205 protein-coding genes, 5 tRNA genes, 3 rRNA genes, 1 pseudogene and 3 riboswitches (2 of these 217 running past the window's edge) are annotated in these 230686 nt (G+C 44.9%); of the genes and pseudogenes, 136 read left to right on the top strand and 78 right to left on the bottom strand.

Annotation, left to right across the window (positions count from 1 at the left end; translation table 11 throughout):
- A protein-coding gene (locus tag AC0VYG_RS23755; RefSeq protein WP_475430296.1) for an 8-oxoguanine deaminase crosses the window boundary here: on the bottom strand, positions 1-908 show its 5' portion. The gene continues 469 nt to the left of window position 1, outside the view; the window shows 908 of its 1377 coding nt (coding positions 1-908); its start codon is at positions 906-908; its stop codon lies beyond the left edge, outside the window.
- A 795-nt stretch (positions 909-1703) separates the two neighbouring features.
- On the opposite strand from AC0VYG_RS23755, the gene mnmG reads away from it, so the two are divergent.
- From mnmG to AC0VYG_RS23690, 13 genes are all read left to right on the top strand, one after another.
- On the top strand, positions 1704-3593 hold the full coding sequence (gene mnmG / locus AC0VYG_RS23750; protein WP_475430295.1) for a tRNA uridine-5-carboxymethylaminomethyl(34) synthesis enzyme MnmG: 1890 nt from the start codon (positions 1704-1706) through the stop codon (positions 3591-3593).
- Between the two features lie 38 nt (positions 3594-3631).
- A complete protein-coding gene (rsmG, locus tag AC0VYG_RS23745; RefSeq protein ID WP_475430294.1) occupies positions 3632-4258 on the top strand; it encodes a 16S rRNA (guanine(527)-N(7))-methyltransferase RsmG in 627 nt (208 codons plus the stop codon).
- Between the two features lie 4 nt (positions 4259-4262).
- Positions 4263-5045, top strand: coding sequence for a ParA family protein (locus AC0VYG_RS23740; RefSeq protein ID WP_475430293.1), 783 nt, complete (start codon positions 4263-4265; stop codon positions 5043-5045).
- A 46-nt stretch (positions 5046-5091) separates the two neighbouring features.
- Positions 5092-5976, top strand: coding sequence for a ParB/RepB/Spo0J family partition protein (locus AC0VYG_RS23735; protein ID WP_475430292.1), 885 nt, complete (start codon positions 5092-5094; stop codon positions 5974-5976).
- 300 nt (positions 5977-6276) lie between these two features.
- Positions 6277-6645: an ATP synthase subunit I gene (locus tag AC0VYG_RS23730; protein WP_475430291.1), complete on the top strand. Its 369-nt coding sequence runs from the start codon at positions 6277-6279 to the stop codon at positions 6643-6645.
- Between the two features lie 32 nt (positions 6646-6677).
- Positions 6678-7547: a F0F1 ATP synthase subunit A gene (gene atpB, locus AC0VYG_RS23725; protein WP_475430290.1), complete on the top strand. Its 870-nt coding sequence runs from the start codon at positions 6678-6680 to the stop codon at positions 7545-7547.
- A 46-nt stretch (positions 7548-7593) separates the two neighbouring features.
- Positions 7594-7827, top strand: coding sequence for a F0F1 ATP synthase subunit C (gene atpE / locus AC0VYG_RS23720; RefSeq protein ID WP_067011741.1), 234 nt, complete (start codon positions 7594-7596; stop codon positions 7825-7827).
- Between the two features lie 44 nt (positions 7828-7871).
- Entirely contained in the window at positions 7872-8342 is a 471-nt protein-coding gene (locus AC0VYG_RS23715) for a F0F1 ATP synthase subunit B (protein ID WP_475430289.1), read from the top strand.
- A gap of 11 nt (positions 8343-8353) precedes the next feature.
- A complete protein-coding gene (locus tag AC0VYG_RS23710) occupies positions 8354-8890 on the top strand; it encodes a F0F1 ATP synthase subunit delta (RefSeq protein WP_475430288.1) in 537 nt (178 codons plus the stop codon).
- Positions 8891-8927: 37 nt separating this feature from the next.
- Entirely contained in the window at positions 8928-10472 is a 1545-nt protein-coding gene (gene atpA / locus AC0VYG_RS23705) for a F0F1 ATP synthase subunit alpha (protein ID WP_475430287.1), read from the top strand.
- 88 nt (positions 10473-10560) lie between these two features.
- Positions 10561-11421, top strand: a complete 861-nt coding sequence (gene atpG / locus AC0VYG_RS23700) for a F0F1 ATP synthase subunit gamma (RefSeq protein WP_475430286.1) — start codon at positions 10561-10563, stop codon at positions 11419-11421.
- Between the two features lie 28 nt (positions 11422-11449).
- Positions 11450-12826, top strand: a complete 1377-nt coding sequence (gene atpD, locus AC0VYG_RS23695; protein ID WP_475430285.1) for a F0F1 ATP synthase subunit beta — start codon at positions 11450-11452, stop codon at positions 12824-12826.
- A 60-nt stretch (positions 12827-12886) separates the two neighbouring features.
- Positions 12887-13306, top strand: coding sequence for a F0F1 ATP synthase subunit epsilon (locus tag AC0VYG_RS23690; RefSeq protein ID WP_067011729.1), 420 nt, complete (start codon positions 12887-12889; stop codon positions 13304-13306).
- 99 nt (positions 13307-13405) lie between these two features.
- Here the strand turns inward: AC0VYG_RS23690 and AC0VYG_RS23685 are convergent, their stop codons facing one another.
- Entirely contained in the window at positions 13406-14146 is a 741-nt protein-coding gene (locus AC0VYG_RS23685) for a TrmB family transcriptional regulator (protein WP_475430284.1), read from the bottom strand.
- Positions 14147-14260: 114 nt separating this feature from the next.
- Here AC0VYG_RS23685 and tcdA point away from each other — a divergent pair, with 114 nt between their 5' ends.
- The 3 genes from tcdA to AC0VYG_RS23670 all read left to right on the top strand — a co-directional run bounded on the left by tcdA (position 14261) and on the right by AC0VYG_RS23670 (position 16648).
- The gene (gene tcdA, locus AC0VYG_RS23680) at positions 14261-15040 is read left to right on the top strand and encodes a tRNA cyclic N6-threonylcarbamoyladenosine(37) synthase TcdA (protein ID WP_475430283.1); all 780 of its coding nucleotides are present in this window, start codon (positions 14261-14263) and stop codon (positions 15038-15040) included.
- A gap of 137 nt (positions 15041-15177) precedes the next feature.
- A complete protein-coding gene (locus AC0VYG_RS23675) occupies positions 15178-15624 on the top strand; it encodes a hypothetical protein (protein ID WP_475430282.1) in 447 nt (148 codons plus the stop codon).
- Positions 15625-16357: 733 nt separating this feature from the next.
- Positions 16358-16648: a hypothetical protein gene (locus AC0VYG_RS23670; RefSeq protein ID WP_475430281.1), complete on the top strand. Its 291-nt coding sequence runs from the start codon at positions 16358-16360 to the stop codon at positions 16646-16648.
- 17 nt (positions 16649-16665) lie between these two features.
- Here the strand turns inward: AC0VYG_RS23670 and AC0VYG_RS23665 are convergent, their stop codons facing one another.
- Both AC0VYG_RS23665 and AC0VYG_RS23660 read right to left on the bottom strand, forming a co-directional pair.
- Positions 16666-17061, bottom strand: a complete 396-nt coding sequence (locus tag AC0VYG_RS23665; protein WP_475430280.1) for a SufE family protein — start codon at positions 17059-17061, stop codon at positions 16666-16668.
- 2 nt (positions 17062-17063) lie between these two features.
- Positions 17064-18281: an aminotransferase class V-fold PLP-dependent enzyme gene (locus AC0VYG_RS23660; protein WP_475430279.1), complete on the bottom strand. Its 1218-nt coding sequence runs from the start codon at positions 18279-18281 to the stop codon at positions 17064-17066.
- A 184-nt stretch (positions 18282-18465) separates the two neighbouring features.
- Here AC0VYG_RS23660 and AC0VYG_RS23655 point away from each other — a divergent pair, with 184 nt between their 5' ends.
- On the top strand, positions 18466-20253 hold the full coding sequence (locus AC0VYG_RS23655; RefSeq protein ID WP_475430278.1) for a GntR family transcriptional regulator: 1788 nt from the start codon (positions 18466-18468) through the stop codon (positions 20251-20253).
- A gap of 157 nt (positions 20254-20410) precedes the next feature.
- On the opposite strand, the gene AC0VYG_RS23650 is transcribed toward AC0VYG_RS23655, so the two are convergent.
- The gene (locus AC0VYG_RS23650; protein ID WP_475430277.1) at positions 20411-20884 is read right to left on the bottom strand and encodes an Lrp/AsnC family transcriptional regulator; all 474 of its coding nucleotides are present in this window, start codon (positions 20882-20884) and stop codon (positions 20411-20413) included.
- Positions 20885-21034: 150 nt separating this feature from the next.
- Here AC0VYG_RS23650 and AC0VYG_RS23645 point away from each other — a divergent pair, with 150 nt between their 5' ends.
- Positions 21035-22264: an aminotransferase class V-fold PLP-dependent enzyme gene (locus tag AC0VYG_RS23645; RefSeq protein ID WP_475430276.1), complete on the top strand. Its 1230-nt coding sequence runs from the start codon at positions 21035-21037 to the stop codon at positions 22262-22264.
- 88 nt (positions 22265-22352) lie between these two features.
- Here the strand turns inward: AC0VYG_RS23645 and eptA are convergent, their stop codons facing one another.
- Complete coding sequence (eptA, locus tag AC0VYG_RS23640) at positions 22353-23999, bottom strand: phosphoethanolamine--lipid A transferase EptA (RefSeq protein ID WP_475430275.1); 1647 nt, start codon at positions 23997-23999, stop codon at positions 22353-22355.
- A 176-nt stretch (positions 24000-24175) separates the two neighbouring features.
- On the bottom strand, positions 24176-24802 hold the full coding sequence (locus tag AC0VYG_RS23635; protein WP_475430274.1) for a DsbA family protein: 627 nt from the start codon (positions 24800-24802) through the stop codon (positions 24176-24178).
- Positions 24803-24919: 117 nt separating this feature from the next.
- Positions 24920-24991: riboswitch (Fluoride riboswitch) on the top strand.
- An 84-nt stretch (positions 24992-25075) separates the two neighbouring features.
- Between AC0VYG_RS23635 and crcB the strand changes: the two genes are divergently transcribed.
- Complete coding sequence (gene crcB / locus AC0VYG_RS23630; RefSeq protein ID WP_475430273.1) at positions 25076-25459, top strand: fluoride efflux transporter CrcB; 384 nt, start codon at positions 25076-25078, stop codon at positions 25457-25459.
- A gap of 54 nt (positions 25460-25513) precedes the next feature.
- Entirely contained in the window at positions 25514-25831 is a 318-nt protein-coding gene (locus tag AC0VYG_RS23625) for a DUF190 domain-containing protein (protein ID WP_475430272.1), read from the top strand.
- 55 nt (positions 25832-25886) lie between these two features.
- On the opposite strand, the gene AC0VYG_RS23620 is transcribed toward AC0VYG_RS23625, so the two are convergent.
- Entirely contained in the window at positions 25887-27083 is a 1197-nt protein-coding gene (locus AC0VYG_RS23620) for an amino acid aminotransferase (RefSeq protein WP_475430271.1), read from the bottom strand.
- 476 nt (positions 27084-27559) lie between these two features.
- The gene (locus AC0VYG_RS23615; protein WP_475430270.1) at positions 27560-27754 is read right to left on the bottom strand and encodes a PA3496 family putative envelope integrity protein; all 195 of its coding nucleotides are present in this window, start codon (positions 27752-27754) and stop codon (positions 27560-27562) included.
- 186 nt (positions 27755-27940) lie between these two features.
- Here AC0VYG_RS23615 and uvrD point away from each other — a divergent pair, with 186 nt between their 5' ends.
- From uvrD to AC0VYG_RS23590, 5 genes and pseudogenes are all read left to right on the top strand, one after another.
- Positions 27941-30154, top strand: a complete 2214-nt coding sequence (gene uvrD, locus AC0VYG_RS23610; protein ID WP_475430269.1) for a DNA helicase II — start codon at positions 27941-27943, stop codon at positions 30152-30154.
- Positions 30155-30309: 155 nt separating this feature from the next.
- Positions 30310-30465, top strand: a pseudogene (locus AC0VYG_RS23605) (helix-turn-helix domain-containing protein); the annotation flags it as partial.
- A gap of 27 nt (positions 30466-30492) precedes the next feature.
- Positions 30493-30798, top strand: a complete 306-nt coding sequence (locus AC0VYG_RS23600; protein ID WP_475432564.1) for a 2TM domain-containing protein — start codon at positions 30493-30495, stop codon at positions 30796-30798.
- Between the two features lie 168 nt (positions 30799-30966).
- On the top strand, positions 30967-32025 hold the full coding sequence (locus AC0VYG_RS23595; RefSeq protein WP_475430268.1) for a Gfo/Idh/MocA family oxidoreductase: 1059 nt from the start codon (positions 30967-30969) through the stop codon (positions 32023-32025).
- A gap of 563 nt (positions 32026-32588) precedes the next feature.
- Entirely contained in the window at positions 32589-38918 is a 6330-nt protein-coding gene (locus AC0VYG_RS23590; protein WP_475430267.1) for an AAA family ATPase, read from the top strand.
- Positions 38919-39003: 85 nt separating this feature from the next.
- On the opposite strand, the gene AC0VYG_RS23585 is transcribed toward AC0VYG_RS23590, so the two are convergent.
- The 4 genes from AC0VYG_RS23585 to AC0VYG_RS23570 form a co-directional block, all read right to left on the bottom strand.
- Entirely contained in the window at positions 39004-39687 is a 684-nt protein-coding gene (locus AC0VYG_RS23585; protein WP_067011685.1) for a 1-pyrroline-5-carboxylate dehydrogenase, read from the bottom strand.
- Between the two features lie 24 nt (positions 39688-39711).
- Complete coding sequence (gene putA / locus AC0VYG_RS23580; RefSeq protein ID WP_475430266.1) at positions 39712-42834, bottom strand: bifunctional proline dehydrogenase/L-glutamate gamma-semialdehyde dehydrogenase PutA; 3123 nt, start codon at positions 42832-42834, stop codon at positions 39712-39714.
- A 335-nt stretch (positions 42835-43169) separates the two neighbouring features.
- Complete coding sequence (locus AC0VYG_RS23575) at positions 43170-43940, bottom strand: AraC family transcriptional regulator (RefSeq protein ID WP_475430265.1); 771 nt, start codon at positions 43938-43940, stop codon at positions 43170-43172.
- A gap of 257 nt (positions 43941-44197) precedes the next feature.
- The gene (locus AC0VYG_RS23570; protein ID WP_475430264.1) at positions 44198-45172 is read right to left on the bottom strand and encodes an NADPH:quinone reductase; all 975 of its coding nucleotides are present in this window, start codon (positions 45170-45172) and stop codon (positions 44198-44200) included.
- Between the two features lie 471 nt (positions 45173-45643).
- Here AC0VYG_RS23570 and phoU point away from each other — a divergent pair, with 471 nt between their 5' ends.
- Both phoU and AC0VYG_RS23560 read left to right on the top strand, forming a co-directional pair.
- Positions 45644-46363 (top strand): phosphate signaling complex protein PhoU, encoded by a 720-nt coding sequence (phoU, locus tag AC0VYG_RS23565; protein ID WP_475430263.1) that lies wholly within the window; start codon positions 45644-45646, stop codon positions 46361-46363.
- A 130-nt stretch (positions 46364-46493) separates the two neighbouring features.
- The gene (locus AC0VYG_RS23560) at positions 46494-46994 is read left to right on the top strand and encodes a GAF domain-containing protein (RefSeq protein ID WP_475430262.1); all 501 of its coding nucleotides are present in this window, start codon (positions 46494-46496) and stop codon (positions 46992-46994) included.
- A gap of 17 nt (positions 46995-47011) precedes the next feature.
- Here the strand turns inward: AC0VYG_RS23560 and AC0VYG_RS23555 are convergent, their stop codons facing one another.
- The 3 genes from AC0VYG_RS23555 to AC0VYG_RS23545 are packed head-to-tail and all read right to left on the bottom strand — an operon-like array spanning position 47012 to position 49703.
- Positions 47012-47365, bottom strand: coding sequence for an Hpt domain-containing protein (locus tag AC0VYG_RS23555; RefSeq protein ID WP_475430261.1), 354 nt, complete (start codon positions 47363-47365; stop codon positions 47012-47014).
- A gap of 46 nt (positions 47366-47411) precedes the next feature.
- Positions 47412-49184: a sensor histidine kinase gene (locus AC0VYG_RS23550; RefSeq protein WP_475430260.1), complete on the bottom strand. Its 1773-nt coding sequence runs from the start codon at positions 49182-49184 to the stop codon at positions 47412-47414.
- 6 nt (positions 49185-49190) lie between these two features.
- Complete coding sequence (locus AC0VYG_RS23545; RefSeq protein ID WP_475430259.1) at positions 49191-49703, bottom strand: putative pterin-binding protein; 513 nt, start codon at positions 49701-49703, stop codon at positions 49191-49193.
- Positions 49704-49765: 62 nt separating this feature from the next.
- On the opposite strand from AC0VYG_RS23545, the gene AC0VYG_RS23540 reads away from it, so the two are divergent.
- On the top strand, positions 49766-50017 hold the full coding sequence (locus tag AC0VYG_RS23540; RefSeq protein WP_475430258.1) for a hypothetical protein: 252 nt from the start codon (positions 49766-49768) through the stop codon (positions 50015-50017).
- Positions 50018-50057: 40 nt separating this feature from the next.
- On the opposite strand, the gene oppF is transcribed toward AC0VYG_RS23540, so the two are convergent.
- From oppF to AC0VYG_RS23515, 5 genes are all read right to left on the bottom strand, one after another.
- Entirely contained in the window at positions 50058-51062 is a 1005-nt protein-coding gene (oppF, locus tag AC0VYG_RS23535) for a murein tripeptide/oligopeptide ABC transporter ATP binding protein OppF (protein ID WP_475430257.1), read from the bottom strand.
- On the bottom strand, positions 51059-52051 hold the full coding sequence (gene oppD, locus AC0VYG_RS23530) for an oligopeptide ABC transporter ATP-binding protein OppD (RefSeq protein WP_475430256.1): 993 nt from the start codon (positions 52049-52051) through the stop codon (positions 51059-51061). Before oppD ends, oppF begins: the two co-directional genes overlap by 4 nt.
- 9 nt (positions 52052-52060) lie before the next feature.
- Positions 52061-52987 (bottom strand): oligopeptide ABC transporter permease OppC, encoded by a 927-nt coding sequence (gene oppC / locus AC0VYG_RS23525; protein ID WP_475430255.1) that lies wholly within the window; start codon positions 52985-52987, stop codon positions 52061-52063.
- Positions 52988-52998: 11 nt separating this feature from the next.
- On the bottom strand, positions 52999-53919 hold the full coding sequence (oppB, locus tag AC0VYG_RS23520; protein WP_475430254.1) for an oligopeptide ABC transporter permease OppB: 921 nt from the start codon (positions 53917-53919) through the stop codon (positions 52999-53001).
- A gap of 105 nt (positions 53920-54024) precedes the next feature.
- On the bottom strand, positions 54025-55647 hold the full coding sequence (locus tag AC0VYG_RS23515; RefSeq protein WP_475430253.1) for an ABC transporter substrate-binding protein: 1623 nt from the start codon (positions 55645-55647) through the stop codon (positions 54025-54027).
- A 324-nt stretch (positions 55648-55971) separates the two neighbouring features.
- On the opposite strand from AC0VYG_RS23515, the gene cysZ reads away from it, so the two are divergent.
- Together cysZ and AC0VYG_RS23505 are read left to right on the top strand one after the other, a co-directional pair.
- Positions 55972-56727, top strand: a complete 756-nt coding sequence (gene cysZ, locus AC0VYG_RS23510; RefSeq protein WP_475430252.1) for a sulfate transporter CysZ — start codon at positions 55972-55974, stop codon at positions 56725-56727.
- Positions 56728-56751: 24 nt separating this feature from the next.
- Complete coding sequence (locus tag AC0VYG_RS23505) at positions 56752-57597, top strand: response regulator (protein ID WP_475430251.1); 846 nt, start codon at positions 56752-56754, stop codon at positions 57595-57597.
- 176 nt (positions 57598-57773) lie between these two features.
- Here the strand turns inward: AC0VYG_RS23505 and phoR are convergent, their stop codons facing one another.
- The 8 genes from phoR to AC0VYG_RS23465 all read right to left on the bottom strand — a co-directional run bounded on the left by phoR (position 57774) and on the right by AC0VYG_RS23465 (position 65781).
- Positions 57774-59135, bottom strand: a complete 1362-nt coding sequence (gene phoR / locus AC0VYG_RS23500) for a phosphate regulon sensor histidine kinase PhoR (RefSeq protein ID WP_475430250.1) — start codon at positions 59133-59135, stop codon at positions 57774-57776.
- Between the two features lie 9 nt (positions 59136-59144).
- Entirely contained in the window at positions 59145-59837 is a 693-nt protein-coding gene (gene phoB, locus AC0VYG_RS23495) for a phosphate regulon transcriptional regulator PhoB (RefSeq protein WP_475430249.1), read from the bottom strand.
- Between the two features lie 84 nt (positions 59838-59921).
- Positions 59922-60779: a 4-hydroxybenzoate octaprenyltransferase gene (gene ubiA / locus AC0VYG_RS23490; RefSeq protein ID WP_475430248.1), complete on the bottom strand. Its 858-nt coding sequence runs from the start codon at positions 60777-60779 to the stop codon at positions 59922-59924.
- A 48-nt stretch (positions 60780-60827) separates the two neighbouring features.
- Complete coding sequence (locus tag AC0VYG_RS23485; protein ID WP_475430247.1) at positions 60828-61358, bottom strand: chorismate--pyruvate lyase family protein; 531 nt, start codon at positions 61356-61358, stop codon at positions 60828-60830.
- Between the two features lie 212 nt (positions 61359-61570).
- Entirely contained in the window at positions 61571-62350 is a 780-nt protein-coding gene (locus tag AC0VYG_RS23480; protein WP_475430246.1) for an amino acid ABC transporter ATP-binding protein, read from the bottom strand.
- A gap of 22 nt (positions 62351-62372) precedes the next feature.
- On the bottom strand, positions 62373-63473 hold the full coding sequence (locus tag AC0VYG_RS23475) for an amino acid ABC transporter permease (RefSeq protein ID WP_475430245.1): 1101 nt from the start codon (positions 63471-63473) through the stop codon (positions 62373-62375).
- Between the two features lie 9 nt (positions 63474-63482).
- Positions 63483-64658: an amino acid ABC transporter permease gene (locus tag AC0VYG_RS23470; RefSeq protein ID WP_475430244.1), complete on the bottom strand. Its 1176-nt coding sequence runs from the start codon at positions 64656-64658 to the stop codon at positions 63483-63485.
- Positions 64659-64758: 100 nt separating this feature from the next.
- Positions 64759-65781: an amino acid ABC transporter substrate-binding protein gene (locus AC0VYG_RS23465; RefSeq protein ID WP_475430243.1), complete on the bottom strand. Its 1023-nt coding sequence runs from the start codon at positions 65779-65781 to the stop codon at positions 64759-64761.
- A 515-nt stretch (positions 65782-66296) separates the two neighbouring features.
- Between AC0VYG_RS23465 and lrp the strand changes: the two genes are divergently transcribed.
- Positions 66297-66773, top strand: a complete 477-nt coding sequence (lrp, locus tag AC0VYG_RS23460) for a leucine-responsive transcriptional regulator Lrp (protein ID WP_475430242.1) — start codon at positions 66297-66299, stop codon at positions 66771-66773.
- Between the two features lie 169 nt (positions 66774-66942).
- On the opposite strand, the gene recG is transcribed toward lrp, so the two are convergent.
- On the bottom strand, positions 66943-69024 hold the full coding sequence (recG, locus tag AC0VYG_RS23455; protein ID WP_475430241.1) for an ATP-dependent DNA helicase RecG: 2082 nt from the start codon (positions 69022-69024) through the stop codon (positions 66943-66945).
- A gap of 5 nt (positions 69025-69029) precedes the next feature.
- Entirely contained in the window at positions 69030-69935 is a 906-nt protein-coding gene (locus AC0VYG_RS23450) for a hydrogen peroxide-inducible genes activator (RefSeq protein WP_475430240.1), read from the bottom strand.
- A gap of 127 nt (positions 69936-70062) precedes the next feature.
- On the opposite strand from AC0VYG_RS23450, the gene AC0VYG_RS23445 reads away from it, so the two are divergent.
- The 8 genes from AC0VYG_RS23445 to AC0VYG_RS23410 all read left to right on the top strand — a co-directional run bounded on the left by AC0VYG_RS23445 (position 70063) and on the right by AC0VYG_RS23410 (position 78592).
- Complete coding sequence (locus AC0VYG_RS23445) at positions 70063-70917, top strand: NAD-dependent epimerase/dehydratase family protein (RefSeq protein ID WP_475430239.1); 855 nt, start codon at positions 70063-70065, stop codon at positions 70915-70917.
- A gap of 275 nt (positions 70918-71192) precedes the next feature.
- Complete coding sequence (gene arnB, locus AC0VYG_RS23440; protein ID WP_475430238.1) at positions 71193-72338, top strand: UDP-4-amino-4-deoxy-L-arabinose aminotransferase; 1146 nt, start codon at positions 71193-71195, stop codon at positions 72336-72338.
- Positions 72339-72343: 5 nt separating this feature from the next.
- On the top strand, positions 72344-73330 hold the full coding sequence (arnC, locus tag AC0VYG_RS23435; RefSeq protein ID WP_475430237.1) for an undecaprenyl-phosphate 4-deoxy-4-formamido-L-arabinose transferase: 987 nt from the start codon (positions 72344-72346) through the stop codon (positions 73328-73330).
- Between the two features lies 1 nt (position 73331).
- A complete protein-coding gene (gene arnA / locus AC0VYG_RS23430; RefSeq protein WP_475430236.1) occupies positions 73332-75311 on the top strand; it encodes a bifunctional UDP-4-amino-4-deoxy-L-arabinose formyltransferase/UDP-glucuronic acid oxidase ArnA in 1980 nt (659 codons plus the stop codon).
- Positions 75312-75317: 6 nt separating this feature from the next.
- Positions 75318-76235, top strand: coding sequence for a 4-deoxy-4-formamido-L-arabinose-phosphoundecaprenol deformylase (gene arnD, locus AC0VYG_RS23425; RefSeq protein WP_475430235.1), 918 nt, complete (start codon positions 75318-75320; stop codon positions 76233-76235).
- Entirely contained in the window at positions 76216-77874 is a 1659-nt protein-coding gene (locus AC0VYG_RS23420; protein ID WP_475430234.1) for a phospholipid carrier-dependent glycosyltransferase, read from the top strand. Before arnD ends, AC0VYG_RS23420 begins: the two co-directional genes overlap by 20 nt.
- A gap of 11 nt (positions 77875-77885) precedes the next feature.
- On the top strand, positions 77886-78194 hold the full coding sequence (gene arnE, locus AC0VYG_RS23415) for a 4-amino-4-deoxy-L-arabinose-phosphoundecaprenol flippase subunit ArnE (RefSeq protein ID WP_475430233.1): 309 nt from the start codon (positions 77886-77888) through the stop codon (positions 78192-78194).
- Positions 78191-78592, top strand: coding sequence for an EamA family transporter (locus AC0VYG_RS23410; protein WP_475430232.1), 402 nt, complete (start codon positions 78191-78193; stop codon positions 78590-78592). Before arnE ends, AC0VYG_RS23410 begins: the two co-directional genes overlap by 4 nt.
- Before the next feature lie 114 nt (positions 78593-78706).
- On the opposite strand, the gene AC0VYG_RS23405 is transcribed toward AC0VYG_RS23410, so the two are convergent.
- From AC0VYG_RS23405 to gmk, 4 genes are all read right to left on the bottom strand, one after another.
- Positions 78707-79093, bottom strand: a complete 387-nt coding sequence (locus AC0VYG_RS23405) for a RidA family protein (RefSeq protein ID WP_475430230.1) — start codon at positions 79091-79093, stop codon at positions 78707-78709.
- Between the two features lie 128 nt (positions 79094-79221).
- Entirely contained in the window at positions 79222-81336 is a 2115-nt protein-coding gene (locus AC0VYG_RS23400) for a RelA/SpoT family protein (RefSeq protein WP_475430229.1), read from the bottom strand.
- Positions 81337-81398: 62 nt separating this feature from the next.
- On the bottom strand, positions 81399-81623 hold the full coding sequence (gene rpoZ, locus AC0VYG_RS23395; protein ID WP_475430228.1) for a DNA-directed RNA polymerase subunit omega: 225 nt from the start codon (positions 81621-81623) through the stop codon (positions 81399-81401).
- Positions 81624-81681: 58 nt separating this feature from the next.
- Positions 81682-82305, bottom strand: a complete 624-nt coding sequence (gene gmk, locus AC0VYG_RS23390; protein WP_475430227.1) for a guanylate kinase — start codon at positions 82303-82305, stop codon at positions 81682-81684.
- 380 nt (positions 82306-82685) lie between these two features.
- On the opposite strand from gmk, the gene AC0VYG_RS23385 reads away from it, so the two are divergent.
- From AC0VYG_RS23385 to AC0VYG_RS23375, 3 genes are all read left to right on the top strand, one after another.
- A complete protein-coding gene (locus AC0VYG_RS23385; protein WP_475430226.1) occupies positions 82686-84899 on the top strand; it encodes an EAL domain-containing protein in 2214 nt (737 codons plus the stop codon).
- A gap of 12 nt (positions 84900-84911) precedes the next feature.
- Positions 84912-86765: a sensor histidine kinase gene (locus AC0VYG_RS23380; RefSeq protein WP_475430225.1), complete on the top strand. Its 1854-nt coding sequence runs from the start codon at positions 84912-84914 to the stop codon at positions 86763-86765.
- 127 nt (positions 86766-86892) lie between these two features.
- Complete coding sequence (locus tag AC0VYG_RS23375) at positions 86893-88524, top strand: methyl-accepting chemotaxis protein (protein WP_475430224.1); 1632 nt, start codon at positions 86893-86895, stop codon at positions 88522-88524.
- A gap of 127 nt (positions 88525-88651) precedes the next feature.
- On the opposite strand, the gene AC0VYG_RS23370 is transcribed toward AC0VYG_RS23375, so the two are convergent.
- Entirely contained in the window at positions 88652-90661 is a 2010-nt protein-coding gene (locus AC0VYG_RS23370) for an LTA synthase family protein (protein ID WP_475430223.1), read from the bottom strand.
- A 243-nt stretch (positions 90662-90904) separates the two neighbouring features.
- On the opposite strand from AC0VYG_RS23370, the gene AC0VYG_RS23365 reads away from it, so the two are divergent.
- Positions 90905-91765 carry an AraC family transcriptional regulator gene (locus AC0VYG_RS23365; RefSeq protein ID WP_475430222.1) on the top strand — a complete coding sequence of 287 codons (861 nt, stop codon included), beginning with the start codon at positions 90905-90907 and terminating at the stop codon, positions 91763-91765.
- Between the two features lie 20 nt (positions 91766-91785).
- Here the strand turns inward: AC0VYG_RS23365 and AC0VYG_RS23360 are convergent, their stop codons facing one another.
- Entirely contained in the window at positions 91786-92988 is a 1203-nt protein-coding gene (locus AC0VYG_RS23360; protein ID WP_475430221.1) for an MFS transporter, read from the bottom strand.
- Between the two features lie 37 nt (positions 92989-93025).
- Between AC0VYG_RS23360 and AC0VYG_RS23355 the strand changes: the two genes are divergently transcribed.
- The gene (locus tag AC0VYG_RS23355) at positions 93026-93889 is read left to right on the top strand and encodes an AraC family transcriptional regulator (RefSeq protein WP_475430220.1); all 864 of its coding nucleotides are present in this window, start codon (positions 93026-93028) and stop codon (positions 93887-93889) included.
- Positions 93890-93980: 91 nt separating this feature from the next.
- Here the strand turns inward: AC0VYG_RS23355 and AC0VYG_RS23350 are convergent, their stop codons facing one another.
- Together AC0VYG_RS23350 and AC0VYG_RS23345 are read right to left on the bottom strand one after the other, a co-directional pair.
- Positions 93981-95105, bottom strand: a complete 1125-nt coding sequence (locus tag AC0VYG_RS23350) for a methyl-accepting chemotaxis protein (RefSeq protein ID WP_475430219.1) — start codon at positions 95103-95105, stop codon at positions 93981-93983.
- A gap of 550 nt (positions 95106-95655) precedes the next feature.
- Positions 95656-96015 (bottom strand): kynureninase/PvdN C-terminal domain-containing protein, encoded by a 360-nt coding sequence (locus AC0VYG_RS23345; RefSeq protein WP_475430218.1) that lies wholly within the window; start codon positions 96013-96015, stop codon positions 95656-95658.
- Between AC0VYG_RS23345 and AC0VYG_RS23340 the strand changes: the two genes are divergently transcribed.
- From AC0VYG_RS23340 to AC0VYG_RS23325, 4 genes are all read left to right on the top strand, one after another.
- Positions 96002-96166: a hypothetical protein gene (locus AC0VYG_RS23340; RefSeq protein WP_475430217.1), complete on the top strand. Its 165-nt coding sequence runs from the start codon at positions 96002-96004 to the stop codon at positions 96164-96166. The two genes, AC0VYG_RS23345 and AC0VYG_RS23340, sit on opposite strands and share 14 nt — an antisense overlap.
- Positions 96167-96588: 422 nt before the next feature.
- Entirely contained in the window at positions 96589-98439 is a 1851-nt protein-coding gene (locus AC0VYG_RS23335; RefSeq protein ID WP_475430216.1) for a GMC family oxidoreductase, read from the top strand.
- Entirely contained in the window at positions 98432-100561 is a 2130-nt protein-coding gene (locus AC0VYG_RS23330) for a LodA/GoxA family CTQ-dependent oxidase (protein ID WP_475430215.1), read from the top strand. Before AC0VYG_RS23335 ends, AC0VYG_RS23330 begins: the two co-directional genes overlap by 8 nt.
- A gap of 2 nt (positions 100562-100563) precedes the next feature.
- The gene (locus AC0VYG_RS23325) at positions 100564-101673 is read left to right on the top strand and encodes an NAD(P)/FAD-dependent oxidoreductase (RefSeq protein ID WP_475430214.1); all 1110 of its coding nucleotides are present in this window, start codon (positions 100564-100566) and stop codon (positions 101671-101673) included.
- A 273-nt stretch (positions 101674-101946) separates the two neighbouring features.
- Here the strand turns inward: AC0VYG_RS23325 and mntA are convergent, their stop codons facing one another.
- The 4 genes from mntA to AC0VYG_RS23305 all read right to left on the bottom strand — a co-directional run bounded on the left by mntA (position 101947) and on the right by AC0VYG_RS23305 (position 104315).
- Positions 101947-102288: a type VII toxin-antitoxin system MntA family adenylyltransferase antitoxin gene (gene mntA, locus AC0VYG_RS23320; RefSeq protein WP_475430212.1), complete on the bottom strand. Its 342-nt coding sequence runs from the start codon at positions 102286-102288 to the stop codon at positions 101947-101949.
- A 35-nt stretch (positions 102289-102323) separates the two neighbouring features.
- Positions 102324-102458: a hypothetical protein gene (locus AC0VYG_RS23315; protein WP_475430211.1), complete on the bottom strand. Its 135-nt coding sequence runs from the start codon at positions 102456-102458 to the stop codon at positions 102324-102326.
- Between the two features lie 472 nt (positions 102459-102930).
- Positions 102931-104034 (bottom strand): protein adenylyltransferase Fic, encoded by a 1104-nt coding sequence (fic, locus tag AC0VYG_RS23310; protein ID WP_475430210.1) that lies wholly within the window; start codon positions 104032-104034, stop codon positions 102931-102933.
- Positions 104035-104180: 146 nt separating this feature from the next.
- The gene (locus AC0VYG_RS23305) at positions 104181-104315 is read right to left on the bottom strand and encodes a hypothetical protein (protein ID WP_475430209.1); all 135 of its coding nucleotides are present in this window, start codon (positions 104313-104315) and stop codon (positions 104181-104183) included.
- Between the two features lie 538 nt (positions 104316-104853).
- Between AC0VYG_RS23305 and AC0VYG_RS23300 the strand changes: the two genes are divergently transcribed.
- The 6 genes from AC0VYG_RS23300 to AC0VYG_RS23275 all read left to right on the top strand — a co-directional run bounded on the left by AC0VYG_RS23300 (position 104854) and on the right by AC0VYG_RS23275 (position 109368).
- The gene (locus AC0VYG_RS23300) at positions 104854-105759 is read left to right on the top strand and encodes a hypothetical protein (protein ID WP_475430208.1); all 906 of its coding nucleotides are present in this window, start codon (positions 104854-104856) and stop codon (positions 105757-105759) included.
- Positions 105756-105998, top strand: a complete 243-nt coding sequence (locus AC0VYG_RS23295) for a hypothetical protein (RefSeq protein ID WP_475430207.1) — start codon at positions 105756-105758, stop codon at positions 105996-105998. Before AC0VYG_RS23300 ends, AC0VYG_RS23295 begins: the two co-directional genes overlap by 4 nt.
- Positions 105991-106167 carry a hypothetical protein gene (locus tag AC0VYG_RS23290; protein WP_475430206.1) on the top strand — a complete coding sequence of 59 codons (177 nt, stop codon included), beginning with the start codon at positions 105991-105993 and terminating at the stop codon, positions 106165-106167. Before AC0VYG_RS23295 ends, AC0VYG_RS23290 begins: the two co-directional genes overlap by 8 nt.
- A 246-nt stretch (positions 106168-106413) precedes the next feature.
- On the top strand, positions 106414-107430 hold the full coding sequence (locus AC0VYG_RS23285; protein ID WP_475430205.1) for an SMEK domain-containing protein: 1017 nt from the start codon (positions 106414-106416) through the stop codon (positions 107428-107430).
- Entirely contained in the window at positions 107427-107663 is a 237-nt protein-coding gene (locus tag AC0VYG_RS23280; RefSeq protein WP_475430204.1) for an ABC-three component system middle component 6, read from the top strand. The genes AC0VYG_RS23285 and AC0VYG_RS23280 overlap by 4 nt, the downstream gene beginning before the upstream one ends.
- Positions 107635-109368 (top strand): DUF2326 domain-containing protein, encoded by a 1734-nt coding sequence (locus AC0VYG_RS23275; protein WP_475430203.1) that lies wholly within the window; start codon positions 107635-107637, stop codon positions 109366-109368. The genes AC0VYG_RS23280 and AC0VYG_RS23275 overlap by 29 nt, the downstream gene beginning before the upstream one ends.
- 142 nt (positions 109369-109510) lie before the next feature.
- Here the strand turns inward: AC0VYG_RS23275 and AC0VYG_RS23270 are convergent, their stop codons facing one another.
- On the bottom strand, positions 109511-110164 hold the full coding sequence (locus tag AC0VYG_RS23270; protein ID WP_475430202.1) for a helix-turn-helix domain-containing protein: 654 nt from the start codon (positions 110162-110164) through the stop codon (positions 109511-109513).
- A 159-nt stretch (positions 110165-110323) separates the two neighbouring features.
- Here AC0VYG_RS23270 and AC0VYG_RS23265 point away from each other — a divergent pair, with 159 nt between their 5' ends.
- A complete protein-coding gene (locus tag AC0VYG_RS23265; RefSeq protein ID WP_475430201.1) occupies positions 110324-110959 on the top strand; it encodes a phosphatase PAP2 family protein in 636 nt (211 codons plus the stop codon).
- Positions 110960-111032: 73 nt separating this feature from the next.
- On the opposite strand, the gene AC0VYG_RS23260 is transcribed toward AC0VYG_RS23265, so the two are convergent.
- From AC0VYG_RS23260 to AC0VYG_RS23235, 6 genes are all read right to left on the bottom strand, one after another.
- Positions 111033-111983 (bottom strand): Abi family protein, encoded by a 951-nt coding sequence (locus AC0VYG_RS23260; protein WP_475430200.1) that lies wholly within the window; start codon positions 111981-111983, stop codon positions 111033-111035.
- 267 nt (positions 111984-112250) lie between these two features.
- Positions 112251-114845 carry a MobF family relaxase gene (gene mobF, locus AC0VYG_RS23255; protein ID WP_475430199.1) on the bottom strand — a complete coding sequence of 865 codons (2595 nt, stop codon included), beginning with the start codon at positions 114843-114845 and terminating at the stop codon, positions 112251-112253.
- 3 nt (positions 114846-114848) lie between these two features.
- Positions 114849-116234, bottom strand: a complete 1386-nt coding sequence (locus AC0VYG_RS23250) for a type IV secretion system DNA-binding domain-containing protein (RefSeq protein WP_475430198.1) — start codon at positions 116232-116234, stop codon at positions 114849-114851.
- 347 nt (positions 116235-116581) lie between these two features.
- A complete protein-coding gene (locus AC0VYG_RS23245) occupies positions 116582-116881 on the bottom strand; it encodes a hypothetical protein (RefSeq protein ID WP_475430197.1) in 300 nt (99 codons plus the stop codon).
- A 151-nt stretch (positions 116882-117032) separates the two neighbouring features.
- Entirely contained in the window at positions 117033-117365 is a 333-nt protein-coding gene (locus tag AC0VYG_RS23240; protein WP_475430196.1) for a hypothetical protein, read from the bottom strand.
- Positions 117366-117375: 10 nt separating this feature from the next.
- Complete coding sequence (locus AC0VYG_RS23235) at positions 117376-117567, bottom strand: helix-turn-helix transcriptional regulator (protein ID WP_475430195.1); 192 nt, start codon at positions 117565-117567, stop codon at positions 117376-117378.
- Between the two features lie 587 nt (positions 117568-118154).
- Here AC0VYG_RS23235 and AC0VYG_RS23230 point away from each other — a divergent pair.
- A complete protein-coding gene (locus tag AC0VYG_RS23230) occupies positions 118155-118838 on the top strand; it encodes an RNA polymerase sigma factor (protein ID WP_475430194.1) in 684 nt (227 codons plus the stop codon).
- Between the two features lie 182 nt (positions 118839-119020).
- Here the strand turns inward: AC0VYG_RS23230 and AC0VYG_RS23225 are convergent, their stop codons facing one another.
- Both AC0VYG_RS23225 and AC0VYG_RS23220 read right to left on the bottom strand, forming a co-directional pair.
- Positions 119021-120268 (bottom strand): tyrosine-type recombinase/integrase, encoded by a 1248-nt coding sequence (locus AC0VYG_RS23225; protein ID WP_475430193.1) that lies wholly within the window; start codon positions 120266-120268, stop codon positions 119021-119023.
- 179 nt (positions 120269-120447) lie between these two features.
- A complete protein-coding gene (locus AC0VYG_RS23220; protein WP_475430192.1) occupies positions 120448-121314 on the bottom strand; it encodes a YicC/YloC family endoribonuclease in 867 nt (288 codons plus the stop codon).
- Positions 121315-121497: 183 nt separating this feature from the next.
- Between AC0VYG_RS23220 and rph the strand changes: the two genes are divergently transcribed.
- Positions 121498-122220, top strand: coding sequence for a ribonuclease PH (gene rph, locus AC0VYG_RS23215; protein ID WP_067011554.1), 723 nt, complete (start codon positions 121498-121500; stop codon positions 122218-122220).
- Between the two features lie 84 nt (positions 122221-122304).
- Here the strand turns inward: rph and ushA are convergent, their stop codons facing one another.
- From ushA to AC0VYG_RS23190, 5 genes are all read right to left on the bottom strand, one after another.
- Complete coding sequence (gene ushA, locus AC0VYG_RS23210) at positions 122305-123921, bottom strand: bifunctional UDP-sugar hydrolase/5'-nucleotidase UshA (RefSeq protein ID WP_475430191.1); 1617 nt, start codon at positions 123919-123921, stop codon at positions 122305-122307.
- Positions 123922-124108: 187 nt separating this feature from the next.
- A complete protein-coding gene (locus AC0VYG_RS23205; RefSeq protein ID WP_475430190.1) occupies positions 124109-125218 on the bottom strand; it encodes an ABC transporter ATP-binding protein in 1110 nt (369 codons plus the stop codon).
- A gap of 67 nt (positions 125219-125285) precedes the next feature.
- Positions 125286-126170: a carbohydrate ABC transporter permease gene (locus tag AC0VYG_RS23200; protein WP_067011548.1), complete on the bottom strand. Its 885-nt coding sequence runs from the start codon at positions 126168-126170 to the stop codon at positions 125286-125288.
- Entirely contained in the window at positions 126160-127083 is a 924-nt protein-coding gene (locus AC0VYG_RS23195; RefSeq protein ID WP_067011546.1) for a carbohydrate ABC transporter permease, read from the bottom strand. The genes AC0VYG_RS23200 and AC0VYG_RS23195 overlap by 11 nt, the downstream gene beginning before the upstream one ends.
- A 69-nt stretch (positions 127084-127152) precedes the next feature.
- Complete coding sequence (locus AC0VYG_RS23190) at positions 127153-128403, bottom strand: ABC transporter substrate-binding protein (RefSeq protein ID WP_475430189.1); 1251 nt, start codon at positions 128401-128403, stop codon at positions 127153-127155.
- 457 nt (positions 128404-128860) lie between these two features.
- Between AC0VYG_RS23190 and AC0VYG_RS23185 the strand changes: the two genes are divergently transcribed.
- From AC0VYG_RS23185 to AC0VYG_RS23175, 3 genes are read left to right on the top strand one after another with little or no spacing between them, the layout of a single operon-like run.
- Positions 128861-130396, top strand: a complete 1536-nt coding sequence (locus tag AC0VYG_RS23185) for a sensor histidine kinase (RefSeq protein ID WP_475430188.1) — start codon at positions 128861-128863, stop codon at positions 130394-130396.
- Positions 130389-130838 (top strand): response regulator, encoded by a 450-nt coding sequence (locus AC0VYG_RS23180; protein WP_475430187.1) that lies wholly within the window; start codon positions 130389-130391, stop codon positions 130836-130838. The genes AC0VYG_RS23185 and AC0VYG_RS23180 overlap by 8 nt, the downstream gene beginning before the upstream one ends.
- A gap of 4 nt (positions 130839-130842) precedes the next feature.
- Entirely contained in the window at positions 130843-132528 is a 1686-nt protein-coding gene (locus AC0VYG_RS23175; RefSeq protein ID WP_475430186.1) for a putative bifunctional diguanylate cyclase/phosphodiesterase, read from the top strand.
- Here AC0VYG_RS23175 and AC0VYG_RS23170 read toward each other — a convergent pair.
- A complete protein-coding gene (locus tag AC0VYG_RS23170; RefSeq protein WP_475430185.1) occupies positions 132525-133979 on the bottom strand; it encodes an ATP-binding protein in 1455 nt (484 codons plus the stop codon). The genes AC0VYG_RS23175 and AC0VYG_RS23170 overlap by 4 nt on opposite strands.
- Entirely contained in the window at positions 133966-134739 is a 774-nt protein-coding gene (locus tag AC0VYG_RS23165) for a response regulator (protein WP_475430184.1), read from the bottom strand. Before AC0VYG_RS23165 ends, AC0VYG_RS23170 begins: the two co-directional genes overlap by 14 nt.
- A gap of 291 nt (positions 134740-135030) precedes the next feature.
- Between AC0VYG_RS23165 and AC0VYG_RS23160 the strand changes: the two genes are divergently transcribed.
- From AC0VYG_RS23160 to AC0VYG_RS23130, 7 genes are all read left to right on the top strand, one after another.
- Positions 135031-136002, top strand: a complete 972-nt coding sequence (locus tag AC0VYG_RS23160; protein ID WP_475430183.1) for a carbohydrate kinase family protein — start codon at positions 135031-135033, stop codon at positions 136000-136002.
- Between the two features lie 413 nt (positions 136003-136415).
- Positions 136416-137777, top strand: coding sequence for an ABC transporter substrate-binding protein (locus AC0VYG_RS23155; RefSeq protein ID WP_475430182.1), 1362 nt, complete (start codon positions 136416-136418; stop codon positions 137775-137777).
- Positions 137778-137883: 106 nt separating this feature from the next.
- Positions 137884-138894 carry a carbohydrate ABC transporter permease gene (locus AC0VYG_RS23150; RefSeq protein ID WP_475430181.1) on the top strand — a complete coding sequence of 337 codons (1011 nt, stop codon included), beginning with the start codon at positions 137884-137886 and terminating at the stop codon, positions 138892-138894.
- 1 nt (position 138895) lies between these two features.
- A complete protein-coding gene (locus AC0VYG_RS23145) occupies positions 138896-140035 on the top strand; it encodes a carbohydrate ABC transporter permease (RefSeq protein ID WP_475430180.1) in 1140 nt (379 codons plus the stop codon).
- A gap of 91 nt (positions 140036-140126) precedes the next feature.
- Positions 140127-141227 (top strand): ABC transporter ATP-binding protein, encoded by a 1101-nt coding sequence (locus AC0VYG_RS23140; RefSeq protein ID WP_475430179.1) that lies wholly within the window; start codon positions 140127-140129, stop codon positions 141225-141227.
- Positions 141228-141321: 94 nt separating this feature from the next.
- Positions 141322-142944, top strand: coding sequence for an alpha-glucosidase family protein (locus tag AC0VYG_RS23135; protein WP_475430178.1), 1623 nt, complete (start codon positions 141322-141324; stop codon positions 142942-142944).
- A 168-nt stretch (positions 142945-143112) separates the two neighbouring features.
- Complete coding sequence (locus AC0VYG_RS23130) at positions 143113-144195, top strand: LacI family DNA-binding transcriptional regulator (protein ID WP_475430177.1); 1083 nt, start codon at positions 143113-143115, stop codon at positions 144193-144195.
- Positions 144196-144252: 57 nt separating this feature from the next.
- Here AC0VYG_RS23130 and AC0VYG_RS23125 read toward each other — a convergent pair whose 3' ends face one another.
- From AC0VYG_RS23125 to AC0VYG_RS23075, 11 genes are all read right to left on the bottom strand, one after another.
- Positions 144253-144990, bottom strand: a complete 738-nt coding sequence (locus AC0VYG_RS23125; protein ID WP_475430176.1) for a 3'-5' exonuclease — start codon at positions 144988-144990, stop codon at positions 144253-144255.
- On the bottom strand, positions 144991-146847 hold the full coding sequence (locus AC0VYG_RS23120; RefSeq protein ID WP_475430175.1) for a DUF294 nucleotidyltransferase-like domain-containing protein: 1857 nt from the start codon (positions 146845-146847) through the stop codon (positions 144991-144993).
- Between the two features lie 28 nt (positions 146848-146875).
- Positions 146876-147439, bottom strand: a complete 564-nt coding sequence (locus AC0VYG_RS23115) for a TMEM165/GDT1 family protein (RefSeq protein ID WP_475430174.1) — start codon at positions 147437-147439, stop codon at positions 146876-146878.
- Between the two features lie 11 nt (positions 147440-147450).
- Positions 147451-147628: riboswitch (yybP-ykoY riboswitch) on the bottom strand.
- Between the two features lie 98 nt (positions 147629-147726).
- A complete protein-coding gene (locus AC0VYG_RS23110) occupies positions 147727-149316 on the bottom strand; it encodes a BCCT family transporter (protein ID WP_475430173.1) in 1590 nt (529 codons plus the stop codon).
- A gap of 315 nt (positions 149317-149631) precedes the next feature.
- Positions 149632-150810: a radical SAM family heme chaperone HemW gene (hemW, locus tag AC0VYG_RS23105; RefSeq protein WP_475430172.1), complete on the bottom strand. Its 1179-nt coding sequence runs from the start codon at positions 150808-150810 to the stop codon at positions 149632-149634.
- Positions 150807-151415 (bottom strand): RdgB/HAM1 family non-canonical purine NTP pyrophosphatase, encoded by a 609-nt coding sequence (rdgB, locus tag AC0VYG_RS23100; RefSeq protein WP_475430171.1) that lies wholly within the window; start codon positions 151413-151415, stop codon positions 150807-150809. The genes hemW and rdgB overlap by 4 nt, the downstream gene beginning before the upstream one ends.
- 114 nt (positions 151416-151529) lie before the next feature.
- On the bottom strand, positions 151530-152120 hold the full coding sequence (gene metW / locus AC0VYG_RS23095; protein ID WP_475430170.1) for a methionine biosynthesis protein MetW: 591 nt from the start codon (positions 152118-152120) through the stop codon (positions 151530-151532).
- Position 152121: 1 nt separating this feature from the next.
- Complete coding sequence (gene metX, locus AC0VYG_RS23090; protein WP_475430169.1) at positions 152122-153279, bottom strand: homoserine O-succinyltransferase MetX; 1158 nt, start codon at positions 153277-153279, stop codon at positions 152122-152124.
- 208 nt (positions 153280-153487) lie between these two features.
- Entirely contained in the window at positions 153488-155374 is a 1887-nt protein-coding gene (locus tag AC0VYG_RS23085) for a methyl-accepting chemotaxis protein (RefSeq protein ID WP_475430168.1), read from the bottom strand.
- Positions 155375-155698: 324 nt separating this feature from the next.
- On the bottom strand, positions 155699-156304 hold the full coding sequence (gene rsmD, locus AC0VYG_RS23080; RefSeq protein ID WP_475430167.1) for a 16S rRNA (guanine(966)-N(2))-methyltransferase RsmD: 606 nt from the start codon (positions 156302-156304) through the stop codon (positions 155699-155701).
- Positions 156301-157617, bottom strand: coding sequence for a peptidase M16 family protein (locus AC0VYG_RS23075; RefSeq protein ID WP_475430166.1), 1317 nt, complete (start codon positions 157615-157617; stop codon positions 156301-156303). The genes rsmD and AC0VYG_RS23075 overlap by 4 nt, the downstream gene beginning before the upstream one ends.
- A 173-nt stretch (positions 157618-157790) precedes the next feature.
- Here AC0VYG_RS23075 and ftsY point away from each other — a divergent pair, with 173 nt between their 5' ends.
- From ftsY to rpoH, 4 genes are all read left to right on the top strand, one after another.
- Complete coding sequence (gene ftsY / locus AC0VYG_RS23070; RefSeq protein WP_475430165.1) at positions 157791-159086, top strand: signal recognition particle-docking protein FtsY; 1296 nt, start codon at positions 157791-157793, stop codon at positions 159084-159086.
- A 117-nt stretch (positions 159087-159203) separates the two neighbouring features.
- Complete coding sequence (gene ftsE, locus AC0VYG_RS23065) at positions 159204-159875, top strand: cell division ATP-binding protein FtsE (protein ID WP_475430164.1); 672 nt, start codon at positions 159204-159206, stop codon at positions 159873-159875.
- A complete protein-coding gene (gene ftsX / locus AC0VYG_RS23060; RefSeq protein ID WP_475430163.1) occupies positions 159876-160880 on the top strand; it encodes a permease-like cell division protein FtsX in 1005 nt (334 codons plus the stop codon).
- Positions 160881-161011: 131 nt separating this feature from the next.
- Positions 161012-161878, top strand: coding sequence for an RNA polymerase sigma factor RpoH (rpoH, locus tag AC0VYG_RS23055; protein ID WP_475430162.1), 867 nt, complete (start codon positions 161012-161014; stop codon positions 161876-161878).
- 125 nt (positions 161879-162003) lie between these two features.
- Here rpoH and AC0VYG_RS23050 read toward each other — a convergent pair whose 3' ends face one another.
- From AC0VYG_RS23050 to metK, 6 genes are all read right to left on the bottom strand, one after another.
- Positions 162004-162864, bottom strand: a complete 861-nt coding sequence (locus AC0VYG_RS23050; RefSeq protein ID WP_475430161.1) for an energy transducer TonB — start codon at positions 162862-162864, stop codon at positions 162004-162006.
- Positions 162865-162870: 6 nt separating this feature from the next.
- Positions 162871-163824 (bottom strand): glutathione synthase, encoded by a 954-nt coding sequence (gene gshB / locus AC0VYG_RS23045; RefSeq protein WP_475430160.1) that lies wholly within the window; start codon positions 163822-163824, stop codon positions 162871-162873.
- Positions 163825-164118: 294 nt separating this feature from the next.
- Positions 164119-164721, bottom strand: coding sequence for an OmpA family protein (locus AC0VYG_RS23040; protein WP_475432563.1), 603 nt, complete (start codon positions 164719-164721; stop codon positions 164119-164121).
- On the bottom strand, positions 164718-166238 hold the full coding sequence (locus AC0VYG_RS23035; RefSeq protein ID WP_475430159.1) for a TolC family outer membrane protein: 1521 nt from the start codon (positions 166236-166238) through the stop codon (positions 164718-164720). The genes AC0VYG_RS23040 and AC0VYG_RS23035 overlap by 4 nt, the downstream gene beginning before the upstream one ends.
- 126 nt (positions 166239-166364) lie before the next feature.
- Positions 166365-167096, bottom strand: a complete 732-nt coding sequence (locus AC0VYG_RS23030) for a 16S rRNA (uracil(1498)-N(3))-methyltransferase (RefSeq protein WP_475430158.1) — start codon at positions 167094-167096, stop codon at positions 166365-166367.
- Between the two features lie 100 nt (positions 167097-167196).
- Positions 167197-168360: a methionine adenosyltransferase gene (gene metK, locus AC0VYG_RS23025; RefSeq protein WP_475430157.1), complete on the bottom strand. Its 1164-nt coding sequence runs from the start codon at positions 168358-168360 to the stop codon at positions 167197-167199.
- 77 nt (positions 168361-168437) lie between these two features.
- Positions 168438-168513, bottom strand: a riboswitch (SAM riboswitch).
- 218 nt (positions 168514-168731) lie between these two features.
- Here metK and tkt point away from each other — a divergent pair.
- The 19 genes from tkt to AC0VYG_RS22930 all read left to right on the top strand — a co-directional run bounded on the left by tkt (position 168732) and on the right by AC0VYG_RS22930 (position 194641).
- Positions 168732-170723, top strand: a complete 1992-nt coding sequence (gene tkt / locus AC0VYG_RS23020; protein ID WP_475430156.1) for a transketolase — start codon at positions 168732-168734, stop codon at positions 170721-170723.
- A 115-nt stretch (positions 170724-170838) separates the two neighbouring features.
- Complete coding sequence (locus AC0VYG_RS23015; RefSeq protein ID WP_475430155.1) at positions 170839-171858, top strand: type I glyceraldehyde-3-phosphate dehydrogenase; 1020 nt, start codon at positions 170839-170841, stop codon at positions 171856-171858.
- Between the two features lie 47 nt (positions 171859-171905).
- Entirely contained in the window at positions 171906-173069 is a 1164-nt protein-coding gene (locus AC0VYG_RS23010; RefSeq protein ID WP_475430154.1) for a phosphoglycerate kinase, read from the top strand.
- Between the two features lie 306 nt (positions 173070-173375).
- Positions 173376-174443 carry a class II fructose-bisphosphate aldolase gene (gene fba, locus AC0VYG_RS23005; protein WP_475430153.1) on the top strand — a complete coding sequence of 356 codons (1068 nt, stop codon included), beginning with the start codon at positions 173376-173378 and terminating at the stop codon, positions 174441-174443.
- Between the two features lie 165 nt (positions 174444-174608).
- Positions 174609-174693: transfer RNA gene (locus AC0VYG_RS23000), tRNA-Leu, on the top strand.
- Between the two features lie 214 nt (positions 174694-174907).
- On the top strand, positions 174908-176059 hold the full coding sequence (locus AC0VYG_RS22995) for a substrate-binding domain-containing protein (RefSeq protein ID WP_475430152.1): 1152 nt from the start codon (positions 174908-174910) through the stop codon (positions 176057-176059).
- Between the two features lie 8 nt (positions 176060-176067).
- The gene (locus AC0VYG_RS22990; RefSeq protein WP_475430151.1) at positions 176068-178644 is read left to right on the top strand and encodes a hypothetical protein; all 2577 of its coding nucleotides are present in this window, start codon (positions 176068-176070) and stop codon (positions 178642-178644) included.
- The gene (gene mtnN, locus AC0VYG_RS22985) at positions 178637-179332 is read left to right on the top strand and encodes a 5'-methylthioadenosine/S-adenosylhomocysteine nucleosidase (protein ID WP_475430150.1); all 696 of its coding nucleotides are present in this window, start codon (positions 178637-178639) and stop codon (positions 179330-179332) included. The genes AC0VYG_RS22990 and mtnN overlap by 8 nt, the downstream gene beginning before the upstream one ends.
- A 125-nt stretch (positions 179333-179457) precedes the next feature.
- Positions 179458-180555 (top strand): tRNA (uridine(54)-C5)-methyltransferase TrmA, encoded by a 1098-nt coding sequence (gene trmA / locus AC0VYG_RS22980; protein ID WP_475430149.1) that lies wholly within the window; start codon positions 179458-179460, stop codon positions 180553-180555.
- A 229-nt stretch (positions 180556-180784) separates the two neighbouring features.
- Positions 180785-182014 (top strand): phosphoglycerate dehydrogenase, encoded by a 1230-nt coding sequence (gene serA, locus AC0VYG_RS22975; protein ID WP_475430148.1) that lies wholly within the window; start codon positions 180785-180787, stop codon positions 182012-182014.
- Positions 182015-182278: 264 nt separating this feature from the next.
- Entirely contained in the window at positions 182279-183388 is a 1110-nt protein-coding gene (locus tag AC0VYG_RS22970; protein WP_475430147.1) for a substrate-binding domain-containing protein, read from the top strand.
- Positions 183389-183471: 83 nt separating this feature from the next.
- The gene (locus AC0VYG_RS22965; protein WP_475430146.1) at positions 183472-184551 is read left to right on the top strand and encodes an ABC transporter ATP-binding protein; all 1080 of its coding nucleotides are present in this window, start codon (positions 183472-183474) and stop codon (positions 184549-184551) included.
- Positions 184544-185431, top strand: a complete 888-nt coding sequence (locus AC0VYG_RS22960; RefSeq protein WP_199477745.1) for an ABC transporter permease — start codon at positions 184544-184546, stop codon at positions 185429-185431. Before AC0VYG_RS22965 ends, AC0VYG_RS22960 begins: the two co-directional genes overlap by 8 nt.
- Complete coding sequence (locus AC0VYG_RS22955) at positions 185428-186225, top strand: ABC transporter permease (protein ID WP_475430145.1); 798 nt, start codon at positions 185428-185430, stop codon at positions 186223-186225. The genes AC0VYG_RS22960 and AC0VYG_RS22955 overlap by 4 nt, the downstream gene beginning before the upstream one ends.
- Before the next feature lie 460 nt (positions 186226-186685).
- Positions 186686-188222: ribosomal RNA gene (locus tag AC0VYG_RS22950) — 16S ribosomal RNA — on the top strand.
- A gap of 359 nt (positions 188223-188581) precedes the next feature.
- A 23S ribosomal RNA gene (locus AC0VYG_RS22945) occupies positions 188582-191466 on the top strand.
- Between the two features lie 186 nt (positions 191467-191652).
- Positions 191653-191767: ribosomal RNA gene (rrf, locus tag AC0VYG_RS22940) — 5S ribosomal RNA — on the top strand.
- Together the 16S, 23S and 5S rRNA genes form the textbook arrangement of a ribosomal RNA operon.
- Before the next feature lie 1207 nt (positions 191768-192974).
- The gene (locus tag AC0VYG_RS22935) at positions 192975-194072 is read left to right on the top strand and encodes a GGDEF domain-containing protein (protein ID WP_475430144.1); all 1098 of its coding nucleotides are present in this window, start codon (positions 192975-192977) and stop codon (positions 194070-194072) included.
- 86 nt (positions 194073-194158) lie between these two features.
- The gene (locus AC0VYG_RS22930) at positions 194159-194641 is read left to right on the top strand and encodes an N-acetyltransferase family protein (protein WP_475430143.1); all 483 of its coding nucleotides are present in this window, start codon (positions 194159-194161) and stop codon (positions 194639-194641) included.
- 79 nt (positions 194642-194720) lie between these two features.
- Here the strand turns inward: AC0VYG_RS22930 and AC0VYG_RS22925 are convergent, their stop codons facing one another.
- A complete protein-coding gene (locus tag AC0VYG_RS22925) occupies positions 194721-195962 on the bottom strand; it encodes a uracil-xanthine permease family protein (RefSeq protein ID WP_475430142.1) in 1242 nt (413 codons plus the stop codon).
- Positions 195963-196307: 345 nt separating this feature from the next.
- On the opposite strand from AC0VYG_RS22925, the gene AC0VYG_RS22920 reads away from it, so the two are divergent.
- On the top strand, positions 196308-198029 hold the full coding sequence (locus AC0VYG_RS22920) for an OpgD/OpgG family glucan biosynthesis protein (RefSeq protein WP_475430141.1): 1722 nt from the start codon (positions 196308-196310) through the stop codon (positions 198027-198029).
- 76 nt (positions 198030-198105) lie between these two features.
- On the opposite strand, the gene AC0VYG_RS22915 is transcribed toward AC0VYG_RS22920, so the two are convergent.
- Positions 198106-198564 (bottom strand): GNAT family N-acetyltransferase, encoded by a 459-nt coding sequence (locus tag AC0VYG_RS22915; RefSeq protein ID WP_475430140.1) that lies wholly within the window; start codon positions 198562-198564, stop codon positions 198106-198108.
- 112 nt (positions 198565-198676) lie between these two features.
- Here AC0VYG_RS22915 and AC0VYG_RS22910 point away from each other — a divergent pair, with 112 nt between their 5' ends.
- From AC0VYG_RS22910 to rpsK, 45 genes are all read left to right on the top strand, one after another.
- Positions 198677-199579, top strand: a complete 903-nt coding sequence (locus AC0VYG_RS22910) for a phytanoyl-CoA dioxygenase family protein (RefSeq protein ID WP_475430138.1) — start codon at positions 198677-198679, stop codon at positions 199577-199579.
- 25 nt (positions 199580-199604) lie between these two features.
- Positions 199605-200561, top strand: a complete 957-nt coding sequence (locus tag AC0VYG_RS22905; RefSeq protein WP_475430137.1) for a biotin--[acetyl-CoA-carboxylase] ligase — start codon at positions 199605-199607, stop codon at positions 200559-200561.
- A complete protein-coding gene (locus tag AC0VYG_RS22900) occupies positions 200545-201279 on the top strand; it encodes a type III pantothenate kinase (protein WP_475430136.1) in 735 nt (244 codons plus the stop codon). Before AC0VYG_RS22905 ends, AC0VYG_RS22900 begins: the two co-directional genes overlap by 17 nt.
- Entirely contained in the window at positions 201276-201989 is a 714-nt protein-coding gene (locus tag AC0VYG_RS22895) for an SPOR domain-containing protein (RefSeq protein WP_475430135.1), read from the top strand. The genes AC0VYG_RS22900 and AC0VYG_RS22895 overlap by 4 nt, the downstream gene beginning before the upstream one ends.
- 74 nt (positions 201990-202063) lie before the next feature.
- Positions 202064-202147, top strand: a tRNA-Tyr gene (locus AC0VYG_RS22890).
- 3 nt (positions 202148-202150) lie between these two features.
- Positions 202151-202225 (top strand) — tRNA-Gly (locus tag AC0VYG_RS22885).
- Between the two features lie 4 nt (positions 202226-202229).
- Positions 202230-202305: transfer RNA gene (locus tag AC0VYG_RS22880), tRNA-Thr, on the top strand.
- Between the two features lie 115 nt (positions 202306-202420).
- A tRNA-Trp gene (locus tag AC0VYG_RS22875) sits at positions 202421-202496 on the top strand.
- A gap of 40 nt (positions 202497-202536) precedes the next feature.
- Entirely contained in the window at positions 202537-202908 is a 372-nt protein-coding gene (gene secE / locus AC0VYG_RS22870) for a preprotein translocase subunit SecE (protein WP_475430134.1), read from the top strand.
- A 9-nt stretch (positions 202909-202917) separates the two neighbouring features.
- Positions 202918-203451 carry a transcription termination/antitermination protein NusG gene (gene nusG / locus AC0VYG_RS22865; RefSeq protein ID WP_475430133.1) on the top strand — a complete coding sequence of 178 codons (534 nt, stop codon included), beginning with the start codon at positions 202918-202920 and terminating at the stop codon, positions 203449-203451.
- A gap of 49 nt (positions 203452-203500) precedes the next feature.
- Positions 203501-203935 (top strand): 50S ribosomal protein L11, encoded by a 435-nt coding sequence (gene rplK, locus AC0VYG_RS22860; protein ID WP_067020177.1) that lies wholly within the window; start codon positions 203501-203503, stop codon positions 203933-203935.
- Complete coding sequence (gene rplA / locus AC0VYG_RS22855; RefSeq protein ID WP_475430132.1) at positions 203935-204636, top strand: 50S ribosomal protein L1; 702 nt, start codon at positions 203935-203937, stop codon at positions 204634-204636. Before rplK ends, rplA begins: the two co-directional genes overlap by 1 nt.
- Before the next feature lie 235 nt (positions 204637-204871).
- Positions 204872-205372, top strand: a complete 501-nt coding sequence (rplJ, locus tag AC0VYG_RS22850; RefSeq protein WP_199477984.1) for a 50S ribosomal protein L10 — start codon at positions 204872-204874, stop codon at positions 205370-205372.
- 82 nt (positions 205373-205454) lie between these two features.
- A complete protein-coding gene (gene rplL, locus AC0VYG_RS22845) occupies positions 205455-205829 on the top strand; it encodes a 50S ribosomal protein L7/L12 (protein ID WP_067020168.1) in 375 nt (124 codons plus the stop codon).
- A 188-nt stretch (positions 205830-206017) separates the two neighbouring features.
- Complete coding sequence (gene rpoB, locus AC0VYG_RS22840) at positions 206018-210118, top strand: DNA-directed RNA polymerase subunit beta (protein ID WP_475430131.1); 4101 nt, start codon at positions 206018-206020, stop codon at positions 210116-210118.
- Positions 210119-210183: 65 nt separating this feature from the next.
- Positions 210184-214386, top strand: coding sequence for a DNA-directed RNA polymerase subunit beta' (gene rpoC, locus AC0VYG_RS22835; protein WP_067342199.1), 4203 nt, complete (start codon positions 210184-210186; stop codon positions 214384-214386).
- 136 nt (positions 214387-214522) lie between these two features.
- Complete coding sequence (gene rpsL / locus AC0VYG_RS22830) at positions 214523-214894, top strand: 30S ribosomal protein S12 (protein WP_013659444.1); 372 nt, start codon at positions 214523-214525, stop codon at positions 214892-214894.
- 98 nt (positions 214895-214992) lie between these two features.
- Entirely contained in the window at positions 214993-215466 is a 474-nt protein-coding gene (gene rpsG / locus AC0VYG_RS22825) for a 30S ribosomal protein S7 (protein WP_199477988.1), read from the top strand.
- Between the two features lie 21 nt (positions 215467-215487).
- Positions 215488-217581, top strand: a complete 2094-nt coding sequence (gene fusA, locus AC0VYG_RS22820) for an elongation factor G (protein WP_475430130.1) — start codon at positions 215488-215490, stop codon at positions 217579-217581.
- Positions 217582-217617: 36 nt separating this feature from the next.
- Complete coding sequence (gene tuf / locus AC0VYG_RS22815) at positions 217618-218841, top strand: elongation factor Tu (protein ID WP_475430129.1); 1224 nt, start codon at positions 217618-217620, stop codon at positions 218839-218841.
- 204 nt (positions 218842-219045) lie between these two features.
- On the top strand, positions 219046-219357 hold the full coding sequence (gene rpsJ, locus AC0VYG_RS22810) for a 30S ribosomal protein S10 (protein WP_012071937.1): 312 nt from the start codon (positions 219046-219048) through the stop codon (positions 219355-219357).
- 131 nt (positions 219358-219488) lie between these two features.
- Positions 219489-220127, top strand: a complete 639-nt coding sequence (gene rplC / locus AC0VYG_RS22805; protein WP_067020148.1) for a 50S ribosomal protein L3 — start codon at positions 219489-219491, stop codon at positions 220125-220127.
- Positions 220128-220139: 12 nt separating this feature from the next.
- Positions 220140-220745: a 50S ribosomal protein L4 gene (gene rplD / locus AC0VYG_RS22800; RefSeq protein ID WP_067020145.1), complete on the top strand. Its 606-nt coding sequence runs from the start codon at positions 220140-220142 to the stop codon at positions 220743-220745.
- On the top strand, positions 220742-221038 hold the full coding sequence (gene rplW, locus AC0VYG_RS22795) for a 50S ribosomal protein L23 (protein ID WP_067020142.1): 297 nt from the start codon (positions 220742-220744) through the stop codon (positions 221036-221038). Before rplD ends, rplW begins: the two co-directional genes overlap by 4 nt.
- Positions 221039-221052: 14 nt before the next feature.
- Positions 221053-221877, top strand: coding sequence for a 50S ribosomal protein L2 (gene rplB, locus AC0VYG_RS22790; protein WP_067020139.1), 825 nt, complete (start codon positions 221053-221055; stop codon positions 221875-221877).
- A gap of 15 nt (positions 221878-221892) precedes the next feature.
- Positions 221893-222168 (top strand): 30S ribosomal protein S19, encoded by a 276-nt coding sequence (rpsS, locus tag AC0VYG_RS22785; protein ID WP_036163121.1) that lies wholly within the window; start codon positions 221893-221895, stop codon positions 222166-222168.
- Between the two features lie 14 nt (positions 222169-222182).
- Positions 222183-222515 (top strand): 50S ribosomal protein L22, encoded by a 333-nt coding sequence (rplV, locus tag AC0VYG_RS22780; protein WP_067020136.1) that lies wholly within the window; start codon positions 222183-222185, stop codon positions 222513-222515.
- 14 nt (positions 222516-222529) lie between these two features.
- Positions 222530-223210 carry a 30S ribosomal protein S3 gene (rpsC, locus tag AC0VYG_RS22775; RefSeq protein WP_475430128.1) on the top strand — a complete coding sequence of 227 codons (681 nt, stop codon included), beginning with the start codon at positions 222530-222532 and terminating at the stop codon, positions 223208-223210.
- A gap of 10 nt (positions 223211-223220) precedes the next feature.
- Complete coding sequence (gene rplP / locus AC0VYG_RS22770; protein WP_013797835.1) at positions 223221-223634, top strand: 50S ribosomal protein L16; 414 nt, start codon at positions 223221-223223, stop codon at positions 223632-223634.
- Complete coding sequence (gene rpmC, locus AC0VYG_RS22765) at positions 223635-223826, top strand: 50S ribosomal protein L29 (protein WP_067020130.1); 192 nt, start codon at positions 223635-223637, stop codon at positions 223824-223826. It begins immediately after the preceding gene.
- 1 nt (position 223827) lies between these two features.
- Entirely contained in the window at positions 223828-224088 is a 261-nt protein-coding gene (gene rpsQ / locus AC0VYG_RS22760) for a 30S ribosomal protein S17 (protein WP_067020128.1), read from the top strand.
- Positions 224089-224139: 51 nt separating this feature from the next.
- On the top strand, positions 224140-224508 hold the full coding sequence (gene rplN / locus AC0VYG_RS22755; RefSeq protein WP_067020125.1) for a 50S ribosomal protein L14: 369 nt from the start codon (positions 224140-224142) through the stop codon (positions 224506-224508).
- A 17-nt stretch (positions 224509-224525) separates the two neighbouring features.
- Positions 224526-224843: a 50S ribosomal protein L24 gene (gene rplX / locus AC0VYG_RS22750; protein WP_475430127.1), complete on the top strand. Its 318-nt coding sequence runs from the start codon at positions 224526-224528 to the stop codon at positions 224841-224843.
- A 17-nt stretch (positions 224844-224860) separates the two neighbouring features.
- Positions 224861-225400: a 50S ribosomal protein L5 gene (gene rplE / locus AC0VYG_RS22745; RefSeq protein WP_067020119.1), complete on the top strand. Its 540-nt coding sequence runs from the start codon at positions 224861-224863 to the stop codon at positions 225398-225400.
- Positions 225401-225412: 12 nt separating this feature from the next.
- Complete coding sequence (gene rpsN / locus AC0VYG_RS22740) at positions 225413-225718, top strand: 30S ribosomal protein S14 (protein ID WP_067020116.1); 306 nt, start codon at positions 225413-225415, stop codon at positions 225716-225718.
- A 129-nt stretch (positions 225719-225847) separates the two neighbouring features.
- Positions 225848-226240 (top strand): 30S ribosomal protein S8, encoded by a 393-nt coding sequence (gene rpsH / locus AC0VYG_RS22735; RefSeq protein WP_067020113.1) that lies wholly within the window; start codon positions 225848-225850, stop codon positions 226238-226240.
- Between the two features lie 8 nt (positions 226241-226248).
- On the top strand, positions 226249-226782 hold the full coding sequence (gene rplF / locus AC0VYG_RS22730; RefSeq protein WP_067020110.1) for a 50S ribosomal protein L6: 534 nt from the start codon (positions 226249-226251) through the stop codon (positions 226780-226782).
- 10 nt (positions 226783-226792) lie between these two features.
- The gene (gene rplR, locus AC0VYG_RS22725) at positions 226793-227143 is read left to right on the top strand and encodes a 50S ribosomal protein L18 (protein WP_067020107.1); all 351 of its coding nucleotides are present in this window, start codon (positions 226793-226795) and stop codon (positions 227141-227143) included.
- A 10-nt stretch (positions 227144-227153) separates the two neighbouring features.
- Entirely contained in the window at positions 227154-227654 is a 501-nt protein-coding gene (rpsE, locus tag AC0VYG_RS22720) for a 30S ribosomal protein S5 (RefSeq protein WP_067020104.1), read from the top strand.
- A 6-nt stretch (positions 227655-227660) separates the two neighbouring features.
- Complete coding sequence (gene rpmD / locus AC0VYG_RS22715; protein WP_067020101.1) at positions 227661-227846, top strand: 50S ribosomal protein L30; 186 nt, start codon at positions 227661-227663, stop codon at positions 227844-227846.
- A 1-nt stretch (position 227847) separates the two neighbouring features.
- Positions 227848-228282 (top strand): 50S ribosomal protein L15, encoded by a 435-nt coding sequence (rplO, locus tag AC0VYG_RS22710; RefSeq protein ID WP_475430126.1) that lies wholly within the window; start codon positions 227848-227850, stop codon positions 228280-228282.
- On the top strand, positions 228283-229614 hold the full coding sequence (gene secY / locus AC0VYG_RS22705) for a preprotein translocase subunit SecY (RefSeq protein ID WP_475430125.1): 1332 nt from the start codon (positions 228283-228285) through the stop codon (positions 229612-229614).
- 18 nt (positions 229615-229632) lie between these two features.
- Positions 229633-229746, top strand: a complete 114-nt coding sequence (rpmJ, locus tag AC0VYG_RS22700; protein ID WP_055462823.1) for a 50S ribosomal protein L36 — start codon at positions 229633-229635, stop codon at positions 229744-229746.
- Positions 229747-229871: 125 nt separating this feature from the next.
- On the top strand, positions 229872-230228 hold the full coding sequence (gene rpsM, locus AC0VYG_RS22695; protein WP_067020090.1) for a 30S ribosomal protein S13: 357 nt from the start codon (positions 229872-229874) through the stop codon (positions 230226-230228).
- 66 nt (positions 230229-230294) lie between these two features.
- Positions 230295-230686: the 5' portion of a 30S ribosomal protein S11 gene (rpsK, locus tag AC0VYG_RS22690; RefSeq protein ID WP_012071913.1), read on the top strand. It continues 1 nt past the right edge of the window; the window shows 392 of its 393 coding nt (coding positions 1-392); the start codon lies at positions 230295-230297; only part of the stop codon is in view: it crosses the right edge, with 2 bases visible at positions 230685-230686.

Below are 230686 nucleotides of genomic sequence, written 5' to 3'. Positions count from 1 at the left end.
ATCCCTGATCCCAACATCATGTTCGAGGTTGGGCAATGACAAATTCCTACCCCGGCTTTACCTAATCGCTCAATCTCTTTGTCATCAAAATGAATACCATGGGCTAACCAAGTTCGATCATGAAGCCAACCAACACTCTCTAAGTAATCAACTGTTCGCATGCCAAAACGTTTTAAACAAAACGCTTCTTCGTCCAGCGTTTCGGCAAGGTGAGTATGCAAGCGAACCTGTTCTTTTTTAGCGAGTTCAGCACTGTTTTTCATGATATCGGTGGTGACGGAAAACGGCGAGCAGGGTGCAAGGGCGATTTGAATCATGGCACCTTCACCTCGTTGGTGGTGGGTATTAATTAAGCGCACGCTGTCGTCTAGAATGGTTTTTTCATCTTGAACAGTCGATTGAGGTGGCAAACCTCCGTCTCTTTCTCCCAAACTCATAGAACCACGAGTAAACATCGCCCGCATGCCAAGAGATTTCGCCACATCGACTTGCACATCAATGGCGTGTTCCATGCCGTCAGGAAACAAATAATGATGATCCGCCGCCAGTGTACAGCCGGATTCCATCAATTCCACCATCGCAAGTTTGGTTGCACTGGCCAGCATAGCGGGTTCCAGCTCAGCCCAAAGAGGATAGAGCGTCTGCAACCAGGGGAAAAGAGCTTTATTGAGTGCATCAGGAAAAGCCCGCGTAAGCGTTTGATAAAAATGATGGTGAGTATTGATTAAACCAGGTAATACCACATGGTCAAAGGCATTAAAGGTGATGTCATAAGGTAAAACAGGTTTCCCACCTTTGGGAATCAACTCAATAATTTTGCCTTCTTTGATCAACAAACCACCGAGCGCATCTTGCTCAGGTGAATAAATCGCTTTTGGGGCACATACCCAAACAACGGGAGGTTGCATAGCGTTTCTCATTTGTGTCCACATGTTAAGGATTGATAATGCTTCTGAAAGCTTGAAATTGAGACGGCTTATCGTCCGACTCATTCGCACCTTCCTCAAGCTTACTTCATAAATGACAACATTAAGACAGTAAAAGCAGGTCAAAAGACGATTTAGTTACCCACAAGCAAGAGATTTTCGCGTTAAAAAAACTTATACACAGGTCAAACTTATCCCATGTCAACCTGTTGACAGCAAAATTATTCACATTATTTTTTTGAGCAAATGTGAAAGTTAAAATTTTTTTCTTTTTTTCGCTTGTGGACTATTTTTTACTAACAGGCCAAAAACTCCTTGTGGATTACAACAAAAAAACCTTTAAAAACAGATAACTCTTCCAAAAAAATACGTTTTTCACGACTGTTGATAACTATGGTGATAGATAAATAAGAAGTTTTGCACAGTTTTTAACAACTCAGAGGAAAAAAGACGCCGGTGTATAAGTACCCAAGTTATTCACAGGTTCAGCCTGTTCACATCACAGGAAAATAGACCATCCATTAACAAGATATAAAACCTATAAGACAATGAAAAATATGAATTTTTATTAGTTATAAACAAAAAATGAGCTGCTACATAAACATAACTAACATAAAAAACACTATATACATAATGATTTTATTAATATTGATGACCGGGGAATAGTCGTTTGTCTCTCTTTCTTTTTCAAAATTAGCCGATATACTAGGCCACCTTATCGAATCTGTTCGTTTTTTATTCATTAGTCATTTATTTATTAGCAATACCGAGGTTCCCGTGGATTTCCCAAGTCGCTTTGATGTGATTGTGGTTGGTGGTGGTCATGCCGGCACAGAAGCCGCTTTAGCAGCAGCTCGTATGGGTGTGAAAACACTTTTATTGTCACACAACATTGAAACATTAGGACAAATGTCCTGTAACCCAGCCATTGGTGGTATTGGGAAGTCGCACCTAGTAAAAGAAATTGATGCTTTGGATGGCGCGATGGCGCTTGCTACTGATAAAGCAGGTATTCAGTTTCGTACACTGAACTCGCGTAAAGGACCCGCTGTTCGAGCCACGCGTGCTCAAGCTGACCGTATTCTTTATAAAGCAGCCATTCGTTATCAATTGGAAAACCAAGAAAACCTTTGGTTATTCCAACAATCAGCCGAAGATCTGATTGTTGAAAATGGTGCGGCTCGAGGCGTCATTACACAAACAGGCATTCGCTTTAATAGTAAAACCGTTGTGTTGACGGCGGGTACTTTTTTAGGTGGCATCATTCATGTTGGTTTGCAAAACCATTCTGGTGGTCGTGCAGGCGATCCACCATCCATAGGCTTAGCGGAAAAACTGCGAGCATTGCCATTTCGGGTAGACCGTCTTAAAACAGGGACGCCACCTCGAATTGATGCGCGTTCTGTCGACTTTAGCCAAATGCAAGAACAACCAGGCGATGACCTTACACCTGTGATGTCTTATATGGGCGATCGCTCAATGCATCCACGTCAAATCAATTGCTTTATTACCCATACCAATGAACGCACCCACGATATCATTCGTGCGGGTATGGATCGTTCACCAATGTATACCGGGGTGATTGAAGGGGTAGGGCCACGTTATTGTCCGTCTATTGAAGATAAAATTGTGCGCTTTGCGGATAAAAACTCTCATCAGATTTTCATTGAACCGGAAGGCTTAACGACCCACGAACTGTATCCGAATGGCATTTCTACTTCTTTGCCATTTGACGTACAAATTGAATTGGTCCGTTCCATGAAAGGTATGGAGAATGCGCATATCATTCGCCCAGGTTATGCGATTGAATACGATTACTTCAATCCACAAGACTTGAAATACTCCTTAGAAACCAAGCATATGCCTGGTTTGTTCTTTGCTGGGCAGATTAATGGCACAACGGGTTATGAGGAAGCAGGCGCTCAAGGTTTATTGGCGGGCTTAAACGCTGCTTTATTAGCGCAAGACAAAGAAGCTTGGACGCCCCGTCGTGACGAGGCCTATTTAGGTGTGCTTGTCGATGATCTGATTTCAATGGGAACAAAAGAGCCCTATCGTATGTTTACCAGCCGTGCGGAGTATCGTTTGATTCTTCGTGAAGACAATGCCGATATGCGGTTAACCGAAAAAGGTCGTGAACTTGGCTTGGTATCGGATGAACGTTGGGCGGCATTTTGTAAAAAGCGCGAAGCCATCGAATTGGAAACTCAGCGTCTTAAGTCCAGTTGGATTGTGCCCAATTCTCCTGAGGCTGAAGCCATCAATCCAAAACTGGAAACGCCGATTTCTCATGAATACAGTTTGTTGGATTTATTGAAGCGCCCAGGGGTGGTATATGCCGATATCGCTCATCTGAAAAATGCGCCAGACGATGCGGTTGATGAACAAGTCTCCGAACAAGTTCAGATTACCGTGAAATACGCAGGTTATATTTCCCGTCAAGCGGAAGACATTGAGCGATTACGCCGTCAAGAAAATACGCCGCTACCGGAAGATTTGGATTATTCCACGATGGAAGGTCTGTCCAATGAAATTAAGCAAAAGTTGGTTCAGGCTCGACCTGCCACGCTTGCTGCGGCGTCACGAATCCAAGGTGTGACCCCCGCTGCAGTATCCTTACTATTAATTCACTTGAAAAAACGTGCGATTACACGCAAAAGTGCCTAGAATCTACAGCCGATAACGCCGATTAATTGGATTCGACTGTGACACATTTTGCTGCCATTCAAAAAGGCGCCCTACAAATGGGCGCCCATTTATCTGATAAGACCATTCAGACCCTAGTAGACTACCTTGCCATGTTGCAAAAATGGAATAAGGCATACAACCTCACGGCAATCCGTGATGTTGATCAAATGATCTCATTGCATTTATTAGATAGTCTCGCCACACTGCCTTTTATTAAAGGTGAGCGTATTATTGATGTGGGGACAGGACCAGGGTTACCTGGTATGGTGCTTGCTATTTGTTACCCTGAAAAACACTTTACTTTGCTAGACAGTAATGGCAAAAAAACCCGTTTTTTAACCCAGGTAAAAATGGAGCTAGGCATTGATAATGTCACGGTTGCTAATGAGCGAGTTGAAAAACATGCTCATCAAGGTGAGTACGATCATGTTATTTCGCGAGCCTTTGCCTCATTACAAGACATGATAAACTGGACCTTACCACTACCAAAGGACACAGGTAATTTTTTAGCAATGAAAGGGGTACACCCAGAGAAAGAACTTGCTGCTTTGCCTTCTGAAGTAGAAGTTGTTGACATTAAATCACTGAATGTACCGAATATTCAGGCGGAACGTCATATGGTCATTATGGTGCGTAAAGGATAATAGCATGGCGAGAATAATCGCAGTCACGAATCAAAAAGGGGGAGTGGGTAAAACCACGACCTGTGTTAACCTCGCCGCCTCATTGGCCGCGATGAAGCGACGTGTGCTTTTAATCGACCTTGATCCGCAGGGCAACGCCACGACAGGCAGTGGGCTCATTAAAGAAGAGCTTGAGACGAGCGTCTTTGATGTTTTAGTGGGAACCCATGGCGTTAAAGACGTGATGAAACCGGTTATGGAAGAGACTGCCAACCCAGGTCAATATTGGGTGTTGCCTGCTAATGGGGATTTAACTGGGGCGGAAGTGGCTTTGTTAGACCTGCCCAGCAAGGAAACACGTTTAAGGGCGGGCCTATATGAGGTGGATAATGAGTTTGATTTTATCTTGCTTGATTGTCCTCCGGCACTGAATATGTTGACGGTCAATGCCTTGGCCGCTTCCCAAGGGGTGTTAATTCCGGTTCAATGTGAATATTATGCCCTAGAAGGATTGACGGCGTTATTACAGACCATTGAGCGTATTACTCATGCCTTAAATCCGTCGCTAGAAATTGAGGGGATTCTGCGAACCATGTATGATCCTCGCCCTAGTTTGACCCATGATGTATCGGGCCAATTACAAAAACATTTCGGCTCTAAGGTGTATGATACCGTGATACCTCGTAATATACGTCTTGCTGAAGCACCAAGTTATGGATTACCTGTTTTACATTACGAAAAAGACTCCCGTGGTGCCATTGCTTACCTTGCCTTAGCAGGCGAATTTATCCGTAAACGCTCTGCGTGATAATGCGCAAAGACAAGTAAGATCTGATTTCAATTAGGGTTAAAACATGACGATGAAAAAAAGAGGCTTAGGTCGTGGTCTGGACGCTTTACTGGCTCCACAAAAAGCGCCGACCGATAGTGTTGAGTTATCTGAGCACAACGAAGCCATCAAAGGCCTGACTTATTTACCAGTTGAATGGCTCTCTAAGGGCAAGTTTCAACCTCGTCGTGATATGAACCCTGCACACTTGGATGAATTGGCAATATCGATTCGTAACCAAGGCATCATGCAGCCCATTGTGGTACGCCCCAATGGTACTAACCAGTATGAAATCATTGCGGGTGAACGTCGCTGGCGTGCTGCCAAATTAGCTGAGTTAACTCAAGTCCCGGTCATTATTCGTCATGTAGAAGATTCTGATGCGGTGGTGCTCGCCCTCATTGAGAATATCCAACGTGAAGACCTCAATCCAGTCGAAGAAGCGTTAGCATTACAACGTTTGATTGAAGATTTTCATCTGACACAGCAAGAAGTAGCCGATACCGTGGGGAAATCACGCTCTACGGTCGCCAATTTACTCCGCTTGCTTGGTTTGTCACCGGAAGTTCGTCGCTTATTAGAGCATGGTGACATTGAAATGGGACACGCCAGAGCATTGTTGCCTTTAGAGCAAGACAAACAAATTCAAGCGGCTTCACAAGTTGTTACAAAGTCACTATCGGTTCGTGAAACCGAGCGCCTAGTCAAAAGCTATCAATCGCCAATTAAAGAAGATAACACCGCCCCTGAACTGCCTGATTTAAGCGCTGAAGCGGAGAGAATTAGCCAAAAAATCAATGCTTCCGTCAAAATTCAGCCTTCAGCAAAGGGAAAAGGTAAGGTGGTGATTGAATATCGCAACCCTGAACACCTTGAGTTATTGATAACTGAACTGTTCTCGAAAAAATAAATTGGCCTGATTTTCGTCCGCAGGATTGCCTGAACTTCTTGATTGTGAGTGTTTTTTGACATCGGTTTAAGTTGATCATCGTTTGTATTACCCATATAATGCGTCGGATTTTAATTGTGCATTTACTTATCCTTAATGTTTGTGACATGAATTCATATGTTTTAACGCTTTGGTACAAATGTAAGATTAGTGTAAGCAATAATTAAAGATTGACCCTATTGGTTATCGAACTATAATGGCGCATGTTTGTCTCATCATGGTGCAATTGCAACGACTCACTGCGGATGGTGCTAAAGCCTGATGGATAGAAGATTAAATACAAAGCTTATCAATAAGCTGCTGGTTACTCAGGTATTAGTCTTAGCCGTATTAGTCGCATTGTTTTATGGGGTAAAAGGGACCGAAAATGCGCTGACAGCGATTTTTGGTGGCTCAATTGCCATAGGAAATTCGTTGTTACAGAAATGGCATCTTGTCCGTGCTGCGAAAGCAGCCAAATCGGATCCAAGGCAAGATTTAAATAAAGTATACCGCTGCATGATCGAGAGGTGGTGTTGGACTCTCATCATGTTTGCATTAGGATTCGGGCTGTTGAAATTAACAGCCTTTGCTTTATTGGCAAGCTTTGTAATAACACAAGCTGTGTTATTTTTTTTACATAAGAATTGAACAATTGCTTAGAAGAATTTGAGGTTTAGTAAATGTCGAGTCAAACAGTTAGTTCTTCAGGTTACATTAAACATCACTTACAGAACCTGACTTTTGGTCAGCATGCTGATGGCTCTTGGGGCTTTGCTCACAGTGCTCAAGAAGCTGCCAACATGGGATTTTGGTCTATCAATGTTGATACCATAGGCATGTCTGTTCTTCTTGGCGTATTGATGATGTGGTTTTTCCGTCGCGCTGCGAAGAAAGCGACGTCTGGTGTACCTTCTGGTTTGGTTAACTTTGCCGAATGGGTCGTCGAATTTGTCGATGAAAACGTTCGTAGCTCCTTTTCTGGCCGTAACCCTCTCGTTGCTCCTCTTGCATTAACCATTTTTGTTTGGGTTTTCCTGATGAACCTAATGGACGATGTAATGGTTGATTTAATACCTCAAATTGCGGTGTTTGTTGGTGAACACGTATTTGGTGCGGACCCACAACACGTCTTCTTTAAAGCGGTTCCAACAACGGATCCTAATGCGACATCTGCTATGGCACTGGTTGTATTTGCTTTAATGGTCTTTTACGGCATCAAAGTAAAAGGATTGGGTGGGTTCTTAGGTGAGTTAGCGTTCCAGCCGTTCCCTAAATGGTTATTCCCAATTAACTTGGTATTGGAATTGGTATCCCTGATCTCCAAACCTGTCTCATTGTCATTGCGTCTGTTTGGTAACATCTATGCTGGCGAAATGATCTTTATCTTGCTGGCTATTATGTTCGGCGCAGGGTGGATCCTTGGTCCTCTTAGCGGCTTATTACAGATAGGTTGGGCAATATTCCACATTTTGATTATTGCATTACAGGCTTATGTCTTCATGATGTTGACCATTGTTTACTTAGATATGGCTCATCAGAAACATCACTAATTTAGATTTTTATTTGTACTTTACGTTGAGTTTATAGGAGAGAAAAATGGAACAATCGTTGTTGTTTATTGCTGGTGCTCTAATGTTAGGCCTAGGTGCTCTAGGTGCGGCAATTGGTATCGGTATTCTAGGTGGTAAATACTTGGAAGGGGCTGCTCGTCAGCCAGAATTAATTCCTTTATTACGTACACAGTTCTTCATCGTAATGAGTTTGGTTGATGCGGTTCCTATGATCGCAGTCGGCTTGGCTATGTACGTTCTGTTCGCCGTGGCTGGTTAAGATTTTAATCCCCCATTTAGCGGACAAACATACGAGGTACAGGCATGAATATCAATGCAACCATTATAGGCCAAGCAATCGCTTTTGTGATTTTTATCGCCTTCTGCATGAAATATGTATGGCCACCTATAATGCAAGCGCTCGAAGAGCGTAAGAAAAAGATTGCGGATAGTTTTGAGGCAGCAAACCAAGCTGCACGTGAGGCAGAGTTGGCTGAAGAGAAAGCCGCTCGAACGTTACGTGAGAGCAAGGAACATGCCGCTCAGATTATCGAACAAGCTAACAAACGTGCTAACCAATTGATCGATGAGTCGAAAGAGCAAGCAATTGCCGATGGCAAGCGTCTTCGCGAAGCGGCTCAGGCTGAGATAGAGCAAGATGTTGTGCGTGCCAAAGAAGCATTGCGTGCACAAGTTTCTGCTCTGGCTTTTGTAGGTGCTGAGAAAATTTTAGGCGCCACTATTGACGAAAAAGCACACAGCGAGATCGTTGAACAGCTCGCCAAAGAGCTTTAAGCGAGGATCTAATGGCTGAACTTAAAACCGTCGCGCGGCCATACGCCAAAGCAGCTTTTGAAGTCGCTCGTGAGCAAGGTCATGTTACAGAATGGGCTAATATGCTGAGCGTATTAGCGACTGTCACAAAAGAACCGAAGCTTAAAACAGCGCTTGGAAATCCTGCCTTTAGTGCGCAAGAAAAGGCGAGTGCTCTGGCACAGGTTTGTGAAGAAATAACCACTGAACAGGGTAAAGCATTTTTGCTTAACCTAGCAGAAAACAAGCGTTTGCTCTTGTTACCTGCGATTTCTGAGTTATTTCAACAGTTCAAACTGAACTATGAAAAAGCCGTCGATGTTAAGTTGACGTCTGCTTTTGAATTATCAGCAGAACAAGCACAGACATTAGCCGATTCGTTAGCGAAGAAGTTGGATCGTACGATCAACTTGACTAACGAAACAGACGCAAGCCTGATTGGTGGCGTGGTTATCCGTACCAGTGACTTAATCATCGACGGCTCAGTTCGTGGTAAATTGACGAAACTGGCCGAGGCGATAAACTCCTAGTGTTTCTTAAATTGAAACCAGGGTTGAGGAATGTAGCATGCAGCAACTGAATCCATCTGAGATCAGCGAGATTATCAAGAAGCGCATCGAGAACCTTGATGTCTCTTCAGATGCCCAAAATGAGGGCACAATTGTCAGCGTGGCAGACGGTATCGTTCTGATTCACGGTTTGGCAGATGTTATGTACGGGGAAATGATCGAATTCCCTGGTGGTATTTTCGGTATGGCCTTAAACCTAGAGCGTGACTCTGTAGGTGCGGTAGTACTGGGTCAATACCAAGACCTTGTAGAAGGTCAAAAAGTAAAATGTACAGGTCGTATTTTAGAAGTACCTGTTGGTCCTGAATTGCTTGGTCGTGTTGTTGACGCATTGGGTACTCCAATCGACGGCAAAGGCGAGCTCAATGCACAAATGACGGATAAAGTCGAAAAAGTCGCGCCAGGCGTTATTGCCCGTCAAGGTGTTGATCAGCCTATCCAAACAGGTTACAAGGCGGTTGACTCCATGGTTCCGGTTGGTCGTGGTCAGCGTGAGTTGATCATCGGTGACCGCCAAGTGGGTAAGACTGCATTGGCGATCGACACCATTATTGCGCAAAAAGACAGCGGAATTAAATGTGTGTATGTAGCGATTGGTCAAAAACAATCGACTATCGCTAACGTCGTTCGCAAGCTTGAAGAAGCGGGCGCAATGGACTACACCACAGTGGTTGTGGCAGGCGCCTCTGATCCAGCAGCAATGTTGTATCTAGCACCGTACACTGGTTGTACCATGGGTGAATACTTCCGTGATCGTGGTGAAGACGCATTGATCGTATACGATGATTTGACGAAACAAGCTTGGGCTTACCGTCAGATTTCGTTGCTACTTCGTCGTCCACCGGGTCGTGAAGCATACCCTGGTGACGTATTCTACCTTCACTCTCGTCTTCTAGAACGTGCGTCTCGCGTTAGCGCTGATTACGTTGAGAAGTTCACCAACGGTGAAGTGAAAGGTCAGACGGGGTCTTTGACCGCCTTGCCTATCATTGAAACACAAGGCGGTGACGTATCTGCTTTCGTACCAACCAACGTAATCTCCATCACAGATGGTCAGATTTTCTTGGAAACGAACTTGTTTAATGCGGGTATTCGTCCTGCGATGAACGCGGGTATTTCCGTTTCTCGTGTTGGTGGTGCCGCGCAAACTAAGATCGTTAAGAAACTAGGCGGTGGTATTCGTCTGGCCTTAGCTCAGTACCGTGAATTGGCAGCATTTGCTCAGTTCGCATCTGACCTAGACGAAGCAACTCGTAAACAGCTAGAGCATGGTAAACAGGTTACCGAACTGATGAAACAAAAGCAGTTCTCTCCTATGCCAGTAGCGGATATGGGGATTGTCCTTTACGCTGCCAATGATGGCTACCTTGTAGATGTTGAAACAAGCAAGATTGCGAGTTTTGAAAGTGCGTTGATTAGCTACATGAACAGCGAACATGCTGAACTGATGGCTGACATCAACAAAACAGGCAATTTTAACGGCGAGATTGAAGCGACATTTAAAGCGGCAATCGAGAAGTTTAAAGCGACACAAACTTGGTAATAAGCTTGGTGATAGACTATTTGCTTAGTCCATCACCAATGTTACTTTGCAGTTTGTGAAATAACATTCTCACAAGGGCAGTTCTATTATGGCAGTCGGAAAAGAGATACGTACTCAGATTTCGAGCATTAACAATACGCGTAAAATTACTCGTGCTATGGAAAAAGTAGCCGCCAGTAAGACGCGTAAAGCTCAGGATCGTATGGCCGCTTCTCGTCCGTATGCGGAACGAATTCGCCAAGTCGTTGGCCATTTGGCTAACGCGAATCCTGAGTATAAACACCGTTACCTTACCGAGCGTGAGGCGAAGCGTGTTGGTTATATCGTAGTCTCTTCTGATCGTGGTTTGTGTGGTGGTTTGAACGTTAACGTGTTCAAAGCCGCATTAAAAGAAATGAAGCAGTTTTCTGATTCCGGTGTTCAGGTTGATATCTGTGCAATTGGTTCTAAAGCGGTTTCATTCTTCCGTAACTACGGCGGAAACGTAACAGCTGCTTTTACAGGGTTAGGTGATGCACCTAAAGCTGACGACTTAGTTGGTAGTGTAAAAGTAATGCTAGATGCATTTGATGAAGGTCGTATTGACCGCTTGTATGTGGTTTCTAATGAGTTCGTGAATACTATGACTCAGAAGCCCAAGGTTGATCAACTTTTGCCATTGCAACCAGAAGAGAATACAGAGTTAAAGCACCATTGGGATTACATTTATGAGCCGGAAGCCGTTGAAATTTTGAACGAGTTATTGGTTCGTTACATAGAGTCTCAGGTATATCAATCGGTTGTTGAAAACATTGCGTGTGAACAGGCCGCTCGAATGATTGCCATGAAAAACGCAACCGACAACGCAGGCGATATCATCGATGAATTGCAGTTGGTGTACAACAAGGCTCGTCAAGCAGCAATTACTCAGGAGATTTCTGAGATAGTTGGCGGCGCGGCAGCGGTTTAAGGTATTTAGGTATTAAGAGGATCCGAACATGAGTAGCGGACAAATCGTACAGATTATCGGTGCGGTCATCGACGTGGAATTCCCACGTGACAATGTGCCAAAAGTATACGACGCCCTCACTATCGAGGGTAAAGAGTTGGTGTTAGAAGTTCAACAGCAACTAGGCGACGGTGTTGTTCGTACCATCGCCATGGGCTCTACAGATGGTATGAAACGTGGTTTGACAGTGGATAACACTGGCCACCCAGTGTCTGTCCCTGTAGGAACCAAAACACTAGGACGTATTATGGACGTTCTAGGTAATCCAATTGATGAAAAAGGTCCTATCGGTGAAGAAGAGCGTTGGTCTATTCACCGTCAAGCGCCTTCTTACGATGAGCAGTCTTCTAGCAGCGAATTGTTGGAAACAGGTATCAAGGTAATCGACCTTGTCTGTCCGTTCGCGAAAGGTGGTAAAGTGGGTCTGTTCGGTGGTGCCGGTGTAGGTAAAACCGTAAACATGATGGAGCTTATCCGTAACATCGCCATCGAGCACAGTGGTTACTCTGTATTCGCCGGTGTAGGTGAGCGTACTCGTGAGGGTAACGACTTCTACCATGAGATGACTGACTCGAACGTAATCGATAAGGTATCTCTTGTATACGGCCAAATGAACGAGCCACCAGGTAACCGTCTACGTGTTGCTTTGACAGGCTTGACCATGGCGGAAAAATTCCGTGATGAAGGTCGTGATGTACTTTTCTTCGTCGATAACATCTACCGTTACACGCTTGCTGGTACCGAAGTATCTGCATTGCTCGGTCGTATGCCATCTGCCGTAGGTTATCAGCCGACGCTTGCGGAAGAAATGGGTGTTCTTCAAGAACGTATCACCTCTACTAAGACAGGGTCTATCACCTCTGTTCAAGCGGTATACGTCCCTGCGGATGACTTGACTGACCCATCGCCAGCAACAACCTTCTCTCACTTGGACGCAACGGTTGTATTGTCTCGTGACATCGCTTCTTTGGGTATCTACCCTGCGATCGATCCTCTAGACAGTACGTCTCGTCAGCTTGACCCATTAGTTATCGGTCAAGAGCACTACGACGTAGCACGTGGCGTACAGATGGTATTGCAACGTTATAAAGAATTGAAAGACATCATCGCGATCTTGGGTATGGACGAGCTATCTGAAGAAGATAAGCAAACGGTTAACCGTTCTCGTAAAATCCAACGCTTCTTGTCTCAACCTTTCTTCGTTGCAGAAGTCTTTACTGGCGCACCAGGTAAATATGTTTCTTTGAAAGACACTATCCGTGGTTTCAAAGGCATTCTAGAAGGTGAGTTTGATGACTTGCCAGAGCAAGCGTTCTACATGATTGGTAGCATCGACGAAGCCGTCGAGAAAGCTAAAAAACTTTAACCATCACGCATAGTAAGGGCGCGACGCGTTCTTACTGAGCCTGACTAAGAGAGGCAACTTATGGCTATCACAGCAGTACACTGCGATATCGTAAGCGCTGAGCAAGAGATCTTTAGCGGAGTCGTTAAGTCTCTTTCGGCTGCAGGCAGCTATGGTGGCCTAGGCATTATGCCAGGGCATTCTCCATTGCTGACAACGTTGCAACCAGGTCCTGTTCATGTGGTTAAAGAAAACGGTGATGAAGAGTTTATCTTCGTGTCTGGTGGCTTCTTAGAAGTTCAACCGAACAGCATTACCGTTTTGGCTAACACAGCTATTCGTGCAAGAGATCTTGACGAGGAAGCGGCACTAAAAGCGAAGCAACATGCACAAGAGCTTTTAGCGAACCAAAAATCAGACGTCGATTATTCTCGTGCAACAGCGGAATTGGCAGAAGCCGTCGCGCGCTTGCGTACTATCCAGCAGTTCCGTCATAAATAAGGGACGCGCTGGAACCTGAAATCAAAAAAGCAGCCGAGTGGCTGCTTTTTTATTCCAACCTTGCTCCATAAAACCACTAAGACTTTATGTAGAGTCACCTCATAGCATCTTCCAAAGGGTATCAAAGATAATTTGTTGGGCACAGGCGATGTCTTTCGACTCTAAAACCACAGCCGATGGAAAGTTCTTGCTGACAAGAGAGATGATGGCACATTTTGGTGGATAGATTGCAATGTAGCTGGCATCCACGGAGCCTTCGGTTTTAATCCATTTTCGTTGTGATAGTTCCGCCTCTTCTCCCCCTTCTCCAAGGGCAATCACTTTTACATTGATACCCAGTTTCACTCGCTGTTTTGTATAGTTAGGAAAGGGGCGATATAAGTAAGGTCGAATCGGTTTGGAGGAAAACACACAATATTCTTTGTGGTCTTGTTGCGACACGACGTTTAAAATGTCGCGTAATACCCATTCGATGCCGTCGTCCCCTTCGTAATAACGTATATTAGTGTGATGATACTCGGGCTGTTGCTGATGTAAGTTGGGAATGATGGTGGTTTTGAGAGTTTCAATGGTTTTATCTAAACGATGACGCCGATCTTCCGCAAGGCTGAGTAAGATCTCTGGGTTTTCTGCTGTAAAAAAGCGCCTTTTCCCTTTCGGGAAATAACTGATGACTCCTTTGCTTTGCAATTGCTTAAGTGATTCGTAGGCGGTACCACGGTTAATGCCGCTGTGCTCAGCAATGTCGCGGATAGAAGAGGGGCCTAATTTTAATAGGGTTTGGTACAGTAGAGATTCTCTTGGGGTTAGGCCGAGTTGTTCAAAGGTTTGCTCGATCATATCGCTCACAGTTGGTTAATGTTGATGTTTATCACGACAGACGTCATATCGAGTTAAAGAATACACGTATTGAAAGAAAAAAGCGCAGAACGATCTGTCTGTGAGGAGTGAAAAGTGACAAATGATCAACGATTTGGGGGTATTCGCCGTTTGTATGGCGATGCCGCTTACGATGTTTTTTCTAAAGCGAAAGTGTGTGTCATTGGCATTGGTGGGGTGGGGTCCTGGGCGGCAGAAGCTTTGGCTCGCTCTGGTGTCGGTCATATAACATTGATCGATATGGACGATGTATGTGTCACCAATATCAATCGTCAAATCCACGCTCTCGATGGCAATATAGGCAAGCCCAAAGTGGAGGCTATGGAAGAGCGTATAAAACTGATTAACCCTGAATGCCAGGTAACCTGCATTGAAGACTTTATCACGCCTGACAACATCCCCGAGCTACTGTCCGAGAAGTTTGACTATATTGTGGATGCGATTGATAGTTTAAAGCCTAAAGCAGCACTTATCGCTTGGTGTAAACGTAATAAGCACAAGATCATTACAGTGGGCGGAGCGGGTGGACAAACTGATCCAACGCAAATTCGTATTGCCGATTTATCCCGTACTGAGCAAGACCCACTGGCGGCCAAGCTGCGTAACTTCCTACGTCGCCACTATAACTTCTCACGTAATCTTAAGCGTCGTTTTGATATTGAATGTGTGTATTCATTGGAGCAACTGAAATACCCTCAGCTGGATGGTACTGTGTGCGAGCAGCGTCAAAAAGGCGATAGCGAAACCAAAATGAACTGTGATACGGGCTTTGGTGCCAGCACTGTAGTCACCGCAACCTTTGGTTTTGTGGCGGTGAGTCGGGTGTTGGAAAAACTGGCGCAGAAGGCGAATTGATAGTGGACTTACTGTTAAACGGTAAATAGCGGTGTCTGGCGAGTTACCCAAAGGAAGCAATTTGCGGCTTTTTGACGTTGAACATTAAGAGAATTTTTTAAGCACTATAAACAAGAGGAAATAAGGTGGTAGATTCAATGAATGCAGATCACAAAGAGACGATTATTTACGGCGAACGAGGCGCGAATATCTCATTTCGAATCCTTCGTTATGCGTTGATGTCTTGTATTCCTTTGCTAGCGGTGTGCGCTTACATGAACAATTACTTTGTATTGCTGCCAGTGCTATTTTTGTTGGTATCTCGTTATATGACGGCGAAATATTGGCAAAACACGCCTTATGTTGTGTTTAAGGATGATCTTTTTACGATTAAACCCTCCAAAATGGTGGCGGAAAAATCGATACCTTATGACAGTGTGGTGCGTATTGAAGAACAGAAACGAGCTTGGGTCGTGAACTACTCTATTGATGGCAAAGAAAGACAGCTTGTTATTGTTCGTTTCTGGTTAACCCCCACAGGTGAGGACACCATAAGAACCGAATTTAAACGTCATATACCTTCTGTTGTGATTGATGCGGAGTGAGGAGAGCTTCTAAGCATGTTAGATAACAATGGTGGCGGCCCTGACTCGATAGGGTGAGTGCTATCCTCGTTTGGCTATTAACTTTTTACTACATATTTCTATTTAATTGATAATGTTCACTATATAACGATTAATCTTTTCTATCTTTTGGATAGAAAAAAATGGTTTGTTTACTTTTTATTACGTGTCTTATTTTTTACACAAAATATTTTAATTACATACAATATTGCTCTGATAGTAAATTTATTCGGAATAGTCACTTTATCGATATGAGTTTGAAGAGAAGAGGCTTATTCTATATTTCAATCAGCTATTTTGTATGCAAAGCGATTAATTTTATACATTGCTAGCAGACTTTTCGCCTCAAGTAGAGAGATAAAATTGTTACAAATTAATTTTATTTTTCTTTTATTTTCATTGAGTTAGTGGGTAAGTATAGGTACTAGTAGAAAAAATCATTGCTACTGTATCCGCCACTCTTGTCTATTCTTATTAAATTTTATCTCTACCTCCCATGTATTATTCATAATGAAAATAACAATATAACAGTTAGTCCCCTTGCCTATAGAACAGAGTTTTTATATCAGAACTCTATAGTGAACTATTCTTAAATATTTGTAACAAAATGTTACAAATATTATTGTTATGCCTTCGATTCACCGCTGTATTATTGTTTTCATAATGACATTCAGTTTTTCGTTTATTAGTTAACTGAACATTATGGAGGAAGGTTATGTGGATCATTTGGATGGGTCTGTGTCTAAATTCACTGATAACTGGGTATGCTTTTTTGGCTTCATCGGCACCATATTATATGGTGCCTAATGTGATTGCTTGGATCATGCTGTTGCTGCTTGTCGTAGCCTTTATTGGTGCCGCTCTTCTTTATACCTCAAAAAAACTATTGGGCATGTACTTGACGATAGCAGGCTCCTTTGGGTGTTTTCCTATCGGTCTGGTGATTGTCCTTGGGGTGTTGAAGTGGAGAAAACAACACTATCGGAAGGTATATCATTTTACGTGATAGCGCTAGGATGGCGCTTATTTCTTGATGTTTTCTATGATTGCTAATACCCCATTCGCTCTTGATTGAGTAAGATAGCTACCTAAATTCAGTGATTCCAGTTCAGCTTTCAAATCCATTTTTTGCTTTTCCGTCTTCGTTTTTCCTTGCACTAAACTCAGTATCGCTACCAGTACGCCGCGCATGAGTTTGGCGTCGCTATCCGCTTTGATAGAGTGGGTATCATCCTTGTTATCAATAATAAGCCAGACGGCACTTTCGCAGCCTTTTACTCTATTCTCTTCGGTTTTCTCTTCAGCGGTTAAGCGCGTTAAATGTTTACTCAAGGTGACCAAAGCTTTGAAGGTTTCTTCTTTACTGCGGCAGGCCTGCAGTTGCTGTTTTACATGAGTGTAGGGAGGTAAGTCAGTCATTGCTATTCATCAGTTAGTAAGTCTATGGCTTCTAGGAGAACATCACAGAAGCGGTCTGCTTCTTCTAGGGTATTGTAACAGGCAAAGGAGGCGCGTAGCGTTCCTGCCACACCTAATTGTGACATAAGTGGATGGGCACAGTGGCTGCCTGCACGCACAGCGATGCCTTGGCTATCTAGGTAGGCATTTAAATCTAAAGTATGGATATTGGGTATACTTAACGAGACCAGAGTCGTGTGTGTTTCTGGAGAATAAATAGCCACTTGGCTTTCTTTATGAAGGCGAGTGTAAACGTGATGGGCCAGAGATTGCTCCCAAGCAAGTAAGGCATGGCGATCTTGTTGAGTGAGAAACTCACAAGCGGCAGCCAGTCCGATGGCACCTTCAATGTGAGGGGTTCCGGCTTCCAATCGATAGGGGAGTGTATTGAATTGTGTTGATTGATAGGTCACATGTTGCACCATTTCCCCACCCGTTTGATAGGGAATTAATACCTCTAGGGCGTGGGCTTTTCCGTATAACACCCCAATGCCGGTTGGCCCATACATTTTGTGACCTGAGAACACATAGAAGTCGCAGTCTAGCGCTTGTACATCGATGGGATAATGCGCAACGGCTTGAGCGCCATCAACCAAGGTAAAGGCGTTGTGCTGCTTAGCCTGCATTAACATTGCTTGCAAGGGGGTGTGAACACCGATGGCATTAGACACTTGAGTGGCCGCAAAAATACGCGTGCGATCGGTAAAATAACTTGCGTATTCGTCTTCCCATTCTCCTTCTGATGTTAAAGGTAAAATTCGTAAACGGGCGCCTGTACGAAAGGCCAATTGCTGCCAAGGGACGAGGTTGGCGTGGTGTTCTAAGCTGGTAATAAGAATTTCATCGCCTTTTTTGAGCAGATGTTCAAGACCGTAGGCCACCATATTGATGGCTTCTGTGGTGCCTTTACTCCAGATGACGTGGCTTTGCTCTGGTGCATTTATAAAGCGAGAGACGGTATCACGGGCTTGTTCAAAACGCGTGGTGGCCTTGTCACTTAAATAATGCGCCCCCCGATGGACGTTCGCATTGAATGAGCGATAGTAATCTTGAATGGCATCCAGCACGCTCAATGGTTTTTGTGTGGTCGCTGCGTTATCAAGATACACCAGTGGGTGGTCATAAGCCTGTTGTGACAAAATAGGAAAGTCTTGACGCAGGGAATGGGGATCAAAAGCCATAAAGGGTCTACTGTTTATCGTTTGTTATCGTAAAGGGTGATATACCCAATGTGTGTAAATGTTTGAAAACTAATCATAGCGTCTTAGCTGTTGAGAAAAAACGCCGTTTTGCTTGCCTTTTTCTCAATCCCGCTTACTCTTTGATAACAGATGATAAACAAATACACAGAGAAGGTACAAAGCGGTGGCGGATTTTTTATATAAAGGGGTAGTGGATTGGTTTTTGGATCAAATGTCACAGGATGTGCTATCACCTGGCGACCGTATGCCCTCTTTGCGAGCGTTATCGAAGCAATTAAAACTGAGTTTGAATACCATTATCCATGGCTATGAATTGTTAGCTGAGGATGGCTGGATCGAGTCGCGGCCGAAATCAGGGTATTTTGTTTGTCATCGAAGTGAAGCGAAGCCTGCCTTATTAATGCCTGGGGAGGCGCTGCGAAAGCTGGATAATCTTGGCGCTAAAGTGGCTTGGTCTTGTCTGGCCCATCGTGGAGCCTTGGTCGATCAAAGTGATGCGTTTTTAGCCCCTAACACTCGTACCGAAGAGGTGGATTTTCCGGTATTGGGTAAAGGTCACCTAGCGGTAAGAGAAGCGGTAAGTGATCACCTTAATGGATTGGGTATCAAAAGCCATGCTTCACAATTATGGCTAGGTCGCTCTCCTTTGGCGATGTTTTCGAATACGGTGTTGTCGCTAACGCAGCGAGAGGATGCTGTATTGGTGATCACACCCTGTGACCCGCGCCTTCCTTCTACGTTGCAAAGCTTGGGCCGCAAGGTGATCAGCATTGCGTCGGGAGAGCGGGGTGTCGATTTGGATCTTGTTATTCGCTGTTTTAAAGAAGAAGCCATCAAGTTATTGGTACTGCCTGGTCAGTTTGCCTTTCCTGCTGGGCAAAGCATCAGTAATTTAAGCTTGCGTCGATGGTTAGCCATTATTGATGAACTGCAATTACCCACCATTGAATGGGATTTGTGTTCTCATTTGGCCCACCGTGCGGGATCGGTTATGACGTATAAATCCCTCGATTCATCGGACCACATTGTCTACATCGGAGGGGTAGAAACCAAAGGGGTGGATCGATCCGCCAGTTGGTGCCTGCCAGGTCGCCATAGCACTCTGTTGGAAGGGGGATTTTTATCAGCGGATATGGCGTTAAGTAATGTTCAGCAACAGGCGCTGAGTGATGCTTTAGAATCCACGGGTAAACGTTCGTTACGACGTCGAGCACGACAAGTTTGGGCGAATTCAGAACGAATTAAGGCGCATCTTGAGACCCATCTAAATGATCAAGCCTGTTTTGCGCCCAGTAAAGGGGGCATGGGGCTGTGGTTACGTTTGGAGACACCGCTGGGTCAAGATGATATGACGGCTTTATTGGCAAGCTTTCGTCATGCCATTGTACCGGGGGAGTTAGTGAGCCATGAGCCAGATGCCAATCATTGGTTAGCTATCAATACCACCTTGGACGATGTTGAGCCTTTAGCGAAAAAACTTGCCGAGCGCTTGTCTCTTAAAACGAGGACGGCGTCTATTGACAAAGAAATAAGTGAAGAAACGACTATCGAAGAATCGGTTAAAGAACAAACAAATGTCCTAGTCGATGATTATGCTCTAGAAGCAAAGGACGAAGAAGAAGTAATAGATCATCAAGCAGAAGTCGATTCAGATGTCTGCGAATCAAATACCATTGAATCAGACAGTGCTGAAAGCGTTTCTCCCGAGATTGAACCGTTAGCGCCTGTTGAGTCAGAAGGGCTTTTGGAAGCAATGATGGAAGAAACGGGGGTTGAGTTGGCGCCAGACGATACCTCTACAAACCACGAGCAGACGGAAAAGACCCCCGCTATTCCGGATGATGACCAAGAAGGGAATACCGAAAAAACGCCGCAAAAAGTACGCCGAGATGCGTCGAAAGACCCGTTGTATAACCCCATGTTAGATCTGATTAACCATGACTTTGGCTAACCGAGACTTTTGCACGACTACTGCGCTTGTCAATACTTTGTTAAAAACAGACTCAAAATGCTCATTTATCTCTATAAACTCCGCTTTCTCGTCTGTTTTTGCCGCGTCTTGGCGTCGCTCGTGACATCGTGCAAAGGTCTCTAACCATTTATCGGCTTTAAGAGCGTCCTAAAGGGCTGCTGTTTTGTTTAGCGGTGTCTAAGCGAATATAAGATTTTGTGCTGATTACATTGGCATGGGCGTAGATCTGCTTCACCACTAAATCGGTGAATTGGGTCATGTCTTTCGCGCAAATTTCTACCATTAAGTCCACATCGCCCGTGACGCCGTACACACCAATGGCGGCGTTTTGCTGTTGTAAAAATTCCATGACATCGTCCCGGGCATTCGGCTCTTCTTTACTGACAGTGACGAGTGTCCAAGCCATCACACTATAGCCCAATTTTTGGTAGTTTATATGGGCTTGGTAACCGCTAATAATGTCCATTTCTTCTAATTGACGTAGTCGTCTTAAGCATTGTGATTGCGATAAATTTATGGTCTGAGCAAGTTGTGTATTGCTGATACGGCCATTTTGTTCCAATGCTTTGATTATGTTGTAGTCTGTTCGATCTAAGATAATTTCTTTCATATTTTATTGTATTCACACAAAAATCTTGTATTACATTAGGAAAGTTTTGATTAAATAGCAAACAACTTGTGTGGCTTATTCTTTATACTCTGAGTCTGGTTGCTTGCTTTTTTAAAGGCAAGTTAAGCGTTTTATATGGAGAGAAGTGATATGCCGTCGTTAGATTTGGAATTTGTTCGCGCTCAGTTTCCTGCATTTCAAGAGCCTTCATTGGCTGGGCAGGCATTCTTTGACAATGCTGGTGGCTCCTACGCTTGCCAAGCTGTAATTGATCACCTTAATCAATATTATCGGCAGACCAAATTACAGCCCTATCACCTGCATCCTGCGTCGCAAAAAGCGGGCGCACAAATGGATGAGACCTATCAGCGTTTAGCGGCCTTTCTCAACGTGGCAACCGATGAGTTGCACTTAGGGCCTTCGACATCACAAAATACTTATGTGTTGGCTCAAGCGTTCGCTAAGATACTGGGCGAAGGGGATGAAATCATTGTCACCAACCAAGATCATGAAGCGAACATCGGAGTATGGCGGAGGCTAGAGGCCCATGGCTTGGTGATTAAAGAATGGCAAGTGGACCCAGACACAGGGTTATTGGATATGGCTGATTTGTCTGATTTATTGTCGGAGCGGACTAAGCTGTTAGCCTTTACCCATTGCTCTAATGTGGTCGCTCATATTAATCCGGTCAAAGCCATTTGCGACCAAGCCAGAGAAGCGGGAGTTTGGACGGTCGTCGATGGAGTGTCCTATGCGGGTCATGGCTTGCCTGATGTTAGCGCGTTGGGCGCCGATATTTATTTGTTCTCTCTTTATAAAACCTTTGGGCCCCATCTTGGCGCCATGGTAATCCGCTCTGAGATGGCCGAAAAGCTTGGGAATCAAGGCCATTATTTTAACTCGGCCTTCAAAAACAAATGGTTTGTACCAGCGGGGCCTGATCATGCTCAAGTGGCGGCGAGCCGAGGTGTTGTTGATTATTTTGAAGCACTTCATGATCATCATTTTTCGACAACGGGCACTCTTCCAGAAAAAGCTCAGCGGGTAAGAGACTTACTGCACACTCACGAACACGCTCTATTAACCTGTTTGCTTAGTTATGTATCACAACATCCTAAGCTGGCGTTGGTAGGGCCGCTCGACCCAGACAAAAGAGCCGCTACCGTGTCGGTTATTCCCGTTGGTCAAACACCTCAAGCGCTGGCCCAGAAATTGGTTGATCAAGGCATTATTTGCGGTGCTGGGCACTTCTATGCGGTGCGTTTGTTAGAAGCGATGAAGGTGGATCCAAATACAGGCGTAGTGCGTTTATCATTTGTTCACTACACCCAGGCGGATGAGGTGGAGAAAGTGATTCAAGCCCTTGAACAGGCCCTTTAAAAGGGGAAAACAACGGGAAAAACGTCTCTGCTCAACACCACCAGACAAGAAGCCTGACTTGTCTGGTGGTGTTGCTGAACTAAGGAGGCTAGTTGTTGTTCAAACTAGGGTTTTTTGCTCCAGCAAATATATCTAATTTTTTATTATAAATAGGGCTTCTCATATCAAATGCCCCCATCACGCTGTGAAAGACATTGTCTTGAGTTGTTTTTGCTCTGGCTTTTAGTTTATCGACAGAAATATGCTGCTGCTTGATAAAGTCTTGTGACATCCAAACCAAGAAAGGAATGGTATATTGTTGCTTCGGCGCAATAGAGTAAGGGGTGCCATGCAAATAGATACCATCTTCTCCTAGCGACTCCCCATGATCTGACACATAAAGAAACGCACTCGCGGTATTAAGACCCTTCAAAATGGTTCGTAATTGATCCAAAAAATGGTCGTTGTATAAGATGGTATTATCGTAAGCGTTAACCAGTTCTTGATGGGTACAATTGCTCAGTTCAACGGAACGGCAGACCGGTTTAAAGACTTCAAATGCTTTTGGGTATTTGAGGTAATAAGTGGGCCCGTGGCTGCCGCTTTGGTGTAGAACAACAAAGATCTTTTGCTTTTTCGATGCTTTGATTTGCTCGGCTAAATGACTTAACAAGACACCATCGTAATCACATTCATCGCCTTTACAGTTTTTTTCTAAGTCTTTGGCGTTTATATAACTGGCTATTTTCAGTGGTGGCTCGCCCCAGTTGTGACTGCGCCAAAACACATCGATGCCTTGTCGTTGTAAGTAACTGGGCAAAGGCTCGAAGTTCTTTCCAAAGAGGTGACTTGTGTTGGCGTACGACAGGATACATTTCACTGAAGCGGTGGTGTAGGTCGCACAAGAGGTCGCATTTTTTAGGGTAATAACGTCTGAATTACTGAGTAACGGGTTCGTTGGTCTTTGATAACCGTACAGGGAAAAATCTTCTGCCCGTGCGGACTCACCAATCACTAGCACGACGACCGTTTTTTTATTCGAACGGAAGGTGGCGTTGGGGAGTGGTGTTTGTTCGACATTCTCTTCATCTTTTTGGATTTGAAAACGAATTGAGTTTCCCACATAAGACCAGGGCATGGTTATGCCACCCAGTTGTTTGGCATGTTTGTCCACCCACAGCCATGTACTACCCGAAAACCAAACCCAAGTGACACTGATAACGATGGTAAGGATAAGGTGGAGAAATAAGCGTAATCGAGAGGTTTTTAGCACGGATGTTCGAATGATGAGCCAGGCAGGAATCATGCCCAATACCACAAAATAGATGAACATCTTGCCGCTTAAAAAGGGAGATGCTTCAGAAAACTTGGTATTAAACACATTGCCCATCATGGAAGTGCCTAAAATGACGTTATAGGTCACGACAAAATACACGGCTAATGAGTTGGCTAACGCCAGTATCACGCAAAGGGTTTTTCCAAGTCGTCTTGATATCAAGAACAGCAGATAAAGAGCGAGCGCAGTTTCCAAATAAAGAACGACAAATACCGTGAAGATGGTATGTAGGCTATTGAGTGTTAAACCATCAAGGTTGTTGATGGAAAAAGACAATAGGGGCCAGTTATAAAGAATGGCATTTAACAAGGCCGCGATAATAATAAAGCTTGAGGTGCTGCGTTTTGCTCTAAAACCATTCTTGATATAAGCGCTTAGGCTGACGGTAGAACGAGGCAAATCTGTGTGTGGGCTCTTCATAGGGCAGAGTGTGTTCCTATTAACCTGCTGACATTGAGTGCGTCAATGGTGCTATAAAATAATAATCTGCTTATTTTATGCGTTTTTTATCAATTGCGTATATAAAATGTTTTTAAAGTAAGGAATAAGACTCATTGCTGATGGAGGAGAAGGTCGTTCACTATGGTAAAAAAGCGCTATGACAGCGCTTTTTTAATGGCCGTTAACATGGTTAGAGGGTCTTGATAATCCAAAGGGATGGTAGTGAGTTGATCGCCTTTTAAAACGGCCAATGAAGGGAAGGAGTTTAAGCCAAGTTGCCTTGCTTGGGCGATTTCTTTTTCTAATAGGCCTTCTGCCTTGATATGGTCCATGGCTTTCAGAAAACCTTCCGCTTTTAAGCCGATGTGCTCTGCACACTCAACCAGTGTCTCCATATTGGACGGATTTTTCGCCTGAAGGTAATAGGCTTGTTGAATGGCATGGTACATTTCATCTTCCGATCCGGCATCCCTGGCAACCAGACAGGCTCGGCATGCAGGATAAGTGGAGCGACGTGGTTGGTTGACTCGCCAAAAGTCAAAGTTAAAGTCGGTGCCTAAGTTGGTTTGAATTCGTTGCCAAGTATTTTCCAATTTGGCTTTCATTTCCTCAGACATTGGCTTTTCGGAATCAACGGCTAACCCACCTAACATGGATTGTATCGTCAACTTTTTCTCATCGATCAGGGGTTGTAAGGCTTTTTGTAGCTTATTCCATGTTGGACGAAACCCCCAACACCAACTACACATAGGGTCATAACAGTAAAGTAAAGTGGCCGTCATTGTGTTCATCCCATTTTGCGAAGTGACAAAGAAAGCACTCAAGGTTACCAGTCTGTCCTTGGGCTGGATAGTGCTCTTAACGAGTACTTGTAGAGATTTTAAAAATTTGTTAGTTTAGAATTAAAAGGAGATGGCATTCCTCCTCTAACCGCTTTGAAGCCATTCGAAGCTAATGATGTCTACGCATCGAACCTGGAGACAGGAGACGTAGATATGTCTGCAATTTCTCAATCTAGGCTCGTTATTTTTAAATTAGATTAGAGTCTCAGTTCTATGTTTTTTTCTATTTTATCGGTATGTATAGGTGCCTCTTGTGGTGCACTATTGCGCTGGTTTTTAGGCAATCAATTTAACTCTCTTTTTCCAACGTTACCGCCCGGGACGTTGATCGCAAATTTAGTTGGCGGATACCTAATTGGTCTTGCTATTACGTTCTTTGGTCAGCAGACATCGCTCCCACCAGAGTGGCGACTCTTGATCATTACAGGCTTTCTTGGGGCTCTTACTACGTTTTCAACGTTTTCAGCGGAGGTGATAACCCTGTTTCAAGAGGGGCGTATATTATGGGCTTGCGGTGCAATTGCTATTCATGTCATAGGGTGTTTGGTTATGACCCTTTTAGGAATTGCTACCATGTTTTGGCTACGATCAGTATAGCTATCTGGTCAAGCACAAGTCTTTTTATCAATTGATGGTTGAAGGTAATTCATTATGAAAGGGTATCAGATTACATTTTTTACACAGCAAAGTCGTCATCATAAAGGACAATTGGTGTCTGAATGGATATTGAATCAGGCTAAAGAGCTTGGATTAAGAGGAGGGACGAGCATTATTGGCTCTGAAGGTATTGGGCATAAAGGAAAGATCCATTCGAGCCATTTCTTTGAGTTAAGTGATCAGCCCGTAGAAGTGTCAATGATCGTCACGGAAGAAGAAGCGGAGAAGCTATTCAATAAAGTTAAAGAAGACGGTGTCTCCATTTTTTATGCCCAAAGCCCTGTTGAGTTTGGGTTTTTAGGGGAGTCATAGCAATGAGGCCAGTAAAACCATCATTAATGGTGGTTTTACTGGCCTTTAAGCTTAATTAGCTTTTAAGAATTTCTGCAATGGCCTCACAAAGGGGCTCCATATTCTCATGGGTCATGCCAGCCACGTTGATGCGACCAGACCCCACAATGTAGATAGAAAACTCTTTGCGCAGACGCGATACTTGTTCTGGGTTCAAGCCAGAAAACGAGAACATGCCGTTTTGTTTGGAGATAAAGGAGAAATCTTGATTAACCCCTTTCGCTCGCAGTGTATTCACAAAGAGACTGCGCATTTCGTGGATACGAGAACGCATGCTTTTTAGCTCCATTTCCCACAAGCTGCGTAGTTCTTTCGAGTTTAAAATCTCAGCAACAATGGCTGAACCGTGAGACGGTGGGTTGGAGTAGTTAGTACGAACGGCACGCTTGATTTGTGTAAAAGCAGACAGCGCTTGATCCGCATTATCACTCACAATGGTTAAGGCGCCGACTCGTTCATTGTACAAGCCAAAGTTTTTGGAAAAAGAATTGGCAATCAGCATTTCCGGTACGTGATTTAAGAAAGTACGTAACCCCTGAGCATCTTCTTCAAGCCCTGCTCCAAAGCCCTGGTAAGCAAAATCAAATAATGGCAAAAAGCCCTGTTTGCTACAAAGTTTTGCTAATTGATACCACTGCTCTGGCGTGGGATCGATCCCTGTTGGGTTATGGCAGCAAGCATGAAAGAGAACCACATCGCCCGCGGGTACTTGAGATAAACTGGCGAGCATGGATTCAAAATCTAAGGACTTAGTATCCACATCATAATAAGCGTAGCTGCCTACTTCTAAGTTAACGGATTGAAAAACCGCTTGGTGATTTGCCCAAGTTGGATTACTGACCCAGATGGTTGCATCGGGTAGATGTTTACGCACAAACTCGGCTGCTATACGGAGCGCACCAGTACCACCAGGGGTTTGAACCGTTTGGGCCAGCTGTTTACTGATGATCTGACTGTCCCCGCCAAATAAAAGCGCTTGTACGGCCTCTCGGTAAGCTTGCGACCCTTCGATACTGAGGTAGCTCTTGCTGGTTTCTTGGTTAAGCAAGCGTTCTTCGGCTTGCTTAACGGATTTTAAAATGGGCGTTATGCCTTGTTCGTCCTTGTATACACCGACGCCTAAGTTGATTTTCTTGGGGTTTGGATCGTTGCGGAAAGCGTCATTCAGGCCGAGAATAGGATCGGATGGCGCAGCTTGGATGTGTTCAAACATAGTGACTCCCCAAAAGGGTTATTTTACTTATTGAGACGTTTGCGCGACGGCTGGTTTTACCAATCTATAGTAAAAAATAGACATAAAGTACTGATTTATAAACGGTAGCCTTATCATTTTGATCTATTTTTGCCGTGTCTTGGCTTGACTTCTGTCTTCGTTCAAAGGTCTCTTATTATGTAGTGATTAGAAAAAGATCATAATTCAGTTGCATATGGTACTCCAACGAGGAAGTAACCGCTATAAGAAGACACGGAATGGCCCTATAGAAAGTAGGGGACTTATGTTGATTTATGTTAATGAGAAGGGACTTTTTGTTGGACAAAAGACTGCCATGCTCCATGTGTAGACCTAGTAGAGTCGTTAAAAAGGCGCACAACAACACGTAAGGCGGTTAGCGCCTAATCAAAATCGTTTTTTGCCCTTATACACTTGTATAGTCAGTGTATAAGCGCGTGTCTTTGTTTCTGAGAGTATTATTCATCCCAGCCATTTGAGATGGCATGGTGTAAACGTTTTTCCTCAAGGTGTTTCTCGATAGCTCGGCGTGCTTTGAGCATGCGGACGCTGTCTTCCTTTTGGTTGCGTTCTTTTTTTTCATTCTCCAAACTGATAGAAGCATGAAGAATGTCGGTTTTTACTTCAGTCAAGGTTTCAGAAAAATTACTCATTGTTATACCCTTCTGGCTAATCTCGATGACACTCAATGTGATTGATCACTGTCATCAATGGATGAAAAAAGTCAAAATAGACAGACAACTTGTTTCAGGTTTATAAAAAACGCATATCGATCAAAAATCAACCTCTTTTTAACGCGTTTTTATGACAAACACATTAAATTAATACGGCGGAATGCAATGGATGTTTCTTTTATCCTCGACTCGTTAAATGATAAACAGCGTGATGCAGTGGCCGCGCCATTGCAAAATAGCCTTGTGCTAGCGGGAGCGGGGTCCGGCAAAACACGCGTTTTGGTGCATCGTATCGCTTGGCTGATGCACGCTTACCAACTGTCGCCCTACAGTATTATGGCGGTGACGTTTACCAACAAAGCCGCACGTGAAATGCAAGGGCGAATTGAAGAACTGGTGGGTGTTCCTCCTCAAGGTATGTGGGTGGGAACGTTCCATGGTCTGGCCCATCGCCTGTTGCGCGCCCATTGGCGTGATGCGGGGCTCAAAGAAAACTTCCAGATTATGGACAGCGATGACCAGCTGCGCTTGGTAAAACGTATTATGCGAGAGATGAACATCGATGATACGCGCTGGCCGCCTAAACAGGTGTGTTGGTTTATCAATGGGCAAAAAGATGAAGGCCGGCGTGCTGCCCATGTACCTGATAGTCATGACCCTTTCTCTAAAGGTATGCGAGAACTGTATTATCATTATGAGGAGGCCTGTGAACGTTTGGGCATGTTGGACTTTGGAGAGTTGCTATTGCGTGCTCACGAGCTGATGCTCACTAATCCGCCTTTGTTGCGCCATTATCAAGAGCGTTTTCGTCATATCTTGGTGGATGAGTTTCAAGACACCAACACCATTCAATATGCTTGGCTACGCGTTATGGTGGGCGATCAAGGGACGATTACCGCCGTGGGGGATGATGACCAGTCTATCTATGGTTGGCGTGGGGCGAAAATTGAAAATATTCATAACTTCACTAAGCACTTTAAAGACGTTCAAACCATTCGTTTAGAGCAAAACTATCGTTCCACTGGCCACATACTGAATGCGGCTAACGGTTTGATTAAAAACAATGATGACCGTTTAGGTAAAGAACTCTGGACTGATAGCGGTGATGGTGAGCCGATTTCCCTCTACGCGGGGTTTAACGAGCAGGATGAGGCTCGGTTTATTATTGGTATTATCAAAAAGTGGCGTGATGAAGGCGCCGCGTTGAAAGAGACGGCGATTTTATATCGCTCTAATGCCCAGTCTCGGGTGATTGAGGAATGCTTAGTTAGGGAACAGATTGCTTATCGAATTTATGGTGGGCACAGATTCTATGACCGTTTAGAGATTAAAAATGCCTTGGCTTACGCCCGATTGGCGCTGGATCCAAATGACGATGGTGCCATGGAGCGGGTGATTAATGTGCCGCCTCGCGGTATTGGCGAGCGTAGTATCAGTACGCTGCGGGAAATGGCACGGGATCAAGGCTGCTCCATGTGGCAAGCGGCTCAACTTATTGTTGATCAATCCATCATGCCGGCAAGAGCAACCAACGCCATTAAAGGCTTCCAACAAATTATTGATGATCTGATGACCACCGTTCAGCAGCCGGATTTAAGTTTGGGTGACATCTTTGAGCAAATTATTAACGATGCCGGCCTGATACCTTTCCATGAAAAAGAGAAGGGAGAGAAGGGCGAGGCGCGAGTCGAGAACTTAAAAGAGTTGATTGGTGCCGCCGGAGGGTTTAGTTGGAACCCTGAAGACGAAGCCTTTAGCTCGCCACTGATGGCCTTTCTGGATCAAGCGGTATTGGACGCTGGCGATGCGCAAGCGGACGAGTACCAAGATGCGGTTCAGTTAATGACACTGCATTCTGCGAAAGGACTGGAATTCCCATTGGTGTTTCTAACGGGCGTGGAGGAAAACTTATTCCCCAGCAAAATGTCGTTTGAAGAGCCTGGTCGCCTTGAAGAAGAGCGACGCCTTTGCTATGTGGGCATCACCCGTGCCATGAAGAAACTTTATATTACTTATGCGGAATCCCGTCGTTTGTTTGGTAGCGAATCTTTTAATAGTCCGTCGCGCTTTATCAAAGAAATCCCGCCACAGTGTTTGGAAGAGGTACGCCTGCGTTCACAAGTGAGTCGTCCCGTCTCCATGCAGCGACCCGATTATCAGACGGAAAAAGCCCGTTTGCAAAACAGTACGGTTTTGAACAACTTTAAAGCACCAGAAGTGAATGTCAGTATGGGGGATCGCGTTAAGCACCCTGTGTTTGGTGAAGGTTTAGTGATTAACTATGAAGGACAAGGGCCACAAGCCCGAGTGCAGGTTAATTTTGATGATGAAGGCAGCAAGTGGTTGGTGTTGTCCTTTGCGAAATTGGAGGTCTTATAATGTACTCGAGAGTCCATGAAAAGGTTTCTATTTGTATATAACTGATTGATTTATAAAGAATGTCATATTGGTGTCGGTGATATGTCGTCACGCACCCATGTCGTTTTCAGTAGGCTAAGAGTTCCTTAAAAAACAGCATGTAGGGATAATAAAAAATGATCGTAAAAAAACTTAGACTCCAAAGGGGCTGGTCGCAAGACCAGCTTTCTCAACTGAGTGGATTGAGTATCAGAACGATTCAACGCATCGAAAAGGGTCAAAATCCAGGACTTGAATCGTTGAAATCTTTAGCAGCTGTTTTTGAACTTCCTATTACAGAACTGCAAGGAGATACCGATATGACCACACAAGATAGAGAGGAAAAATCCGATCATACCATTAGTGTCGAGGAGCGCTTGGCATTTTATCGAGTACAGAAAATGAGAGGTTTTTATATACATCTCACTCAGTATTGCATAATCATTCCCATATTGTTTGCCATCAATTTGTTTACTAATCCTTCCTATATTTGGGCGGTATGGTCCATGTTGGGATGGGGCGTGGGGTTGGCTTTTCATGGCTTACGCGTGTTTAACGTGATTAAGTGGTTCGGCCCTGAATGGGAAAAGCGACAGGTGGAAAAACAGCTTGGTCGCAAGCTTTAAGTGATCATTTTACCCAAGAGCAAGTACGATAAATAAAGAAGTGCTGAAGCGATTTTTTTATCGTGCTTTCTTGGAACTTCCTTTGAGTTGCCATTAAAACTTGCAAAATGGTTTGAGTTCAAACTATTATTTGTCTATGAACTTATAGCAGATGAGGAGTGGGCGTTTATGACAATCAAGGTTGGCTTAATTGGGTTTGGTTTATCCGGACAAGTATTTCATACCCCTTTTGTGATGAATGACCCGCATATGGAAATGACTCATGTATGCAGTTCTAAAGTAGAGGCAGTCCATGCTGTGTTGCCGAATGCCGTCGTCTTACAATCGGTCACGGAAATGTGTCATACACCGAGCATTGACTTGGTGGTGATCACCACGCCCGATAAATTGCACTTTGAACAAGCCAAGCTGGCTTTAGAAAGCGGTAAGCATGTTTTATTGGAAAAGCCATCCGTCACCAGTATTCATCAAATAGAGTATCTGTGTCGCGTTGCAAAACAACAAGGTGTAGTGTTTTGCGTGTATCAAAATCGCCGTTTTGATGGAGATTTCCAACGTTTAAAAGCGTTAATAGACAGTGGTGAAATGGGCGAGCTGAAGCACTTAGATTCGCGTTTTGACCGTTTTCGCCCAGTGGTACAAGATCGTTGGCGAGAGCAGCCAGGCCCTGCTACGGGGGTGCTGTGGGATTTAGGATCGCACTTATTAGATCAAATGTTAGCGCTTTTAGGAGCACCAAAATGGCTGCATGCCAGTATTGATACCCTACGAGAGAATGGAAAAACCTACGACTGGTTTGAAATTGAATTAGGTTATCCTGGTAAACGTATTCGCTTGGGGGCGACACCCTATGAGGCTGGGGAAATGCGCCGCTTCAATGGCCGATTTACTCAAGGTAGTTGGCAATGTGTTGGGTTAGATCCACAAGAGCCAGCGTTACGGTCAGGACAAATGCCATGGCATGAAGGATTTCCCTCTCAAGCGCCACAACAGACACTGACGCGCTTTTTAGCGCACTCACAAGATGATATTGAAGCCATCTCTGAACCCTCAGTCCATGGGGATTATAGCGCTTTCTATGCGCAGCTAAGAGAGGCTATTTTAGGGAAAGGTCGAGCGCCCGTGTCTATGGATCAGGCCTGTCAATTAATCTATGGTTTGTGTCTCGCGGAGCAATCATCAGAAACCGGACAGCGTATGTCGTGGGATTATAAAGCAAGCTATTAATCTGCTATGAGGACAATGATAGTCTCGCGCAATCCATCCTTGATGGTGTATCTGGATCAGTCGAAGAAAAAACGTTTATTCGATATTGGGGAAACGCATTGTCACCCTCAAAACAATAAGCTTAAGAGCATAAAGAACTGAGTGCGAGTTGAACTAAATTAAAAAACACCGCCTCATCGATGTTGGCGGTGTTTTGTTGTCAACAAGTCCCTGTTTTAATGGCTCGATTTGTTTGCTGTGACAATGGCGTTGGCCGTTTGCATGCCGGATAAGGTGGCTGATTCCACGCATCCCATATTAAAGCCATTGAGAATCCAATCCCCCCGTCAATAAGAGACACTACCAGTAAGGAAATATCTTGCTTTGTACTGTGTTGAACACTTTTGATTGCAATAAACATCTATTTAGATGTTTGAGATAGTCTCTTTTGCTAAATATTGTATATTTTTTGTCAACAAAAAGAATATATTGTGTTTAAAATGGGCTTATGAGTCTGATTAGATGCGATAAGTACCTTTGAAAGTATGCTACCGTGTTTAGAATTACGTAGGTGGGAATAAACAATGATCTTAATTCCTGGATATACAACTCAGTCTTTATTATTTGATGGAAGGCACTCATTAGTGCTGCGCGGGGTGAGGAACGAAGATGACTTCCCTGTCATCATCAAATTGTTAAAGCAGGAGTTTCCAAGTGTCGAGCAGTTGAACTGTTTTCGAGAAGAATTTCATCTGCAGCAACGTTTATCCCATCTTGACGGTATTTGTCGTGTGCTGTCCCTAGAAAAGCTGGGACACTCGCTGTTTTTAGTCATGGAAGACATCGGTGGCGAAAGCGTCGCCCAGATATTACAGTCCGGGCCACTGACGCTAGAAGAAACGCTTCAACTGGCCAATCAACTCTCTAATACTTTGGGAGCGATTCATCAAGCACAGGTGATTCATGGTGATATCAATCCAAATAACGTGGTTTGGAACCGAGAAACGGGTGAGTGTTGCCTGATTGATTTTGGTATTGCCAAGGAGTTGTCCACGGCTAAAGATCAGGCCATTCCGGTATTTAGTTTGTCCGGTTCTTTAGGTTATATTTCCCCAGAGCAAACAGGGCGTATGAACCGCATGCTCGATTATCGTTCAGACTTTTATTCTCTGGGAGCCACTTTATACGCGTGTTTGATTGGCGAGCCTCCGTTTACTCATCAAGATCCCATTGAGTTGATTCATAGTCATCTAGCCATTTCCCCAATACCTCTCCATCACGTCGACCAGCGTATTCCGCAAGTGGTTTCCGATATTGTCCTAAAGCTTCTTTCTAAAACCATTGAAGAGCGCTATCAAAGTGCACGTGGTTTGGGATGCGATATTGCCTATTGTTTACAGCAGCTACAAGCAACAGGTGAGATTGAGTCTTTTCCATTAGCCCAGAAGGATTTATTTCCTCAGTTTCAGGTGCCCGAAAAGCTTTATGGTAGGGAGAAAGATATCGCCTACCTTGACGCGGTTGTTGAAAAAAGTGCTTCTGGCAGTGGGGAGTTGTTCCTTGTATCAGGGTATTCTGGAGTGGGGAAATCGTCCTTGATTGAACAAGCCAGACAAGCGGCGCAAACTCACCTCGGTTTTTTTGTCTCTGGTAAATTTGACCAATTTAATCGTGATGTGCCGTATTCTGCCTTGAAGCAAGCCTGCCAGCAGCTGGCGCACCTATTACTTTCCAAAGAAGAGGAGAGTATTGACTACTGGCGTACTCGGCTATTAAGTGTGTTGGGTGAAAATGGTCGTGTTATCACAGACCTAGCGCCGAGTTTTGAGTTGATTATCGGTGAGCAGCCGGAGTTGATCGAGCTATCGGCCATGGATTCGCAAAGCCGTTTTAACTTGATTTTTCCGAAATTTATTCAGCTATTTTGTTCACAAGATCATCCGTTAACCCTCTTCTTTGACGATCTACAATGGGCGGACAGCGCGTCTCTTCGGCTCATAGAAAGTTTGATCACCAGCAGCCAAGCCCATCATTTTTTGGTGATTGGGGCCTATCGAGATAATGAGGTCAGCGTGACGCACCCTCTGTCTTTGATGCTAAAAGAGCTTAGAGAAAATTACGCCAATGTGAATGAGCTGAAATTGCAGCCTCTCACTGAACAAGATGTCAGCGCCTTATTGAGAGATAGCGTGCATCGGGATGATGAACAGCAAGCGCGTTTAGCGGCGCTTTGCTATGGCAAGACATTGGGTAATCCTTTCTTTCTAAAACAGTTTTTAGGGGAACTAAGCAATGAAGGCTTAATTTATTTTGATTCGCAACAGGGGTTATGGCATTGGGATCAGAAGCAAATAGAAAGTCTCGACGTAGCCGATCATATTGTGGATCTCATGGTGAGAAAAATTGAGCATCTATCGGCTGATGCGCAAGCGTTGCTGAAAATAGCCGCCTGTATCGGTAATCGATTTGATACCAATATTCTGGCTTTACTCACAAGCCAAACCGCTGAGCAAATCTCAGATTTGCTTGCAGAGATTCTCGATCAAGGGTTGATTGTCAATTTGGATGAGCCAACACATACTCCACCCTCTCAATTTGGGGCATTGTGTTATAAATTTCTGCATGACCAAGTTCAGCAGGCGGCTTACTACATGTTGCCGGACACTGAGCGCCAGTCATGCCATCTGACAATCGGTTTGGCCCTCCAGCAGCAAGAAGGTGTTTTCCAATTTAGCGAAAGCCTTTTTAGCATAGTTAATCATCTAAACTTGGCCCTCCAGTTACTCGAAGATGAGGAAAAACGGCGTGAATTGGCTGAGCTTAACTTACTGGCATCACAACGAGCCAAAAAAGCCAATGCTTACGAGCCTGCGCTGCATTACATCCAATCCGCTCTTACCATTCTCGAGCACAATGGCTGGGAAGATTATTACTCACTGACCTTGTCCTGTTATAAAGAATGTGCCGAAGTGGAGTTGTTGTGTGGCAATGTTGAAGCTGGCCATCAATATTGTGCACTCCTATTGGAAAAATCGAACACGGTGATGGAAAAGGTCGAGATCTATGCCCATCAGGTTGAACTTTATTCAAACCATGGGCGTTTTCAAGAAGCCCTTGATGTGGGCTGTGAGGCCATTCGCCTACTAGGAGTGGAATGGCCAATAGATGCTGAGGAAATCGAGCAAGCTATGCTCACCGAGTCACAGATCATCGAATCTTATCTAGAGCAAAACACCGTAGAGTCTTTGCTCACTTTGCCCGTCATGCAAGCGACAGATAAGCGCATGTTATGTCAGTTGCTGGGGATGATCTGGGGGCCAGCAATTAACACCAACTTGCCCATGAGCACCTTAGCAGTGGTGAAGCTGGTGGCATTGTCTATTCAATACGGTAATTCAGATGTATCGCCATTTGGTTACACCTGCTATGGCTCCATGCTGAGTATTTTTTACGGGGATTATGAAACAGGTTATCGCTTTGGCCAATTATCGGTTGATCTAGTCGATAACACGGACAACCATAAGTTACGCTGTAAGGTTTATACCATGTTTGCTGTGACCAACAGCCCATGGTCAGCTCCTCTTCACGACAGCATAGCCCTACTCAAGTCGGCATTGAGTGCGGGTATGGATGTGGGAGATCGCATTTTTATCAGTTACAGTGCGTTTCATATCTTAAAAATCATGAAGTTAGCCGGGCTTCCTCTTACGGATGTTATAAAAGAAAGCCTGTATATTCGCCCCATTTTAGAGAGTATCGGTGACCCCAATACCCTAGAGATATTGGAAATCTTGGAAAGGAATACCGCCTTATTGCAAGGCGATAGTCATTCAACAAAGAGCTGGAATGACGAGGGCTTTAATGAGCGCGAGTTTGTTAAGCAAATGGAACAGCAACAACACGCTTTGTGTTTGAATTACTACTACTTAAATAAAATGCAGGAATGCTTTTTATTTGGTCACTATCAACAAGGAAGTGACATGGCCGAGAAAGCCGCCGCGACCTTGGATGCCACCTTTGGTTGGTTTACTAATGCGGATTATTGCTTTATGCAAGGGCTTATCTTGGCTTCCTTGTATGACGAAGAAGAGTCTGAAGAAGAAAAGCGCGCCATTTTATCCAAAATCAACGTGTGCCGCTCGCGCCTTACCGATTGGGCAGCGAATTACCCTGATAATTTTGCCAATAAAGTGCATCTGATTCGAGCAGAGTTAGCTCGCTTACACGGTGATCATGAACAGGCCGTTGATCTATTCGATTTAGCGATTGAGGAGTCCGATAAGCAAGGCTTTTTACATCAAGCGGGGATAGCAAATGAGCTTGCGGCCCGTTATTGGATGCGTCGCGGTAAAAGTAAATTTGCAGGGCTCTATCTAAAAGAAGCCCATCACAACTACATGAGGTGGGGAGCTCAAGCCAAAGTGCTTGCGCTTGAGTTGGCCTTTCCAGAGTTGGTTCGTTCCCGTGAAAACGCAGAGGCTCATAGTACACAGATGAGCGTAACGACGGCGTCGAATAGTTTAGATTTATTGTCCGTTGTTAAAGCCAGTCAAATCATTTCGGAAGAGATTGTTCTTGAGCATCTGCTTGCGAAATTGATGCGCACCATTTTTATGGAAGCGGGGGCGCAGCGGGGAATGCTGGCGTTAAAAATCAATGGCGAATGGCTTATTGAGGCCCAAGGGGAGTTGGATAAAGGAGAAGTGAGTGTGTTACAAGATATTCCCCTGACAGACAATGACAGTTTGTCTTATCCATCGTCAATCTTTTCTTATGTCCGCCGTTCGTTAACACCGTTGATTATTGATAATGCGCAACAAAACGCTGCCTTTGTTAAGGATCCGTATATTGCGAAGCATCAGCCTAAATCCGTACTCTGCTATCCAATAGTGAAACGGGGGAGCGCCCTTGGGCTCTTATATCTTGAAAACAATTTGGTGGCGTCGGCCTTTACTCAAGACCGTCTACAAGTCTTGGCTATTTTGGCTGGGCAAGCGGCTATTTCTATCGACAATGCCTTGGTCTATGCCACCCTTGAAAAACGTGTAGCAGAGCGTACGGAACAATTAAGTTACGCCAAGCGTCAGGCGGAAGAAGCGAATAGAGCGAAGTCGATGTTCTTAGCGACCATGAGTCATGAAATTCGAACGCCTATGAATGCCATCATCGGTATGAGCAAACTGACACAAAAAACGCCGCTTAGTGTTGAACAGAGAGACTTCGTCGATAACATTCTTATATCGGCTGAAGACTTGATGGGGATCATCAACGATATTCTCGACTACTCGAAGATTGAAGCCAAGAAAATGACCATTGAGAACACGACGTTCTCTCTTAAGCAGGTTATTGACCATGTCTTGATGGTGAGCTCGATCAAGGCTCAGGAAAAGCGTCTCAAGCTGGATATCAATATTGCCGATCAAACTCCCGTTGACCTGTTAGGCGATCCACTGCGCATTCAGCAGGTGCTGATTAACTTAATCAATAACGCCATTAAATTTACCGATACAGGGTACGTTAAAATGACGGTGTCGCCGCAGTTCTTAGCGGATGATCAAGAAGTGCTGCGTTTCAGTGTGAAAGATACGGGTGTCGGGATGACATTAGAGCAGCAAGCGTGCTTATTCCAGCCTTTTACCCAAGTCGATGACACCATTACGCGTCGCTATGGTGGGTCTGGGTTAGGCTTGGCCATTTGTCATCAGTTGGTGGATTTGATGAATGGCCGTATCTGGCTAGACAGTGAACTGGGTCAAGGTTCCACATTCCATTTCCAAATCCCCTTACAGCGCAGCCCTCAAAGCCGAGCCTGGAGAAATGACGTTAAGGCCGCTTCTGAGGTGCGTGTATTGACCGCAAATGATGGTGTGATTGCGGAGCATGAACACAGTAAACCTCACTCTCTTGCGGGTAAGACCTTGTTGTTGGTTGACGATAACGCCCTGAATCGTCAAATAGTGGTGAGTTTTCTTGAAGAGTTGGATGTCAGTATTGATATTGCGAAAAATGGTGAAGAGGCGCTGCAAAAGTTGAATCCTGATACGCACCATCTTTTATTAATGGATTTGCAAATGCCAATGATGGATGGTTTTACGGCCACTCGACACATTCGTCAAACCTATCCAGATCTCGACCTTCCCATTATTGCCATGACAGCGAATGCTGGGGTGGAAGACCGACAGCGTTGTCTGGATGCCGGCATGACAGATTACATGTCCAAACCCATTAATCCTGAGGTTCTTCTAGATATGGTGTCGCGCTATATGACGCTGGAGGAGACTGTGATGCCTGCGAAACAGCCTCAGCAAAGCCCGCTCTCGTTTGATGAGCTGATTATGCGTCTTAATCAAGATGTTGGCTTGGAGACCGAGCTTGCCTTGCCGAGGATCTCAGGAAGGCAAGAGGTTTATAAGCAGATTATTCAGGACTTCATTCAAGAAGGTTTGAATAATATGGTGTTGCTCAAGCAGTTTGAGGCATCGGGCCAGCTTGACGATCTGCGTATTTGTATTCACTCGCTTAAGTCCAATGCAGCGTATTTAGGTGCGACACAATTGGAGGAAGAGAGTCGCCAACTAGAAAAATGCTTAGAAGATCAGGCCCCTTACACTGAGCTCTTCGACCGCGTTTGTGGAACCTTATCCAGCTTGTTGGAGAAACTCTATACCGTGGTTGATGAAGTGAAATCGCCCATTCCTGAAACAGAAGAGATTTCTATTGAACTGCTTTTAGAGGAAATTGAGGGTTTATTATTGGCCTCTGATTTCCAGGTGGCGCGTTCGCTGTTACGGTTGAAACAGCACCCTGATGCCGAAAACTGGGTGTCCCAAGTGGACGAGATCATCAGGCTAGTTGATGACATAGAGTTTGAAAGGGCTCGAGATATCGTTTCTAAGCTAAGATTGCAGAGGTAAGCGTTTGTTTTTTGACAAACAAAAGCCCTCTTTTTTAGAGAGAAAGAGGGCTTAAAAAACTCAATAGCAGGGATTATATTGAGACTTATTCTTCCATACTTCCTAGTGCCAGTAGGGTCGCATTACCACCGATTGCGGTGGTGTTGATTGAGACCGCACGCTCTGTCACAAAACGCAAAATGTAATGTGGAGTCGCGATTTTACCTAATGTGTCTAGATTGGTTTCTTCCACTAATTGGCAAATCAGACCACTTTTGTCAGCCAAGCGTTTACTCAAAGACTGAGCCTTGTCGGCATCGCATAAAATAGCGACACCAGCAAGATGATCCGCTTCAATTAATGAATCAACGGCGGACTCGGCGACGTTTTGAATAATACCTTCTGGGACGGCATCCAGAATGGCATCCATGATTTCCTGTCCCATAAGGCCAACTGTGATAACCGGGTTACCAGCCACCAGTGCTGCGAAGATTTGCCCTACCAAGCCAACTTTAGCGTTGTCTGTATCAAAGTCCGACAGGCATAGGAAAGGGCCTCGACCTTGGGTAGCAAGTTCGTTTCTTTCTCCTGTTGGCCCTGGCATCACTAAGGTTTCTGCGATTTCGTGTTGAGCATTATTGAGTTGCCAAACTGCCATTTTACGTTGAGTTTCTGGCAATAGGGTCATGGTGCGAGCCAAGCGCTCAACACGACCATTAACTCCTAATGAATCCCAAGCTTCGAAGGCGCTTCGAGCGACATCAATTTGGATAGGTTGTATGATTGTCATTACCATGTCTCCTTGTTCGCCGACTTAAAGGTATTGTTCAGTCGCGAAACGCTGTAGATAGTGTGGACCACCGGCTTTTGGACCGGTACCAGATAAGCCTTGACCACCAAAGGGTTGCACGCCAACAACGGCACCCACTTGGTCGCGGTTGATGTACAAGTTGCCGACGCGAGCTCGCTGGGCAATGTGCGCGCAGGTGGTTTCGTTACGGCTGTGTACGCCCATGGTTAAACCAAAACCTGAGTTGTTGATGGTGTCGATGATCTTATCCAAGTCTTTTGCTTTATAGCGCACGACATGTAGGATCGGGCCAAATTTTTCATCGGTTAACTGATCAATGCTGGCAATTTCAAAGGCCGTTGGTGGGACAAATGTGCCCTTATCCGCAAACGCGGGTAACGTAGACTGAGCAATCAGTTTGCCTTCTTTTGTCATGTATTCGATGTGATCGAGCAACATCTTTTGTGCTTTTTGATCGATGACAGGGCCCACATCGGTACTGTGGAGCGCGGGTAAACCAACACTTTGCTCGGCCATCGCCCCTTTGATCATAGGGATGATACGGTCGGCCACATCCGCTTGCACAAACATCACCCGAAGGGCGGAACAACGCTGTCCGGCAGAGGCAAAAGCAGAACGAACCGCATCACGAACCACTTGTTCTGGTAACGAGGTTGAGTCGATTAACATGGCGTTTTGCCCACCAGTTTCGGCGATGACTGGGACTGGGGCAACGCCACGGCTTGCCAAGGTACGGTTGATCAATTGCGCCGTACCAGTTGAGCCAGTGAATGCTACGCCAGCAATCCGTTTATCGCTGGTGATAGGGGCACCAACAGAGGCACCATCACCCGGTAGAAGATGTAGCACGTCCCCTGGAACGCCGGCTTTATGGAGCATTTCAACGGCACGAATAGCGATTAAGCTGGTTTGCTCTGCGGGTTTGGCTATCACTGTATTGCCCATCACCAAGGCGGCGACCACTTGGCCTGTGAAGATCGCCAATGGGAAGTTCCAAGGACTGATACAGGTAAAGACACCTCGGCCATTTAAGAGCACATTCTTCTCTTCGCCAAGAAAGTCGGTGTAGGTGGCGGGCGTTGTGAAATGGCTGCGTGCTTGTTGTGCGTAGTAGCGGCAGAAATCCGCGGCTTCACGAACTTCATCGATACTGTCTTGGATGGTCTTACCCGCTTCGCGATGGCAAAGTGCCATCAGCTCTGGGTAGTTTTCCTCCATCAAATCCGCCATTTTTTCTAGGCAATCCGCGCGCTCCGACGCTGGACGAGCGGACCATGCGGGGTAAGCGGCTTCCGCAAGGTCAATTGCTTGGGTAACGGTTGCTTGATCTGCCCAGTCAAGTTGTCCTGCGGTCTCTTCGTGGTTGTAAGGGCTATTCACACTGTGTGTATGGCCTGTATGCACTGGCTTGCCCCCAACAATAGGGTAACCGCGCCATTGGGTATCTTGACCCATAAAGGCGTCGATTTTTGACTGGAATGGACGCCATTCTGATTCGATTTCGATGTTTGGACCGAAGGAGTTTTTACGATCTTCAAACATATCCAGAGGTAATTTTATGAACGGGTTTGCCAAGGTTTTGCGACCTTCCAGTGTGGTCACCGGGTGGTCTACCAATTCAGAAACCGGACAGCGAGCGTCCACTAAACGGTGAACGAAGGAGCTGTTTGCCCCATTTTCTAATAAACGACGAACCAAGTAGGGCAGCAAATCTTTATGGCTACCAACAGGTGCATAGATACGCACGCAAACGTCACTGTCTTTGATGAGACTGTTATAAAGAGCGTCCCCCATGCCGTGTAAACGCTGGAATTCAAAATCTTGGTTTGTGGCTCCTAACTCTTTTGCTAAGCAGCTAATGGCCGCAATAGTGTGCGCGTTGTGGCTGGCAAACTGCGGGAAAATACTGGCACGAGTATGCTCACTTAGTAGGAAGCGTGCACAGGCCAAATAAGACACATCCGTGGATTCTTTACGGGTATAAACTGGGTAGCCGTTAATGCCGCGTTGTTGGCATAGTTTGATTTCTGAGTCCCAGTAAGCGCCTTTCACTAGTCGTAGTGGAATGCGATCACCTTGCTCTTTCGCAAGGGCTGCGATCCAAGCGAGTACTGGCAAGGCGCGTTTAGAGTAGGCCTGAATGACCAGCCCGAACAATCCCCAGCCTTGAGCGACTTCGTCACGGTAGAGCTTTTCGAATAATTTGAGAGACAGCTCTAGACGGTCTGCTTCTTCGGCATCAATGGTGATGCCAACATTCAACGAGCGAGCTTTGCTAATCAGGCTTTTGACACTGTCAAAAAGTTCTGTCATGACACGGTCTTCACAGCCCACTTGATAGCGTGGATGAAGGGCAGATAACTTGATCGAAATGGTTGGACGATGGCCTTTTCCGTAAGTGTCTTGACCAACGGATTCGACGGCTTGCATGTAGGATTTCAGATATTTTTCTGCATCCGATGCGGTCAAGGCCGCTTCACCCAGCATGTCGAAAGAATAGGTGTAGCCTTTGTCGCGGTAGCTTTTACCACGAGAAAGGGCTTCTGAAATGCTGCGACCGAGTACGAATTGGTGCCCCATGATTTTCATGGCTTGGTTCATCGCCTTACGTATCACCGGTTCTGACACGCGGTTAATCATGCGATTCACTAAGTTCGCAGGCTTGCCATCTTGCTCTTCATCCATGGTGACGATTTTGCCAGTTAGCAAGAGCCCCCAAGTGGACGCATTGACAAAGAAAGAGTCTGAGTTTTTGGCGTGGGATGCCCAATCCGCCACACTTAAGCGGTCTTTGATAAAGGCATCGGCCGTTTCTTTGTCCGGCACACGCATCAGAGCTTCGGCGAGACACATCAACAAGATACCTTCTTTGGTATCAAGGCTGTATTCCAACAACAAGGCGTCGATCATGGACATGCTGTCGTCGTCTTTACGAACTTGCTCAATCAAGTGCGTCGCTGCATCCGTGCAATTTTTTAATTCAATATCAGTCGGTTTTGCCAAGGGTAACAATTCATTCAGCCACGCCTCTTCATCCGCTTTATAAAGAGGGGAAATAAGTTGCCATAACTCATTGAGTGGCCGCTGAATGAAGGCTGGTTCTAACACTTCAATTGCTTTAAACATGGTCGGATTCTCCCGCGACAATACAAAAAAAACGGTTCGTTTTTTTTGCTTGGATCGTAAGTTGTTACAGAGCGCTATGCTGTTTCTTGATGTTTTTATTGGTGTAACTTTCTCATGAAACGGCACGACTGGATAGTGAACACACTTTAGTGACAGAACTAAGAAACTGTCTTTCGAAAAAGTCGGTTTTTTTTATAAGAAAGTCCGACCAATCTCCCTTAAATTTACAAAAGACTTAAAAATGAGCGCAAAATAAAGGGATACGTCGTCAATGACCAAAAACAGGGCAAAAAACACACGCAGTGACTTTTGCAAAAAAGTGCGGCCTACATGTCCTAGGAAAACTGTTTTTGGTAACGCAGTGGTGTAATCCCTAATGTTTGAGAGAAGATATTAGTCATCGCACTTTGGCTGGAAAAACCACACATTTCAGCGGTCTGAATGGGTGGAACCCCTTCGCTTAATAATTTTTGTGCGCGTTCTATACGTTTACGCATTAAGTATTGGTGTGGTGTGATACCTGTGCGTTCTTTAAAGCGTTCGTGAAACTGACTAACACTTAAAAAACAAAAATTGGCCAATTGATTAATGTGTACACGACGAGATAAATTCAGTTCAATAAATTGGTCCAGCTTATCAATGTCGAGATGGTTGCCGCGTTGACGAACATCTTTGTTGTTATTAAGTTGGTGACGGATAGCACTCAATAACGTGTTGCCACAAGCACGAGCTAAAATCAGATCGTTTGGGTACTGTTGAAGTTCACCTGACAATGCAGAGGCTAAAATTTGTAATCGAGGGTTTAATTGGAAATAGGCGGCTTTATCAAATAAGCGGGAGACGATCTCGTATTCTTCGTCGGTAATCGCTTTTTGTGGCGGAATCGGCAGATTGACCACCATGATTCGATTTTCCCCAAGCCCCGCAAAGGCATGACTATCCGATGATGGCAGAATGCATCCACCACCCGTCTGCAGTTCTCTGCTGTTACCTTCGATATCGAAGTCGGTGCTGCCGTCCACGACTACGACCAACTGGTGGTAATCGTGCTCGTGAGCATCGGCCTCGTTAGGTAAGCTGAACACATCTGAATCAGAAGGAGTCAAAATTACGAGCCTATGATACGAGTAATGATATTTCAGTATAGCGGTCTTATAAGGTCTTGAGTAGGGTTATTCGAAGGATATACCCTTTATTGAGCAAAAAAACGAGCAAAAAAGTCAGGACCATTTTTAGACTGAATGGGAGCAGGCTTCCGCATATTTCTCTATAATTTGAACGCCTAAACAGCCAAGGCGTCTTTACATTGGCTCTTGTCTTGAGATGCAAAGGCGCTTTGGCGTATAGGTTTTGTAAAACCTGGTTATTGATGAAAACCTGGTTTGACTTTGACCACCAGATTGCCAAGCGCGCCAGGCAGCAGGACATCTTCGTGAGCTTGGCCTAAATCGTTTAAGGCATAAACTTTGCGAATCACCGGTTTGAGTTCGCCACTTTCAAAGTGTGGTAGCAAGGATGAGGCAATCAGTGCTAATGCTTCAGGATTGACGTTGGCTAAGGCAACACCAACCACCGAAGCGTCTCGAGCCATCAAATCACGAGGGTTAATCTCGACGGTGCCGCGATTACCAACAATCGCCACACATCCTCCAAAACTCAGGGCTTTTAAGTCTTCTGATAGGTTATGGTTGGCGAGCATCTCGATGATCACGTCAAAGCCATTTTCCAAGTTTTGAAAAGGGGCTAAATAGCCTTCTTCGTTATGCATAATCACATGGGTCACCCCAAGCTGACGCAGTAACTCTGCCCCAGCAGGCGTACCCGCACTGGCAAAGACCTCCATGCCATTCAATAATGCTAATTGCACACAGGCAGTACCCACTGCACCGGTTGCTCCGTGGATGAGGACTTTATAACCTGTTTGTGCCTTTGCTCGGCCAAATAACGCCCGGTGAGCGGTCGTAAAAGGTATACCGATACAGGCTCCTTCTTCAAACGTTAAGGCATTGGCTAAAGGAAAGGTATGAGTGGGCAGACAAGCGGCAAATTGGGCACAAGACCCTGTCAGGTTACGGGTAAAGTAAACGCGTTGACCCAGTTCAAAGCCCGTGACGTTATTGCCCAACTGGACAATAGTGCCAGCACCGTCAGAACCTGGTGTGTGAGGAAAGGTTGTTGTGTAATTATTGGTACCAGAACGAATGTAAGTGTCAACAGGATTAACGCCCGCCGCGCTGACTTCTACCAGTATTTGATCGTCATTAATACTGGGCTGATTGACGTTGTTAAGTGTTAAGTCGCTGGCTGGACCATAGTCCTTGATTTGCATCGCTTTCATTGTGAATGATCCTAAGACTATTAAAGGTGGCTTGAGAATAAGGTCTATTTGCTTTCTCAGCAAGGTTGTTTATGTCATTACGATAAGGTGATACTGTGACAAAAAGTCAGGTGACGCAGAAAAAATGATTTTTCAGTGGGTGGTTTTGTTGCATGCCGTTTCCTCTGCAATAGGATGTTTTTACAAGAGAATTTTATGTCAGCAAGCATGTTGTCATATTTTTGTCATGTGATCACTTTATAGTCTTGTAAAGGAATACGTTATGATTGGTCGCGCCGATCAGTCAAACCCTCCCGCAGCCATATTGATAACCTTTTGATAGGAAGATATCAATATGTACTAGGGAGTTGTCAGACTCAAGGTATGCGATACCCGACTGACTTTCTTTGGCGATATGACCTCTTGTTTACCAGTATAAGTAAGCAAACAACAGACTGACACCGCTAACGTTAGGCGGAGGGTATAAATACTATGAAAGAGTTAACCACAGATCATACTTCGCAACAGTTTAATAATGAACTGGAGACCTTACGCCAGCACTTTCTGACGATGGGAGGTGTGGTAGAAGAGCAAGTACAGGATTCGCTTCAAGCCTTTTTGGATAGCAATGGTTCTCTCGCTCAAGACGTTAAAAACAAAGATATAACGGTGAATGAGCTAGATGGCATTATCGATGAAGAATGTACTCGTATCCTCGCGAAACGTCAGCCAGCCGCTGGTGACTTGCGTATGATCTTGTCTATCAGCAAAGCGGTCAGTGAACTTGAACGTATTGGTGATGAAGCGAAAAAGATTGCTAACTTGACCATGCAGTTGATTGATGAAGGGGAATCCCCCCGTGGCTACGTCGAGATTAACCGTATTGGTACCATGGTTTCCCGAATGATCCATGACACATTGGATGCCTATGCCCGTTTAGATATTGATGCCGCCATTAAGGTGGCGAAGCAAGATCGTAACGTGGATATGGAATACAAAACGGCATTGCGTTCTTTAGTGACCTACATGATGGAAGACCCACGCAGCATTACGCGCGTTTTTCATGTGATCTGGATTTTACGTTCTTTAGAGCGTATTGGTGATCATACTCGCCATGTATGTCAGCATCTTATTTTCCTAGTGAAGGGGATTGATGTTCGCCATATGTCGATGGATAAAATCGACGCACAGGTCAAAACCCAATCTGAATAATTTGCTAACAGGTTTGGGGCTTTATAAAACAGCCTAGCGGTTAAGCCGCTGGGCTTTTTTGTTTTTTATCATTGGCTCTTGGCGTTGCTTTCTCTATGATCGGGTTTTATTTATGGACTAGGTGAAAACGATGTTTGAGATAGAAGTTGATTCAAACACCCCATTAGATGTGTTTTATCAAACCCTAAACAGTCAGTTAGCATCCTTATTAGATGGCGAAAGAGATTTGATTTGCAACGCGGCGCAGTTTGCTGCTTTTGTGATGCAAACCATTCCAGAGCTCAACTGGGCTGGGTTTTATTTTGCTCGAGATAAGCAATTAGTACTTGGGCCCTATGTTGGGAAAGTCGCTTGTACCCGTATCCCATTTGGCCGTGGTGTGTGTGGTGTGGCGGCACACAACCAGACAACGCAGCGAGTAGAAGATGTGCATGCCTTTGAAGGACACATTGCTTGTGATTCCGCCTCAGCCTCTGAAGTCGTGATTCCCATGGTTTATGAGGGGGATCTTATCGGTGTGTTTGATATAGACAGCCCGAAAGTAGGGCGTTTCTCGCAAGCAGATCAAGAGGGGTTAGAGGCTTTAGTGACGACTTTTATTGAGTCAACCGATCTTGAGTGGTCATTTTAGTGGGAGACGAATATTGATCAATGTGTCTGCTCAAGGTAGACATTGAGATCTTGGATCGCTCTGTTGACATGAGCTTTGATGGCGTTCAGATTGTTTGGTAGGGGGAAGTGCTCGGTTTGCGCTTCTCTCGCGGCTTTCTCAAGCGCCTCAAAGTCCTTTGATAGGGAAAGTAAAGCAAGATTTCCCGAGGAGGACTTAAGTGCATGACAGATCTCCGCAACGGTGGCGAGGTCCTGTTGCACCCATGCGGACTCTAGTAAAGCCATTTTTTCTTGGCAGTCCTGTTCAAACACGCGGCGCACTTCGTTCACCATATTTTTATCTAACATGGTAATTAAGCTGCTTAAGACAGTTTGGTCAATTTCACTCACTTTCTCTCCTAGAACTTTGTGTTGGCGAATATCCTGAAGTGATATGCTAACTGTATTGTACGATGAGTTTCTCTACTTTGCTTTGAGTCAATGGATAGAAAAAGTCTCCTCCATTGCCTTCAGTGTTCTCTTCTTCTGCCGACATTAGTGTGCCGTACAGTACGGGTTTACCATTATCACTCCATTGTTGAATGTCGTTTTCCATTTCTTGCGATAAGGCATCGGTGTGGATGATGATGACATCAAAATCCTCTTCTGATGGGTAATGTTGAGAGTCATATAATATGGCCTCAATATTCATTTTAGCCAGTTGTAGCACTAATGTGTTCGTTAAAATAGGGTCTGTTTCAAACAGGAGCACCCGTTTGATGGTATGGCTTCGGAGAGGCGTTGGTAGAGGTTGGCAATCACAGGTGATGTGAAAGGGAATATCGATCCAAAACTCGCTGCCATGATCCTCCTCACTCGTAAAGTGGATGTCACCTTGCATGTGTTCAACCAGCTTATAGCAAAAGGCCAAGCCAAGACCGACTTCTTCATGGAAGGGGGACTCTTCTTTGCTTGGAGTGAAGGGGTTTTTGTTGCGTAATGCTGTCTGTAAACTGTTTGGCATGCCAATGCCATTGTCTTGTACGACCATGCGCATCATTTGCTGACCAGCTTGGGAAGAAGGGGATTCGTTGTCGGATGGACGAATGTGGATACTGATGCTGCCTCCCTGTGGCGTATAGGTAATGGCATTTTGTAAAAAGGCTGAGAGAATGTCGTTAAAGCGTTTAAAGTCCAGTGAAACCGTAGATTGAATAAAAGGGTCAACATATGTGGCGAGTTTTAAGCCTTTTCTATGTATCTGCGGTGCCATTGATAGAACACAACTTTCCATAAACTGTTCTAGATTATCGGTTGTGTATTTGAGATCCAGCTTATTCGCCTCAAGTAAGGCAATATCAGTGAACATATTGAGTGTGGTCATCAGTTGTTGGCTCGATTCTTTAATATGATTAGACATCTGCTCCTTACTGGCCTGATGATCAGTTTTGATAAAGTTTTCAGATGAGGTGGACAAGGCCTGAATCGATGGACGCATCTCTTGCTCTATCATAACGAGTTTTTGGGCTTGCTCTTCTTTAATATTCAAAATCCGCTGGGTCAATTGCTGGTTTTGTTTGAAGGCTTTTTTATACTGTTGATAACTCCTGATCAGGTAAATCAAAAGCAAACTTAATGAGAGTAAAAAGCCGCCAATCATCCATTGAATATGACGCAAGTTATCGCCAAGGTGGCGTCGTTGTATTGCGATGTATTTATTGGTGTCTCGGCTGACGAGCACCGTGAGTTCGTTGACTTGCTTGTCAAGATGGTGCATGCGCTCCACCATACTGTCTAAGTAAGACAGGTCGCCATTTTCTACTTTGGTCAGGTTGAGACTAATGAGTTCTAATTCGCCCGTGATGATATTGAGAAGTCGTAATGTTCTTCCGCCAGTAATGCCTCGAATCAAATAGCCCACATCCCCATTTCGCAATAAATCAAGCCGGCTCATGAGCAGCTCGTATTGATTGTATGCTTCGCCTTTAAGAGGTAAGTCTGAGGGTTTGATTTGAATAAGGTAATTCACAAAACGATAGGATTGCAGCTGAAACTGTAAGGCATTCCATAAAGAGCTTTCGTAAATGCGCTGTTGTGTGGCTTTGGTGCCTTCGGAAGCATAGAAAAAAATGCCGCCAGCAAAGAACACGGTGCTGAAAAGCAATGAGAGAAAACCCAGTACGCACCACTTCTTAAAGGGCAGTTTCTCACGGTTGAATTGGCGTAACATTCGCGGTTAGTCCTGTGGGCTTGAGAGAATTTCGATGTATCTTGCCTGCCATATGGAGCGCCAGTAATAGACTTCATTTTTCAGTTCAGGATGATCATCAAACGGATAGATGACTAAGATTGGCCCTAAATCTCGGATGCTAATAGGGTGACCATCTTTTTTAATCGCAAAAATGGCGCCATGTTTGACAAAATCGCTGACGGGGATGTCGATAATATACTGATTAAGAGCCGTGATTCTTAATAAAGTTCCTTTACTGTCGACTTGCTTGAGTAGATCGGAGGCGGAAAAGCCTGTGTAGGTATCTTTTTTATTGGTCCAAGGGACGCTGGTGGTAAAACTCTTTTGGGGGAGTTTTTCAAGCGTTTCCATATCGAAATTGGCTTGTTGGTCATCGTTGGTTTTTTCCAATATTCCCGACAATGACAACACAACAGGACCTTTTGGGGATTCTAACGCATACGCTGTTGGTAAATAGCATGTAACAGTGAGGCAAGCCCAAAAAAAGAGGAAGCGCATAATAAGTCCCTTAACGTGTTCTCATTAGAAAATGCTGCTCGCGACTTCATGCAAGATTCCCGATGCCTCATAAAGAACATCGCAAAAAGATAGCGAAAACGTATTCAAGTATTACTGAAGAATCAGCTTATAGTGTAGTGCTTTATTCTAAATCAATGTCAAGATTTTCTAAAGATCTTGCGCCTCGCGGTGTCGCTTTACCTGAACAGCGCTCCTATCTAGTCGTTGTCGTCATCTTATTCATTGTCAGTGATTCAAAGCCTGATAACGGCCAGAAAAATAAAAAACTGCACCTACTTAGTAAGTGCAGTTGATTTCGGGTCTCGTTCTGTTATTAACAGCGAGAAAGTCGGTTTAGGCTATCTCTGCTAAACGCAGACAGGCGGCCTGGTGTTCGCTGGACAGGTTTTCTAAAACCGGTTTTTGACTCGCACAATCTTCATTGGCGTGAGGGCAACGAGTACGGAAGACGCAGCCTGAAGGAGGATTAATCGGTGAGGGTAAATCCCCAGTGAGTAGTTGGATCTTTTTGCCTCGTTCATACTGCGGATCGGGTACCGGGACGGCAGACAATAGGGCTTTGGTATAAGGATGACGTGGTGTGTCATACAGCGAGTGTTTGCTCGCTAGTTCCACTGCATTGCCTAGATACATCACAAGGACACGATCGGAAATGTGCTTCACAACACTTAAATCGTGGGCGATGAATACCAAAGACAAGCCCATTTCCTCTTGCAGTTCTTTCAGCAAGTTGACGACTTGTGCTTGGATCGACACATCCAACGCAGATACTGGCTCATCACACACCACAAGTTTTGGCTTGAGAATCAAGGCGCGAGCAATGCCGATACGCTGACACTGACCACCGGAGAACTCATGGGGGTAGCGGTTGATCACGTTGGGGAGAAGACCAACACGATCCATGATAGCGCGTACTTGATCTTTGACTTCTTGCTTCGACAAATGGGGCTTAAACGTGCGTAGCGGCTCAGCGATGATGTCACCAACCGTCATACGAGGATTTAACGACGCCAATGGATCCTGAAAGATCATTTGCAGTTCTTGGCGTTTATCTCGCATTTGCTTTTTGTTTAGATCGGTTAAGTCTTGTCCTAACCAAACCACGCTACCATCGGTAATGGGCACAAGACGTAATAGCGCGCGAGCAAGGGTGGATTTACCACAGCCGGACTCTCCCACCACACCAAGGGTTTCACCTTCGTAAATGGTCAGATTGACACCATCGACGGCTTTTAGTGCCAGTCCTGGTGTCCATGGCCAAGCGTTGTCTGCGGTGATGTTGAAGTGAACTTTTAAGTTTTTCACTTCCATTAATACTTTGTCAGTTGCTGTACTCATGACGCCACCTCCCAATTCACCGGTTTGTGACAAGCGCGTAATTTGCCAGGTTGATATTCTTCCAAAATAGGCGATTCTTTACGGCAGCGATCTTCCGCGTATAGGCAACGCTCTTGGAAGGGGCAACCTGCCGGAAGGTTGAGTAAGTTGGGTGGGTTACCCGCGATTGTTGCCAGCGCGCCACCATCGCCATCAAGACGAGGAATGGCTTCCAATAACCCTTTTGTATAAGGGTGTGTTGGGCGATAGAACACATCTTCTGTTTGGCCGTATTCCATGGTACGACCAGCATACATGACCAACACTTTGTCACATAAACCAGCCACCACACCCAAATCATGGGTAATCATAATGATGGAGGTATTAAAGTCGGCTTTTAACTCGTTCAATAGGGTCAAAATCTGCGCTTGTACTGTCACGTCCAATGCGGTGGTGGGCTCATCGGCAATTAACAGTTTTGGCTCGCATAACAAGGCCATAGCGATCATGACACGTTGGCGCATGCCACCTGAAAACTCGTGAGGATACATATTCATACGTTTACGGGCTTCTGGCATTTTCACCGCATCGAGCATTTTTACGGATCTTTCAAAGGCGTCCGCTTTACTCAACCCTTTATGCAGAAGCAATACTTCCATTAACTGCTTGCCAACCTTCATATAGGGATTCAATGACGTCATTGGATCTTGGAAGATCATGGCAATTTTTTCGGAGCGAATATGGTTCATGGCTTTTTCGTCGAGGGTTAGAATATTTTGCCCTCCAAAACGGGCTTCTCCCTCAATCACGCCATTACCTGCCAGCAGACCCATCAAGGCAAACGCGGTTTGGCTTTTTCCCGAGCCGGATTCGCCAACGATGCCCAAGGTTTCCCCTTGAGCCAGGTCAAATGTTAAATTGTTAACCGCTGTCACAAGTCCATCTGGTGTTTTGAAATTAACACGCAGATTATCGACTTCTAAAATATTCTCTTTCTTCATAGTTGTCATACCATCCTCCTAGCGGTCTTTTGGATCTAGTGCGTCGCGTAAACCGTCGCCTAGGAAGTTAAAACAAAACAGTGTGACAACCAGAAAGCCCAAAGGCCAAGCCAATTGCCAGACAGCGATGTCCATGTTTGGCGCCCCTTCAGCAATCAACGCCCCCCAACTGGTCATTGGCTCTTGTACCCCAAGACCTAAGAAGCTAATAAAGGATTCCAACAGAATCATATTAGGGATCAGTAAGGTCGCATAAACGATAACCACGCCCAGTACGTTTGGCACAATGTGACGGACAATGATTTTCGGTGTCGACACCCCACAAGCGTAGGCGGCTTCGATGTATTCTTTGTTTTTCAAACTCAGGGTTTGCCCACGGACAATACGTGCCATATCCAACCAGGACACAGCCCCGATTGCCACGAAAATTAGCAAAATATTACGACCAAATACCGTCATCAAAATGATCACGAAAAACATAAAAGGGAACGAGTATAGAATCTCCAGGAAACGCATCATTATGCTGTCTACTTTGCCACCTAAATAACCTGATGTGGCACCATAAAGCGTCCCGATCACGACCGCAACAAAACTGCCTAAAACCCCGACCATCAAAGAGATCTGGCCTCCTTGCATGGTACGTACAAAAATATCGCGGCCTAGGGGATCGGTACCAAAATAGTGACCATTGGCAATACTGGGTCGTCCTAGCTTAGAGATATCAGATAACGCGCTCCAGTCGATAGCAGCATAGTTCCAAGGGCTCAATAGCGGGCCAAAAATGGATAGGGCAGCAATAATCACCAATATTATTAAGCTAATTACCGCGGCTTTATTGGTGAAGAAGCGACGGCGAGCATCCTGCCATAAGCTGCGACCTTCCACTTCGACAACTTGTCCGGCAAACTTCTCGACAGCCGCGACTTTTTCTTTATTTGTCATCATAGTCAAATGCTCTATAAACGAATTTTAGGGTCAATGAAGACATATAGAATGTCGACAAGGGCGTTAAAAAGGATGGTGAGGGTACCGATTAAAATCGTGATCCCCATGACTAAAGAGTAATCGCGGTTAAGCGCGCCATTGACAAAGTTTTGGCCAATACCGCCCGTGCCGAAGAATTGGTCGACGACTACCGAGCCTGTGACAATACCGACGAACGCGGGCCCAAGATAAGAAACCACTGGCAACATGGCAGGGCGCAAGGCATGACGGATAACAATGCGTGCTTTCGGTAAGCCTTTAGAGCGAGCGGTACGAATAAAGTTGGAGTGCATGGTCTCGATCATGCTACCGCGAGTAATACGGGCTATTTGCGCAATATAGCTGGTAGACATGGCGATGACGGGCATAATCAAGTATTGCCAAGCGCCACCATTCCAGCCTCCCGCAGGTAACCAATGGTGTTTAATGGAGAAAAACAGGATACACAAGGGCGCAATCACAAAGTTGGGCAATACCATACCGATATTGGCAAAGGTCATCACACCATAATCTATAAGAGAGTTTTGGCGTAGCGCGGCAAAGATACCACAGAACACACCAAGGGAGACCGCCACCAGAAAAGACCATAAACCAATTTCAGCCGAGATGGGGAAACTCTGTGCGATCAGCTGGTTAATCGTATAGCCACTAAAGCGGAATGAGTAACCCAAATTACCGTGTAATAAGTCCCATAGATAATGGAAATATTGGTTCATTAACGGTTCATTCATATGGTATTTAGCTTGCAGGTTTGCCAATACCGCAGCTGGTATACCTCGTTCTGAGGTAAACGGACTACCAGGGGAGAAACGCATTAAAAAGAAAGACAGTGTTACCAACGCCCACAGGGTCGGAATGGCTTCAAGCAAGCGTTTAACAATAAATTTGAACATAAAAAAATACCTGATTAGGTCGCCGCTAGGCGGCTAATACAAGGGAACCATCAGTGGAAATACACCCTGGCGCATCACTGCGCCAGGGAATGAGAAGTGACAATATTAATGCTTGATGATGTACATATCACGAGTATAGATATTGTCTTCAAGATTTGGCATGTAGCCGCCCACGTAAGGCTTGATCAAGCGCTTGGTGACGTATTGATAAATAGGCGCCACCGCCATGTCTTGATCAATCGCCAAGTCTTCCGCTTTTTGATAATAAGGGGCAGGGTTATTGGCTTTTGCCGCTTCGTCCATCAGCTTATCGTACGCTGGGTTTTTATATTGGGCGTTGTTTTGGCTAGAAGTAGAGTCGAATAAACTCAAGAAAGTTGATGCTTCGTTATAGTCACCAAACCAACCGTCACGGGCTACTTGGTAGTTACCAAGCTGACGTGTGGTTAGGAAGGTTTTCCACTCTTGATTATCAAGGGTCACGTTGACGCCCAAGGTTTTTTTCCACATAGCGGAAATTGCGATGGCAATTTTCTTGTGGTTTTCATTGGTGTTGTAAAGCAAGGTGAAATTCAGCGGATGGCTCTTATCGAAGCCAGCTGCTTTTAATAGCTCTTGGGCTTTTTTGTTACGCTCTGCTTGGGTCCATTTCTCGTATTGAGGCTCTTTGGCTTTAAAACCTGCCACATCCGGAGGCGTGAAAGAATAAGCGGGGATTTCACCCGTGGCCGTTACATATTTGGTGATGATGGTACGGTCAATGGCGTAAGACAAGGCTTTACGAACGCGCACGTCGTTAAAAGGCGGCTTTTCATTGTTGAAGTCGTAATAGTAGACTCCCAAAGCTGGGGTAACGTATACCTGGTGAGGAATGGTTTTTAACAATTCATGGTAGCGGCTGGTTGGAATACCTGCATTAGAGGTCATGTCCAAATCGCCTGCCATGTAACGGCTGTATTCCACATTGGCATCGACAATGGGTAACACAACCACTTTATTGATGACGGTTTTTTTGTCGTTCCAGTAGTCGTGATTGCGAACGAAGACCATTTTTTGGTTGACGACCCAGCTTTTCAGTTTATAAGCACCATTGCTGACAATATGCTCTGGTTTGGTCCAGGCATCTCCCCATTTTTCAACCACTTTTTTGGGGGCTGGGAAAAGGGAGGAGTTCACGGTCATTTTGACAAAATACGGCACGGAATGGTCCAAGGTGACTTGGAAGGTATGGGCATCAAGTGCTTTTACGCCTAAAGAAGACACTTTATCTTTACCATCAATGATGTTTTGTGCGTTTTTAATACCAGCTAATGCGGCGTAGTAAGAATAGGTTGAGGCTGTTTTTGGGTTGACAAGGCGCTGAAACCCGAAGACAAAATCTTCTGCAGTAACAGGGCTGCCGTCTGACCATTTTGCATCATGACGTAGTTTGAAGGTATAAACAGTGTGATCTTTATTTACCGTATAGCTTTCGGCGACGCCTGGAACCAACACGCCATCTTTGCCTTCACTGTATAAGCCTTCAAACAGGTCACGGTCACGCAGTGCTCCAGGTGTCCCAGAGACTTTCTGTGGGTCAATGGTTTGAGGTTCACCTTCGCCACCTTTAACCAGCACTTGGTCTTTTGCCAGTTGAACACCAGCTGGCACATTGGCCGCGTATACTTGCATAGCCCCAAAAGATGCCGCAAGAATGGCGCTGGCGATTAACGTTTTTGTCTTCTTCATAATAATCGTTACCTTAATTAGTTAGCTTTTGTGAGGTCTTTTATTCTTGTTGACGATAAAGTCATGAGACGAGCGAAACTAAGCTCAGCCTTCATAGTTAATCAATTTACAAAAGGCCACAATCGAAATTCCGTATCAGGCTATGCGTCTAATAAAGGTAAAGGTTGTTAGGCTTGCTTCATTTTTGTGAAAGGGACAAGGAGAATCATGATTTGTTTAAGTCGTTTTACGTGGATACTTGCTAAGGAAAAGCGGATGACATGGAGCCAATAATCCGCTCATGCTATGCTCTTGGCTATTATGATCGATTAGGAATAAATAAGAGTGATTACACAGCCTTTTAAAGCCGCCGGTGCCTTTCTGAAAGCCTTGCCTTTGATTATTTCCCCTGGGTTGCGAATTTTTATCGTAGCGCCTTTAGTGGCGAATCTCATTCTCATGGCGTTATTGTACATGGTGGCACTGCATTACTTTGATGATTTGATTAATATGGCGATGGGCTATTTGCCCCATTGGCTCGCCTTTATGCATTGGCTGTTTTACATCATTTTTGCCGCCATTATTGCTGTGTTGCTGTTTTATAGTTTTTCTATTGGGGTGAATATTCTAGCATCGCCTTTTATGGCCATTTTGGCGGAAAAGGTGGAAGAGAAGCAAACGGGTAGGGTGTTCGATGAAAAAATGACCACGAAAGTGGTAATCGCCATTATTGCTCGCAGTGTGCAGCGTGAATGTCAGAAATTGTTCTACTTCTTACCACGTTTCATTTTGTTAATCGTGTTGTCTTTTATCCCCTTGGTGAATGTCGTTGCTCCGGTTTTGCTGCTATTATTTTCAGCATGGATGTTGTCACTTCAATACATGGATTACGCATTTGACAATAACAAAGTCGCTTTTTATGACATGCGTATGGCGTTGCGTACTAAGCCGCTATTGTGTTGGACCTTTGGCGGTATTGTCATGGTGTGTTTGACGATTCCTTTTGTAAATTTAGTGATCATGCCGATTGCTGTGTTGGCGGCCACACTCTTGTGGGTTTCGGTTTTCCAGCCTATGCATGGTAATGGCGCTTCCTTGTAAGATTGCTCTGAAAGAGGCTTGTGAATGTCGATAAAAATACTGGTGGTGGATGATGCGTCTTTTACGCGCGATTTAATTCGTCGCACGTTGCGTAAAGAATTTCCTGCCGCCATATTGGAAGACGCTGTTAATGGGCGTAAGGCTCAACAACTGTTATCGAAAAGTCAGTTCGATATGGTGCTATGTGATTGGGAAATGCCTGAAATGACCGGGGTGGAACTTTTGCAGTGGTGCCGTGAGCAGCCTGAATACAAAAAAGAAGACATTCCTTTTGTGATGATTACCAGCCGTGGTGATAAAGACCATGTGGTGGAAGCGGTTAAATCTGGTGTGACCGATTATTTAGGGAAACCGTTTTCCAGTGAACAGCTGGTGAACAAGGTAATGAGTGCCGCCAAAAAGCATAATATGCAAAGTAAGCTGACCTCACAAAAACCCAGAAGTGCGTCGCCTGCTGGTGGCGTTGCATCGGCATCATTGGATGTCTTGATGGGGTCGGGGAAAACGACTCGTAAGGTTGAGGCGACGAAATTTATCAACCCTGATGCTCCAGTCCCCACGGTGAAAGATGTGAAAATGCCAACCTTGGTGCGCTTTGAAGGCAAGCAATTTCGCTGCATGGTGATTCAATTTAGTAAGCAAGACGCTACCATGCTAATAAAGAGCGATGACGTGATTCCTCAGGTATTGGGACAATCTGTTTTGGATTTAGAGTTTGAGGGCAAGGTCAATCGCCTAAATTATTATGTCCAATCCGTCGCCACCACTGAGAAGAAACATGATTCAACCTTTTTAACCGTTGGTTTAGGGCTGATTGACCAAGATGCTGAAAAAGAAGCGTTTATCAGTAAGCTGTTTGATAGCTTATAGTGTTATTTATTGAACCCTTATCACCCCCTCCCAGCCTCCCCCTTGGTAAGGGGGAGGAGCGAAACAGTTCCCTTTGGTAGGATGAGCCGTAGTTCCCTCCCAGCTCCGTTGGAAGGGGCTGGGTTGAGGAATATCGTGTTCCCTCCCCTTATTTAAGGGGAGGGTTAGGGTGGGGTTTATTGGTCTTTTGCAATAGGTTCTTTGTCATCCTCAACATTTTTTTCTATTGCAGAAAACGCCGGGATATCATCCGTCCGCACACGGTTGGCAGGGAAATGACAAGAGAAGCGACTACCACGGTTGAGTTCGCTAAGGATCTGTAACTTAGCATCATGGTGCATGAGGACATGCTTGACGATGGCTAAACCTAAGCCCGTGCCGCCCGTTTTGGTGCTGCGGCCTTTATCTACGCGGAAAAATCGCTCCGTTAAGCGCGGAATGTATCTTGGGTCTATGCCCAAACCTTGGTCGGCTACTGAAAACACGCCACTAAATTCATTGGATTCCCACTTCACCTTGATGTCACCACCATCTGGCGAGTACTTGATGGCGTTGACCACCAAATTAGAAAACGCACTGTAGAGCTCGTTGTAAGAACCGTACAAACGTGCTTTTTCTGGAATATCAATGTCTAATGTATGCTTGTCAGTAAGCAGTGGTGACGCAATTTTCTTAATCGCCTCTGCCCAAGAAGACACCTCGTGCCAATGCTCTTCCTCCCGTTTATCATTGCTTTCTAAACGCGATAGCAGCAATAAATCTTCGATTAAATGTTCCATGCGCTCCGACTGCTCAGACATGTTGGTGATGCCTTTTTGCATGCTGGCGGGCAGGGAGTCTTGGAACATTTCTAACGTTTCCAAGTAACCTTTGATGACCGTTAAAGGGGTTTTTAGCTCGTGGGAAGCATTGGCGACAAAGTCTTTGCGCATTTCTTCAAGCAGATGCAGTCTTGTGACATCGCGGATAAAAATCAAATGATCATTTTTATCATACAAGGTGGTTTGGACTTCTAAATAAACGCCCTCTTTGGCCGGTGACTTAATCACCAGCGGTTCTCCAAAACGTTTTTGGGTAAAGTAACGAAAAAATTCTGGGTTGCGAACAATATTGGTAATGGGTTGACCACGATCGACTGGGCGCATTAGGCCTAAAAAGTGCCCGGCCGAGTTATTCCACCACTCTAAGTTGCCTTGGTTATCGGCCATAATGACGCCTTCTTTTAGGGCGGCGGTAGAATTCTCGATACGATTCAGGGCTTGGCGCATGCGGCGCTTCGATTTACGCTGCTTTTTCTGTAAACGGTAGACAACATCGAAGATATCTCCCCAGATGCCATCCGATTCAGGAGGCGCACCTCGTCCTGAGTGGCGTAGCCAATAATGAAATTGGTAAAGTTGATACAGCTGCCAATACAATGTTCCCAATAAAAACAAAAGTACAACGGCTTGTAAGTGGTTTATGATAAAACCGATGACGATGCAGGCCAAAAGCCCTAAAGACCAGCGAATTATTGCTCTTCGCCAAACTGCTTTCATATTATATGACTAAGTCCTTTTCGGAGAGAAGCGGTAGCCAGTCCCTCGAACGGTTTGAATCAAAAAGTCATGGCTGCTACCAATGGCTTTACGTAAACGGCGAATATGTACATCAACGGTACGTTCTTCCACATAAACATTACCGCCCCATACCTGATCCAATAATTGTGCCCGTGAATAGGCTCTTTCTTGGTGAGTCATGAGGAATTTTAGCAAGCGGTACTCCGTTGGCCCCATATCAAGTGGCTTGCTGTCAATGGTAACGCGTTGGCTAATAGGATCAAGGGTTAACCCTTCAATTTCTATTGGCTCATCTACCCCTTGAGGGGTGGCTCGACGCAACACGGCTTTCAGTCTGGCAACTAATTCTCGTGGTGAGAAGGGCTTGGTAATGTAATCGTCAGCACCGACTTCCAACCCTTGAATTTTGTTGTCTTCCTCACTTTTCGCCGTCAACATAATGACGGGAATTTCCGCTGTTGCACTGTCTTTTTTAAGGCGACGAGTCAGTTCTATACCACTGCTCCCTGGCATCATCCAGTCGCAGAGAATCAAATCAGGTCGATGGTCGACAATGATTTCGTGGGCTTGTTGACTATTTTCTGCTTCCATATATTCGTATCCCGCCATTTCTAAGGCGACGGCGATCATTTCGCGAATGGAAGACTCATCATCAATGATTAATACTTTTTTACCGGTCACAGGATCTACCCTCATCTCAGGAACGGTTTAATTAAAACGTCTTAGTATGACAGTTATATGAAAATGTCACATATTCGCCATATATTACACAAATAGTAAGCTAGCAGCGATGCCAATAAAGATACAGTAACCAATTCGGTTATTGTCTAAGAAAGCATGGAAGCAGGCTTGTCGGTCACGTTCTTTGGCTTTTTGGTATTGCATCCCAAATAATCCCAAACTGATGATAAGCGACACAAAGTAGATCCAGTTAAGGTGGGCCAATATTCCGATCCAGACCAACAGGGATAACGTCAGACCTTGTAGACAGAGAATAACAAGTAAATCGTATTTGCCGAAAAGGATCGCGGTGGATTTAATGCCGACTTTTAAATCGTCGGGTCGGTCTGTCATGGCATAGTAGGTGTCATAGGCAATGGTCCAGAAGCAGTTTGCCACAAACAGCATCCACAACTTGGGGTCTAGCAGATCCCCGCCTTGGGCGCTGTATGCCATGGGAATCGCCCAAGAGAACGCCAAGCCAAGAAATAACTGGGGCAGGTGGGTGTAGCGCTTCATAAAGGGGTACAGTGCCGCTAGCCCTAAGCCGACGAAAGACAGCAAAATGGTTCGTAAATCGGTACACAGCACTAACAAAAAGCTCAGTACGACCAAAAAGGCGAACAGCCCCAGCGCTTCTTTTTCGGACACACGGCCAGACGGTAAAGGACGATTCTTTGTTCGCTCAACGTGGCCATCGACTTTTCGGTCGGCATAATCATTGATGACACAGCCTGCGGAACGCATGCTAAACACTCCCAGAACAAAAATGACAATAAGATGCCACTGGGGCCAGCCATCGGCCGCTAGCCAAAGGGCCCATAGGGTTGGCCACAGCAAGAGTAGGGAGCCAATAGGACGATTAAAACGCGTTAAGTCGGCGTAATCTTTAAGCTTGTTCATGGGAGTCCATTGATTTAGTCGTCAGAATTAGGCGAAGCCGCCTTTATGTTATGCCATTGTCTCGAAAAATGCTTCACTGACCAAGATACCAGAGCCAAATTGTTGGAAAACAGAGCGTCTTGCCCAGACTTTGGTATGGTGATTGGTAAATAAGCCTTTGGGAAGGGCCGCTACCTCAATAGGGCTGCGTTTAAGTGCCCTATGCTTAAACAAATAACCGCCTAATGGTTTATTGTGCAAATGTTTCACTTGTCGCCAATGACCTCGTAAGGCGTTGGCTGGGATAATGGAGCGGGCGTATATAACGGTTCGACCATCGACTTTTAATAATACCGTGCGAACACGCGCAGCATCGCGTGGCTTCATGTTGAGTCGTCGTTTTTCACGCGGCGTTGCTTTTCCCCAACCATCCTCAATAACCTCTACCGTGAGTTGGCCTCTTTTTTTCAACTCTGCGGTGATGGATTGACTGGTCGTGAGCCAAAACCAAAGTGACGCCGGAATTTGCTGTTTGCTAATTTGTTTTAAGGGTTGCCAACGGTAGTGCAAGGCAAGTGTCAGATGATGATTTAATTGCATGTTAGGCCAATCGTTAAGAGCCCTTTTATCGACACTGGTGTTTCTGCCAGTGCATAAAGGTCTCGATTAGTGACATGGCTATTATATTGAGGTTTCGCAACCTTGTCCCATAGAACAATGCATAAAAAAGCCTCGCCTTTATGTCCAACGTCATGGTGGAACATCGAGGTGAGGCTGTTGATCCTATTTGTTTAGTTAACAGGGAATCAGTATCAATGGTTCAAAATTTGGCTTAGGAACAATTGCGTACGGTCGTGTTGTGGATTATTGAAAAACTCATGGGGCTCATTGGCCTCCACAATTTCTCCCGCATCCATAAAGACCACGCGATCAGCCACGGTTTTAGCAAAGCCCATTTCATGGGTCACACAAACCATGGTCATTCCTTCTTCTGCCAGCTGCACCATAACATCAAGTACTTCTTTGATCATTTCTGGATCAAGGGCGGAAGTGGGCTCATCAAATAACATGATGCGTGGCTGCATACACAGTCCGCGAGCAATTGCCACACGCTGCTGTTGTCCTCCAGAAAGTTGACCTGGGTACTTTAATGCTTGGTTGGCAATTTTTACGCGCTCCAAATAATGCATGGCCAGCTCTTCCGCCTTCTTTTTGGGCATTTTACGTACCCAAATAGGCGCTAGTGTCAGGTTTTCCAGAATGCTTAAATGTGGAAACAGGTTAAAATGCTGGAAGACCATACCAACATCTTTACGAATGGTCTCGATGTTCTTCAAGTTATCATTCATTTCGATGCCATCTACGGAGATAGTCCCTTTTTGGTGCTCCTCAAGGCGATTGATACAGCGAGTCATGGTAGATTTTCCTGATCCTGATGGACCACAGACGACAATCCGCTCCCCTTTTTTGATGCTAAAGTTGATGTTTTTCAGTACATGAAAATCGCCATACCACTTATTTACATCTTTAAACTCAATGATTGCTTGCTCGCCGGCTTCTAGTTGGGCAAGCGCCATGTTTCTATCTGTCATTATAAAGGCCTCAAATTCTTAACTAATTTCGTTTATGTCCGGTTTCCAATTTGCGCTCTAGTGCCATGCTGTAACGGGACATACCAAAACAGAAAATCCAGTAAACGAAAGCGGCGAAAACATACCCTTCGACGGTGGTTCCTAACCAGTTTGTATCGTGGTTAGCGGCTTGAATGCGTCCTAAGAAATCAAACATGCCCACGATGTAAACCAACGTTGTATCTTTAAATAACCCAATAAAGGTATTGACGATGCCAGGAATCACCAGCTTTAAAGCCTGAGGCAAAATAATGAGTGACATGGATTGCCAATAGGACAGACCCATTGCATCAGCGGCTTCATATTGACCTTTTGGTATGGCTTGCAACCCACCCCGAATGACCTCCGCCATATAAGCGGATGAGAAAAGGACAATACCGATCAACACGCGTAGCAATTTGTTAAAATTTAATCCATCAGGCAAGAACAGTGGAATCATCACCGATGCCATAAACAAGATGGTGATCAATGGCACGGCTCGAATGGTCTCGATAAAGATAACACAAACGGATTTGGCAACGGGCATATTAGAGCGACGTCCTAGAGACAGCAAAACCCCCAATGGAAACGATGCCACAATACCGATAACACCCAGAAGCACGGTTAAGAAGAGTCCCCCCCACTTGGCCGTTTCGACGGGCACTAAGCCAAACACACCACCAGAAAATAAGTAGTAAGCTAGGACCGGGTAAACAAGGATAATAACCAGTGTCAGGTATAGCTTATTGATTTTTTTAATGGCAAACATGGCCACTAAAAGAATCAGAATCACGAGGGCTAAATTGATCCGCCATGTTTGCGCGGAAGGGTAAAAGCCGTACATGAACTGCTCAAAGTAAGAATTAATAAACGCCCAACACGCTCCGCCGCCAGTACAAGCTTTATTGGATGAACCTGTCCAAGTGGCATTGATAACTCCCCATTCAATAAGCGGTGGAATCGTCAAATACAGAATGTACAGACTGAAAACCGTTAACACGACATTGAGTGGTGAGGATAATAAATTGTGTCTAACCCAAGCGACAACACCCACCGATTTCGATGGCGGTGGAAGGCTTGGGGATGGTTTAAATTCAATCGCCATATTGGCCTCCTAGCGCTCGACTAATGACATTTTTTTGTTATACCAGTTCATAAACAAAGAGATACTTAGACTCAATGAACCGTATACCAACATGCAAAGACCAATTGTTTCGATTGCTTGCCCTGTTTGGTTGAGTGTCGTACCCATGACGACAGACACCAATTCAGGATAAGCAATAGCGGCTCCTAATGATGAGTTTTTGGCCAAATTTAGGTATTGGCTGGTAAGTGGTGGAATAATAACCCGCAGGGCTTGAGGTAAGACGATGAGTCGTTGTGTCAAATTATCTTTTAAACCCAATGAGCGAGCGGCTTCCGTTTGTCCCCAATTGACAGACAAAATGCCAGCACGAACAATTTCCGCAATGAAGGAGCCTGTATAAGTGGATAAGGCGACAAGAACGGCGACGAACTCAGGCGGTAAAACCATGCCGCCTTTGATGTTAAAACGTGTTTGGTGCGGTAGATCAAATGTTAGGGGAAACCCTGCAATGGCAAAGGCTAACAAGGTGATAACAATGATTAGCCCTAGAGAAGACCAGTAGGCAGGAAACCACAACCCCGTTCTAGTTTGGCGCTTTTTCGCCCAAATAATAAGAGCGATGGAGGCGACAATGGATAACACAAAGCCAAAAATGGCAATGCTAAAGCCTTCTTGAACGATCGGATTCGGCGAATATATCCCACGTTTATTCAGAAAAAAATCGGCAAATTCATAACTTTGTCTGGGAGTAGGCAGTGCCGCGAGAACGGCAAAATACCAGAAGAACATTTGTAGTAGCAGCGGAATATTACGCAATGTTTCAATATAAACCGTTGCCAATCTGGCCACTAACCAGTTTTTAGATAAACGGGATAGTCCCATTATCACGCCAATAATGGTGGCTAATATAATACCCAGCAAGGAAATGACAAAGGTGTTGATTAAGGCAACTAAAAAGGCACGTCCGTATGTATCTGCCTCGGTATAACTAATTAGGTGAATGAGGATAGGAAAGCCCGCAGGCTCGTTTAAAAAACCAAAGCCAGTGGATATGCCTCGACTGTCTAAGTTGGCTTGTAGGTTGCTAAATAGGTAATAGCAAACGTATAACACGATAGCTAATAGTACGACTTGAAAAACAAGAGAACGTGTTCCTGCATCGTACAAAAAGCTTTTTTTACTAGGGTCGTTTATATCATTCATCTTGGTTCAGGCAATAACTGCTCATCAGATGTATAGGAAAAGAGGAAAGACACCCAGCCGCGAGTTTAGGCGGCTGGGTAATAACCCGAAGAGAGTTATATTAACGAACTGGTGGCGCGTACATGATACCGCCATTTGTCCATAGGTTGTTTAAACCTCGAGGCAAGTCAAGTGGTGAGTCTTTACCTACGTTACGATCAAACTCCTCGCCGTAGTTACCTACTTTGGCGATTACGTTATAAGCCCAATCGGCGCTTAGACCTAGCTCTTTACCCATATCGCTATCCACGCCTAATAGACGCATAACGGCGGGATCTTTCGTTGTTTTTTTGATTTCAGCGACGTTTTTAGAGTTAATGCCCATTCCTTCTGCGTTAACTTGTGCAAATAGCACCCAAGTCACCAAATCTTTCCACTGCTCATCTCCTTGACGAACCACAGGGCCTAGAGGCTCTTTAGAAATGGTTTCAGGAAGAATGATATTGTCGCTTGGGTTTTTGAGTTTGGTACGCCAAGCGGCTAAGCCAGATTTGTCTGTGGTGAATACGTCACAACGGCCAGAGTCGTAAGCGGCAACAGCCTCGTCTGCCTTTTGGATAATGACGGGCACGTAAGACATGTTATTTTTACGGAAAAAGTCGGCCATGTTTAATTCCGTCGTGGTGCCTGATTGTGTACAGACTGTCGCACCGTCTAGATCTTTAGCAGATTTAACACCTAGTTCTTTATGAACCATAAAGCCTTGTCCATCATAGAAAGTGATGGCGGTAAAATCGAGGCCAAGTGATACATCACGAGTAAATGTCCAGGTGGTATTACGAGAGAGCATATCGATTTCACCAGACTGCAATGCGGTAAAGCGTTCTTTAGCAGAAAGCGGTGTGAACTTTACTTTTGTGGGGTCGTTGAAAATAGCCGTAGCGACAGCACGACAAGCATCGACATCAATGCCAGACCAATTCCCTTTGTTGTCTGCGTTTGAGAAACCGGGTACACCCTGACTTACGCCGCATTGCAGATAGCCTTTTTGTTTTACATCATCAAGTGTCCCTGCGACGGCACCTGTACTAATAGCAGCAGTAATAGCGGCAGTTGAGAGTATTTTGCCAACGTTCGATTTCATCTTTTCGCCTCCCAGGCATATTCATATTTTAGTATGTTATTCTCAAAAAATTTACAATATCCAAGAATTAGTAAGGATTATGCAAAACAGTTGCCAACATTTATTTATATTTTTCGAAAAGTAAGCAGCACATTTACCTGAAAAATGCTTGCTACGCGATACATAATGCCTCTTTCACAGGCTCAGTCAAGAGTAAAATGACTGTTTTTTTACGTTATTTGCATATTTTTTGCTTTTTTTGTTGCTCTTTGTTGGCTGTTTAGTAAGTTTTGAATGCTTATTTATAGGGCAAGCAAAATGGTAAAAACGATGGGGAAAACGAGAATTGATACGAAATGTATCATCGTTGTGCGTTTTTTTCACCATTGGTCTTTATTGGTGCATGAGAGCTATCTTTCCCATTAAAGCGCACGTATTTTATTCTTGCTCTATTGATGAAAAGCGTTTCCCATAAGTTGCCATCTCCATGATAGACTTAAGAAAACTTTCGTGTGATGTAAGGAGATCCATGCAAAATGGACAACTCAACCAAACCGCTTGACCGCTTAGACAAAAAGATACTGCGAGAATTGCAAGATAATGGTCGCTTGTCTAACGTTGAACTTGCCAGCCGAGTTGGGCTGAGTGCAACGCCTTGCTTAGAACGGGTACGTCGCTTAGAGCGTAATGGCTACATCACGGGCTATTGTGCTCTAGTTGACCCGAAAAAAGTCGAGGCTGGGCTACTGGTGTTTGTCGAGATTCGTTTAAAAACCACGTCTCCTGAGGGATTTAATGAATTCAAGGTGGCGGTCTCTGAGATTCCAGAGATTCTAGAGTGCCATTTGATTGCGGGGGATTTTGAATATTTATTAAAAGCTCGCGTATCTAATATGGATACTTATCGTCAATTGTTAGGGGAAACCTTGTTGACCTTGCCCCACGTTCGAGAGTCTCGAACCTATGTTGCGATGGAAGAAGTAAAAAATACCACGGTGGTCAATATTCGTTAAATGTTTACAGCAGCCACTAAACTTGTGGTGCATTTGCACTGCAAACGAAATATAAACACGCGAACTTCTTAGACCCCTCCCTAACCCTCCCCTTAAATAAGGGGAGGGAACTGGAAATGCCTCAATAAAAGGCTCCTCTCCCATTAGTAAGGGGTTAGGAGGGGATTCACTAGACGTTTAAATAGCGGGCGTGGTCGGGCAACCAGCGAGATAGAATGGGTGGAATGCGCTCTGGGTAACGCTGATGTAATAGCACGGCCGCTTTTTGTACATCATCGAGTAGGGCTTTGTCCCTTTGTAAATCGGCGACTTTGAATTCCCACAACCCTGTTTGTCTGGTGCCCAGCAACTCACCTGGGCCGCGTAACGCCAAATCCTTTTCGGCAATTTTAAAGCCATCGCTGGTTTCTCGCATGGTCGATAGTCGAGCCTTGCCCTGTTCACCAAGTGGTGCTTTATAAAGTAGCACACAATGGCTGGCGGCTTGCCCTCGGCCGACTCGGCCGCGTAATTGATGAAGCTGCGCTAAACCGAGACGTTCTGGGTTTTCGATGACCATTAAACTGGCATTCGGTACGTCCACGCCCACTTCGATAACCGTTGTTGCGACGAGTAATTGCAGCTCGCCAGCCTTAAAACGGGCCATAATGTCCGCTTTTTCTTGTGCCTTGAGGCGACCGTGTACCAAGCCAATTTTTAGATTGCCCAGTTGTGCTTGTAACAAGATCGCTGTGTCTTCAGCTGCTTGGCATTGCAAGGCTTCTGATTCTTCTATGAGAGTACATACCCAATAGGCTTGTTTGCCTTCTTGGCAGCCCTGTTTGACGCGTTCTATGACTTCACCTCGGCGTTGATCGGACACCACAATGGTATTGACTGGGGTGCGTCCGGGGGGGAGTTCATCAATGATGGAACAGTCAAGATCGGCATAGGCTGACATGGCTAATGTGCGAGGGATGGGCGTTGCGGTCATGATTAATTGATGAGGTTGAAAGCCTTGTTTTAGGCCTTTTTCGCGCAATGCCATGCGTTGGTGCACACCAAAGCGGTGCTGCTCATCGATAATCGCCAGAGCAAGACGATCAAATTCGATACTGTCTTGAAATAGGGCATGCGTGCCCACGACAATTTGTGCGGCACCGGAGGCAATATCAGCCAGTTCACTTTCACGAGCTTTACCTTTGACCTTGCCGGCCATCCAAGCAACTTTTAAACCTAGAGGGACAAACCATTGAGTAAAATTCGCTAAATGCTGTTCGGCCAGAATTTCGGTTGGCGCCATAATGGCCACTTGGAAACCTGCTTGAACGACGGCAGCCGTTGCGAGGGCCGCCACCAGTGTTTTACCGGAGCCAACGTCTCCTTGTACTAAGCGTAACATGGGGTGGCCTGAAGCTAGATCGTGCAGTATGTCTTGAAAGACGCGTTGCTGAGCATTGGTCGGCGAAAAGGGGAGTTGGCTGAGTAAGCGTTGCGCTAAGCTGCCGCTTTCTGTGACCTGAATGGCTTTGTCTTCTTTGGCCTTGAGCTTTTTTCCGATCAGGGATAATTGATGGGCCATCAATTCTTCAAATGACAAGCGATATTGGGCTGGGTGTGCCCCCGCTTTAAGCTGCTCTAAGTTTGCATCGGTAGTAGGGTGGTGCAAAAAGCGAATGGCATCCGCTAAATTGGGTAGGCTGAATGGCTGGCGAATCTCGTCCGGTAGCCATTCTTTTAAGTTATATGGTGTGAGACGCTCTAAAGCTTGTTCACATAATTGGCGAATTTTGGGTTGTGTGAGTCCGTCTGTCAGGGGGTAAATGGGCGTGAGTTGATCTGACTCACTGTATGTCGCCCCTTCGACAATGAGCTTGTATTCTGGATGATACATCTCAAAGCCAGTACTGCCACGACGTACTTCGCCAAAACAACGGATCTTTTTTCCCGACTCAAGCTGCTTCTTTTGCGCCGCAGAGAAATGAAAAAAACGCAGGCATAAGGTGCCCGTTCCATCTTTCATGCGACACAACAGACTTCGGCGTTTCCCCATTTTTATTTCGCAGTCCGTCACCATCCCTTCTATAACGGCCTCATCGCCAAAACGTAACTGCCCTATGGGTACCACACGAGTGCGGTCTTGATAGCGAATGGGCAGATGAAATAGCAAATCCTGCACCGTGTTAATATGCAGTTTCTCCAGCTTTTCGGCCATGGCATTGCCAACACCTTTGAGTTCTCTGACATCTTGCGTGTCGAGATCATCCATCATAATGATTATAGCTCGAGCTTTTTACTGGCTTCACGGATGGATTGGCTTACTGCGTCAATGGCATTAGGGCGTGGAAAGCTGGCACGCCAGGCAAGTGCCACGGTACGTTTGGGGACAGGGTCCGCAAAAGGCCGAATTTCCAGCAGGCTATTATCGATATTGGTCACGGCCGATTTTGGTAACACAGTGACGCCCAGTCCTGAGGCGACCATGTAGCGAATGGTTTCTAAAGAGCTACCATTGACGATGGTTCGTCCTTCACCGAACTCGTCCTCTTTGACCATGGGACACGCTTCTAATACTTGCTCGCTAAAACAATGTCCTTTACCTAGTAACAGTAGGTTATCGGTTGACAGTTGATCTGTTTGAATGTGGGACAACTTTGTCCAAGGATGGTCTTTAGGCATCAACACCACAAACTCTTCTTCATAGATAGGTTGTGTCACCACATCTGGTTCGCGAAAAGGTAGGGCGATGATGATGGCATCCAATTCTCCATTACGCAGCTTAGGGCGGAGGTTCTCTGTCAGGTCTTCTTCTATGATTAAGGGCATATCATTGGTGATAGAGCGCAATGTAGGGATCATAAAAGGAAAAAGATACGGCGCAATGGTAAAAATAGCCCCCACTTTAATCGGGCCTTTTAACTGGTTATGACCGGATGAGGCTAATTCTTTGATGGTATTCGCTTGTTCTAGTACGCGTTTTGCCTGTGCAACAATTTGTTCGCCCAGTGGTGTAATGTACACAGAGCTCTTGCTACGCTCAAAAATGGCAGCACCCAGTTCCTCTTCCAGTTTTTTCACTGCAACACTTAATGTTGGTTGTGACACATAGCATTTTTCGGCAGCATGTCCAAAGTGCTTTTCCTGTGCCAACATAACAACGTATTTTAACTCTGTTAATGTCATCGCGAATCCCTCAACCAGTTCATTGTTAATAACTATGATAATACAAAATTTGATAAGGTGTATCGGTTAATCAATTCTGTTTGCGCTTTTATTGCTTAAATAGTGTGGCTTAATTTAGGAGGCTCTTATGATAACGAAACGTATTTTAATCGCTGGATGTGGTGATTTGGGGACGGATATCGCGTCAGCCCTTGTGGCGCAAGGTCATCAGGTGAGTGCGATTCGCCGCACCGGTATTTATTTCCCATCAGGTGTCCACGGTATAACGGGTGATCTCACGCAGCTTAGCGATGAACAATTGCCGGATGTGGATTTGATTTTTTTGATCATGACACCGCAAGAATATAACGAAACCGCTTATCGTGCCGCCTATTACGAGACAGCAAGCCGCATCGTGGAGCGTTATCGTGGGAGTCAGGCACAGGTATTTTTTGTGTCGAGCACCAGTGTCTATGGGCAAAATCAGGGTGACTGGATTGATGAGCATACAGAGCCTCAAAGACCGAACTCGGCCTCGTCACAATGGATTCTGGAGGCGGAACAAGTACTGGCAAAGGCATTACCATCGGTTGCGGTGCGTTGTTCTGGGATCTATGGACCGGGTCGTTATCGTTTGCTGAAAAAAGTGATGTCGGCCGAATCTTGGGATAAAAATAGCTGGACGAATCGAGTTCATCGAGACGATGTAGTGCGAGCGTTACTGCATTTGGCGAACCGTGCTTTCCAGGGGGAGGCACTGTTGGCCCATTATGAAGTGACGGATCATACTCCCGTTTCTATGTGGGAGGTCAAACTCTGTATTGCGCACTTATTAGGTGTTCCTGTTAATATTCCGGATAATGCGCAAGCTTTTTTACCGAAAACGGGTAAACGTATCAGTAACAAATCGATTGTTGAAACCGGCTTTCGTTTTCAATACCCCAGTTATGTGTCAGGCTACTTGTCATTAGTCGAACAATATCGACAAGAAAGGTCTGTCTAAAAATTATTTTTCTATTGATAAATAAAAATTGCACAAATACTTTCCTTGTAATTTGCTTTTTATTTGCGTAGATAATAAAAAGGGGATTCTTATTAGGGGACCTCGGTCAGACTAATTTACATGGTAAAATGATGGACTATTTGTTTTATAATTGCGCTTGAGACCATTTTTTCATAATTTATTGACCATAAATGCGTTATAAAGAGTCCTTGCCGATTATTATAATTGTATATGGACTGATATTTTCTTAAGCCATTCTATTGTGGAGCTCAGGAATGCCTTCGTTAGAGTTTTTGCCTTTTTCCCGTCCTGCTATTGATCAGGATGATATTGCCGCTGTTGCAGAAGTCTTATCTTCTGGCTGGATTACAACGGGTCCGAAAACCAATGCGTTGGAAGAGGCTTTTTGTGATTATTTAGGCTGTCGTCATGCCATTGCCATCTCCTCTGCGACGGCGGGCATGCATTTGACTCTATTAGCCTTGGGGGTTGGTCCTGGCGATGAAGTGATTACGCCATCACAAACCTGGGTTTCAACAGCGAACATTATCTGCCTGTTGGGGGCGACCCCAGTGTTTGTGGATGTTGACAAAGACACATTGATGATGACGGCCGACGCCTTAGAGCAAGCAATCACATCAAAAACGAAAGCCATTGTTCCTGTGCATTATGCTGGTGCTCCCGTTGACCTGAATGCACTTAACACCATCGCCAAGGCGCATAACATTCCTTTGGTGGAAGATGCGGCCCATGCCATTGGAACGTCTTATCATGGTACGCCAATAGGTCAGACGGGCACGGCAATATTTTCACTTCATGCGATTAAAAATGTCACCAGTGCAGAGGGCGGTGTGATTACCACTGATGACGATGCCTTAGCGGAACAATTGAGAATGTTGCGTTTTCATGGACTAGGCGTGGACGCCTTTGATCGCCAAATGCAGGGGCGTAAGCCTCAGGCAGAAGTGATTATTCCAGGCTTTAAATACAACTTGCCCGATATGAACGCGGCGTTGGCGCTAGGGCAGTTCGCCCGTTTGGCTAAGTTAAATCAGCAACGTACCGCTTTGGCAAACGCTTACCTTGAAGGCCTGAAAAACACGCCTCTTAAGCCTTTGGCGCTGGTAGATTACCCCCATGTTCATGCTTGGCATTTAATGATTGTGCGTATTGACCCTGAGACATGTGGTCTCACTCGCGAGCAGTTTATGGCTGAACTGAAAGAGCGCAATATTGGCTCTGGTATCCATTTTCGTGCCGTGCATTCGCAACATTATTACCGTCAACGTTTCCCTGAGATCTCGTTGCCAAATACAGAATGGAATTCAAGCCGACTGTGTTCCATTCCGCTTTTTCCAGATATGACGGAGCAAGATGTTCAACGAGTTCTGGATGCTATTAATGACATTTTGGAGAAATAACAAAAGTGCATAATAAAACAGACATTTCGAATGTCGCCATCGTTATTCCAGTCTATAACGAAGAAGAGAGCTTGCCGGAATTAATCCGACGTACGGACAGTGCTTGTCGTCTTATAGATCGCGACTACGATATTATTTTAGTTGATGATGGCAGCCATGACCGTTCAGCCCAACTGATTCAAGAGGCGTCTGACCAACCCGATAGTCATATTGTGGGCGTCTTGCTGAACCGTAATTATGGCCAGCATGCGGCCATTATGGCTGGTTTTGAAATCGTTGATGCGGATTTGGTGATTACCTTGGATGCGGATTTACAAAATCCGCCGGAAGAAATTCCTCGTTTGGTTGCTAAAGCCGACGAAGGTTATGATGTGATTGGGACGGTGCGCAAACGCCGTAAGGATTCGCTTTTCCGTACATTGCCTTCGAAAATCATCAATGGCGGTGTTCGCCGTGCCACCGGAGTGCAAATGAGCGATTATGGTTGCATGCTTCGTGCTTATCGCCGTCACGTCATTGATGCGATGTTGCAATGTCACGAACGCAGCACCTTTATCCCGATTTTAGCCAATAGCTTTGCAAGAAAGACCACGGAAATTGATGTGGATCATGCTGAGCGTGAATTTGGCGATTCAAAATACAGTGTGATGAAACTGATCAACTTGATGTTTGACCTCATTACTTGTATGACAACCACACCACTACGTCTATTGAGCATTGTGGGGTCATTAATTGCCGGCGCAGGTTTTTTCTTCGCCTTTTTATTGATTATTTTACGTCTCGTTCAAGGCCCTATTTGGGCGGGCGATGGTGTGTTTACCCTATTTGCTGTGCTGTTTATTTTTGTTGGCGCGCAATTTATTGGGATGGGGCTGTTGGGTGAATACATTGGTAGAATGTACAACGATGTTCGCGCTCGCCCTCGTTACTTTATTCAGAAAATTGTCCGTTCAGGATCTTCTACTTCGCCATTTTTAAAAGAGAAAGAATAATATGAAAGCCGTTGTTTTTGCTTACCACAATATTGGATGCACCGGAATTAGCCAGCTACTCGAAGCGGGCATTGAAATCCAAGCTGTGTTCACTCATACCGACTCACCAGAAGAACAGCAGTTTTTTGCTTCAGTCGCTCAATTATGTGCTAAACATGATGTGCCTGTTTTCGCGCCTCATGAAGTGAACCATCCATTATGGATTGAGCGCATCAAAGCGATGGAACCAGACTTCCTTTTCTCTTTCTACTACCGTGACATGTTAAGCCAAGATTTGTTGGATTGCGCGAAATTAGGTGCCTTCAACCTACACGGCTCTTTGTTGCCAAAATACCGTGGTCGTGCGCCTATTAACTGGGCATTGGTGAATGGTGAAACGCAAACAGGCGTCACACTTCATAAAATGACCGCTCGTCCTGATCAAGGGGATATTGCTGGCCAGCAAACCGTTGACATCGAACAAGTGGACACGGCCTACACATTACACAAAAAAATGGACGCGGCAGCAGCAACTTTGCTTGCCAATACATTGCCTGCGCTCATGGCGGGTACGCTAACTTTCACACCACAAAACGATGCGGATGCCACTTACTTTGGCCGTCGTACGCCAGCTGATGGTGAGTTGGACTGGAACAAGAGTGCACAAGCGCTATATAACCTAACCCGTGCGGTTGCACAGCCTTATCCTGGCGCATTCAGCTATATTGGTGATCGCAAAATCATTGTTTGGGAAGCGAAAATCGTCTCTCAAGAAACCACGCAAGCCGCTGGTACGGTTTTGAGCACCGAACCTTTCCAAGTAGCCTGTGGTAGTGGCGTGCTGCAAATTGAAACAGGTCAATCTGAGCAAGGTTTGTTCCTAAGCGGCGCACAGTTGTCACGTGAAATGAGCTTGACACAAGGCATGCGTCTTGGGCCGAAAGCAAGCCTAGCGTTGACGGCGAAAAAGCGTGTAAAAGTCTTGATCTTGGGAGTAAACGGCTTTATCGGTAACCACCTAACCGAACGTCTTCTTAAAGATGACGGTTACGAAGTGTACGGTATGGACATCAGCGCCAGTGCCATTGACCGTTTGCTGGATCACCCGCGATTCAACTTCGTTGAAGGGGACATCAGCATCCACAGTGAGTGGCTGGAATACCACATTAAGAAATGTGACGTGATCCTTCCGCTAGTCGCGATTGCCACCCCTATTGAGTACACGCGTAATCCGCTTCGCGTGTTCGAATTGGACTTTGAAGAAAACTTAAAAATCGTTCGTTACTGTGTGAAATACAACAAACGCATCATCTTCCCATCGACTTCTGAGGTTTATGGTATGTGTGATGACGAGCGTTTCGATGAAGACACATCTCGCCTAATCGTTGGCCCAATTAACAAGCAACGTTGGATCTACTCTGTGTCTAAACAGCTTCTAGACCGCGTTATTTGGGCATACGGTGCAAAAGATGGCTTACGCTTCACGCTATTCCGTCCCTTTAACTGGATGGGCCCTCGTTTAGACAGCTTGGATTCTGCGCGCATCGGTAGTTCTCGTGCGATCACGCAATTGATCCTGAATCTGATCGAAGGGACACCAATTCAATTGGTTGATGGCGGGGCGCAAAAACGTTGTTTCACTGACATTGAAGACGGCATCGAAGCCTTGTTCCGCATCATTGAAAACCGCGACAACAAGTGTGATGGCCAGATTATCAACATTGGTAACCCAGATAACGAAGCCAGCATCAAAGACATGGCGCAAACCCTGTTGGAAAAATTCGAAGCGCACCCATTGCGTGGCAATTTCCCTCCATTTGCTGGTTTTAAAGCGATTGAAAGCCGTAGCTTCTACGGTGACGGCTACCAAGACGTTTCTCACCGTCGTCCAAGCATTGAAAATGCCAACAAGTTGTTGGACTGGCATCCTGATATTCACATGGATGAAACCATTGAGAAAACACTCGACTTTTTCATTCAATCGACCGTTTCTCAGGACTAATTTTCAATGAGAAAAATTGGCTTACGAATAGATGTCGACACGCTGAAAGGCACGCAAGTCGGCGTCCCTAAGTTATTAGAAATACTCGATAAGCATGATATTACAGCGAGTTTTTTCTTTTCCGTTGGGCCAGACAACATGGGGCGCCATTTATGGCGTCTCATCAAACCCAAGTTTTTGATTAAAATGTTGCGCTCCAATGCGGCAAGCTTGTATGGACTGGACATCTTACTGGCGGGCACTTGCTGGCCAGGAAAGGTGATTGGTAAACATGCTGCGACGCCGATTCGCGACTCACAAAAACAAGGTCATGAGATTGGTTTGCATGCTTGGGATCATCATGGATGGCAACTGAATACGCAACGTTGGTCTGATAGCAAAATGTTGGATCATCTTCAGCAGGGGTATGACCGTTTAGGCGATATCTTAGGTGAAGCAGTGCGTTGTAGTGCGGCGCCTGGATGGCGTGCGGATGCCCGTGTGGTCGAGTTAAAAGAGCGCTTTCATTTCGCTTATAACAGTGATTGCCGTGGTCGCCAGGCATTCTACCCACGTTTGCAAAATGGACAAGCAGGAACGGTTCAAATTCCTGTCACCGTACCGACCTTCGACGAAGTCGTTGGGACGGCCTGCGATATGGACGGTTTTAACCAATATATCTGCGATGCCCTAGAAAAACAGCCATTCCCCGTTTATACGATTCATGCGGAAGTGGAAGGCATTGTGATGACAGAACAGTTCGAGCAATTATTAGCAATGTTTAAAGCACGCCAATGGCAACCAGTCACCTTAGCGGATTTATTGGCAGAACGGCCTGCAAACATCGTCACTGACGTGAAGCGAGATAGTCTATTCGGGCGAGAAGGTTGGGTTGGTTGGCAAGACTCTAAGAGTGAGGAAGTGTATGCGCCCAGTTCCCTATAAATGGATTTTAGTATTTGGTTTTGCGTTATTGTATTTGTTACCCCTTGGTTGGCACCCACTGTGGATGCCAGATGAAACCCGCTATGCGGAAATCAGTCGAGAAATGCTCGCCAGTGGTAACTGGGTGGTGCCGCATTTTATGGGCCTGCATTATTTTGAAAAGCCGATTCTTGGTTACTGGATGAACAACATCAGCCAGTTGCTATTTGGTCACACGAATTTTGCAGCCCGTTTTATGCCCGCGTTGTCCATGGGGTTAACGGCACTGATTACTTACCAATTTGTTAATATTGTCCTGAAAGACCAGCGCAAAGCGTTTTATTCTGCGTTGGTGTATTTGTCCTGTCCTTTGGTGTTTGGCGTGGGGACTTATAATGCATTAGATGGCCAATTAACTTTTTGGATGGCGGCGTCTTTTGCGAGTTTCTATTATGCGACCCAAGCACAGACTCGTCAGGCTTTAGCATGGCGTTATCTGCTGTTTGGTGCGTTTGGTGGCGCGGCCTTTTTAACCAAAGGTTTTGTCGGGTTGGCGCTGCTAGTGATTGCTCTTGTGCCCTTTATGATCCTGACTCGTCAGTTTAAACAGGTAGTGGTTTATGGCTTATTGGCGATTCTGGCGGCGCTTATCGTGGCGCTACCCTGGAGTTTAGCCGTCGCGCTTAAGGCACCTGATTACTGGCATTTCTTTTTCTGGAATGAAAATATTCGACGTTTTGATGCCTCGAATGCCCAGCACCTCAGGCCTTTCTGGTTTTACCTTCCTGTATTGTTGTTGGCGGTTTTTCCTTGGACGTTTTTGGCCCCTAAAGCGATCCTGCGCAATTTTACTGACAAGACCCATAAACACTTCTTTTTGTATCAAGTGCTCTGTTTTGTCTTGCCATTCTTATTGCTATCCATCGCCAAAGGCAAACTACCCACCTATATTGCGCCATTGATGATGCCACTGGCCATCTTGATTGGTTGTGGTTTGGTCGAGTTGCTAAAAGAAAAACATCGAGCGATTAAATTTTCCGTGTGGGGAAATGCACTAGGATTTGGTGGATTCGGTTTCGTACTGTTGCTAATGCAGTTTAATGTGGTTGGCAAGGTAGAAGGATATGGCCCCCATGAAATAATGCATTTTTGGCTTGGCATGGCGATTTTATTTGGCTGTGCTTTGGTTCCCTTGTTGGGTCTTACGAACCTCAAGAGGGCCCCTATGTTTTTGGCGATAGCTCCCATGGCATTGTTGATTTTGCTTCCCCTGGCGTTGCCTATGAAGGTGGTAAACAGTAAATTGCCAGGCGTCTTTTTCAGTCAATATGTTCAAAAGGTACAACCGAATGCTTGGGTGCTCAGTAACTCTGTTGCGCTCATCGGAGGGATTGGCTGGGAATTAAAGCGTAGCAACATTGATCTACTAAATGGCACGGGCGAGTTGAGCTACGGTTTGGATCACAGTAGCAAAAAACGTCGTTATACCTATCAGCAGTTTCGCGATGCTTTGCCGAAAAAACGCCAGTCTCAACAGGTTGTTTTAGCATTGCTGTCTGGTAAAAACGACAGTGCTCAATTGTTAGCGAGATTGCCAGCGCCGACGGAACAGTACCATGCCGGAAGGTTTTACCTGTTAGTGTACGCTAAACAGCCATGATAGTGGTGTTTATGGCGCTGACGTTGCTGCTGACTTGTATTGGCCAGTTGTTGCAGAAAAGCGTTGCGACCCGCACTGATCATCGCCATCAAGTCTGGTGGCTACTGGCGATCATTGGTTGTCTAGGCTTGGGAGCGGTTTTTTGGTTGCTGGTGTTGCAGCGTCTCCCTGTTGGCATTGCTTACCCTATGTTGAGCTTGAACTTTGTGCTGGTGATGGCGGCTTCGCGCTGGTGGTTTAAAGAAACCGTGAGCCCCCGCCAGTGGTGTGGTGTGCTCTGCATTATACTAGGAGTAAGCTTATTGGGAGGCTATTCATGAGGTCTTGGTTCGCGATCATTGCAAGCCTATTGCTGGTCACCTTAGCGCAATTGTTAATGAAATCCGGTATGAGCGGCATGCCTGTGGTTTCCATCAATTGGCTGATAGTCGAGGGGCACGGCATTGCGTTTCTGCAAAGCCATCTTTCTAGCCTTATTCGCGTGTTTTTTGGTTTGATGTGTTATGGATTATCGCTGGGCTGTTGGATGTTGGCATTGAAAAACATCCCCCTATCAGTGGCCTATCCATGCTTGAGTATCAGCTATGTGTTAGTGACGCTGCTGGCTCACTGGGTGTTTGCCGAGCCTTTATCCTGGGTTGTCTTAGTGGGCAGTGTGTTGATCATGCTTGGGGTCAGTCTAATTACCTACAAACCTGCTGGTCATGGGGCGCACTAGGGGAAATTTGGAGCGCTCAATAGAATGAAAAAAGACGCCGTGGCGTCTTTTTTTAGTTAATGAGCATTTGATTTTAGCCTAGCGCTTAGCCGACTAGGGTCATAAACAAGACGCTTAGTCTTCTAATACCATAATGCCTTCGATTTCTACTTGTACGCCTTTTGGTAGGGCACGAACACCCATGGCGGCACGAGCAGGGAAGGGTTGTGAAACGAATTGCGTCATCACTTCGTTCACTGTGGCAAAGTTACCCAGATCTGTCATGAATATATTGAATTTCACCACATCTTTTAGGGAGCCGCCAGCCGCTTCACACACGGCTTGTAAGTTTTTGAAGACTTGAGTGGTTTGTTCAACGATGTCTTCGCTGATGATTTCCATGGTCTCTGGTACTAAAGGAATCTGACCAGATAGGTAAACAGTATTACCCGCGCGAACAGCCTGTGAATAAGGTCCAATTGCCGCAGGTGCGTTTTCAGTATGAATGATTTGCTTTGCCATGTTCTCGATTCCATTTCAAAATGAGTGGAACTGCGGCATTGAATTCAGGCCGCAGACGGTTTAAAAAGCGTTATTTGTACCTTATTTTACTTGAATAAAGAGTGAGAGAAATAGACGTCTCACCTTATTCAACGTCCAACAATGGTTTCTCTAGAGACTTTTTCGACACAGCGCACGGCTTTGATACGGCGCATCACATCGGCTAGACCAACACGACTTGAAATAGTGATATTCAGGCGAAGTCGGCTGATGCGGCCCCGTTCAATAATATCTAAGTTGGACACTTGATAGTCCGTGTCTGTGATCGAGCTGGCGATCTTGGCGACCGCGCCACGTTCGTTAATATAACTGACGATGAGACTGATATTCAGCTCTTCTTCAATGTCCTTACTCCATGCCATGCGGATGAAGCGTTCTGGACTCGATAAATGATCTTGAATATTGGGGCAGTTTAAATGGTGAATGATAATCCCTTTATCCACCTGAACATAGCCGACAATGGGGTCACCTGGAATGGGCGAACAGCATTTCGCATAAGAAATCAGCATGCCTTCAGAGCCGTTCACCTTAAAGGATTTTGGCGTCACCAAGGTGTTTTCATCGTAATCGGGGAATAGTTGTCGTGCGACTAAGTAGCCAACGTGTCGGCCTTTGCCTATCGACTCCAATAAGTCATCCATGGAGGCGAGTTGGTAGTTATTTAAAACTTGGTCTATTTGCTCTTTGGTTAAGTCTTCAATGTTGGTTTTAAACGCATTAAGAGAGCGAGTTAACAAGCGATAGCCGATCGAAATGGCATTTTCGCGTTGTTTACCTTTTAAATAATGACGAATATTAGTGCGTGCTTTTCCAGTAATGGCAAAACTTAACCAAGCCACATTCGGTTGAGCATTTTTGGCCGTGATGATTTCTACTGTTTGGCCACTTTCTAACTGGGTGCTAAGGGGGGCCAAGCGACGATTAATGCGGCATGAAATACAAGAGTTGCCGATTTCAGTATGGACGCCATAAGCGAAGTCGACGGGCGTGGCCCCAGAAGGCAATTCGATGATTTTACCGTTCGGTGTGAAAATATAGACCTCATCTGGGAAGAGATCACTTTTCACGTTATCGACAAATTCGATGGCGTTGCCTGCTTTTTGCTGGATTTCCAGTAGGCTTTTTACCCATTTTGTTGCACGGTCATGATTGCTAGGGATCCCTGAGTTACCGCTGAACTTATACGCCCAGTGAGCGGCAATACCATTGTTGGCAACTAAGTCCATCTCCTCGGTTCGTATTTGTACTTCCATTGGCAAACCGTTGGTACCTAATACCGTGGTATGCAAAGATTGATAACCGTTAGATTTTGGGACGGCAATGTAATCTTTAAAACGCCCTTCGATCGGTTTAAAAAGAGAGTGAATGACGCCTAGAATACGGTAACAACTGTCGTGGCGATCCGTGACGACACGAACCCCTAAGACATCCATAATCTCCCCCAAAGAACGGTGCTTTTTATCCATTTTTTGGTAGATACTATAGATGTGTTTTTCACGTACGCTGATGGTTGCTTCGATGTAATCTGCTGCCAGTTCCGCTCGAATAAAGTCTTCAAGCTTTTCCGTGTCTTTAGCGCGTTGGCCGTATTTCTTATGAATGGCGCGCTGCAACATGCGCGCCCGCATAGGGTAGTAGGCTTGGAACGCAAGCGATTCTAAGGCGACACGTACATTGTACATACCAAGTCGATTGGCAATCGGGGCGTATATATCCAATGTTTCACGGGCGATGCGGCGCTTTTTGTGGGCTGGCATAGAATCCAGCGTGCGCATATTGTGGAGTCGGTCTGCCAGTTTCACAAGAATAACACGAATGTCATCCGCCATGGCCATGGCCATTTTTTGGAAGTTATGTGCTTGCTTTTCGATTTGGCTGTTAAATTCTAGGTGAGTTAACTTACTGACGCCATCAACGAGGCTAGCGACGCCTTCGCCAAATTGTTCTGTTAAGGCTTCGCGGCTAATCCCCGTGTCTTCAATCACGTCATGAAGTAGGGCGGCCGTCAGGCCGTCACAATCCATACGAAGATCGGCAAGGATCTGCGCAACAGCAAGAGGATGGGTGACGTAAGGTTCACCACTTTTACGCCATTGGCCATCATGGGCTTGTTCTGCGTAATAGTAGGCGCGTTTTACCTGAGCTACTTGCTCATAGGGCAAATACTGACTTAGGGTCAGCGCTAATTCTTCAATGACATACATCGCTCACCTCACAACAGCAAATAATAAATACGACAGCAGTGGTATGAGCGACACCATAAATTCTAGAACTCGTGGATAGGTTGCTTTTGCTTATCAACGTTATGTGCGTTGATCAGATCTTCAGCTATCTCACGCAGTGCAACAACGGTCATTTTGTCGTCTTCAATGGCGACTTTCGCTTCTTCACCACCCGTGGCAAGCTGACGTGCACGCTTGGATGCCACCATCACTAATTCAAAACGGTTATCAACGTTTTCTAAACAATCTTCTACGGTAACTCGAGCCATATTGACCTCTAATGTGCGGTTATCTAGTTATATAGATGTTATTCTACTTAAGGGCTTCTTATAATGACAAGAGGTCATTAATGAGATTGCCATTTTTTTGTTCGATTAGGCGGGTTTTAGCGCGCATTGCCATAAAGATGGCCTGCATAGTGGCTAAAGCGCTATCGAAATCATCATTGACGATGACAAAGTCGTACTCTTGATAGTGAGACATTTCATTGACCGCTTTGCTCATGCGGCGAGAAATGACCTCCTCTGAATCGGTTCCTCGTCCTTTTAGCCTTTCTTCCAGTACGCTTAAAGACGGCGGTAATATAAACAAGCCTATGGCATTTGGATACAAATGACGAACCTGTCGCGCGCCTTGCCAATCAATTTCCAAGATGACATCTAAACCTTGTCCTAGCATATCAAAAATAGCGTGTTTCGATGTGCCATAAAAATTATCAAAGACTTGAGCATGTTCAAAAAACGCATTCTGCTCAATCATGGCGTTAAATTCTTCTACACTGGTAAAGTAATATTCGCGGCCATGCTCTTCTCCTGTTCGAGGTGCTCGGGTTGTGTGAGATACCGAGATACGCACCTTGTCGTCTGCCTTTAATAAGGCTTTGTATAAAGACGATTTTCCGGCCCCAGAAGGGGCTGACAAGATAAATAAATTTCCAGTATGTTGTTCCATGGAGGTAATAGAAACTCTTCTTTTCGGTTTAAATGGGTTAGGGAGTCACTTGGCTAAGGAAAGTTCGCATAGGTTTTTTTGATAGACCTGAGTGTTTACTGCAAGGCCTGTCATTAGGACTATACTAGAGCCATACCACGTCTCATCACTTGTCCTTACCTAATTTAAGGTACTATACCATAGAAGCCTCTTCGCAAGGTCATTGTGTAAGATTTATCCATATTTTTTTTGCCGCCATAGAGCGACATTGTATTTTTTATTAGCACTCTCGTTGGGCTCTTGCTGTACAAAATTTGAACACTTGACACTGGACAATCATCATTTGCCGTCTATGCTTTTTCTAGTGCCACTACTTTTTTGTCTCGAACAAGGACTGTTTAATGAGCGCCCTACATGATGAGCTAACCTCTACTTTTAATGAAACGATACCTTATTATAAAGTGTTATCCGTAGAGGACGACCTAGATTATCAAGCCGCGTTGCTTACTCCAATGTCTTCATTGAAGTTCAATGGTAAGGGGATTCAGTTACTAACGGCCAACTCGGCCGCCAGTGCGACTAAATTGTTAGCAATGCACCCAGATATCAGTGTGATTCTTCTGGATGTGGTGATGGAAACCGACACAGCAGGCTTGTGTTTGGTGAACACCATTCGCCAGGAGTTGGGGAATCATTTAGTCAGAGTTGTATTGTTAACGGGCCAACCAGGCATGGCACCCGTTAAAGACATCATGAATGAGTATGATATTGATGACTGCTGGAGCAAATCTGAGCTTACCCACGATCACCTACAGACCATTATATTAAGTAATTTACGCACCTGGCACCATCTTAATACCATGCGTGAAGCGCGCCAAGGGTTGCAGTTTTTAGTGGAATCAACGCAGCGCTTAGCCAAACGACAGGACATGATTCCCTACATTCAGTCTGTTCTCAAAGAAATCACTCAGTTATTTCCCTGCCATCAAGGCTGTGTCGTGGGCGCTTCCAACGCTAAGAATCGCGACAATCTTCATCAGGCCCTAGTGATTGCCGCCTGTGGTGAATTTGAATCGTTTCTTCACCAGCCCTTAAGCGGTCTTTCTCAGAATGTCGAATTATTGGAGGGTATGCAGCAGGCATTTGAGACCCATTCCCATGTGTTTCTTGAGGATAAATGTGTGTTGTATTTTGCCAACGAGGAGCTGGAAGACGACGAATACATTGTCATCGTAACCTTATCTCGTCGACTTGCGGTCAATGAAACTAGGTTATTGAAAGTCATGAGTGAAAACATCAGTGTTGGTTTTCGTAATGTGGCGTTGCATGGAAAATTGTGTGAGCTCGCTTACTTCGATGTCTCCTCCGGTATGTATAATAAAAACTGGTTGACGCGAGAGTTGCGTAATATGTCTGAATTCGATAGACAGAGTGCGCAGCTTGTGATGTTGCAAGTGGAAGACTTTGCCCATAAGCAAACCGTATTTGGATTGGCGTTTGGAAATCAGCTTATGCATATGTTGTATCTACACTTGTGTGAGCATTTTGCGGGTGGGGCTGAGATTGCGCTTATTGAACGCGATACCTTGGCCATTCTGATTCGGCGTCACCCTACCTTTGATGAAACCTCTCTAGCCCCGATAGTGCATGCGTGTTTTAACTTTAAAAGCAGCCTTCATACCGTGGATATGATCGCAGGGTTGGTGAAACTATCCGATTTTCCCCATTTTACCCCAGAGCAACTGATTAGCGCGGGAGAGTGTGCCTTAGAACACGCTCGCCAAAATGGTCGTCATTTTTTGGCTTTCAATGAAAAGCTGGCGTCATTCATGGTCAGGCGTTATGGCCTGTTAAACGACTTGCGACAAGCCATTCTTGATAACGAGATCAGTGTTTTTTTGCAACCTAAAGTCTCTTTGCGTGATGGTCGTTTAGTGGGGTTTGAGGCTTTGGCTCGTTGGAAACATAAAGATGGTCATTTTGTCCCACCTGATCAATTTATTCCCCTAGCTGAAAGCTGTGGTTTGATTGGCAAACTGGACCATTGGGTGATGTTGTTGTCTTGCCGAGCGGTGTTATTTTTAGAAAAAAATGCCATTCATTTGCCTATATCTGTGAATGTCGCTGGGAGTGAATTGCTAAGAGGCGATTACTTTGATCAGCTGATTGCGCTGTTAAAGCAAGAAAAAGTGCCGCCAAACTTAATTGAATTAGAGATTACCGAGACCCAGCTCATTCAAGAAAAAGTATCGTTATTTCCACGTTTGGAGTCCCTGAAAAGCTGTGGTATTCGCATTAATGTGGATGACTTTGGCACTGGCTATTCCTCTTTGGCGTACCTGTCCTCCTTACCCGTCTCCACATTGAAAGTGGATCACAGCTTTGTTTGGAATATGGGCTACTCCGAGAAAGATTACAAAATACTTAAAATGATCATCGAACTAGGCAGCTCTCTAGAGCTTAATGTCATCGCCGAGGGGATTGAAACCCAAGAGCAATATCAGAAGTTGCAAGCATTAGGCTGCCATGAAGGGCAAGGGTATTTATTTTGTGCGCCTATGCCTGTCTCACAAGTGGTGAGTTGGGCAAAAAATTATGCGGCGACACAACAATAAATGAAATGGCAAATGAAACAAAGGTATTATTTGCTGACCTGTTGGGCCTTCATTCTGCTCGTTATTATCGTGATCGCATGGCGTAACTATGAATTACTGAAGAGCCAATATATTAGCCAGATTCGCCTAGACCAGACGGAAATTTTGTCCCGGGGCAGTAGCCTGTTCAATCGTGAATTAGGGCATTTAAAAAATGTCACATTGTTTCTACGCAACAGTATAGAAGGTAACCTATCATCGATTGATCCAAATGATACGCTGCTATGGCGTCAGTCTGTGATCAATACTTTTTCTCAGTTTGCGAGTATGTCTCCCCTGATTTCTCAAGTACGTTGGCTGAGTCTGGATGGGCAAGAGCGTATCCGAGTGAACCGGACGAATGAAGGGTTATCGGTCGTAAAAGAAGAGTATCTTCAGAATAAAGCGGATCGATACTACTTTCAACAAGCCAAGACGGCGACAGAAAACCATGTTTATATCTCACCCATCGATCTCAATATTGAAAATGGCCAGATTGTCACGCCCATTGAGCCAACCGTTAGGGCTGTGATTATGCTGCAATCGCAATATAAAGGGGTGTTGGTGGTGAATTACCACTTGCGTAGTTTATTTGACAGTTTGCGTTCATTGGCTAATAACCGTGTCTTTTTGGATGTAGTGAGCCCAACGGGTGAGTGGCTGATTAGCCAAGAGAAAACGCTTGAATGGGCTCAGACGCTGAGTTCGTTATCATCGCCAAAAGACATGCCATCCCAATACCCCAAGGCATGGAATACCTTAACGACAGATAGCTTTTTTGCCAGCTTTATCTATGCAGAGCAAGTCTGGAGCGGCATGAAGGTTCTGACAGACGAGGACCCATCGTCAGTGACGCAAGATGAGTCCAGCTACTTATATTTCATCGCCCGTTCTTGGCCACAAAATTTGATGGTCAAGAGCCATACTTTGCTCGCTTACACCTTTGTGATTGGTTTTTTATGCTTTGTGGTGTTGGCTGGTCTGACTTGGTGGCAAATAGAAGCCTATTACAAACGCAAAGCACTGCTTTTGGCCTTGGAAAGTGAAAAAGTTCATTTAAAAAACACCAACAAAGAGCTTAATACCGCCAATCAGCGTTTGGTCCTACTACAAGATGAGCTGGTCGAGAACAGTCGGCTTGCCTCTTTAGGCATGATGGTGGCGGGGTTAGCCCATGAAATGAACACACCATTAGGGGGGGCCAAGATGGCATTGTCTTCTTTACAAGCCTTGTTGACGCGAGATGAAGCTGACTTTGAAAGCTCAAACTACCGTTCAATGCTTCATTCATTGCATATAGCGGAAAAGAACCTGATGCGAGCCATTGAGCTTGTCTCAAGTTTCAAACGCTTAACATCCAACCAAGCGGCACAAGAGAGTGTTTCTTTCCAACTGCATCAAGTATTAAACGACTTTATGACGACCTATCGTCCGAGTTTAAAGCAATACTCTAATATAAAAATCGAGGTGGACTGCCCTGAAGACATTCGTCTACAAAGCCATCCAGGAATAGTAACGCAGGTGATACAAAACTTAGTGGATAATGCATTAAGTCATGGGTTTGATGAAGACATGACGGGGACGATTCTTCTCAAGGCGCGTTGTCATTCAACGCACCTTACTTTGAGCGTGCAAGATGACGGCAAAGGCATCGCCCTAGAGATGAAGGATACGCTTTTTAATCCTTTTGCGACCACTGGCCGTTCCCGTATGCACACTGGACTGGGGTTGTATTTGGTGCATCAATGGGTTTATAGCTTATTGAAAGGGCGTATTGATGTCACCTCAGAATTGGGCAAGGGAACCTGCTTTACTCTCACCTTTGCATTGAATGAGGCAAAGGTCTGAGGTGTTTGTTTCAATTTGTACGCATGATATAAAAAAACTATGAATACAATTTTTATAATTTTATTTCATAATCCATAATATTTCTTGATAATCGTTCCCACTATCAATATCGCGAGGGGAAGCGATTATGTTATCAAAAATATCAATTGCCAGAGCCATGCAATGGGGCTTTGGTGTCGCCATTACCATTGTGTTTGCCTTGGGCATTTACCTTATTGTCGTGATCAGTACCGTTCGCGATCAATTTAACACTTTGGTCACACATAACTTACAAGTGCAATCCGTTCTCTCGGATTTGCGCTTTTACACCGTCACTTACCGGCGTTTTGCCTTGGATTACGGTCTAACTACCAGTGCCAGTGCGCATAAAGACATTCAAAAAACCATCGATGAAAATGATGAGAAGGTTGATGCGTCACTGGATCGTTTCAGCGCGGTAGCGGATACTCCTGACATGAAAGCTTTTATGGAAACGGTGAAGTCCCGCATTAATGCGTACCGGGGGATGCAAAACAACTACCTTTCTTTAATTGACCAAGGGAAAATCGATAAAGCTCGGGTGGAAATGCTAGGGCCTATGCTCGACCCGTTTAACACCATTGTGGACTCTCTTAGTGATTTGCAAGAACAGCTACTCACACAAGGCCTTAAGATGAAGGAAGATGAGTCCCGAGCCATGGGGCGGGCCATCTTTACTGAAGCGATGGTTGGGGGGATTGTGTTATTGTTTTTGATGGTGTTTGGCGTTTTACTGACTCGCAAAGTGAACAAACCTTTGGGTGTGCTGATTGAGCAAATGAATACGGTTGAAAACGGTGACTTGCGCACTCGTCTGGACTTAACACAATTTGCTGACGATGAGTTAGGTCGAGCCGCCCATTCATTTGATCAAATGCAACAAGGCATTTATCGACTTGCTGAAGGTGTGCAACAGAATACGCAGACCGTTGAGCACGTCAGTCAAACCATGCTAGAGCGGATGGGCAGCACCACGATACGTTTGGATCAGCAAAAAAGCGAAATCAGTGCTGTGGCATCGGCCATGTCTCAATTACAGAGCAGCTTTGCCGATGTTGCCCAGCATACGGTGACCGCCGCGCAAAGTGCCGCCGATGTGAAAGACCATGCGACCAATAGCCGAGAGGTTATTCAAGCGTCTCTGAACCAAACCGAGTCCTTGTCTAATGCCATTTCGCAAGCGTCTGTAGTCACCCAAGCGCTGAAAGAAGACAGTGCAGGGATCGAAATGATTTCTCAAGTCATTCGTAACATCACGGATCAAACCAACTTGCTGGCACTAAATGCCGCCATTGAAGCTGCTAGAGCCGGTGATGCTGGACGAGGTTTCGCCGTCGTTGCGAATGAAATTCGTTCTTTAGCGCAAAAAACGCAAGATTCTATTGATGAGATCAACAAGACCATTGAGGTGATTGAAAACCATGCGGAGCAAGCCGTTAGCGCAATGGAAGTCAGTCAAACTCAAATGCGTTCAGGGTTAGAAAAGGCCCACAGTAGTCAAGAGGGCATTGGGCATGTGATGGCCTCTTCGACAACCATTGACGGTATGGGCCAGATGATTGCGGCTGCTACCGAGCAGCAATTGGTTGTGGCCAAAGAATTGACGCACAGCATCAATGAAATCCACCAAGTGTCTCAGGACATTCACCGCAGCGTCCACGACACCGAGCGACTCAGTGAAGAGCTAAAAGAAGCCAGTGTGAGCTTAAGCCGAGTGTCTTCGCGCTTTCGCCTAAGATAACGGGACTTAGAAAAAGACAGAGCTTGGGAATATAGGACCCCCAGCGGTTAATTTAATGATCTTGTCACGTAAAACCCCCAGCGACTTATATGTCGTTGGGGGGGGAAATGCCTTTTAGGGGCATTCTCTAGTGCTTAGTTGGGCTGCTGCTCTTATCCGTAAACCCCCGAACCTGCGAGTTTAATTGCCAGCGTAATAATTCAGGCAAGGCCTTTTGGCGCTCCTGCTGTTGCTCGCTAGGCACCGTACTCTTGGTTTTCGTTCGTAGCCCGGTGGCCGTAGCCCACGGATAAAAAGCAGGGTTACCGCTCATCGGGTAGGCACCATTTTTATCGATCCATAAGGTGACGTTGTAACCAAACGCACGGCTTGGGTCGTCCACTGGCGCCAGCATGTTACGACCTGCAATGGCTTGATAGGGGGTATTCGATAAACTGAGATTGTACAGTGTTGGGAAAATGTCTTTATGAGACCCCACCCGATTCGGATCGTACGTCCACTTTGTATGGGCAAGAATCTGCTTGGGGACATGCAGATAGAATGGCACCGCACGGTCAAGCACTTGCTCTTGTGGGTAGAAGGCATTTAGTCGCCGCATCTGGTGATCTCCCGTGCTGGCGATAATGGTATGGTCACCCGCTGGCGACGCTTCTACTGAGCTGACAAACTGACCAAAGGCATCCGCTGCAAATTGGTAGGTTTCCAGTATGTTTTTTTGCGATGCTTTAGTATCCGCCGAGTGTTTTAACACTTCAGGAGTGAGGGCATAGGGCGCTGGGTGATAGCGTTTCGGTGTCTCATAAGGGGGATGGTTGGTAATGGTCAAAATGGTAATAAACAGCGGCTTTTTGCTTTCGCTGAGTAATTTTTCTGCCAAACGGAAAGCGTAATCATCCGGTACGCCCCAAGCTCCCAATTCTGAGGCAGATTGAGGGTACATTTCCATAAGTGTGTTTTGATCATACACCTCATCGACGCCTTGTCTTGGTAGATAATTCACTAAATTGCGCCACGCCATGTTGCCAGGGGAAATAAAAATGGTTTTATAGCCGGCTTTTTTGTACACATCGAATGGTACGCCGTTTAGCTTCACTTTTTGTTCTGAACTGTGGCTGATATTTTCAAATGGGCTGTGGAACAACATGGCAGCCAAAGACGGTGCCGTGCCATTGTCTTCGGATAAAAAGCGTTTAAAAACAAAATCTTCTTTAAAGTGTGGACGAAGATGGCCGAGCAAATCGTTCACTCCTGGCTTATCAAAGTCCAGCATGTTACTACCGAAGCTTTCCATCACCGTCATCACCACATTGGGCTTATGTTGCGCTAACCAAGGGTTAACAGGAGTCCGTGCATCCAGCCCACTAATGCCTAGTTGTGCCTCTAGGGCTTTTCCGCGTTCATGACTGACAGGCGCGAAAGATTCGTCGGCCTTTTTATCATTAATGGCCCAATCCAGTGCCATAAAACCATTTGGCGACAATTTATTCAGAATCAGTAACTGGGATACCTGAGCATTACCACGGCGTAAAGGGAAGGTGCCAACACTGCCTCGGGCCGCAATGGCAAGCACGATGGTAGCAATGAGCAGATAAATAATGAAAAAAACCGTGTGCCAATGCTGTCGTACTTTATCCCGTAGGGTGTGTTTGGCAAGACGGAAGGAGATAAAAGCCAATAGCAAACCGCACAGCACAGCGCGAATAACAGGGTAGTCCTGCCAAATAGTCAGTAAGACGTTTTGTGTGTCATCATTGACGAGACCAAAAGCGAAAATATCAAAATGGTTATGGTAGGTCTGGTAATAGTAAAAGTTACTGATGGTGACCATCACCACAAGAAACATAATGAGCCCCATCAAATAGGGGCTGATGGCCTTCAGCACGCGCCATGTGAATCGATTCGCACAGAATAAAAAACCGACCAACAAAAAGGGTGCCATAAACATGCCGCCAATGCGCAAATCGTAGCGCACCCCAATGGACCACATCCGGGTGACGTCTTCACTGTGCTTTGCCAACTCCGCAGGAACGGCAAAATAGTGAAGCATAAAATAACGTCCTGTCATCAATACCAAAGTGATAAGAAAGACTTGGATTGCTATTGTGACCAATAATGGTCGCATTCGACTCTGATACATCGTTGTGACTATCCTACAATACGCAAATAAGCGCCGATTATAGCACTCAATAAATGGACCGTGCTGAGATAAAAAGTCGCCAATCGTGGCGAAAATCTTGCTTCTTGCATATTTAGGGTGAAAACCACGAAAAATGAGCGGTACTATTTTGATCGGGTATGTCGGATCAAAATACGACATATTTTTTTTCGGCATAACAGTGACTTATCATAGTAGGTGATGATCAATCGAAGGAGTGAGGGAGTGGATGCGAAGACGCGTTATGAGAAACGTATGCAAGCGGTGTGTCAGTATATATATCAGCATCTTGATGAGGTGCTAACGGTGGAGATATTAAGTGAGGTCGCGCATTTCTCCAAACATCACTTTCATCGACAATTCTCTGAATACATGGGCATCAATGTATTTAAATTCATCCAGCAATTGCGTTTGAAGCGGGCCTCCTATGAGTTGGTATTTCGCCCTGAAAAGCGCATTGTGGATATTGCCATGGATGCGCAATTTGATCACCCCGAATCCTTTTCCAGAGCCTTCAAAAAAACCTTTGGCCAGTCACCGAGAGCGTTTCGCCAAGAGCCGAATTGGCTCAACTGGCGACAAGAATGTCCAGTGACTGACAACCAGATGGAGCAATCCACGCAGGTGAATATCGTCGAATTTACCGAAACTCTCGTAGCGGTATACGAGCACCGTGGGCCGTTCGGCCAGATAGTGGCCTCGTCTTCTGCCTTTCAAGCCAGTTTAAAACGCATTGGTATCAACCCGTTACTAAAAGGTCGTTCGTTCGGTCTAGTGTACAACGACCCAAAAGAAGTGGCCCCGGAAGATTTTCGTTATGATCTTGCCGTTAAAGTAACGCAACCGATTATTGAGAACGACGAAGGCATCGTTAGAAAAGTTATTGCGGGTGGGCGCTGCGCTGTATTGCGCCACTTAGGCTCTCGGGACAACCTTGATGACAGTGTTCGAACCCTTTATGGGGCGTGGTTGCCAAACAGTGGTGAAGAGCTTCGCAATGCCCCTTGTTTTTTCGCCTTCTTGAACTCCTTAGCGGACGTTGCCGAACACGAACTGATCACTGATATTTACCTACCACTAATATAAACGTTGCGAATACTGCTAATTTAGCCATTGTGCTTGGGGCTTGCCATCCAGCCTAATCCCATCCAAATCAAGCCAATCATCAGCATGACGTAGAGAGGCGCGCTCCAAGCTTGCTGCCAGTCGTAAAGGGCACCCATCAACACCGGGCCAATTGCCGCCAGTGTATAGCCAATTAACTGAGCCATACCAGACAGCGCCGCGGCTTGTTTGGGACTGTGGGTTCTTAAACTGACAAACGACAAGCCTAGAATAAAGCCCATACTGATACCAAACCCAAAAGACACCGACCACAGGCCAGACCAGTTGGGCGCGAATAACAGGCCGGCCAGACTTAAAGTCGTTAGCCCCGTGGCCAATAAGCATAATCGTCTATGGCTTCCTAAACGATGGATAAATGGCGCCAAAATCAACGAAGGCATGGCCCCGGCCAACTGCAAATAGCCTTGATAGAGTCCGGCGGTTGCATCGCTATAACCATGACTCATTAAAATAGTCGGCGCCCACGCCACGACAACGTAATTCAACAACGAGTTGACCGCTAAAAAGCTGGCCACTTGCCAAGCCGTAATAGAGCGCCAAACGGACGTTGAAATATCCACCGGATTAGCTTGGGGGGCTTGGTGTTGGGTGATTTTGCAACTAAACCACACCACCAAAGGCAACAGAATCAACAGGCTTTGACAGCCTAGAGCAAACGACCAGCCACTCATAGGCAAATCGAAAGTAGGCTGTTCCGCATACAAACTTAATGGCACGGCAAGGCTCGACATCAAAAAGCCACCGATACTCATCATCAATACGTAGATCGCCGTCAGTTGAACCACATAATGAGGAAACTCACGTTTTAGCAAACTCGGTAACAGCACATTGCCGATGGCAATCCCCGCACCAATAAATATGGCTCCGATATACAAGGTACTGATCGAGCCAAAGGTACGAATGATCATGCCAATGGCGATCAAACCCACGCCTGACGCCAAAATACGCTCAATCCGGAAATGACGGGTCAACCAAGACGCCACTGGGGCAAAAAAGCCAAACGCTAACAATGGCAAGCTGGTGAGCAAACCAGACTGGGAACTACTTAAATGCAGATCGGCACTGATTTTGTCTAACAAGGGGGGTAACCCCGTCACCGGTCCGCGCAGGTTTAATGCCACCAAAAAAATAAATAACAGTAAAAAGGCCGCATCGTGCTGGGCTAGGCGTTGTAATCGTTTCATGTGTCTAGTCAAAAGTAGAGAGGGGAAAGATTGTTGATTGGCTATTATATGGGTTACTCTGCTTGCAGAATTGAGACGTTTGGACAATAAATTGCGAAATACAGACAAAACCGTTTTTGAATCCTTCACCGATTTGAGCTTTGCCGATCACTATCCTCATCGTGTTTTGGTATTGCGCTCCCAATCTGTGCCCCACCGCGAAGAAACCCCTTGGCACCAGCACCAAAAAGCGCAGCTAGTCCTCCCTTTAACGGGGGTTGTCACCAGCTTTATAGAAGACAAAATGTGGCTCGTACCGCCCCGCTGCGCGGTCTGGATTCCCAGCAATGTGATGCATCGTAATCAGATTTCCCCCCATGCTGACGTCTGTATGCTCTTTGTCGACTGCACCGATTTAGCCTTACCTGAGGCCGCCTGTACCCTGACGGTGACGCCCCTGGTTCGTGAACTGATATTGCACCTACATAGACAACAAGATGATGACAAAACGGATCCCGCCACCGACCGACTGATTGACGTCTTACTCGATCAATTGATCCAACTAGAGCGAGAAGAATTTGATTTTCCCATCCCCGACGAACCGATCCTTAACCGACTCGCCCTAGAGCTTATTGCCAGACCCAGCGAAAAACGCACCCTAGGTGAATGGGCCAGTGACTTTGCCATGAGCGAACGCACCTTAGCGCGTATGATCAAACGCCACGTACAACTCACCTTCGGCCAATGGCGCAGCCAACTCCATATTGTCCTCGCCTTACAAAAACTCGCTACCAACATGCCCATCCAAACCCTTTCCGAAGAACTTGGCTACGACTCCGTCAGCGCCTTCATTACCTTCTTTAAAAAAGCACTGGGCAAATCACCAAGACAATATCGGATCGAGCGATGGGGGAGGGAGTGACGTTGTGTCAGGGCGTCACTCCCTCATTTAAGGGGAAAAGTCTGTCTTGAAACGATTGGGCTTGCTCGCTGTTGCGACACCTTTTTAAAGGTTAATGCCTTTCAACTTTCTGCAGCAAGTATTGGTTCACTGCGTCTAAGTCTTTGAGAATGTTGCCAATAGTTGAATCCATGGTATGGATTTTATCTAAGTAGACTTGGTGATGTGTATCGCTTGCTTGCTGCTGAAAGGCGTCTTCAAACAGGGATTGGCCCTGCTGAAAGAGCGCCGTTAGGTCGTGTCCCGTTTGTTTAAAGTGGTTGTTGTTTCGGAAGTCGTACTCATTATCTTCACCGTCAAAATACCACTGGCCGAACTGGCTCTGACGGGGATCGAATTCATCAGGGGAGGGCGTTTCATTATTGAGGTACATTGCCGACCATCGGTGTTGCAGTTTTACCATTTCTAATATGCAAGAGGAGAGGTGGCCATAGGCCATGGCTTTGTAGGCAGAATGAATGATGTTGCTGGTTTGCTCGGTAGACTGCTCAAAAGAGCGTGTCACGGTAGAAGAGGTGTTGTGAAGGGATTCGGTCCGTTTGCTTAAGTCGTCGATGCTTTCTTCTACTTCTTCGGTGCTGACTTGAATGCGTTGTACCAGTTCGCTAATTTCTTCGCTGGATTCTCTAGAGCGTTTGGCCAATTCTCTGACCTCGTCAGCCACGACGGCAAAGCCTCGTCCGGATTCGCCGGCGCGAGCCGCTTCAATGGCCGCATTGAGCGCTAATAAATTCGTTTGCTCGGATATTTTATTGATGATGCTGGCAAAGTTATTGATTTCGACGGCCAGGGATTTCAGCTCTTTGACGGATTCTAGGCTATTGGTCGCTTTACTGGAGATCTCAACAATGGAAGCATTCAATCCTGCTAACTGAGTACAGCTGTGCTCAAGCTCATCGCTGGTGCCTGCGCACTCACTCATGGGTTCAAAAAGTTCCTCTGAAATCAGCTGAACCCGTTGCCCTAGCATGGTTAATTGATCTGCCGAGGACGTTACTTGCCCCGCTAAAATGTCTTTTGAAATAGATGCATTGGATGGCGAGACTTGTGCTGACAACTCTGCTATCTGTTGATCTTTTTCTCGTAATGCTTGGTTTAACGCTTCATTGCGCTCTTTTAATAACTCAAGCTCATTGTTCATGTCCTGATGTTTCTTGCGGGATGTGTTCCAAAACATGGCGGTATCCTCAAGCGAATAGTGTTAAAGCCGAAAAGTCCCATTATGCACACAACGAGGTGGTCTCTTCTGACCCCTCAACTATATGACGGTTATAAAGGGAAAGCGCTTAACAGATTTTTATTGGTAAAGGTGAGCATTTATTTTTAAGCATTATTTTTATTATTTGAGAAAGATTTTCATTTATTGTGCTATATAAGTGTAATATTTTTTTAATATTATCAATTTATACTGGAATGTGGCGTGTTTTGGAAGAGTCGTTTGACCTGTTTTGCGCACGTTGAACAACGAAGGAAGCGCTTAGGCTAGGTAACGAGTCTGCAAACACTTGGTATATAAGTGATTATTCACCTTGACGGTGTTATTTGCAATGGCCGTGATATGAGAAAGAAGAGCGGGCAGATCCGATCACTTGCCTTAACCACTATTCTAATTGCAAATATTCGTGAACATTTCGGTGGGAAGGGCGTCAATACATTTGCGTTATGACGGGTTCTGGAAGCCCCGTTTGGGGCTGCCAGATTTTGAAAACACTGTTTGGATGAATAAATCAGGTCACCGCCGTCAGCTTTTTAAACTCAGGTCGATCCCATTCTTTTTGCTCCATGATCTCTTCCAATGCTTCAATGCAATCCCAAATATCGACGTAGCGAAGATACAAAGGCGTGAATCCAAATCTAAGGATACTTGGTGCTCGGAAGTCACCAATCACATTGCGAGTGATCAAGGCTTGCATGATGGCAAAGCCTTGATCGTGCACTAAAGACACCTGACTGCCACGAATGGATTCATCTTTTGAAGACGCAATGTCAAAGCCAAAGCGGCCTAGTCGTTGCTCAACCAGATCAATAAACAGCACGCCTATTTTTAATGACTTGGCGCGAAGCGCCGACATATTGGCAGAGCCCATAACGACCGCTAAAGCCACTCAAGAAGGGCTGAATATCGATTGGAATGTGATAATTCGCAACGACGAACCGTCAGGCTCCCCAACAACATTGCTTGCGAAAGCCATTAGCCAAATGGGGCCGGACTTGTTCAATGTTATGTTTACCAAATAGGGCAAATTGCGATGCTAAATTGGCTTTCTATAGAACACCAATATTGACAATGGCTTTAATAGGTGGGGGGCAATGCCTAGTTAGTGAGCCACTCAATACACATCAGCAAATCTTGCCGTAAGAGCGTTTTATTTGTCAGATGTGACCCACCGCTCAATAAGAGCCTATGCATGGATTGAGACCGACTTTTTTGACGGCTTCTCGTTTTTCGATGATCTCTGTCAGTGCCTTACTTCTCCTAAGCCACACTTGAAGCAGCTCGTCCCAACCTTAGAGAAAGGGCTCGAAGATGGCTTTATCCATTATCTATAGATGTTTGTGTAATAAGGTGTAATCGCTAATGACAATATGTTTGTTATATAAATAAAAACGTCAGATAGAGATATTGCTAAGATGAATTTATGCGACCAATTAGGTGATCTATGAAAAAGAACGCTGTTATAGATACGCAAGAAAAATATGACTATATCATAGTTGGATCTGGAGCTGGCGGTGGCCCTCTAGCTGCCAATTTAGTTTTGTCTGGATTTAAAGTTTTGCTGCTAGAGGCTGGCGGTAAGGAAGCGAGTGTAAGCTATTCTGTCCCTTCATTTTTAGGGTTGGCGGCAGAAAATGAAAATTACAGATGGGACTTTTTTGTCCGTCATTATAAGGATCAACATCAACAGAAAAAAGATCCTAAGTATGTCCCTTCGCAAGATGGTGTATTGTATCCAAGGTCGAGTACATTAGGTGGTTGTACTGCACATAATGCAATGATTACCACGTATCCAGCTGATTCAGATTGGGAATATATTGAAGAATTGACGGGAGATGAATCTTGGAATCCTACGAATATGAGACGGTATTTTGAAAAATTGGAAAACTGTCAGTATCTCGATTCTATTACAGCGAAAAAAACAGGCCATGGCACCAATGGTTGGCTAAGTGTAGAGAAAGCAGATATGTCTGCAGCTCCTAAAGATTGGCAATTAACAGGAATACTGGAAAGCTGTAAATTACAGGGTAAAAAGACAGAAGGATTAGGTGAAATCAATGAACATCAAGATCCTAATGCCATTAATGTTAGCAAAGAGGGGAGTACTGGTTATTTCACGGTTCCTCAGTCTACTTCTAATATGGCTAGGAATGGCTCAAGAGAATTTATTTTACAAGTCCAAGAGCAATTTCCAGAAAGGCTTATAATAGAATCCCATGCTTTAGCTACGCAGGTGCTTTTCGATAATAAAGATTCGACAAAAGCGATTGGGATTGAGTATGCAAAGGGATCATACCTCTATGAGGCAACGCCTAGATTTAGGGAAGAGTGTCAGCTTACTGAACCAGAGACAAAAAAAGCATATGTGAAGGAAGAAGTTATTTTATCTTGTGGTACTTTCAATACCCCACAACTGTTAATGTTATCAGGAATTGGTGATAAAAAGCAGTTGGATAAATTTAATATCCCTGTCAGAGTTGATTTGCCTGGAGTCGGAACCAATCTGCAGGATAGATATGAGATACCTCTCATTACAGAAATGGAAGAACCGTTTAAAGTAAATGAAATGGCTTCTTATAGTGATGATCCTGAGAGTGATTCGTTTTTAAGTTCGTGGCTAAAGGATAGAAAAGGCCCTTACAATAGTATGGGGTCTCCCCTAATGTATTTAAAAAAATCCTTTCCTGAAAAAATAAACCCAGATCTGATCATTTTTGCGAAGAGTACTCGTTTTCAAGGTTTTTTTCCTAATTGGTTTTGGACTTTTCGTCCGATTTTAAACCAGTTTACTTGGACAGTATTAAAAGCACATACCAATAATCGAAAAGGGATTGTGGAACTCAAGTCAAAAGACCCAAGAGAGTCTCCCTATATCAACTTTCATTATTTTAATGAGGGTACAGATGATGATGGAGAAGATTTGAATGACATAACAGAAGGCTTTAAGTTTGCCAGAACGCTCATGGAAGATGTTCCCTTTAAAGTGAAAGAGGTGCTCCCTGGGGAAAAAGTTCAATCAGACGAAGATATCAAGGAATATATCAAATCACAATCATGGGGGCACCATGCTTCTTGTACCTGCCCTATCGGTGCCGATGGGGATCCCATGGCGGTATTGGATAGCCGTTTTCAAGTGAGAGGAACGACACGATTAAGAGTGGTAGATGCGTCGGTCTTTCCTAAAATTCCTGGCACATTTATCGTCGCGCCTATTTACATGATCAGTGAAAAAGCATCGCAAGTTATTATTGAAGATCAAATAAAAAACAGTCAAGGGGTGGGGCATCATGAGTAAGAAAGAAACGTTAGATCAAATTAAAAAGTATGTTATCTACCCCGCTTTGGGAATCTCTCGCGTAGGAAACTCTAAAGAATGGTTTTATGCTCCAGAAGTACCAGGAAAGCCTGCTGATCCTCGAGTACCGCTACAGTTAGATGGGGAAATAGATCAGATTCACTATAAAGATAATGAAGGTGCTATAAAAAAACAAGCGGCTCGGTTCAGGATTTATGGATTAGATAAAGACGGTAAAGTCGTCACTGAGATAAATTCAGATTTAAATGATACTAGTATCAAAGTAGAAATAGAGTGGCATGTGCGTCTGGCTAATAGAAAAGGAGCATGGTATCAGTACATTAATCCATTGGATCTCAATCAAATTTCTGAAGAAAACAAAAACACGAGAAAACTCGCGATTGCGACGACGCAGCGAAATAACACCTATGGTGGTGGAATTCCTTATGGTTTAGAACCCAAGAGAGAAACATTAGTAATAGACAGTGGTCGTCATCATAAGCATACCATTTCAGGTCAGAATCAGACATCAACCCCCTTGGCAGGACACTTCATGAATGAAGAGGTTGTACTTGGTGAACTGAGAACCGATAACAAAGGTAGGTTAGTTGTTTTGGGTGGTTCTGGAGAAGCAAAAAGTGCTATTCCTAATAACCCTGTGAATCATTTTGCCAATAATAATGGTTGGTATGATGACACTTCTGATGGTCCGGTACGTGCTGAGGTTCGTATGACAGTAGATGGAAAAACGTATTCTTTTCATGCGGAGGATGCTTTTGTGGCTGTAGTGCCGCCGAATTATGGTCAGGGGATTTACGGTACGACCACCATGTATGACATTGTTGAGGATGTTTATAATAAGAAAAGTGGAGGGACGACGTTAAGTGATCAACCTTCTTTTGAGGAGCATATTTGGCCGATATTTAAATCCCTTAGTGATTCTCAGTGGGTAAGTGAAGGCTTGTATATGCTTTTTGGCCAGGGATCACCTTGTAATTTTACAGACCCTAAAGTTTACCAAAAACTGGTTTCAACAAAAGACGAGCATCAAGGGTTTAAACAAACAATCTTTGATTGGTTTAGAGACCCTGAAACAATAGAATTTGTGCCAACACAACTTCCACCTAATTATGGTGATGCACTCAGAGACTTTACTGCCCAGCCAAACGAAAACCTCTGGTTAACCAAAACACAGTACCATTATCTTAAAGAGTGGGTGAAAGGTAACTTTGTCGCTCCAGAAACGGATTTATCCAAGGCACAATTTCCTTTGCCGGAAATTGCGACAGAAGACCCTCTGCTTGGTTTTGATCCAGTTATTCAGCCTTTTATGCTAACCAAGGCTGCATTGCAAGAATGTTTAGGAGGTCCATTTAGACCAGGTATTGAGATTGCTTGGCCTTTAAGAGTAGACCAAATGTGGAAAGCACCTAAGGCTGGGGAGATTTCTCCTTTCAGGTTACAGGTTGTGGATTTGGATAAAGAAGATGACAGTCATTATGTTGCAGACGACTATGGTCCAGTTTTATCTCCAGAGGAAGCAATGAAACCAAATGGCCCTGTTCATTACAGTGGACCAGGTACTCTAACAAGGTGGATGGGAGTGCCTTGGCAAGCCGATGCTGGTGATTGTTTAGGTGCATGGGATGATTCCACCTTTTTACCTCTTCCTACATTGTGGGCTCCCCGAGCTCCTCGAGAGGTCATGAGCAAAGAATCTTTTGATCGATTAAAGGACGGTGATTTTGGAGACTTCCAAAAAAACAAACATTTCAATTATCGACAGTTTTGGTTACGAGATGTTGATAACTCCAGTGAAATCAGTCGTTTAAATGACATGATAGCGGAGTGGTCAGGAGTAGGTATCATTGCTCCAAAACAGCTCCCCGAAGAGAAAGCTGGCGGGGAAATCCCTAGTGTCGTTTGGGTAGAGCAGCAACGTGCAGAGCACTTCTCTATATGGGATCCTTCTTATCTTCAGGTAAAAGTGGCAGAGGGAGCGATAAGCTCAGAAGAAGCTATTGAGCAAGAGAAAAATGAACGTAAGAGTTATGAGGGGAAAATAGAAGATTCTGAGAGTGCTCCGACAGTAAGAAAAGTTCACCAGCGAATAAGTTATTAAATATGAATGCTGGTAAACGGATCATTGTTATCGGAGGTGGACCGGCTGGTGCTATTGTGTCTATAGAATTGGCTAGGAATAATTTTGATGTAATTGTCCTAGAATCGAGCAACTATCCCCAGCAAAAGCCTGGGGAGTGTTTGCCTCCAATTCTTACACCCCTATTGCGTAAGTTAAGACTTGAGCATTTGTTGGATAAGCATAGCGTTAGTCATAGTAATCAAGCCGTGTGGGGATCCGATAGCCTGACGGAAGACCATTTTATCAATGGGGTTCATGGTGCTGGGACACACATTGATAGGAAGCAATTTGAGCTTGATTTAGCAAAAGAAGCGGAGCTAGCAGGGGTTGATTGGCGTACAGGTCATGCACTGAAAGGCTTGGTGAAACAAGACTTTGAGTGGCAGTTGCAGGTGAATCATGGAGGGCAGCAAGTAACCTTTGTTGCCGACTTTCTTATTGATGCGACTGGACGTAAATCAACGGTGGCTAGGTATTTACGTATTAAGAGACAGTCATTGGATAGATTGGTTGGTATCAATGCAATCTTTTCTAGTAATGAGTCTTTGGCTCCTTCCACTTTAATCGAATCTTGCGCTGATGGTTGGTGGTATTCCGCTAAGTTACCGACGAACCAGTTGATGGTGACATTTATGACAGATTCAGATGCCATACCCGTTTCACAAGCGAACAAATGGCATGGTTTTGAACGATTGCTTAACAATACTCATCATACAAAAGAGAGGTTTAAGCACGCTACAGGGGAGACTGTGGATTTTTCTTCTGTATCTTTAGCGGTTCATGCTTCAAGTGCTTCTAGGTTAGAGCAAATCACAGGAGATGGCTGGTTGGCAGTAGGAGATGCCGCATGCACCTATGATCCTTTATCATCTTATGGCATTACCGCTGCTATAGGTACTGCATACTATGGTAGTTGCGCTATCAAAGACCACTTTTTGGGGAAGAAAGAGAGCTTTTTAACTTATCACTTCCTAATGGATAAAATGTACAGTGCTTATTTACCTTTGGTTGAAAGTGCTTATCATCTAGAGGAGCGTTGGAAGGAACATGGTTTTTGGAAAAGAAGGCAACAGTCTAATGTTTATACCTAGAGTGGAAGCAAACAATTGAGATGTAACGGGGGATTAAGTCATCAAGAGAACTATCCATCCTTAGATATGAATACATTCCTTTAGCGGCATCAATGCTGGCTTCACAGGCGCGTTGAAGGTTCAGAATAATAGAGTCTTGGCTGGTCGAATTCTTCTTTTGATAAAGCATAAACATCCCGAATACGCCTCAAGCAGCGCTCAATGGTTGCTAGCTTGTTTAGAATCGAGTCGTTCATTTTAAAAACTCCCGCAGAATATCCGCTCGCTCTTCATTTAAATGCTGATACATGGAAATAATCTGCATTTCAAATTTGGTTTGCTCGTTTTCACTACCAAAGAGTAGCTCACCCCACCGTTCATGATGACTTGGTTCTGCAATACAGTTGATGCCGTTAGTAGATCGACTAAATCCACGTCTTGATCCAGTTCGATGGCGAGAGTCTGTTCAAGGTCAAAGCGTGCTACGGGATTCATTTTTTTCTCCAGTAGCACGGCGATGTCGATATTACTAGAGGGGGTCGAGCTGCCATCTGCCTGTGAACCGAACAAGTAAATCAGCCTGACACTAGGCATCAGCAGCTTTACCGCTTGGGTTAGGTTCTCTTTATCTAGCATGGTTCCTACAGATCTTCGCCGAAAGTGTTATGGGGTTACTCGGTTGCCTTGTGGATGGCTTCTTTCGTGTCGTTGTACATTTTTGAAGAGTCTTGTTTTACTCCTTGCCAAGTGTTGGAACAGCCACTTAGTAAGAGCATGAATGCGATTGCTAACAATGGAAATTTCATATTCAAACCTCTCAGTTGTGTGATGCTTAACAGTAGCAAAAAGAATCGAAATAAATTATTCAATATTTGAGTTTTCTCATGGAGTAGCGGCCTAGACCTTAACGAACTCACTAAGTTACCGAAAAGAAACTGTTTAAAAATGCCCGTTTGCCCGCCAAACAGCTCACCATTTGCCTTTTACTAAATATTAGTGGTGAGCAATGGGAAAAAAACAGTGCCATTTTTACGCGGCTGTTAGGTTTAAAAAATAGCAGTTTTAAAAGGCTTTATCGAGCACGATTTCTGCCAACCTAGCTAGCCAGTTTTTCGCTTGTTCTATGTGGTAGGTATTTGTCAGTAGAAGACCGTCTTACTCTGAATGGACACCATAGTATCCAAATACATAGAAGAAAGCTCAATATGGATACTATGGAATCCACTCATGATAAACCTGTGTGTCGAATAGTGGGTCTCAAGGTCTACAGATTGTTACTCAAAAAGCATTGATACTATTACTGTCTTTTGTCATTAACGCCATCAACCGTGGGTGTACAAATAATTTTTCTTTTCCTGAATCGATTTCTTGCAGTACACCAATATCCGTTAACTGTTTTAAATAGGTTGAAGCAGTTTGGCGTTTAGCAATATCACGTTCAACTAGATTACTGATACGGCAATAGGGTTGTTCAAAAATCAGCTGAACAAGCTCATAGCTATATATTTTAGGTAGCTGTGCTTTTATGTAATCGGTTGTACTTTCCATAAGTGCTCTAATCGCTGTGATTTTATCACAAGTCCATTTGGCGGTTTGCTCGACTCCTTTTAGCATAAATAACAGCCAATCTTCCCAATTCTGATCTTTGGTTACTTGGTTCAACAGGCGATAATAGTTTTGTTTGTTATGAACGATAAAACGACTTAAGTACAAAATAGGTATCGTTAAAAGACCACATTCAATAAGGTACAAAACGTTTAAAATACGACCTGCTCGGCCATTTCCGTCATAAAAAGGGTGTATGGCTTCAAATTGATAATGACTAACCGCCATCTTTATCAGCGGATCTAGATCATCGTCATCATGAAGAAATCGCTCCCAGTTGGTTAACAAGTCGCGGATGACATTTTCTCCGGCAGGCGGAGTATAGATAATTTCTCCTGTCGTTTGGTTGCCTATAACAGTCCCTGGCACTTTACGAATTTCCATTTCAGTGTGTTTTAACGTACTGCATACCTCAATGGCGGTTGCTGTGCAAAGCGGTTTTTTTTCAAGCTGTATATAGCCTTGGTATAACGCCGTTCTGTAACGTAGGGCTTCTTTTGTTGCATGATCTGCGCCTTTATCTTCTAGCGCATACTGAAAAAGCTTATCGGTAGTGGTGACAATATTTTCAATTTCTGAACTATCTTTTGCTTCCAGCAAAGGCAGTAAGTTAATTAGCATGCTTTGGTTAGGTATGAGTTCCCCAGCCTTTTTTAACTCTGCTACAGCGGCACGTGCAGAAATACAGGCTTTCAGTACGGCCCTAGTTTCTATGGAATCTAGATTTGGTGGCAATGTGGGTAATTGGTTGTAAGGCTGCTCTGCTTGCCAGGTCATGTTTAAACTTCCAGTCTAAATCGACATAAATGAACTATTTGGTCAGTTTATGTCGATTGGATCGACATATCAATTTTATGTGTCGATATTTTTCTATTTTTTCGACATAACACTTTTCTGTGTCGATACACTCGACATATCAAGACTCAATCCATACGACTCACCAAAACCGAGTTTTGAGTAGGAAACTCAAAGTAGTACGCCATCCCTTGGGCATTTGGGGCAGTATGGGCGAAAGAAAAAGCGCATTTACCGCTTACCAAGTCGATGATAGAAGCCATCGAGACACACTTGCGAAGCATACCGCTACGCTAAAATGAGAACCGACGCGTACTGCAATGCAGCGGCGTCGGTCATATTGGGTTAAAACATTCTTGGACGGGTAACTTTGTACCTAAGAACCTATTCGATGTTTTGGATCTGAATATAATAAAATTTATAAAAACTTGATTTTTATCAAAAAAATAAAAAAAAATATTTCTTGTCACCTATTATGTCACCTTTTTATGGTGTCTCATAAATACATAGGCACTTGTCTACGTAGTAAGTTTTATAGTATCTGTGCGGCTTGTCAAATTGATGGGATTAGGGTAATGGTTTTTTCCGCATTGCAACTTTCGAGGGAGACTGCTATTATCTGAGGTGGTCTAGGCCTCCTACTCTGACACCTATTTTCAGGAAATATTGGCTTTGTGTATTTGTACTACTTGTATCAATTCGATACTTATCTCATAACCATAAATTTAAGTGGTTATCGTTGGTTATCTTAATAGGTGAAGTGCCAATGAAATTTTCACTTAAAAATTTATAGGTACTAACATGAGTAAAAACGCTGAATTCGAATTGTGTCTTTTAGGCTGTACTTGGATGGTCAAGCGCAGTCTGCCACCGAAGATCGACTCAAAAAAACGCTTGGCTAATGATGTTGAAAACCCGCTTAGCATTCTGTACGGGTTGAGCGATAAGAATAATCCTCATTTTATCTTTGCAAAAAAGTGTATTGATAATCCTAAGATATTACTCAACGGTAGGCTCACAAACGCAGAGTTCAAAAAACAATCTTCGGAAGCTTATCCTAACCTGAAAGTTCGAGAAGCATTAGACTCATACTCAATGGATCTTTTCCGCTGTAGGCATTCACAATTAGTAGAAAAAATGTCTAAGCGTTTGATTGAAAAATTTGAAACTAACTTCTTCAAAATCAACTCTGAATTTTTCGAAATTGATCATCCTTCTGCCTTTCTGCGCAGTCCGATGACTTGCACTCCTGAAATCATCAAAGAATTCGAAGAGCTTGCAGCTCAAGGACATGTATTTTCACAGTTTATGGCGGGCCTGCTTCATACGACTATGGCAGGAGGGTATGACTCTAAGGGAGTATCCTATCTGATTATGGCCTATGAAAACCGCTTTCCTCGTTCGATGGATGCCTTGGCAGAGTATTTGCTGCATAAAGAAGATTACCTCGGATCAGTTCAATGCTCTTTATTATCTATCGATAGCATGGATGACTCCAAAGGTACTATGAATCGAATATTACAGCATATGCATGGTTTGTTTGTCGAAACTCCATCTATTGTATGGATGCATACATTTATCTTTAAACACGAGCTTAATGGGAAGCTGCTTGAGTTAGCTAAAAAACACTTTCCCGAATTCTATCCCTCAAAAGAAGAAGAGCAACAGCAGGCTGTAAAAATGCTTTTAAGTAGAGGTGAGTCATGAGTCAAGGTTCAATTAAAGTTATGCCTGATCAAACGATCACTTTTACTACCAAAGAAGAAGTGGATGGTGCTAATGCATTATATCAGTTTGTTCTTAGTCAAAAACAAAGAGAGCATCAATACTACGAGAAGCAAGCAGGGCAACCACTCAAGCAAAAGCCCTATACAGCTAATCGCTTTTTAAAAGATATATTGACTCAGTCTATTGATGCGAGAGAAAAGGAGAAAAATAATGAGTAAAATGAAACAGTTGCCTAACCCTTTTAGCCTCAAAAAAGGGGTTAAATTAACTTTAGGGCGTCGCCAAGCAGAGCGAGCAGATACAATATGTAATGAATTAGGTATGACTCCTGAACAAATCATAAAAAGAGAGATTGTTAATAAGTCAGCGTTGCTTAAGATTAGCTGATAGGATATATCTAGATTAAAGATGAAGGAATGGCAGTGAGGGGGGACCCTCATTGTCATTTTTATATATTTAAGTTGCTGATTAAAAAGGAAAAGTTTCTATACCTACAGGTAAGTTGATCTTAAAGGTGTACTGAAGAAAGCTTGGCTCATAAAGAGTTCTTTTTATACAATGCTTAAATGCTGTACTTTAGTGGATTTTTAAAAGAGTCCTTTTTATCAAGTAATGTTGGTTTTTTTGTATTATATGAATATATATGAGCGTTCAGAAGTCCTAAGTAAAATCTCTAGAACACTAGCGATTATGATGTGTGACATAGAATTACAGCAGTCAATGAATATATATACATATAATATTCATGCTGAGGATTTCTATTGTAATGTTTTCAATGATTTATATTCAGGAAAGAATTTCATTAATGCAAATTCAGCTAATTCAAATGAAGACTATATTGATTTAGTTGATCATTATTCGAAGCACCTAATTCAGGTGACAACATCTAAAAATAAAGAAAAAATCGATAATAGTTTAAAGGTATTTGATAATAACACTTTAAAATATACACAGTATAAAATTGATATTTTCTTTTTATTAGGAAAGCCTAAGAAATTTCAGAAAGCAACCATTGAACATTATAAAACAAAATACGGAATTCAAAACATAAGAGATAATTTAAAAGACCATACTGATTTATTAAATGATATCAAGACACTAAGTGATGATAAGCTTTACTTTATATATGATAAGTTTTTTAAGGGACTAAGTGAGAAATATACAGATAAAATTTCTCTTCAGGTTGTATTTGACCTGTTAATAAGAAATAATAATTCAATTAAATTGGATTATAGTACAGATTTTAATAATGTTGACCTTGATGATAAAATTGAATTAAATAGTTTAAATAGAAAAGTATCTAACGCATTATTAACTGGAAGTGAGGCTGCTTTACCTATATATGAATCAATAGATGAAAGTGCATTGACTGAATTAAGAGAGCTAATTGTTGATAACATTTATTGTGATATTCTTAAAAGGACACTTATTGAATCTGGAGCTACAAAAAGAGACTTAGCTAAAAAAAGTGTTTCTGAGCTACATTTTATTGCGAAAGAAAAATACACACTAAATTTTTCTACTATACTAGGGGATTTATGTCATCAAATTGAGAGCCAAACTTTTAATGCCTGTTATCAAGAGACTTCAATAGCTTGGGTGATTGTTGCTTATTTTTTTGAAGAATGTGATATAGGAATGAAAAAATGATTTTACCAACAAAATCAATAAAGCCTATAGATTCACTTTATTGTATATCCTCATATGTCTTTGATATTTTGAGCTTGGATGGAAGTTTAGATTCTGATGTACTGCTTCATAAAATAAACAATATATATCCAGAAGAAGTAAGTGCAGAAAAACTGCAATATTGTTTAGACTTTTTGTTTATTATCGGTAAGTTGGAGTTAGAAAATGAAACTGTTAAAGCTATATTCAAGTAATCCTAAATTCAAAACTATTGATTTTAAACCAGGGATTAATATAGTTGCAGGATTACAATCTAGCTCTAGTTCTACTGATACATATAATGGTATTGGTAAAAGTAGTGCTCTACAATTAGTCCATTTGATGCTCGGAGGAAAGCTTGATATAAAAAAATACCAGACTGATGCTAGGTTTTATAAGTTTCTATCAGGTTATGGTGATTTTTTATTGGATTTAGAAATAGGATCTATAACCTATACTATAAAAACAAATTTTAGTAACGGCATATATTATATAAATGATGAGAAAGTTGGGAAGTATTCAACTCTTGGTAAAAAATTAAATGAAAAGATTTTTTTTAATAATGATGGGGATCTTTCCTTTAAACAGACTCTAAATTGTTTTGCTCGAAGATATCTACCTAGTAGAAACTACTATACTGATGCTTTACAGCAGCAGGGGCAGCCTCCAGCTGACTTTTATCAGCGAATGACTAATTTAGTTCTATTGGGGCTAGATATTTCTCTTCCCAAGAAATTTAAAAAAATCCGAGACGAAATCGATAATATTGGTAAAACTAAAAGTTCATTAGCTAAGGCAAATGTCAATTTTAATGAAAGCGAATTGCGAGATTTAGAAGATAAGCTAGAAGCTTTAATTGAGGATAAAAATAACTTTATAATTGCGAAAAACTATGATGACTTGAAATTGGAGGCTGATCAGATAACGGAAGCTATGAATGAAGCTCGTGATTTAATATATTTCAATGACAGAAAAATAAGAAGTAAAAGGTCAATATTATCTGAAGATAACGGTTTTTCATCAACAGATATTGAAAAAGTAGAGAGGATATTCAGAGAGGCTGAATTTCATTTTCCTGATTTAGTTAGAAAACGTTTAGAGCAAGCTGAAGAATTTCATTTGAAAATGTATAATTCTCGTCGGTCTAGGCTTAAAAAAGATATAGTCTCGTTAGAGTTAGAAAATTCGAAAAATAATGAATATTTAGTAAAATTAGAGCACAAAAGAGATGCTATTCTTAAAGATTTAGATTCGAGAGGTGCATTAGAAGAATATAATTCTATTGTAGAACGTATTCGAACACTTGAGTCAAGTATAGCAGATTTGACAAGTTTTCAGACAACTGTTGCTAGTGTTGAAAAAGAGCTGGTTCGTTTAGAAAAGCAAAAAGCAGACATTAATTTTCTTGCTGTTGATTATATTGAAAGTATCAAAGGGCATATTGAGCTAATCGAAAAAAAATTCAGGGCTTTAGTCCGCCAATTTTATACAGATCATGGTGGATCTTTGAATATAAGGAAAAATGATGGGGAGGCTAAGTATTTATTCGAAATCGAACCATATATTCCAAAAGACAGTTCTCAAGGAATTAATGAAGTAAAAATATTTTGTTATGATATGCTTCTATTTGAGCTGAACAAAAGTTTACTAGGTTTTATAGCTCATGATAGTTTCTTATTTGGTGGGGTCGATCAAAGACAAACTAGAACAATGTTTAAAGTAGCTATTGATAGGTGTAAGAATAATGGCTTGCAATATTTTGTAAATATTAATAAGAATATTTATGAGGATTTAGTATCTAGTGATGGAGAAGATGATATTCTATCATTTGAAGATAAGTCTTTATTAAAGGAAGGGACAGTATTAACTCTTTTTGATAGTAAAGCCGAAAATACATTATTCGGACAATATTTCAATTAAAATTTATTAGCTTATATATAGCCCCCATCTGTCTAGTTTTTAGTTCCGTGTGTCGTTTATAAACAATATAAAGTGTTTTTTCAAAGATACTTTATATTATTTATATGTCTCTAATCGAGGCTAATAAAAATGGCACTAGAAATTAATCTATCTCCTTAATAGCTGATCCTAAGGCCTTACCTACTAGCCTAATCGATTTATTAAAGTCTTCCCGCTTCAATGTCTCATCATCAAACTTGTCGGAGTCACTACAAATTTTTATCTCAGTTCCTGCAAGGTTTGGTTTTAGCCTTTTTATCGTAATTCCCATACTTGTTTCAATAACGAACACGCCAGTAGATATAGCTGTCTTGTTAGCCACTCTGGAGACTAGAACCACTTCACCTACGTTTATTGTGGGCTGCATTGTGCTGTCAGGTGCTTCTAAAGCGAAAAGGTTACTAAGCTCTTGCTCAGATAAAGATTTAGGTAAATATCCTTTAGGCAGCACCATGCGAGCTTCTGGCTTGGCTTTGCTCCACGTCTTAGCTTTTGCTGAGTAGATTTGAATAGTAACCATGTCTGAGTCATTTTTTTCAGCTTGTGCTGGCTTACTTACGCCTTCTAAACCAAGTGCCTCAAGCGTTTCCTTCGGTAAGCTGCTCGCGTGATATTCAAAATTGATACCTCTCAATCCCGCTATCTGCCTGTATTTCCAATTTTGACTTTTAGCCTTTCGCGTTACGTTTGTCGCGTGTGCAGGCATCCCTATTTTTCCCGCGAGTTCTGCGGCTGTAAACCATTCTTTAATCATCATTACACCGTTCTTGCTAAGGGTGAAAAATGATTTTGAATAAATTGTGAGATCATTTTGTGGGATCTTTATTGATCTCACAAGATTTTAAAGATATGATTTCACAACACTGACCAAGTGATATTCAAAATCTTAATTTCTTAAACTTATAAGGTAACTGGAATGTTCTCTTTGTATAACCCTGCTGAGGCTAGCTGGGGCGGATTTTTGCGCCTAAAATTCAAAAAAAATAGAAAAAACATCATTTTTAATGGTTTTAAGGTCATATCTAAGATCGCTTTACTAGTTTTTCCTGCTTCGTATGTAAGTGTAGTTCATGCTGATGACAGCATAGTTCGTGCTGGGGATAACCTTCAGATAGGGATTCCACTGCTCGCAGGAGTGATTTCAATACTAAAAAATGATTATGCAGGGACTGCCCAATGGGCTGAGGGCGCTTTATGGACATCTGTTGCAACGCACACATTGAAATTTGCAGTAGACGAAGAACGCCCAAATGGAAATGACAATAATTCCTTTCCTTCTGGTCATACTTCTGCGGCTTTCCAAGGCGCGGCCTTTCTACAAATGCGCTACGGCTGGAAATACGGTTTACCTGCTTATGCTGCTGCGTCATTCGTTGGTTATTCACGTGTGAAAGGAAAATATCATTATTGGCATGATGTCGCAGCAGGTGCTGCGCTGGCAATAGGTGTGCAATATGCTATTACGGGGATGGGGATTAGTGCTAGAAATCTAGTTGTAGCGCCTATTGTCTCAGGTCAGCAATATGGCTTGTATGCTTCTATGAGTTACTAACATTAAGCTCCCTGAAAAATTCATCGCTTACTATGAATTTTTCAGGGGGAAATATTAAGCTAAGAATAGGGGGTTACTGTAATAAAGAAGTGTTGTAAGGAGTTATTATCGATGGAATAGCGCCAAATTTCACATACAGCCGATTATTATCCTGATTAGCTCTTAGTACTAATTCTATCAGGCCGTCTAAGTCTTCTATGTCGTATGTATCAAATGTATGAATGTATCGATTAAATTCTTGTAAGTTCAACACCTGACGTACTCTTGATTCTAATCCTACATCGCAGACATATTTTTTGAATTTTGGTGATATCCAATAGAGAAGCTCTATCATGTTATCTAGTTTCTCTTCCAGCGTTGATATCACTTCCTCAGGTGAAGTTACATCACTAACTCGCCAAGCAGGCTCATTATGGGAAATTCTATTCCGAAATGCTCTTATTTCTTCTATGCGTCTTCGTAAAGCATCCCTTTGATGAAATGCCTGGTTTTTTTGTGCTGTTCTAGGTAGCTTTTTAAAAGCTCTGGTCAACTTAGATGGCCATATGTAGTTATTATCGCTACCGTTATAAAAGCTTTTGTCTAGAATGTATTCCCAAGTTGAAAAGTCTGTTTGTGAAATGATTTGGTCAAGAGTGACTGAGTTAGGGTCCTTGCCTTTTTCTTCTAGTGCGGCTTTAGCACTCTGCCTTGCATTTTTAAACTTTTGTATAAATTTTTTAACTTGTTCTGGCTTGCACAAATCCCCTTGCTCATTGGTTTCCTGAGTGAATGGGATAGCCTCGAACCAAAACTTATCGACGGGAGTTATTATACTTACTTTCGCGGCTTCGTTTACTGTATTTCGTAGTGCAACTTCGATGAGCTGGAGGAGTGGGTAGAAAGCACCCACCAACGTTAAGTTCCAACTGTAAGCACCGAGAAGTTGCGCGTCTTCTTCCAATCCTAGAGAGTTTTTATAGCTTGACAGCCTTGCAGCGCTGATTAATTTTTTAGGTTCTGTGTAGTCATAATCATTCGGCATGTAGTAGCTCTATCCATTCTTGTTTTGCTGTTGAAACTATAATATCAAGTTTCTAGGAGAAACACTCGGTACTTATGTGTTGACTCATGCGTCAATTGATATTAATATTAATCTTAGCTAGTCGAATTGTTCTTCTCCCATCTTTGTAATGGTGCTAGTTCGTCGACACAAAGCGTAAGACCTAAGCCCCTAGTAGCTCGCTACTAGGGGCTTTTTCTATTATATCGTCGCGCAAATACCTAGTATTCCTGCCCTACAAACGCTCATTTAAACTTCTAACTCTGCTACATGGAGCTTTTGTAGTTCTTTCTCTCGTTGTGCTTCTCGCTCAGCTAGATGTTCAATTGCTAGCGAATGATAGTTGTCTCGTCTGGTAAGCTCGGCTAGCTGCGCTTCTCTCATTTCTTGAGTTGGTTCAACGCTTATATCTTTTGCTCTGCATCTCTCATTCATTTCAGCACTGTTTATGTACAGATGCGACTCGTCTTTGTGTCTACTGAGCGCTACATAAGTATTTGCTCTGTTCATACTGCCGGAATAAAGCGTAAAAGTGTTGCCATCTACGGTTGTGCCTTGGGAGCTGAAAATTGTGAGAGCGTAGGCATGGCAGAGGTTCACTCCGATGTCGTCACTGTATTCTGACGAGAGAAAGGATACTGTTCTTTTATCATCTATTTCGATAGTTAACCTTGTGTCGTTTTTGAGGCTTTCTATTTTTTTGATTGTGCCGAGCGTGCCGTTTGACACTTGCAGTGCTCGGTAATCGTTACGACAGAACTTAACGCGATCACCGGCTGAAAACTCATAGTTGAAAAGTTTATCTGCAACGCTGCATTTTAGTGGGACGTTTTCTGTTCCTACACGGCCTTCGTCAATGTAGATATTTCGAATAGCTTCACTCAGAATTTTAACGTCTTTCCATTGCTGTGCGAGTACAAGCGATTGCTTATCGGGGTGAGCCTTTTGGTAGTGGTGCCAGTCTTTGATTAAAGCTTGTTTAGCTGTCTCTTTATTTTCTGCCCAATGAAGACAGCTTTTTACTCTTAAGATATTGAGAGCGCTTTCTGACCGTCCATCTCTTAAATCTGCGACTATTTGCCTTGCCCAGCCTTGCCTTTGCCTTCTTATTGTTCCGATTCGCTGTGTTCCCAAAATTTCAGGACGAGATAAGTAACGTAGCGCTCCGCCTTTGTTTATGGCATCAAGTTGCCTATCTTCCCCCGTTAGAATCAGCTTGCAGTTTGATGTTCTCGCTTCATAGAGAAGGGCTTGTAAGTCAGTGCTTGGAACTAGCCCTGCTTCATCAATGACCAATACATCAATGTTTCTAAGAGGATGTTGGCCCTTTTCAATAAGGTTTATATAGCTTGCGATGGTGCGCGAAGAAATCCCCGTTTCTTCAAAAAGGTTGTCTGCTGCTTTTTTAGCGATGCTTGCCCCAGCTATTTGAAGTCCTTGTTTCTCATATGCAATTTTTGCAGCAAGCATAAGTGTTGTTTTGCCCGCACCAGCGCTACCTTGTGTAATACAAAAATCACCATTTTCTAATGTGTAATCAATTGCTGCTTTTTGTTCTTCATCGAAGCCAAAACCTAACTGTGCTTCTGCTTCTTTTATAGCGTTTTTGATTACACTACTCTCTAGTGTCTTTGAATGATTATTTGCTAGGAGTTTTGCGTCTTCTATCATTAGTTGCTCATTCAGTAAAACTTCTCTAGTTGTAAACAGTGGGGAATAGGCTTCGTTTCGACTTAAAGTAATCACTGACTCATTTTCAATAAGAAGTTGAATAAATAATTGAGCTTGCTCTGCATTAATACCGCAATGAGATGCCTTAACCGCAACAAGGAAAAAAAGATCTTGCTCTGTAAAAGTCGACTTTCTTTCTGTTAACTCGGCAAGAATGAGCGCATGATCAAGAAAGTTAGGCTGAGACGTTTTTTCTGCTTCAATAAGATCTTGAATAATTGTCTGAGTTAAACCTTTTTGATTGATCTCTTCTCTCCACTGTTTAAAGAGTGTGTTTCGGTTTATATCAGATTTCCTTTGTCGGGTTGTTAGTTTGAAGTGCTGACCTGCCTTACTTGCACTACTTTTAATGCCTGCATTATTTAATTCTTTTTGGATGTCTTTTGTTCGGCTAGAGTAGTCATCACAAATCTGCTTTGAAATACCTTTTATATGGAAAGAGTCACCATCAGGCTCGATTTCAAAGCCTAGCTTCTTCATTTGAAATGCCATCTCTGCTCGAAAAATAGCACCTAAAGGCTTTATCCAGCGATAAATTTTGTAGGAATCTATGCTGCCGAATGTTCCATCTTTTCTGGGAGCTATATTGAGCACTAGAGCGTGAATATGGCTGTTTGGTTCTGGTTTTTGTGCTCTGTTGGTACAGTGCTCATAGGTGGCAACAATAAGGCCTGATACTTCCTCGTATTGCTTCGACCCCTTACCGCGTCGAGTTATCGCGGCTTTAGACTCCATGGTATGGATTGCTTCTTGTACAGATTGACGCATGGCTTCTTCAATTTTTATTTGTAGTGCAGGTGTGCAGCAAGCCAATAAAATGCTAATGCTTTTAGGAGCACTAAAAGTACAGTCCCAAGCACATCGTCTTGTATCGTCTCCAGCATTTTGGACTAAGGGATAACCATTAGGAGAGAATCCCTCCATAAGGTTGTTATAGTCGCTGTACTCTATAGTTTTTCCATTGAGGCCGAAGTATCTACTCCCTGTCCCTGTCCATGTACCGTTTGGCTCACCATGATCTGAATAATATTCCTTGGCCTGACCCTTAGTATTCAGCTTGGTCTGCTGTGGGAAATAATCTTTATTTTTGACAGCACTAATAGTCGCGACCATTTTTTAGCTCCATTTATTGAGTGTATTTTTGTTTTGAGAAGTTGGGGGAGTAGGCGTTTCCTCTACTTTTGCCTTTAACAGCCACTTGGCAGAAATAAACTTTTTCGCTTGATCAGGCTTTTTGAAGAGAGGCCAAGTCAGCTTATAGACGGATTGCCAACTTGGAATAAAGAGATAGCCTTCGACACCTTGTTTATTGGCTGGCCTGAGCTGTGTCAGCTCAGAGGCTTCGACCAGTAATTGCTTTGAGCGAATGCCTATGTGGTTAGCATTTTGGTAGTCGGGCACTTCAACGGTCTGTTCACTCAGCATTTTGGCTGTATAAGCTGCATCATCTCCTGCTGTACCAAGTCGCAGTGTGATAACGTTTGATAGTAAGTTTAGTAGAACATTGGTTTCGTCTTCTCCATAGATATCACGGATTTGTGAGAGTGATTGAGTACAGATCACCGAACGTCCTCCTGAGGCCCGAGAGAGCTCAAGCCACTTTTTAACACTGGGGTTAGGTGGCAAGTTGGCGAACTCATCAATGAACAACCAAGTGGGTCTGTGAAAGTTATTACTGGTTGAGAGGTAGTGCTTTGTCATAAACGAGATAACAGCATTGCACAGGGGCTTACCTATTGCTTCATATTCACTGTTGTCTTGAATGATGATCACGCGTTTACTGTTAGCGTTTTTAATCCACTGACGCAGGCTAAACGGCTTTTTGCTGTTTTTCTTCCATGCTAGGCTTAAATATTTGAGCCAATTTAAGTTTGTAATCAGGTGAACGTAGAAGCCTTGAGTCGTTTTCGAGTTTTTCTGAATTAAGCTGTTTACGGTTGGGTAGTGAAGCTCTATACGAAGCAGGGCATACTCGGGACTGAGTTGGAGCAACTCATATAAATCGTTCCATCCCCAGTTTCCTTTATAGTCATGTATCAGCGATACAATCATCGCTGTTAGGATTAATCGCGCCCCGTCATTCCAGATTTCTTCCTTTGCTCCGCTAGGAGGAATCAAACACTGAGCGAGTAACTCAGCATCTTGTTCTGAACGCACGTCTTTACAGATGTCCCACATCGCACTTCGAGCGTCCCAAGGGGCGAGTAAAAATGTGCTGGGCGCGTGGTAAAAGCTTTCGGTTAGCTCGCCTTTCACGTCGTAGATGACCGCATAGTCACCACGTTCAATAGCCTGCTCGATCATGGGCTTTAAGACTGTCGACTTCCCTGCACCTGTTGTTCCCAAGATACAAAAATTATTTTGCTCTCTGAGGATCGAAATCGGAACTTTAGGATGAACTTTAATACCCAATTGGGTGTTAGCGTCCTTTAATTCTCGTTTTTGCATCTTAGTTGCATGGACGATGGCTTTTCTTCCCAAGAGAAGCTTGGGGCCAGACACATAATCTAGCTCTTTAGAACTTTTACGATGTTTAAAGCAGGCTTTTGTTATGCAAAATGAAAGTGTGAGTGACAATAAAAAAGGAATAGATACATGGAGAAAAAATATATCCAGCCATTCATTTTTGGCTAACATCTTGTAAAAAAGATGCCAGCTATCTAGTGATACAAGTGGTGTTATATAACCAAGAGCAGAAAAAATATATGGAATGCTTTCAAAGAACGTAGGCCAGCTATAAGGCGTCAGCCACGACCAAGCTAATGGTATAGATACAAATGAAAAGACAACCAACAGAAAAATATTTAACAGGGAAAACTGTATTAGAAAGAAAGAGCTTTTTTTCATGATTATGCTCCTGTTCTAAGTCGAGTAATATATACTTTTTTTGCAAGTGCTCGCTTATAATCATCTAGTCCAGCGATAGCAGCTACCATTTCAAAGACTTTATCTAGTAAGCGAATCTCTAACTCATCTAACTGAGTCTGTATGCTTTTTAGTTCTTTGCTTTCCTCCCACAGGTGGCGGAAATACTCAGATGGGTTTTGTCCACTTCTTTCAATGTCTTCTTCAACTTGAGCTGTATCGCTTGCAGAAAAGCGAACTGAGAACGCTTTAGATTTTGTGTTTAGTCGATAATTTCTTGCCATGATTTAGAACTCTTTTCCAGTAAACAATGTATACACATTGATTTTGTTAGATTTATTCAGAATTTTAGTTAGGTGCTGTAGACAGCTTAATAAACACGCTAACCTCATGATAAATATGAGATTAGCGTTGAGTTATGAGTTAACCGTCAGCTCACTCAGGAGCGATTGGGTCTGAGTCAATAAGAGCTTTTAAGTCTTTTTTGGTAGCTTTTTTAATTTCTTTTAGGCATTTACGGTTGGATGGTGAAAAATCACGCTTCTTGTGAAATACCTCATAAGCCTCCGAAACAATCCAAATTGAATCTAAGTCTGTATATTTCTGGAAATATGGCGCGCTCAAATAATTTAAAGTGAGCGATTGCAACCTTCCATATAAAACAGGATTAGGAAACTCAATCGGATATAATTCTAGAGGTTTTTCTTTTTCCTCTTTAGTTAGTTTTTTAGCTAAGCCGCTAATTAGTTCTTTGTAATTTTTTTTCATTTTATTCCCCTTATTTTTTTTCAATCCAGTTATTAATTTCTTCAAATTTCCAAGCAATTATTCTTGGACCAAGCTTTATTGGGCGAGGAAAATCACCATTTTTTTGCCAACGCCATAGAGTGGTTTGACTGATCCCTAATGCTTTTATTAACTCTGATGAGCGATATAAAAGCTTTTTGGAATATGTTTTTTTATTTATCATTACTAACTCCTTAATGGTTAAAATTTCTTAATTGTTTATCTGTATTTTTAGATGAAGTCGTAAATATAAGTTAAAAAACTTTCATAATCATTTTTGACTTCTCTTAATTACTTATCAGTGCTTTTAGAGAAAAGCGGAAAGTGAAGTTGAAAAAATTCACAATCAGTTTGATTTCTCTTAATTACTTATCAGTGCTTTTAGAGAAAAGCGGAAAGTGAAGTTGAAAAAATTCACAATCAGTTTGATTTCTCTTAATTACTTATCAGTGCTTTTAGAGAAAAGCGGAAAGTGAAGTTGAAAAAACTCACAATCAGTTTGATTTCTCTTAATTACTTATCAGTGCTTTTAGAGAAAAGCGGAAAGTGAAGTTGAAAAAACTCACAATCAGTTTGATTTCTCTTAATTACTTATCAGTGCTTTTAGAGAAAAGCGGAAAGTTAAGTTGAAAAAAATCATAATCTGATTGATTTCTCTTAATTACTTATCAGTGCTTTTAAAGGAAGGTTGAAGTATTATTATCTGGTGAGGTATAGGCGTAGAAGTAAGAAAATTGTATTTGTCTATGTAGTGAAATATAGGAATCATGTATGGAAGTAATGAATCAGCAATCAGATCAGGCACTACTTGAGGCTGCTCATAGGGGGACGGCTCAGCCATTAGAAGACCTTAAATGCCGATATAAACCGAAGATAAAAAGCTTGTTGAACAGGCATCTTGGTTCGATTAAAGGGGAAATAAGCTATTCTCTAGAGACTCTGTATCAGGATCTTGAAAGTGAAGTTTGGATAAAAATTTTATTGAAACCACTATCTGAACTAAATTTTGATCAAGAAGGATCTATAGGTGGCTTAGTTCATAAAATTACCACAGATCACTTTATCGACAAGTATCTTAGAAGTGAAGCTCGCAGGGCTGGCATAAGTTTAGACGCGCTGAAGAAATTATCAAAAGAAGAGAGAGCTACACTTAATCGCTATAAAATTAATAGTGCATCGGATAATGATGACCAAAATGAAGAAGATTATTCTACCTCTTTAGGGGATCAATCTATCTTTTTAGAAGATAAAATATCCGAAGATGATTTTTTATATAAGATAATTGATCAGCTCCCTCAAAACCTTAAGGAGGTTGCTTATCTCAATGCTTGGGGGTTTACTCAGAAAGAGATAGCAATTGAAATTGGTATGAGTGATAAAACTGTAAGGAATTATATTAAAGAAATTAAATGTTTGGCTCAAAAAGCAAAAGAAAATCTAGGGGTTATTACGTAGATACTCTAAAATAAAATTTCTATTTTAAAAATTATTTATCACTAAAATTAGTGGAATTTTTTTATTTTTAGATTTATATCAATAGTATAATCTCTGTAATTTTAATTTTTCGCAGAGTTAAATTTGAACAATTCAAGACCAGAGAACCTTTTTTTTAATAGTTAAAAGGTCTCCGGCTTGCATTATAAAATCCTTTTATTTATGGGGATTAAAAATATTATGGATGATGCTATAAGGCTGAGAGCATTCTTTCTTTCATTGAAGTAATCATATCGATCATAAATCCCTTCAACGCCCTTCACTTTATGATTGAGGCAACGTTCCGCTACATGGCTAGGAACGCCATTTTGCGCTAGTAAGCTGCGGCAGGTTCTCCGTAAATCATGTACAACGAAATGTTCAATTCCATGTTCACCCAGGATGTTTGGCAGTGGCTGTTTTTTCGAATCTACCTTTTGTCCAAACATTTTTGCTAAGGCGTGATTTAGTGTGTCATCGCTAATGTATTTTCTTCTTTTGCTGGCCCTTCTTGAAGGGAATACATACTCTGAGCCATTGGCTCTTACCATTAGCTCCTGAAAGATTGGCTTTAGAACATCAGAAAGAGGGATGTTAATCTTCACTCCTGTTTTGGTTCTTTCCTCAGGAAGAGCCCATACCATTTCTTGAAAATCGAATTCACTCCATTTTGCAGCAATGAGTTCGCCTTTACGGACTCCTAAGACAAGAAGCAGAGCTAATGCTAAGTAGTTCTCTCTCGTCATGATGTCCGTGTGACTTTCAAAAACTTTAAATACCGTTTTTATTTCATCTAAAGATAATGCTCTATCTCTTGATTTCTCAGCCCCTCCAGCATCTTTTTCAGTGAATGGCGCTGCTGGGTTATTGGCTAAAAGATCTAACTTAAGAGCATGGTTGAATAGCTGTTTACAATAGTTAAGAGCGTCATTGGCAATAGAAGGACGGCCGCTTTTGTTGATCACTCGAATGATTTGTAAGATATCTCGTGAATTAACTTTATCTACTGGCAGCTCGCCAATGTAGGGTGATATATCTTTGCGATATACACGTGCTGGTATTTGAGGGTTTTTCAAATGTCGTTCGCATTCAGAAAGCCAATCTTTAGCGACATCATTGACGGTGCTAAAGTAGGGGAGTTTGTTTCTTTTTTTCTCTGCGATGGGGTCAATGCCATCTTTGATAGAGGCTCTTGTCTGTATTGCTTTCAGCTTAGCTTCACTGAGTGGCAGCCCTTCTGGAGGCTTTCCATAGCGTCCTAAAGTGATTTCTCTACGTTTACCGTTAATTGTGTACCTAAGTATCCAAAAGGCACTTTGTTGTTCTGTGACTCGAAAATAGAGTCCAGTATCTACTTTGAACTTTCCGACCTTGCCAGCTTTCAGTGTAGCTTTTAGTTGAGCATCATTCATAGTTATAAAATAATTGGTGACAGGAAAGCAGATCCTAGATCATCGGCTTTTATTTGTCACCAATTATGTCACCGTTGTAATGCAATCTTATGGATTGATATGAATGCTCATGAAAATTAATTTTCTTTTAACGTATTGCTTTATAAAGAATCTAACTTCATATAATTTCTTATGAAAACCTATTCTATATTCTGGATCTGTTCCCTCATTTGTTCAATCAGAACTTTTAATTCCACGGCGCTTTGGGTGGTTTCCACGACGATGGATTTTGAGGAAAGGGTGTTGGCTTCGCGGTTGAGTTCTTGCATAAGGAAATCGAGGCGGCGGCCGATGGGGCCGTTTTGTTGTAGCTGACGGCGGACTTCTTTGGTATGGGTGGCGAGGCGATCCAGTTCTTCGGCGACGTCGGCTTTTTGTGACAATAACACGATTTCTGCTTCGACACGCATGGGGTCGAGGTCGACTTTGGCGGCTTCCAGTTTGTCGAGTAGGTTTTGTTTTTGCGCGGCTAGAATCTCTGGTAGTTTGGCTTTGACGTCTTCGACGATGTGATCAATGGCATCAAGGCGCTGTTCGATGATGTCTTTGAGTTGTGCGCCTTCGCGAAGTCGTACTTGGATGAGTTCGTCAACCGATTGGTTAAAGAGTTCGACGACGGCTTTTTTGATGGCTTCAAAGTCGCTGCCTTCTTCGCTGAGGATGCCCGGCCATTTTAAGATGTCTAACGGATTGGCTGGATCAAGGTCTTTAAACCAGGTGCCAAGTGTGTTGATAGCATTCGCTAGGGCTTGGGCGTTTATTGGGTTGATGCTCAAGCTGGTGGCGGCTTTGTCAACGCCTTGAAAGCGCAGTTGGCATTCTAGTTTGCCTCGGTTGATTTTTTTGCGCAGCACATCACGAAAGGCAAACTCAAGCTCGCGGAAGTTTTCCGGTAGACGAAAACTGGGCTCTAGGTAGCGTTGGTTCACTGAGCGTACTTCCCAGCTGATGGTGCCCCAGTCGAATACGGCTTCTTGGCGTGAGAAAGCGGTCATGCTTGCTGTCATCTTGAGTACCTAACAATAAATAGAAAAAGGAATAAAGAGAAAAACGAAAGGCTTATTGTAGCTTAACGGGCTTTGCTTCGACAGTTTCATGGATTGTTGGTTTTTCCCATCACTGGGGGCGCAATTTTATCTAAGATCATTATAATTGGGCCTTTAAAAATGGTTATGACAGAGAGAGCAAATATGCGTCCAAGCGGAAGAGAAGCAGATCAGTTACGTTCCCTGAAGATCACACGCAACTTTACTAAACATGCCGAAGGGTCGGTGTTGATCGAATGTGGCGATACTAAGGTTATTTGTACTGCGACGGTGGTCAATGGCGTGCCTCGTTTCTTGAAAGGCAAGGGCCAAGGTTGGATTACCGCAGAATACGGTATGTTGCCTCGTTCTACGCACAGCCGTATGGACCGCGAAGCCGCACGAGGCAAGCAAGGCGGTCGCACGGTTGAGATTCAACGTTTAATTGGTCGCTCTTTGCGTGCCGCGGTGGATTTGAAAAAATTAGGTGAGAATACAATCACCATTGACTGTGATGTCATTCAAGCCGACGGCGGCACTCGTACAGCCTCTATCACCGGTGGTTTTGTGGCATTGGCCGATGCCATGCGCGTGTTGGTGGAAACGAAAAAAGTAAAAGAAAACCCCATTGTGGCACAAATCGCGGCCATTTCCGTGGGGGTTTATCAAGGTGTGCCCGTACTAGATTTGGATTATCTAGAAGATTCCAATGCCGAAACCGATATGAATGTCATCATGAACGACAAAGGAGGTTTCATTGAGATTCAAGGAACGGCCGAAGGCGAAGCCTTTAGTGATGAGCATATGATGGGCATGTTGGCGGTGGCGCGTAAAGGTATTTCTGAAATCATGGCGCTGCAACGGGATGTGTTGTTTGAGAAAAAATAAGCGTTAGCACGGCTTATATTTTGAATAAGGCCAGCCCCTGATAGGTTGTATAGCATCATCCTATCAGGGGCTGGTTTTTATTGGCTATGGCTCCCGTTGGATGGCCCCTGTTGGGGCGTAATCGTCTGGATTCAGCGGTGAATGCTGTTTGATGTACTGCACTAATAGGTCCGCATCGCTGTCGCCTGTGTTGACATAGCTTGGTAAGTCGGTGAGTTTCGGGTAGCCGTCACCGCCATTGGCGGAGTAGTTGTTGGTGGCAAGGCGGTAGGTGCGGCCTTGTTCAAGTGGCTTACCGTTAATGAGTATGTGGATGGCTTTGCCATTTTTCAGGGTGAGTGATACCCCTTGGAATTGGGCAAAGGCCCCAGTGCCTGGCGGCATACTGGCTACCGCCGATAAATAGTCTGTGAGCTGGTCGGCGTTAAGCGTGACATACGCTAAGGTGTTTCCAAAAGGTTGGACTTTCAGCACACTTTTATAGGTGATAGCACCTTCTGGGAGGCTGTCACGAATACCGCCTGAGTTCATTACCGCGAGGTCAGCGTGAGCGGCTTCTTTCATCGTGCGGGCAATTAAGTTGCCTAAGTTGGTTTCTTGATGGCGAATTTTGTGTCGATCCCCGATAAAGTCGCCTGTTGCCTTGCCAATTTTGCTATTGAGCGCTTGTTCACCCTTTTCTTGATAAGGGGTCAATAAGTTGATCATGTCTGGGTCTTGTGGAATGTCATCCTCAATCAATCGGTCTTTGCTGTGTTGGTCTGACGTATTTTTCTTTAAGTTCACTGGAATGAGCTTATAGGAAGAATGCGTAATTTTGCCGTCTTCATAGGTCAGATCAAGGCGCCCCACGTATTTACCCCACTCGTGAGCTTGTAGAATCAAGGTGCCATTTTGCATGTCGGGTTTGAATAGAGGGGTTTGAGAATGACCGCCGATAATCACGTCAATGCCGGGTACCGCCCGAGCCAAAGACACGTCGCCAGGTGCATTGCCGCCATGGTTGCCATTTTTATAATGGCCCATGTGAGTGATGGCGATAATAATATCCGCCTGCTTACGCAGTGTTGGGATCAGGGTTTTGGCCACCTCAATGGGGGATTTGATCTCCAAGCCTTTGAGGTATTCTGGATTGCCAAGCTTGGCGGTATCGTCTGTGGTGAATCCAACGACGGCAATTTTTAGGTTCCCTTCTTTGAAAATTTTATAGGCCTGAAACAGTGGTTTGCCCGTTTTTTTATTGATAATGTTGGCGGAGAGAAAGGGGAAGCCTGCCCATTTTTGCTGTTGCTCCAGTACCGCTCGGGGATTGTCGAATTCATGATTCCCTAGGGCCATGGCATCGTAGTGAAGCATGCGCATACCGAGAAAATCTGGCTCGGCGTCTTGTAAATCGGACTCTGGAACGCCGGTATTGATGTCGCCGCCGGATAGCAGCATGGTGTAGCCATCGTTTAGTGCGACTTCTTCGCGAATATTATCGATAAGGGTTTTACGAGCAGCTAGGCCATATTCGCCTTGCTCATTCTGCCAGAAGCGACCGTGGTGGTCGTTGGTGTGTAAAATGGTTAGATGATAGATTTTGCCCGGTTGCCAATCGGGTTTCGCTGGTGGTGTAGGTGCAAGGCTTGCACAACCCACCATGACGAGGGTGAGTAGGCTGACTAGGAGATAATTAAGAGATCGACGATACCATTTCATTTAGCCATTCCTTTGAGCTTTCGTTTGCCAGAAAGGTAGCTTATATCGGCGATAAGTTCGAGAGTTTGTGTGAAAAGTTTGCCTCTTTCTCTTGTAAATGAACAGTCTTGTCAATGCACCGTCATACTATAAAAAAGCCAACCCGAAGGTTGGCAAAATACAATGACGGGAGTCTCTGATAGGGAGGTTAAACGTCTAAGCGCCTGCCTGACTTCGCGTCGAATACCACAGCTTTAGAGGTATCGAACATCATGTTGATGACATCCCCAGGTTTGGCTGGGTAGGCTGGGTTCGAGCGACAGTTGATCTCGGCGTCGTTGATGCGCGTGAGGATCATGGTGTCGGCGCCCATTGGTTCAGTGACTTCCACTTCGATACCCGTGGTGACGACGAATTCTTGGCCTTCTTTGTGGGGCTGGGGTTCGGTGATCATTTCAGGGCGTAAACCAAGTAACACTGTTTCGCCGACATAAGCTTTTAATGAGTCTGGGTTAGGGAAAGGCAAGGCTGTTGTTTCACTGGCATTCAGCTCTAGCATCGGTACACCGTTCTGCTCAACGATTTTCGAGGGTATAAAGTTCATTGCAGGGGAGCCCATAAAGCCCGCAACAAATAAGTTTGCTGGATTATCGTAGATTTCCTGCGGTGTACCCAATTGCTGCACTTCGCCATCTTTCATTACTGCAATGCGGTCGGCCAAGGTCATGGCTTCGATCTGATCATGGGTCACGTAGACGATGGTGGTGCCAAGTTTTTTGTGTAGCTTTTTGATTTCGGTACGCATTTCCACACGCAATTTGGCGTCTAGGTTCGATAACGGCTCATCGAATAGATACAGCTGCGGACGACGGGCCAAGGCTCGGCCCATGGCCACACGCTGACGCTGACCACCGGACAGTTGTGCGGGTTTACGATCCAATAAATGGCTGATCTGTAACAGCTCTGCTACCCGTTGAATTTCCACATCACGCTCTTCTTTTGGCACTTTGCGCATTTCTAAGCCAAAAGAGATGTTTTGTGCCACCGTCATGTTGGGGTACAGCGCGTAAGATTGAAACACCATGGCGATGTCGCGATCTTTTGGGCTGGTGTAAGTGACGTCTTTGTCCGCGATGAGAATGCGACCTTCGGTCACATCTTCCAGCCCAGCAATGGAATTCATTAGGGTGGATTTACCGCACCCAGAAGGGCCGACGAGAATCAAAAACTCGCCCGCTTCAATGGCAATGTTAATGCCTTTTAAAATTTCTGTTTTGCCGTAGCTCTTTTTTACGTTGTCTATGGTTAGGTTTGCCATCTTGTTGCTCCAAATTCTCTGTGAATCGCTCGCATGGTGAAAGAATGAATAAGTGCGAGCGTCGTTCTTAACCTTTGACCGCCCCCGCAGTTAGACCGCGGACGAAGTATTTTCCTGCAAATACATACACGATAAGCGTTGGTAAAGCGGCGATGACGGCAGCGGCCATGTCCACGTTGTATTCCTTACCACCAAAGCTGGTATTAACTAAATTATTCAAGGCAACGGTCACAGGCTGTGATTCAAAGCCAGAGAAAGCCACACCGAATAAGAAGTCGTTCCAGATTTGGGTAAATTGCCAAATAACGGTAACAACGATAATGGGTGTGGAAACTGGTAAAATAATACGGTAGAAAATAGTAAAGAAGCCGGCACCATCCAAGCGTGCCGCTTTGATCAATTCCCCTGGAATCGATTGGTAGAAGTTACGGAAGAACAGTGTCGTGAAGGCCACACCGTACACCACGTGAACGAATACCAATCCTGTGGTGGAGCTGGCGATGCCTAGCCAGCCTAACGTACGCGCCATTGGTAAAAGCACCACTTGGAAAGGGATAAAACACCCTAATAGCAAGGCCGCAAAAAATAAGTTGCTACCACGGAAGCGCCATAATGAAATGACGTAGCCGTTGATGGCACCAAGAATCGTCGATATAGCCACAGCGGGGATAACGATTTTAAAGGAGTTCATGAAATAGGGCGAAATCCCATGACAGCTACTGCCAGTACAGGCACTTGACCAAGCTTTTTCCCAGGAATCGAAGTGGATATAACTGGGCAAAGACAAGAGGGTGCCATTACGCACTTCTTCAGCGTCTTTCATGGAGGTAATCAACATGACGACCAATGGCATCAAATAGAAGCCTGCCACCAGAATTAATGTTGCGTACAAGGCAATGCGTAGGGCTTTATCTACGCCAGACGTCTTACGACCAACGACATTATTTTTCACTGCGCTCACCTCGTAATTCAGAGTACAAATAAGGAACGAGAATCGCCAAAATACACCCTAGCATGACCATGGCAGAGGCTGAGCCCATACCAATTTGGCTACGCGAGAAGGTATAGGTATACATAAAGTTTGCCGGCAAGTCTGACGCATAGCCAGGCCCACCATTAGTTAACGCTTGTACTAGGTCGAAACTCTTGATTGCGATGTGCGCAAGGATGACCAGGGCGCTGAAAAATACCGGTTTAAGCGACGGTAAAATAATACGACGATAGGTGGTAAAGGTGCTGGCACCATCCAGATGAGCGGCTTTGATAAGGTCGCCGTCGACGCCGCGAAGGCCAGCTAAAAATAACGCCATTACAAAACCAGAGGCTTGCCAGACCGCAGCGATGACCAAACAGTAAACTACCATGTGTGGGTTGATGAGCCAGTCGAATTTGAAATTGACAAAGCCCATATCGATCATCAGTTTTTGGATACCGTTGGTAGGGTTTAATAGCCATTTCCAAGCGGTACCTGTGACGATAAAAGAGATCGCCATAGGGTAAAGATAAATGGTACGGATCACGCCTTCAGCGCGAATTTTCTGATCGAGAAAAATGGCTAGCATCACGCCTAAAAACAAACAGATCAGAATAAATAAACTGCCGAAAATGCCCAAGTTGGTGAGGGCAACCATCCAGCGGTCGTTATTAAACAGGCGCTCGTATTGTGCCCAGCCGACAAAATTATAAGACGGCAGCATACGAGAGTTCGTAAAAGAGAGCACGGCTGTCCAGATCATGTAGCCATAGATACAGACAAGGGCGATGACCATGGTGGGGGCCAGGACAATTTTCGGCATCCAGTCGGTAAGGCTGAAGCCTGAAGGGCGAGCTGACTTAGACCCAGAGTGGGGAGTGTTAGTATTCATAATTAATACGTCACGACAAAGGGAGAAACAAAGAGGCTAACCGATGCGGTTAGCCTCACGAGCAGTCAATTACATGCTGGCAGCTTTAACCGAACGGGCTAGCTTGTCTGCTGCTTGCTCGGGTGTCATTGAGTCGCTGTTGAAGAAGTTAGTGATGACATCGAACATCGCGCCTTGAATCATAGAATTCACCGCCATGCCGTGGGCCATACTTGGGACGAGATCACCTGTTGCCGAGGCGGCATTGAAGGCGTCCATAGAGGAATCAGCACAAGCATCAAACTTGTCACGAGGCATGCCTAAACGAACCGGAATAGAGCCTTTTTTCAAGTTAAAGACTTCTTGGAATTTTGGCTCCATGACCAAACGTGCCAAGTCTCGCTGTGCTTTTTGTGTGTCTTTGCCGCTGACTTTAAACATGGCAAGTGAGTCGATGTTAAAGGTAAATTGACCACTTGTACCCGGTGCTGGAATACAGACGTAATCGATGCCTGGTCGTTTGCCTGCCGCGGTGAATTCACCTTTCGCCCAGTCTCCCATGATTTGCATGGCCGCTTTGCCATTAATGACCATGGAGGTGGCGACGTTCCAGTCACGACCTGAGAAGCCTGGATCGACGTATTGACGCATTTTTTTGAATTTCGTTAAGGCATCAACCATTTTGGGGCCTTTTAATGCGTTGTCTTTTAGATCAACGAACGCCGCTTTATAGAAGTCGGTGCCTTCTGATAGGGCAATGGCTTCAAATAGTGTGGCGTCTTGCCACGCTTGGCCACCATGAGCCAGTGGAATGTAGCCTGCTTTTTTGATTTTGTCGGCAGCAACGAAGAATTGATCCCATGTTGTCGGGATGGAGGCACCCGCTTTGCGGAAGACTTCAGGGTTGGCCCAAAGCCAGTTAACACGGTGAACGTTAACCGGTACGGCAACATAATGACCGTCGTATTTCATGATTTTACTGACGACAGGAGGAAGAAGTTGATCCCAATGACCTGCTTTAGCCACGTCATCGATGTTTTCCAAGAAGCCTAGATCACCCCATTCTTGAATAGTAGGGCCTTTGATCTGTGCGGCAGAAGGTGGGTTACCAGCAATAGCGCGAGATTTTAACACCGTCATGGCCGATTCACCGCCACCGCCCGCTACGGCAAAGTCTTTCCATGTATCGCCTTGCTCTTTCATCTCTTGTTTCAATACATCGATAGCGGCCGCTTCGCCACCGGATGTCCACCAATGTAGTACTTCTACCTGGCCAGCTTGGCTGGTAGACGCGGCAAGAGAAAGTGCAACTGCGGTTAGGCCTAAAGCAATTTTCTTCATGATAATTAACCTTTGTTATTGTTATGGTGCCCGAACGGTTTGCTCGGTAATTTGTCTTTATTATGTGTCGTTGAGAGTACAGAGGCGTCGACAAATGGACCGTTTCTATACTAACCCGAGTTGCAATTTAGCAAAGCTTGGCAAGCTAAGTGGTAAAATAGAGCAACCTAATGTAACAAAGTCTTGCATTGGGTGGTTTGGTTCTATCGATTTTGTGCACTTTGTTGTCAATGGTTTGTATGTTAAAAAGAGGGATGTTTTCGGAATTGTCTGTCCTTTAGTCAGTCATGATCCATTCGGGCTTATTGTCTGAGTTTGGATCCTGTGGGTAGTCTGTACTGTATTTTTCTCGCGCCTGACTATACTGAAAAAGGAAGGGGTTATTGATACGACGAGCCCCTTAGATGTTGTCATATAGTCGTGGATTTTGGCTGTTTTTTGAGAAATGGATTGTTATATGGAACAGACGTTATATGGGATGGAGGATGCTTCTTCCGTTTGGTGGCCTCACATGCAATTGTTTAACGGGCTTATTTTAAGCCTTTTTTGCGTGTTTGCTTCGCTTTGCTTCTTTTTTATCGCGAAACAACAAACGGCAACGGCCCGCTTGAGTAGCTTGGCGTTGTCTGTCTGTTTGTTTTCTCAAGCGTGTCTTTCTTTTCTTGGAGTTGTCGCTTCTGAGTCCATCTCTATGGTGGTCTATCTACTGATTAACTGTGTGTTTGTCATCGCGGGTTTAGCAGCATTGTATTGTTATCGTTCGACGCTGAGTGCCGTATTTTTTGGAGCCTCAGATGAAATGGATCTTGAGCCCCAAACCGACCAGCCCACACCAGAATTAGAAGCAACTCAAAAAGAGCTGGAGCAGGAAATTGAATCGGCCAATCGGATGCGCCAGCGCATGCAGAGTATTTTTGAGTCGGCACCTAATGGCATGTTGGTGGTGCGTAAGGATGGCTCTATTGCCCAAGCCAATACCTTGGCAGAAAGTATTTTTCGTTACCCTGAGGGGAGGATGGTTGGCCTATCAGTGGAAGGGCTGGTTCCCAAAGAACACCGTCCTCAACATTATGGGGATCGCAATAATTATGTGAAAGCCCCCACTAAAAGAATGATGGGGGATCGTAAGGATCTTTATGGGGTCTGTTTGGATGGCCATAAGGTGCCTGTTGAGATCGGTTTGAATCCGATTGAAGGCAGCTTTGATCAAGAGATTGTGGCAACGATTGTGGATATTAGTGAACGCAAAAAATATCAGCGTTTTATCGAAAGCCGTAATAATGAACTCGAAAACTCGAACCGAGAATTACAAGAGTTTGCCTTTATCGCTTCCCATGATTTACGGGAGCCGCTGCGCAAAATCATTGCGTTTTCTCGATTGTTGCAAGGGGAAGATTACGGGACGTTCACTGAGGAGGGAAAAGAATATTCTGGGTACGTGGTGGATGCGGCGGAACGCATGCGAACTTTGTTGGACAGTCTGTTGTCTTACAGCCGAGTCACATCAATGGCGAACTCGTTTGAAAAAACGGATTTAAACGCTTTGATAGAGGAGGTCTGTGCGGATTTGCAATTGATAGTGGAAGAAAGCCAGGCTGAGATTACGGTATCGCCTTTGATGAGTATTGAAGTGGATGCCAGCCAGATGCGCCAAGTGATGCAAAACCTGATAGGAAACGCTATTAAATATCGTCAACTGGATCAGGTTCCTAAGATTGTGATTAGCGGGGAGCAGCAAGAAAGCAAGTATCTGTTAACGATTCAAGACAATGGCATTGGTTTTGAAAGCGAATATGCAGAACAGATATTCGAAGTCTTTAAGCGACTACATGGGCGAGATCAATATCCAGGTACCGGGATGGGCTTGGCTATCTGCCGTAAAATTATTATCCGTCATCAAGGACGAATTTGGGCAGATTCGTTACAAGGTGAAGGGAGTACTTTTTATATAGAATTGCCCTTAATAAGGCAGGAAGAGCAACTCAATGAATGATTGCATTATTATGGTCGATGATGACCCAGAAGACGTTGTTTTAGTGAAAACCGCATTAAAACGTATTGGTTTACCGGTTTCGTTTTTGTCCTTTCCAAGTGGCGAATTGTTGCTAGACTTTATAGTGTCCCAAACATCGCATTCTCATTATGAATCGGTTGATGAACAGACGAATTATTTAGTGCTACTTGATCTGAATATGCCCAAAATGGATGGCCGTTTGTGTTTATCAAGACTTAGAAAAGCCCAGTCGTTTAATCAGCTGCCTGTGGTGATTTTTTCAACCTCCGATGCCCATGAAGATGTGGAGAAAAGTTATGAAATGGGTGCGAATTCATATATTTATAAGCCAGATAATATAAGAGAGCTGGAGAAAATTATGAATTCCATATATCACTTTTGGCTTTTTAATAAGCATAGATCGCTTCAAATTGAGGAATAGTCTCATGAAACGGCAGGTTTTGAAGTTATTGGTAATTGAAGACGATCCACAAGATTTTATTTTGTTAAAAGAATGCTTAAATAAAAGTCAACGATCTTCCTATGAGATTACTCATACCAAACAGTTTGATGAAGCCATTGATTTATTACTCACTCAACAATATGACCTTGTTCTACTGGATTATTTTTTAGGAGGACATACTGGTATTGATTTATTGAAACACACCAAAAGAGTCGGCTTAGATACTCCGGTGATTGTGATGACGGGGCATTCGAATGTTGAACTGGACGATGCGTTGATGCGACAAGGCGCAGCGGACTTTATTCCTAAAGATGAAATGAGTGCGGGCTTATTAGAGCGAGGCATTCGTCATGCAATAGAGCGTAAGCAGGTAGAGCGACAGATTGCAGAGATGCTTAAGAGAGACCCCTTAACGGGACTGGGGAATCGGATACTGTTCGAAGAACATATTAAACTGGTGATTGCTAAAGCGGAAAGAAACAAGAGTCAGTTTGCGGTGGTTTTCATCGACTTAGACCGTTTTAATGGGGTGAATAATACACTTGGCCACCACATTGGGGATTTATTACTGACACTAATTGGTTACCGCTTATTAAACGTAGTGCGTAACAACGATGTGGTGGCACGTATTGGTGGTGACGAATTCACGTTGTTACTTGAAAATGTGCAGGATGATGACAGCGTTATAGCTGCCGTGGAAAAAGTACTCAAGGAGGTTATGCAGCCAGCCATGTTAGGCACCGTCACTTTGGATGTATCAGCCAGTGTGGGGGTCGCCATGTATCCAAAACATGGCACGGATGGCACCACGCTGATGCAAAAAGCCGATATGGCCTTGTATGAATGTAAGAAAAACCCTTTCGAGCGATGTGCTTTTTATACGGAAGAATTGCAGCAGAAATTAAAACAGGCGATTACGCTGGAGAAAGAGATTCGTTTAGGTATTCAAAACAACGAATTTGAACTTTACTATCAACCTCAATTAGACCTTAAGACAGGCAAATTATTGGGGGTTGAGGCGTTAATTCGTTGGCCGCAAGCGGATGGTTCCATGCGTATGCCAAATGAGTTTATTCCGGCGGCCAATAAAATGGGGTTGATTGTCCCGCTTGGGGAGTGGGTGATCGATCACGTTTGTCAGCAATTGCATTTGTGGTTGAGACATGATGCTTGCCCCATGATTGCGTTTAATGTCTCCCCAAAGCAGCTTAAGTCGCCGAGTTTCAAAAGCTCTCTGTTGGAGGCGGTGAAACGTTACAATATACCGCCAAATAGGTTGGAAATAGAACTCACAGAAGACGCATTTATTGACACCAGTGCGGTCAACATGAGTTTGCTAGAAGACATTCGTCAAGCGGGGATTCGCATTTCGATTGACGACTTTGGTACGGGTTATTCTTCTATGCGATATCTGAAGGCAATGCCTATTAACAGCATTAAGATTGACCGGGGATTTGTCTCTGGCGATCATGGAGACCATTTGTCCGATCCAACCATTACGCAAGCGATTATTTTTCTGTCTAAAGGGCTATCGTTAGAAGTGATCGCCGAAGGGATAGAGACCCAAGAACAGTGGGATGAGCTGGTGGACTATGGCTGTACGGTCGGCCAAGGCTTCTTCTTACACCGTCCTATGTGTGCTCAAGACTTGAGCCGCTTGTTTTTTTAGTGCCTCGGCAGCCAAACGGTCGCTTCCAAACCTTGTGTTTCTCTATTGCTTAATGTCACCTCGCCACCGTGGGCACGGGCAATATTGCGAGCAATACTTAAGCCTAATCCCATACCGCCAGGATGATTGACATGGTTAGCGGTAAGGCGTGTATAGGGTTGAAAGACTTTATCAATTTTTTCAATAGGAATGCCTGGGCCTTGGTCGCAAATACGAATGGTTAAGCCTTCCTCGTTGTCTTCTAGGATAATTTTTGCCTCCTTTCCATAATACAAAGCATTGTCGATCAGGTTTCCTAAACAGCGTTTGATGGCTAGCGGCTTCCCTATGTAAGGTGACGCCAGTTCGCCGCTGAGGGTGACTTTGGTGTCTCTGGTATTCGCTGAGCTTTGTATGTCTTTCAGTATCCTAGGAATGTTGACTTCTACTCGGTTCTCATGAATATCGGTTTCTTTAACACTTTGTAAGGCCCCTTTGACCAGCATATCTAAATCTTCAAGATCACGGATCATGGCATCACGGGTGTCGTCTTCATCTAGCATTTCTGCCCGTAAACGCAAACGCGTAATCGGGGTTTTTAAGTCGTGAGAAATGGAGGCAAATAAGCGTTCTCTATCATTTAAATAACGTTGGATGCGCGCTTGCATGTCGTTAAAGGCATGGGCGGTATTGCGTACTTCAATACTCCCCACTTCGTCTATCGGTTTGGCATCCCCTTGTCCAAAGCGTTCAGCGGCGCGTGCCAGTATGGCTAATGGGCGAGTCAGTCGTCTGAGAATTATTAAGCTTAAGAGTAAGACAGTGACGACAGAAATGGCCATGGAAAACAAGCGCTCCGGGCTGAGGGCTGAGCTACCTTTTAAAAAGTAGGGAGCGGGCATCAGGGTGGCGAGATAAAGCCAGTTTTTCCCTTTATTGATCGGAATTTGGATGACGATGATCGGTGGTGTCAGCGGTTTTATTAATAAACTGTGTGCCCCCCAATGATCGGGCAAATCGGTCAACAGTGTGTGGTTATTAATAACGTGCAGGTCCGTGGGGCTAGAAAAGGCAATCTTGGCATTATGAATGCCCAGTTGCTTAATAAGGGTCTCGCGTATTTGGTTTTTGACAATGTCTTTTAGGGCGGTGTCAGGTAAAGGGTTGATACGAATTTCTTCATGGTTGAGGGTGACGAAGAAACGTGTGCCCCCCATGGATTGCAACTGATCTATCACAATATGGCGATACGCCTGTGGCAAAGAGGTAAAATAACTCACGGTGGCGGCAATACGAAAGGCCATGTGTTTGGAGACTTCCGTTACATTCTTTTGGGTATCTGACTCGACCTGTTTTAGCCAAATGGTTGAGCTAATAAACTGGGCACTGGCAACCCCTAATGCCATGATGATTAATATTTGTCCTGTGAGCGATTGGGACCAACGCTTCAGACGAGCTTTAAGCATTAGCATCCGACGATGCCATACTAGAGAGAGTGCTGGACTCGCTGTCTGTACTGAGGACGTTCGCGGTCAGAATGTAACCCTGACCGCGCACGGTTTTGATTAATTGTGGATGGCGTGCGTCTTCTCTTAAGCGTTGGCGCAAACGGCTAACATGAACATCGATAAAACGATCCAGTGGGGCACTTTCTCGGCCGCGGGTATTTTCGGCAATTTGTTCGCGGGTAAGCACTTCACCTGGATGGGCTAAAAAGAGCATTAATAAATTGTAATCCGCACCGGATAGGGGCTCCTTTTCACCCTGAAAAGACAGTTCTCTGGAGAGAGTATCTAACGTAAAGGACGCGAAATGATAGTAGCGCTGAGCAACTTGCTCTTGTTCCATCACATCCACGTGTTCCATGCGACGTAAGATAGCCTTAATGCGAGCCAGTAGTTCGCGTGGATTGAATGGCTTAGCGAGGTAATCGTCGGCCCCCATTTCGAGCCCGATAATGCGATCCATTTCATCTGAGTTCGCGGTGAGCATAATGACTGGGACATGGGAGAGAGCTCTGAGTGATCGACAGACGGAAAAACCGTCTTGGCCGGGTAACATAATGTCCAGTACAACCAAATCCACATGGCTATGCTGAGGAAAGTCTGCCAAGAAGGTTTCACCTGATTCGGCGGTAAACACTTGAAACTGTTGTTTTTCCAGATAGGTTTTTAACAAGGAACGAATGGCATCATCGTCATCAACAACATAGATGGATTTGGCGTTTGTCATGGTGACTCTCAAGAATAGTGAAAAATAAACAGCAATGTTTCAGTTTAGCAAGAAAAGACAGAGGGAACCAATTAGTGAAATGAGCGGATTCTGTACAGAAAATTAAATAAATTAAGTTGATTTAATTGAGGGGCACCGTCATACTTTCTTGCCAGAGTGGTGACCGTGGGTGTTACATCATGGTGATTGATTGCAAAATATATAGCTACCCGTGGTGCATTGGCATGACAAAACGGTGGCTGTAATAGTGTACACACAGCATTTCCGATTAACGAGAGAGAGAATAATAAGATGACAACAAAAGTAATGGCCTTCGGCGAAGCCCTTATCGATTTCCTTTCCAACGGTGCAACCCAATCGGGCGAGCTGGAATCTTTTACCAAGTACCCAGGTGGCGCTCCGGCGAATGTTGCGGTAGCGGTCGCCCGTTTAGGCGGGAATAGCCATTTTGCAGGTCAAGTAGGCGACGATGCTTTTGGTCATTTTTTGAAAGACTCTTTAGACAGTTATGGTGTGAATACAAGTAGTATGTTGATGACGAAAGAGGCCAAAACCGCACTGGCGTTTGTGAGTTTGGATCCGTCCGGTGAACGCAGTTTTGAGTTTTATCGCCACCCTTCTGCGGATATTTTATTTCGTGAAGACAATTTTGATGCGGCGTGGTTTGCCGGTAAAGGTGTGTTTCACACTTGCTCCAATACGTTAACGGAAGACGCAATTACACAGGCAACGCTTGCGGGTGTCCGTATGGCCCGAGAGGCGAATTGGATCGTCAGTATTGATGTGAACTTGCGCATCAACCTATGGCAAGATCATAAAGTGGACACTCAGCGTGTTATTGACTGGATGCAAAGTGGTGATGTGGTGAAAGCCAGTCTCGAAGAGCTAGCGGTCTTGGCGTCAGACCCCTTAGCATTGATTGATGAGTCTCTTGCGGCTGGCGTGTCCTTGTTTGTGCTGACCGATGGTGGCAATCCTATTCGCTATTTTACGCAAGCCTATGGTCAAGGGGAGATCATCACTCCGAAGGTGGATGTAAAAGACACCACAGCGGCCGGTGATGCGTTTGTTGGAGGGTTGTTGTATCAACTGTCCCAACAGTGTGCAGATCGCACCAGCCTGGCAGGATTAAGCCAAGATATTCTATTGGATATTATCCGCTTTGCCGCAGCGTGTGGTGCAGATTCGGTCACCAAGCTTGGTGCTTACCCTTCATTACCCTCTTTTGAAGAGGCACAAGCTCGTTTGGCAATGTTCTCTTAACAATAAGAAAACATCGACGCTTAAAAGTCATGTGGTTAAACGATTCAGAAAACGCGGCGTGCCGCGTTTTTTTATGCCGATTTGTCAATAAATGTGCAAGCCATGAGTGCTGCTGGTTGTCTTTATTTGTTTGATATTTATACAAAAAATACTTTTTTTTCATGAAATACTGGTTTTTTTAGCTAAAATTCATATAAATGTTTTAAACATGAGTCATTGGCTTCTTCTCGAAACTGTGTTGTGATTAAGACAATATTAAGCAAGCCGAGTGCTTGAATATGGGTTCTTTATTGTGAATAATCAAACATCTTCTTAATGCTTATAGAAGATTATTTTTAATACAGCATAGACTTACGATAATAAAAACAAAGGCCTGCCTAGGAAGCGTCCGAGCATGCCTGTAAGGAGTCCACATGAAAAAATCGCTTTTAGCAGCAGCGCTTGCGTTGTCCTTCTCTGCTCATTCTGTTTTCGCTCAAGACCTTATTATTCCGCCCGGAAAGGATCCCCGCTTTGACTGGGCTAGCTATAACGCTCTGAAATCAGAGCATCTACAAGGTAAAAAAATCACCGTATTTGGTCCCTGGACAGGGGATGAAAAAACCAAATTTGAAAACGTCATTGCTTATTTTGAGGCGGCAACAGGGGCGGATGTCGTATATGATGGCTCTGACTCATTTGAGCAGCAGATTGTGATTGATACGCAAGGTGGTAGCGCTCCGAATGTTTCCATCTTTCCCCAACCTGGATTAGCCGCAGACTTAGCGGCCAAGGGCTATTTGACACCGCTTAGTGAAAAAGCCAAAGAAAGGGTAATAAAGGATTATGCGGCAGGTAAGTCTTGGGTGAAATTAGCCACCTTCAAAGGCCCACATCATAAAGACCATTTTTATGGCGTGTTCTATCGTGTAGACCTAAAATCTCTGGTCTGGTATTCCCCTGATAATTTTGCAGACGCGGGTTATAAGGTTCCTAAAACCATGGAACAGCTAAAAGCCCTCACTAAGAAAATTGTTGCTGATGGCGGCACTCCGTGGTGTATCGGTTTGGGCTCTGGGGCAGCAACCGGCTGGCCAGCAACCGATTGGGTGGAAGATTTATTATTGAGAATGCAACCACCTTCTGTTTATGACGGTTGGATAACCAATAAAGTGAAATTTAATGATCCACGTATCATTGCGGCGATTAAAGAGTTTGGCTGGTTTGCGCGTAATAATAAGTTTGTCTATGGCGGTACCTCGGCGGTCGGAACGACCGATTTCCGTGATAGTCCAAAAGGTTTATTTACTTCTCCACCAGAGTGTTACATGGTGAAACAAGCGTCGTTTGTGACGGCCTTTTTTCCAAAAGACGTGAAAGTTGGCGTGGATGCCGACTTCTTCTACTTCCCACCATTTGCTTCTAAAAAAGACCTTGGTCGACCTGTTGAAGGGGCGGGTACTTTAGCCACTGTTACTAATAATTCGAAAGGTGCACACGATTTCGTTAACTTCTTAGGTTCGCCGATTGCTCAAGAAATCTGGATGGCTCAGGGCGGCTTCTTATCGGCAGATTTGAAGGCAAACCCAGCGGTCTATGCGAACAATACTGAACGCCGCGAAGGGAAAATTTTGCTGGATGCCACCACCTTCCGCTTTGATGCGTCGGATATGATGCCTGGACGGATCGGGGCAGGCGCTTTCTGGACCGGTATGGTCAATTACGTCAATGGTGAATCTGCTAAAAATGTTGCCAATGATATACAGAAAACTTGGAATGCATTGAAAAAGAACTGATCTATCGATGATTAGCATGAGTCGTGTCGACCTCTTTTGAGGCGATACGACTCAATCATGACATCGAAAGACTTGCTTCGAATTTGCTGTGATTGTTGGAGACCTTATGGAACAGATCGCTTCCGCATTAGTGTACATGGTAATAGGCGTATCGGCATGTGCCTTTTATTTTTACGGTTCGAATTTTTTGTTGGATAAACTCTTTCCGACAAAAAATCGTGCCGTCCATATTGTTGCACGTAATCTACGAATCACGACTCGTATTCGGCCTTGGTTGTTTTTAGGTCCTGCGATTGTATTTTTAACGTTTTATTTGTTTTACCCCGTTGTCGACTCGATCATTTTGTCCTTCTATGGTCGTGCGGGTAAAGAGTTTGTAGGGCTATCGAATTATTCTTGGTTGTTTGGCAACGACGAGTTTTTAGAGTCGTTCCGTAACAATATGATGTGGCTTGTTGTTGTGCCGACATCGGCCACCTTTTTGGGCTTGATTATTGCGTCGATGACGGACCGAATTTGGTGGGGGAACATTGCGAAGACATTGATTTTTATGCCGATGGCTATTTCATTTGTTGGTGCGTCGGTGATTTGGAAATTCATCTACGATTATCAAAGTGCTGGCAACACCCAAATTGGGTTGCTTAATGCCATTGTGGTGTTTTTTGGTGGCGAGCCACAAAACTGGATTTCCATGCCATTCTGGAACAACTTCTTTTTGATGGTTATTTTGATCTGGATACAAACAGGTTTTGCTATGGTGATTCTATCGGCCGCCCTGCGTGGTATCCCCGATGAGACGATCGAAGCCGCCGTTCTGGATGGGGCGAATGGGATACAAATATTCTTTAAAATTATGGTGCCGCAAATTTGGGGAACCATTGCCGTTGTCTGGACGACCATTACCATTTTGGTACTCAAGGTGTTTGATATCGTTCTGACCATGACCAATGGTCAATGGGACACGCAAGTGCTTGCGAATCAAATGTTTACTTGGATGTTCCGAGGGGGCGGTGACTTTGGCCGTGGTGCCGTGATTGCCCTGGTTATTATGGTGCTGGTGACTCCTATTATGGTCTGGAATATCCGTCGAGCCAATCAAGAAATGGAGGGGCATTAATATGATGCGTTCATTAAAGCGTTCACCTCTTATTTACTTGACGCATGCCACTGTGCTGTTTCTGGTGATTATTTGGACCATCCCGACCGCGGGGTTATTTATCTCCTCATTGCGCGATAAGGATCAATTGGCGGTGTCTGGCTGGTGGACCGCATTATCGTCTTCTAGCCATATGGTTGTAGACCGTGCTAATCCACCATCGAGCCAAGTAAAAGAGGGTGATCATTTCGTTATTAAAGGCAATATTTTGCATGGGCAATCTGGCAAGATTTCAAAGTTTGGCTATAGCTCTTTGCATCCACAAGCTTATAAAGCGGGCGAGGTAGCACCGATTCGCAATGGTCAAACCATGCAAGTCATGCCCAATGGGGATTATGTGCTGTCGTCTCCCACTAAGTGGCAAGGATATGGCAAACGTGTTTTTTACACGGCAGAAATGCCACCACACTTTACTTTAAGTAATTACAAGGAGGTATTGGGGGCCGATGGGTTAGGACAGTCGTTTATCAACTCCCTTACCGTCACCATTCCTGCCACGGTGATTCCTATTTTGATCGCGGCGTTTGCGGCCTATGCCTTGGCTTGGATGCGCTTTCCTGGACGGGCTATTTTAGTCGCCTGTGTGGTCGGTTTATTGGTTGTGCCGTTGCAAATGTCCTTGATTCCTTTGCTAAAAAGCTACAACTGGATTGGGGATCTGTTCGGGGTGAGTTCGAAAACCTATGTGGGGATATGGCTGGCCCACACGGGCTTTGGTTTGCCCTTGGCGATTTATCTGCTGCGCAATTACATTGTGGGGTTGCCCCGAGAGATCATCGAATCCGCTCGGGTGGATGGCGCATCGGACTTTGATATCTTTAGGAAAATTATTTTGCCATTGTCCTTTCCTGCCCTCGCGTCTTTTGCCATTTTCCAGTTTTTATGGGTATGGAATGACTTGTTAGTGGCGATGGTTTTCCTTGGTACCAGCCCAGGTCACATCGTGTTAACCGCTCAGTTACGGCAGTTAATGGGGTCTCTTGGAGGGGATTGGGGCATTCTCACGGCCTCTGCATTCGTCACCATTATTATTCCATTATGTGTGTTCTTTGGGCTACAACGTTTCTTAGTACGAGGACTGCTTGCTGGGTCGGTGAAATAATAAAGACGAGCAACACAATAACAATAAGCGAGTGGGTGAGTTGAGCGCTGCTCCTCACCCAAGATTCGAATTTTAATTGAGGCAAGTATTCATGGCTGATGTAAAGTTAACCCATGTGAAAAAGATCTACTCCAACAAGGTTGAAGTGCTTCACGATATTAATCTGGATATAAAACAAGGCGAGTTTATCGTCTTTGTTGGCCCATCTGGTTGTGGTAAATCCACCTTATTAAGGATGATTTCTGGTTTAGAGGATATTTCTGGTGGCACGCTAGAAATTGACGGTAAGGTGATGAACGATGTTCCGCCTGCACTACGCGGCATTGCGATGGTCTTCCAGAGTTATGCTTTGTATCCACATATGTCTGTCTATGACAATATGGCGTTCAGTTTACAGATTGCCAAAGCAAGTAAAGCGGACATTGATAAACAGGTGCGAAAAGCCGCGGAAATGTTGCAATTGACCCCTTATTTAGATCGATTGCCAAAAGCCTTGTCCGGTGGTCAAAGACAACGTGTCGCTATTGGTCGCGCCATTGTTCGCAGTCCACAGGTCTTTTTGTTTGATGAACCTTTGTCGAACCTGGATGCAGCACTGCGTGTGGCGACACGTATGGAAATTGCCAATCTGAAAGACAATATGCCTGACTCCACCATGATTTATGTTACCCATGATCAGGTTGAGGCGATGACCTTGGCAGATCGTATTGTTTTATTATCTGGTGGGAACATTGAACAAGTCGGTTCACCCCTTGAATTGTATGAACACCCTGCCAATGTGTTTGTGGCGAGATTTATTGGTTCTCCTTCCATGAACATTGTGCCATGCCGTATTGAAAAAACCGGTGAATCCACTCGTGTGTCTCTGTCTTCTTCTGAAGTCGTAGAAGTTCCGATTGTGACCGAAGCGAGTGAGCAGGCCAAAGAGGCTTTTTTTGGTATTCGACCAGAAGATTTACGTGTGGTTGATAGCAAAGAGCAAGGCTTTATTTCTGGAGAGGTCGCCTTTGTTGAATCGCTGGGTGAGGCAACTCTGCTGCATTTGCAAGTGAAAGGGTGCAAGGAAATGGTCATTGCCAAGCAGCCGGGTACCTTAATTTCCCAGCGTGGTGATGTAATTCATTTGGCGGCTGCGCCTGACAAAATGCATCTATTCAATGATAAAGAGCAATCCTACGCACGTTTAGGCTAGCTCTAGGCTCGTTGCTTCAGCAGAACCTGTTTTCTTGGACTGGAAGCTGAGGGAGAAGCATGACAGACAACTTTATATGGTACGGAGAGAGGACATGACTCGGAATTTGAATTGGTGGAAAGGCGGCATTATTTACCAAATTTATCCACGTAGTTTTATGGATGCCAATGGCGATGGTATTGGCGATTTGGTTGGTATCACCAGCAAATTGGATTATGTGGCATCTCTTGGTGTGGATGCGATTTGGTTATCGCCTATTTTTACGTCGCCAATGAAAGATTTTGGCTACGATGTGTCTGATTATTGCGATATAGATCCGATGTTTGGTTCGCTAGCCGATTTTAAAGCTTTGGTGGATCGTGCCCATGAATTAAATCTAAAAGTGATGATTGATCAGGTGATCAGCCATTCATCGGATCAACATCCTTGGTTTGAGGAAAGTCGTCAGGATAAAACCAATCCCAAAGCGGATTGGTATGTTTGGGCTGATCCAAAGCCTGATGGTTCCCCACCAAATAACTGGCTATCGATTTTTGGGGGAAGTGCATGGAAATGGGACAGCCGACGTTTGCAATATTATTTGCATAACTTTTTGGAGTCTCAGCCTGATATGAACTTCCATAACCCGGAGGTACGTAAAGCGCATTTGGACTGCATGCGTTTTTGGTTGGAGCTAGGGGTCGATGGTTTCCGTTTGGATACGGTTAATTTCTATTTCCACAGTCAAGGGTTGGAAGATAACCCGCCCGTGCCAGCGGGTGAACCAAAAACCATGGGGGCGCCAGAAGATAACCCATACACTTACCAGCGCCATGTATATGATTTAAGTCGCCCTGAGAATCTGGATTTCTTAAAAGACTTACGCGCTTTGATGGATGAGTTTCCTGGCTCGACAACGGTTGGGGAAATCGGTGATGACTTCCCTCTAAAACGGATGGCCGAATATACGTCAGGCGGTGATAAACTGCATATGGCATATACATTTGATTTGTTGAATAAGCCCCATTCGCCGGATTACATTCGGGATGTATTGAGTAATATGCAAAACATTGTAGGAGATGGTTGGCCATGTTGGGCCTTATCCAATCACGATGTGGTGCGCTCTTGTACACGTTGGGGGGCGGATGAGGATCAAAAAGCCTATCCTTTGATTGCCATGGCATTGATTTTATCTTTGCGTGGAAGTGTGTGTTTGTATCAGGGGGAAGAGCTTGGCTTACCGGAAGCAGAAGTGCCTTTTGAGCGCATTCAGGACCCTTACGGCATTCCACTATGGCCTGTTTTTAAAGGTCGTGACGGTTGTCGTACACCAATGGTGTGGGAGAATACTGACCAAGCTGGTTTTTCGACCGTTGAGCCTTGGTTGCCAGTGGAAGAGCGCCACCTTCCATTAAGTGTGGCAGCGCAAGAAGCGGATCCCGATTCCTTGCTACATAAGGTGCGTCAGTTGATTCATTGGCGTCAAAAACAGCCCGCGTTGATCAATGGCGAGCTTGAGATAGTGGATGTGAAAAATGATCATTTGATCGCTCTGATTCGTGAACATGAGGGACAACGTGTTTTGGTGGTCTTGAATATGACGGGACAGGCACAGATGGGTGAGTTGTCTGTGGCGGTCGATCATGCACTGGAAGGCCATGGTTTTGTTTCCTCGTTAGAGGGGAATGCGTTAATCTTGCCTGCGTATCAAGCGTACTACGCTGTGGTATCCCAGTAAGATAAAGGGTAAATGTTAAATAACAATAATAAAATAAGGCCTTTGCGTGCCTTACCTCTTAGTTGTGTGATGCCGTCTTTTCTATCAAAAAGACGGCTCGTGGGAGGAGAGGAACCAAGCTGTTAATCGGTCATGCATTGCGATAGGCCCGTGTCTTGAGAGTGTTGTATGAAAAAACAATTAAAAAAATTAACGCTAAAGGATGTGGCAAAGGCACTAAACGTCTCGACTGCTACGATTTCCAACGCCTTTAATCGCCCCGATCAGTTATCTGCCAAGCTTCGCGATAGTATTCTCGAAGCCTGCGAGAAAATGGGGTATTTTGGCCCTAATGCGGCGGCGCGCAGTTTACGAACGGGGCGTACTGGGATTGTTGGTATCGTATTGTCGGACTATTTAAGTTATAGCTTAACAGATCCTGTGGCGAATCAATTTTTGCAAGGCATGGCCGAAGTGTTCCAGGATAATGACTACAATATGTTGTTATTATCTGTTCATGACCACGAACCTCAAGATGCACAAAGTCGTATGCAATCGTCTATGGTAGATGGCTTCGTCGTGTATGGTCATAGACCTCAGCAATGCAGTAATGCGCCTTGGTTAATGCCCAACAAAAACATTATTACCGTGGATAGTTTTATTCCTGGCACCACTTCGGTCAATGTTGAAAACTACAAAGGGGCTTACGAGATTGCCGTTCATGCTCTCTCCCATCGTCCTAAGAGTGTCGCCATTCTTGGTTTGAGTCTATTAGATACAGACCGTGTCTGTCGTGTGCAAGAGGATGAGTTGTTTGATGTGTCCGCATCGATTTCGATTCAACGTTTACGTGGTTACTTTGATGCCCTTGATGAGCATGGTTTAAACGTACCTTATGAACGCATTTGGAATATTCCGCAAAATACACACAAGATGGCTTACCAAGCGGCGCGCGAAGCATTGACAATGGCTGACCGTCCACAGTTACTCTTATGCATGAGTGACCGTATTGCCATTGCGGCGGTACAAGCGGCATTGCAAATGGGTTTGAGAGTGCCAGAAGACCTTCAGGTAGTCGGTTTCGACGGTATTTCTGAGAGTGAGAACTTTCACCCTTCCATTACCACTGTGCATCAACAAACCGTGGAGAAAGGCCGAATAGCGGCGCAAGTCTTTTTGGGACTAAGAGAAACCAAAGATGTGGTGTTGGAAACGGAGTTAATCATCCGTGAAAGCTGTCCAAAAACCTTGGTCCGCTCGCTATCGGCTTAGCTTTTATGCCCATTCGTGCCCTGGTCGAGAGTCAGTCTTGACAAGGACATATGGTGATTAAAGCCAATACTTAGACACCGGATCGTTCGTTGCGTCCATGTGATAGGCGATTTGCGCTTGCAGCAGCTCCGCAGAGGATAAGGCATCCGTTAGCGCGTGGTGCGCTTTGTAGCGAGGTAAATGGTAGTATTGGCGACAAGCATCTAAACGTAACGATGGTTTTTTCCCTATTATTCGCTTCCACCAAGGGAGTTTCGTATGATACTTGCGCTCAATATCCATGGTATCAAGGACAGGGAAATACAGAGGAAAACCGTATATTTTGAGAGAGGCTTCTAATAAAAACTGTCGCTCTATGGCGACACAATGGACGACCACGACTTTATTACTGAGGGCCTCGAGTATGTTCTCGAAAATATGATGAAGCCGAGGCGCTTCTTCCAACTCCGTATGCGTAATTTCGTGGATGGTGACGGACTCTGGGTTAAGTGAGCATTCCGGTTTTGCCATCCAGTAACCTGAACCATTGCAGCGAATAATACGATGATCCATTGGCACGCTGCCCACACTAATAATCTCATCTGTACGTGAGTCTAAGCCCGTAGTTTCTAGGTCCAAAGCCAGCATGGGGACATCTTTTAAGGGCGTATCCATGGCAATTGTTCCGGCTTCATAGTAGCGCTTGAGTGGCCCTTCTGGTGCCTCTTGTGCCCAATCCCGAAACATGGCTTGCCAATCTTTAGGGGGCGTCGCTTTCGACCCCGTTTTCATGAATTGCATTACTTGATTTGGCATTTAACTGCGTTTCCCTGCATAACGGAATTTAATGAACTCTTGTTGGCGAGAGACAATGTGAAAAGCATCCCGCAGGTGGCGCTTCTCAAAGGAAGACAAAAGCTCTGGGTTGACATGATTGGTCGGCACCTCGCCATTTTCGATCTGATCTTTTTGGCTACTAATCCGCACCATACCAATCATTTCTAGAGCTAAGGCGAGGTCTCTTGCACGCCCGTCGGGTAAGAGTTTTGCCGCTTCTATGTCGGCGATGCGTTCAATGGTATTGAGCTTGTCGCTGCCACAGGCGAGGGCATGTACCCGAACGATGTCGATAATCGGCGCAATGCCACGTTCCTTTAGGTTAAAAGTGCGCGACTGTTTACCTTCGCCATCAAGAACGAATTGACGGAAAAATCCTAAAGGGGGTTTACGCTGATTGGCGTTACGTGCCATATAAGACAGGAAGCCTGAATGATTTTTCGCTTCTTGGCGAATGTGTTTATTAAGTTCATTGGCTAATAATTTATCGCCATAGATACCGCGTAGGTCGAAAAAAATGGACAAATGCAATAAGGCCTCTGCCTTGGGTTCTTGAATCCACTCACTAAAATAGTTCTTCCAGACGCTTAATGGTTGTCGCCAAAGCGTATTAGATGCCATGACATCGCCTGTACACAGAGGATAACCACACTGATCCAAGCCTTGGCAGACCCAGTTGCTTAATTGTTCAAAATACTCGCCGTGTTTTTCTGGGTCGTAGCGATTACTTAAAATGATGGCGTTGTCTTGATCGGTCTTTATGGTTTGCTCTTCTCGCGCTTGGGATCCTAGGGCAATAAAGCAATAGGGGACAGGTGGTTTACCAAGCTGCTCTTCGCCCAGTTGTAGTAAGCGTTTAACAAACGCCGTGCCAATGTGGGACATCGCATTACCTATCATCTGGGTATTCGCGTCCGCCACGACCAACTGGGTAAAGGTATGCGTCATTTTGCGACTGATGGCTTTTAACCCGTCAATGTCAGTTTGTTTTAAAATGTCACTGATCAAGTAGATACTGCCGTGACTTTCTTTTTGGATAATATCCCCCGTGCTGAGTACGCCAATGGTTTTGTGGTCTTTGACGATGGGGATATGGTGAATGTTTAGCTCCATCATTTTCAGCACGGCCTCTGCTGCGTAGTCACCACTGTCCATAACGGTTGGATTTTTGGTCATGATGGCTTTGATGGGCGTGTCATAGGCTAATCCTTCGGCAACGGCGCGGGTGCGTAAGTCGCGATCGGTGACAATGCCCACTAGTTGCTCGTTTTCCATGATCAATAAACTGGAGACGCGATGCTCCGTCATCATTTGCGCGGCTTGGCGTATACTTTCAGCCACATCAATGCCAATCGGATCCCGGCGTAATAAGCTTTTGATTGGACAGGTCATTAAGGAGACATCGGAGGTTTGGGAATTCATCGCCGCTTTCAGTCGAGTCTCTCTATCAAGCTCGAAAAAGTCGGAGAAGGTATCGCTTTCTTCATACAGTTTTAGGAACCAGCGAGCTGGAATGCGGTAAAACAGACTGTCTTCTATGGCGCGCATAGACTGGGATGATTTCCCACCACGCAGCAGAGAGCCATAACCGAACAGCTCACCCTCATTCATACGTCGAATTAACTTACCGCTTTTGTTGAGCACTTCCACTGCACCACTGCGAATAAAGAAGAGTGTGTTGTTTAACGTGCCTCTTTCAATAACCCATTCCCCAGTACGTACGTACTGTATCTCGACCTCTTTGACCATGTCATTGAGGCTAGGATCATCGGCAATTTCGTTAAACGGAGCATGTTGACAAAGCGCTTCGACTATTTCCGTTAATTCGACGTCCATAAGTGGTTCCTTTTTATTTGATTAAGCGTTAAAGCATAGGCGATATTATGGTCAGCATGCCCATTATAATAAATAATAAGCAGGCCAAGCGACGTGTTAGAACGGGGTTGATACGCTCCATAATCCAGTTACCCGCAAACACAACTGGTACATTCGCGAGCATCATGCCAATGGTTGAACCGATTAATACCGGAAGCACAGAGCCATAGTGAGCGGCTAATATGACAGTCGCGATTTGAGTTTTATCGCCAATTTCTGCGAGAAAGAAGAGCGCAAAGGTGGCCACAAAAGCACCGTATTTCAGTAGTCCGCCTTCTTCACTGTCGTCTTTATCTGGTACTAATAGCCAGAGACCCACCGCGATAAAGCTTAACCCTATCACCCAATTGACCCACTCGCCAGGGATCCAGTTGGCAACTTCAACACCAAACCAGGCCGATAGGGCGTGATTGAATATGGTTGAGAATAACATACCAAGAATGATCGCGGTTTTAGACGGAAATCGTGCGGCAAGAAACAAGGCAAGTAGTTGCGTTTTGTCGCCCATTTCAGCAAGAGCAACGGTTGATATTGAAGTCAGTATGGCTTCCATTATGCAGATCCTAGGTGGGCGACAAACGAAAGACAACAACCTGTGCCCACCTGAGCCAAGTTACTGTCTTAAGTCTCATCAATTCGAACGACGGTGTTCAAACTTCTTTGCCATGAGCATGAGGCTCAATTATGTTGACAAAGAATCTTTGCACAATGGCAAAGCCGATTACTCCCCTAAGAGGCCATGTATTCTAAAAGACTTAGGTGAGAAAAACAATTCACAAAAAAATAGGAGTGGTTAATACCACTCCTATTGATTCAGTGAACTAGATATAGTGACTTTTTCTAGGCCTGTTTGTACAACACAAGGTCGCCTCTTAGTCCCTTCAGCAAGCCAATACACATAATGAGCAGGAGCAAGGTAAAAGGAAGGCCTGTGGTAATCGCTGCAGCTTGAATGGCAGAGAGTGCATCTTTACCACCACCGACTAGCAAGGCAATCGCTATAACACCTTCTAACACTGCCCAGAAGACACGTTGTACTAATGGCGCATCGGTTTTACCGCCAGCGGTGATACCATCGATAACCAATGACCCTGAGTCGGAAGATGTCACGAAGAAAACCAAGACAAGAACAATACCAATGAAGGATGTAATGGATGTCAGAGGTAGATTCTGTAGCATCTGAAACATGGCTAGGGAGACACTTGTCAAACCGCCCGCTAAGGCGCCTACACCATTTTCAATTTGTGCAATAGCGGAACCACCGAAGGTCGCCATCCACACCATGGAAACAACGGTAGGAACAAGCAATACAGCGGTTAAGAATTGGCGAACAGTACGGCCACGGGAAACGCGCGCGATAAACATACCAACAAATGGAGACCAAGAAATCCACCAAGCCCAGTAGAACACGGTCCAGCCATGGTAGAAAGTTTGGTCAGTACGATCAATCCAGTTACTTAGTGGAATGATGTTTTCTACATAGCTGACGAAAATAGTTCCGATAGAACCAAAGATCGCGCCAGTGTTACCTACTATGATAATGAATATGGCAAAGACGGCAGCAAGCAACATGTTGATGTTACTGAGTAGCTTCACACCACCTTCAAGACCTCTTGCCACAGAGAAGATTGCGACACTGGTAACACCACAGATAACAACAATTTGGGTGGTCAGTGTATCTGGGATATTAAAGAGAAAGTTCAAACCACTGGAGGCTTGCTGCGCACCTAAACCTAGGGAGGTGGCTAAACCAAATATGGTGGCAATTACCGCAAGGACATCAATGCCGTGGCCAAGTCCCCCCCAGACACGCTCGCCTAAAAGAGGATAAAAAGCAGAACGAATGGTAAGAGGTAAGCCTTTATTGTAGGCAAAGAACGCAAGAGATAAAGCAACAACTGCGTAAATGGCCCATGGGTGAAGACCCCAATGGAACATGGTTGCCCCAAGAGCGAGCTTCGCAGCGGCTGGTGTATCTGGCTTGACGTTTAGAGGTGTGCCATACCAATCGGTATAATAGCCAACAGGCTCTGCCACACTCCAAAACATCAAACCAATCCCCATACCTGCGGCAAATAGCATAGAAAACCAGGTAATGGTGGAGTGTTCAGGTTTTGCATCCATACCACCTAAGCGTATTTTACCTAGGGGGGATAGGATTAAACCAATACAAAATATAACGAAAATGTTGCCTGCAATCATGAAAAACCAGTCAAAGTTAGCAATAGACCAACCCTTTGCGCCCAGCAAAACAGACTTTGCTTCCTCAGGGAATATGATAGTTCCAATGATAAAGGCAAGGATGATCAGTGCACTGGTACTAAAGACCGGATTAAGGATATCCATTCCTAAAAAGCGAATATTGTCTTGCCCCACTTTGTAGGAGGTATTGTATTCCAGCCGGCCATTGTCCGGCACATTCTTACTCATAAAATTCTCCCGAATTAAATTGACACGTCGAACTTGCTTAAACGAACACACTAGCTTTTTTAATGTTTAACACTGTAATGTTAGACAAATAGTCGGAATGATTTGTTCTTTATGCGACAAGAACGGTTCTATTTTCCCCTTTGCTTTGATGGCAAAGGCCTATAGCAGTTTGCTTTTCGATTAATGCGACAGTGAAGAGCGGATAAAATACTCTTTCCAAACAATTAGGTGGAGCAATTGTTGTCCACCTAGATATGCGGCTAAGATTTACATGAATTTACTTAGATGTCAAACTAATATGACAAAAAGGCGCTTTTAAGGTAAGAAGAGTTCGAGGAATTCGTTGAGAAAAAGTTTGCCTTTTTCGGTGGTCTGGATACGACGTTGCTGCCAGTCCTTTTCATGTAAAAAGCCTTTTTTTACGGCGATTTCACAGGCTTTGGTCAGGCTTTCAGGGATAGATTGATCGCAATAGTGTTGATATTCCTGCAAATCGAAGGCTTCAAATAAGCGTAGGCGGTTCATCATAAATTCGAGCGGCCGGTCTTCTTGTTCAATGGCCTCTTTAATGACTAAAGTCTCTGGCAAGGTGTTCAGATAGTGATTTGGGTGTCGAGTCTTTCGTGTACGAAATATTTGACCATTACTTAACGTTAGCTTGCCATGGGCACCCGCTCCGATGCCCAAATAATCCCCAAAACGCCAATAATTGACATTGTGTCGAGCTTGATAATTGGTTTTGGCGTTTGCTGACACCTCATATTGGCTATAACCATGCTTGTCCAATTTGGCCTGTCCTGCATCTTGAATGCCCCAAAGGGTATTGTCCTCAGGGAGAGTGGGCGGACGACGATAAAACTCTGTATTGGGTTCGATGGTGAGCTGATACCAAGAAAGATGCTCGGGATCTAATTGTATGGCTAACGAAAGGTCATCCATGGCCATTTCCAGACTTTGGTCAGGCAAACCGTGCATCAAATCCAAGTTGATATTATCGAACCCGGCTAGACGGGACTTATCCACAGCCTGAATGGCTTCTTCACGGTTGTGGATTCTTCCTAGGGTTTTCAACAGGTTTGGTTGAAAGCTTTGTATGCCAATTGAAAGACGGTTGATGCCTGCTTGACGAAAATGGCGAAACTTTTCTTGCTCAAAAGTGCCAGGGTTCGCTTCCATGGTGATTTCGGCGTTGTCTGCCCAAGAGAGCTTGTCTCTTAAGGCATCCATTAAGTGATAGTAAAAATCTTCGCTCATCAAACTGGGGGTGCCACCACCAATAAAGGCCGTTTGAATGGTGCGTCCTGCTACATAGGGTAAATCGGCGTCCAAATCGGCTAATAATTGTTTTAGATAGGCTTGCTCTGGCAACTTACCGTCTTGCCCAAAACGATCGGCCTGATGTGAGTTAAAATCGCAATAAGGGCATTTGCGTACACACCAGGGTAAGTGTATGTAGAGACTCAGTGGCGGCAAGGGGGTCGTGAGTTGGCTCATAAGCGGGTTGGCATCTCTTGAAAAGCCGAGAGCAGCTGCTTTAGCGCTTTGGCTCGATGGCTGATTTGGTTTTTAATCTCTTTCGGAAGACTTGCGGCACTGCAGCCACATTCAGGTACATAGAATAAAGGATCGTAGCCAAAACCTTCTTGGCCTTCTGGGTCGGTGACAATGCGTCCTTCCCAAATACCGTGAAACACCAAGGGGGTTGGATCATCCTTGTGTCTTAGGTAGGCTAATACGCAGTGAAAGCGTGCCGTTCGCTCAAAGTCAGGCACTCCCTCAAGCTTTTTGAGTAATAACGCATTGTTGGCTGCGCTGTTGCCATGATCCCCAGCAAAGCGCGCAGAATAGATACCTGGTGCGCCCTTTAGATAATCTACTTCAATGCCAGAGTCGTCTGCTAAGGCGGGTAGCCCGGTATGAACACACGCATGTCGTGCTTTTAAAATGGCATTTTCGATAAAGCTTAACCCTGTTTCATCGGCATCTTGTACATTAAATTCGCTCTGCGGTTTTACGTCGAAACCCACATGGCTAAGCAGGGCATTAAATTCTTTGATCTTGCCTGTGTTGTTGCTGGCTAAGACGATGGTTTGACTCATCCTGGTTCCCCTTAGGTAAAATGACGGCTTAGGTTTCTCGACGGCTAAGCTTGTCGATGTGTTTTGGATAAAAAAGGCGACTTAATGCCGCCTTTAACCTAGTGCATTGGCTTATTAGCGACTAACATGAAAAACGGCGGTTTCACTAAAGATATTGGGCATGGAGCGAATCCACCAGTGATCTTTTAGTTGCCCATCCACCGCCGCCCAGCGCAGAATTTTGATGTTTTTCTCATGACAAAGACGTTCAAAATCATGAAATGTACAAAAGTGTATGTTGGGCGTATCGTACCAATTATAGGGTAAGAAATCAGAGACTGGCATTCGCCCTTTGAGGCCAAGATGGATACGGTTACGCCAATGACCGAAATTTGGGAAGGTAATGATGCATTCTTTGCCAATGCGTAACATTTCGTCAAGGAGTAAATCAGGGCGACGAAATTGTTGCAAGGCATGGGTCATAACGACGAGATCAAAACTTTGATCCTCAAAGTTATGTAGGCCTTCGTCGATATTTTGCTCCAATACGGGAATCCCTTTTTCGATACAGATATTCAGGTTATCTGGATCAATCTCCAGACCATAGCCGTGTACCTGCTTATCACCAATTAGGTGTTGTAATAATTCACCAGGGCCACAGCCTAAGTCCAGTACACGGGTATTGGGCTGAATCCATTCATCGATCATCTCTAAATCAGAACGCATCTTATTTGCCCTCCATTGTTAAGCGCTTGGCGACTCGCGTCAAAAAACTGCTGAGCGCATTCATGTATCGAGGAATGGGGAATAAAAACGCGTCGTGCCCTCCATCTGCTTCGATTTTGGCATAGGAAACATGTTTACCCGCTTTGACTAAGGCATTGACAATTTCTTCGCTGCGTTCTGGGGCAAAGCGCCAATCCGTGGTGAAGGACACGAGTAAAAATTCGCACTGAGCTCGACTCAATACGGCGGCTAAATCGCCATTGGTTTGGGCGGCTGGGTCAAAGTAGTCGAGTGCTTTTGTCATTAACATGTAGGTATTGGCATCGAAACGCTTGGTAAAGGCCTCGCCTTGGTAACGCAGATAGCTTTCTACTTCGAATTCAATGTCGTAGTTATACTGGTAAGCATCATGGCGCATTTGCCGACCAAACTTGGCCCCCATGGCATCATCGGACAAATAGGTAATGTGACCCAGCATGCGGGCCAATCCAAGGCCATTGGTGGGAATTGTCTCTTGATCAAGGTAGTTGCCATCGTGAAATTCAGGATCACGACGAATGGATTGACGGGCGACTTCGTTAAAAGCAATGTTTTGTGTCGAGAGTTTGGGGGCGGACGCGATGATGGCGGCGGCTTTTAACCGATCAGGAAAACGGATGCTCCATTCTAGTACCTGCATCCCACCTAAACTGCCACCCACGATAGCAGCGAAGGTGTGTATTCCCAACCGATCTGCTAAGCGGGCTTGGCTTTCCACCCAATCTTCTACGGTGACAATGGGGAAATGCGCGCCCCATATCTGATTGGTCTCAGGATTAATTGAGGTGGGGCCTGTACTGCCACAACAGCCTCCAAGGTTGTTTAAGCTCACAACAAAAAATTGTTTAGTATCAATGGCTTTGCCTGGGCCAATGGCAGAATCCCACCAACCAGGTTTTTTGTCTGACATATCATGGTAGCCAGCAGCATGGTGATCGCCACTTAATGCATGGCAGATCAAAATGGCATTAGATGCCTGTTGGTTTAGTTCGCCATACGTTTCATAAACTAATTGATAGCTGGATAAGGTTTGGCCGCAAGAAAGCGTCAGCGGAGTATCGAATTGCGCGATTTGTGGCACAACTACGCCAACGGAGTTGGCTGGAAGAGTGTCCGGCATAGGCTTTATATTTGTCCTAGTGAAATAAATCGACGTCCCGTGAAAATAGGGGGATTCATCTTATGAATAATGGAGCAACAGTCTAGCGGTTGACGCCAGCCCCATCAAGAGAGTGTGATGAAAAACCGCTTCTATGATAAGTGGTGCTGGACATTTGTCATCGAAGCGGTGTTTTTAGGTACCTGCTGGCTTTGCTTAAAGTACCTGTTTAACTCAACGTAAAGACCTTCGTTTTGTTGGATAATTCCGCTGCAGACGTTTTAATGCTTTGCGTTTTGTCTGCGAGGGTCTCAATGGAGCCTGTATCATGGCTGAGTTGCTGAGCAATGGTATCCATCTCGGTGCTCATTTGAATTGCCGTGCTGGCGACATCCTGAATGTCTGAGGCCATTGAGTCGGCCGATTGGGAGCTGGTTAGGGCTTTGGATTCGATGGTATGAATGGCCGTTTCCGCTTTGCTGCCGTTTTCCTCAATGACTTTTAAGCTGTCTTGACCGCTTGCCATGGTAGAAATAGCACCTTGGGTAGAGGTCTGGATAACATTAACAATATCGGTGATCTTAGCGGTCGCATCCACGGTTTTTTCCGCTAGGGAACGAACTTCATCCGACACGACGGCGAAGCCTCTTCCTGCTTCACCAGCGCGAGCCGCTTCTATCGCCGCATTTAAGGCTAATAAGTTAGTTTGGCTCGCAAGATCGTTAATCATGCCGATAACATTATCGATATTGTTCGATAAACGTCCTAATTCGTTCAGTTGGTCGCCTGTGGAATTGACCACGTTGATGGTGGTCTTCAGGTTGTCGAGTACCATTCGTATGGTTTGCGAGCCCATTTTTGCCGATTCATAGGTTTCACTGGAGTGGGTGCGTAGCGTATCTGTGGTGGTTGAAAGTTGGGTAATGCGCTTGGAAATGTCGTCTGTGGCGCTGGCGAGAGATTGGGTTCTGTTATTAATTCCCCGATTACTGTTGGCTATTTCCCCTATTGTGCCACTGATGTCTGTTGCCATGTCGTTGACGGTATCGGTGGTGTTGACCACTTCTTTCAATACATGATCAAGGCCCTGTGTCATTTCGTTTAAAGAGAAGCTGAGTGAATCAAATTCATCATTACGACGTTCGTTGACAACTGACTTGGCCGTCATGTCACCCGCTTTTATTTTAATTAAATCGTTCATAATACGTTTTAATATGTTACGAACGTTGCGGCCTATGCTCATGATCAATAATGCCACGATGAGTGGGACCACTATGCTGACTATCCATAAGCTGATGTTGGCTTGCTGCGAATGTCGCTTGGCATTTTCTTCTGCATTAAGAACAATGTTCTTAATGAGCTTGGCGGTCGCGAGTTGGCTCTTATTAAATTGGGCTTTTTGTTTAGAGAAGGCGCTATCGGCAGCATCTAGAGAGGCGTATTCTTTACCGTATTGAATAACGGCATCATGATAGACCTGAGCCTCTTTGCCATACGTGTCTTCAAAGCCAAAGTTGTTAAAACGAGTATTGAGTCGATCATAACTTGTGTTGAACTGGTCGAGATATTCTTGGGAGGGGCCGAATAAGTAGCTGGCTTCGGCTCTACGCACATTGGTGAACTCACGGCGTAATAAGCTCAAGGAGTGAATGTCTTGCGCGATTTTGCTCCCCATTTGATCAATTTTACCGCGCAAGCCAGAGTTTGCATCAAAGCCTATAATATGACGTTTTTTGGCAAGGTTGAGCAGAGCACTGCTATAGTGGTTAAGGTCTGTCTGTGTGCTTTTTAAAATGGCCTTCAGCTCGGAAGATTGACTGCGTTCAATATTGGTTTGGATAACCTTATTGTTTTCTTTGATCTGTTGATTAAGGGTTGAGAGGTAATCTGGGTAGCGTTTATCGTCTAAATCGCGAAGTTGATCGGCGATTTCCAGCATATTGATGCTCAGTGCATCGTTCGAGTGTTGTATTTTCGACAAGGTTCTTAAGTGCTCGTTGGCGGCGTTTTGGGATGCTGAACCTTGCATGGCCACAAAGGTCACAATGGCAAAGCCGAAAATAACAGTGATGAGCAACAAAAGTAATTTGGTGCGGAACGTGAGGTTGCTAAGCATAGTGTCCTTCCATATAGCAATGAATCGACGGATTGCTCTTTGACTGAGCGGTGTCGTCGGTTTAGTTAAGAAACGATACTTTGTTTATGCAAGTTTTGTGCACGTTGTGTTATGTGTTATTGATAAAAAGAATCGTGGATGAGGTTGTGTAAGGTTGCACTGATAGGGGGCATTGCACAGACAATGAGGTCATTAAACCTATTGATGGAAGGGCGAATACTTCCTGATTATAACCTCAGTACTTCATGACCTGCTGCCATGATGTCCTGAGGCTCGATAAAATCATTAAGAATGCCGTGTGTTATCGTTGATCTATGGTACTGGTTAATGGTGCTTATTGATGTCGAATAAACGGTAAACTAATTGCCCAGCGGCTTTTTCTTTTAGTAGCGTCCAATGATCGGGTAAGGGTGGCAGTGTGGCTTCTTTTTCCATTTCAATGTACACCATCGCGTGATCTGCCAGCCAGCCTTTGTCCAAGAGAGGCACAATCTGCGACATCCAGTCTTTCCGGAAAGGAGGGTCTAGAAAGATCAAATCCATCGGTATGGGAGTCGCTTCCATTAAAAAGTCTTTAGTGTTCTGTTGAATAACCTTTGCGTTCTGAGCTTTCAAGGTGTCTAGGTTGACTTGCATTTGCCGTATCACCACCTTTGAATTGTCCACAAACAGCGTGCTTTTAGCACCCCGTGACAGGGCTTCTAGACCGAGGGCACCAGAGCCACAAAATAGGTCCGCGCATTGTGCGCCAGGGACGAAATGATTTATCCAATTAAATAAGGTTTCACGCACGCGATCTGGCGTAGGGCGCAAGCCTTCGATATCAGGAATAGGCAGCTGCCGGGAGCGCCACTCACCGGCAATAATGCGCAATTTTGCCGTGGATTTTTGGCTGGTCTTAGTGGTTTTTTTACCGGGCTTTTTGTTCATGGTGTAACCTGATTTTCTTGATAAGAGGAGGTAATAAATAGGTATTTCAGTGCTGCTTGATAGTTTTTTTGCGTGAAGGTATCGATGGCATTTTGGTAGTGTTTCGCAAAGTCTGATGGCGTCAATGCACTGTTAGGTGGCGTCACTTCGGTTGCCATTTTTATCCACCAGTCAGGTGAGTGAGACCGTTTGTTAAGCTGTTGCTGAAAAGACGTGAACAGGGTTTTAAAATGCTTGTTCTCGGTAACAGAGGGAAGTGTTTCCGTGTTAATGGCATCCTTCATATGGGCAAGAGGAAGTGTCTTAGTCTCTTGACTATGTTGTACTCGCCACCAAGCCCAAGGGAGCCGTGGCGATAAGATGAAATTGAGTTGGGCATATTGTGTGGTGTTTTGTTTGTTAAGAGTATCGATTATATTTGCTCCCCATAATTGTAAGCTAATCCAATCTTGGACTGAGCGAAGCGGCCTGAGGGCGATGCCTTGTTGAGTCAGGCCTTGCTGTGCTTCTTCCTTGCCTAAGACATGGCTATGGGGGTTGACCTTGAATGACAGGGGAGACAGAGAAGGTGTACGCCGAAAATGCTGGGTAATGCGATTCAAACTTGCGATAACGGCTTGCTTTGTTGCTTTGTCCATATTTCCAACAAGGGTAATACGGCTAACATGCTGGGTGAGTTGGTGATAATAATCGGTGACTTGTTCTCTGGTTACCTGCTTTTTTAATTGAGCATAGCTTTTCTCTGCGGGTGTTTCAGTGGAGCGGCTGACCGGAAGAAACAGCGCTTGTTGCATTGTGAACAAAGCGGACAGATCTGGGTCATTAATACGTTGCCAGCGATAAAAAGACAGGGCCTTAAACATGGGGTGTGTTAGCCACTGAGTCAGTATATTTAAAGTCGGTTTGAGAAAAGAGGAGGTGCTATTGGCCGTAATATACAGCGTCTGCCCTTCATGGTTATAACCACTGCTGACACTGGCGGTCAGGGGGGATAAACGTTGGTTGATGGTCGAGCTGATTAAAGGTAAGGGGTCATCGAGCATCATGGATAAAGTCGCATCGGTTAACGCAAGATTATGCTCTGGTGCGTTGAAAGACAGGGCAATGTTGAGTTTATTGCTGCCTTTCCAATCGTCTTGAGTGAGCCATACGACGGGTATACCTGAATCCGTCTGCCATGTTTCGATGGCCATTTTCGGATAAGTTATTGGCTTGGGAGCGGTGGAATTGAGAGCCCAAATGGCCAAGGTGGAAAAAATCATAATGCCGGCCAGCACGGGTTTACTGAAAAGAGGCTTTTGACTGTTAAACATAAGGGACCATTGTAAAGACAGATATTGGGTAATTTTCCATAAAACTAGACCTGCTTGCTAATCGGAATGATGATAAAATCACCGCTTCTAGGGCCAACTTATCTGGCTTCTATATGAATAATAGCACTTCACTGGTGCAAACCGCATCAGTCTACATATAAGAGATTAATTTGATGGAATTTGTTAATCAGTTCATTGCTTTTTTAACGCCGTATTTGGGGGAGTATGCCCGCTATGCTCCGATGGCTATTGGCACAATATTGGTGATTATTGCCGTGGTTGTGCGCCGCCGTGTACTAAGGCAAATGAGTGCAAGAAAACGATCTGAGCAAAAAAAGGGTACAGATACACAATCAGAAGCCGTATCCGAACCAAGCTCAGAAGCATCAGTACATACAACGTCTACTGATGAGCAGGTAAGTGAAGCCAGTATAGAATCCGACGTGTCCTCTTCGAATGAACAAACCAGTGTAGTGGCTTCGGTTGAAGAAGAGCAAGCAATAGAGCAGCCCCCTCTTCAAACAGAAAAAGAGGAAAAGGTTTCTACGCTTTCTTGGTCGCAGCGTATTAAGTCTGGACTATCGCGTACCCGACAAGGGTTAGGTGGCGGATTATCTTCTATTTTGGTGGGCAGTAAAAAAGTCGACGATGATCTGTTAGAAGAGCTAGAAACACAATTATTGGTTGCCGATGTAGGGATTGATGCGACGAAATCCTTGATTGATGGTCTAACGGAAAAGCACAGTCGTAAAGAGTTAAAAGATTCGAATGCTCTATTAAACAGCTTAAAAGGCGAAATGAGCGATATTCTGAGTGGCTCACAAAAAGCACTTGATCCGACCAAAAAGGATGGCCCTTTTGTTATTCTAATGGTGGGCGTGAACGGGGTTGGTAAAACCACCACCATTGGTAAGTTGACGAAAAAATATCAAGCAGAAGGCAAAAGTGTGATGTTAGCGGCTGGTGATACGTTTCGTGCCGCGGCGGTAGAACAGTTGCAAGTTTGGGGCGAACGCAATAATGTGCCTGTCGTGGCGCAACATACAGGAGCGGATTCGGCGTCGGTTATTTACGATGCCATTGAATCGGCGAAAGCCAAAGGGGTAGATGTGGTTATCGCCGATACGGCTGGTCGCTTGCAGAACAAAGCCAATTTGATGAATGAACTATCAAAAGTGGTTCGTGTGATGAAAAAATTGGATGTCGGGGCACCCCATGAAGTGATGTTGGTATTGGATGCCGGCACGGGGCAAAATGCGCTCAGCCAAGCGAAGCTTTTTACCGAGGCGGTCGGTGTGACAGGGATTACTTTAACGAAGCTCGATGGTACAGCGAAAGGTGGAATTATCTTTGCTATTGCCAAACAGTTTGGTTTACCGATTCGTTATATCGGTGTCGGGGAGCAAGTGGATGATTTACGTCCTTTTGTTGCTCAAGAGTTTGTAGACGCTTTATTTGATAGTGAGTAAGAGAGAAAACGATAGCAAGAATGAATAACTTCTTTACTATGTAGTGGCGACGCTTCTATGGTCATAATGTCGCGTATGCGGTCATAGTGTAACGGTGAAAAAGGAAATATTGACAGCGTGGAAATCGAATTTCAGCGAGTTGGCAAAAAGTATGACAGCGGGCAAGAAGCATTGTCACAAGTGAGTTTTCACTTAAGACAGGGTGAAATGGCGTTTCTTACTGGTCATTCTGGTGCGGGAAAAAGCACTTTAATGAAACTCATGATGATGATTGAGCGTCAAACATCGGGCCAAATTCTTGTGGATGGCGTGGATCTTCGCACCTTGAGTCGCCGAGCCATTCCTTATCATCGTCGCCGTGTTGGTGTGGTCTTTCAAAATCACCAACTGTTGTTTGATCGTAGCGTGTTTCACAATGTAGCGCTGCCTTTACAGGTGAGTGGAGCGGATCCTGAGCAAACCGCCAAGCGGGTTCGTGCGGCGTTGGATAAGGTGGGATTGTTGGGAAAAGAAAAATACAATCCAATGGCTTTATCCGGCGGTGAACAGCAACGAATTGGCATTGCTCGTGCGGTCGTTAATAAACCTCAATTACTGCTTGCAGACGAGCCAACGGGTAACCTTGACCCTAAATTATCGGCGGAAATTATGAACCTTTTCCAAGAGTTTAATAACGTCGGTGTGACGGTGTTAGTGGCTAGCCATGATTTGGCACTGGTGGCGCGAATGCGTCATCGAGTGTTGACCTTGAACCAAGGACGCATGGTAAACGATGGAGGGTTTGCTTAAATGCCACAAAAAAACACTCGCCGTGGCGCCACCCGTCAGTCGGTTAAGGCCACCAAGCATCGTTGGTCAAAACGATCTTCGTTTAGTTTAAAACTGTATTTACGTCAGCATCAAAACACTCTGACGGAAAGCTCAATGCGCTTGTTGAACTACCCGTTAGCAAGCGTGATGACGGTGATGGTGATTGCTATCGCTTTGACACTGCCTGGCAGTTTGTATGTACTCCTCAAGAACGTACAATCGATTACCAATAATTGGGATAAGCAATCGGCGATTACCCTGTATTTATTTCCACAGGTAGATGATACCCAGGCACTGGCTTTATCGCATCGACTGTCGGCACGACCGGATGTGGCGTCAGTAGACTATATATCAAAAGAAGAAGGTTTGAGGGACTTTGAGCGTTGGAGTGGCTACACTCAGCTGTTGTCCTCCTTACAGGGGAACCCTTTGCCGATTGTGCTGAAGGTCATCCCGAAAATAGTGGTATCTGAGCAAACCTTACCGGCATTAGAAACATTACGTAAACAATTAGCGGCACAAGGAGAAGTGCAAAATGCTGTGTTAGACGCCCAATGGTTGGAGCGCCTGGCTAACATCTTGAGTTTTGGGCAGCGTTTGGCTTATGCGTTATCAATATTGTTGATTGTGGCAGTGCTACTGATTGTTGGTAATACCATTCGTATGGCCGTGGAGAGTCGGCGTGATGAAGTGCTGGTGATGAAGTTGGTTGGGGCCACAGACAGTTATATTCGCCGACCCTTTTTATACATGGGGTTGTGGTTTGGAGTGTTGGGTGGCTTTTTTGCCAGTCTGTGCATTCTCATATTAAGCTGGTGGGTAAGCGCTCCTGCTGAGCGTTTGATTGAACTGTATGGTTCGCATTTTAAACTGCAGACATTTAATGCAGATGAGATCGTTTTGTGTTTAACTATTAGTGCATTCGTTGGCATAAGCGGTGCATGGATAGCCGTTAACCGCCATATTGCCAACATTGAGCTGTAGAGAGTTGAGGGAATGTCGGTTTAAATTTATACTTAAAAGCATATTTATCCACATTTTTGTCACACATAAGCAAGATTAACTTGCTAGTATCAATCTACATTAAGCATGAATCTACAGAGGTGGAAATAGAGATGGGTAAAGCTCTGCAGCCTATAGATATGATGATTCCAGGTCAGAACCTTGAATCGTACATACAGGCAGTTAGCACAATTCCAATTTTGTCGGCCGATGAAGAAAAGGCGCTGGCGGAACGTCTTTATTATAAAGAGGACTTAGAAGCAGCCCGTACGCTGGTCATGTCTCATTTACGATTTGTTGTTCATATCGCAAAAAGTTATTCAGGCTACGGATTAGCGCAAGGTGATTTAATCCAAGAAGGCAACGTCGGCTTGATGAAAGCGGTAAAACGCTTTAATCCAGAAGTTGGTGTGCGCTTGGTGTCTTTTGCTGTACATTGGATTAAAGCTGAGATCCACGAATTTATTTTGAAAAACTGGCGCATTGTCAAAGTGGCGACGACTAAAGCCCAGCGTAAGATGTTCTTTAATCTTCGTAGTGCTAAGAAGAGCTTGTCTTGGTTTAGTAACTCGGAAGTGGAGTCTGTTGCCAGCGATTTAGGGGTAACGCCAGAAGTTGTACGCCAGATGGAAGGTCGTTTGAGTTCATCTGATATGGCTTTTGATGCCTCAGCGGATGACGATGATGAAGCGGCTTATCAAGCACCCTCTCAGTACTTAGAAGATCATCGCTACGATCCAGCTACCATGCTTGAAAATGGTAATTGGGAGGCGGATTCAAATAACCGTCTTGAGCTAGCCATGTCTGATTTGGATGAGCGCAGCCGTAATATTTTAGTACAGCGTTGGTTGTCTGATGGTAAGTCGACACTGCATGAGTTAGCTGATGAGTATGGCGTGTCAGCAGAACGTATTCGTCAGTTAGAAAAGAATGCGATGAAAAAGATTCGTCAGGCAATGGGTGATGGTCAGTTTGACTGATTGCGGCTAATCACATCGCTTTCGCTATAGATTGGGTAATCGTTGGTTGTTAATTTTTCAATCCCTTTGCCTTCTTTATTCTAAAACCTCTTCGGAGGTTTTTTTGTGCCTGAAGAACCTGAAAATTAACGACTTTGTAGTTCGCCGCCCGGTAAAAACTGCCAAGTACGAATGATTTCTAGCTTATCAGCTTCTTTCTTTAGCGCCTTGGGGAAAGGTTCAAATGGTTCAGCAAGGCGTACAATGCGCATGGCGGCATCGTCTAAGATACGAATGCCTGAGGAATGCAGCACTTCTATACTGTCTACATAGCCATTTGGCTTGATCATGACGGCTAAGCGTAGTTGTCCATAGAGGTGATTGCGTTTGGCTTCCACTGGGTAATGACTATTCCCCACTCGTTCAATTTTTCGTCGCCAATCGTCGAGATACTTGGCATCGACGGCGGATTTAGCAGAGACGGACGTCAGGCGACGAATGCGAGGTCGTTTGGCATAGGCTTGACGTTGTCGGTCTAGCAAGGCTTCTAGGGTCGAAATATCGCTTGATAGGTGGTCGGGTATTTGTGTTTCTCCCCGAAAGCGTTCTTCGAGTGTTTTTTGTCGTTTTTCGGGCCGAGGTTTGACCTTAAAGACTGAGTCTTTGTCTTGTGTTGTGATCAGCTGTTGTTTATTGGATGGTTTGTGGGAGGCAATTTGAGGTTGCACAGGTGGCGTCACATCTTGAATGTTATCCGATAAAAACTGAGCGGTTTCCGTGGTGGTCAATTTATGCTTGCGAAGTTCTGTTCCGCTGGCTTGTTGATTCGCTTGGGCGATAAAGTCAGCGTCTTTTGGGGCTTTTGAAGAGTGGCGAACCAAGGTCACTTCTAACGTCTTGGGTTTGATGCTGGGTAATGAAAAATTAAAGCCAATCGCCACCACCAAAAGCACATGAATGCTAATGGCGATGAATAAGGCGATTAGGAATCGATCAGTAACCCGCACAATGAATCAGTTATTGGCTAGTCGTGCTTCGATTGCATCCATTAATACCATGGCGATATTAAGGTCAAACTGGGTGTCTAATTCGCGGACACAGGTTGGACTGGTGACGTTGATTTCAGTGAGGTAATCACCGATAACATCCAAACCGACAAACAGAAGATTTTTTTCTTTCAAGGACGGAATGACTTGGTCGCATATCCAGCGATCACGATCGGTCAGGGGGCGTCCTTCGCCACGGCCACCTGCGGCTAAATTGCCACGGGTCTCACCAGAGGCGGGAATGCGAGCCAGTGCATAGGGAATAGGCTCACCGTTGACCACAAGAATGCGTTTATCACCCTGCTTGATTTCGGGGATAAATTTTTGTGCCATGATCTGTTCAGAGCCCATGTTGGTGAGTGTTTCAATAATCACACTGACATTGGCGTCATCTGGCTTGAGTCGGAAAATAGAAGAGCCACCCATGCCATCTAATGGTTTGAAAATCACATCACCGTGTTTTTTATGAAAGGTTTTGAGTAAATCGCTACGACGGGTGACGAGGACTTCTGGACAGCATTGTGGAAATTGGGTCGCAAACAACTTCTCGTTGCAGTCACGGAGGCTTTTCGGATCATTGACCACCATGGCACCATCCCGTTCGGCTTGTTCTAAAATCATTGTGCTATAAACGAACTCGCTATCGAACGGTGGATCTTTACGCATTAAAATGACATCCAACTCACCAAGGGCCATTTTGGTTTCTTCCCCTAGGTCATAAAAATGCTGAGGGTCTTTATATATTTGTAACGGCTGGATCATGGCAAAGGCTTTGCCATTTTCTAGAAATAAGTCTTTTTGTTCCATGTAAATCAGATCCCAGCCTTTTTCTGCTGCAGCCCAGAGCATGGCCAAGGAGGTATCTTTTTTGTAGTTAATGGATGAAATGGGATCCATTACAATGCCAAGTTTGATGGTCATAGTGTTTTTCCTAGTGCGATCTCGCGAAGGTAAAGCTTGTGTGAATCAATATAAAGATGATGCTATAGAAATATAAGGGTACTGAGAAAAAAAAACACCCTTAAATAAGAAGATAAATCGGAAGACGGGGTTCGTTCTAATAAACACTAGGCTTCCTGAGTCACTCGAAGACAAGTTGTGATGCTACTGGTATCCTTTGGCCTCTATTTTTGGTGTGCATTCTACAAACGTTCTGCACATGCCATTAAAGTGCTGTTTTGGCTGCTTTCAGGCTAAGCCGCTTAGTACGCCCCCTTACTGTATACTTTTATCAACACTGTAAATAGTCCATCTGGGTTCTACCTCAGTCTTATCTGCGGTGACATCGGCAATCACTCGGCGGTTTTTAGCCTGTCCTGCTGGGGTATCATTTGGCGCAATGGGGTCAGCTTCGCCATAGCCCCTGGCAGTGACTCTGTCTTTATTAATTTTAAAGACATTAATCAGGACATTGGCAATGGCGGAAGCGCGTTCCTCAGAGAGTGTAAGATTATTCTCTGGTAGTCCATCGCTGTCGGTATAGCCTTTGATTAATACGTGGCTTTTAGGGTGCTTATTAAGGAAATCAGCGAGGCGTTTAATTTGTTTATAAAAACGAGGCTCTACATTGTATTTGCCAGAAGCAAATAAGACTTTTAGATCCAGCTTTAATAGGGATACGGTGATAATAGGACAACCATTATTATCGACCTTGGCGCCAGCGGGGGTATTAGGGCAAAGGTCACGTTCATTGATGACACCATCATGGTCATTATCATCAAGTGATTGGGGATTAAAGTGATTTCCAAACAAAGTATCGCCGTAGGCAATGGATCCCATGCCTATGGCGATAACGAATATTAACCTTAAAAAAATCACTGCCAAGGACTATTGTCTCCACCAGAATCTATGAAAAGTGAATCATTAGAGCTATTTTTGTCATTTACCTGTGTATTGTTGTTACCTTGAGCAGCTGTGGGAGTATTCCCTGCTTTTGTCTCACTTGCTGTCTTTTCCACTTGCTTTAGCTGTTGTATCGGTGTGACAGCAGTACGTTCTTTTTTGTCTTTGTCAAAATGATCTGAGAAGCCCAGTGCTTCAGGACGATAAATTCTAAAAGCCCTCAATAAATCGCCTTTTGCATTAAAGAGACGGAACTCAGAATATAGCTCATCAAAATCCGTATTCACATAGTCTTGACGCGCTTGAAATAACTCGTTCTCACTATCTAGTACATCAAGCAAGGTACGGCGTCCTAAGCGAAACTGCTTTGCATACGCCACTTGAGACTCTTTTGTTGCAATAACATACTCTTTGAGGTAGCCCTTTTGCTCTTGGGTGGCTTGATACGACGCCCAAGCTAAACGCACCGCTTGCTGAGTTTCGCGAATCGTATTACGACGAATTTCAGACGCTTGAACACTTTGTTGAACCGCAGCTTCTTTTTTACGCTTATTACTGCCACCGCTGTATATATTGTACTTCAAGCGTATCATGGCTTGAAGGTCTTCATCAGGGCCAATAGTACCATCAATATTATGGTTCCACTTGCGCTCTAGTGTAAAGTTTATGCTTGGATAGTTTGCCCCATTAACGGACTTTATATAGCTTTCCGTGGCATCGACATCCCATTTAGAGCCAATGATTGCCGGATTATTCTTTAATGATTGGTCAACGGCCTGTTGTAAGGTCTTTGGCAATAGTGTGCGATCAGGCATTGGATAGATCATATTTTTGGGTGGCAGTTTTCCCACTACCTTTAGATAATTCGTTTCGGCATCGGAGAGATTGTTTAATGCGGCAGAGCGGTTCGCTCTAGCTTTTGCCACACGAGCGGTAATTTGGCTTAAATCCGATTCACGACCTATGCCTGAATCGGTTTTTAACTTGATTTGCTTGTAAATGCGTTCGTGTGTGGCTAAGTTCTGATCGGCCAACTTCAAAAGCTCGCGATAACGTAAGACATCCGTATAGGCTTTTGATGTTTTCAAAGCGGTGTCTTCCACTTTGATTAAGGCTTGCCAGCGATCAGATTGCGCTTCGCTATTTAAACGCTTCACATCGTAGGTGGTAGAAAAACCATTAAAAATGGGTTGAGTTAATGAGAGCACCGTTTCACGACGTGTTAGGCTGATATCGCTATTACGCGTATTGTCTTCATAGGATGTTTGGCGTCCAATGCCAGCCTCTAGGTCAATGCTGGGGTAAAATCCCGATCGATCTGCCTGCTCAGCGTTTTGTATATCTTCTCGATATTTAGCAAGTGCTTGACGTACAGTGGGGCTATTTTCAATGGCCTGGTAAGTTGCCTCTTCCAAGGTCATGGCAGACACCTGAACTGAAAATAAAAAGGCACTAAGGTACGTGACTCTGAGTATGGCGTTACGAACAAACATGAATATGTTCCTTTAAGGCTTGTAATACTACGTACTAATTTCGCTAGACTATGTTGACACCGTGTACGTCAATGAACAATTCATGCATGATTACATTTGGCGTTTTTTTGTTATTTAGCGTTAAGTCTAGATATCACCCCAAAGTAGGTTGATGGCTGTGAGTGCAACGATTGGAGCGGTTTCGGTTCGTAGAACTCGGGGTCCTAAAGATATCGCGCTAAACCCTTGATTTTTTGATGCTTTTACCTCTTCCTCAGTGAGGCCACCCTCGGGACCAATTAAGAGAGCGACGGCATTATTATCGGGTTTTTTGAAGTCTGTAATGGGTTTTGCACTGTGATGGTGCAGTGTTATTTTTAACATTTCGTTACAATTAAGAACCCATTCAGTGAGTTTTACGGGGGGATGAATGGTTGGAACGATTCCTCGGCCGCATTGCTCTGCGGCGCTGATGGCGACTTGTTGCCAATGGTTTTGTCGCTTTTCGGCTCTGCTATCATCCAGTTTCACTTCACAACGCTCGCTAAACAAAGGCTGAATCTCATACACTCCACTCTCTACGGCTTTTTGAATCGCATAGTCCATGCGTTCACCGCGAGACAACGTTTGTCCTAGCGTGACTTTTATTGGGGATTCGTTATTGAGCGGTTCAAATTCGCCAATGGCCACATTGGCAGAACGCTTCTCCACATCGCATAAGGTGCCGTGATATTGACCGCCTTTGCCATTAAAAAGGCGTATTGGATGGCCATTTTTCAAACGCAGTACTTTGCAGACATGTTGAAAAGAAGCATCAGGTAAAGCGATGATGGTGTTTTCAGTTAGTTCAATATCGACAAATATTCGTGGAATGCGCATCTCTTGTCCTATGCAAAATAAGGGAGAGTGGTAGAAATCAAAAAAGCCCTTTTCAACTTATAAAAGTCGAAAAGGGCTTTTATAAAGGCAACCCTTTAGATTATAAACCAGCCGAACGACGTAACGCGTCAGCTTTATCAGTTTTTTCCCAAGTAAAGTTTTCGCCTTCACGACCAAAGTGACCGTAAGCCGCTGTTGGTAAATAGATAGGGCGTTTCAGGTCAAGCATTTTGATCAAGCCTGCTGGGCGTAACTCGAAATGTTCGCGAACAAGTTGAGAAATCACATCATCGCTCACCTTACCCGTGCCAAAGGTATTAATGCTGATGGATGTGGGTTCCGCCACGCCGATGGCGTAGGACACTTGAATTTCACACTTATCTGCAAGGCCAGCTGCGACAATATTTTTCGCCACATAGCGACCTGCGTAAGCAGCAGAGCGGTCCACTTTAGATGGATCTTTACCGGAGAACGCGCCACCACCATGACGGGCCATACCGCCGTAGGTATCAACAATGATTTTACGACCTGTTAGGCCACAGTCGCCTACTGGACCACCAATGATGAATTGACCTGTTGGGTTGATGAAGTACTTGGTGTCTTTGGAGAGCCATTCTTCAGGAAGCACTGGTTTGATGATTTCTTCCATTACCGCTTCACGCAAGTCGGCCTGTTTAACATTGGCACTGTGCTGTGTTGATAGGACAACGGCATCAATGGCACACGGTTTGCCATTTTCATCATAACGGAAAGTAACTTGGCTTTTTGCGTCTGGGCGTAGGAAGTCTAACGTACCATTTTTACGAACGTCTGCTTGGCGTTGTACCAGACGGTGAGCGTATGTAATGGGGGCTGGCATTAATACATCGGTTTCGTTGGTGGCAAAGCCAAACATCAAGCCTTGGTCACCCGCACCTTGCTCTTTTTCGCTGGCTTCGTCCACACCGACAGCGATGTCGACGGATTGCTTGCCGATGGCATTCATGACAGCGCAAGATTCCCAGTCGAATCCCATATCGGAGCTGTTATAACCAATTTCGCGGATAACACCACGGGCGATATCTTCAATGTCGACCCATGCATTAGTACGAATTTCACCCGCTACTAAGACCATGCCTGTTTTGACTAGGGTTTCGCAAGCAACACGTGCTTCGGCGTCCTTTTCTAGAATGGCATCGAGAATGGCATCGGAGACTTGGTCTGCAATTTTGTCTGGATGGCCTTCCGAAACGGATTCGGAAGTAAATAAAGAATATTCTGACATGTTCAGTGCCTCTATCATCATGATGAATAAGCGCCAAACAGGCATAAAAAAACCCGCTTAGCAAAGTAAGGTAGCTAAACAGGTGATATTGCTTCTGTTTAGCTGATTTTATATAGCGTCCGCAAGCCGAAACAAATCGACGCTTATTAAGTGCGTTAAATGATCGATCATCTTTGGTGAAATATCAAGTCAAGATGGTCAGTTTTAGGGGTAAATAACATTCTTTTTTGCTAGGATGGTCTTAACTTAGTGCTGTTTCATCTTCTTTGCTCAATCTTAGTGCGCAATGTCAGTGAGAAGATTGCAAGGCTGAGTCATAGCATGGAAAATAGATTTTTATCGTTCGTTCAGTGATCAGGAGTGGAATAACAATGCCGTCTCGTAAAGAACTTGCTAACGCCATACGTGCTTTGAGTATGGATGCTGTACAAAAAGCCAAATCAGGTCATCCTGGAGCACCAATGGGTATGGCAGATATTGCGGAGGTGCTATGGAACGATTTTCTAAAGCACAATCCGAATAATTCTAAATGGGTAGATCGTGACCGTTTTGTGCTCTCTAATGGCCATGGTTCTATGTTGATTTATTCTCTCCTCCATTTGTCTGGCTATAAACTGCCAATGGAAGAGCTGAAGCAATTTCGCCAACTGCACTCTAAAACCCCTGGTCACCCAGAGTATGGCTACACAGATGGCGTTGAAACCACAACCGGTCCATTAGGCGCTGGTATTAGTAATGCTGTCGGTATGGCCATTGCAGAAAAAACGCTTGCGGCTCAGTTTAACCGTGAAGGCCACACGGTCGTCGATCATCATACGTATTGCTTTATGGGCGATGGCTGTATGATGGAAGGTATTTCTCACGAAGCGTGCTCGTTAGCCGGTACCTTGGGGCTTGGTAAATTAGTGGCTTTCTGGGACAACAATGGTATTTCTATTGATGGTGAAGTCGAAGGCTGGTTTTCTGATGATACGCCAAAACGCTTTGAAGCTTATGGTTGGCATGTTATTGCCGATGTGGATGGTCATAATCCCGAGGCCATCAAAGCGGCCATTGAAGCGGCCAAAGCGGAAACAAGCAAACCAACATTGATTTGCTGCAAAACCATCATTGGTTTTGGCTCTCCAAACAAATCGGGCAGCCACGATTGTCATGGCGCCCCATTGGGCGATGATGAAATTGCGGCGGCTCGTGAATTCTTGGGTTGGAAATACGCTCCTTTTGAAATCCCTGCAGATGTCTACAAAGGTTGGGATGCGAAAGAAGCGGGGGCGGCACGGGAAGCCGCGTGGGCAAAACAGTTTGACGCATACAAAGCGGCTTACCCAGAATTGGCAGCAGAATTTGAGCGTCGAGTGATTAAAGGCGAACTGCCAGCGGACTTTAGTGAAAAAGCGGATGCTTTTATCAAAGCGTCTCAAGAAAAAGGCGAAAACATTGCGAGCCGTAAAGCCTCCCAAAATGCGATTGGGGCTTTCGGGGCGATTTTGCCTGAATTGCTTGGAGGATCGGCTGACTTGGCGGGTTCTAATCTAACGCTTTGGTCTGGCTCAAAGGGCATCCAAAACGATCCTGCGGGTAATTACATCTACTACGGTGTTCGTGAATTTGGTATGAGTGGCATCATGAACGGTGCGTCTTTACACGGTGGTTTTATTAACTATGGTGCGACCTTCTTGATGTTTATGGAATACGCTCGTAATGCCGTGCGTATGTCCGCTTTGATGGGCATCCAAAATATTTTTGTTTATACCCATGATTCTATCGGCCAAGGGGAAGATGGTCCAACTCACCAAGCGGTTGAGCAATTGGCGAATCTGCGTACCACGCCAAATATGTCTGTCTGGCGTCCGGCGGATGCAGCCGAAACGGCTGTTGCTTGGAAAGCCGCGATTGAACGCCGTGATGGACCAACTTCTCTTGTTTTCTCTCGTCAAGGTTTGCCTGCACAAGCTCGTAACGATGAACAATTAGCCAATGTGGCGAAAGGCGGTTACGTACTACTAGACTGCGCTGGCACACCAGAACTGATCCTAATTGCAACCGGTTCAGAAGTGGGCTTGGCGATGGATGCGGCGAAAGTGTTGACCGAAAAAGGCAAAAACGTTCGAGTGGTGTCTATGCCATCGACAACGGTGTTTGATGAGCAAGATGCGGCTTACAAAGAGTCGGTATTGCCTCGTGCTGTAACGAAACGTATTGCCATTGAAGCGGCCCACAAAGACTTCTGGTACAAATATGTTGGTTTTGAGGGCGACATGGTGGCGATGACCACTTTTGGCGAATCGGCTCCGGGAGCGGATGTCCTGAACTACTTTGGGTTTACGGTTGAAAATGTCGTTGCTACGGCGGATAAACTGTAATTGACTAAAGTAATCCGTCTAAAAAGACAGGCAAATGATTTGCCTGTCTTTTTAGTTTCTCTTCTTTTTTTATAAAGAATGCATTTTGCGTTCTTCGTGGTGATGAAGTAAGGCTATGTTGCGAATCGCAATTAATGGTTACGGCAGAATTGGACGTTCTGTGCTGCGTGCTTTGTATGAAAATGGTCATCGTGATTATTTTCAAGTCGTGGCGATCAATGAATTGTCTGATATTGAGACGATGAGTTATCTGACTCGTTATGATACGACCCATGGCCGTTTCCCTAGACCTATCAATGTTGAAGGGAATTGTTTGCTCATAGGAGATGACAGCATTCAGTGCTTTTCCTGTGCAGAACCGAATGATTTGAATTGGGCCAAGTTAAATGTGGATATGGTGCTAGAGTGTTCTGGCAGCTTTTCCGAGCGTGAGCGGGCGCAAGCTTATCTGGATGCAGGCATACCCAGATTGTTGTTGTCGCAACCGGCAGCAGCGGACATGGATGCGACCATTGTTTATGGGTTTAATCAAGGAGACATTCGCCCAGATCACACGATTGTCTCAGCGGCGTCTTGTACCACGAATTGCTTGATTCCTATCTTAGATACGCTGACGACGTTTGCTGGTGTGGAACATGGCGTTACACAAACGATCCATTCTGCCATGAATGATCAGCCTGTGATCGATAGTTATCACACAAAAGATTTGCGGCTTACTCGCGCTGCTCTGAGCTCTATTATTCCTGTGGACACAGGGTTGTCTCGTGGTATTTCCCGTTTAATGCCTGAGTTAGAAGGTAAAATTGGCTGCAACGCCGTACGGGTTCCCACCCTGAATGTCTCTGTGATTGACTTGGTTATTCGTACGCAAAGAAATGTCACAAAAAATGAAATTAACCATGCCTTGCAAGAGGCGGCGACCTTAAAATACTTAGGGTTGATGGGCTTTACCCAAGAACCCCATGCGTCTGTCGACTTTAATCATGACCCGCGCTCTGTCATTATCGATGGAACACAGACCCAAGTGATTGATGGCCGGATGGTGAAGTTACTTTGTTGGTTTGATAATGAATGGGGCTATGCCAACCGAATGTTGGATGTGGCTAGGCATTGGGCTGATTTAATCAGTCAATAAACGATTGTATTGATACATCGGACCGTTATAAGACGAGGATAGTGTGCATGACTGTAATTAAGATGAAAGAGCTGGATTTAGCCAATAAACGTGTGCTGATTCGTGAAGATCTCAATGTACCTGTTAAAGGTGGAAAAGTGACGAGCGATGCTCGTATTCGTGCAGCCTTGCCAACTCTTAAGCTAGCGCTGGAGGCTGGGGCAAAAGTGATGGTGATGTCGCATTTGGGGCGTCCAACCGAAGGGGAATACGAAGCGGACTATTCTTTGCAGCCTGTGGCGAGTCACTTATCGGTTCTACTAGGACAGAACGTACCGCTAGCGAAAGACTGGTTGGGTGGTGTCGAGGTGGAAGCAGGCCAACTGGTTTTGCTTGAAAACGTGCGTTTCAATAAAGGTGAAGGCAGTGACGACGAAACGTTAGCCAAAAATATGGCGGCTCTGTGCGATGTGTTTGTTATGGACGCATTTGGCACGGCTCACCGGGCTCAAGCCTCAACTCACGGGGTGGCGAAATTTGCTCCTGTTGCCTGTGCGGGTCCTTTACTATCGGCGGAGCTGGAAGCCTTAGAAAAAGCCTTGGCAACGCCTGCTCGCCCAATGGCTGCGATTGTTGGTGGCTCTAAAGTATCGACGAAATTAACCGTACTGGAATCCTTGTCCGATAAAGTGGATCAATTGATCGTCGGTGGAGGTATTGCCAATACTTTCCTAGCCGCTGCAGGCTTGCCCGTGGGTAAGTCACTATATGAAGAAGATTTGATCCCACAAGCGAAAGCGTTAATGGCAAAAACCAATATTCCATTGCCTGAGGATGTTGTGGTGGCCACTGAGTTTTCTGCGAATGCAGAAGCGACCATCAAGGAAGCTAAGGATGTGGGGCCTGATGATATGATTTTGGATATTGGGCCTAAAGCCTCGGCTGCTTTTGCTGCCTTGCTTGAGAATTCACAAACCATTATTTGGAATGGACCGGTCGGTGTTTTCGAATTTGATCAGTTTGGTAGCGGCACCAAAGCGCTTGCGATGGCCATTGCTAAGAGTAAAGGGTTTTCTATCGCTGGCGGTGGAGACACACTGGCCGCGGTCGATAAATATGACATTACAGACCATGTGTCTTATATTTCAACTGGCGGTGGCGCTTTTCTAGAGTTTGTTGAAGGAAAAGTGCTGCCAGCGGTTGCTATGTTAGAAACCCGTGCGCAAAATTGAGTTAAGAGGGTGACGTAAGATCGCCCCATATTATAATGGCTTAAGCCAATCACGCTGACCGTATTGGTCTGTATCGATGAAAAAATAGTGTCATTGCTCCAGACCAATAATGAGTCGGCGGATATAAAACTAGAGAGTGACCTCTTGGTGTTGGTTCTATTAGACTTTACACTAGGAATGACAAGAAATGATAAGGCGTAAGCCACATGAGTGTTTAGCACTTATGAATAAATAAACTAGAGTGAAATACCATAGCTCCGTCTTCTATGAAAATCATAGAAGGCTTCATTGTCAGAGGAAACTTTTATGCCTTTAATTAGTATGCGTCAACTGCTAGATCATGCGGCCGAGCACAGCTACGGCTTACCTGCTTTTAATGTGAATAACATGGAGCAAGTGAAAGCCATCATGGAAGCAGCGGACGAAGTCAATTCTCCTGTTATCATGCAGGCTTCTGCGGGAGCGCGTAAGTACGCTGGGTCCCATTTCTTGCGTCACCTAATCGCGGCCGCCATAGAAGATTACCCACATATTCCTGTTGTTATGCATCAGGACCACGGCACGTCCCCCGCGATTTGCCAGCGTTCTATTCAGCTTGGCTTTTCGTCTGTGATGATGGATGGCTCTCTGATGGCTGATGGTAAAACCCCAGCCAGTTACGATTACAATGTGGATGTCACGCGTCGTACCGTGGAGTTTGCCCACGCCTGTGGTGTGTCAGTGGAAGGGGAGCTGGGCTGTTTAGGCTCTTTGGAGACAGGCCAAGCAGGTGAAGAGGATGGTGTGGGAGCGGAAGGTACCCTAGACCACTCGCAAATGCTGACAGACCCAGATGAAGCGCTTGAATTTGTGGAAGCAACAGGCATTGACGCCCTTGCTGTTGCGATCGGCACCAGTCATGGGGCATACAAATTTACGCGCCCACCCACTGGCGATATCTTAGACATTGAGCGAATTGCTACCATTGTGGAGCGTCTGCCTAATACTCATATTGTATTGCACGGCTCTTCATCGGTGCCACAGGATTGGTTATCGATTATCAATGAATTTGGTGGTGACATTCCAGAAACGTATGGTGTGCCCGTTGAAGAAATTGTCAAAGCCATTCGTTATGGTGTGCGCAAAGTGAACATTGATACCGACTTGCGTTTGGCCGCGACTGGGGCTATTCGTCGTAGTTTGGCTGAACACAAAGGAAATTTCGATCCGCGTAAATACTTAACCGAAAGTATTAAAGCAATGAAGGCGGTTTGTATCGATCGTTATGAAGCCTTTGGCAGTGCAGGTCAAGCATCACGTATCCATACCATCGACCTTGAGGAAATGGCGGTTCGTTATGAGCGTGGTGAATACTTGAATGGCCGTACTTTTTAATCTTTGTCGCCGTTCTTTGCTAAGTGTTGATGGTTAAAAGCGCGGACACTTCCGTGTTTTATGGTGTGATAGGAGAGAAAACGTTTTATTTTTCGTTTTTTTCTCGAAAATAGAAAAAAAGTGTTGACCAAAAAAATGAGTTCCCTATAATGCTCGCCATTCCTTGCGGGAGTGGTGGAATTGGTAGACACGCTGGATTTAGGTTCCAGTGCTTCACGGCGTGAGAGTTCGAGTCTCTCCTTCCGCACCAAATTTAAAAAAGCTGACTTTATGTCAGCTTTTTTTATGTCTGAAATTTGCTCTTCGAGTATTGTCTCTCGGTTTTCTCTCCCATTTACTTGTGTTGCTGTGTGATACCGCTTATCTTTTTGGTTTACTTTATAAAAAGACGTTTGTGCGCTTTTTCATCATGGTGCAACGACGTCTAAAGATTGCTTCTGTCCGAAGTGTTAGCGGATATCATCATGCGACGACTGTTTTCTATTAAGCTTTTCGCTCTTTTTCTTTTCGGTGTATGTTCATCCGCTCAGGCGATGAATGTGCTGCCTTATGTCATGAGTAGTCAGGACTTTTATCGTGCTTGGCCTGATCAACGTCCGCTAAGCGAGCAGCTTTCTGCTGTGGTTAACTCTCCCGCAGACCCCATTAATATGACGCAAATTTCTCCTGTACGAGTCGCATTTTTATTGTCTGGTAAGACGTCATCCATTAAAAATAAGTCCTTATTGCTAAGCTTTAAACGGCGTATGAAAGAGCTTGGCATTGCCTATCAAATTACCATTTATGATCATCTTCAGAGCCTTAAGACAGCAAATCCCTTTGCCTTGATTAAAAAAGAAAAACCTAACTATTTAGTCGCCACTGATTTGGACGTGATGCAAAGTCATGTGGTGGAGAGGGTGTTACAACAAGGTAAGATAAAGGTGATTTTTTTTAACTTATCGACGCCGCTTAAAAACTGGAAATACCATCCACCATTTATGTACGTGGGGTTTGACCAGTTAAAAGCCGTGCAAACACTGGCGAGCTATTTAGACCGGCAGTTACCGAAGAATACGAAACTGGCGGCTTTGGTGTTGTCGTCCGGTTATCTGAATGATTTACGTTGTAACGGCTTTTTGGATGCGATGGCCAGTCGTAATCGTCATATTAGTGATGTACAAACGGTGGCGAATAATGAGGAGGCTGCTTATGTGGCGGCCAAGCGAATCTTGAGTCAGACCCCAGATGCGTTTATTTTTAGTTGCACCCAGTCTATTTCTAATGGGGTGGTAAGAGCGATTAAGGCATATCATAACAGCCATCCTCATCAAGGTCAGAGCGAGGTTGAGAGTGCGTCTGAAGAGGGGGGATTGTCTTCGGCGCAGACCAATAGTTGGGGCTTGTCTGTGAATGAAGTGGACCATCTGATCAATGGGCCAGTGATGGTGAGCAGTTTGTTTATGTGGGATGACCTGGCCATAGCGGTTGCCGAAGGAATAAAAGGGAATATGGAAGGAAAAGCAGAACCTAGATTGTATGTTGGAAGAACAGCAATCATGACGCCAGAGCAAGACCCAACGAGTTTGCATTTAATGCTGCAACAGGCCTATCGATACTCGGCGGTGATATGGTAAACGCGACAATGAGCCTCGAGCGTCGTGCTTTTTATCGCATACTGGCGCTGTTTTTATTCGCGTTTGCAGTGGCATCGGCTGCTTCGTTTATTGCGTTTGATGCACGAGAAAAAAATGAACTTCAATCCAGCCTGGTGTTAAAAAAACAAATAGTTGAAGAAACCTTTGAGTCGTATTTAAACCGTGCTGAATACGAAATGAACTTTATTGGCCAAGATTTATTACTTGGACATTACAAACCTTCGAAAGCCCTTGATATGTTGTTTGGGCATCATGATTTATTGTTCTTTGGTGGGTTAGATTTTTTCTATATTGATTGGGCAAACCGTCCGCCTGCAATTGACCCTAGGGCGCGCTTGTACACCAAGGATGATATTGCGCCCCTGTTACGTCAAGGGAAAATCAATCGTTGGGTAAAAGTGACCTCTAAAGATGGCGCCATATTCTTGCTTTATAAAAAGAAATTAGTGGATAAAGAGGGAATGAATGTCGGTTACTTGTATGGTTTTGTGTCATTAAATGAAAATTTGACATTAGCCAGCAAGCTACTGGATGCAGCGAAAGTCGATATGGTATTGATAAAAGATGCGTCCACAGGTGCCATTTTGCTCAAAGAAAAGCGAAACTCGCTGGATTCTTCTAATAATAGTGTGCAATTCACCAGTGCGTTTTCTTCTTCTGTTTACGATAGTCATTTCGAACTGGAGGTGGTCAGCAAATCTGTCATAACTTCCGGTGCTCTTTATCACTGGGGGCAGTTTGTTTTTTGGCTCTTTATTGGTTTGGGGATTTTGTTTGCCTTGTTGGTGATGCTGGTTCGTCGTTTGGTGTTTTCGCCTTTGGCGTTTGTGGTAGGGCGAACGAGTGAGGAGTTGTTGCCTTTTTCTGAGTTGCAGCCATTACAGGCACAAGGCGACCAGTATCGTCAGTTTTTGCAGGCGAAAGAGCGACGCTTTCAGTTATTACTCGATTCGACCAACAATGCGGTGATTTTCTGCAATGAAGTGGCATGTGTCGATGCAATGAACAAAGAAGCGATGCGACTTTTTCCCAATAATGATCATTCTCGCAGTGTGTTTGACTTTACGCCAATTTCTGTTCATCAAGCGATTCAAGATGCTTTGAAGGGGGAGGTCGGTGTGAGTTTTGAGTTGACATTGCCTCAGTTGAATGTGATCTATCACTGGTGTGCTTACTCCTTCACGAATGAGAATGGCTTTAGAAGTTTATTGCTTGTGGGACGTGACATGACCAATGAAAAGCGTCTTTCCTGGCAGCTCGAGCAATTAAAACCATCGTCTTTGCAATTGCATCGTCACATAGACATTGAAGTTTTGTTAAAGGAATTAAGCTTATTGCCCCGTTGGCCCGATAATACCTCCAGTCAATATTATCGTGGTTGGTTGGCCAGTTTGTTGGAGTTGCTTGATGATCTCAAATTAGAAGAGGCTCAGGCCGAGGACCTGCCTATTGGTGAATTACTTGCTCGAGAGAGTGAGTGGTTGACATCGCGATTGGGGGTCGCACCCTATGATGTACAAGTCGATTGCCCAGTAGACGTCGGCTCAATGATTGTCACGTGTGATATTAATCTAAGAAATTTGCTGAGAGTCTTGCTCATGCTTGTGGCCTCAAATGACGCATCACAGCGCCAGTTAAGGCTTCGATCAGGTGTTGAGTTAGAAATGACGATCATCAGTGAAGCTGAGTTAAGGCCATTTTGGCACTGGATGATCAATGCCCTACTGCAACCACTAGCGGGTCGCCAACGTCAATTACGCAATAATGCCTTTAAAGTGGAGTTGCCTCTGGCGATACAGGGCACTGAGTCTGGGCATGAAAAGGAGCGTTTTACCGTGGCTTGGGTGTGGAATGACTACCTTGAGACAGAACGCATCAAAGACAGTCTAGAACGGCTGGGTGGACAAGTAGAAAGCTACTCCTCAACGGACGCCTTTTTTATGCAGGCAAGTTCAGTGACTCAATTTGATGTGGTCATCATTGGCAGTGATCATGATGTACAAGCGCCTCTTCATATGATTAAAGCTTTAAAAGGACAACAAGATCGAGAGGAACTGCCGATTATATGGCTAAGTACGCAGCCAAATGACCTTCTCGAATACGGTGTGTTGGGTCTGTCTGGTTGTGTATCGGATTACCGTTTACAGAAGGTGATTGCTAACGCACGTCAGTATGAGGGCATTGTCCCCATGCATATGGGAGGGCGCAAAAGAGCTTGGATTGTGGTGGGAGGAAGCCGTGTCGCAAAAGCCATTTGGTATACCGAACTTGAACGTTTGTCTATTGCATCTCAGTGGTTGGCCGGACTGGAAGAGTTTGAAGCGATTTTCCCCTATCACTCTGACGCTGTCGTGGTGCTGTTGGAGCCGCAACCCAAGGACTTGTTAACGTCTGTTGCGCAACGTTTTCCCAGCATACGTTTTTATGCCGTACAAAATTGGCCGGATATGATGGATAATGTGCACTTCTATGAAATGCATCTTCCCTATACTGGGGAGCAGATTAGCGCGTTGAAAGATTATGTGCAAAGTACAACGGATTTAGGAGCAGAGAAGAATGAGTAAGGTGATTGGTCTAATTGGCGCGATGGATGAAGAAGTCTCCGTTATTAAGGCGTGGATGTCTGGTGTTGAAAAGCAAAGTGTCGCGGGTTGTGATTTCTATACGGGACAGTTTGAAGGTCAAAGCGTTGTACTGCTTCAGTCTGGCATCGGTAAGGTGAATGCTTCGGTCTCTACGACGTTATTATTATCGCAGTTTGCGCCAGAGTATGTGATCAATATCGGTTCGGCGGGAGGTTTTGATCCTGAGTTAAGTGTGGGGGACGTGGTGATTTCTGATCATGTTGTGCATCATGATGTAGATGTCACCGCATTTGGCTATGCCATGGGGCAGGTGCCCAGTATGCCTGCAACCTATGCCTCTGATCCGGCTCTTATCGAAAAGGCTCGTGCCGCAGTGGCCGCGGTGGATCGAGTCAAAGCCAAAGTCGGTTTGATTGGTACGGGCGATAGTTTCATGAACGATCCGGTTCGAGTAGAAGCTGTGCGCGCGACTTTTCCGACCATGATTGCCGCTGAGATGGAAGCGGCCGCAGTAGCACAAGTTTGCTTTAAATTTGCGACACCGTTTGTGGTGGTGCGTTCTTTATCTGACATTGCAGGCAAGGAGTCGCCACAAAGTTTTGATGAATACTTGAAGGTGGCAGCAGAGAATTCCTCTTTAATGATTCAGCAGATGCTAAAAGCCTAATGGTTTGGCTGATATAGGGAAGCATACGATCCCTATCCTCTGAGTTGGATTAGATTTGTCGTACTGGAACTCGTATAATGCCGCCCCTAAAGTGGGGTGTTTCCTTTGTTTAAAGAGTATGAGTCATGAGACCGGATCAAATCCAACCAGAATTATATGAGCAACAGCTAGTCGACAAGCAAGCTGAATTGACCCGTTTAATGGCTGATTTATCGTTGCCAGCGTTAGAAGTGTTTGCCAGCGAACCGTCTTATTACCGAATGCGAGCAGAATTTCGTATTTGGCATGATGGAGACGATTTGTTTTATGCCATGTTTGATTCGGCGGATCCCAGAACGCCGATTCGGACGGATCAATTTCTTGCCGCCTCGCGTTTGATCAATGAGCTCATGCCCAAGCTGATTGACGCGGTGCGTGATGTGCCTATTTTGCGTCATAAATTATTCCAGGTGGATTTTCTAACGACGACCACTGGTGAAGCATTGATCAGCCTTTTGTATCATAAACCGATTGATGATGAGTGGAATGCGGCGGCTCGCTTAATGAGTGAGGCTTTCCCATCCTGTCATTTTATCGGTCGCAGCCGCAAGAAAAAGCAGATTCTAACCCGTGACTTTGTCATGGAAACCTTGACGGTGAATGGACATAAGTACCATTACCAGCAAGTAGAAAACAGTTTTACTCAGCCCAATGCCGGTATCAATGAACAGATGCTTGCCTGGGCATTGGATGTTACCAAAGACACCTCAGGTGACCTGCTAGAAATGTACTGTGGTAATGGTAATTTTTCGATTCCATTGGCACGTCGTTTTGAGCGTGTGGTGGCGACGGAAATTTCCAAAGTCTCGGTTCAGTCCGCTCAGCTAAACATCGTGATGAATGGTGTGAATAATGTACAAGTGGTGAAAATGGCCAGCGAAGATGTTTCTGCCTCACTCAATGGTGATGTCGCTTTGCCAAAAGCCTTAGTACAGGCTGGTATGGAGGTTTTAAATCCATCTGTTGTGCTGGTGGATCCGCCTCGTGCAGGGTTAGACGATGCCACCGTAGAGCTGGTGCGGAAGGTGGACTGCATCTTATACATTTCTTGTAACCCAGAAACTCTAAAAGCCAACTTGGAAGCGTTATCTACTACGCACAAGGTAGTGCGTTATGCCATGTTTGATCAGTTTCCTTATACTCACCATGTGGAAACTGGTGTGTTTTTAGAACGTATTGACTAACCGCCAAAAGGGAGCAAATTCGCTCTTTTTTTGATCTCTTTTTTTACTCATAAAGACTGTGACTCTCACTGTCTCAATACGCCGTATAATCGAAAACGACCTTTTATATGAGTTTCGCTCCTAACATAATGAAAGACATTCCAGTATCTTGAATACGACAGATAATGTTCTGTGTTAACATATTGGCGTGAAATTTTCCCCCCACACTAATAGAGAAGTCGAACGAGCCATGAGCAACACCTCACTAGACAAAGACAAAATTAAAATCTTGTTATTAGAAGGCGTACATCAATCTGCATTAGACACCTTGCATGCCGCCGGTTATACCAACATCGAGTATCATAAAACCGCGCTAGCGGAAGAAGATTTGATCGATAAGATTTCCGAAGCGCACTTTATTGGTTTGCGTTCTCGTACCCAGCTGACTGAAAAAGTACTGTCCCATGCAAATAAGTTGGTGGCAATTGGCTGTTTCTGTATTGGTACAAACCAAGTGAACCTAGACGCAGCAAGCGAAAAAGGTATCGTTGTATTTAACGCACCCTTTTCCAATACGCGTAGTGTGGCTGAGTTAGTGATTGGTCAGTTGATTTTGTTGTTGCGTGGTATTCCTGCTAAAAACGCAGCTTGTCATCGTGGCGGTTGGATGAAATCCGCTGTGGGTTCTTTCGAAACTCGTGGCAAACGCTTAGGAATTATTGGTTATGGTAGCATTGGTACTCAGTTGAGTGTCTTGGCAGAATCCTTGGGGATGGACGTGTGTTTTTATGACATTGTCACCAAGTTGCCTTTAGGTAATGCCCATCAAGTTAAGAGTCTGAAAGAACTGTTATCTACCAGTGACATCATTAGCTTGCATGTACCTGAGACTGCTTCTACAAAGATGATGATCGGTGCTGAAGAAGTATCGCAGATGAAAAAAGGGGCGATCTTTATTAATGCCTCTCGTGGTACTGTTGCAGATTTGGATGCCGTTGCCGCTGCGCTTAAAGCGGGCGATTTGAGTGGTGCGGCGGTGGATGTTTTCCCTGTCGAGCCAAAAAGTAATAACGAAGAGTTTGTGTCACCACTACGTGGTTTGGATAACGTGATTCTAACGCCTCATATTGGTGGTAGTACCATGGAAGCGCAAGAGAACATTGGCGTCGAAGTGGCTGAGAAATTGATCCAGTACTCAGATGTCGGGACAACGATTGCGTCTGTTAACTTCCCTGAAGTGGCATTACCATCACAAGCGGATAATCATCGCATTTTGCACGTTCACCATAACCGTCCAGGTGTGTTGTCTAAGATTAACGCGATTTTCTCTGATAACAATATTAATATCACTGGCCAGTACTTACGTACCACTGAGACGTTAGGCTACATGGTCATGGATGTGTCTTCCGATGCGGGCGAGCTAGCCCTTGAGAAGTTGAAAGACGTTGAAGGTACCATTAAAGCGCGTGTTTTGTTCTAAACAGAGCGTTAGAGTGATAGCAAAAAAACCAGCCTCGAGCTGGTTTTTTTTCATCCTTAGTCTGTTGCTATGCTTTTGTTCAAATGGGGTGGTGGTGAAATGTGAATTTAAACTGACATAAATTTGTCATTTTTCTGTAGTATGGTATGTTTATTGAACACTCGTTTAATAAAAAAGTGTTTTATTGGCGTCTCTTGATCAAAAAGGCGTTTGAAGTGTCTCCATTTAACGAGACCACATAAACCATCTTAAAGGAGTTTTAGAATGACTCTCTCTCGTCGTCAGTTTATAAAAGGCGCTTCTGTTGTTGGAGCTGTGGCCGCTTCCCCTTTCATGATCAACCGTGCTGTAGCTGCCACTAAAGAATTACGGATCTATGCCTGGGCCGGGTATATCACGGATGAAATGCTAAAAGATTTTAAAGAAAAAACAGGGATCAATGCGACCTTTACTCCCTATGGTACCAATGATGAGTTGATGAACTCACTGCGTGCGACCGATGGTACGGGCTTCGACATTATTATGCCGACAGTAGACCGTGTGCCTGGCTATGTTGCTTATGATCTTGTCCAGCCCCTAGATACAACCCGCATAAAATGGGATGGTTGTTTGGATAGTGCCATTTCTGGCTCCAAAGTCGGTGGAGTTGTCAAAGGTGAGCGCTATTTTGCTCCGTCTGACTGGGGAACCGAAGCCATTGCTTACAATAAGAACGAAGCGACGGTTAGTAAAGAATTGAGCTACGGTGACTTATGGTTACCTGAGAATGCGGGTGGCGTTACCGTTCGTGCCCATTCGGCTTTGGTTGGCATTGGGTTGTGGCTTGAAAAACAAGGTAAGTTGCCTTTCCCTCTGTTGGATTCTTATAAAACAGCGAAAGTCATGCGAGCGAACTTTGATGTCATTCTGAAAACCGCAGTGAAATACAAGGGTTCCATCGCTCAGTTTTGGTCAACTGAAAATGAGGCGCAGGGTGCCTTTCGAACCAATGGGGCCATCATTGGTCAAACTTGGGACAGCACTGCATTCAAATTACAATCGGAAGGCGAACCTATTGTATACCGTGCGCCAAAAGAAGGAGCATTGGCATGGATGGAAGGTTTTGTTGTGCCTAAAAATGCCAATAACGTGGACTCTGTGTATGAGTTTATTAACTGGTATTACACACCAGAAGCGGGTGCCATGTTTGTCAAAGCGACAGGCTATAACTCCACTGCGAAGGGAGCCGAAGCGCTGCTGCCTCAAGCAACGAAAGATTTCTTCAATACCTCTTATACCAAAGAAGATTTGGCAAATCTTTGGTGGTGGCCAATTCAAGAGCCTTGGTACGTGGCATTGCGTAACGAGTATCAAGACCGTTACTTATCTGCTTAATCCTTATTGAAAAAATCCCTCGTGGCGTTCAGCTTCGAGGGATTTTTTAATGAATCGAATTATTACAAATTGAGAGAGGTAGTATGGACAGTAGTGTTCATCTAGATAACGTCGTGATGCAGTTTGGTGAGTTTACTGCGATTCAAAAAACGGATTTACAGATTAAGTCAGGGGAGTTTTTCAGTTTTCTTGGGCCATCTGGTTGCGGTAAAACCACCATACTAAACATGATCAGTGGTTTTTTAGAACCAACCCACGGAGATGTGAAGATTGGTGGCCAGAGTATGCGTGGCGTACCCGCTAATAAGCGTCCCACCTCGATGATTTTCCAGAACCTAGCTTTGTTTCCATTGATGACGGTTGCGGAAAATATTGAGTTTGGCTTAGAAGTGCGTGGAGTCTCTAAAGCAGAGCGCAAAAAAACATCAGACCGACTGCTGGAGCTGGTGGCTTTGGATGGCAGTGGCTCTAAAAAAGTGACGGAGTTGTCTGGTGGTCAACGTCAACGTATTGCGATTGCGCGAGCCTTGGCCGTTGAACCTAGGGTGTTATTGCTTGACGAGCCCCTATCGGCATTAGATTTAAAACTACGTCAGCACATGCGTGCAGAGCTGAAAGATATTCAGCGTAAGACAGGCATCACCTTTATATACATTACCCACGATCAAGGTGAAGCGTTAACCATGTCGGATCGTGTTGGTGTCATGTCAGCAGGGCGACTGCAACAAGTGGCCGATCCTATTACCTTATACCGCGATCCCCACACTTCCTTTGTCGCTTCCTTTGTCGGTGAGAATAATGGCATCGAAGGTAAGGTGCTGAGTTTAAATAACGGCATGGCGGAAATGGACTGTGGTCAGTTAGGGCATTTACAAGGACGAGTACACAACACAGTCAAGGCGGGAGATCAAGCAACGCTTTTTATTCGCCCAGAGCATTTTCGCCTGCAAGCGGAAGACAATATGCTGACTATTCCAAGTAAGATCGAAGAGGTGAACTTCGAGGGTGCTTATTTAACGCTAAACGCGAATACAGCCGCTACTAAATTGGCAATTCAGCTGGGTGCCCATCAGTTTTCCGAGTCTCTTGTGGCTGGAGCGGATATCTCCTTGTCCTATAAAGTTGAGGATGCCATCATTTTAGGAGCCGCAGAGTATGTTTAACCAACTTAAAGCCCGATTTGGTAGTGGGTTGGCGGTCGGTGTCATTGGCATGATCGCCATTTGGATCATTGCTATGGTGGTGCTGCCTCAGCTGTTAATGGTGGATTATTCCTTTCGTCCTAATTTGCTTCCTGCAGAGATTGGGGGGCCGAAAGATGTGTACTCTTTGGTCAACTATCAGACCTTGTTCACCAATAAGATCCACTTGGAGATTTTCTTTAAGACCATTTGGTCGAGTGTGTTGGTAACTGGGCTGACATTAATCGTCAGTTATCCCATTGCGTTTTATTTGGCAAAAGTCGCTACCCCCCAAAAAGCCGCATTATGCTTGGTTTTATTGATCATCCCATTTTGGATCAATGAAATTCTACGGACTTTTGCTTGGTACATTATCTTAGCTTACAAAGGTCCATTGAATGCCTTGCTTCTTTGGCTTGGTTTTATCCACCGTCCCATTCGCTTTTTATCCGGTGATGGTGGGGTGCTAATTGGTATGGTGTACGCTTATATTTTGTTTATGATTTTTCCAATTTATAACGCCATTGAGAGTTTGGATACCAATCAGATTAAAGCCGCGCGTAATTTGGGGGCTGGCTGGATTCGTACCCATTGGCGAGTGGTCATCCCTCATGCTAAGCCCGGTATTGCCACTGGCTGTATTATGACCTTTATGTTGGCCGCAGGCAGTTACGCGGTGCCTTCAATATTGGGCTCTCCAGGCAGTCGCTGGTTCACGCAGATTATTTATAATTGGTTTTTTGAAGGAGGTGACTGGAATCAGGGAGCAGCATACGCTTTCTTGTTGCTTGTTATCTGCATCGGTTTTATCGCTTTGGTTATGCGTGTCTTTAAGGTTGGCTTGGGGGACATTGCAAAATGAAATCAGAAACCATCATGCGATGGGGTGTGCGTTTTTACATAGGTGTCTTCTTTTTATATCTATTCACTCCACTGATTATCATGGGCTTAGCGACCTTTAACAATAGTCGCTTTCCAACGGTTTCCCCATGGAGTGGGTTCACTTTGAAGTGGTTTAGTGCTTTGGCACAAGACGACAATATGTGGCATGCCTTGTGGATCAGTCTTATTGTCGCTGTGGGAGTGTTGCTTGTTGCCGTGCCTATAGGTATCTGTTGTGCCTTATTTCTTTCTACGGTGCATGGCAAAGGCAAAACCCTCGTTTATTCCATTATGATGTCGCCACTATTAACACCAGGGGTGATTATTGGTATTTCTACTTTGATTTTCTGGCAGCGTTTTCATGTAACGGGTGGGATTGTATTGACCGTTATCGCGCAGACGACCTTTATTGCGGCTTATGTCATGTTAATGGTGCTAGCTCGATTGCAGCGATTTGACCGAACCTTGGAAAATGCGGCATTGAGTCTAGGGGCGACACAGTGGCAAGCGTTTCGTCGAATATTGTTACCTTATTTGAAGCCAGCCATTATTTCGGCAGCGGGTATCGCTTTCTTGCAGTCCTTTGAGAACTACAATACCACCTTGTTTGTTAAGGGGTACGATACGACTTTAACTGTGTACATCGCTTCAAAAGTACGCACAGGGTTAACGCCTGCGGTGAATGCGTTGGGGTTGGTGATGATTTCGATTACTGTGATCTTAGCCATCGTGTATGAAATTAAGCGTCGCCGAGAGCAATCAGCACGCTCTTAGTTATTGTTTGAGAAATTGATGTGTAAAAGCCTGTTTTTTGTACGAAAGACAGGCTTTTTCTTTGTGTTGCTTAAAAAACAGTCTATTTTTGCGTTTAAAACACACGAATCTAATAAAATTCTAAAAAACCTCAAAAAAGGGTTGCAGAAAATCTGTGAATCCTTAATATACGCCCTCGCTGACACGGACAGCGCTTCACACTAAGTGAAGACGAGGTTCGAAAAAAACGTTAGCAACGCTCTTTAAAATAGATAATCAGATAATTTGTGTGGGCGCTCGCTGAGACCTTCAGAAGATCGACAGGGTTTTGCTTAGTTTACTGAGTGAGGCGCTGAGCGATCAAAAAAATTGAAGTCTTACGAGAGTCAAACACGTCAATTCGCTTTATGTTGATTTGTCATTTTTGATGATGGATCGATTAAGTTATTGTTAGTGTAAGAATTTGAGTGAGCAAGCTTTTAAACTGAAGAGTTTGATCATGGCTCAGATTGAACGCTGGCGGCAGGCTTAACACATGCAAGTCGAGCGGTAACAGGGGAGCTTGCTCCTGCTGACGAGCGGCGGACGGGTGAGTAACGCGTAGGAATCTGCCTAGTAGGGGGGGACAACATGTGGAAACGCATGCTAATACCGCATAAGCCTTTAGGGGGAAAGGAGGGGATCTTCGGACCTTCCGCTATTAGATGAGCCTGCGTGAGATTAGCTAGTTGGTGGGGTAAAGGCCCACCAAGGCGACGATCTCTAGCTGGTCTGAGAGGATGACCAGCCACACTGGGACTGAGACACGGCCCAGACTCCTACGGGAGGCAGCAGTGGGGAATATTGGACAATGGGGGGAACCCTGATCCAGCCATGCCGCGTGTGTGAAGAAGGCCTTAGGGTTGTAAAGCACTTTCAGGAGTGAGGAAGGGTGCTTGGTTAATAGCCAAGTATTTTGACGTTAGCTCCAGAAGAAGCACCGGCTAACTCTGTGCCAGCAGCCGCGGTAATACAGAGGGTGCGAGCGTTAATCGGAATTACTGGGCGTAAAGCGCGCGTAGGTGGTTTGTTAAGTCTGATGTGAAACCCCAGGGCTCAACCTTGGAATGGCACCGGATACTGGCAGGCTAGAGTACGGTAGAGGGATGTGGAATTTCCTGTGTAGCGGTGAAATGCGTAGATATAGGAAGGAACATCAGTGGCGAAGGCGACATCCTGGACTGATACTGACACTGAGGTGCGAAAGCGTGGGGAGCAAACAGGATTAGATACCCTGGTAGTCCACGCCGTAAACGATGTCTACTAGCCGTTGGGTTGTAATGACTTAGTGGCGCAGTTAACGCGATAAGTAGACCGCCTGGGGAGTACGGCCGCAAGGTTAAAACTCAAATGAATTGACGGGGGCCCGCACAAGCGGTGGAGCATGTGGTTTAATTCGAAGCAACGCGAAGAACCTTACCTACTCTTGACATCCACAGGAGAACGCAGAGATGTGTTTGTGCCTTCGGGAACTGTGAGACAGGTGCTGCATGGCTGTCGTCAGCTCGTGTTGTGAAATGTTGGGTTAAGTCCCGTAACGAGCGCAACCCTTATCCTTACTTGCTAGCGGGTAATGCCGAGAACTTTAAGGAGACTGCCGGTGACAAACCGGAGGAAGGTGGGGACGACGTCAAGTCATCATGGCCCTTACGAGTAGGGCTACACACGTGCTACAATGGCGTATACAGAGGGCAGCGAACTTGCGAGAGTAAGCGAATCCCAAAAAGTACGTCGTAGTCCGGATTGGAGTCTGCAACTCGACTCCATGAAGTCGGAATCGCTAGTAATCGTGAATCAGAATGTCACGGTGAATACGTTCCCGGGCCTTGTACACACCGCCCGTCACACCATGGGAGTTGATTGCTCCAGAAGTAGATAGTCTAACCTTAGGGGGGACGTTTACCACGGAGTGGTCAATGACTGGGGTGAAGTCGTAACAAGGTAGCCCTAGGGGAACCTGGGGCTGGATCACCTCCTTAAACGATAGAAGGCTTGGTGAGCGTTCACACAAATTATCTGATCCCTATCTTAAAAGCATTAGGATAAAGTCCTAAGCAAGACGCTAAAGCAGCACATTCCGCCTTTGGGTGAGTGATGAGATGCATTTTAGTTTCTGACTTAGTGCTTTGCACTAAACTTGCTCTTTAACAATTCGAATTTTGAAATAGACGATAATCAAGCGTCAAACCGGTGGATTGCACTTTTCTCATCTTATTTCCTTCTGATGAGAGGGTGACGATCTAATATCGTAAATCCAGAGAGAGACAAAAGCTCTTTGGTATGTGACTTAAGTAGAGAGCGAAGGTAACTTCACTCTAAAAACTACTTTGGGTTATATGGTCAAGTGACCAAGCGTGCACGGTGGATGCCTTGGCAGTCAGAGGCGATGAAGGACGTGGTAATCTGCGAAAAGCTCGGGGGAGTTGATAAACAAACTGTGATCCCGAGATGTCCGAATGGGGAAACCCACCCGCTTGCGGGTATCGTTGAGTGAATACATAGCTTAACGAGGCGAACGAGGGGAACTGAAACATCTAAGTACCCTTAGGAAAAGAAATCAATTGAGATTCCCTGAGTAGCGGCGAGCGAAAGGGGATTAGCCCTTAAGTGGCTTTGGTGTTAGTAGAAGATTCTGGAAAGGATCGCTGTAAAGGGTGATAGCCCCGTATACGAAAACGCCTTAGACATGAAAACGAGTAGGACGGAACACGTGTTATTCTGTCTGAAGATGGGGGGACCATCCTCCAAGGCTAAATACTCCTGACTGACCGATAGTGAACCAGTACCGTGAGGGAAAGGCGAAAAGAACCCCTGTGAGGGGAGTGAAATAGATCCTGAAACCGTGTACGTACAAGCAGTGGGAGCGGACTTGTTCCGTGACTGCGTACCTTTTGTATAATGGGTCAACGACTTATTTTCAGTAGCAAGCTTAACCGCATAGGGTAGGCGTAGGGAAACCGAGTCTTAATAGGGCGTTTAGTTGCTGGGAATAGACCCGAAACCGGGCGATCTATCCATGAGCAGGTTGAAGGTTGGGTAACACTAACTGGAGGACCGAACCCACGTACGTTGAAAAGTCCGGGGATGACTTGTGGATAGGAGTGAAAGGCTAATCAAGCTCGGAGATAGCTGGTTCTCCTCGAAAGCTATTTAGGTAGCGCCTCGCGTATTGCCACTGGGGGTAGAGCACTGTTTGGGCTAGGGGGTCATCCCGACTTACCAACCCCATGCAAACTCCGAATACCAGTGAGTGTTAGCGCGGGAGACACACGGCGGGTGCTAACGTCCGTCGTGAAAAGGGAAACAACCCAGACCGTCAGCTAAGGTCCCAAAGTTACAGTTAAGTGGGAAACGATGTGGGAAGGCTTAGACAGCTAGGAGGTTGGCTTAGAAGCAGCCATCCTTTAAAGAAAGCGTAATAGCTCACTAGTCGAGTCGGCCTGCGCGGAAGATATAACGGGGCTCAAACTGTACACCGAAGCTACGGGTTCATCTTAGGATGAGCGGTAGAGGAGCGTTCTGTAAGCCGTTGAAGGTCAAGCTGTAAGGCAGGCTGGAGGTATCAGAAGTGCGAATGTTGACATGAGTAACGATAAGGGGAGTGAAAACCTCCCCCGCCGGAAGACCAAGGTTTCCTGTCCCATGTTAATCAGGGCAGGGTGAGTCGGCCCCTAAGGCGAGGCAGAAATGCGTAGTCGATGGGAAATAGGTTAATATTCCTGTACTTATGTATATTGCGATGGAGAGACGGAGAAGGCTAGGCCAGCACGGCGATGGTTGTCCGTGTTTAAGGTAGTAGGTTGAGGAATTAGGCAAATCCGGTTCCTCTTAAGACCGAGAATTGATGACGAGCCCTCTTTTGGGTGAAGTGGTTGATGCCATGCTTCCAGGAAAAACTTCTAAGCTTCAGATATACATGAACCGTACCCCAAACCGACACAGGTGGTCAGGTAGAGAATACCAAGGCGCTTGAGAGAACTCGGGTGAAGGAACTAGGCAAAATGGTACCGTAACTTCGGGAGAAGGTACGCCGGCCGGTGTGAAGGACTTGCTCCGTAAGCACTAGTCGGTCGAAGATACCAGGCCGCTGCAACTGTTTATTAAAAACACAGCACTCTGCAAACACGAAAGTGGACGTATAGGGTGTGACGCCTGCCCGGTGCTTGAAGGTTAATTGATGGGGTTAGCGTAAGCGAAGCTCTTGATCGAAGCCCAAGTAAACGGCGGCCGTAACTATAACGGTCCTAAGGTAGCGAAATTCCTTGTCGGGTAAGTTCCGACCTGCACGAATGGCGTAATGATGGCGGCACTGTCTCCACCCGAGACTCAGTGAAATTGAAATCGCAGTGAAGATGCTGTGTATCCGCGGCTAGACGGAAAGACCCCGTGAACCTTTACTATAGCTTCACAGTGAACTTTGAACCTACTTGTGTAGGATAGGTGGGAGGCTTTGAAGATAGGACGCCAGTTCTATTGGAGCCAATCTTGAAATACCACCCTGGTATGTTTGAGGTTCTAACTCAGGTCCGTAATCCGGATCGAGGACACTGTGTGGTGGGTAGTTTGACTGGGGCGGTCTCCTCCCAAAGAGTAACGGAGGAGCACGAAGGTGTGCTCAGCATGGTCGGAAATCATGCATAGAGTGTAAAGGCAAAAGCACGCTTAACTGCGAGACAGACACGTCGAGCAGGTACGAAAGTAGGTCTTAGTGATCCGGTGGTTCTGAATGGAAGGGCCATCGCTCAACGGATAAAAGGTACTCCGGGGATAACAGGCTGATACCGCCCAAGAGTTCACATCGACGGCGGTGTTTGGCACCTCGATGTCGGCTCATCACATCCTGGGGCTGAAGCCGGTCCCAAGGGTATGGCTGTTCGCCATTTAAAGTGGTACGCGAGCTGGGTTTAGAACGTCGTGAGACAGTTCGGTCCCTATCTGCCGTGGACGTTTGAGATTTGAGAGGAGCTGCTCCTAGTACGAGAGGACCGGAGTGGACGAACCTCTGGTGTTCCGGTTGTCACGCCAGTGGCATTGCCGGGTAGCTATGTTCGGACGGGATAACCGCTGAAAGCATCTAAGCGGGAAGCCTCCCTTAAGATAAGATCTCACTGGAACATAAGTTCCCTAAAGAGCCGTTCGAGACGAGGACGTTGATAGGTTGGGTGTGTAAGTGCTGTGAGGCATTGAGCTAACCAATACTAATTGCTCGTGAGGCTTGACCATATAACACCAAAGTGGTTTTACTGGAGATGGTTCCTGACCATTCCAGCACTTCCTCCTTCCATGGAGGTTGTAAGACACACAAAAGACACAGAATACGATCCGGTTTAACGCTTGATTGTCGCTATTTCAAAATGAATTGTTAACAGAGACAAGTAAACGAATTTGCGCATTGCGCACACGAGTTTGCTTGACGGTCACAGAAGCGTTGAACCACCTGATCCCATCCCGAACTCAGAAGTGAAAAGCGCCATCGCCGATGGTAGTGTGGGAGATCCCATGTGAGAGTAGGTCGCCGTCAAGCTTTAATTTAGAAGGCCCTGATAGCTATGCTGTCAGGGCTTTTTTTCGTCTCAAGAAACGTTTTAAACCATCAGCCGGGTTGAACCACCTGATTCCATCCCGAACTCAGAAGTGACTCTTTTTTCGCCGCAGGCGCTTGCCATCGCCGATGGTAGTGTGGGCTTGGTTGAATTAGAAAGTCATGTGAGAGTAGGTCGTTATCAAGATTTAATTTGAGAAAGCCCCTGATAGCTTATGCTGTCAGGGCTTTTTTTCGTCTCAAGAAACGTTTTAAACCATCAGCCGGGTTGAACCACCTGATCCCATCTCGGAACTCAGAAGTGACTCTTGGTACCGTCCCAAAAGTGTGTCCTTTCTCTCATTCAACTCATCTATTTCACTCTTTATTTAAACAGGTGGGTCAATTTTAAATTGCCGTTAGTGGGTCAGTTTTGCATTGACAGTGACAGTTATTAACGCGAAGGCGGTAATCCATGGTCTTACAGCCTTTGCAAATTGTCACCTTACCATAGTATTCGCTTGCGCCTGTTTCGCAGGCTCAACGCGTCTGCGCGAATCCAATAGCAAGGCGACGATTGATCTGAGTTAATCTTTTCAAAGGTAGAACGTTAGATCAAGGGATTCCATCAGCGGTCTACTCACCGAAAGCGTTCACCCTTTGAGGCTCTCGCATTATTTTTCTGACTACCTTGCCATTGTATTCGCTTGCACCTGTTTCGCAGGCTCAACGCGTCTGCGCGAATCAAACGCCAAGGTGACGATTGATCTGAGTTAATCTTTTCAAAGATAGGGTGTGATATCAAGGGCCCCCATCCGTGGTTAACTCATCGAAAGCGTTCACCCTGTCAGGTTTTCTGACTGTCTGGCAGACTCAATGTATCTGTGTGGATCCAGTAGTATGGTGAAGCTAAGTTATATTATTCGATGTATCTAGGGACTCTAAGATTCCTATTAACGTGAAGTTACGTATTTTCAATATCATATATCCCTTCCCAAAAAGGGATTATATTTATACTATGACACCTTATTGATATGTAAGTAAAAGCTTAGATATTATTTTGTATCTCTTCATATCGCGTCTTATTTAGATGAGTTCAAGGATGTGAGCTGCACGTAGTGAGCTTTGCATGTGTCATATTATTGTCGTCTTACGAGGCTACTGGCGAATCGTGGAAGCTCTATAAATAAAAAATAATTATGGCTGACACATGAATAACACACCTTCTGGCCCTTCCATATTGAGTCTTGCTGTTTTTCGGCGTTTGCTTTTACTCGCTATCGTCTGTTTTTCGGTGATTTGGTTTATTGACTATAACAGTGGCATTATTGCTTCATTTGATGCGTTTGCTTATCCCATTTGTATATCGAGTTTTAGTGTTGTTTACCTTCTGGCAATGACAAAAAAAGTGCCAGATCAGTATTTACATCTTGTTACCTATTCTATTGTTGCTGGTTATCTGATTGCTTCGAGTATCTGGCATCATATGGCGACTAATGGGATATTTTCCAATGCAGCTCAGTGGTTAGGGCTAAATTATGTGATTGCTTATTTGTTTCTTGAAGTTCGTAAAGCGGTTCTGATGACAATACTGGCGTTTAGCGTGACCGTTATTGGTCATTTTGTTGCATTGATTCAGCATTATTCCATAGAGGATAGTCTGGGAGTGGTGTTGAATATTGCTGTGGCGCATGTTGTGTACATTATTTTGTTGTGGACGGTAATTCAATTACGATCGAGTAAGGACAAAGCACAGCAACAGGTGTCCATGCTGGAACATTATGCCTATATTGATCCATTGACTCGGGTGCTCAATCGGCGTGGGCTAGAAAAGGTAACCCAAGAATTGGAGCAAGAGTTTCATCTAGGGCAGCAAGACTTCGCTATTTTACTGTTGGACATAGACTATTTTAAAGAAGTAAACGATCGTTTTGGCCATTTAAAAGGCGATGAGGTTTTGACAAATATCGCTTCACTACTGAGCCGAAAAATTAACCCTAAAGATATTATTGGTCGCTGGGGCGGTGAAGAGTTTATTGTTTATGCGGTGAATCAAAGTCGAAAAGAGATATTTGACTACGCTAACCAGTTACGTGAAGTGGTAAGTAAACTGGTCGTCGGTGAAATAAGGGTGACGGTGAGCGTAGGGATTGGTTACTCCCAACCGGATAAGAGTCTCTCTGATATTTTTTGTCTTGCTGACGAGCATTTGTATGCCGCCAAAAAAGCGGGGCGAAACACGGTGGTTGATCACATTATAAAGGACAAAGAATCAGACAATACTGGAGTTGACTTGGCCTTGCTCTAAGAAAACGACGTTTTAATGTTGATTGTTAAAATGCATACCCATTTAGGAATAATTCAAGACGGCGAATAATATAAAAGGAGATATAGATGTCTGGGATAACCATTCGTGAGGCACATTCAGGTGATTCTGCCTTGATTTTACGTTTTATTAAAGAGCTTGCACATTACGAAAAAGCGGCAAATGAAGTCTTGGCAACACAAGAGTCTATTGAGTCTTCTCTTTTCGGAACGGATTCAACAACAAAAGCCGTTATCTGCTCAATTGATAATGTTCCAGTTGGGTTTGCTGTATATTTCTTCAACTATTCTACTTGGCTTGCAAAGCATGGTTTGTATTTAGAGGATTTGTATGTCTCCGCTGAGTCACGTGGCTCCGGCGCGGGTAAAGCGATTTTGAAATATCTCGCTCAAATAGCGGTTAGTAAAGGATGCGGTCGATTTGAGTGGAGTGTATTAGACTGGAATGAACCTGCGATTCAGTTTTATCGATCCATTGGAGCGCAGTCACAAGATGAATGGGTAGGTTACCGATTGACTGGAGAGGCACTACTGCATTTTGCCCAGTCCTAGAGTGGATGAATATCTTATAACGTTAATAAAAACGGCTCCGTATGAAGCCGTTTTTTCAATTAACCGTTCTATTTAAAGGCTATTCTTCCATTTGTGCATTATCTACAAAGCGAGTGTCGCCAATATCTTTTGGTAAAATAAGGTTTAGCAAAATGGCAACGATGCCGCATAGACTGATACCCTGTAGACTAAATCCCCCCACGCCAAACGCCATACCACCAATGCCAAATACGAGTGTAACGCCTACGATAACAAGGTTACGAGATTTATGAAGGTCGACTTGATTCTTGATTAAGGTATTTAAACCCACCGCAGCAATAGACCCAAATAGCAGAATCATAATGCCGCCCATAACTGGGAGTGGAATGGTTTGTAGTAGGGCGCCTAATTTGCCAACCCATGCGAGAACGATCGCTGCGATCGCGGCCCACGTCATGATAACTGGGTTGAAGGCTTTGGTTAGCATGACGGCACCAGTGACTTCGCTATAGGTTGTATTCGGTGGTGCACCGACCATGGCGGCGGCCATAGTGGCAATACCGTCCCCGGCAATAGTTCGGTGTAATCCTGGTTTTTTTAGATAATCTTTACCCGTGACGTTGGAGATGGACAGAATATCGCCGACGTGCTCCACTGCAGGAGCGATAGCGACCGGTAACATAAATAAGATCGCATTGATGTTAAATTCAGGCATCGTAAAGTGAGGAATAGCAAACCAGGCAGCGTTGCTAACGTTGTCAAAGTGAACAATTCCCAAAGCAAGGCTTAATGAATAGCCCACGATAATGCCACCAAAAATGGGTAAGAGTTTAAACAGCCCTTTACTAAAGACGCTGATAAAGATCGTGGTGAGTAAAGAAGCCAGCGCTACCCAAATTGAAACATCACCATTCACTAGTTGTGTTGAGCCATCTCCACTTTTTCCCATCGCCATATGCACGGCGTTTTCGGCTAACCCTAAACCAATCACCATAATAATAGGACCGATGACGACAGGGGGTAATAAACGATGAATAAACCCAACCCCTTTTAGTTTAATTAAGGCACCTAAGATGACATAAACAAATCCGGCAGCCACTAATCCGCCCATAGTGGAGGCAATCCCCCATGTTTGTGTGCCATACATAATGGGTGCAATGAAAGCAAAGGATGAAGCGAGGAAAATAGGGACTGTACGACGCGTTACTATTTGAAAAAGCAAGGTTCCCATACCCGCACCAAATAAGGCAACACTAGGGTCTAGCCCCGTTAATAATGGCACTAAGACTAAAGCGCCAAATGCAACAAAGAGCATTTGCACGCCTAAAATAGCATTTTTCATGTAACAGTCCTTGATAGTATTTTTAAGTCAGCGGGATTCTATAGGGTTGTGTAAACGAGTGCCAGCGATGTGTTTGATTGCTTGTTGACAATATCAAGAGAGTTGAAGGCTTTTTTATTTACCACTCATTTTATCGATTATTTTAGTGTTAAAAAGCATCTCAAACAGGGAGGCCGTTATTTTACTTTACAGCTGGATACAAAGCTGACGTTTATATAGAAAAATCTGACATTTTGGCAAAGTAAAAGGCGACAATATGTTAATTGTTTACCTGAAGGCTCATATACGAGTGATTTTTAAATCGATAGAATGAATCATCTTTATAGGAAATTAAGAGTCTTAACCATGCCATTCAATTGCATTGATAAAACCACACAAACCTCACCGTCCCCGATGTTTATCTCGGCGAGTTTTGTTTCTCAAAGGTCTTATCCTCGTTTTCAACGCCTCGCGAGTCGAGTGTTATTAGCCGTAAGTTTGTTGGTTAGTGTGACTGCTTATGCGTCAACTTCTGAGGTAGCGTCAGACGCTAATTCGGTGGCTTCCTCCAACCCCGTGAACCCGCCAGGAAATGAGGCATTTAGCTACGCATGGCTAAAAGGTTATGCACGCCATTTGTCTAGCCAGCCTTACCATAATCATCAGGGTGACGTTCCGAATAGCTTAAAAGATTTGAGCTGGAATGCTTATCAACAGATTCGATATAAAGACAGTGCGGCACTATGGAAGACAAAAGGGTCGCTATTCCATACGGAGTTTTTTCATTTAGGTCGTGGCTTTGACACGCCTGTCCATATGAATGAGATCAAGGATGGTAAAGTCATACCGATCGATTATTCTCCTTCCATGTTCGATTATGGTAAATCAGGCATTGACGCGAAGAAGCTATCAAAAGACCTTGGTTTTGCCGGCTTTCGTATGCAATTTGCGACTGATTGGAAGCGTGATGTTGTCGCTTTTCTTGGTGCCAGTTATTTCCGTGCTGTTGGTAGTGAAATGCAGTATGGTTTGTCTGCTCGTGGTTTGGCCGTTGATACGGCGTTGGATCAGCCCGAAGAGTTCCCAGTCTTTACTAACTACTGGTTAGAAAAACCAAAGCCTGGCTCTAGTACGGTGACGGTATACGCCTTAATGGAGTCTAAAAGTGTGTCTGGAGCCTATCGCTTTGATATCACTCCAGGTGAACCATTAAAGATGAGAGTGGATGCGGCAATTTACCCACGTAAATCGATTCAGCGTTTAGGCATTGCTCCCTTAACCAGTATGTATATGGTGGGCGAGAATGATCGTCGGACAAATTATGATTGGCGTGAAGAAATTCATGACTCAGATGGGCTTGCTATGCACACTGGAGCCGGTGAATGGATTTGGCGCCCTTTGACGAACCCGAAAAAACTTCGTTTTAACGCGTACAGTGATGATAATCCGCAAGGGTTTGGCTTATTGCAACGAGACCGCCACTTTGATCATTACCAAGACGACTCGGTGTTTTATGAGAAACGCCCAAGCTTATGGATTGAGCCTATAGGCAACTGGGGGAAAGGGTCTGTGGATCTCGTAGAAATTCCAACCTTGGATGAAACCTTTGATAATATTGTGGCCTTTTGGCATCCGGCACAGCCAATCAAACCGGGTCAAGAGTTGTTGTACAGCTACAACATGTATTGGGGAAGTCATCCACCACAACATTCACCTGAAGCACGGGTGCAAGATACTTTCACAGGTATTGGCGGTGTGATTGGTCAGAAGCGTCACTATTACAGCAAGCGTTTTGTGATTGACTTTGCAGGCGGTGATTTACCCATGATTGGTGATGGTAGCAAGCTAAAAGCGGTTATCCATACGTCAAAAGGAAAAGTGGAACTGGAGTCTGTACGCCCAATCAATCACTCCGATAAGTACCGTGTGATGTTTGATGTGGTTCCGCCGGATGCAACGGATAATCCAATCGATATGCAGGTGTATCTCGATCTTGATGGTAAGCGAATGTCTGAAACTTGGAGTTATCAGTGGAACCCGCCATTAAAGAAAAATCGTGAACTGCATAATGCGGGGCACTTGAATTAACGTCAACGAAGTGTCTTCTTTGGAAGACGGCCATTGAATAGAGACCATAAAAACGCCAGCGATAAAGCTGGCGTTTTTATTTCTGCTTACCAGCATACTTATGCTGTGAATTATAACGCATGGCAATGAGTGGTCGTCCTTGAGCGACATAAACCGTAAATCGTCTAGAGAGTTCATCAGGAAGCAGTGCGGAGTCTATTGTTTGAAAACCATTGTCTTGATAAAAATGCTCAAGGTGTGAGAGTGCGAAACAGTAGCATGGGCGCTCTGCTAAGGGGGCATGAAGATGGTGAAGTAAATGATGACCAATACCCAAACCACGATGGTCTGGTTCGGTCACCATGGCGGTGAGGAGCTGGCACTGATCAAGTTGCTTTAACCGAACGGCACTTAAAATCCGCCCTTGCTGTTTGATCACCCAAATTGGATCTGCTTTATTCGGTTTGCCACTAGGGTAGTGGGCTTGGTAAAACTTTTTAACCAAAGGAAACCATAAGGACGGCACTTGAATGGGGAGTGAAAATAAAGACGACATAATGACCCTTGCCAATATTAAGCAATAAGAGGGCATAATAGCATAGGGTGTTCTTATATGAACTTTGCTAGGATCAAGGTATATTTGTTCGGTATTGTGATAGGGAATTAAAATGTCTTCATCTTCTTTGGTTACTTCTATGTTAAACGCTCTGCCTCGTATTCGTCTGACTGACGACCAAGTGAAACAATATCATGATGAGGGATACGTTGTTTTAGAGTCCTTGGTGCCGCCTGCTGTATGCGATGCCTTAAAAGCTCGAATGGAAACCTTATTGGAAGGTTTTGACTCTGACTCTGTCCGTTCTATTTTTACCACTAATGAGCAATCACGTCATACTGATGAGTATTTTATGGCCTCTTCTGAGAATATTTCTTTTTTCTTTGAGGAAGAAGCCTTTGATCAGCAGGGTGAGTTGAAGCAAGATTTGTCTTTGTCCATTAATAAGGCGGGTCATGGTTTGCATATTCAAGATGACCTTTTTCGTCACTTCTCTCTGTCTTCAATATGGGGGAATTTATTGGAGCGGCTTGGGATGAAAGCACCACGAGCTGTACAATCCATGTACATTTTTAAACAGCCAGGCATCGGTGGAGAGGTTGATTGCCATCAAGACAGTACCTTTTTGTATACGGATCCGATGAGTGTGATTGGATTATGGTTTGCTATCGAAGACGCAACGTTGGAAAATGGCTGCCTATGGGGGATTCCTGGTGGTCACAAAGTGGGGTTGTTGAAGCGTTTTGAACGCGTTTCTCCAAATGGTATTGAAACGAAAATGGTGACCTTAAAAGAGCATCAATGGCAGCAAGACGAACTGGTTGCCTTGCCTGTGCCAAAAGGTAGTTTAGTAGTCCTTAACGGTGAGTTTCCCCATTTAAGCTATGCGAACCGCTCTGGACAATCGCGTCATGCTTATGCATTGCATGTTATCGATCAGCAGTGTCAGTATCCCGCCGAAAATTGGCTGCAAACACAAGATAATCGAGCGTTTCCAGCCTTTGATTTACATTAACTCTGAATACTATTGGAGTCTTTGAATGCAACGAATTTTGTCCCTATTGAGTGATAGTAAATTTCACTCCGGGGAAGCATTAGGGGAAGCCCTTGGCGTGACCCGAGCGGCGGTATGGAAAAAACTAAAAAAGTTAGAAGCCATTGGTATACCTGTCCATTCTGTAAAAGGGCGCGGTTATCGTTTACCAACACCGGTGGAGTTATTATCCCATGAAGCGTTGTTAGAAGCGGGACTCGATAGCAGTATTCCGGTATCGATTGTCTTTGAAACCGCATCGACCAATGGCGATATGAAGCAGCATATAAACGATGGAACGTCGCTACCTTTGATGATTGTAACAGAGCGCCAGACGCAGGGGCGTGGTCGTCGAGGTCGTCATTGGGCCTCGGGCGTGGCGAAAAATATCACCATGTCCTTTGCTTGGCGCTTTGAAAATGGACCGAGCGTGGTGGAAGGCTTAAGTTTAGCGGTTGGCGTGGCGGTGGCTCGTACCATCAAAAAACAAGGTATTCCGAATCCTGGCTTAAAGTGGCCAAATGATGTGCAAATCGATGGGCAAAAGGTCTGCGGTATTTTGCTTGAAATGGTGGCTGATGAAGATCGGTGCGATGTCATTATCGGGATAGGGCTTAATGTGGCGATGGAAGCGGATGTGATGTCGTCTGTTGATCAGCCCTGGACGGATCTCGCCTCTCGATTGTCCAAAATGCCTAGTCGAAATCAAATTCTTGCGGACTTGACGAATGAGTTGGTGGCGGTTTGTCAAGCATTTGAGGACGGACATGGTATGAAACACTATCAATCCCTGTGGCAAGCCCACGATGTTTTGCATAATCAAGCGGTGACGGTTAGCTCTTTATCCCAGCAGCGCACTGGTATTGCCAAAGGCATCGATGAAAGTGGTGCGCTTTTGGTCGAAGGTGAAGATGGTGTGATTACACGCTTGCATGGGGGAGAGGTCAGTGTCCGTCGTCGATAAGTTGCTGGTTGTCGATGTGGGAAACACTAGCATCAAGTACACCGCCTTTGAAGGGGGGCAGATCCAGTGGCAGGTAAGGGATCATGAACGCTTAACGAAGCGGCACTTTCTTCCTGAGGTTATTTATTTTGCCAGTGTGCGTTCTCAAGACGCCAGTGTGGCACTGCAGCAGGAAATGCAAGCTTACTATCCCAATAGCCAGTTGGTGTGCTTAGAAAGCACTGCCCAAGCTTGTGGCGTGGTATGCGCTTATGATGAGCCATGGCGTTTAGGGATTGACCGTTGGCTTACCGTTGTTGCTGGTTTTCATCACTATGGCGGAAACATAGTGATTGTTGACGCTGGAACGGCGATCAAAGTCGATGTGGTCAATGAGCAAGCCCGGCACCTTGGTGGTTATATTGTCCCTGGTCTAGTGATGATGGAAAATGCTTTGTTAGCCAATACGGCTAAAATTCGTTATGAGGCCAGCGAGCCAAAAATGGGTGAGGGGTTGCCGAATTCCACCGCTCGAGCGGTCAACGAAGGATGTTATCAAATGGCATTGGGGTTTTTGGAGCGTATTTATGGGAATTATCACGATCATCGGTGGGTTGTGACAGGAGGCGATGCACAAGAATTGCTTAATGCGTTAGGGGTAAAGGCAGAATGTGACCCCCACTTGGTCGCGTTAGGCGCTAAGCTCGTTGGCGATGAAAAGATAAGGAAACAAGTATGAAGTGGCTGTTTTTTATTATTGTCTTGGTCAATGTCGCTTTTTTTGGCTGGGCGCATCTGATGAAACGTAACACCACCCATGTGAATGACCCTGTGTATGCGCCACCGGTGAGTACTTCTATTCGCCTTTTGTCTGAGCCTGCAAATAATGAAGAGCAAGCAGCGATTACTAAGGCCAAGCAACAATCTCAAGAGATGGAAGCGTCATTGAAAAAAGCCCTGACGGTTGCCAATGACAATGCCAAGACAAGCGCGATGTTGTGCCCCCAGCTGGAAGTAGAGAAAAATGCAGATGATGCGCAAATCACCCAAGCTCTGACGAAGTTAAAATGGAAGTACAGTGACAAACAGGTAATGGGTAAAAGGCCTAAGTTTTGGTTGTATATTGAGGCGCCAGACACCCATGAACAAGCTCGAGACATTGTCAACGCGTTACATGAACGCTCGATTGATAGTTTTATTATCACTCGTGGTGAGATGAAAAACCGCATTTCTCTTGGATTGTATTCCTCTCAAGAGGGAGCGGAAGAGGCTCGTAAGGATATTGAAAGTAAGCTGAGTTACAAACTGAAGATACATCGGCACCTTCGTACGGTCAGTTTACATCAGATTGATATAGAGCAACCAATTAGTAATGAAGACTTAGAAAAACTGCTCTCTCAGTTCGATTTGACCAAGATGATGATAAAAATAGAAAAAAATCCTTGTTAGTGCTTGCAATTCAAAAACTGATTAATATAATGGCTCCCACCTTTTGGGGTGCTGTTCAAAGGCACAGAGTACGTGGAGGGGTTCCCGAGTGGCCAAAGGGAGCAGATTGTAAATCTGCCACGAAAGTTTCGGTGGTTCGAATCCACCTCCCTCCACCAGTTGCGGGTATGGTATAGTGGCTATTACCTCAGCCTTCCAAGCTGAAGAGGCGGGTTCGATTCCCGCTACCCGCTCCAAGTTGCTCATGTAGCTCAGTTGGTAGAGCACACCCTTGGTAAGGGTGAGGTCGGCAGTTCAAATCTGCTCATGAGCTCCAGCATTTCCGATGCAAAAGATAGGTGGTTTAGCCGCCTTTTTTATTGTCTGTTTTTTGGGCGAATGCTCTTGCTTGACAAAGCAAATACGAGTATCATCCTCCGCCCATACGATGTAGGCCAATAGTTCAATTGGTAGAGCACCGGTTTCCAAAACCGGCTGTTGGGGGTTCGAGTCCCTCTTGGCCTGCCATTTTCGTATCCTATTTCTTAATTAGGGATCACCTGAAAGTATGAGATCGAGTACTGAAACTCAAACGTCTAGCACAGACGTATTTAAGTGGGCGATTGTTGTTTTACTGGTTGCCGTTGGTGTGATTGGTAATAACTATTTTTCTGCTGAGTCACTATTATATCGTTTGATCGCTATTCTGGTTTTGGCTGGTATTGCTGGCTTTGTTGCGCTGCAAACGGTGAAGGGGAAGGCTTTTTTCACATTGGCGAAAGAAGCAAAAACTGAAATTCGCCGGGTAGTATGGCCAACAAGGCAAGAGACAATTCAAACCACCTTAATCGTATTGGCGGTTGTTCTTTTTATGTCTCTCGTACTGTGGGGGGTAGATTCGCTCCTTGCTTGGATCGTTTCTTCGGTAATAGGTTATTAGGAGTTGCTCGTGACGAAACGATGGTATGTAGTTCAAGCGTACTCTGGGTACGAAAAGCACGTAATGCGCTCGCTGAAAGAACGCGTGCAAATTATGGGGCAAGAAGACTATTTTGGTGACATCTTGGTGCCAACCGAAGAAGTGGTTGAAATTCGAGATGGTAAGAAGCGCAAGAGCGAAAGAAAATTCTATCCTGGTTATGTCTTAGTTCAAATGGATATGAACGATGACTCTTGGCATTTGGTGAAAGGTACGGGTCGAGTGCTCGGTTTTATCGGTGGTACAGCGGATAAACCGTCCCCGATTACTGAACGTGAAGCCAATGCTATCTTACAGCGTGTCAATGACGGCGCTGATAAGCCTCGTCCTAAGACCTTGTTTGAGGTTGGGGAAGTGGTTCGAGTTAACGAAGGTCCATTTGCTGACTTTAACGGTGTCGTTGAAGAAGTGGACTATGATAAAAGCCGAATCAAAGTGGCGGTGCTTATATTTGGGCGCTCCACACCAGTTGATTTGGAATTTAGTCAGGTTGAAAAAGCCTGAGTATGTTGAACGGGTAGCCTTCGGGCAGTGACCCATCTGGAGTTTAAAAATGGCTAAGAAAGTCCAAGCTTATATCAAGCTACAAGTTAAAGCGGGTCAAGCGAACCCAAGTCCACCAGTTGGTCCAGCTCTTGGTCAACACGGTGTGAACATCATGGAATTCTGTAAAGCATTCAATGCCAAAACTCAAGGCGTTGAGCCAGGTCTTCCAACACCTGTTATCATCACTGTATACAGTGACCGTAGTTTTACCTTTGAAACGAAATCTACTCCAGCTTCTGTTCTTCTTAAGAAAGCAGCAGGCCTTAAGAGTGGTTCTCCTCGTCCAAACACTCAAAAAGTGGGTACGGTTACTCGTGCTCAACTGGAAGAGATTGTTGTTGCTAAGCAGGCTGATTTGACTGCAGCAGATATGGATGCAGCGGTTCGTACTATCGCTGGTAGCGCTCGCGCTATGGGTCTAGACGTTGAGGGTGTGAACTAATGGCTAAGCTAACTAAACGCGCTCGCTTGATCGCAGAAAAAATAGACGCAACGAAATTGTACTCTGTAGAAGAGGCTGTTGCTCTTTTGTCTGAGCTTTCTACTGTGAAGTTCAAAGAATCTATCGACGTATCTGTAAACCTAGGCGTTGATCCACGTAAATCTGATCAGGTTGTTCGTGGTTCTACTGTATTGCCTCATGGTACTGGTAAAGACGTTCGTGTTGCTGTGTTCACTCAAGGTGCTAACGCAGAAGCGGCGAAAGAAGCTGGTGCAGACGTTGTAGGTTTCGAAGATTTGGCTGAACAAGTTAAAGCTGGCAACCTAGACTTCGACGTGGTTATTGCTTCTCCAGATGCAATGCGTATTGTTGGTCAACTAGGTCAGATTTTAGGTCCACGTGGTCTAATGCCTAACCCTAAAGTCGGCACGGTAACCCCTGACGTTGCGACGGCTGTAAAAAATGCAAAAGCAGGTCAAGCTCGTTATCGTACTGATAAAAATGGTATCATTCATGCTGGCGTTGGCTCTATTGACTTCGCTGCAGAATCTATCAGAGGCAACTTGGAAGCGCTTTTAGCTGACCTACGTCGTGCTAAGCCTGCTTCTTCTAAAGGTGTCTATATGAAAAAAGTGACCTTGTCTTCTACAATGGGACCAGGTCTACAAATTGATCTAGGTGCGCTTAACTCTACTAAGTAAGCCTATCTAGTTCATGCGCTTTGGGGTCTGCCTGCATAAGTAATGTTGAGCAGGCCGTCAAAGACCGCAGGAACCTTCGGGTTTAATAACAACGTTGAAAAATGTTGGTCCTGCGCAGATGGTGTGGCCCGATTCAGATAAACTGGATCTAACTCACCAGCAAGTACTTCGAGTAATCGAAGAGTTGGTAAAAACAAGAGAGTAATTTGCTCTCTGCTAATCCAGGAGAAAACCAGTGGCATTAGGTCTAGAAGACAAAAAAGCCATTGTCGCCGAAGTTAGCGAAGCGGCCAAAACTGCGTTGTCTGCGGTTGTTGCTGATTCTCGCGGTGTTACCGTGAGCAGCATGACAGCACTTCGTAAAGAAGCGCGCGAAGCAGGTGTTTTCGTACGTGTCGTACGTAACACATTGGCTCGCCGTGCAGTGGAAGGTACAGACTTCGAATGCCTAACTGAGAGCTTTGTTGGCCCTACGCTAATTGCTTTCTCAAACGAACACCCAGGTGCGGCGGCTCGTTTGTTGAAAACTTTTGCGAAAGCGAATGACAAGTTTGAAGTGAAAGCATTGGCGTTCAACGGTGAGTTGATCCCAGCTGGCGACATTGATCGTTTGGCAACATTGCCTACATACGATGAAGCTATTGCGAAGCTTATGAGTGTAATGCAGGGTGCAACAAGCAAACTTGCTCGTACTCTTGCAGCAATTCGCGACCAAAAAGAGCAAGAAGCGGCGTAATACGGTTTATCGTATCCCTTCTTGATAAATATTTTGTTTTATCACCTACGGGTGATTATAAAGAATGCTAGGAATCTGAGTCATGGCTCTAACTAAAGAAGATATCATCAATGCAGTAGCAGAAATGTCTGTAATGGATGTTGTTGAACTAATTTCAGCAATGGAAGAAAAATTCGGTGTAACTGCAGCAGTTGCTGCGGCAGCTGGTCCTGCTGCTGGCGATGCTGGTGCAGCGGCTGAAGCTCAAACTGAATTTGACGTTGTTCTTACTGCTGCAGGTGATAAGAAAGTTAACGTAATTAAAGCGGTTCGTGCAGCAACTGGTCTTGGCTTGAAAGAAGCGAAAGGCATGGTTGACGGCGCTCCAGCGACTGTTAAAGAAGGCGTTTCTAAAGAAGACGCTGACGCACTTAAAGCGGCTCTTGAAGAAGCTGGTGCATCTGTCGAAATCAAGTAATGATACTTGTATTTCCAGATTTCGACCTATAGTCGAAATGGCTGGTGACGTTTTGTCACCGGCCTTTTTGGGTTTCTAAAAACTCAAATAAAACCAAAAAGAATTTTCAAATGGGAGATAATGCTCCCATATATGGTAAGGCCTGATTTGGGCCTTTTGCGTCAATGTGCACAAGCTGGGGAATGCTGATGGCTTACTCATACACTGAGAAAAAACGTATCCGTAAGGATTTCGGTAAACTGCCGCCCGTTTTGGATGTGCCATACTTGCTGGCAATTCAGCTTGAATCCTACCGTAATTTTCTGCAAGAAGGTAAAGCGATTGCAGAGCGTGGGGAATTAGGTCTGCATGGGGCCTTTAAATCTGTCTTTCCAATGGTCAGCTTTTCCGGCAATGCGGCGCTAGAATACGTCGATTACCGTTTAGGCAAGCCAGTATTTGATGTTAAAGAGTGTCAGTTGCGTGGTGTCACCTACGCGGCGCCTCTTCGTGTTCGAGTTCGACTCATCATTTATGATAAAGAGTCCTCCAACAAGGCCATCAAAGACATCCGCGAGCAAGAAGTCTACATGGGCGAAATTCCGCTTATGACAGACAATGGTACCTTTGTAATTAACGGGACTGAGCGTGTTATCGTCTCTCAATTACACCGCTCTCCTGGTGTGTTTTTTGATCACGATCGTGGTAAAACTCACTCTTCAGGCAAACTATTGCATTCTGCGCGCGTCATTCCTTATCGCGGTTCTTGGTTGGACTTCGAGTTTGATCCGAAAGACTGCGTGTTTGTACGTATAGACCGTCGTCGTAAACTGCCTGTAACAATTTTGTTGCGTGCGTTGGGCTTCGGTACTGAACAAATTTTAGAGACTTTCTTTGACACAACTCGTTTTTTCTTAACCCGTGATGGTTTTGAAATGGAGTTGATCGCCAATCGCCTTCGTGGTGAAACCGCTTTGTTTGATATTACCGATGCGAACGGTGAAATCATTGTTGAAGAGAGCCGCCGTATTACTGCGAAACATATTCGAGTGATGGAAAAAGCTGGCCTTAAGCGCCTGTCTGTTCCGCTCGAATACATGCTAGGTAAGGTAACGGCGAAAAACTTGGTTCACCCTGCAACAGGTGAACTGATTGCTGAAGCGAATACAGAGCTGTCTGTTGAGCTTTTAGAAGCTTTGGTGAGTGCTGGTATTACAGAAGTAGATACCTTATACACCAATGATCTTGATAGTGGCCCATTCATTTCAGATACGCTTCGCATTGACCCAACCAATAATCAGTTGGAAGCGTTGGTAGAAATTTACCGTATGATGCGCCCTGGCGAGCCACCAACCAAAGAATCAGCTGAAGGTTTGTTCCAAGGCTTGTTCTTCGCAGAAGATCGTTACGACTTGTCTAACGTGGGTCGAATGAAGTTTAACCGCCGTCTAGGCCGTGAAGAAGACACTGGCCCTGGCGTATTGGATAACGACGACATCGTAGCGGTTCTAAAAACCTTGCTTGATATCCGTAACGGTAACGGCATGGTGGATGATATTGACCACTTGGGTAACCGTCGTGTTCGTTCTGTTGGGGAAATGGCTGAAAACCAATTCCGCGTCGGCCTTGTACGTGTTGAGCGTGCTGTTAAAGAGCGTCTGTCTATGGCAGAAGCGGATGGCTTAATGCCACAAGATCTATTAAATGCGAAACCTGTGGCAGCGGCAATCAAAGAGTTCTTTGGTTCTAGCCAGTTGTCTCAGTTTATGGACCAAAACAACCCGCTTTCTGAGGTTACTCACAAGCGTCGTGTTTCCGCGTTAGGCCCCGGTGGTTTGACTCGTGAGCGCGCAGGATTCGAAGTACGTGACGTGCACGCCACTCACTATGGTCGTGTTTGTCCAATCGAAACACCTGAAGGTCCAAACATCGGTTTGATCAACTCGCTGTCCACTTACGCGCGTACCAACAGCTACGGCTTCTTGGAAACGCCTTACCGTAAGATTGTTGATGGCAAAATGACGGACGAAACGGTTTATGTTTCGGCAATCGATGAAGCGAAATATGTCATTGCCCAAGCGTCTGCAAATGTAGATGAAGAAGGGCGTTTGGTGGATGAGTTGGTTCAGGTGCGTCACATGCACGAAACCACTTTGATTCCGAAAGAAAAAGTAAACTTAATGGACGTGTCTCCACGTCAGGTTGTTTCGGTGGCGGCGTCTTTGATTCCGTTCCTAGAGCACGATGATGCAAACCGTGCCTTGATGGGATCGAACATGCAACGTCAAGCAGTACCAACATTGAAGGCTGATAAGCCAGTTGTCGGTACAGGCATGGAGAAAAACGTCGCGAAAGACTCTGGTGTATGTATCGTTGCTAACCGTGGTGGTGTGATTGAATCGGTCGATGCAAGCCGAATCGTTGTTCGTGTTAATTCCGAAGAGACGGTTGCTGGTGAGGCGGGTGTGGATATCTACAGCTTAACCAAGTACGTACGTTCTAACCAAAATACCTGTATTAATCAGCGTACCTTGGTGATGAAAGGTGAGCGAGTAGCATCAGGCGATATTATGGCCGATGGTCCATCTGTTGATATGGGTGATTTGGCGCTAGGTCAAAACATGCGTATTGCCTTCATGCCTTGGAACGGTTTTAACTTCGAGGACTCGATTCTTGTTTCTGAGCGTGTTGTGGAAGAAGATCGTTTTACTTCTATTCACATTCAGGAGCTGACTTGTGTCGCTCGTGATACCAAGCTTGGGCCTGAAGAAATTACCGCCGATATCCCGAACGTGGGTGAAGGTGCGCTTTCTAAACTGGATCAATCCGGTATCGTTTATATCGGTGCTGAAGTTGAGCCAGGCGATATTCTTGTTGGCAAGGTAACACCGAAAGGTGAAACCCAGTTGACGCCTGAAGAGAAACTTTTGCGAGCGATCTTTGGTGAGAAAGCGTCTGACGTAAAAGATACGTCTCAGCGAGTGAAAACAGGTACACGCGGTACGGTTATCGATGTTCAAGTATTTACTCGTGATGGCATTGAAAAAGACGAACGTGCTAAATCCATTGAAAAATCGCAGCTTGATCAAGTTCGTAAAGATTTGAACGAAGAGTTCCGTATCGTTGAAAAAGCGACATTTGAGCGCCTAGCGGAGGCCTTAGTTGGTCAACAAGCAGAAGGTGGCCCAAGTCTGGCGCGTAATGCGATCATTACGGAAGAGTATTTGGCGAATCTGGATCACCCTGAGTGGTTTAAAATTCGTGTCGCCAATGAAGAAGCGAGTGAGCAACTTGAAAAAGCGCAAGCCGCTTTGATTGAGCGCCGTAAAGAGCTTGATGCGAAGTTCGAAGATAAAAAACGCAAACTGCAAACAGGTGATGATTTAGCACCTGGCGTGCTTAAGATTGTGAAAGTCTACGTTGCTATTAAGCGTCGTATTCAGCCAGGTGATAAAATGGCTGGTCGTCATGGTAACAAGGGTGTTATCTCTAAGATTATGCCTGTTGAAGACATGCCGTACGATGAAAATGGCGACCCTGTCGACATCGTGTTGAACCCACTGGGTGTTCCTTCGCGTATGAACGTTGGTCAGGTTCTAGAAACTCACTTAGGTGCGGCTTCTAAAGGCTTAGGTCGTAAGATCAATGAAATGCTTGCCGTTGAACGTGAAAAATCGGAAGCAGTGGCGGAATTGCGTCGTTTCCTAGATGAGATCTACAATGGTTACGAAGGCGACTTACGTTGTGCGCGTACAGAGGATCTAGACAGCTTTACAGACGAAGAAATTTTAACCTTGGCGAAAAACCTAATCGGTGGTGTGCCAATGGCGTCTGGTGCCTTTGATGGTGCGAAAGAGGCTGAGATTAAGCGTATGCTGCGTCTGGCTGGCTTGAATGAAAGTGGTCAGGTTCGTTTGTTTAACGGCCGCACAGGTGATGCATTTGAGCGTCCTGTAACCGTTGGTTACATGTATATGCTGAAATTGAATCACTTGGTTGATGACAAAATGCACGCACGTTCTACCGGTTCTTACAGCTTGGTTACTCAGCAACCGCTGGGTGGTAAAGCTCAGTTCGGTGGTCAGCGTTTCGGGGAGATGGAAGTATGGGCACTCGAAGCATACGGTGCCGCTTACACGCTTCAAGAAATGTTGACAGTCAAATCCGATGATGTGAATGGCCGTACTAAGATGTATAAAAACATCGTTGATGGCGATCACAGAATGGAGCCTGGCATGCCTGAGTCCTTCAACGTGTTGGTGAAAGAGATTCGTTCTCTTGGTATCGATATCGAGCTGGAAAACGAATAAGCACGAATCACATTTGACCTGCTGGGGAGTAGCACTCTCCAGCCTTACGAGTGGGGCGAATATCCATGAAAGACTTATTAGGTCTTCTAAAATCACAGGGACAATCTGACGAGTTTGATGCGATCCGCATTGGCTTGGCATCACCAGATATGATTCGTTCATGGTCTTACGGTGAAGTTAAAAAGCCGGAGACCATCAACTACCGTACGTTCAAGCCTGAACGTGATGGTTTGTTCTGTGCAAAAATCTTTGGTCCAATTAAGGACTACGAGTGTTTGTGTGGTAAATACAAGCGTTTGAAACACCGCGGTGTTATCTGTGAAAAATGTGGCGTTGAGGTAGCTCTGTCAAAAGTGCGTCGTGAACGCATGGGGCACATCGAGCTTGCATCGCCTGTTGCTCACATTTGGTTCTTGAAATCTCTACCATCACGTATCGGTCTTATCATGGATATGACGTTGCGTGATATCGAGCGTGTTCTGTACTTTGAATCTTTCATTGTGATTGATCCAGGTATGACGACCCTTGAGAAAGGGCAGTTGCTCAACGACGAGCAATATTTTGAAGCGTTAGAAGAGTTCGGTGATGAATTCGACGCCCGTATGGGGGCAGAAGCGGTTCAAATGTTGCTACGCGACTTGGACATGCCGGAAGAAATTAACCGCATGCGTGAAGAGCTCAACAGCACCAACTCTGAAACCCGTATTAAGAAGCTATCTAAGCGTCTTAAATTGGTTGAAGCCTTCTATCATTCTGGTAACAACCCAGAATGGATGGTGCTAGAAGTATTGCCTGTTCTTCCGCCAGATCTACGCCCATTGGTACCACTGGAAGGTGGTCGTTTTGCGACGTCTGATTTGAACGACCTTTACCGTCGTGTGATTAACCGTAACAACCGCTTGAAGCGACTATTAGAGCTATCAGCTCCAGACATCATCGTGCGTAACGAAAAACGTATGTTGCAAGAGTCTGTTGATGCGTTGCTTGATAATGGTCGTCGTGGTCGTGCGATTACGGGTTCTAACAAGCGTCCGTTAAAATCTTTGGCCGATATGATCAAAGGTAAGCAAGGTCGTTTCCGTCAGAACTTGTTAGGTAAGCGTGTTGACTACTCTGGTCGTTCCGTTATTACCGTAGGTCCATCACTGCGTTTACATCAGTGTGGTCTACCTAAGAAAATGGCACTTGAGCTATTCAAGCCATTCATTTTCTCCAAGCTTGAGCTTCGTGGCATGGCGACGACGATCAAGGCCGCTAAGAAAATGGTTGAGCGTGAAACACCTGAAGTGTGGGATATCCTTGATGAGGTTATCCGCGAACATCCTGTGATGTTGAACCGTGCACCAACGCTTCACCGTTTGGGTATCCAGGCGTTTGAACCTATGTTGATCGAAGGTAAAGCGATCCAGTTGCACCCACTTGTGTGTGCGGCTTATAACGCTGACTTCGACGGTGACCAAATGGCGGTTCACGTTCCATTGACTCTCGAAGCTCAGCTAGAAGCGCGTGCTTTGATGATGTCGACGAACAACATCCTATCACCAGCAAACGGCGAGCCAATCATCGTTCCTTCTCAGGACGTGGTATTGGGTCTGTACTACATGACACGTGAGAAAATCAATGCCAAAGGTGAAGGCATGGCGTTTTCTGACATTAAAGAAGTACACCGTGCGTATGGTGCGAAACAAGTTGAATTGCACGCGAAAGTTAAAGTGCGTATCAGTCAGGTTGATACCACGTTAGATGGCGAAAAAGTGCCATCGACTTTCATAGTAGACACAACCGTTGGTCGTGCCCTGTTGTTTGATATTGTGCCAGATGGTCTTCCTTTCTCTGTGGTTAACCAGCCAATGAAGAAAAAGGCGATCTCAAATCTGATCAACGAGTGTTACCGTAAAGTCGGCTTGAAAGAGAGCTGTATTTTCGCTGACCAATTGATGTACACAGGTTTTGCTTACGCAACGGCGTCTGGTTCTTCTGTTGGTGTGGATGATTTCGTTATTCCACCAGAGAAAGCAGAGATCATTGCTAAAGCAGAAGCTGAAGTAAAAGAGATCGAATACCAATATGCGGATGGTCTTGTAACACAAGGCGAGAAGTACAACAAAGTAATCGACTTATGGTCTCGTACTAACGAAACCGTTACTGAAGCCATGATGAAAAACTTGGCGAAAGAGATGACGATCAACAAAGCGGGTGAAGAGGTTGAGCAGCAATCTTTTAACTCGGTTTATATGATGGCCGACTCTGGTGCCCGTGGTAGTGTGGCTCAGATGCGTCAGTTGGGTGGTATGCGTGGTTTGATGGCGAAACCGGATGGTTCCATCATCGAAACACCGATTACTGCGAACTTCCGTGAAGGTCTATCAGTACTTCAGTACTTTACCTCTACTCACGGTGCTCGTAAGGGTCTTGCTGATACTGCATTGAAAACGGCGAACTCTGGTTACTTGACACGTCGTCTTGTTGACGTTGCCCAAGACTTGGTTATCACTGAAGTGGACTGTGGCTCAACAAATGGCATCAAAGTTAACGCAATGATTGAAGGCGGTGACGTTGTTGTGCCATTAGGTCAGCGCGTATTGGGTCGTGTTGTGGCTCAAGATGTGATCGATACGAAAGGTGACTTGGTGTTGGCGGCAGGTACTTTGATTGACGAGCATGACGTTCGTACGATTGAAGCGGCGGGTGTGGATGAGATGATCATTCGCTCTGTTATCACCTGTGATACACGTCACGGTGTATGTGCTAAGTGTTACGGTCGTGACTTGGCTCGTGGTCACCAAGTTAACATCGGTGAGGCGGTTGGTGTTGTTGCGGCGCAGTCTATCGGTGAACCTGGTACACAGTTAACCATGCGTACCTTCCACATCGGTGGTGCGGCGTCCCGAGCGTCTGCTGTTGATAGCGTACAAGTTAAGAGTGCTGGTACGGTACGTTTCCATAAAATGAAGAGCATCGTCCGCGATGCAGAGCATTTGGTGGTTGCGTCGCGTTCGTCTGAATTGGCAATCGCTGATGAGGCGGGTCGTGAGAAAGAGCGTTACAAGCTTCCTTACGGCGCGGTATTGAGTGTTCGTGAAGGGGATGCGGTTACTGCTGGACAAATTGTTGCTAACTGGGATCCACATACGCACCCAATCGTCTCTGAGATGCAGGGGCGCTTAGAATTCAGTGGTATGGAAGAAAACGTGACCATTCGTCGTCAATCTGACGAAATGACAGGTTTGACCACCATTGAAGTTATGGAAATGCGTGATCGTCCGGCCGCTGGTAAAGACATTCGTCCGATGATCTCTGTAGTGGATGCGGATGGTAATCCAGTATTGATTCCTGGTACAGAATCCCCCGTACAGTACATGCTGCCAGAAAAAGCCTTGTTGAGCTTAGATCATGGCGCAACAGTGAAGTCGGGTGAAGTGCTTGCGCGTATTCCTCAAGAATCGCAAGGTAACAAAGATATTACCGGTGGTTTGCCACGAGTGGCCGACCTATTCGAAGCACGTCGTCCGAAAGATCCGGCTGTTATGGCGGAAACAACGGGTGTGGTTAGCTTCGGTAAAGAAACCAAAGGTAAGATTCGTTTGGTGATCACACCACAAGATGGCAGTGACCCAATCGAGACTTTGATTCCTAAATGGCGTCAAATCAACATATTTGATGGTGAAGAAGTGGCTAAAGGTGAGATCATCGCCGATGGTCCTCTAAGTCCTCATGATATCTTGCGTCTTCAAGGTGTAGAAGCATTAGCAGATTACATCACAAACGAAGTGCAAGAAGTTTACCGCCTACAAGGTGTTGTGATTAACGATAAGCATATTGAAGTTATCGTTCGTCAGATGCTACGTAAAGTGGAAGTGGGTGAGTCTGGTGATACAGATCTTATCCAAGGTGACCAAGTTGAGTTGACTCAGCTTCTAGATGCAAACGAAAAAGCGGAAGCGGAAAATAAATTCCCTGCCAAGTTTGAGCGTGTGTTGCTAGGTATCACCAAAGCCTCTTTGGCTACTGAGTCCTTTATATCAGCGGCATCTTTCCAAGAGACCACTCGTGTTCTTACGGAAGGGGCAGTAACTGGTAAAAAAGATCACTTGCGTGGCCTAAAAGAGAACGTTGTAGTAGGTCGATTAATTCCAGCTGGTACTGGTTTGGCTTACCACAATGAGCGCAAGCGTAAGAAAGAGCTTGCGGAAGCAGCGAAGGAAGGAAGTGCGTCAATTAGTGCCTCTGATGTAGAAGAAGCGTTAAGTGCAGCATTAAAAGGCTAGTTTTCGCTGTTAAATCGTAAGGGAGGTGATTTTTTAGTCGCCTCCCTATTGACTGTTTTATAGGCGCAAATTACACTTGCGCCTCCTTATTTTTGGCGATTTCCGCCATAAGAATTGGATCTGTGGAGCTTGTTTAATGGCAACCGTTAACCAGTTGGTTCGTAAACCACGTAAACGTAAAGTGGCAAAGAGTGACGTTCCTGCGTTACAAGCTTGTCCGCAACGCCGCGGTGTCTGCACTCGCGTATATACTACTACACCTAAAAAGCCTAACTCGGCTTTGCGTAAAGTATGTCGTGTTCGCTTGACTAACGGCTTTGAAGTAACTTCCTACATCGGTGGTGAAGGTCACAACCTGCAAGAACACAGCGTCGTGCTGATTCGCGGCGGTCGTGTAAAAGACCTTCCAGGTGTTCGTTATCACACTGTTCGTGGTAGCTTGGATACTTCAGGCGTACAAAATCGTAAGCAAGGCCGTTCTAAGTACGGTACTAAACGTCCTAAGTAAGTTAACACTGCTTAGTATTTGTTTAGACAAAAAATTTTAATACAGTAAGGCCGAGCAATAATTGTATTGTCTCGGACGAACCTGAAGAGGATATAGACATGCCTAGAAGACGCGTCGTCGCTAAGCGTGAAGTCCTTCCGGATCCTAAACACGGAAGCCAACTTCTTGCTAAGTTCATCAACCATGTAATGGTTAGTGGCAAAAAATCTGTTGCAGAAAGCATTGTTTACAATGCACTAGAAACAGTTGCTACTCGTACTAAATCTGAAGATCCAATGGCGATCTTCGAAAAAGCTCTAGAATCTATCCAGCCAATGGTTGAGGTTAAATCTCGCCGTGTGGGTGGTGCGACTTACCAAGTCCCTGTAGAAGTACGTCCAGCTCGTCGTGCAGCATTGTCTATGCGTTGGTTGGTTGAAGCGTCTCGTAAGCGTGGTGAAAAATCCATGGCGCTACGTCTAGCAGGTGAAATCCTAGATGCTTCTGAAAATAAAGGTTCTGCTGTTAAAAAACGTGAAGACGTTCATCGTATGGCAGAAGCTAACAAAGCATTCTCGCACTACCGTTTCTAATCGACCGGAGCAACAAAGACAGTGGCACGTAAGACACCTATCAACCGCTACCGTAATATCGGTATCTGTGCGCATGTTGATGCGGGTAAAACGACGACAACTGAACGCGTTCTTTTCTATACTGGCCTGTCCCATAAGATTGGTGAGGTGCACGATGGTGCCGCCACCATGGATTGGATGGAGCAGGAACAAGAACGTGGTATCACCATCACTTCCGCAGCAACGACTTGTTTCTGGAGTGGTATGAGTCAGCAGTTCGAGCAACACCGTATCAATATTATAGATACGCCAGGGCACGTCGACTTTACAATCGAAGTTGAGCGTTCTTTGCGTGTCTTGGATGGTGCTGTCGTTGTGCTTTGTGGCTCTTCTGGTGTACAGCCTCAGACTGAAACCGTTTGGCGTCAAGCAAATAAATATGAAGTACCGCGTATGGTGTTCGTCAATAAGATGGATCGTACGGGTGCGGATTATTTCTCTGTTATACGTCAGATGAAAGAAAGGCTAGGTGCTAACGCCGTTCCGATCCAAATGAATATTGGTGCTGAGGAAAACTTTCAAGGTGTCGTTGATTTGGTTCTGATGAAAGCAATCAAGTGGAATGACGAAGACAGCGGTATGACTTTCGTGTTGGAAGACATACCTGCGGATCTTCTGGATGAAGCAAGTGCTTGGCGTGAAAAGCTGGTTGAAGAGGCTGCTGAAGCGAATGAAGAGTTAATGGATAAGTACCTTGAAGAAGGGGACTTATCTGTTGAGGAGATTAAGGCAGGATTACGTGCGCGCACATTAGCCAATGAGATTGTTTTGGTGACCTGCGGATCTGCCTTTAAAAATAAGGGTGTTCAAGCTGTCTTGGATGCCGTTATTGAGTACATGCCCTCTCCTGTGGAAGTAAAAGCAATTGAAGGCACGCTTGAGGATGGTGAAACGTTAGTTGCTCGTGAGGCGGATGATAATGCTCCGTTTTCTGCGTTGGCGTTTAAAATAGCGACCGATCCATTTGTTGGGACGCTTACCTTTATTCGAGTGTACTCTGGTGTATTAAAAACAGGCGATGCGGTTTACAACTCTGTTAAGCAGAAGCGTGAACGTGTTGGCCGAATGGTTCAAATGCATGCCAATAACCGTGAAGAGATCAAAGAAGTATTAGCTGGAGACATTGCTGCCACTATAGGTATGAAAGATGTCACCACGGGCGATACGCTTTGTGACATGAAGGATGTTGTCGTGCTTGAACGCATGGAATTCCCAGAGCCTGTTATCTCCGTTGCGGTTGAGCCAAAGTCTCAAGCTGATCAAGAGAAGATGGGGATTGCGTTAGGTAAATTGGCGCAAGAAGATCCATCTTTCCGTGTTGAAACGCACGAAGAGACAGGGCAGACGATAATTTCTGGTATGGGTGAATTGCACCTTGATATTCTTGTGGATCGCATGCGTCGCGAGTTCAAGGTAGAGGCGAACATTGGTAAGCCTCAGGTAGCCTATCGGGAAAAAATTCGCAAAGAAGTGACAGTTGATCACAAATTTGTACGTCAATCTGGTGGTCGTGGTCAGTATGGTCACGTCGTAATGAAATTGATTCCTTCGGATACTGAAGGTCTTGAATTCGTTAACGAAATTGTTGGTGGTGCTATTCCAAAAGAATACATCCCTGCAGTAGAAAAGGGCGTTTCAGAGCAAATGAAGAATGGTGTGATTGCGGGGTTCCCTTTGTTGGGCCTTAAAGTCGTGCTGATCGATGGATCCTTCCATGATGTTGACTCTAACGAAATGGCCTTTAAAATTGCAGCTTCTCAAGGCTTGAAGAAAGGCGCAGTTGATGCTGATCCTTGTGTTCTTGAGCCTGTAATGAAAGTGGAAGTTGTTACCCCTGAAGAATACATGGGCGATGTGATGGGAGACCTGAATCGTCGTCGTGGTCTTGTACAGGGGATGGACGATTCCCCGTCTGGTAAAATTATTCGAGCAGAAGTGCCTTTGGGTGAGATGTTTGGGTATGCAACCGACGTGCGTAGCTTGTCGCAAGGGCGTGCGAGTTATGCGATGGAATTTGAGAAATACGCTGAAGCACCAGCTAGTGTGGCAGACGCGATCATCAAAAATGAAGATTAATCATCATACTTACTAATTCATTAAGGTGTATGTATCATGGCAAAGAGTAAATTCGAACGTAATAAACCACACGTTAACGTTGGTACTATCGGTCACGTTGACCACGGTAAAACTACCCTAACTGCTGCATTGACTCGTGTATGTGCAGAAGTATTCGGCGGTACAGCTGTTGCTTTTGACGGTATCGATAATGCACCAGAAGAACGTGAGCGTGGTATCACAATCGCGACTTCTCACGTAGAGTACGATTCTCCAACTCGTCACTACGCACACGTAGACTGTCCTGGACACGCCGATTATGTTAAAAACATGATCACTGGTGCGGCTCAAATGGACGGCGCGATCCTAGTTTGTGGTGCAACTGACGGCCCTATGCCTCAGACTCGTGAACACATCCTTCTTTCTCGTCAAGTAGGTGTACCTTACATCGTAGTTTTCCTAAACAAATCTGATTTGTTGGCTGAAGACTGTGGTGGTGCGGATTCTGAAGAATACGCTGAAATGCTAGAGTTGGTTGAAATGGAATTGCGTGACCTTCTTTCTGAATACGACTTCCCAGGTGATGATACTCCAATCATCCCAGGTTCTGCTTTGATGGCATTGAACGGTGAAGACGAAAATGAAATGGGTACAACAGCGGTTAAGAAGCTTGTTGAAACGCTAGACGAATACATTCCTGAGCCAGAGCGTGCAATCGACGGTGCATTCATCATGCCTATCGAGGACGTATTCTCTATCCAAGGTCGTGGTACGGTTGTAACAGGTCGTGTTGAGCGCGGTATCGTTAAAGTTGGTGAAGAAGTTGAAATCGTTGGTATCAAAGATACTACGAAAACAACTTGTACTGGCGTTGAAATGTTCCGTAAATTGCTAGACGAAGGTCGTGCAGGCGAGAACGTTGGTGTTCTTCTACGTGGTACTAAGCGTGATGACGTTGAACGTGGTCAAGTATTGGCTAAACCAGGTTCTATCACTCCTCACACTGTCTTCGAAGCTGAAGTTTACGTATTGGGTAAAGATGAAGGTGGTCGTCATACTCCATTCTTCAAAGGCTACCGTCCTCAGTTCTACTTCCGTACAACTGACGTAACTGGTGCTTGTGAGCTTCCAGATGGCGTAGAAATGGTTATGCCTGGTGACAACATTCAAATGACTGTTGAACTGATTCACCCAATCGCGATGGACGAAGGTCTACGTTTCGCGATTCGTGAAGGTGGTCGTACAGTAGGTGCGGGTGTTGTAGCTAAAGTTATTAAATAATTGATTCCTTGAATTAGTTATTTGAACGAAAAAGGCTGCTCGAATATGAGCAGCCTTTTTTTATCTAGAAGGTGAATTTTTGTCTTTCGAGGATTGGTTACTTGACAACCAGTTTTTGAATAGCTAAGATTCGCCGTCCTTAAAAAGGATGTTGGCTTAAAAAATGTACAGTTAAGTCATCAAACATTGTATTTGGAGTTGGAAATGCAAAGCCAAAAAATCCGTATTCGTTTGAAAGCGTTCGATCATCGTCTGATTGATGCTTCAACACAAGAAATTGTGGACACAGCGAAACGTACAGGTGCGCAAGTGCGTGGACCGATTCCACTTCCTACTCGCAAAGAGCGTTATACAGTATTGATTTCTCCACACGTAAATAAAGATGCGCGTGATCAGTATGAAATTCGTACACACAAACGTGTTCTAGATATCGTTGAGCCAACTGAAAAAACAGTTGATGCCCTAATGAAGCTAGACCTTGCGGCAGGCGTGGAAGTACAAATTTCTTTGGGTTAATAACAAACTCAAAGTTTGGGGTGCGAGAACCGGCTGGTTATCAGTCGGCTTATGCACAATAGTGGAATGATCTGGAATGATCAGCCGTAGCGGGTGATAGCCCCGTACACAACTGGCAAATGAGGTAAAAAATGGCTATTCAATTAGTCGGACGTAAAGCCGGAATGACACGAGTCTTCACAGAAGACGGTGTATCCGTGCCAGTAACCGTCATCGAGGTTGAACCGAACCGCGTTACTCAGGTGAAAACAGCAGAAACTGACGGCTACCAAGCTGTTCAAGTCACTGTTGGTACTCGCCGTTCGAGCCGCGTCAACAAAGCTGCTGCAGGTCACTACGCAAAAGCAAATGTTGAAGCTGGTCGTGGTTTGTGGGAGTTCCGCCTGTCTGGTGATGAAAAAGAAATCAATGTTGGTGATGAGCTGACTGTAGCAGATTTCGAATCTATCTCTACGATTGACGTAACAGGTCAATCTAAAGGTAAAGGCTTTCAAGGTGCCATCAAGCGTCATAATTTCAGTATGCAAGACGCAACACATGGTAACTCATTGTCTCACCGTGCTCCTGGCTCTATCGGTCAATGTCAAACACCTGGTCGTGTTTGGAAAGGCAAGAAGATGGCAGGCCAAATGGGCGCAACACAAGTTACTACTCAGTCTTTGGAAGTAGTACGAGTTGACACAGAGCGTAACCTTATCCTAGTGAAAGGTGCGGTTCCTGGCGCAGTTAACGGTGATGTTATTCTTCAATCAGCTGTTAAAGCACGCTAAGAGGGGTAGACAATGAACTTGAATCTTACAGGTGCGGAAGGAACAGTAGAAGTTTCTGAAGTAACCTTCGCTCGTGAATACAACGAAGCGCTAGTTCACCAAGTAGTGACATCTTACTTGGCTGGTGCTCGTCAAGGCTCACGTGCACAAAAAACTCGCTCTGAAGTGGCCGGTGGCGGACGTAAACCTTGGAAACAAAAAGGTTCTGGTCGCGCACGTGCAGGTACTATCCGTAGCCCTCTATGGCGCTCTGGTGGTGTAACTTTCGCGGCAAAACCACAAGATCACTCTCAGAAAGTAAACAAGAAGATGTATCGTGCAGCAATGCGCACCATCTGGTCTGAACTTGTACGTCAAGACCGTCTTGTTGTTGTTGAAGAGCTTAAATTGGACGCTCCAAAAACTAAGCTTTTCAAAGCAAAAATGGCAGAATTGAATGTTGAGAACGCTTTGGTTGTTTCCCATGAATTGGATGACAATCTTTTCCTAGCGGCTCGCAACATCCCGAACGTAGATGTACGTGATGCAGCGTCTATCGACCCTGTTAGCTTGATTGCTTACGACAAAGTGTTGGTGACAGTTGGTGCTCTAAAACAAGTTGAGGAGACACTGGCATGATCGGCGAACGTATTTATAAAGTTCTGTTGGGTCCACACATCTCTGAAAAAGCGACTATCGTTGCCGAAGGTAATGGTCAGTACGTTTTTCGTGTAACTGGTGATGCAACAAAACCTGAAATCAAAAAAGCTATCGAAGCACTTTTTGAAGTCAAAGTTGAGTCTGTTCGCACGTTGAACCACAAAGGTAAAACTAAGCGTACAGTTCGTGGTCTAGGCAAGCGTAGTGACGTGAAAAAAGCGTACGTACGTTTGGCTGAAGGCCAAGAAATTGACTTCATGGTCGCTGAATAAGGGGAGATAGGTCAATGGCTGTTGTAAAAAGTAAGCCAACGTCTGCAGGCCGTCGTCACGTTGTTAAAGTTACCAACAACGATTTGCACAAAGGCGCACCATATGCACCTTTGCTAGACAAAAAAAGCAAATCAGGTGGTCGTAACAATAACGGACGCATCACTACGCGTCACGTAGGTGGTGGTCATAAGCAGCATTACCGTGTTGTTGATTTTCGTCGTAACAAAGATGGAATTCCTGCGGTAGTTGAGCGTTTGGAATATGATCCAAACCGTTCTGCAAATATTGCATTGGTTAAATATGCTGATGGTGAGCGTCGTTACATTATCGCTTCCAAAGGTATGGTGGCTGGCAGTGTTGTTTCTAGTGGTGCAGATGCGCCTATCAAAGCGGGTAATACTTTGCCTCTGCAAAATATTCCTGTTGGTAGTACCGTACACTGCGTCGAGCTTAAGCCTGGTAAAGGTGCACAAGTTGCCCGTTCTGCCGGAGCGTCTGCTCAGCTAGTTGCTCGTGAAGGTCGTTACGTTACTCTTCGCCTACGTTCTGGCGAAATGCGTAAAGTATTGACTGAATGCCGCGCTACTTTGGGTGAAGTATCAAACTCTGAGCATAGCTTACGAGTTCTTGGTAAAGCTGGTGCTACGCGTTGGCGTGGTGTTCGTCCTACCGTTCGCGGTGCGGCGATGAACCCAGTGGATCACCCGCATGGTGGTGGTGAAGGTCGTAGTAAGGGTGGTCGTCATCCTGTTACACCTTGGGGTGTGCCTACTAAAGGGTACAAAACACGCAGCAACAAGCGTACTGATAAACTTATTGTACGTCGTCGTACTAAGTAATAAGAGGAAACGACTGTGCCACGTTCACTAAAAAAAGGTCCTTTTATCGACCTTCATTTGTTGAAAAAGGTAGAGGCTGCGGTAGAGAAAAAAGATCGTCGTCCAATTAAAACTTGGTCACGCCGTTCTACTATCTTCCCTGATTTTGTAGGGTTGACTATCGCTGTCCATAATGGTCGCCAGCATGTTCCAGTTCTAGTAACTGAAGATATGGTCGGTCATAAACTGGGTGAGTTCGCTCCGACCCGTACATATCGTGGTCATGCTGCGGACAAGAAAGCCAAACGGTAATAAGGGGTATTAACATGAGTGAAGTAAGCGCTTCATTGAAAGGTGCTCGCCTCTCTGCGCAGAAGGCCCGTTTGGTTGTAGATCAAATCCGCGGCAAATCTGTTAGCGAAGCACTGAACATTTTAACGTTCAGTCCTAAAAAGGCGGCAGTAATTGTCAAAAAAGTACTGGAGTCTGCTGTAGCGAACGCTGAGCATAACGAAGGTGCTGACATTGATGACTTGCGTGTATCTACGGCGTATGTTGACGAGGCAATGACTCTGAAACGTATTATGCCACGTGCTAAAGGCCGTGCTGACCGTATTTTAAAACGCGGTTGCCATATTACAGTTAAAGTCGCTGACTAATTAGGAGAAACCCAATGGGTCAGAAGGTTCATCCAACTGGTATCCGCCTAGGGATAGTTAAAGATCATACCTCTACTTGGTATGCTAATAATCAAAACTACTCTAAGCTGCTATTAAATGATCTTCAGGTTCGTGCGTTCCTGGAGAAAAAATTGGTTCAGGCTTCTGTTTCTCGTATCGAGATTCAACGTCCTGCTCAAACAGCTCGTATTACCATTCATACTGCCCGTCCAGGCATCGTGATTGGTAAGAAGGGTGAAGATGTTGAGAAACTACGCAACGACGTGTCAGCAATGATGGGCGTGCCAGTTCATATCAACATCGAAGAAATTCGTAAGCCTGAATTAGATGCAAAATTGGTTGCGCAAAACATTGCTGGCCAACTTGAGCGTCGTGTTATGTTCCGTCGCGCAATGAAACGTGGCGTTCAAAATGCTATGCGTGCAGGCGCGAAAGGTATCAAGGTTCAGGTAAGTGGTCGTCTAGGCGGTGCAGAAATTGCCCGAGCTGAGTGGTACCGTGAAGGCCGTGTGCCTCTACACACTCTACGCGCTGACATTGACTACGCTACTTATGAAGCGTCTACAACTTACGGCATCATCGGTGTCAAAGTGTGGATCTTCAAAGGCGAAATCTTGGGCGGTATTGAGCAAGTGCGTGCTGAAAAAGGCGCACAAAAGAAGAAGTCTAAGTAGGGGGTAAGTCATGTTACAGCCGAAACGTACTAAGTTCCGTAAGATGCAAAAAGGCCGTAACCGCGGTCTTGCTCTACGCGGTAACCAAGTTAGCTTTGGTGAATTCGGATTGAAATCGACCGAACGTGGTCGTATTACTGCTCGTCAAATTGAAGCGGCGCGTCGTGCAATGACTCGTCATATCAAACGTGGTGGTAAAATCTGGATTCGTGTGTTCCCTGATAAGCCGATTACTCAGAAACCTCTTGAGGTTCGTCAGGGTAAAGGTAAGGGTAGCGTAGAATACTGGGTTGCACAGATTCAACCTGGCAAGATGCTTTATGAAGTTGAGGGCGTTTCAGAACAGCTAGCACGCGAAGCGTTTGCTCTAGCTGCTGCTAAGCTTCCTCTGTCCACAACTTTCGTAACGCGTACGGTGATGTAGATGAAAGCAAAAGAACTGCAAGAAAAGTCTGTAGCAGAGCTACAAGCGACCTTGATTGAGCTGCTACGTGAGCAATTCACACTGCGTATGCAGAAAGCAACTGGTCAGTTGACGCAAACTCATTTGCTCTCGCAAGTTCGCCGCAATATCGCACGTGTAAAAACCGTGCTAAATGATAAGGCAGGTAACTAAGATGGCAGAAACAAAAGCGCGTACAGCTACTGGTAAAGTAGTAAGCGATAAGATGGATAAAACCATCACAGTACTAGTGGAACGTACAGAAAAACACCCTCTATACGGTAAGTTTGTCCGTCGTTCTTCTAAATTACACGCTCATGATGAAAACAATGAGTGCCAGATCGGTGATACTGTTAAGGTCGTTGAAACGCGTCCTTACTCTAAGTCTAAGACTTGGAATCTGGTTCAAGTTGTTGAGAAAGCAGCAGCTGTATAAGCTGCTCCTTCCTTCGTGAGACTTGTTATCTAATTTGATTGGAGAGCAGTAATGATTCAAACAGAATCGATGCTTGATGTAGCAGATAACAGCGGCGCAAAGCGTGTTCAGTGTATCAAAGTACTGGGTGGCTCACATCGTCGTTATGCTGCTATCGGTGACATCATTAAGGTCACAGTGAAAGAAGCGATCCCTCGTGGTCGTGTTAAGAAAGGGCAGGTTCTCAACGCAGTTGTCGTTAGAACTAAGAAAGGTGTTCGTCGTTCTGATGGCTCTGTAATCCGCTTTGATGTAAACTCTGCGGTTCTACTGAATGCTTCAGGGCAGCCTATTGGTACTCGTATCTTTGGCCCTGTAACACGTGAATTGCGTACAGAGCAGTTCATGAAAATTGTTTCTCTTGCACCTGAAGTGCTGTAAGAGGGAGGGGGACATTTATGCGTAAAATCAAACGTAACGACGAAGTTGTTGTGATTGCTGGTAAAGATAAAGGCAAACGCGGCAAAGTTGTTAAAGTAGTAGACGAGAGCCGAGTTCTTGTTTCTGGTGTCAATATGATCAAGAAACACGAAAAGCCAAACCCTATGAAGGGATCAACTGGCGGCGTCGTTGAAAAAGAAGCACCTATTCAGGTTTCTAACGTAGCCATTTATAACAAGGCTACAGACAAAGCGGATCGCGTCGGCTTTAAATTGAATGAAGACGGTACGAAAGTACGTATCTTTAAATCAAACAGTGAAGCGATCGACGCCTAAGAGCGAGAATTATAGCCATGGCGAGACTTAAGCAAGTATATAAAGATCAAGTTGTAGCAAAACTTACTGAAGAGTTTGCTTACAAAAACGTGATGGAAGTGCCTAAAATCACTAAAATCACATTGAACATGGGTGTTGGTGAAGCTATCGCAGACAAGAAATTACTTGAGCATGCGGTAAATGATCTAGAAGCACTGAGCGGCCAAAAAGTTGTAGTGACTAAGGCTCGTAAATCTGTAGCTGGCTTTAAAATCCGTGACGGTTACCCGATCGGTTGTAAAGTAACGCTACGTGGTGAGCGTATGTGGGATTTCTTCGACCGTTTGGTTGATGTAGCCATTCCACGTATCCGTGACTTCCGTGGACTTAATCCTAAGTCTTTCGACGGTCGTGGTAACTACAGCATGGGTGTGAAAGAGCAGATCATCTTCCCTGAGATCGAATACGATAAAGTAGATCGTGTACGTGGTATGGATATTACCATTACTACGACTGCTCGTACCGACGAAGAAGGTCGTGCTTTGCTAGCCGCCTTTAGTTTCCCTTTCAAGAAATAAGAGGTAGGAATCATGGCTAAAATATCAATGATTCAGCGCGAAGCAAAACGCACCAAATTAGTAGCTAAGTACGCTGAAAAGCGTGCTGCTCTAAAAGCGATCATTAGCGACGTTAATGCATCGGACGATGAAAAGTGGGAAGCAACGCTTAAATTGCAGGCGCTTCCTCGCGATTCATCTTCTTCTCGCCAACGTAATCGTTGCCAAGTGACTGGCCGTCCACACGGTGTTTACCGTCGTTTCGGTTTGTCTCGTATCAAGTTGCGTGAAGCAGCGATGCGCGGTGACGTTCCAGGCTTGAAGAAAGCTAGTTGGTAAGCAAGTAGAGCGCGATCATAATACATAGCAGTGACTGGAGTGTCTAATTACTGGACATTCTGCTCGCTGCTGTGTACTATGCGCGAGCTCTATTTGCTGCACAATGGTTTTTCAATTAGGAGCTCTTAAATGAGTATGCAAGATACCCTTGCGGATATGTTTACACGTATTCGTAATGCACAGATGGCTGCGAAGACCACTGTGAGCATGCCTTCATCAAACATGAAGGTGTCAATTGCTTCCGTATTACGTGAAGAAGGTTACGTTGGTAACTATTCCGTAGACGAAGCAGTAAAACCGACGCTTACGATCGAATTGAAATACTTCGAAGGTAAGCCGGTTATCGAAGAAATTAAACGCGCATCTCGCCCAAGCTTGCGTCAATACAAAGGCACTGCAGATCTACCTAAAGTAGAAGCTGGCCTTGGCGTTGCGATCATCTCTACCTCTAAAGGTGTGATGACTGACCGTGCAGCTCGTGCAGCTGGCATCGGTGGCGAAGTAATCTGCACTGTATTCTAGGAGTTAGTATGTCTCGAGTTGCTAATAGTCCCGTGACGCTTCCTAGTGGTGTAGATTTTACTCTTAAAGGACAAAATGTTGTTGTTAAAGGCAGCAAAGGTTCTTTAGAGCTAGATGTTCACACAAGCGTTCAAGTGACTAAAGAAGAAAATGTTATCACCTTCGCTGCCCGCGATGGTGCGAAACAAAGCCGTGCCTTAGCTGGTACTACTCGTGCGTTGATTAACAACATGGTTATTGGTGTTAGTCAAGGTTTCGAGAAACGTTTGATTCTTCAAGGTGTTGGTTACCGTGCTGCGCTTAAAGGCAAAGTACTTAACCTATCTCTGGGTTTCTCTCACCCAGTTGATTACGAACTACCTGAAGGTATTACAGCTGAATGTGCTTCTCAAACAGAAGTTGTGATCAAAGGCATTGATAAACAAGCCGTTGGTCAAGTTGCTGCAGAAGTTCGCGGTTTCCGTCCACCAGAGCCATACAAAGGCAAAGGTGTTCGCTATTCTGACGAGATCATTCGTCGTAAAGAAGCTAAGAAGAAGTAGGTAAGCATTCATGAACACTAAGAAACAATCTCGAATTCGTCGTGCACGTCGTGCGCGCCTACATATTCGTGAACTAGGTGCGAATCGTCTTACTGTACATCGCACACCACGCCATATGTATGCTCAAGTTATTTCTCCTTGTGGTAGTAAAGTGCTAGCGAGCGCTTCTACACTAGAAGAATCTCTACGTGCTACAGCGACTGGTAACAAAGAAGCGGCTAAACAAGTCGGTGCTTTGGTTGCTGCTCGCGCTAAAGAAGCAGGTGTCACTACGGTCGCTTTTGACCGTGCTGGCTTCAAATACCACGGACGTGTTCAAGCGCTAGCTGATGCCGCACGTGAAGCCGGTCTAGAGTTCTAAGGGGTAGCAAATGGCAGTTAATGAACAACAAACTAGCGACCTCCAAGAGAAGCTAGTACAGGTAAACCGCGTTGCTAAAGTTGTGAAGGGTGGTCGTATTTTCTCTTTCACAGCTCTAACAGTCGTTGGTGATGGAAATGGTAAGGTTGGCTTCGGTCGCGGTAAAGCGCGCGAAGTGCCTCAAGCAATCCAGAAAGCGATGGAACAAGCTCGTCGCAACATGGTTTCTGTTAAGCTAGATGGCGATACTCTTCAGTATCCTGTTAAAGCTGTGCATGGCGCTTCTAAAATTTACATGCAACCAGCCTCTCAAGGTACTGGTATCATCGCCGGTGGTGCAATGCGTGCAGTTCTTGAAATTGCAGGTGTTCACAACGTATTGGCGAAATGTTACGGCTCTACAAACCCTGTAAACGTGGTTCGCGCTACGATTAAAGGTTTGCAAGACATGAAAGCACCTGAGCAGATCGCGGCAAAACGCGGTAAGTCAGTCGATCAAATTTTGGGGTAATGTGTCATGGCGAATAAAACCATCACAGTTCAACTAACCCGTAGCCCGATCGGTCGTCTTCCAAAACACCGTGAAACAATCAAAGGCTTGGGTTTGCGTAAAGTTGGCCAAACTCGTGAGCTGGAAGATACTCCAGCAGTACGTGGTATGGTTAATAAAGTTTATTACATGGTTAAAGTTGTAGGAGAATAACATGTTTTTAAATACACTTCGTCCTGGCGAAGGTAGCAAGCATGCTCCTAAACGTGTCGGTCGCGGTATTGGTAGCGGCTTGGGCAAAACCGGCGGACGTGGCCATAAAGGTCTTAAGTCTCGTTCAGGTGGCTCAGTGAAACCGGGTTTTGAAGGCGGTCAAATGCCATTGCAGCGTCGTCTGCCAAAATTTGGTTTTACCTCACGTCAGGCTAAGTATGTTGCTGAGGTTCGTTTAAACGAGCTTGCTGCTGTAAATGCTGAAGTTGTAGATTTGGCTGCTCTTAAAGGCGCCGACGTCATTGGTCAACAAATTAAGACAGCGCGTGTAATCTTGTCAGGCTCGATCGACAAAGCAATTACTATTCGTGGTCTGAAAGTGACTAAAGGTGCTCGTGCCGCTATTGAAGCAGCTGGCGGAAAAGTCGAGGAATAAATGGCAAAGCGTGGCTCACTACCAGCTGGTATGCAAAATGGATTAAGCGAGCTTTGGTCTCGCATCCGTTTTGTGTTATTGGCAATTATTGTATATCGAATTGGTGCTCACATTCCTGTTCCAGGGATTAACCCTGATAGATTGTCTGCCCTATTTAACCAAAATGAAGGCACAATTCTGAGTTTATTTAACGTATTCTCAGGGGGCGCGCTCCAGCGAATGAGTATTTTCGCTCTCGGAATACTGCCCTATATTTCTGCCTCTATTATTATGCAGTTATTAACGGTTGTGAGTCCGCAGCTAGAGCAGTTGAAAAAAGAGGGTGAAGCGGGTCGTCGTAAGATTACCCAATATACTCGTTATGGTACGGTACTGTTAGCGCTTATCCAATCTGCCTCTATGGCAGTTGGTCTAGCCAGTCAAGGGATCGCTTTCCATGCTGGCCTACAATTCTACGGTGTTGCTGTGGTTTCGTTGGTTGCTGGAACTGTGTTCTTGATGTGGTTGGGTGAGCAAGTCACTGAAAAGGGCATTGGTAATGGTATTTCCATTATCATTTTCTCTGGTATCGTAGCTGGTATTCCTGCTGCTCTAGGTCGCTCATTTGAATCGGCTCGTCAAGGCGATATTAATATTCTTGCTTTGTTGTTTATCGGTGTGATTGCTGTGGCAACGGTTGCGTTCGTGGTCTTTATCGAACGTGGTCAGCGCCGTATTACAGTGAATTACGCGAAACGCCAGCAAGGTAACAAGGTGTTTGCCGCACAGAAGAGTCATTTGCCGCTTAAGGTGAATATGGCGGGTGTTATCCCACCTATTTTCGCTTCAAGTATCCTTCTGTTTCCTGCCTCGATCGGCCAATGGTTTGGTCAAGGTAAGGGCATGGAATGGTTGCAGAATATCTCTCTGGCTCTAGCTCCTGGACAACCTCTATATGTGCTGTTGTTTGCGATAGCAATTGTTTTCTTTTGCTTCTTTTATACAGCGCTGGTGTTCAACCCTAAAGATGTGGCAGATAACTTAAAAAAATCCGGTGCGTTTTTGCCGGGTATTCGTCCAGGCGATCATACAGCTCGATATATTGATGGTGTAATGACCCGTTTGACCCTGTTTGGTGCGTTATACATCACACTGGTGTCTTTGATGCCTCAGTTCTTTGTTGTTGCGTGGAATGTTCCTTTCTACTTTGGCGGTACATCGTTATTGATTATCGTGGTAGTAGTAATGGACTTTATGTCGCAAGTACAAAGTCACTTAATGAGTCATCAGTACGAGTCATTAATGAAGAAATCTAATCTGACTGGTTATGGTCCAAATGGCCTAATGCGTTAGCATAGGTTGGAGTTGAACATGAAAGTACGTGCATCTGTAAAGAAAATCTGTCGTAACTGCAAAATCGTTCGTCGTAACGGTTCAGTTCGAGTGATTTGCTCTGAGCCTCGCCATAAACAGCGTCAAGGTTAACAGCGAATTCGCTCTATGATGGGAAAAGGGTGGTTGATTTTTCGCCTAAATATAGGCATAATCAGCCGCCCTCATGAAAGCAAAGCGATGATTTGAAAATCATCCATAACAACGGAGTAAATTGAATGGCCCGTATAGCCGGTGTCAATATTCCTGACAATAAACATGCGGTCATTTCTCTGACTTACATCTTCGGAATTGGTCGCACTCGTTCGCGTGCAATTTGCGCCGCGTCAGGTGTTGCTGAAACTGCCAAAATCAGTTCTTTAAGTGATGAAACACTTGATGAACTTCGTGGTGAAGTTGCTAAGTATACTGTAGAAGGTGATCTACGCCGTGAAGTCAGTATGTCTATTAAACGTCTGATGGATCTTGGCTGTAATCGTGGTATTCGTCACCGCCGCAGCCTACCTGTTCGTGGTCAACGTACCAAAACGAACGCTCGCACACGAAAAGGCCCTCGTAAGCCTATTCGTAAGTAATATAAACGCGTTTCGCTCTAGCCACTAAGTTTGTTAGAGCTGAGCATTAAATAGGAAAAGTGCAATATGGCTAAGCCAGCTACGCGCAATACCAAGAAAAAAGTCAAAAAGACGGTTGTTGATGGTGTTGCTCATGTACACGCGTCATTTAACAACACGATCGTGACTATCACCGACCGCCAAGGCAACGCATTGTCTTGGGCTACTGCCGGTGGTTCTGGTTTTCGCGGATCTCGTAAAAGTACTCCTTTCGCAGCGCAGGTTGCTGCGGAGCGTGCCGGTACTGTCGCACAAGAATTCGGCCTTAAAAACGTTGACGTCATGATCAAGGGCCCAGGTCCAGGTCGTGAGTCCGCAGTTCGTGCATTGAATGCATTGGGCTTGCGTATCAATAACATCACAGATGTGACGCCAATCCCGCACAATGGTTGCCGTCCACCTAAGAAACGTCGCGTTTA

Source organism: Marinomonas sp. 63XJN7_7_ISO-PGPR-S23-202, from assembly GCF_056173505.1.
Note: the sequence above shows the minus strand (reverse complement) of the source record. Positions and strands in the feature narration are given on the sequence as shown.

What these genes read in the sequence shown, in the direction of transcription:
- AC0VYG_RS23675 (WP_475430282.1), top strand. Translation starts at nt 15,178, where the DNA reads ATGAATGCAGATCACAAAGAGACGATTATTTACGGCGAACGAGGCGCG.
- rpsC (WP_475430128.1), top strand. Translation starts at nt 222,530, where the DNA reads ATGGGTCAGAAGGTTCATCCAACTGGTATCCGCCTAGGGATAGTTAAA.
- AC0VYG_RS23710 (WP_475430288.1), top strand. Translation starts at nt 8,354, where the DNA reads ATGGCTGAACTTAAAACCGTCGCGCGGCCATACGCCAAAGCAGCTTTT.
- rplO (WP_475430126.1), top strand. Translation starts at nt 227,848, where the DNA reads ATGTTTTTAAATACACTTCGTCCTGGCGAAGGTAGCAAGCATGCTCCT.
- AC0VYG_RS23145 (WP_475430180.1), top strand. Translation starts at nt 138,896, where the DNA reads ATGATGCGTTCATTAAAGCGTTCACCTCTTATTTACTTGACGCATGCC.
- AC0VYG_RS22925 (WP_475430142.1), bottom strand. Translation starts at nt 195,962, where the DNA reads ATGAAAAATGCTATTTTAGGCGTGCAAATGCTCTTTGTTGCATTTGGC.
- eptA (WP_475430275.1), bottom strand. Translation starts at nt 23,999, where the DNA reads ATGAAGAGCCCACACACAGATTTGCCTCGTTCTACCGTCAGCCTAAGC.
- phoU (WP_475430263.1), top strand. Translation starts at nt 45,644, where the DNA reads ATGAAAGAGTTAACCACAGATCATACTTCGCAACAGTTTAATAATGAA.
- tkt (WP_475430156.1), top strand. Translation starts at nt 168,732, where the DNA reads ATGCCGTCTCGTAAAGAACTTGCTAACGCCATACGTGCTTTGAGTATG.
- fba (WP_475430153.1), top strand. Translation starts at nt 173,376, where the DNA reads ATGCCTTTAATTAGTATGCGTCAACTGCTAGATCATGCGGCCGAGCAC.
- atpB (WP_475430290.1), top strand. Translation starts at nt 6,678, where the DNA reads ATGTCGAGTCAAACAGTTAGTTCTTCAGGTTACATTAAACATCACTTA.
- atpE (WP_067011741.1), top strand. Translation starts at nt 7,594, where the DNA reads ATGGAACAATCGTTGTTGTTTATTGCTGGTGCTCTAATGTTAGGCCTA.
- mobF (WP_475430199.1), bottom strand. Translation starts at nt 114,845, where the DNA reads ATGGTCGCGACTATTAGTGCTGTCAAAAATAAAGATTATTTCCCACAG.
- AC0VYG_RS23180 (WP_475430187.1), top strand. Translation starts at nt 130,389, where the DNA reads ATGAATGATTGCATTATTATGGTCGATGATGACCCAGAAGACGTTGTT.
- AC0VYG_RS23450 (WP_475430240.1), bottom strand. Translation starts at nt 69,935, where the DNA reads ATGACATTAACAGAGTTAAAATACGTTGTTATGTTGGCACAGGAAAAG.
- AC0VYG_RS23010 (WP_475430154.1), top strand. Translation starts at nt 171,906, where the DNA reads ATGACTGTAATTAAGATGAAAGAGCTGGATTTAGCCAATAAACGTGTG.
- AC0VYG_RS22995 (WP_475430152.1), top strand. Translation starts at nt 174,908, where the DNA reads ATGCGACGACTGTTTTCTATTAAGCTTTTCGCTCTTTTTCTTTTCGGT.
- AC0VYG_RS23335 (WP_475430216.1), top strand. Translation starts at nt 96,589, where the DNA reads ATGAAAAAGAACGCTGTTATAGATACGCAAGAAAAATATGACTATATC.
- atpD (WP_475430285.1), top strand. Translation starts at nt 11,450, where the DNA reads ATGAGTAGCGGACAAATCGTACAGATTATCGGTGCGGTCATCGACGTG.
- AC0VYG_RS23370 (WP_475430223.1), bottom strand. Translation starts at nt 90,661, where the DNA reads ATGTATCAGAGTCGAATGCGACCATTATTGGTCACAATAGCAATCCAA.
- AC0VYG_RS23345 (WP_475430218.1), bottom strand. Translation starts at nt 96,015, where the DNA reads ATGGGCTCTGCCAATATGTCGGCGCTTCGCGCCAAGTCATTAAAAATA.
- AC0VYG_RS23295 (WP_475430207.1), top strand. Translation starts at nt 105,756, where the DNA reads ATGAGTCAAGGTTCAATTAAAGTTATGCCTGATCAAACGATCACTTTT.
- oppF (WP_475430257.1), bottom strand. Translation starts at nt 51,062, where the DNA reads ATGAGTACAGCAACTGACAAAGTATTAATGGAAGTGAAAAACTTAAAA.
- AC0VYG_RS23015 (WP_475430155.1), top strand. Translation starts at nt 170,839, where the DNA reads ATGTTGCGAATCGCAATTAATGGTTACGGCAGAATTGGACGTTCTGTG.
- AC0VYG_RS23670 (WP_475430281.1), top strand. Translation starts at nt 16,358, where the DNA reads ATGTGGATCATTTGGATGGGTCTGTGTCTAAATTCACTGATAACTGGG.
- AC0VYG_RS23265 (WP_475430201.1), top strand. Translation starts at nt 110,324, where the DNA reads ATGTTCTCTTTGTATAACCCTGCTGAGGCTAGCTGGGGCGGATTTTTG.
- rpsQ (WP_067020128.1), top strand. Translation starts at nt 223,828, where the DNA reads ATGGCAGAAACAAAAGCGCGTACAGCTACTGGTAAAGTAGTAAGCGAT.
- atpA (WP_475430287.1), top strand. Translation starts at nt 8,928, where the DNA reads ATGCAGCAACTGAATCCATCTGAGATCAGCGAGATTATCAAGAAGCGC.
- AC0VYG_RS23470 (WP_475430244.1), bottom strand. Translation starts at nt 64,658, where the DNA reads ATGAATGATATAAACGACCCTAGTAAAAAAAGCTTTTTGTACGATGCA.
- rplW (WP_067020142.1), top strand. Translation starts at nt 220,742, where the DNA reads ATGATCGGCGAACGTATTTATAAAGTTCTGTTGGGTCCACACATCTCT.
- AC0VYG_RS22920 (WP_475430141.1), top strand. Translation starts at nt 196,308, where the DNA reads ATGCCATTCAATTGCATTGATAAAACCACACAAACCTCACCGTCCCCG.
- rpoC (WP_067342199.1), top strand. Translation starts at nt 210,184, where the DNA reads ATGAAAGACTTATTAGGTCTTCTAAAATCACAGGGACAATCTGACGAG.
- rplV (WP_067020136.1), top strand. Translation starts at nt 222,183, where the DNA reads ATGAGTGAAGTAAGCGCTTCATTGAAAGGTGCTCGCCTCTCTGCGCAG.
- AC0VYG_RS23595 (WP_475430268.1), top strand. Translation starts at nt 30,967, where the DNA reads ATGACAATCAAGGTTGGCTTAATTGGGTTTGGTTTATCCGGACAAGTA.
- AC0VYG_RS22990 (WP_475430151.1), top strand. Translation starts at nt 176,068, where the DNA reads ATGAGCCTCGAGCGTCGTGCTTTTTATCGCATACTGGCGCTGTTTTTA.
- AC0VYG_RS23165 (WP_475430184.1), bottom strand. Translation starts at nt 134,739, where the DNA reads ATGACAAACGCCAAATCCATCTATGTTGTTGATGACGATGATGCCATT.
- rplX (WP_475430127.1), top strand. Translation starts at nt 224,526, where the DNA reads ATGCGTAAAATCAAACGTAACGACGAAGTTGTTGTGATTGCTGGTAAA.
- mntA (WP_475430212.1), bottom strand. Translation starts at nt 102,288, where the DNA reads ATGCTAGATAAAGAGAACCTAACCCAAGCGGTAAAGCTGCTGATGCCT.
- ftsY (WP_475430165.1), top strand. Translation starts at nt 157,791, where the DNA reads ATGGAATTTGTTAATCAGTTCATTGCTTTTTTAACGCCGTATTTGGGG.
- AC0VYG_RS23170 (WP_475430185.1), bottom strand. Translation starts at nt 133,979, where the DNA reads ATGCTAATGCTTAAAGCTCGTCTGAAGCGTTGGTCCCAATCGCTCACA.
- AC0VYG_RS23125 (WP_475430176.1), bottom strand. Translation starts at nt 144,990, where the DNA reads ATGCCAAATCAAGTAATGCAATTCATGAAAACGGGGTCGAAAGCGACG.
- rsmD (WP_475430167.1), bottom strand. Translation starts at nt 156,304, where the DNA reads ATGAACAAAAAGCCCGGTAAAAAAACCACTAAGACCAGCCAAAAATCC.
- AC0VYG_RS23645 (WP_475430276.1), top strand. Translation starts at nt 21,035, where the DNA reads ATGCCGTCGTTAGATTTGGAATTTGTTCGCGCTCAGTTTCCTGCATTT.
- AC0VYG_RS23115 (WP_475430174.1), bottom strand. Translation starts at nt 147,439, where the DNA reads ATGGAAGCCATACTGACTTCAATATCAACCGTTGCTCTTGCTGAAATG.
- atpG (WP_475430286.1), top strand. Translation starts at nt 10,561, where the DNA reads ATGGCAGTCGGAAAAGAGATACGTACTCAGATTTCGAGCATTAACAAT.
- AC0VYG_RS23620 (WP_475430271.1), bottom strand. Translation starts at nt 27,083, where the DNA reads ATGTTTGAACACATCCAAGCTGCGCCATCCGATCCTATTCTCGGCCTG.
- AC0VYG_RS23730 (WP_475430291.1), top strand. Translation starts at nt 6,277, where the DNA reads ATGGATAGAAGATTAAATACAAAGCTTATCAATAAGCTGCTGGTTACT.
- uvrD (WP_475430269.1), top strand. Translation starts at nt 27,941, where the DNA reads ATGGATGTTTCTTTTATCCTCGACTCGTTAAATGATAAACAGCGTGAT.
- ubiA (WP_475430248.1), bottom strand. Translation starts at nt 60,779, where the DNA reads ATGAACAAGCTTAAAGATTACGCCGACTTAACGCGTTTTAATCGTCCT.
- AC0VYG_RS23225 (WP_475430193.1), bottom strand. Translation starts at nt 120,268, where the DNA reads ATGAATGATGCTCAACTAAAAGCTACACTGAAAGCTGGCAAGGTCGGA.
- serA (WP_475430148.1), top strand. Translation starts at nt 180,785, where the DNA reads ATGAGCAACACCTCACTAGACAAAGACAAAATTAAAATCTTGTTATTA.
- AC0VYG_RS22910 (WP_475430138.1), top strand. Translation starts at nt 198,677, where the DNA reads ATGTCTTCATCTTCTTTGGTTACTTCTATGTTAAACGCTCTGCCTCGT.
- rpmD (WP_067020101.1), top strand. Translation starts at nt 227,661, where the DNA reads ATGGCGAATAAAACCATCACAGTTCAACTAACCCGTAGCCCGATCGGT.
- rplP (WP_013797835.1), top strand. Translation starts at nt 223,221, where the DNA reads ATGTTACAGCCGAAACGTACTAAGTTCCGTAAGATGCAAAAAGGCCGT.
- rpsJ (WP_012071937.1), top strand. Translation starts at nt 219,046, where the DNA reads ATGCAAAGCCAAAAAATCCGTATTCGTTTGAAAGCGTTCGATCATCGT.
- AC0VYG_RS23160 (WP_475430183.1), top strand. Translation starts at nt 135,031, where the DNA reads ATGACAACAAAAGTAATGGCCTTCGGCGAAGCCCTTATCGATTTCCTT.
- rplN (WP_067020125.1), top strand. Translation starts at nt 224,140, where the DNA reads ATGATTCAAACAGAATCGATGCTTGATGTAGCAGATAACAGCGGCGCA.
- AC0VYG_RS23270 (WP_475430202.1), bottom strand. Translation starts at nt 110,164, where the DNA reads ATGATGATTAAAGAATGGTTTACAGCCGCAGAACTCGCGGGAAAAATA.
- AC0VYG_RS23540 (WP_475430258.1), top strand. Translation starts at nt 49,766, where the DNA reads ATGCCTCATAAAGAACATCGCAAAAAGATAGCGAAAACGTATTCAAGT.
- AC0VYG_RS23740 (WP_475430293.1), top strand. Translation starts at nt 4,263, where the DNA reads ATGGCGAGAATAATCGCAGTCACGAATCAAAAAGGGGGAGTGGGTAAA.
- phoR (WP_475430250.1), bottom strand. Translation starts at nt 59,135, where the DNA reads ATGAAAGCAGTTTGGCGAAGAGCAATAATTCGCTGGTCTTTAGGGCTT.
- AC0VYG_RS23190 (WP_475430189.1), bottom strand. Translation starts at nt 128,403, where the DNA reads ATGAAGAAAATTGCTTTAGGCCTAACCGCAGTTGCACTTTCTCTTGCC.
- rpmJ (WP_055462823.1), top strand. Translation starts at nt 229,633, where the DNA reads ATGAAAGTACGTGCATCTGTAAAGAAAATCTGTCGTAACTGCAAAATC.
- AC0VYG_RS23400 (WP_475430229.1), bottom strand. Translation starts at nt 81,336, where the DNA reads ATGTATGTCATTGAAGAATTAGCGCTGACCCTAAGTCAGTATTTGCCC.
- rplF (WP_067020110.1), top strand. Translation starts at nt 226,249, where the DNA reads ATGTCTCGAGTTGCTAATAGTCCCGTGACGCTTCCTAGTGGTGTAGAT.
- ftsX (WP_475430163.1), top strand. Translation starts at nt 159,876, where the DNA reads ATGCCACAAAAAAACACTCGCCGTGGCGCCACCCGTCAGTCGGTTAAG.
- AC0VYG_RS23205 (WP_475430190.1), bottom strand. Translation starts at nt 125,218, where the DNA reads ATGGCAAACCTAACCATAGACAACGTAAAAAAGAGCTACGGCAAAACA.
- AC0VYG_RS23235 (WP_475430195.1), bottom strand. Translation starts at nt 117,567, where the DNA reads ATGATAAATAAAAAAACATATTCCAAAAAGCTTTTATATCGCTCATCA.
- metK (WP_475430157.1), bottom strand. Translation starts at nt 168,360, where the DNA reads ATGTCAGAATATTCTTTATTTACTTCCGAATCCGTTTCGGAAGGCCAT.
- rplR (WP_067020107.1), top strand. Translation starts at nt 226,793, where the DNA reads ATGAACACTAAGAAACAATCTCGAATTCGTCGTGCACGTCGTGCGCGC.
- AC0VYG_RS23715 (WP_475430289.1), top strand. Translation starts at nt 7,872, where the DNA reads ATGAATATCAATGCAACCATTATAGGCCAAGCAATCGCTTTTGTGATT.
- lrp (WP_475430242.1), top strand. Translation starts at nt 66,297, where the DNA reads ATGGACAACTCAACCAAACCGCTTGACCGCTTAGACAAAAAGATACTG.
- rpsN (WP_067020116.1), top strand. Translation starts at nt 225,413, where the DNA reads ATGGCTAAAATATCAATGATTCAGCGCGAAGCAAAACGCACCAAATTA.
- AC0VYG_RS23185 (WP_475430188.1), top strand. Translation starts at nt 128,861, where the DNA reads ATGGAACAGACGTTATATGGGATGGAGGATGCTTCTTCCGTTTGGTGG.
- AC0VYG_RS23110 (WP_475430173.1), bottom strand. Translation starts at nt 149,316, where the DNA reads ATGAGTAAGAATGTGCCGGACAATGGCCGGCTGGAATACAATACCTCC.
- rpsE (WP_067020104.1), top strand. Translation starts at nt 227,154, where the DNA reads ATGGCAGTTAATGAACAACAAACTAGCGACCTCCAAGAGAAGCTAGTA.
- AC0VYG_RS23030 (WP_475430158.1), bottom strand. Translation starts at nt 167,096, where the DNA reads ATGCGCATTCCACGAATATTTGTCGATATTGAACTAACTGAAAACACC.
- rplC (WP_067020148.1), top strand. Translation starts at nt 219,489, where the DNA reads ATGGCTATTCAATTAGTCGGACGTAAAGCCGGAATGACACGAGTCTTC.
- rplE (WP_067020119.1), top strand. Translation starts at nt 224,861, where the DNA reads ATGGCGAGACTTAAGCAAGTATATAAAGATCAAGTTGTAGCAAAACTT.
- AC0VYG_RS23660 (WP_475430279.1), bottom strand. Translation starts at nt 18,281, where the DNA reads ATGGCTTTTGATCCCCATTCCCTGCGTCAAGACTTTCCTATTTTGTCA.
- secY (WP_475430125.1), top strand. Translation starts at nt 228,283, where the DNA reads ATGGCAAAGCGTGGCTCACTACCAGCTGGTATGCAAAATGGATTAAGC.
- AC0VYG_RS23230 (WP_475430194.1), top strand. Translation starts at nt 118,155, where the DNA reads ATGGAAGTAATGAATCAGCAATCAGATCAGGCACTACTTGAGGCTGCT.
- AC0VYG_RS23545 (WP_475430259.1), bottom strand. Translation starts at nt 49,703, where the DNA reads ATGCGCTTCCTCTTTTTTTGGGCTTGCCTCACTGTTACATGCTATTTA.
- AC0VYG_RS23480 (WP_475430246.1), bottom strand. Translation starts at nt 62,350, where the DNA reads ATGACAGATAGAAACATGGCGCTTGCCCAACTAGAAGCCGGCGAGCAA.
- AC0VYG_RS23140 (WP_475430179.1), top strand. Translation starts at nt 140,127, where the DNA reads ATGGCTGATGTAAAGTTAACCCATGTGAAAAAGATCTACTCCAACAAG.
- crcB (WP_475430273.1), top strand. Translation starts at nt 25,076, where the DNA reads ATGTTTTTTTCTATTTTATCGGTATGTATAGGTGCCTCTTGTGGTGCA.
- AC0VYG_RS23155 (WP_475430182.1), top strand. Translation starts at nt 136,416, where the DNA reads ATGAAAAAATCGCTTTTAGCAGCAGCGCTTGCGTTGTCCTTCTCTGCT.
- AC0VYG_RS22895 (WP_475430135.1), top strand. Translation starts at nt 201,276, where the DNA reads ATGAAGTGGCTGTTTTTTATTATTGTCTTGGTCAATGTCGCTTTTTTT.
- AC0VYG_RS23085 (WP_475430168.1), bottom strand. Translation starts at nt 155,374, where the DNA reads ATGCTTAGCAACCTCACGTTCCGCACCAAATTACTTTTGTTGCTCATC.
- rpoZ (WP_475430228.1), bottom strand. Translation starts at nt 81,623, where the DNA reads ATGGCTCGAGTTACCGTAGAAGATTGTTTAGAAAACGTTGATAACCGT.
- AC0VYG_RS23245 (WP_475430197.1), bottom strand. Translation starts at nt 116,881, where the DNA reads ATGGCAAGAAATTATCGACTAAACACAAAATCTAAAGCGTTCTCAGTT.
- AC0VYG_RS23380 (WP_475430225.1), top strand. Translation starts at nt 84,912, where the DNA reads ATGAAACAAAGGTATTATTTGCTGACCTGTTGGGCCTTCATTCTGCTC.
- AC0VYG_RS23075 (WP_475430166.1), bottom strand. Translation starts at nt 157,617, where the DNA reads ATGTTTAACAGTCAAAAGCCTCTTTTCAGTAAACCCGTGCTGGCCGGC.
- rpsL (WP_013659444.1), top strand. Translation starts at nt 214,523, where the DNA reads ATGGCAACCGTTAACCAGTTGGTTCGTAAACCACGTAAACGTAAAGTG.
- rpoH (WP_475430162.1), top strand. Translation starts at nt 161,012, where the DNA reads ATGGGTAAAGCTCTGCAGCCTATAGATATGATGATTCCAGGTCAGAAC.
- AC0VYG_RS23275 (WP_475430203.1), top strand. Translation starts at nt 107,635, where the DNA reads ATGAAACTGTTAAAGCTATATTCAAGTAATCCTAAATTCAAAACTATT.
- mtnN (WP_475430150.1), top strand. Translation starts at nt 178,637, where the DNA reads ATGAGTAAGGTGATTGGTCTAATTGGCGCGATGGATGAAGAAGTCTCC.
- AC0VYG_RS23130 (WP_475430177.1), top strand. Translation starts at nt 143,113, where the DNA reads ATGAAAAAACAATTAAAAAAATTAACGCTAAAGGATGTGGCAAAGGCA.
- AC0VYG_RS23685 (WP_475430284.1), bottom strand. Translation starts at nt 14,146, where the DNA reads ATGATCGAGCAAACCTTTGAACAACTCGGCCTAACCCCAAGAGAATCT.
- rplD (WP_067020145.1), top strand. Translation starts at nt 220,140, where the DNA reads ATGAACTTGAATCTTACAGGTGCGGAAGGAACAGTAGAAGTTTCTGAA.
- AC0VYG_RS22955 (WP_475430145.1), top strand. Translation starts at nt 185,428, where the DNA reads ATGAAATCAGAAACCATCATGCGATGGGGTGTGCGTTTTTACATAGGT.
- AC0VYG_RS23485 (WP_475430247.1), bottom strand. Translation starts at nt 61,358, where the DNA reads ATGCAATTAAATCATCATCTGACACTTGCCTTGCACTACCGTTGGCAA.
- oppC (WP_475430255.1), bottom strand. Translation starts at nt 52,987, where the DNA reads ATGATGACAAATAAAGAAAAAGTCGCGGCTGTCGAGAAGTTTGCCGGA.
- AC0VYG_RS23315 (WP_475430211.1), bottom strand. Translation starts at nt 102,458, where the DNA reads ATGAAATTTCCATTGTTAGCAATCGCATTCATGCTCTTACTAAGTGGC.
- AC0VYG_RS23635 (WP_475430274.1), bottom strand. Translation starts at nt 24,802, where the DNA reads ATGACGGCCACTTTACTTTACTGTTATGACCCTATGTGTAGTTGGTGT.
- AC0VYG_RS22930 (WP_475430143.1), top strand. Translation starts at nt 194,159, where the DNA reads ATGTCTGGGATAACCATTCGTGAGGCACATTCAGGTGATTCTGCCTTG.
- AC0VYG_RS23465 (WP_475430243.1), bottom strand. Translation starts at nt 65,781, where the DNA reads ATGAAATCGAACGTTGGCAAAATACTCTCAACTGCCGCTATTACTGCT.
- rpoB (WP_475430131.1), top strand. Translation starts at nt 206,018, where the DNA reads ATGGCTTACTCATACACTGAGAAAAAACGTATCCGTAAGGATTTCGGT.
- AC0VYG_RS23035 (WP_475430159.1), bottom strand. Translation starts at nt 166,238, where the DNA reads ATGTTTGTTCGTAACGCCATACTCAGAGTCACGTACCTTAGTGCCTTT.
- AC0VYG_RS23175 (WP_475430186.1), top strand. Translation starts at nt 130,843, where the DNA reads ATGAAACGGCAGGTTTTGAAGTTATTGGTAATTGAAGACGATCCACAA.
- AC0VYG_RS22915 (WP_475430140.1), bottom strand. Translation starts at nt 198,564, where the DNA reads ATGTCGTCTTTATTTTCACTCCCCATTCAAGTGCCGTCCTTATGGTTT.
- AC0VYG_RS22935 (WP_475430144.1), top strand. Translation starts at nt 192,975, where the DNA reads ATGAATAACACACCTTCTGGCCCTTCCATATTGAGTCTTGCTGTTTTT.
- AC0VYG_RS23590 (WP_475430267.1), top strand. Translation starts at nt 32,589, where the DNA reads ATGATCTTAATTCCTGGATATACAACTCAGTCTTTATTATTTGATGGA.
- AC0VYG_RS23120 (WP_475430175.1), bottom strand. Translation starts at nt 146,847, where the DNA reads ATGGACGTCGAATTAACGGAAATAGTCGAAGCGCTTTGTCAACATGCT.
- AC0VYG_RS23650 (WP_475430277.1), bottom strand. Translation starts at nt 20,884, where the DNA reads ATGAAAGAAATTATCTTAGATCGAACAGACTACAACATAATCAAAGCA.
- AC0VYG_RS23285 (WP_475430205.1), top strand. Translation starts at nt 106,414, where the DNA reads ATGAATATATATGAGCGTTCAGAAGTCCTAAGTAAAATCTCTAGAACA.
- AC0VYG_RS23405 (WP_475430230.1), bottom strand. Translation starts at nt 79,093, where the DNA reads ATGGCAAAGCAAATCATTCATACTGAAAACGCACCTGCGGCAATTGGA.
- rpmC (WP_067020130.1), top strand. Translation starts at nt 223,635, where the DNA reads ATGAAAGCAAAAGAACTGCAAGAAAAGTCTGTAGCAGAGCTACAAGCG.
- AC0VYG_RS22960 (WP_199477745.1), top strand. Translation starts at nt 184,544, where the DNA reads ATGTTTAACCAACTTAAAGCCCGATTTGGTAGTGGGTTGGCGGTCGGT.
- AC0VYG_RS23300 (WP_475430208.1), top strand. Translation starts at nt 104,854, where the DNA reads ATGAGTAAAAACGCTGAATTCGAATTGTGTCTTTTAGGCTGTACTTGG.
- AC0VYG_RS23445 (WP_475430239.1), top strand. Translation starts at nt 70,063, where the DNA reads ATGATAACGAAACGTATTTTAATCGCTGGATGTGGTGATTTGGGGACG.
- AC0VYG_RS23305 (WP_475430209.1), bottom strand. Translation starts at nt 104,315, where the DNA reads ATGGCTTCTATCATCGACTTGGTAAGCGGTAAATGCGCTTTTTCTTTC.
- rplB (WP_067020139.1), top strand. Translation starts at nt 221,053, where the DNA reads ATGGCTGTTGTAAAAAGTAAGCCAACGTCTGCAGGCCGTCGTCACGTT.
- rph (WP_067011554.1), top strand. Translation starts at nt 121,498, where the DNA reads ATGCGTCCAAGCGGAAGAGAAGCAGATCAGTTACGTTCCCTGAAGATC.
- AC0VYG_RS23220 (WP_475430192.1), bottom strand. Translation starts at nt 121,314, where the DNA reads ATGACAGCAAGCATGACCGCTTTCTCACGCCAAGAAGCCGTATTCGAC.
- AC0VYG_RS23375 (WP_475430224.1), top strand. Translation starts at nt 86,893, where the DNA reads ATGTTATCAAAAATATCAATTGCCAGAGCCATGCAATGGGGCTTTGGT.
- oppD (WP_475430256.1), bottom strand. Translation starts at nt 52,051, where the DNA reads ATGACAACTATGAAGAAAGAGAATATTTTAGAAGTCGATAATCTGCGT.
- AC0VYG_RS23150 (WP_475430181.1), top strand. Translation starts at nt 137,884, where the DNA reads ATGGAACAGATCGCTTCCGCATTAGTGTACATGGTAATAGGCGTATCG.
- fic (WP_475430210.1), bottom strand. Translation starts at nt 104,034, where the DNA reads ATGACCTGGCAAGCAGAGCAGCCTTACAACCAATTACCCACATTGCCA.
- AC0VYG_RS23690 (WP_067011729.1), top strand. Translation starts at nt 12,887, where the DNA reads ATGGCTATCACAGCAGTACACTGCGATATCGTAAGCGCTGAGCAAGAG.
- AC0VYG_RS23570 (WP_475430264.1), bottom strand. Translation starts at nt 45,172, where the DNA reads ATGAAAGCGATGCAAATCAAGGACTATGGTCCAGCCAGCGACTTAACA.
- AC0VYG_RS23410 (WP_475430232.1), top strand. Translation starts at nt 78,191, where the DNA reads ATGAGGTCTTGGTTCGCGATCATTGCAAGCCTATTGCTGGTCACCTTA.
- recG (WP_475430241.1), bottom strand. Translation starts at nt 69,024, where the DNA reads ATGATGGATGATCTCGACACGCAAGATGTCAGAGAACTCAAAGGTGTT.
- hemW (WP_475430172.1), bottom strand. Translation starts at nt 150,810, where the DNA reads ATGAGCCAACTCACGACCCCCTTGCCGCCACTGAGTCTCTACATACAC.
- putA (WP_475430266.1), bottom strand. Translation starts at nt 42,834, where the DNA reads ATGTTTAAAGCAATTGAAGTGTTAGAACCAGCCTTCATTCAGCGGCCA.
- rplL (WP_067020168.1), top strand. Translation starts at nt 205,455, where the DNA reads ATGGCTCTAACTAAAGAAGATATCATCAATGCAGTAGCAGAAATGTCT.
- arnA (WP_475430236.1), top strand. Translation starts at nt 73,332, where the DNA reads ATGAAAGCCGTTGTTTTTGCTTACCACAATATTGGATGCACCGGAATT.
- AC0VYG_RS23515 (WP_475430253.1), bottom strand. Translation starts at nt 55,647, where the DNA reads ATGAAGAAGACAAAAACGTTAATCGCCAGCGCCATTCTTGCGGCATCT.
- AC0VYG_RS23550 (WP_475430260.1), bottom strand. Translation starts at nt 49,184, where the DNA reads ATGTTACGCCAATTCAACCGTGAGAAACTGCCCTTTAAGAAGTGGTGC.
- secE (WP_475430134.1), top strand. Translation starts at nt 202,537, where the DNA reads ATGAGATCGAGTACTGAAACTCAAACGTCTAGCACAGACGTATTTAAG.
- AC0VYG_RS22965 (WP_475430146.1), top strand. Translation starts at nt 183,472, where the DNA reads ATGGACAGTAGTGTTCATCTAGATAACGTCGTGATGCAGTTTGGTGAG.
- rplA (WP_475430132.1), top strand. Translation starts at nt 203,935, where the DNA reads ATGGCTAAGCTAACTAAACGCGCTCGCTTGATCGCAGAAAAAATAGAC.
- metW (WP_475430170.1), bottom strand. Translation starts at nt 152,120, where the DNA reads ATGCGTTCTGATTTAGAGATGATCGATGAATGGATTCAGCCCAATACC.
- AC0VYG_RS23600 (WP_475432564.1), top strand. Translation starts at nt 30,493, where the DNA reads ATGACCACACAAGATAGAGAGGAAAAATCCGATCATACCATTAGTGTC.
- gmk (WP_475430227.1), bottom strand. Translation starts at nt 82,305, where the DNA reads ATGGAACAACATACTGGAAATTTATTTATCTTGTCAGCCCCTTCTGGG.
- AC0VYG_RS23505 (WP_475430251.1), top strand. Translation starts at nt 56,752, where the DNA reads ATGTCGATAAAAATACTGGTGGTGGATGATGCGTCTTTTACGCGCGAT.
- AC0VYG_RS23735 (WP_475430292.1), top strand. Translation starts at nt 5,092, where the DNA reads ATGACGATGAAAAAAAGAGGCTTAGGTCGTGGTCTGGACGCTTTACTG.
- rdgB (WP_475430171.1), bottom strand. Translation starts at nt 151,415, where the DNA reads ATGAGTCAAACCATCGTCTTAGCCAGCAACAACACAGGCAAGATCAAA.
- AC0VYG_RS23385 (WP_475430226.1), top strand. Translation starts at nt 82,686, where the DNA reads ATGAGCGCCCTACATGATGAGCTAACCTCTACTTTTAATGAAACGATA.
- AC0VYG_RS23615 (WP_475430270.1), bottom strand. Translation starts at nt 27,754, where the DNA reads ATGAGTAATTTTTCTGAAACCTTGACTGAAGTAAAAACCGACATTCTT.
- arnE (WP_475430233.1), top strand. Translation starts at nt 77,886, where the DNA reads ATGGCGCTGACGTTGCTGCTGACTTGTATTGGCCAGTTGTTGCAGAAA.
- AC0VYG_RS23625 (WP_475430272.1), top strand. Translation starts at nt 25,514, where the DNA reads ATGAAAGGGTATCAGATTACATTTTTTACACAGCAAAGTCGTCATCAT.
- rplK (WP_067020177.1), top strand. Translation starts at nt 203,501, where the DNA reads ATGGCTAAGAAAGTCCAAGCTTATATCAAGCTACAAGTTAAAGCGGGT.
- AC0VYG_RS23665 (WP_475430280.1), bottom strand. Translation starts at nt 17,061, where the DNA reads ATGACTGACTTACCTCCCTACACTCATGTAAAACAGCAACTGCAGGCC.
- AC0VYG_RS23195 (WP_067011546.1), bottom strand. Translation starts at nt 127,083, where the DNA reads ATGAATACTAACACTCCCCACTCTGGGTCTAAGTCAGCTCGCCCTTCA.
- arnB (WP_475430238.1), top strand. Translation starts at nt 71,193, where the DNA reads ATGCCTTCGTTAGAGTTTTTGCCTTTTTCCCGTCCTGCTATTGATCAG.
- AC0VYG_RS23240 (WP_475430196.1), bottom strand. Translation starts at nt 117,365, where the DNA reads ATGAAAAAAAATTACAAAGAACTAATTAGCGGCTTAGCTAAAAAACTA.
- arnD (WP_475430235.1), top strand. Translation starts at nt 75,318, where the DNA reads ATGAGAAAAATTGGCTTACGAATAGATGTCGACACGCTGAAAGGCACG.
- AC0VYG_RS23360 (WP_475430221.1), bottom strand. Translation starts at nt 92,988, where the DNA reads ATGAAACGATTACAACGCCTAGCCCAGCACGATGCGGCCTTTTTACTG.
- AC0VYG_RS23290 (WP_475430206.1), top strand. Translation starts at nt 105,991, where the DNA reads ATGAGTAAAATGAAACAGTTGCCTAACCCTTTTAGCCTCAAAAAAGGG.
- AC0VYG_RS23585 (WP_067011685.1), bottom strand. Translation starts at nt 39,687, where the DNA reads ATGACAATCATACAACCTATCCAAATTGATGTCGCTCGAAGCGCCTTC.
- AC0VYG_RS23325 (WP_475430214.1), top strand. Translation starts at nt 100,564, where the DNA reads ATGAATGCTGGTAAACGGATCATTGTTATCGGAGGTGGACCGGCTGGT.
- AC0VYG_RS22970 (WP_475430147.1), top strand. Translation starts at nt 182,279, where the DNA reads ATGACTCTCTCTCGTCGTCAGTTTATAAAAGGCGCTTCTGTTGTTGGA.
- AC0VYG_RS23280 (WP_475430204.1), top strand. Translation starts at nt 107,427, where the DNA reads ATGATTTTACCAACAAAATCAATAAAGCCTATAGATTCACTTTATTGT.
- AC0VYG_RS23135 (WP_475430178.1), top strand. Translation starts at nt 141,322, where the DNA reads ATGACTCGGAATTTGAATTGGTGGAAAGGCGGCATTATTTACCAAATT.
- AC0VYG_RS23420 (WP_475430234.1), top strand. Translation starts at nt 76,216, where the DNA reads ATGCGCCCAGTTCCCTATAAATGGATTTTAGTATTTGGTTTTGCGTTA.
- rpsM (WP_067020090.1), top strand. Translation starts at nt 229,872, where the DNA reads ATGGCCCGTATAGCCGGTGTCAATATTCCTGACAATAAACATGCGGTC.
- oppB (WP_475430254.1), bottom strand. Translation starts at nt 53,919, where the DNA reads ATGTTCAAATTTATTGTTAAACGCTTGCTTGAAGCCATTCCGACCCTG.
- AC0VYG_RS23560 (WP_475430262.1), top strand. Translation starts at nt 46,494, where the DNA reads ATGTTTGAGATAGAAGTTGATTCAAACACCCCATTAGATGTGTTTTAT.
- AC0VYG_RS23260 (WP_475430200.1), bottom strand. Translation starts at nt 111,983, where the DNA reads ATGCCGAATGATTATGACTACACAGAACCTAAAAAATTAATCAGCGCT.
- AC0VYG_RS23350 (WP_475430219.1), bottom strand. Translation starts at nt 95,105, where the DNA reads ATGTTTTGGAACACATCCCGCAAGAAACATCAGGACATGAACAATGAG.
- metX (WP_475430169.1), bottom strand. Translation starts at nt 153,279, where the DNA reads ATGCCGGACACTCTTCCAGCCAACTCCGTTGGCGTAGTTGTGCCACAA.
- AC0VYG_RS23475 (WP_475430245.1), bottom strand. Translation starts at nt 63,473, where the DNA reads ATGGCGATTGAATTTAAACCATCCCCAAGCCTTCCACCGCCATCGAAA.
- rpsG (WP_199477988.1), top strand. Translation starts at nt 214,993, where the DNA reads ATGCCTAGAAGACGCGTCGTCGCTAAGCGTGAAGTCCTTCCGGATCCT.
- ushA (WP_475430191.1), bottom strand. Translation starts at nt 123,921, where the DNA reads ATGAAATGGTATCGTCGATCTCTTAATTATCTCCTAGTCAGCCTACTC.
- tuf (WP_475430129.1), top strand. Translation starts at nt 217,618, where the DNA reads ATGGCAAAGAGTAAATTCGAACGTAATAAACCACACGTTAACGTTGGT.
- AC0VYG_RS23330 (WP_475430215.1), top strand. Translation starts at nt 98,432, where the DNA reads ATGAGTAAGAAAGAAACGTTAGATCAAATTAAAAAGTATGTTATCTAC.
- AC0VYG_RS22905 (WP_475430137.1), top strand. Translation starts at nt 199,605, where the DNA reads ATGCAACGAATTTTGTCCCTATTGAGTGATAGTAAATTTCACTCCGGG.
- gshB (WP_475430160.1), bottom strand. Translation starts at nt 163,824, where the DNA reads ATGACCATCAAACTTGGCATTGTAATGGATCCCATTTCATCCATTAAC.
- trmA (WP_475430149.1), top strand. Translation starts at nt 179,458, where the DNA reads ATGAGACCGGATCAAATCCAACCAGAATTATATGAGCAACAGCTAGTC.
- rpsH (WP_067020113.1), top strand. Translation starts at nt 225,848, where the DNA reads ATGAGTATGCAAGATACCCTTGCGGATATGTTTACACGTATTCGTAAT.